Genomic DNA, 221,880 nt, shown 5'->3' on the forward strand with positions numbered 1-221,880 from the left:
CCCGGCGTAGCCGGGTCGGAGGGGGAGCGCCGCGCGCCGCAAGCCCCCTCCGCCTCGCCCCGCTCGGCACCTCCCCCAGAGGGAGAGGATTTCTGGGCTATTTACACCCGCCCTCCACCCTGCCTATCAAGTTGCGATGAGCAACGAGATGATCTGGTGGGGCGGCGAGCTGCCCGAGCTTGAACTGCTGACCCGGCTGGGCACCAAAGCCCTGCCCGAACGCCTTGGCATCGAATTCGTTGATTGCGGGCCGAACTGGATCAAGGCGCGAATGCCGGTGGATGAACGCACGCACCAACCGTTCGGACGGCTGCACGGCGGAGCCTCGGTCGCGCTGGCGGAAACGATCGGGTCGATGGCGGCGAGCTGGTGCATCGACCGGGACAAGCACGTTGCCGTCGGCATGGAAATCAACGCCAACCACATCCGCCCGGCCTATTCCGGCTGGGTCTATGCCACGGCCCGGCCCGAAGCGCTGGGCCGCACTACCCACGTCTGGTCGATCCGGATCGAGGACGAGGCGGGCAAGCTGGTGTGCATTTCGCGCTTCACCGTGGCGGTGATCGCGCAGGACCGCAAGTGAGCACGGTGCGCGGTTCGGTCGCCGTGATTGGCGCGGGTGACTATATCGGTGCGGCGATTGTGCGCCGGTTTGCGGCAGAAGGCTTCGCGGTCCACGCCGGCCGCCGCAACGGCGAAAAGCTGGCCCCTTTGCTGGGCGGCCATGTTACCGGACGCTCGCTCGACGCGCGCGAGCCGGAAGATGTTGCGGCATTTCTGGCCGAGGCTGAGGGAATCGCTCCGCTGGCGCTGGTGGTGTTCAACGTCGGCGCGAACGTGCAGTTCCCCTTGCGCGAAACCACTGACCGGGTGTTCCGCAAGGTCTGGGAAATGGCCTGTTTCGCCGGGTTCGTGACTGTGCGCGAGGCGGCGCGGATCATGGGCGCGCGGGGCGAAGGCAAGATCTTTGTGACCGGAGCCACGGCGGGCCTGCGCGGCAATCCTGGCTATGCCGCCTTTGCCGCAGCCAAGGCAGGGCTGCGCGCCGTGGCGCAAAGCGCTGCGCGGGAACTATGGCCACAGGGGCTGCATGTTGCCCATCTGGTGATCGATGCGGGGGTCGATACTGCCTGGGTGCGCGAACGGATTGCCGAGCGCAGCGGCGGGGCAGAGATCCCGGACGACCTGCTGATGCCGCCCGAGGCAGTGGCCGATGCCTACCTCGCGCTTTACAACCAGCCAAAGGCCGCCTGGACGTTCGAGCAGGAAATCCGGCCGTACGGGGAGAAATGGTAATGCCGCGCGAGATTGCCTTCCTGTTCGATTTCGGCAGCCCCAACGCCTATTTCGTCCACCGCGCCCTGCCCGCAATTGCAGCGAAGGGCACGGTCAGCTTCCGCTATCAGCCGGTGCTGCTGGGCGGGGTGTTCAAGGCGATCGGCAACCAGAGCCCGATGCAAAGCTATGGCCATATCGGCGCGAAAGTGGCCTATGACCGGCTGGAAATGCAGCGCTTCATGGCTGCACATGGCATCGACAAATTCGTGATGAACCCGCATTTTCCGGTCAACACCCTGCTGATGATGCGCGGCGCGGTGGCTGCCGAAACGCTGGGCTGCGCGCGGGCCTATAACGAGGCGATGTTTGCGGGCATGTGGGAGCAGGGGCTCAAGCTTGACCTGCCCGACGTGTGGGAACGGGTGCTGACTGGCGCCGGACTGCCCGCCGGGCAATTGGGCGAACTGGCCGCTGATCCGGAAATCAAGGGCAAGCTGGTGGCCAATACCGAAGCCGCCGTGGCCAGAGGCGTGTTTGGCATTCCCACTTTCTTCCTGGGTGAAGACATGTGGTTCGGTAAAGACCGTCTGCGCGACGTGGTCGAGGCGGCGGAGCAAATGGAGACACCAGCATGACCGACTATCCCCTGCCCTACAATTCCAGCGACCTGACCGGCCGCGTCGCACTGGTCACCGGGGCGAGCTCTGGCCTTGGCGCACGCTTCGCCCGCGTGCTCGCGGCGGCGGGGGCCAAAGTGGTGCTGACTGCGCGGCGGATCGACCGGCTGGAAGCCCTCGCTGCCGAGATCGAAGCGGCGGGCGGCGAGGCACTGGCGGTGCGGATGGACGCGACCGATGCTGCATCGCTCATCGCCGCCGTTGCTGCGGGCGAGGCGCGGTTCGGCACGATCGACATCCTGATCAACAACGCCGGGATGCCCGATGCCCAGCGCGCCCACAAGATGAGCACCGAACTGATCGATCAGGTGCTGGGGGTCAACCTGCGCGGGCCGTGGATCCTGGCCTGCGAAGTGGCGCGCCGGCTGATCGCGGCCAAGCTGCCGGGGCGGATCGTCAACATCAGCTCGGTCGCGCATTTCCGCTATGACGGCGGCGGCGCGGCGCTCTATGCCGTGACCAAGACCGCGATTGCCCGGATGACCGAGGCGCTGAGCGTGGAATGGGCGGCCTATGGCATCAACGTCAACGCCATCGCGCCGGGCATGTTCGTTTCCGAAATGACCGACGGCATGTTCGAACGGATGGGCGGCAACCCCGCCCCGCATGTCGCGCGGCAACGCATTCCGGTGCCCGAACAGATGGATTCGACCCTGCTCTATCTGGTCGCGCCCGCCAGCGAATGCGTGACCGGCGCGGTGATCCGGATCGATGACGGGCAGAGCAGCACGGTGCGGCTGCGGCCATGAGCTATCTCGCCCTGCTGCTGGCGGGGATGCTGCTGTGCAACGGCATTCCGCATGTGGTTGCAGGCCTGCTGGGCCAGCGGTTCTTCACGCCCTGGACCCCGCCGGGCGGAACAAAGCTGGCCTCGCCGGTGCAGAACTTTCTGTGGGGCGCGGGCAATCTGCTGGCGGGGCTGTGGATCGTACGGCACTTTGACAGCCAGAATGTGCCGCACGGGGCGATGGCGGCCGGGCTGGGCTTTCTGGCGGCGGGCACGTTCCTGTCCGGCCACTTCGCCAAAGGGCTGGAAGTGCTGCGCAAGGGCGGGAAATGACCGAGGGGGTCACGCTCTATGCTTTCAACTGCGGGTGGTTCCAGTGCCGCCCGGGCTATTTCGTTGAAGGGGATGAAGGCGATTACCTGCGCGGGCCGGTGCCCAGTTATCTGATCCAGCACCCCAAAGGCCGCGTGCTGTTCGATACCGGCATGGGTCTGCGCTATCGCCGCGAACTGGCCGATGCCCTGCCCGCCAACAAGTTCGGGCTGCAATGGTTCGAAGGGATGGACATTGCCACCCGGCTGAAAGCAATCGAAGTCGATCCCGCCAGCATCGACTGGATCGTCAATTCGCACCTCCACATCGATCATTGCGGCGGCAACGCCTTGCTCCCCAATGCCCGCGTGATCCTGCAGCGCCGCGAATGGGAAACCGCGCAGGCGACGCAGGAGCCAGGGCTGTACGAGGCGCAGGACTATGACACTGGCCAGCCGATCAAGCTGATCGATGGCGAGCATGACCTGTTCGGCGATGGAGCCGTGCGGATCGTCCCGACCTGGGGCCACACCCACGGCCACCAGAGCGTGATCGTCAAGCTGGCCAAAGGCGATGTGCTGCTGGCAGGCGACTGCTGCTATACCGAGCGCAACCTTGATGTGATGGTCCTGCCCCGCGCCACGGCCGACATCGAACAGGGCATGCTGACGTTCGAACGCCTGGCCAAAGCGCGGGCGGGTGGCACGCGGATCTTGTTTGGCCATGATGGCCGACAGTGGGCCACCATTACCGAGAACATTCCTTTCGAATGAGGACAAGACAATGCTCGTAACGATCGAACGCGACGGTCCGGTTGCCGTGGTCACCATGAACCGGCCCGAGGCGATGAACGCCCTGTCACGCGGCCTGCGGGCCGAACTGGCGGCGGCGATGGAGCAGGTGAATGCCGATCCGGACGTGCGCGCCGTGGTGCTGACCGGGGCGGGAACGCGGGCCTTTACCGCCGGGCTCGACCTTAAGGAACTGGGCGCCGAAGGGCTGGGCGCGGCCAATGCCGAGGATGCGCTGGCCAATCCGGTCAAGGCGATCGAGCTGTGCCAGAAGCCGGTGATCGGGGCGATCAACGGGGTGGCGATCACCGGCGGGTTCGAAGTGGCGCTGGCTTGTGACGTGCTGATCGGGTCAGACAATGCGCGATTTGCCGATACCCACGCCCGCGTCGGGATCATGCCGGGCTGGGGGCTGTCGCAAAAGCTGTCGCGCCTGATCGGGATCAGCCGCGCCAAGGAACTGTCACTCTCGGGCAATTTCCTTGATGCCCAGACCGCTTGCGCCTGGGGCCTGCTCAACCGCGTGGTACCGGCCGACCAGTTGCTGCCCACCTGCAAACAGCTCGCCCAGGACATGGCCAGCGCCGATCCGCGGATGGTCCAGGCCTACAAGGCGCTGATCGACGAAGGCTTTGCGCTGCCGTTCGGCGAAGGCATGGCCCGCGAACACGCTCACAGCTCGGCCGCCAATGCCCAGGTCGACAAGGGCGAAGTCGAGGCGCGGCGGCTGGCGGTAATGGAACGCGGACGCACCCAAAACGGCTAGCGCGGCGCGCGGACGATTTGAACTCCAACTTCAAAAAACCGCTCATGCTGAGCTTGTCTGATACGGATCTTGCGCGAGCCGCAGCGATTCGATTTGTCAGTATCACTTACCAATTGACCGCAAGCCCCACATGCGACAATTCCTGCCTGCGAGCTGCCGCATCACCGGCGGCACACACAGGCAGGACCATAGCGCATGACCGATACCCCCAACGCCGCCCCCGCTGAACTGGCCCGCGTATTCGCGCTGCAACAGGCCCACCAGTGGGAAGTCAAGGCGAGCAGCGCGGCCGAGCGCAAGGCCAAGCTCGCCCGGCTCAAGGCGGCGGTGGAAAGCCACACGGATGCAATCATCGCCGCCGTGCTGGAAGATACCCGCAAGCCCGAAGGCGAAATCCGGGTGACCGAAGTGCTCAACGTCACCGGCAACATCCAGCGCAATATCGACAATCTCGATGCCTGGATGACCCCGACCGAGGTTACTCCCTCGCTCAACCCTGCTGACCGCGCAGAGATCCGGTACGAAGCGCGCGGCGTGTGCCTGATCCTGGGACCGTGGAACTTTCCGCTCGGCCTTACGCTTGGCCCAGTCGCCGCGGCGGTGGCGGCGGGCAATTGCTGCATGGTCAAGCTGACCGACCTGTGCCCCGCCACCGCCCGCGTCGCCGCCAGCATCATCCGCGAGGCGTTTGACGAAAGCGAGGTCGCGCTGTTCGAAGGCGATGTCAGCGTCGCCACTGCGCTGCTCGACCTGCCGTTCCACCACATCTTCTTCACCGGCAGCACCCGGGTGGGCAAGATCGTGATGGCGGCGGCGGCCAGGCATCTCGCCAGTGTCACATTGGAGCTGGGCGGCAAAAGCCCGGTGATCATCGACCACGGCGCGGATATCGACAAGATCGCCGCCGATCTGGCGAATGCCAAACAGTTCAACGGCGGCCAGGCCTGCATCTGCCCCGATTACGTGTTCGTGCCGCCGGCCGATCAGGACCGGCTGGTGGCCGGCTTCAAGGCCAATGTCGCCAAGAACCTCTATGGCGAGCAGGGCGCGATCAACAAGGCGGCCATCGCCCAGATCGTCAACCGTCCCAACTTTGACCGGGTCAAAGGCCTGTTCGACGATGCCGTAGCCCAGGGCGCGAGTGTGGCGGCGGGCGGCGTGCTCGAAGCAGATGACCTGACCGTCCATCCCACCATGCTGACCAATGTCACCCCGCAGATGAAAATCCTGCAGGAAGAGATCTTTGCCCCGGTGCTGCCGGTGATGACCTATGACAGCCTCGAACAGGTGATCGGCTACATCGCAGCGCGCGACAAGCCGCTGGCGCTGTACATCTACAGCGACAACGAAGACACCGTCGAACGCGTGCTGCAACGCACTTCATCGGGCGGGGTCACAGTCAACGGCGTATTCTCGCACTACCTTGAAAACCAGCTGCCGTTCGGCGGGGTCAACCACAGCGGCACCGGCAGCTATCACGGCTATTTCGGGTTCAAGGCGTTCAGCCACGAACGCGCGGTTTACCGGCACGGGTAGAGCACAAATCAGTCCGCGCCGGGCAAGGCGTGGTCGCTGCCCCATTGCATCAGCGCCTGCAGCACCGGCGCCAGCGTGACCCCGCGCGGCGTCAGGCTGTATTCCACGCGCGGCGGCACTTCGGCATAGACGCGGCGCGCCACCAGTCCGTCTGCCTCCAGCTCGCGCAGTTGCTGGGTCAACGACCGCTGGGTGATCTTGCACAGCAAGCGGCGCAGTTCGCCAAAGCGCTTGGTTCCTTCAAGCAGGCGGAACAGAATCACGCCTTTCCACTTGCCGCCAATCAGATCCAGCGTCGCTTCCATCGGACATTCGATCACACGATCGGCGGCGTGACGCTGTTTTCGCATCGGTTTTCTCCATTAGTATCAAATCAGGTACTATATGCGATATTTCTGCGTACTTTCGCAATTTAACCCGAAAACCTATGAACCAGGCAAAGGAGATTATCCATGCTGTTTCAACAATCGCCTATGCTGTTCTGGTTGGCCCTGACAATCGCCTTTACCGGCGTACTGTGGGTGCCCTACATCGCTGAACTGCTGCTGCACCATGGCCCGATCCAGGCGCTGCGTGATCCGGACGGGGTGATCGCCCATGGTTCCGCCTGGGCCCAGCGGGCCAAGCGCGCGCATTACAATGCCATCGAGAATCTGGCCTTGTTCGCGCCGCTGGCGATCCTGATCCACCTGCTCGGGCTGGAAACGCCGCTGACCGGCACCATGGCAATGGCCTATTTCGGTTTCAGGGTCGGGCACTATGCGGTTTACACGGCGGGGGTGCCATTCGTGCGGACCGGCTTGTTCCTGGGCGGCTTTGCCTGCCTGACCGTGCTGGCGCTGCAACTGTTCGGCCAGCTGTGAAAGGTGTCGCGATGAAGCTGTTCTATTCCCCGACATCCCCGTTTGCACGCAAGGTGCGAGTGGTCATGGCCGAGCGGCAGCTGGGCGGGATCGAACTGGTTACGGTCAGTCCGTTCGATCTGCCGCCGCAACTGCTAGCCGCCAATCCGCTGAGCAAGGTTCCGGCCTTGCTGCTGTCCGATGGCAGCGTGCTCTATGACAGTCCGGTGATCTGCGAATATCTGGACGGACTGGGCCTTGCCCCGGCGCTGATCCCGCCAGCTGGCCCCGCCCGCTGGACCGTGCAGCGCCGCCATGCGCTGGCCGACGGGCTGATGGACACCACGCTCAGCCTTGCGATCGAGGAAAACCGGCGGCCGGAAAATGAACGCTCGCCGCAATGGATCAACCGCTGGGGCGCGACAATCCGGCGCACGGTGGATGCGCTGGAACAGGAATGCGACTGGTCGGGCGATCCGGTCGATATGGGCCAGATCGCCATCGCTTGCGCACTTGCCTATCTGGACCTGCGCGCCGCCGCGCATGTCACTTGGCGAGCGGGTGCGCCACAACTCTCCGAATGGTTCGCGGCCTTTGCCCGGCGTCCCTCGATGCAGACAACCATTCCGGCGTGAACCGCGCCGGGATGGGCAAGGCTCCCGCTCCCGAAAAACCATTTTCCTACATCGCCGCACTTTGTCACACTGCACGCCGGGCTTTCCAGCGGGGGACCCTGCGCTCTTTGACAGTCTGAATCCCCCCTTCCCGCGGCCTGTTGAAACAAAGCCGCTGAAAAGTGCAAATCTGTCACCCTTTTCGGCGTAACATCCTGTCAGATAGCGATAAATCAGGGTGACACAGTTTCCCGATCTGTCACCTTTGTCCGGCCCGTGTCACCCGAACTGCCCCGCCACCCGCGCGGCGAAATCTGGCCCCACCCCGGCGCTGTTGGCGATCTCCCAGGCGAGGCCAGCTTCCAGCGGCAGGTCGGCCTGCGCGCGGTACAGCGCCTTGTAGGCCAGCACCGAATGGCGGCTCTGCCCGGCGATCGCCTCGGCCATGGCCGTGGTCCGCTCCGCCAGTTCGGCATCGAGCACGCACACATTGGCCAGCCCGATCCGTGCGGCTTCCGCGCCGCTCACCGGCAGGCCGGTAAAGCTCATTTCGCGCGCCTTCCATTGGCCAACCCGGCGCGGCAGGCGCTGGCTCATCCCCCAGATCGGGACCAGCGCGAATTTGCCGTGGGTATCGGCGAAGGCGGCGCTTTCCCCGGCCAGGATAATGTCCCCCGCCAGCGCGAGTTCCAGCCCGCCGGTAAAGCACCCGCCCTGCACTGCAACGATCACTGGCTGCGGCAGGTCCGCCAGCCGCTTGACGATCGATGACTGGTAATGCGCGCGCGGTGCCGCAAGTCCGCGCTCCTTCAGGTCATTGCCCGCGCAGAACACCGGGCCATTGGCGCGCAGCACGACCACGCCAATCGCCTCACCCAGGGCCTCGATCGCCGCCAGATGCGCTTCCAGTTCGCCCCACAGCGCCAGATTGAGCGCATTGCGTTTGTCCGGCCGGTTGAGCGTCAGCGTGGCTATGCCGCCCTGCCGTTCGAATTGCACCAGTTCCGGCATCTCAGCGATTCTCCCAGTTGGGGGGGCGCTTTTCGAAGAAGGCGCGGCGCGCCTCGGCCGAATCCGCCGTCTGGCCAAGCATGATCTGCTGGCGGTCCTCCAGTCCAAAGGCGTGCTCCATCGAAGCCGCATCAATGTTGAGATTGAGCGCGTCCTTGGTCAGCCGCAGGCCCATAGGCGAAGTCAGCAGCATTTCGTCCGCCAAGGCCAGCGCTTTGCCCAGCAGATCCTCATGCGGCACCACTTCGCTGATCAGCCCGCAAGCCAGCGCCTTGTCCGCAGTCATGAACTTGCCGGTCAGCAAGTATTCGCTGGCCACGGAAGAGCCCACCAGCCGTGGCAGGAAATAGCTCGCCCCCATGTCGCAGCCGCCCAGGCCGATCTTGATATAGGCCGCGTTCATCCGCAGGTCCGGCGCGCCATAGCGCACGTCGCTGGCCAGCAGCAGCGAGAAGCCGCCGCCGCAGGCCGGGCCCTGGGCGCAGGCGATCACCGGCTGCGGGCAGCGCCGCATCGCCTGCATCACCGCCGCGATCATCCGCTGGGTCCGCCACGACTGGTGGATCATCCCGCCGTCCGGATCATAGTTCCAGCCCGCCAGATCGAGCCCGGCGCAAAACGCCCGCCCCTCGGCCCGCAGCACCACCACGCGCACATCGTGCCGGGCTTGCAGGCCAGTGAAATAGTCGAGCAAGGCCTGGATCAGCGGCTCATTCATCGCATTGAGCCGGTCCCCCCGGTTCAGGCTGACCACCTCTACCGCGCCCCGGCTTTCCACCGTGATCACCTGCTCGCCCATCATCCACTCCTCTGGCCCGATCCACCCAATTGGCCGCCCCACCCCCAGCAAGGCAAGCCCCTTCGCGCCCGGATGGAGCGAATTTCAGGTTCTGGCGGGAGCTGGCGGGAAAGTGGTGGTGCCGCTTACAGGATTCGAACCTGTGACCCCATCATTACGAATGATGTGCTCTACCGACTGAGCTAAAGCGGCATGCCGTTGGCGTGGTAGCGGGCGGTCGCCTAGCTTGCGGGGGGCGGGCAGTCAATCTTTGATCGTTGGGAGTGATCCTTTCGCGGCGGGCGGCAGGCTGGTATGCCGGGCGGGGCAGAGGGACGAACGAGGGATGAAAGTGCGGCGCGGGCAGAGCAATGCGGGGCGGGGCAGCAGCCTGGCCGGGGGGCTGGCCTGCGCAGCGCTGACGCTGGGCGGGCTCGCCGTGGTGGCAATGGCGCCGGGGCAAGGCGCGGGCCGCTGGGCCGGGGTGGCCATGCTGGCGCTGGCTGTGCCCGGCTGGGCGCGGCTGATCTGGCAGGGGCTGATAGCGGCGCCGCTGCACGCACTGGAGCAGGCGCTGGAACGGCTGGCGCGCGATGAGCTGGACCAGCCCTGCGCGCCGCTGCCGGGGCGGCGCTTTGCCCCGATGGGTCTGGCGCTTGAGCGGGTCCGCGCACGGCTGGCCGAACGCCGCACCTTGCTGGCTGAGAACCGCTACAATGCCTATCTGGCCCAGCACGACGGACTGACCGGGCTGCCCAACCGGTTGCAATTCGCGGTCCAGATCGATGCCGAGATCGCCGCAGCGCAGGCCCGGGGCGGGCGAGTGGCGGCGGTGATGATCGACATTGACCGGTTCAAACATATCAATGACCGGTTCGGGCACGAAGCCGGTGATGCCGTGCTGCGCGGCGCGGCCAGCAGCGTTCAGGCAGTGCTGCGCAGCGGCGAGGGGCTGGCACGGTTCGGCGGGGACGAATTCGCCGCATTCAAGCGGCTGGACGGCGGCGCAGACGAGCTTGAAGCATTCCTGAGCCGGATCGAGGCCGCGCTGTGTGCGCCGATCGACAGCCACGGCGCAACGATCCGCCCGCAAGTCAGCATCGGCTATTCGCTCTGGCCCGAAGACACCACCCGGCGCGAGCAGCTGATCAACAATGCCGACCTGGCAATGTACCGCGCCAAGGCCGGGCGGGCGCGCAAGCGGCTGCGCTATGATCCCGAAATGGACGAGCGCGCGCGGCGGCGCGGGGCATTGGTCGATGAACTGGCCGGCGCGGGCACCCGCGGCGAGCTTAGCGTGTTCTATCAGCCGCAGCACCATGTTGATGGGACGCTGCTGGGCTATGAAGCGCTGCTGCGCTGGACCCACCCGCAGCTGGGCGCGATTGGCCCAGCCGAATTCGTGCCGCTGGCCGAGGAAACCGGATTGATCCACGACCTGGGCAACTGGGTGCTGAACGAGGCGTGTCACGCCGCGATGCAGCTGCCGCCGCTGCTGTCGATGGCGGTCAACGTATCGGCCGTGCAACTGGCCGATCCTGCGCTGCCGCGGCGCGTGCGCGCAGCACTGGCCACCAGCGGACTGGCCCCGGCGCGGCTGGAGCTGGAGATTACCGAAACCGCGCTCGCCGCCAACCGTGACCGCGCGCTGGCGGTGCTGGCCCAGCTGCGCGCACTGGGGGTGCGAATCGCGATCGACGATTTCGGGGTCGGCTATAGCTCGCTCGATACGGTCAGCGTCTATCCGGTCGACAAGATCAAGATCGACCGCTGCTTCATCCATGATTTCGTCACCCACCGCGCCTCGCGCTCGCTGGTCGCGGCGATCATTTCGATCGGGCAATCGCTGGGCGTGCCGGTGCTGGCCGAGGGGGTGGAAAGCGAAAGCCAGTTGGCGCTGGCGCGCGAGCTGGGTTGCAACGCGGTGCAGGGCTTTCTGTTCGGCCAGCCGCAGCCGCTGGCGCTGATCCTGGCGCTGGGGCAGGCCGGGGCGCTTGGGGCGCGGCGGCGGTGGACGGGTTAGGAACTTAGCCGCATTTCCGCCCACTTCGCGGCATCGGCCACAGCCTCGTCCGGATCGCCGAGCAGCGCGCGGACCGGCGCGAGCAGTGCAGCGTCCCCGCTGTTGCCCGCCGCGTAGAGGCAATTGCGCACGAACCGGCCGCGGCCCACCCGCTTGATCGGACTGCCCGAGAACAGCGCGCGAAAGCCGGTGTCATCCAGCGTCAGCAATTCGGCCAGGCGTGGCGCGGTCAGTTCGGCGCGGGGGAGCAGGGCTTGCTGGGTCTGCGCAGCCTGGGCGAACTTGTTCCACGGGCAAACTGCCAGACAATCATCGCAGCCATAGATCCGGTTACCCAGCGCGGCGCGGAATTCGAGCGGCACCGGACCTTTGTGCTCGATCGTCAGGTAGGAAATGCAGCGCCGCGCATCGAGCTGGTAGGGCGCGGGGAAGGCAGCGGTCGGGCAGGTGCGCTGGCACGCATCGCACGAACCGCAGCGGTCCCGCCCCGGCGGATCGGGTGCGAAAGCCAGCGTGGTATAGATCGCCCCGAGGAACAGCCATGAGCCGTGATCCTGGCTGACAAGATTGGTGTGCTTGCCCTGCCAGCCCAGCCCGGCGGCCTGCCCCAGCGGCTTTTCCATCACCGGAGCGGTATCGACGAACACCTTGACCCCGATCTCGCCCAGCCCGCGCCGCGCGGCCTCTGCCACCAGCCAGCGGGCCAGCGCTTTCAGGGCTTTCTTGACCACATCGTGATAGTCGCGGCCCTGGGCATAGACCGAGATCCGGGCGCGGTCGGGATGGCCTTCCAGCGCGAGCGGATCGGCGGCGGGGGCATAGGACATGCCCAGTGCGATCACGCTCTGCGCTTCGGGCCAAAGCCCCTGCGGGCTGCGGCGGTGGTGCAGCCGGTCTGCCATCCACTGCATCTGCCCGTGCCTGTCTGCATCGAGCCACTGTTCCAGCCGCACGGCGCGCGCCGGGTCTTCCCTCGCCCCCGCAATCCCGCACGCGGCAAAGCCCAGCCGCGCCGCTTCCACCGCAAGATCCTGCCGCAGCGTTGCAATTTCGCCCGCGTTAACCAAACTTCCTGTTGCCCTTCTTCATCGCTGGCCCATTATCGCGCCGGTCCATGAAACCAAGGGAATGGCAGATGGGGAGCAGCGCGGCAACGTCGGTGCAGGATGGGCCGGTGCAGGGATCGGCGGAGCGTCCGCTGGCGATCGAGGCGCGCGGGCTGATCAAGCGGTTCGATGGCTTCACGGCCGTGGACGGCGTGGACCTGTCTGTCCCCGAAGGTTCGATCTATGGCATTCTTGGCCCCAACGGCGCGGGCAAGACCACCACGCTGCGGATGCTGCTGGGGATCATCGACCCGGATTCGGGCCTGCGCCGCATTCTGGGGCATGACCGCCCGCACGAAGTGGCCCACACCATCGGCTATCTGCCCGAGGAACGCGGGCTCTATCCCTCGATGAAAGCCTATGAGGCGATTGCCTTCATGGGCGCGCTGCGCGGGCTGCCGCTGAATGAAGGGCGCCGCAAGGGCAAGGAACTGCTGGAAGCGCATGGCCTGGGCTATGCGATTGACCGGCAGATCCGGCAATTGTCCAAAGGCATGGCGCAGCAAGTGCAATTGCTGGGCACCTTGGTCCACGATCCCCGGCTGGTGGTGTTTGACGAGCCGTTTTCCGGCCTCGACGCGCTTAATCAGGGCAAGCTGGAAAAGATGATCCGGGGACTAGCGGAAAAGGGCACCACGGTGATCTTTTCGACCCACGTGATCGCCCATGCCGAACGGCTGTGCGACGAAGTGGCGATCATCGCCGGAGGCAAAGTGCCCTTCGCCGGGCCGGTTGACGTGGCGCGCGACCGGATTCGCCCGCAAGTGCGGCTGGAAACCCGCGCGCAGGACGGGGCCTGGCGCGCTGCCCTGCCACAGGACGCGCGGCACGAGGGCAGCTTCTGGTATTTCTCGCTGCCCGAAACCGGGATCGAACCCTTGCTGCGTGCCCTGATCGAGGGCGAGGCGGGGATCCTTTCGCTGTCGATCGAACGCGCCGGGCTGCACGATGCCTTTGTCGCGATCGCTGGTGAAGCCGCAGCGCGTGCGCTGGAACTTGGCGGCGAAGAGGAGCGCAGCCAATGACCGGACGCCTTTCCACCTTGCAGGCCGCGATGGTGATCGCGCGGCGCGATTTCACCGCGATCCTGTTTTCGCGCAGTTTCTTCTTCTTCCTGCTGGGGCCGCTGTTCCCCTTGCTGGTCGGCGGGCTGGCCGGCGGGATCGGGCAACGTGTGCAGGATCACGCCGGACGGCCCGAACTGGGCGTGGCGATGTCAGCCAAAGATGTGGCCGCGATGACCGCCGCCTATCAGCGGCTGGCACCGCAGCTGAGCAACCTGCCGACACTGGTCAGCCTGGGCAATGGGCGCGAAAGTGAGGCCTTTGATGCCCGCGCCGCGCTGTCGGACAAGCGGCTCAACCTGGCCGCCGTGGTCACCGGCACGCCTGCGGCCCCGATACTGACCGGCCCGCAAGAGCAGATCGCGCGCTGGCAGGGCCCGGTCGGACTGATCGCGGCCGAGGCCATCGCGGAAAAGCCAAGCCGCTTTCCGGATGTGGCGCTGAGCCCGATCACCACCAAGACCACGGCCGATGAAACCCGCAGTCGGCTGGTCACCGCGCAGCTTGGCCAGACCGTGCTGTTCCTGCTGACCATGCTGCTGGCGGGGATGGTGCTGTCCAACCTGGTCGAGGAAAAGGGCAACAAGATCATCGAAATTCTGGCCGCCGCGATCCCGATGGACGCGGTATTCCTGGGCAAATTGTTCGCGATGCTGGCGGTCAGCTGGGTCGGGATCACTGTCTGGGGGCTGGCCGGGGGTGCGGTGTGGCTGTCATCGGGACACTCGCTGGCAGACTATCCGGCCCCGGCGGTCGGCTGGCCGGCGTTCCTGGGGCTGGGGGTGCTGTATTTCTCGATGGGCTATCTGCTGCTGGGATCGCTGTTCCTGGCGATCGGGGCCATGGCCAGCACCGTGCGTGAAGTGCAGACCCTGTCGATGCCAGTGACCATGCTGCAGCTGCTGAACTTCTTCTTTGCCAGCTTTGCCATGGCCCAGCCGGGCAGTGCGATCGAGCTGGCGGCGGCGATTGTGCCGTTCAGCTCACCCTTCACCATGCTGGCCCGCGCGGCGCAGCAGCCGGAATTGTGGACCCACGGTCTGGCGCTGGGCTGGCAGGCGCTGTGCGTTGCACTGTTCGTACGCGCCGGGGCCACGCTGTTCCGCCGCCGCGTGATGAAGAGTGGCCCGGCGCAGGGCGGGTCCAAAGGCGGCTTGCTGAAGCGCGCGTTTGCGCGGTAAACCGAGCGGATCTGCCGACCAACCACTATTGACAATTGAGTAAGTTAGAGCAGATAAGTTCGCAAAGGCAACGCATCCCGCCCGGATGTGTCAGAGAGGATTATGCCCATGGCCACCCAGCCGGTTTCCACCGATGCGCCCTTCACCTATCGCCGTTCGCCATCGGCTGAGGAAGCTTTTGCCGGGTGGATGAAGGAGCACGGCCACGAACTGCCGGTGCACAACCAGCGCTGGGACGTGTCCAATCCGCTGATCTACCGCGAAGACACCTGGGGCCCGATATTTGCCGAAATGCGCGCCAAGGCCCCGGTCCACCGGGCCGAGGGAACGCCCTATGGCGCGATGTGGAACGTGATCAACGTCGAGGCGATCCAGCATGTCGAATCGCTGCCCGAGATCTATTCCAGTTCGTGGGAACGCGGCGGGATCACGATTGGCGATCCGCCCAAGGACATCACGCCTGAACAGCTGGCCGAACGCCGCCTGCCGATGTTCATCGCGATGGACCGGCCCGAACACACCGGCCAGCGCCGCACCGTATCCGAAGGCTTCACCCCCAGCGAAGTCGCCAAGATGGAAGCGGAAATCCGCATGCGCACCGCAAGCGTGCTGGATAGCCTGCCGTGGGACGAACAATTTGACTGGGTGGACAAGGTTTCGATCGAGCTGACTACCGGCATGCTCGCGATCCTGTTCGGCTTTCCGTGGGAAGATCGCCGTCTGCTGACCTATTGGTCGGACTGGGCCGGGCACACCGAACTGGCCTTTGCCCGCGAACTGCACGATCTGCGCTGGTCGGTGTTTGGTGAAATGGCGCAGTATTTCAAGACGATCTGGATGGAACGGATGGGCCAGGCCCCGGGTCGTGACCTGATCTCGATGATGATCCATTCGGACGCGATGAACCACATGAGCCCGCAGGAATTCATGGGCAACCTGATCCTGCTGATCGTGGGCGGGAATGACACCACCCGCAACACCATGTCGGGCATCGTCCACGCGCTGCACAGCTTCCCCGACCAGCGCGCGCTGTTTGAAAGCGATCCTTCGGTGATCACCAACGGCGTGCAGGAATGCATCCGCTATGTCACCCCGCTGGCCCATATGCGCCGCACAGCGACGCAGGATACCGACCTGTTTGGCCATGCAGTCAAGGCCGGAGACAAAGTGGCGCTGTGGTACATTTCGGGCAACCGCGATGAAGCCGTGTTCGCCAATGCCGACAAGCTTGACCTGACCCGCGAGAACGCGCGGCGGCATGTCGCTTTCGGCTATGGCATCCACCGCTGCGTTGGCGCGCGGCTGGCCGAACTGCAGCTGCGGGTCCTGATGGAAGAGCTTCACGCGCGGCGGATGCGGGTCAATGTGACCGGCCGGGTCGAACGCACCCGCAACAATTTCGTCCACGGGCACACCCTGATGGAAGTGACCCTCTCGAAGTTTTGACGCGGCCGGTGTAACTTCTGCCCGGTAGCAAGCGAATGCGCGATGGATGACCGGGAGAACCAGCATGGACCAATCCGCTAACCTGCCGCGCCGGGCACTGCTGCGCTGGCTGGCCGCTTCGGCGGCGCTGCCCGCCATTTCCGCCTGCACCCCGGCCGAGGCCAGGGCCTGGCCGGTGCAGTTCAGCGATGCCGAATGGAAACAGCGGCTGACGCGCGAACAGTATTACATCCTGCGGCGAAAGGGCACCGAAGTGCCCGGCACATCCCCCTTGCTCAAGGAACACCGCAAGGGGGTGTTCGTCTGCGCCGCCGATGGCCAGCCGCTGTACAGTTCCGCCACCAAATATGACAGCGGCACCGGCTGGCCCAGTTTCTGGGCGCCGCTGCCCGGCGCGATTGCCACCTCGACCGATTACGAAGTGGGCTATCCCCGCACCGAAGTGCACTGCACCCGCTGCGGCGGGCACCTCGGCCACGTGTTCAGCGACGGGCCCAGGCCGACCGGGAAACGGTACTGCATGAACGGCGATGCACTGTTGTTCAGGGCCGGGTGACTTCCCACAGCATGAGTCCGCTTTCCTTGGGCAAGGGTAGCGGCTTCAGCCACACCGGGGCTTTTCCTTCCGCCAGTTGCGGCACGAAACCTTGCGGAGCGTTGCGGCGATAATTGCCCACTTCGATCAGCCCCGGACAGACCAGTACATAGCGCGCGTCATACCGGGCCAGCAGCGGGCGCGCCTGATCGGCGCTCTGAATCGAGGCGGCGATCAGATCGTGCATCGCGGCGGGCGCGCGGTGGTGTGCGGTGGCGACCACGCGGTGCGCGGTAAAGGCCAGCAGCTGCGGGCCGAGATCGATCTGGGTAAAGACCGTGCCTGCGGGCAGACGGGCGAGCGCCGGGGCGGCGGCGGGCAGATCGCAGATCTGCTGCGCGCCCAGATCGACCAGCGGCGCGGGCTTGGGCGCGGTCAGCTTGTTCAGGGCCAGCAAGGGCACCCCCGGCATGACCAGCATGGCCAGCCCCAGCACACCGCCGATCCGGCCCAGCGGGCTTTTGAAGCGATGCACCCGGCGATGCCATTCGCGCACCTGCCAGGCCAGCGGAACCACGCCGACCGCGCCCGCAAAAGCGGCGGAGCGGGCCACCATGACCGACAGCACGATCAGCCCGGCCAGGATCAGGGCATATTCACCCCAGAAGCGCCGCATCCACCCCGCGCTCTGCCCGCGCAGCCGCAGCGCGGCCCACAGGCCCAGCAGCGGCGGGAACAGCATCTGCACCATCGAATGGCTTTTCTGATACCAGATCGGCATGCCTTCAAAGACATTGCTGTACCAAAAGGTCCGGACCAGCGGATCGAGCGCGGCGAAGGGTCCGCGCGCACATTCGGGAGCCAGCGCCAGCAACATGGCAAGGCTGAGCGCTCCGACCCCGCCATAGGCCAGCAGCAGTCCGAAGCGCGGCACGCGCGGCAGCGCGGCAATCGCGGACGTGCCCATGGCCGCAACCACCAGCGCGCCCAGCCAGCCGGGCGAGACGGCATCGCAGTGCTGGGCCAGATCGGTCAGCCCATGAGTCAGCAAGAACGCGCCAAGCCCGGCCAGGGCGAGCGCCTGCAAGAACGCGGCCGGGGCCATGCGCTCAGCCGGATCATAGAGCGCGCGCAGCACCAGCACGGCGGCGAACAGCGCGGCGATCGGCAGCAGTTCAAGGCTGATGGTCAGCCCCAGCGCGAGCGCGAGGCCTGCAAGCCAGCCGGCCTTGCGGCTGGTCCGCGCGGTCAGGGCGTTCATCGCGGCCAGCACGGCGACGATCTGCCAGCCGTGATGGTCAATCCTGAGCGGCTGGACCTGCGCCGTGACCGGCGAGGACAGCGCGAGCAGCACCGCAGTGTAATAGATCAGCTGCATATCGGCCACGCGCCAGGCCAGCCGGGCCGCCAGCAGCATGGCCGCGCCCAGCGTGAGCAAGGGCACCACGACCATCGCAGTCTGTTCGGCCAGGGCCGGTCCCAAGAGCGGACGCAAGGCCAGTTGCAGCGCCCAGAGCGGGGCATCGACCAGCCGCGACCAGTGCATCAGCATGCCCTGCGGCGGAGCGACCCGGTATTGGTGAAGATCCCACCAGCCCTGCCCGGCAATCAGATCGCGGACCTGGACCATGCGCAGCGTATCGTCCGGATCGGGCAGCACCATACCCCGGATCGCCGCCCATTTGGTCGCCACGAAAATCGCGCAAATGATCAGCCAGACCAGAGCGACGCGCAGCATCAGGTCTGCGGTAAAGCCGGGCCTGCGGCGTTCGATAAAGCTCACGCCGCCGGGTCCGGGGCGCGGAAGATCAGCTTTTCGCGCAGCAACCAGGTGGCGGTGAACGACACCGCGATCGCGGCCAGCTTGGCCAGGCGCGGATCGATGCCAAGCGACGTGCCCGTGCCGACGATCCCGGTGGTCAGCGCCAGTCCGAACAGTGCGGACATCACGAACAGTGCCTTTTGCCGGGTCCGTTCGGGCCCGCGGTCAGCGACCCCCTGGGTAAATACGGCGCGGCTGGAGAGCAGCCAGTGCGCGACGATCCCCAGCGAATAACCAGCCGCCGCCGCAGGGGCGGGTGGCACCTCAAGCTGCAGCAGCAGCAGGAACGAGCCCAGATCCACCCCCAGCGCCACCCCGCTGGCAGCCAGATAGCGCAGCAGCACGATTTCGGTGAGACGGCGCAGCATGGCGTCAGGCCGCGTCGCGCTTGTCCGCCGCGATCCGTTCGGGCACTTCGCGCAGCGATGCCAGCGCCGCGGCCTGATCCTCGCTCACTTCGCGCCGCGCGGTGGGCAGCGCGGCTTCGGCGCCTTCATCCCCCGCTTCGTGGTATTCGGCGTCTTCGTTGACGCACCACACGTCATAGACACGGGCTTCGGCGAGGATATTTTCCGCCGTCAGCATCGCGGTCATCATCGCGTGGTCCTGATTGTTGTAGCGGTGCATCCCGTTGCGCCCGACCATGTGCAGTGTCGGATGGGCCGCTTCCAGTTCGTGGCGCATCGCCGCGACGTGGCGGGCATAGTCCTCGTCATAGACCGGATAGGCCTTTTCCTGCCGGACCACGACGCCGCCGATCACCTGTTCGGCCGAAACCAGCCCCAGGATCGCGAGTTCGCGGGTGGCCAGTTCGACCAGTTCGGCATCGGGCATCGACCACAGGCCGTCACCTTCGAAGCAGAAGTATTCGAGGCCAACGCAGGCCACGCTTTCATCGGGCACCATTTCGGGCGACCACGACCGGAAGTTCTGGATCCGCCCGACCTGGACTTTCGAATCGTGGATGTAGATCCAGTTGTCCGGGAAGAGATCATCACTGCGGATCTTGAGCGCGACAGTCAGGAAATCGCGGTAGCGCAATTGCTTGGCCTGCAGGCTGGTATCGGGCAGCGGGTGCAGCCGGGCGGCGAGTTCGCGCATCGGTGCCGAGCTGATCGCATGGCGCGCGCGCACCACCGTATCGCCGGAATCGTGGCTGGCAGTCATGCGCCAGCCGCCATTGCCATCGCTGGCCAGCTGCTTGAGCGCATGGCCCATCAGCACTTCGCCCTTGCCGGTGGCCAGGATCTTGTCACGCGCGGCATCCCACATCATGCCCGGCCCCAGCCGCGGATAGCGGAAGGTTTCGAGCAGGGTCTTGGTCTGCATCCCGTCATTGGGGGCCTTGTTCAGCCCCAGGCTGCGCTTCAGCCCATCGATCACCGCGCCCCACAGCGACAGCCCCTTGATCCGCTGCGCGGCCCAATCGGCGCTCATTTCATCACAGGGCATGCCCCAGACCTTTTCGGTGTAGGTCTTGAAGAAGATCGAATAGAGCTTTTGCCCGAACTGGTTGACGGTCCAGTCCTCAAAGCTTTTCACCCGCTTGTTCGGGAACGCCTTGGCCTTGGCAAAGCTGACCATGCACAGCGTAGAGCGCACGATCCCCAGGTTCCACAGCGCTTCGAACGCGCGCAGCGGGTAGGAATAGAATTTGCCCTCGTAATAGATCCGGCTCATCCGCGGGCGGCTGATGAAATCGTCGGGCAGGATCTCGTTCCACAGATCGACCACCTGCTTGCTCTTGGAAAAGAAGCGGTGCCCGCCGATGTCGAAGCGATAGCCTTCGTGTTCAACCGTGCGGCTGATCCCGCCGACATAGGTCTTGTCCTGTTCGATGATCGCCACGGAAAGCCCGGCCTTGGTCAGCAGGTAACCGGCGGTCAGCCCGGCAGGCCCCGCCCCGATAATCGCGACATCGACCTGGCGTTCACGCTGCGGCGCGGAATTCAGCGCCCCCGGATAAGCTGAAACGGACATCTTGCCCCCATTGGATTGACCAGGGCAGAAGTGAAGGAAAATGCCTAATCACTGGTTAACGCGCACCGCCTTTTGCGCAGGCGGGGGGGCATGGCTGCGGGTCTGGAGCTGGTGGACGATCAGCGCCAGCTCATCCATCCGGAAGGCTTCCTGAAACACCAGCCCATGCGCCGCGCCGCGCCGCCAGCGCACCCGCGCGTGGCGCTGGGGCAGGCCGGGGGCCTCCAGCCGGACCTGCTGGCCCAGCGCGAACCCGGGTTCGGCCTCAACCAGCGCGCCTTGCTGCGACAGGTCGCACAGCTGCCCAAGGCGGCTTGCCCCGCCATCGGCGGTTACCAGCACCGGCAGTTCCAGCCTGAGCCGGATCGAGCGTTTGGGGAACGGGGAGCTTTCGTCCATAAGCGCATGGACATCGATCGGCCCTTCGGCAAACCGGAAACCGGCATGGCCTTCGCGCTGCCACACGGGTTCCACCGCATAGCGATCGCCATTGCCCAGTTCGAGTTCGAATTGCGATGCTTCGGGTAGTTCGTGGAACAGCTTGGCCTTGATCCCGCTGGCCGAGGCATCGCGCAGGATACACAGGTATTCGCCCGCAGCCGACACCAGCTTGCCCGCGCGCAACAGCAGGGTAAAGCGCTGGGCGGCGCGCAGATCGGCAGCGGCCTGCGCAGCGGCATCGCCGTCCGCCTTCGCCTCCGCCTGCTTGCCCTTGCGCGCCATGCCAGTCTCCAGACCGAACCATGCGGGTCCGGCATGCAAGCTGGCTAAACGTTCGTGGCTAAATGCGGGATAAGCGGCGGTTAGGGGGAATTGCGCAGTCATGCCAACCTGCGGCCTCGCCCCGGTGGGGACGGCTGGGGCAAACGGTTGGGGAATGTGCCCGCCCGGCCACGGGAGCGGGCGGCCTGCGCGGTCGGAATGGTTCACGCAGAGGCGCAGAGGAAGAAAGGGAGGCGCAGAGGGAGTTTGCCGAGCCGTAGGCTCTTCCAATCATTTCGGTGCGGTTGGGGCCACCATTGGAGAGATGGGCGGCTGCGCCGCAAGCTCCACCTCTCTGCGCCTCTCTTCTGCCTCTGCGCCTCTGCGTGATCCATTCAGGTCCATCATGCGCCTGAACGGCCATGAGGCGGAAAGAACCTGGTGCGGGCGGCGGGACTCGAACCCGCACGAGCAAGGCTCAGGGGATTTTAAGTCCCCGGCGTCTACCATTCCGCCACGCCCGCACTGGCAAGCGTCATAGAATGCTTGCGGGCAGCGTCAAATAGTCAGGTCGACATCGGACGTATCCCCCTCCCGCAAGCGGAAGGGGGGAAACAGGGGATCGGCCCGCAGCCCTTTCCCGAATCAATCCGTATTGAGCTTGGCGCGCATTTCCTTGCCGGGCTTGAAATAGGGCACAGCCTTGCCGGGCACCGAAACGCTTTCGCCGGTGCGCGGATTGCGGCCGGTGCGGGCATCGCGGCTGCGGGTGCTGAACGCACCAAAGCCGCGCAGTTCAACCCGGCCGCCCTTGGCCAGCCGCGCCGCGATCTCATCAAAGAAGACCGCCACTACTTTTTCGATTTCATCGGCCTTCATGCCGGGATTGTCCCGTGCAAGCGCCTGAAGCAATTCGGATCGTATCATATCACACGCCTTTCCGCGGAGCCGCGCGATTACGACTCCGAACCCCCGTTCTGGAAATGAGCGCGGTACGGCTTCCGACCCGGTACAAGCTGCACTGCTCAAGCCCGGGTTGTGGCAAATCTTGCGCCGCTGCGCAACGCAAGAATGTTATGTTAGATAAGCCTGTATTAACCTTGCGCCAGCAGATCGGCCGGAGCCAGCCCGAGGCGTTCGATCCGGCGGCGGATCTGCGGCCATTCGCTGGCCAGAAATGCTTCGCGTTCGCTGCGCCGCAGCCGGTCCGCCGCACCGCGCGCCACGAACATGCCCACGCCGCGCTGAACCTCTACCAGTCCGTCCAGCTGAAACTGCTGATAGGCTTTGGCCACGGTCAGCGGATTGGCGCCCTGTTCCGCCGCAAAGGCGCGGACCGAAGGAAGCATCGCCCCTTCGCCATAAGTGCCATCGATGATCGCCGCCGCGATCAGATCGCGCAGTTTGAGATAGACCGGTTTGCTGGAATTTGACATGGTGCATCACTGCCATAATACAGCGCGGCACGCAAGCAAAAATGAGGCCCAGCTTAAGTAAGCGCGCCGCCCGGCCCGGCCCGCGTTCTGGTATTTCACGGGCGCGCAACATTCTGCTTCCATGGCGCGCAAACCCCGCTAATCTTGCCTCATTCCATCGCGCCAGCCGGGCGGCCGGCGCCGAGTGCCAAGAGACTAACGGGGAGCCAAAGGCACCATGACCAATCCGATTGACGACGCGGCGGCAGAGCCGGGCGCGGCCGTGGCAGACGCCAGCAAGATCAACCTCAATGCGCCAAGCGGCCAAGGCGAATGGTTCGGCCATCCGCGCCAGCTGGCCCGGCTGTTCACCACCGAAGCGATGGAACGCTTTGGTTATTACGGCATGCGCGCACTGCTGACGCTGTATCTGGCGCAGCATTTCCTGTTTTCGGACACCACCACCGCCGGGCTGTATGGCGGGTTCACCGCGCTGGTGTACCTGACCCCGCTGATCGGCGGGCTGCTCGCCGACCGCTATCTGGGGTCCAAGCGGTCGGTCAAGTTCGGCGCGATCATGATGAGCCTGGGCTATACCGTGCTGTGCCTGTCGAGCGTTGGTGGCATGGCCAAACCCTATGCCACGATCGAAGGCCAGCGTTACGAAGTGAGCATCGTCGGCAGCGGCGAAGGCAAGCAGCAATTCGTGACCGACCAGGGCCAGCAATTGCTGATCAAGGGCAACGAGGACAAGACCGTCTCGCTGCTCGCCAAGGATGGCAGCGAAGTACGCAAGGTGCCCGCGGGCGAGTTCAAGCCCGATGGCGAACGTTCGGTGCTGTACACGTTCTTCCTGCTGTGCGGCCTCGCGATGGTCACGGTCGGCAACGGGTTCTTCAAGCCCAATATCTCGACCATTGTCGGGTCGCTCTATGCCGATGGTGATCGCCGCCGCGATGCCGGTTTCACGATCTTCTATATGGGGATCAATCTGGGTTCGCTGTTTTCGCAGATTCTCTGCCCGCTGCTGGCGGTGGGCATGGGCAGCTGGGGCGGGCTGGGCTGGTGGGCCGGTTTCGCGCTGGCGGCGGCAGGCATGGGGGTTTCCTGGCTGCTGTTCCAGTTCGATGGCGGCAAGCTGGACGGTTATGGCGATCGCCCGGCCGATGCCCCGGCAGACAAGGACTGGTGGATCTACATCGCTTCGGTGCTGGCGATCCCGGTGGTCTACCTGCTGTTCGCGAACCTGATGAATTACGTAAAGCCCGAGGCTGGCAGCGGCTTCATCGGCTATATCTCCACCCTGCCGATCATGGGCAAGATCATGTTCGGAACCTTCCTGGTGGCCGTGCCCGCGATCCTGTTCTGGGCGTGGAAGAACGGCAGCACCCAGGAATTCCAGATGATGCTGGCAGCAATGGTGCTGATCGTGTTCAACACCGTGTTCTGGACCCTGTTTGAACAGGCCGGTTCTTCGCTGACGCTGTTTGCAGACCGCAATACCGACATGAGCGTGTTCGGCCTGTTTTCGATCACTGCCGGGCAGACCCAGTTCTTCAACGCCTTCTTCATCGTCGCACTGGCGCCGCTGTTCTCGATGATGTGGAATGGCCTTGCCAAGCGCGGGATGGAGCCGGGGATCCCGGTGAAATTCGGTGTCGCGCTGATGGGCGTGGGGCTGGGCTTCCTGTTCCTGGTCTGGGGCTCGCAATTTGCGGGTGATGATTTCAAGGTCGGGCTGTGGTGGCTGGCCGGGCTTTACCTGATCCATTCGATTGCCGAACTGTGCATTTCGCCGGTCGGCCTGTCGATGATCACCAAGCTGTCGATTGCACGGATCGTTGGGCTGATGATGGGGGTGTGGTTCCTGTCGATCTCGGTCGCGCAATATGTCGCGGGCGTGGTCGCGCAGTTCGCCAGTGTTGAAACGGTCGGCGGCGAAGTGACCAACCTCAAGGTCAGCCTCGATACCTATGTCGGGGTGTTCCAGACGATCGGGCTGATCTCGGTCGCGATCGGGGTGGTGTTGCTGCTCTTGTCCTGGCCGCTCAAGAAACTGATGCACGGGGTGAAGTAAGCCATGCGCGCGTCACGCCTGCTCGCCGCCGCCGCTGCCCTCTCGCTGGTGCTGGGGGGCACCGGGGCGGGGCAGGCGAAGGACAAGGACAAGAAGGCCGACAATCCGGCGGTCTCGTTCAACAAGAACCCCTATCCTTCGACCTACAAGCCCTATCCCGGTCAGCCCGTGCTGATCACCGGGGCGACGGTTTACGATGGCAAGGGCGGGCAGATTGAGCGTGGGCAAGTCTTGCTGAAGGACGGCAAAGTCGCCGCTGTCGCCGGGGCCATGGCCGATATGGCCGTGCCCGCCAATGCGCTGCGGATCGACGGGACCGGCAAATACGTCACCCCCGGGATCATCGATGTTCATTCGCATCTGGGGGTCTATCCCAGCCCCGGGGTGCAGGCCCATTCGGACGGCAACGAATCGACCGATCCGACCACGCCCGAGGTTTGGGCCGAACATTCGGTCTGGCCGCATGACCCCGGCTTCAGCCGCGCGCTGGCCAATGGCGGGGTGACCAGCCTGCAAGTCCTGCCCGGCAGCGCCAATCTGATCGGCGGGCGATCAGCCGTGCTCAAGAACGTCTATGCCCGCACCGTGCAGGGCATGAAATTCCCCGGCGCGCCCTATGGCCTGAAAATGGCCTGCGGGGAAAATCCCAAGCGGGTCTATGGCGGCAAGGGCCGGATGCCCAGCACCCGCATGGGCAATTTCGCGGTCAACCGCATGACCTGGATCAAAGCGCAGGAATACCGCCGCAAGCGCGATGCCGGCAAGCTGGAAAGCCGCGACCTCGCCATGGAAACGCTGGCGGGCGTGCTTGATGGCGAAATCAAGATCCAGAACCACTGCTACCGCGCCGATGAAATGGCGCTGGTGCTCGATATGGCGCGGGAATTTGGCTACAAGGTTTCGGCGTTCCATCACGCAGTCGAAGCCTACAAGATCGGCGATCTGCTGAAAGCGGGTGACGTGTGCAGCGCCGTCTGGGCGGACTGGTGGGGGTTCAAGATGGAATCGCTCGATGCGATCCCTGAGAACGCCGGAATTCTCTATAAGGCCGGGGCCTGCGTGGTGATCCATTCGGACGATGCCAACGGGATCCAGCGGCTCAATCAGGAAGCGGCCAAGGCGCAGGGCGATGCCCGCCGCGCCGGGATCGTCATTTCCGACGGTGAAGTGATCCGCTGGCTGACGCTCAACGCCGCCAAGGCGATCGGGGTCGATCAGCAGACCGGCAGTCTGGACGCAGGCAAGATGGGCGACGTCGTGCTGTGGAACGCCAACCCGCTCTCCACTTATGCCCGCCCCGAAAAGGTCTGGATCGACGGCGCGCTGCTTTACGATGCGCAGAACCCCAAATTGCGCCCGGTCAGCGATTTCGAGCTGGGCCAGAGCGGCGAAGGAGACGTGAAATGAGCGCGCTCCGTCTGACCCTTGCCGCCCTGCTCGCCAGCGCGGCCGCGCCTGCCTTCGCCGATGATTTCGCCGTGACCAATGCCACTCTGGCAATCGGCGATGGCTCCGCGCCAATCCAGAACGGCACCGTGGTGGTCCGCGCGGGCAAAGTTGTCGCCGCCGGGGCCGGGGTGGCAGTGCCAGCCGGAGTGCGGGTGATCGACGCGCAGGGCCAGTGGGTCACCCCGGGCCTGGTCGTCGCCGTGACCGATCTTGGCCTGCGCGATGTCGAAGCGGTCGATGACAGCAACGATACCGAAGCGGACAAGAGCCCGTTCAGCGCCGCGCTGGACATTGCCGCCGCGATCAATCCCGATGATCTGCCGATCCAGGTCGCCCGCGCCGGGGGCGTCACCCGCTCGGCCGTGGCGCCGCTGGACACCAGCGGCATTTTTGCCGGACAAGGCGCGGTAATCGATCTGGGCACCGATCCCGATGCCGTCACTGCGGCGCGCGCGTTCCAATATGTCGAACTGGGCGAAACAGGCGCGCAAAAGGCCGGCGGCGGCCGCGTGGCGGTGCAGGCGGCGCTGCGCAATGCCTTTGCCGAAGCGCGCGAACTGGCGCGGCGCGGCGGCGGACAAGGCGCCGATCCGCGCGTGCAGGACGCTGCGCCCGAACGCCCCGGTGATGCCCTGCTCAACCGTTTCGATGCCGCCGCGCTGGTGCCGGTGGTGACCGGCAAGCAGCCGCTCTACGCCCATGTCGAACGCGCGGCGGATATCCGCATGGCACTGGGCCTCAAACGCGAATTCCCCGCGCTGAAACTGGTGCTGGTCGGCGCAACCGAAGGCTGGATGGCGGCAAAGGAACTTGCCGCAGCGGGCGTGCCGGTACTGGCAACGCCGCTCAACGATCTGCCTGACCGGTTCGAACAGATCGGCGCGACCCAAAGCAATGTCGGGCGCATGGCAGCGGCAGGGGTCAAGGTCTCGCTTGGCGCGTTTTTCGATCAGCCGCGCTATGCCCCGCAATATGCCGGGAACCTGGTGGCCCTGGCGAAACTGCCGGGCGCAAGCGGACTGACCTGGGGTCAGGCATTGGCATCGATCACCTCCGGCCCGGCCGAAGCGCTGGGCATGGGCGACAAATTCGGCAGCCTGAAAGCAGGCCGCGCGGGCGACGTGGTGATCTGGGACGGCGACCCGCTCGAGGCAAGCTCGGGCGTGGTGCGGGTGTTCATCGACGGGGTCGAACAGTCCTTGTCGAACCACCAGACGCGGCTGCGGGATCGGTACAAGGTGCCGGTTGAGGGGGCGCTGCCCAAGGCATACGAGTGGTGAGTGGTCGCGGTCCTTTGCTTTAGGACGGCAGGTTTGAATGGTTCGCGCAGAGACGCAGAGAAGAAAACAGAGACGCAGAGAGGGTGCGCCGAGCCGCAGGCTCTGAAACGATCCCTTTGCCGCGTTTGCCGCAACGGAGCATGGGATAGCGGCTTCGCCGCAGATGCCACTCCTCTGCGTCTCCCTTTTCTTCTCTGCGCCTCTGCGTGAACCATTCCATTCTCCCCGCCAGCACCCAAGGCTGCAGGCTTGTCACTCCCCCTCCCCCTCCACCTCTCCCTCTTGCCAAGCCCGCACAACCTGATACCATGTTGACGTCGTAAACATAGGAATGCCCGCCATGGACCCTGCGCTCGCCCCGCTGATCGCTGCTGCGGTCTCATTTGTCGGCACCCATTTCGCCCTGTCGCACCCGTTGCGCGCGGCGGTGACCAATCTGGTCGGGCCAGGGGGCTTCATGGCGATCTATTCGCTGGTCGCACTGGCCAGTTTTGGCTGGATGATCGCTGCGTTCACCGGCGCACCCGCCGGTCCGGCGTTGTGGCAAGGCAGCGGTGTCGGACTGTGGGCGCTGGCCAGCGTGCTGACCCTGATCGCCGCAGTGCTGCTGGTCGGTTCGTTTCAGGGCAACCCCGCCCTGCCCGATCCGCGCGCGCGGGCCTTGCTGGCGCAGGGGCCGCACGGTGTGTTCCACATGACCCGCCACCCGATGATGTGGTCCTTTGCGCTGTGGGCCGTGGCTCACGCCCTGATCGCCCCCACTCCGCGCGTGCTGGTGCTGAGCGGTACCCTCGCGTTCCTCGCGCTGGTCGGATCGCATCTGCAGGACCGCAAGAAGGCAGCGCAAATGGGCCCGGCCTGGGCCCGGTGGGAAGCCACCACCAGCTTCTGGCCCCGGCTTGACCGGCTGTATCAGGCCGGAGCGATGCCGCTGTCCGTGGGCCTCGCAACCTGGCTCGCCGCCACCTGGGCGCATATCCCGGCGATCTATGTGCCTGCCGGGGTGTGGCGCTGGCTGGTGGGATAGGGCTCAGCTCGCCCTTCGCGCCTTTGCGTGAACCATTCAAACCGTGCGGTCTGCTCGCTCCCGTGGCCGGGCGGGCACACGATGGAACGGAATGGTTCACGCAGAGGCGCAGAGGAAGAAAAAAGGCGCAGAGAGGTAGCGCTCGCGGCGCAGCCGCCCTTCTCCCCAACGGTTACCCCAACCGCACCGAAATGATTAAGAGAGCCTCCGGCTCGCCACTACCCCTCCGCGCCTCCCTTTCTTCCTTCGCGCCTCTGCGTGAACCATTCCAGCCGCGCAGTCCGCCCACCCCCGTCGCCGGGCAGGCATGAAGCACGAACAGAAGCTATGAACGCTGACTATCGCAGGTTGGTATAGCGCATCGCCACGTCGCAGCGGTCATAGCGCGCGCCATAGCGGTCCATGATCCCGGCATCGTGGGCGAAACCCAGCTTTTCGTACAGGTGGATCGCCGCCGCGCATTTGCGGTTGGTCAGCAGGTACAGGTCCTGCGCCCCCAGCGCACCTGCGCGGGCTACCGCCGCGTGCAACAGGAATTCCCCGGCCTTCAATCCGCGCGCCGCTTCGCGTACGCCCATCTTGGTCAGTTCGAAGGCGGCGGGCCCGGTTTTTTGCAGCGCGCAAGTGCCAACCACGCCAAGGCCCGGGGCTTCGACAAACAGGATCGTCCCGCCGGGATCGACAATCCGCGCGCGCGGGTGTTCCAGCACGTCGCGGTCGGTCTGTTCCAGCGCGAACATGGCGGTGATCCATTCGGCGTTGATATCGTGAAAGTGCTGCGCCAGCCCGTCATCGAATTCGCGCAAGCGCAGTCCGCCGGGCTGGGCGCGCGCTGCGCGCTCTGCAATCGAAGCCGTATCGAGCGCGCGTTCGAGCGCGGCCAGCTGATCCATGAACGATCCGCTCAGCCCCGCCAGCAATTCTTCCGCCGCCATGCCGATCCGCGGCCACAGCTGGGTTGCGGCCAGTTCCGCCGCAGCGCGGCCAGCCTCGGTCAGTTCGACCAGACGGCTGCGCTGGTCTGCGGCGGGGCGATCGGCGACAATCCCCAGCCGGGCCATCTGGCCGACACTGCGGGTCACCCCCGGCTGGCTGATCCCGATTGCGGCGGCGAGCTGTCCGACAGTCAAAGGGCCGCTGCGCAAGGCGGCCAGCACCGCCATCTGCCCCGGCTGCAGCGGCAAGCCCGCATCGGCAATCGCAGTGACCGCCCCGGCCTGCATCCGTTCGGCCAGCCGCTTGAGCCGGCTGCCCAGAAAAGCCGGGCCCATATCCGCTATGACATCGCGCATCGGAAACTCCATACCTTGTTATATAACATGGTATGGATATGCGAACGCATGTCAAGGGGGGGCCAGGCGGCGGTGCCCGTTACATTACCCGCACGTAAACCCGGGTCGTGCGCTGTTCGTCATTCGATGCCTTGGCCACATACTCGAAATAGCTGGCCCCCTTGAACCCGCCCAGCGCCGAAACAGTGTAGGTGCCGGACGCGTTCTGGACCAGCGACAGTTCCCCGGCCCGGGCAGCCGGAACGCCGATTGACAGCACCGAACCGCCCGCTGGATCAAATCCGCGCGTGGCCGCCCTTTGGTTCGAGAGGACGAAGTCATTGCCAGTCAGATCACCCGCGCTGAAAGTAAGCGAACTGGTTCCCGCAAGGACCAGGAAATCGGGCGCGGGCATGTACAGGCCGGTGTCATTATACCGCAGGTAATCGGCATACCGCGCCGTTTCGGTGATGATCGTCGGGGTAATCGCGGTCAGCGCCAGCACGGCCTGAGCCGTAGTATCGGTGCTGTCGGTGGCAACCCGCCCGACCATGGGGCGCAGATAACCATTGATCCCCAGCAGCCACCGGGCCTTTTCGGCAGAGGTTTCCAGCCGCACCGGCATGGCCGCCGCATAGCCATTGATCAGATGGGCAATGGCCTGAACCTTGGCCGTGCTGAGCTGCAAAGAGGGAAGCGGGCTGGGCTGGGTAATCCCGACATCCTTAAGATAGCACTGGATGAACGGCGTCATCCGGTCATTCTGGAAAATGAACAGGCTGGGTGCGGCAGCAAGGCAGCGGGTTGCAACGCCTTCGGTGGGCGTGATGCCGGGGCGCACGTCCCCATAGCTCATATCGATCCCCGGCGTGGTGTAACCTGTGCTGTTGGTGAGGGCCCCCATCGCGCCCATGATCGCCAGAACGCGCAGGTTGGCGGCATGCATCCGCGCGGCATCGGCGGCGCGGGCGGAATCGCCCGAAGCGGCCTCGGCAATCGCATCATAGGTGGCCAGATCGGGATCCGCCGTCAGGCCGAACAGGCTGCCGGTTATGCCAAGCTGGGTCTTGAGCCTGGCGGCGGTGCTGCCCGGTGCAACCAGCATGGCGGTTACCGGGGTAACCATCCGGACATTGGCCGGGGCGTTCATATAGATTTGCGCCCCGGTTTCATGATCAATCACGCGGGTCCGCTTGAATGTCAGCGCGTAATCGCCCGATGGATCGGCCCCAGGGGCGGATCCCAGCCCGGTATAGGTGGCGATCGCATTGGCATGGCCGGGATAATACCGGCCATCGCGGGCCGTAAAGCCCAGAGTCCAATAAAGACCGAAAGTGTCAATATCGCCGCTGGTAAATTCGATCAGCCCGGTCGCCAGCGAAGTGGCATAGACCCGCGCGGTGGCAGTGGGAGCCGGCGGCGGCGTGAATGTGGGTGTGGGCGTAGGCGTCGGCCCCGGCGCAACCGGACTGCTGCCACCCCCGCTTCCTCCGCCACAGGCTGCCAGCACAAGTGTGCAGGCCCCAGCCAAGGCCCTGATCGAACGCCGCATCCGCCCCTCCTGCATGGCCGGTATGCCCGGCATCATCCCGATCACCATGCTGGCATGGCCAGCGGACCTTGGCAACCGTGCAAAGCGTTAGAATCGCATCGTTAGTTTGGCGGGGTTGGGGTGGGCAGATGGCTTGGCAGCGGCGCGTCAACAGGCAGATCGGCACGGCCATCCGGCCAGCCTGCTTCCTTCCTGTCGGGGCGGCGACGACCCGTGATGCGGCAGTGCTGGATGCGCAGCGCCAGAACGCGCAGGCTGGCCGACAAAACCATTTTCCTACACGCGGCCAAGCTGTCAGAATCCTCACCGGCTCTTTGACATTGTTGGATTCGCTTGGTGCCCCGGCGCGGGCACGGCAAAACATTTCGCGCGGGCAAACTGTGCCCTGCGGATGTGTTTTATCAACTAACTCTGGAAATATCGTTTGGTTTCAATCCGGGCAGCGTAACGCTGGGGGCGCAAAAATCAGGCCCGGGCCTCTTCAACGCCCGCTGAATTGTGGCGCAGGGCCTTCAATACGCTGTCGACGATCCCGGCGGCGTTGAGACCGGCGGCGTCGTATTGCTTGTCCGGGCTGTCGTGGTCCTGGAACACGTCTGGCAGGCGCAGGGTGCGGATTTTGAGGCCGGCATCGGTCAGCCCTTCGTCGCTGGCCATGGTCAGGACATGGGCGCCGAGGCCGCCGATGGAGCCTTCCTCCACGGTGACCACCACTTCGTGGGTGGCCATCAGGTGGCGGATCAGGTCGGTGTCGAGCGGCTTGGCAAAGCGCAGGTCGGCCACGGTGGTCGAAAGGCCCTTGGCCTCAAGCTGGTCGGCGGCTTTCAGCGCTTCGGCGAGGCGGGTGCCGAGCGACAGGATCGCGACTTTGGTGCCGTGGCGCACCACGCGGCCCTTGCCGATCTCCAGCTGTTGCGGGACCTCGGGCAGCGGCACGCCGGTGCCATTGCCGCGCGGATAGCGGAAGGCGATCGGGCCGCTATCGTGGAGCGCGGCAGTATAGGTCATGTGGACCAGCTCGGCCTCGTCCGCGGCGGCCATGACCACCATGTTGGGCAGGCTGGCGAGGTAGGTCACGTCGAACGATCCGGCGTGGGTCGCCCCATCCGCCCCGACCAGCCCGGCGCGGTCAATCGCAAAGCGGACCGGGAGGTTCTGGATCGCGACGTCGTGGACCACCTGGTCATAGGCGCGCTGGAGGAAAGTGGAGTAGATTGCGCAGAACGGCCGCATTCCTTCGGCGGCAAGGCCCGCAGCGAAGGTGACGGCGTGCTGTTCGGCAATGCCCACGTCGAAACTGCGATCGGGGTGCGCTGTGGCAAATTTGTCGACCCCGGTCCCGCTCGGCATCGCGGCGGTGATCGCGCAGATCCGGGGATCGTCGTTGGCGAGCCAGGCCAGGGTTTCGCCGAAGACGTTCTGATAGGCCGGCGCGGTGGCCACTGGCTTGACCTGCTGGCCGGTGATCACGTCGAACTTCTGGACCCCGTGGTACTTGTCCGCCGCCGCCTCGGCCGGGGCATAGCCTTTGCCCTTTTGCGTGACGACATGGATCAGGCACGGACCTTCCGCCGCATCGCGGACGTTTTCCAGGATCGGGACCAGCTGGTCGATGTTGTGCCCGTCGATCGGGCCGACGTAGTAGAAGCCCAGTTCCTCAAACAGGGTCCCGCCCATCGCCATGCCGCGGGCGAACTCGTCGGTCTTCTTGGCAGCGCGGTGGAGCGGTTCGGGGAGCCTCCGCGACAGCCGGCGGGCAATGTCGCGCAGGCCCAAAAAGGGCCGCGAGGAGACGAGGCGCGCGAGATAGGCCGATAGCCCGCCCACCGGCGGCGCGATCGACATGTCGTTATCGTTGAGGATCACCACCAGCCGGTTTCCGGCCGGTTTGGCGTTGTTCATCGCCTCATAGGCCATCCCCGCGCTCATCGCGCCGTCGCCGATCACGGCGATGCCCTTGCCCGGCAGCCCGCGCATCTGGTTGGCGAGGGCAAAGCCCAGCGCGGCGGAAATCGAGGTAGAGCTGTGCGCCGTGCCGAACGCGTCGTAATCGCTCTCGCTGCGCTTGGTGAAGCCCGACAGGCCACCGCCCTGGCGCAAGGTGCGGATGCGATCCCGACGCCCGGTCAGGATCTTGTGCGGATAGGCCTGGTGGCCCACGTCCCACACCAGCCGGTCCTGCGGGGTGTTGAAGACATAGTGGATCGCGACGGTCAGTTCGACCACGCCGAGCCCGGAGCCAAGGTGCCCGCCGGTGGTGCCAACGGCGCTGATCATCTCGGCCCGCAGCTCATCCGCCAGCGCGCGCAACTGGCCCGGCGCAAGTTTGCGCAGGTCCTCGGGGGTATCGACCGTGTCGAGCAGCGGAGTTGCCGGAGTGGCAGTCATCTGGGGGGCCTTACACCCTTGAAATCGCGCTGTCGATCAGCTGTCGGAACAGCTGGCGCACTGGCCGCGCAGTTCCACGACCGGGCGGATATCGGCAAAGCCCGCGCCGTGCGCGGCATCGACCAATGCGCCGGTCAGCCGGTCATCGTCGATATGGGTGGCTTGCCCGCACGAATCGCAGATCAGGAAAATGCAGTCGTGGCGGCAGCCCGGGTGCGGATTGACCACATAGGCATTGGCGCTTTCGACCCGGCGCGCAAGGTTGCTGGCCACGAACAGGTCAAGAATACGGTAGACCGAATTGGCCGCAACCCGCTTGCCGCGCGCTTTCGAGACATGTTCGGCAATGTCATAGGCTGAGGCCGGGCGCGGCTGTACGGCCAGCGCGTCATAAACCTCGCCGCGCATTTCGGTCCACTGCTCGCCTGCCTCGATCAGCGCGTCGCGCGCGGCATCGACCAGGCTGGTGCCCGAAGGTTCGTGGTGATGGTGGTGTGCGTGGCTGCCCATATGCGCGATATAGGACGGCCCCGCGCATTCGGCAATCAGCCGCGCGTGAAAGTGGCCTTCCAGAACCCCGGAAAGCGCCGCTTGAGCGCCGCGACCTTGGCCACATCCCAGGCCAGAATGTAGGGATGGGACGGATTTTTGGCCATGAAGTCCTGATGATAGTCCGGGCCGGGATAGAACCCTTTGTAGGGTTCTATCCGCGTCACGATCGGCGCTTTCCAGATCCCTGAGGCCTTCAGCTGCGCCAGATAGGCCGCCGCGACTTGCTGTTGCTCAGCCCCCAGCGGAACCAAGGCCGAACGGTACTGGGTGCCCGTATCCGGACCCTGACGGTTGAGCGTAGTCGGATCGGCAACCACCGAGAAGAAGATCCGCACCAGCTGGTCATAGCGCACCACTTTGGGATCGTAAGTGACGCGCACCACTTCCGCATGACCAGTATCGCCCCCGGAAACCCGGTCATAATCAGCCGTTCTTGCTGCGCCTCCATGGAAGCCGGGCACCACACTGGTCACCCCCAGCACGTGGCTGAACACCCCTTCGACGCCCCAATAGCAGCCGCCCGCGAAGATCGCCTGCCTGAGCCCCCGGGCTTCATCCGACTGGCGCGCGGCGGCGGGTGCAAGCACGCTGGCTTCCCCGGCGTGGGCCGGTGCCTGACAGGCGGAGAGCGCCAAGGCGCCCGTTAGCAGGAGAACTGAGAAGCCGCGCTTCAACGCGTCTGGTCGGGCAGCGCCGGAGCGGCCTGCGCGGCGGGAATCGGACCAGAGATCTGAGCCCGGCCCTGTGCCACCATCGCCCCGGTCAGCGCCAGCGCGCCCAGCACAAAGCCAATGCCAAAGGAACGATAGAGGTCGGGTTTGAACAGGCCCATGGATCTTCACTTGCATAACGGTCGATTCGGTTGAGGGTCTCCTGCCGAAATTCGTCTTACCGTCGAGTGAACGTTACAGCGCTACCCATGGCTTCGCGACGAAGCGAAGCAGGCCTGCGGTGAGTTGCGGAACACAGGCTTAATCGGGCGGCGCGATGCCCGGCGATCAGTGTCGGAAGTGCCGCATACCCGTGAACACCATTGCCAGACCAGCCTCATCCGCCGCCTTGATCACATCGTCGTCGCGGATCGAGCCGCCGGGCTGGATTACGGCGGTGGCTCCGGCCTCGGCTGCGGCGAGCAGACCATCAGCGAAAGGAAAGAAGGCGTCGCTGGCGACAGCCGATCCGACCGTGCGGCTTTGCACCCAACCGAACTTGTCGGCCGCTTCGGCGGCCTTCAGCGCGGCGATCCGGCTTGAATCGCGGCGGTTCATCTGGCCCGCGCCGATCCCGGCGGTGATCCCGTCCCTGGCATAGACAATCGCGTTCGATTTGACGTGGCGTGCCACGGTCCAGGCAAACAGGCAGTCCTTCAGCTCTTGCTCGCTCGGCTGGCGGCGGGTGACGACCTTGAGGTCATCCAGTGTGATCGCGCCGTTATCGCGACTTTGCACCAACAGCCCGCCGGTGATCGGCTTGATGTTCAGCCCGCCCCGGCGCGGATCGGGCAGATCGCCGGTCAGCAGCAGCCGCAGGTTCTTCTTGCGGCCGAACGCGGCAATCGCGGCTTCATCGGCCGCGGGGGCCACCACCACTTCGGTGAAGATTTCGCAGATCGCCTCGGCCGTAGGACCATCGAGCGGAACATTGACCGCAACGATCCCGCCAAAGGCCGAAACATCATCACATTGCAGCGCTCCGGACCAAGCCTCAAGCAAGGTTGAGCTTTGTGCCACACCGCACGGATTCGCGTGCTTCACGATCACCACGGCCGGATCCTGACCGCGGAATTCCGCCACCAGTTCAAAGGCCGCGTCGGCATCGGCATAATTGTTGTACGACAATTCCTTGCCCTGCAACTGCCGTGCCTGGGCGATGCCCGATCCGTGCGGCCCCTTGGGAATGTAGAGCGCGGCGCGCTGGTGCGGATTTTCGCCGTAACGCAGCTCTTCCTTGCGCGTGGCGGTGACGGCCAGCATTTCAGGGAACAGTTGCTGCTGATCGGCAAAGGCGAACCACTGGCTGATCATCGCGTCATAGGCGGCGGTCGCGGCATAGGCGCGTCCGGCCATCAGGCGGCGGAAATCGTAACCGGTTGCCCCGTCCTTCGCCTCAAGTTCGGCGAGCAGCCCGGCATAGTCGGCCGGATCGGTGACAATCGTGACGTAGAGATGGTTCTTCGCCGCCGAGCGCACCATGCTGGGGCCGCCGATGTCGATATTCTCGATCACCTCGTCGCGGGCCGCGCCCTTGGCCACGGTCGCTTCGAAGGGATAGAGGTTGACCACCACCAGATCGATCGCGCCAATTGCGTGTTCGGCCATGGCTGCAGCATGTTCGGGATTGTCGCGCACGGCCAGCAGCCCGCCGTGGACCTTGGGATGCAGGGTCTTGACCCGGCCGTCCATCATTTCGGGGAAGCCGGTCAGTTCGGAAATGTCCTTCACCGTCAGGCCCGCATCGCGCAACGCCTTGGCCGTGCCGCCAGTGGAGACCAGTTCCACTCCGCGCGCGCTGAGCGCCTGACCCAGTTCGGTCAGCCCGGTCTTGTCGGACACTGACAACAGTGCCCGCTGGATCTTCACGTCAGTCACTTGAATCTACCCCATTTTCTTCAGGAGCCAGGCAAAGTTGCCGCCCCCGCGCGAGACCAGCCCCTGGAGCACCAGTTGCTGGACCGGCTGCGGGCGGCCTTGCCCATCGGCCCAGATGCTTTCTTCCAGAACGATCTGCCCGCCGCCCGAACGGAATTGCCACAGGCTGCCATCAGGCAGTGCCAGGCCCGCGCCTTGCCCGTCTTCGGACAGGCGGACATCGATCCCCGCGCCCAGATGGAACCGGATCGCAAAGCCGACTTTGCCGTTCTTGGCCTTGCGCCCGCCCGGCACCAGCAGATCCTCACCGCGCAGTTCGGTGCCATCATCGCGCAGGATCAGGATCCGGCGGTGAGTCAGGCCATAGCGCGCCTCATAGCCGTTATGGCTAGCTTCAAGCCGGGTTGCCCCGGTGCCCTTGTCGCTGGTCAGGGTGCGGCGATCGATCTCCACTTCGGATACGCCGGTGCCGATTGCGCCGTTGATCAGCACGGCGGTGGAATTGGCATCATCCAGCACCAGCGTGGAATGCGCCGCCGTGGCGCGCAAGCCTTGTTCAAGCCGCACCGGCATCAGCCCGCCAGCACAGCCCGAACCCCCGCAGTTAACTACCAGACGGTGGCCGCCATGGCTGAATTCAAACGCAAGCGTAGAGGCGCAGCCGGTTCGCGCATGCTTGGCCAGCGGCGGCGGAGCGGCATCGAACTGCAGGATCGACTGCTTGGCCACTACGCGCTGATAGCCCCATTGGCGGACATCGCGGAGCGGGCGGGTGCGCACGCCGCTCGCCTCGATCAGCGCGGCAAGCTCGTCCCCGTCGATCGCCCAGGCTCCTTGCCAGCTGCCCAGCGAGCCATCGCCGTGCGTCAGTGCCAGCAGTGGCGGGACCAGCATGGTAAGGATTGCATCGAGCGCTTCGGGAGGATCGAGCCGCAGGGCGTGATAGCAGGCGCGCAGCTTGATGATCAGGCCGATCACTTCGATCTGGCCGAGCGGGCTGCGTGACAGCACGCCGCCATCATCGCCCACCAGTTCACCCAGGGCCTTGATCAGCCCGGCTTCGCCAAACAGGCGGCGCGCCTTGCCATCGGGCAGCAACAGGCCTGCCGCGACAATTCCGCACCAACCCGCAACTTGCGCCAGCAGGTCTTCGGCGCGGGACACATTCTTGTCGAGCCAGCGCGCGGTTTCCTCCAGCGCGCCCAGCACCCGGGCGCGGTGGGCCTTGTCCGGCCCGGACAGGATCAGCGGGGCATGGACCAGCCAGTTGAGTTCGCGCGCACCGGCATTGGCCAGTGACCAGGCCGGGCCCTTGCCAGGTTTGCCGGGAACCTTGGGATTGGCGGCCAGCCAGGCCCCCAGCACCCGTTCCGCCACCGGGACGGCCTGTTCGCGCGCGGCGCAGGCTTCCAGATCGGCAAGCCAGGCGAACGAATGAACCGCGCGCTCCAGCGGCGGTGCCATCCGTGCCACGCCGCCGAAATCGATCTGGGCGATCGGAGCCTTGACCCCGTGAACCAGGAAATGTCCGGCACGCAGCGCTGTTCCGGCGACGCGCGATCCGGGCAAGGGGTTCTGCACCGTGGCCAGCAGGCGCGGCTTGCCGGGCTTGCGGAACGGGCTCGACAGGGTGGAGCCGGGGATCCCCAGCCGATAGGCAAAGCGCAGCAGGCGCTCACCCGCGCCAAGGCTGGGCGGGGCAAAGTCAGCCAGGGCCAGCGCGCGGCCCGGTTCAACCAGTTCGCCGGTTGGCGGCGGCGCGCCGCCCTCACCCGCAACTGCGGCGCCATTGCTCACCAGCAGCTCCTCATTGCCTGCACCCAAAGGTACCGCCATGTCCGCCCCGGCGCCAGTTGGCACCGTATCCGCCGACGCATCGCCGCGCGCGGAGATGAGCGCATCGGCCATGGCTCACCCCACCCCCTTGAGCGCGGCGATATTGGCGGCGTAACAATCCGGCCCGCCGCGGAAGGCAGCCGTCCCGGCCACCAGCACATCGGCCCCGGCATCAACGCATTGCCGCGCGATAACGGCATCGACCCCGCCGTCCACTTCAAGCCGCACGTCCCGCCCGGTCTTGTCGATCGACTTGCGGATCGCCTCGATCTTGCGCAGCTGGCTGGAAATGAAGCTTTGCCCGCCAAACCCGGGATTGACGCTCATCACCAGCACCAGATCCACTTCCTCATAAAGGTAATCGAGCATCTTGGCGGGCGTGCCGGGGTTGAGCGAAACCCCGGCCTGCTTGCCCAGCGCCTTGATCGCCTGAACCGTGCGGTGCGCGTGCGGCCCGGCTTCGGGGTGGAAGGTGATGATATCCGCCCCGGCATCGGCGAAAGCCTGCAGATAGGGATCGACCGGGCTGATCATCAGGTGGACGTCAAACGGCTTGGTCGTGTGGGGGCGCAGCGCCTTTACCACCATCGGTCCGATCGTGAGGTTGGGAACGAAGTGCCCGTCCATCACATCAACATGGATCCAGTCCGCTCCGGCTGCGTCGATCGCGCGCACTTCCTCGCCCAGCCGGGCAAAATCGGCGGAGAGGATCGAGGGCGAGATCAGCGGTGCAGCCATGGCGCGAAAATATGCTCCCTTGATCGGCGCTTACCTACCGTATCTGGGGGCAACAAGGCGCAGAGCGGCGGTTTTCCACACTGCATCTCGTTCAGGGCAAACACTTGGCCGCGCCAGCGATTCATCCTGCCGCGCGATTGACCTTGGCGCCGCTTGGCGGCAATGCCGCTGGCCATGGCCAATCCTGCCCCGCCCCACCCTGCGCTGGCCCTGCTGAAGCGCGAAACCCGCCTGTGCGAAGGGGCGGTTCCGCTGGGGCTGGACGGCGGGGAAATCAGGCCGGACAGCTGGCAGCTGGATGGCGAGCGCTTCCTGTTCCGGTCGGCCACGGGGCTGGGTTATCTCTATGTCCGGGGCGAGGGTATCATCGCACAGCGCCCGCCGGGCTGGGATCCGGACGAGGACAGCCTGATCCGCAATGGCAGTGTCTATGCGGCAGTCGCCTGCATCAACGGGCTCTATCCGATCCACGCATCGGCCGTGGCCTGGCAGGGCCGGGTCCATGCCTTCACCGGACCGTCAGGCGCGGGCAAGTCCACGCTGACGGCAGAGCTGACCCGGCGCGGTCTGCCGCTGTTCTGCGATGACACGCTGCTGCTCGACCTGACCCGGCCCGAAGCGCCACTCTGCCTGCCGGGGCACAAGCGGCTCAAGCTGTGGCCCGATGCCCTTGCGCTGACCGGTGCCAGCCCCACCGGCAAAATCGCGCAGCGGTTTGACAAATTCTATGCTGAGCCCGCCGGAGGCAGCATCAAGGACGTGCTGCCACTGGCCAGCCTGACTTTCCTTGAGGAAGGTGAGCACGCCCGGATCGAGCCGCTGCACGGTGCGGAAAAGCTGCTGCGGCTGCAGGACGATCACTATACCACGGACCTGTTCCTGGCCGCTTCGCAGCCCGACCGGGCCGGACGTTTCGCCCAATTGGCCGCGCTGGCCCGCGGCCTCTCCCTGTCACGCTTCATCCGCCCGCGCGATACTGCGCGCTTTGCAGTGGACGCCGGGGTGGCGGAACGGCATGTGAAGCAGCACCCAACCGTCCAGCCAGACAGCGAGCCAGGCCCATGACCCAGACTCTGCGCAAATGCCCCGATGCCTTTGCAGAAACCGAAATCGACGACGAAGTAGTACTGATGGACCTGTCCAGCGGCGATTTCTTCTCGATCAAGGACAGCGGGCTGGAAATCTGGAACCTGCTGGATCAGGGGCTGGACCGGGCCAGCCTGCTGGCGCAGCTGGAACAGGCTTATGGCGTCCCCCGGGCTGAGCTTGCAGGCGATGTCGATGCCTTCCTTGATCAGGTCATGGCTGCCGGGTTTGTCACGGCTGGCTGAAACCTGGCGGGCGCGGCTACGCACAGCAGAGGCCATGGCCGAACTGCTGCGGGCCCGCCGCCTGGTGCTGCGCATTCCGTTCGGCACCTGGCGTGACCGGCTGGGCCTGTCCGCCAATGCGCCGGCCCGTGACGCTACCGACCCCCAAGTCGCGGCCGCCTGGGCGCTGGCGCGGCACATCGACCGGGCAGCATGGCGCATGGGCGGTGAATGGCTGTGTCTGCCCCGCGCAGTAGCCTTGATCGCCATGCTGCGGCGGCGCGAAATTCCCTATGCCTTGCACATCGCCGCCCGCCCCGAAACCCAGCGCACCGGAACGGACGATCTCCACGCCTGGGTCGATGTCGGTCCGGTGCGGGTAATCGGCGACTTGCCCGGTGAATGGGCCGTGATTTTCCGGGCACAGGGTTGAACCCTGAATCGCGGTTTCTCGCGTTCAAGGCGCGCTTCGCAGTTGCAAAATAATTTCGAATCTGTAAAACTACGGTCAAGAACGCTTAGCAAGGTGAGGTCGCGGCACCTTTCGGCAGAACTTTAGGAGTTTCGTTGTGACCAAGCAGACCAAGACCTGGACCAAGCCCGCCCTTACCCGCCTGGGCCAGATTGCCAATGTCGCAGGGACGCAGACCGGCACCTGCCAGGGCACCAATGGTGGCGGCAACTGCCCTGGTCCGGACGTCGGGTTCTCCTGATTATTGCGCGTCGGGGTTAGCGCTCCGGTAGCCCGGCCGGGCGATTTCCCGGTCGGGATTTAAGGCCATCATGTTCTTTTTTGCGCGCAGAGCGGGCAGCGATTGTGAATTCGCGCCCGAACGGGCGGCGCAATCACTCGGCCTGTTTGCAGGGCACGCAGCCGATTCCTGCCGGATCGGGCAGGACTACTTCGCAGAACTCCCCTCACCGCGCGCATCGGCGCGAAAGGGCTGGCGGGTTGCCCGCACACCGGCAGGAACCGCAGTGTTGCTGGCCGGCATTATCGACAATCTGACCGAACTGGCCGCGGAACTTGGCTGCGAACGCACAGCTGAGGCGGTGTTCGGTGCTGCGGTTGAACGCTGGGGCGACAATGCCGACCGCCGGATCGTGGGCGAATATTCCGCGCTGGCAGTCTTGCCCGATGGCCGGGTGCGGATGTCACGCAGTCCCTGGTCCGGATTGCCGCTGTTTTTCCACTACAGCCCCGGCGGGATACTGGCCTGCCCGATCCCGCGTCCGTTGTTCGCGGCCGGACTGCCCAAGCGGCTCAGACCCGGCCTGATCGAGGACATGCTGGCTTTCGAGCGGGTTGACGATGCCCGGTCCCGGTTTGAAGGAATCGAACAGGTGCGCGGCGGCACCGTCGTGACCTTTGCCGGGGAACAACGCTCTACCTTCCAGTTCTATGACGCCGCCGCGATCAGCCCGGTCCGGTTTCGCCGCGACGCAGATTATGTCGAGGCTGCGACGGCAATGCTGGGCGAAGCGGTGGGCAAATGCCTCGCGCTGGCCACCAAACCTGCCGTAACGCTGTCTGGCGGGCTCGATTCCTCCCTGGTCTGCGACGAAATGCTGCGCCAGATGCCCGCAGGGAAACGGCTGACCAGCATTACATTCGTTCCGCACCAGGAATGGGGCGGCGAAGTGATGCCCCATCTGTTCGGGGACGATGGCCCCTATGTCCGGCGTTTCGCCGAAAGGCGGGAAGGGCTCGACCCGATCTTCGTCGACAATGCCGATCTGGGGCCCGATAGCTTCGCGGCGGAACGCATGCTGGCGTCCGATAGCGAGGTTATCAACCTGGGCATCAGCTTCGTCCATTTCGGCCTGAACCAGGCCGCCCGCGATGCCGGGTGCGATTGGCTGTTCTGGGGCAATTTGGGCAATCAGACGATCAGCGGCGAAGCCCCCTGGGCCCCGGCAACCCTGTTCAGGCAGCTGCAGTGGGGCGAAGTCTGGCGGCTGGCTCGCACCCGGCTGGATGACACCCGGCCGATGTGGCGGCGCTTCATCGCCACCGGGCTGATGCCCAACCTGCCGGCAGCCTGGCGCGAGAGAATCCGCGACCTGACCCCGGGAACCGCGCGGCCGCAGATCTTTGCCAACCCCTACCTCAAGCCCGGCAGCGCGATTGGCGAAAAGCTGGCGGAGCGCCATCTGGCCCGCAGCGCCTTCAGCATCGATTTCCTCCATTCGCGCGAACGGTTTGCCGAAACCCTGTTCGATTCGATGGCGATCGGCGGCGAAACGGCCCTGGGCATGCAGCAGGTATTCGGCCTGCGCGGCCGTGATGTGCTGGCCTATCGTCCGCTGATCGAACTGTGTCTGGGCATGCCCGACAACCAGTTCGTGCGGGGCGGAGAACGGCGCCTGCTGGCCCGCCGCATGGCGGTGGGCAGACTGCCAGAAGCGCAACGCACCGAACGGCGGCACGGCGATCATGTGCCCGATTGGCATGTCCGGATGACCCGCCAGTTGCCCCAGCTGCGCCGCGAGATCGAGCGGGTGGCCGATCACCCCGAACTGGGGGCGCTGGTCGATACCGACAGCATGCTGCGCGATCTTGATAACTGGCCCGACACGTCGCCGGCCGACCTTGCCACGATCACCCGGCTGCGATTCGCCATTCCGGCGGTTTTCGCGGTGCGGCGCTATGCCGACTACATTTCCGGGCGAAATGCCGCATGAGCAACCGGGTGCGCCTGTTCGAACCTGCCCTGCATGGTTGGAAGGCCGCGCGGGTCGCCGCACTGATGGTGCTGGGCGCCGTGACCGAGGGCCTGGGCCTGGTCCTGCTGGTGCCCTTGCTGGCGATCCTGGGGCCGGGGCCCGCGGGGGGGCTGGCCCAATGGCTGGGAACGATCGGCATTCCGCTGACGCTGGGGCCGGTGCTGGGCCTGTTCCTTGCGCTGATCCTGCTGCGGGTGCTGATCAATCATGCCCGGCAGATGGCCGCGATGCAGCTGGAACTGGCGCTGGTCGGCCGCTTGCGATCAAGGGCCTGGCAGGCGTTGCTGCTGTGTGACTGGCGCGTTGCGATGGGGTTGAGCCGGGGCAGGGCAACCAACATTCTGGCGGGTCAGGTCAATCAGGCCGGATACATCGTCAATCAGGCCCTGACCGCGCTGGCAACCTTCATGACCCTGCTGGGGGTTGGTCTGGCGGCGCTGGCGATTTCATGGCGGCTGGCCCTGGCCGGCCTGATCGGGGGGGCGCTGGTGCTGCTCGCCTACCGCGGCTTGCGCCGTCGCGCCGCACGGCTGGGTGAGAGCATGAGCCAGACCTATGGCCGGGTCCTCACCCGGCTGGACGAAGGGCTGCAATCCCTGCGCGTGATCAAGAGCCTGGGGAGCGAGGCCCGCGCCATCGCTGAGCTGAACGCTGACTTCGCCGGGCTGGAAGCCGGGCAGATCGAGTTTCAGCGCGGGCTGAGCACCAGCCGGGCGATCTTGCAGCTGGGCGGAGCCATGACACTGGCCGCGCTGGTCTGGGTCGCGGTGGAACGCTGGCACATGGCGATGTCCGCCCTGCTGCCGATGATCGCCCTGTTCGCGCGGAGCCTGCCACTGCTGGAAGCCTTGCAGCAATCGCTGCTGGTCTGGGCCAATGGCCGCCCGGCGATCAACCAGGCGCTTGACCTGATTGGGCAGGCAGAGGCGGCGCGGGAACCCGATGCGGATCATGTTGCCCCGCCGCAACTGCGATCGGCGATCAGTCTGGATGGCGTCGGCCTGCATTTCACCGGGCAGAACGAGGCCGCACTGACCGGGATCAACCTGAGCCTGCCGGCGGGCAGCATGACCGCGCTGATCGGCCCGTCGGGCGCAGGCAAGAGCACTCTGGCAGATCTGCTTGGCGGGCTGCTTTCACCCGATACGGGCACGATCGCGGTTGACGGTCAGGACCTGGATCCGGTGCTGCGCCGCGCCTGGCGCAGCCGGGTCGCTTATGTTCAGCAAGACCCGGTGCTGCTGACCGCGACGGTGCGCGACAACCTGCTCTGGGCCGCGCCCACAGCGGACAATGCCCGGCTGGAGGCCGCGCTGCGCGATGCGGCGGCCGACTTTGTCCTGGCGCTGCCACAGGGCCTCGACACCATGCTGGGCGATGGCGGGCGGCGGCTGTCGGGCGGAGAGCGCCAGCGCCTGATGCTGGCCCGCGCGCTGCTGCGCGATCCGGCCCTGCTGATTCTGGACGAAGCCACCAGCGCGCTTGATGCGGCGAACGAAGCGCTGATCGCGCAGGCCATCGCGCGGCTGAAGGGGCGCCTGACGATCCTCATCATCGGCCATCATGGCGCGCTGGCCGCGCTGGCTGACCGGCAGGTGTGCCTTGATGCGGGGCGAATTTCGGGTAGCTGAACGCCGCAACTTGCGAGCGATCCCATTTCCGCCCAATTCAGACCATATTAAGCGCGCGAATCGCATTGAGGGGGCAAGAGGGCCGCAAGGCCGTGGGTGTTGGAGCCAGCAAGGGGGAGCGTCCCCGCAAGGTTTTGAGCCGTTTTCCAGACAGGATTGAGTGACGATGATGAAGCTGAAATCCGCGCGCGCGCTGGTCGCGCTGACCGTCTCATTGGTGCTGGGCACCGCCGCGATTGGCACTGCTGCAGTCCATGCGGCCCCGCCCGCACTCGCCGCCGCGCCGCCGGCCGGCTGCACCGGGCCGGCCAGTCAGACCTGGCTCAACGTAGTGGTAGACGGCGTGCGCAGCGGCAATGGCCTGGTTGCCGTGACACTGTATGCCGATAATTCCAGCAAATTCCTGGTCCGCCATGGCTCGCTCTACGTCGGCCGGGTCGATGCCCAGTCCGGAACCACGCGGGCCTGCATCTTTGTGCCCAAACCGGGGGTCTATGCCCTGGCGCTGTACCATGACGAGAACGCCAACAAGGGCTTTGATCGCACCAGTCTGGGCCTGCCAGCCGAAGGCTTCGGTTTTTCGAACAACCCGGCGACACTGGCCGGGCTGCCGACCTTCAGTTCGGTGCGATTGAACGTGCCCAAGACCGGGCTGACCGCCCGGGTGCACATGAAATATCCGTAAGAGCCAGGCTCAGCCTCTGACTTCCCCATAAATTTCCGCCAGCTGGGCCGGGGCCTGTTCCTCGGCGAGCTGGTGGAAGCGGGGTTCGTCGACGTCGAGCCACCAGGCTCCGCCGATTTCCCAGGTAGCGGCGCGGCCTGCGTCGGCCAGGCGCTGCATGCCTTCCGACAGGCTGCCCGCATGCCCGGCAGCGATCGCGGCCTCGATTGCCCGCGCCAGTTCGGGCGTGGCAAGGAAGGCTCCGCAATCAACTGCATCATATTCCGGGATGGTCTTGCCGATCGCGCGGATGAATTGCCGCTCATCGCGCAGCACCCAGGTCGCATCGTCGGGATCGACCAGCGGGTTGTCGCAGCGCGTGTCGACCGCCAAAGTCACCCCGCGATCCGCGCCGCCCTGCTGTGCCAGCCCTTGCAGGATCGGGGCCGAAAAGATGTGGTCCGACATCATCAGCAGATAGTTGCCCGCGATTACGCTGGCCCCGGCCATCACTGACCAGCCGTTGGGTTTGGTCCAGTCTTCAACACGCTGCGCGACCACGGGAATGCCGATCCGGTCGGCAAGACCGGGCAGGAAAGCCTCGATCCGTTCCGCCTCATGCCCGGTGACGACCACCACCCGCTCCACCCCCGCCGCGCGGGCCTGGCGTGCGCCCAGTTCGAGCAAGGGAATCCCGGCGATCGGGGTCAGCGGTTTGGAATCCGACAGATCGCGCAAACGGCTGCCGAACCCGGCGGCGATGATCAGGGCGTCCATGGGGAAAAGGCTCCGTAAAAACGCGAACGGCGCCGGTCAGGGTGAACCGACCGGCGCCGTCACGGCGAAGCAATGCGGGGCTTATTCAGCCGCCAGCGGCGCTTCGGTGATGTATTCATCGACCATCTGGGCGGCCAGATCGTCGTTGAACTGCTGCGGCGGATGCTTGCAGAAGTAGGCCGAGGGGCCGATCAGCGCCCCGCCTTCGCCGCGTTCCAGCGCAACCTTGGCGCAGCGGATCGCATCCATGACGCAAGCCGCCGAGTTCGGGCTGTCTTCGACCGACAGGCGCAGTTCCAGTTCCATCGGGACATTGCCCCACTGCAGCCCTTCAAGGCGCAGGAAGCACAGCTTGTTGTCCTTCTGCCAGGGAACATAGTCCGACGGGCCGACGTGGATGTTTTCATCCTCAAGCCGTTGGGCCAGCATGGCCTGCACCGCTTCGGTCTTCGATTCCTTCTTGCTGCCCAGCCGCTGACGATCGAGCATGTTCATGAAATCGGTGTTGCCGCCGGTGTTGAGCTGATAGGTCCGCTCAACCGTTACGCCGCGGGCGGCGAACAGGCTGGACAGGACGCGGTGGACGATGGTTGCACCGACCTGCGCCTTGATATCGTCACCCACGATCGGGATATTCTTGTCGCGGAAGCGCTTTTCCCATTCGGGACGGCTGGCGATGAACACCGGCATGCAGTTGACCACGGCAACGCCGGCTTCCAGCGCGCATTCCATGTAGAATTCGGTGGCTTCCTGCGACCCGACAGGGAGGAAGTTGACCAGCACGTCAGCCTGCGAATCCTTGATCGCGGCAACGATGCGGGCCTTGTCAGCCTCAGGCTCGTCAGAAACGATGAAGCCCTTTTCACCGACCGTGGTCATGTGTGCGGCAACACCGTCTGACACCTTGCCCATGATCACCTTGGCGCCGGTGGCCGGCACGTCCTGCTGGAACACCTTGGTGTTGTTGGGCGAGGCGAAAATGGCTTCGGCAATATCCTTGCCAACCTTGCGTGCATCGACGTCAACGCCAAGCACGAAATCGACATCACCCGCGCCGTATCCACCGATCTTGTCGTGGATCAGGCCCTGCGAGCTGTTGTTCTGGCGATAATAGGCGACGCCCTGCACCAGCGAGCTGGCGCAGTTGCCCACGCCAATCATGGCGACCTTGATAGGCTTCATTATGGTTCGATCCCTTCCGAACGAAACAGCGCGGTTCCGGTGAAACACGCCTCATTGTGAAATCGCGCGCCAAAAGCAAGTGTTTTAGCGCAGGTCAAGCGGGTTCTCGCATCAATACGGTCAGTACGACGACTAACCAGCACGCTGCGACAACCGCAAATGCATAAAGTGCAAAGGCAGCAAAGCCCGTTGCAATCAGCACGGCACCGGCCAGGGCATAAAAATCCCGCATGGTCAGCCAGGTCAGCCATTGCTTGATCCTGGATGGACGCTGGCTGAACCGATCCTTGATTGCGTTGAAAGTCATGCCTTCGGCGTTGTTGCGGCTGCGGCGGCCCAGCACCCACAGCCCCAGCCCCATCGCCGCAAGCCCGCTCGTACCCGCAAGGGCTGCTGTGGTCTGTCCCTGGCAATAGAGATTCCAGGCAACGCCAGCCACACAGGCCAGATTGGTCAGCGCGTCGATCAGCGAATCGATCGCCGCGCCGCGCGGTGAGGATCGAAAGGTTGCCCGGGCAATTTCGCCGTCGACCCCGTCAAAGATCGAAGCCGCCTGGAACAGCAGTGCCCCGGCCACCAGCCCCTGCGCGGTTCCGGTCAGCAAGGCGGCAGTCATCACCAAGGCGATCAGCGCCGTTCCGCAAGTGGTGTGCAGCGGTGCAATCCCGGGAAACAGGCGCAGCAGCAAGCGCGTGCAGGCCTGGGAAACCGGCCGATTGACATAACGGGAAACGATCCCGTCACCCGGCTTGGCCGTGGCACGCACGATCCTTTTCTCCGCTGCGTCGAGCGCATGACACGATAGCGCCTCGGGCATGGGTTCAAGCGCCCCGGCACCACTGCCGAGCCGGGGCATTACCGCAAGTTCGGGCACGGAGCCTTCCACCAGCAGCTCTCCCGCGATCACGGGCGTATCGGGGTCCAGCCTGCCGGGCAGCGCAGCGATGTCACCAAAGCCGACGGCCATGCCCTGACACAGCCGTGCCACTTCACGCTGCAGCACCGCATCCACTGCCAGCAAACCGGGTGCGGCCAGCTCGGCCCGGTCATGCCCCGCCTGAGCCAGCGCCCGCAGCGCACGCGCGCCAGCAGGCAGGCCCGCCACCATGCGGTGGGCCGCCGCCACGCTGGAAAACAACACCACTACTGCACGAGCCGAGATCGTGCCCTCCTGCCCTGTCCAACCATTTTTGCGCCGCCTTGATACAACGCGCGCTTTTGCGAACCCGATTAATGGCTATAAGGCGCGGCGGGGAAAGCGCCAAGCGGCGCATGGCGGAGTGTTACAAATTGGCCGGGGACGCAGCAGTACTGGACGGATCGGGTGGCACCCCCGGCAATGGCGCGCCTGCGCCCAAACGGCCATTGCGCCCGCGCGAACTGCAGGACCCGCTCAACTGGTACCTCTACCATCCGCTGGCCTGGCAGCTGGCGCGCCGCCTGGCGTCGACCCCGGTTACGCCCAACATGGTATCGGTTTTAGGCGCGGCCATGGTGATTGCGGCGGCGGCGGCCTATGCCGGGCTGTCCTATCCGGTATCGGCGGCGCTGGGGCTGCTGCTGCACATGGGCTGGCACGTGGTCGACGGCGCGGATGGCGATCTGGCCCGGCTGACGGGCCGGTCCAGCCCGATCGGCGAAATGGTTGACGGGCTGTGCGACTATCTTAGCCACGTGGTGCTCTATCTGGTGATGGGCTGGGTGCTGACCCGGATCGGCGGCTGGTTCGGCGGGTGGCATGCCTGGGCATTGGTGGTGTTCGCCGGGATCAGCCATGCGGTGCAGGCCAACCATGTCGAAGTGCAGCGGCGGCAGTACCAGTACTGGGTCTATGGCACGCCGTGGATCCGCAATTCACACGAAGGCCAGGAATCAGCCACCGGCAAAAGCGTGTTCGCCAGTCTGGTTTCCGCCTATCTCGGCGTGGCCACGGGGATGACCCCCTATGCCTTGCGGGTCGATGCAGCCGTCGCCTCTGCCCAGGGAGATCCTGTCGCACTGGACCGGATCGCCCGGATCGCGCGCGAAGAGACCCAGCCGCTGTTGCTGCTGTGCAAGATCCTGGGCCCCAACCCGCGCGCGCTGGTGCTGGGCCTGTCGATGTTCGCGGGAAGCCCGGCTTATTATATGATCTATCAGAGCGTGGTGCTGAACCTGCTGCTGGTCTGGTCGGTCATGCGCCACAACACGGCCGCCAAACGCATCGCGGCGCGGATTGCGGGATAGGCGGCGGGGGCGGTTTGTAAGCTGTCCTCGAATGGCGGCATTTGGAAGCTTATGATCGGACGCTGCCTGTCCGGACGCGACGACATTGCGGACGTTGGTGGGTTGGCTACAAGGTAAGCTATGCTTTGGTGGGATTGGACCGCACGCCAGCGATTGGCGCTTCTGGCCGCGATACTGATCCTCGCGGCGATACCCTGGCTATTGCTTGGTTGGCTACCCTATAACTTGTACAATCTCGGGGTACTCGCGGGCGGCACCGCGTTCTTGGCTGTCCATTTGATCATCGCTTGGATTCTGCTAGTTGGCCTCCGAACAGGCCGGATTCCTATGAGTAGCGGGAGCGAGGATCGAACCAAGTCGCCGACATGGTTCTGGTTTTTTGTCGCAACGCATTCAGCCCTTTTAATACTCTTTCTCTCGTTTGTTTTAGCGATGGTTCTCGACCTTTAGATGCCTCTTGGCTAACGTTCGCCACCCCGACCATTCCGGTCTTGCTGCGCGGCCCTGCCTCCACTGAAAGCAGACACCTTTGCCGAAGCCCCGAACCCTGACAGGGTCACGCAGAGGCCGCAGAGGAAAAGGAGAGGCGCAGAGGTGGTGCATTGCGCCGCAGGCTCCTGCAGCTCCGCGGCGGTGCGGCCTGCCGAAGCCTGGGCACAGGGGTGCGGCTTCGCCGCCAGCGCAACACCTCTGCGCCTCCCTTTTCTTCTCTGCGGCCTCAGCGTGAACCCAATGACGCGCCGCTTGCCCCTGACCCGCACGAAGCCGGAGAGACAGAACACCCCGAACATTGCTGGACGCCGAAAGCCAGCGCGCTATTCTGATCGGCAAGCCAGACCGGGAGACTACCATGCTGCACGAATCGCTGCTGGATGACGCACGCGCCATTGCGGGGGACATTACCGCGCTGCGCAGGGCAATCCATGCCGAGCCGGAACTGGGTCTGCATACCCCGCTGACCCGCGACAAAGTGCGGGCCGCGCTGACAGGACTGCCGCTGGAATGGGCGGAAGGGCCTTCGACCACCGGACTGGTCGCCACGCTGAAGGGCGGTGCGGGGCCGGGGCGGACAGTGTTGCTGCGCGGCGATATGGACGCCCTGCCGATGCCCGAGGAAACCGGGCTGCCCTATGCCTCCACCATCAGCGGCTGCATGCATAGCTGTGGGCACGATGCCCACACGGCAATGCTGGCCGGCGCGGTGCGGCTGCTTTGCGCGCGGGCTGATCGGCTGCAAGGCGAAGTGCGTTTCATGTTCCAGCCCGGCGAAGAAGGGCACCACGGCGCGCGGCACATGCTGCAGGACGGCCTGCTGGGTGGGCGCGATGGCAAGTCCCTGCCCGACGCGGCCTTTGCGCTGCATGTCATGCCCAATGCCCCGCACGGGCTGGTGGCGGGCCGCGCCGGGCCGCTGATGGCGGCGGCCGATCAGTTCGACATCGTGGTGCGCGGCGCGGGCGGCCATGCGTCAATGCCGCATCAGGGCCTCGACCCCATGCCGGTCGCCTGTGAAATCGTGCTGGCAATCCAGACCATGGTAACCCGCCAGTTCGATGCCCACGATCCGGTGGTGGTCACCGTCGCGCGGATCGAGGGCGGGACGGCCCAAAATGTGATCGCCGATTTCGCCAGCCTGAAAGGCACCTTACGCACGCTTTCTCCGCGCCACCGGATCAAGCTGCATGAAAGCCTGGAGCAGCTGGCCATGGGGATCGCTGCGGCCCACGGGCTAAGCGCCGAAGTTACCATCACCGAGGGTTTTCCCGTCACCATCTGCGATGCCCGCGCGGTCGAACTGGCGGCGACCACCACGCGCGAACTGTTTGGCGAACCGGCCTGGCGCTTGCTGGATCGCCCAATCATGGGGGCAGAGGATTTTTCTTACGTGCTGGAACAGGTCCCCGGCGCGATGCTGTTCCTGGGCGTGGCCCACGATGGCGCGGACTGGAGCAAATGCCACTCGATCCATTCCCCGCGCATGGTGGTGGACGAAACGGCAATGCCGCGTGGCGCGGCCCTGCTGGCGGGCATGGCCGAACGGTTCCTGGCGCAAGGCTGGGGCTGATCCCCTATTCGCACAGATCGCACAAGGCGTGGATGATCCCGCTGACGATCGGATCACGCAAGCTGTAAAGCCGGGTCTGCGCCGCCGCCCGGCAATGCACCGCGCCTTCTTCGCGCAGCAAGGCCAGATGCTGCGAGACCGAGCTTTGCGACAGGCCGGTCAGGCCAACCAGTTCGTTCACCGATGCCTCGCCTTCGTCCAGACGGCACAGCATCAGCAAGCGTTCGGGATGGCTCATCACCTTGAGCCGGGCCGCCATCTGGGCCGAATTGGCCTTGAGCTGTGCCTTGTCCGCCGACTTCACGCCGCATCCCCCGCCAGCAGCCGGCCATCATCGCGCAGCAGCACATAGATTGCCGGGATCACCAGCACGGTCAGCAGAGTTGACGATGCCAGGCCGAACAGCAGGGAAATCGCCAGTCCCTGAAAGATCGGGTCGGTCAGGATCACCGCCGCGCCGATCATCGCCGCTGCAGCGGTCAGGACGATCGGCTTGAAGCGGATCATCCCGGCTTCCAGCAAGGTTTCGCGCAGGCTTTTGCCGGGGCTGGCGCTGTGCTGAATAAAATCGACCAGCAGAATCGAATTGCGCACGATGATCCCGGCCAGAGCGATGAAGCCGATCATGCTGGTGGCCGTGAACGGGGCCATGAACAGCATGTGGCCCAGCACGATCCCCACCAGGGTCAGCGGGATCGGCGTGAGGATCACCAGTGGCAGTTTGAAACTGCGGAATTGCCCAACCACCAGCACATAGATCGCCAGCAGGGCCACCATGAAAGCCGCGCCCATATCGCGGAACGTAACCCAGGTGATTTCCCATTCGCCGTCCCACAGCAGCGCGGGCCTGCTTTCATCGACCGGCTGGCCGTTCAGCAACACGTCCGGTTTGACCAGACCGGCCTTGGCCCAATCGAACTGATCGATCGCCTCATCCACCGCCAGCATGCCATAGATCGGCGCTTCATAGCGCCCGGCAAGGTCCGCCAGCACCATGGTCGCGCCGCGCCCGTCGCGCCGGAACATCGCCTGCCCGCCGGGGACAAGCTCTGCCTTGACCAGTTCACCCAGCTGGATCAGCTGCCCGCCGGGCATGGCCGCCACCGGGGTTGCGGCCAGGCTGGCCGACCAGGCGCGCTGCGACTGATCGAGCCCCAATTCGATCGGCAGCGGATCGCGATCAGCGCCGCGCGGCGCATAGCCCAAGGTCTGGCTGCCCAGCAGTGCCCCGATCGAATCGAACAGCTGGCGTTCGGACAGGCCATACTGGTCCAGCTTGGCGCGGTCCGGCACCAATCGCAGCGTTGGCCGCGGAACGCCGAATGAATTGTCGGTATCGACGACGAACGGCACCGATTTGAAAATCTGTTCCACCGCCTGGGCCGTCTTGACCCGGCTGGCTTCGTCCGGACCATAGATTTCTGCCAGCAGGGTGGCGAGTACCGGCGGCCCCGGCGGCGTTTCCACCACCTTGAGCGAGCCGCCCGGCGGCAAAGGCACGGCCTTTTGCAATTGCTCGCGCAAGGCAACCGCGATTTCGTGGCTTGACCGGCTGCGATCACCCTTGGGCAGCAGCGTGACCATTACGTCACCCTGTTCCGGTTGCGCTCGCAGGAAATAGTGCCGCACCAGGCCGTTGAAATTGAAGGGTGCGCTGGTCCCGGCATAGGCTTCCATTGCCACCACTTCAGGGACCTGACGGGTCACAGCAGCGGCCTGTTCCAGCACTCGGCCAGTCATTTCCAGGCTGGTCCCTTCGGGCAGATCAAGCACCAGCTGGACTTCGCTCTTGTTGTCAAACGGCAGCAATTTGACCGTCACAGCCTTGAAATAGAACATCGAGCAGGCCACCAGCGTGGCCACCCCAACCGCGATCAGGAACCGTTTCGCGCTTTCGCGGGTGGCGATCACCTTGCTGGCATAGCGGCGGTAGAGCGTCCCCAGCTTGCCGCCATGAGCATCGTGGCCACCCTGATCCAGCGCCTCCCGGGCGAACCGGATCATCAGCCAGGGGGCGATGATCACCGCAACGAAAAAGCTGAACACCATCGCCGCGCTGGCGTTGATCGGGATCGGCGCCATGTAAGGCCCCATCAGTCCCGAAACGAACAGCATCGGCAGCAGCGCCGCAACCACAGTGAGCGTGGCGACGATGGTGGGATTGCCTACTTCGGCAACAGCTTCAACCGCGGCGTCGATCCGACTGCGTCCATCCGCCATGCCCCAGTGCCGCGCGATATTCTCGATCATCACGATGGCATCGTCGACCAGAATGCCGATCGAAAAGATCAGTGCGAACAGGCTGACGCGATTGATGGTAAAGCCCATGATCTTGCTGGCAAACATGGTCAGCATGATCGTGGTCGGGATGACAATCGCGGTCACGGCAGCCTCGCGCCAGCCGATTGCAAAGCCGATCAGCACCACGATCGTCACCGTGGCCAGCGCCAGATGCAGGATCAGCTCATTGGCTTTTTCGTTCGCCGTTTCGCCATAGTTGCGGGTGATTGAAACGGTGACACTATCGGGAACCAGCTGGCCTTGCAGTGTTTCCAGCCGTTCAACCACTGCTTCTGAAACGGTGACGGCATTGGCGCCGGCCCGCTTGGCCACGGCCAGACTTACCGCAGGCGTCATGACCCAGCCCGCCGCGCCATCGCGCGCCCAGCGCCAGGCGCGTGCCTGATCCTGGGTCGGTGCCTGTTCGACCGTGGCGACATCTTTGACCAAAACTGCCGCGCCACCGACCGCGCGGACAGTCAACTGACCAAGCTCTTCCGCGCTCTTCAGCGTCTGGCCAGCGGTTACCGCGACAGCCTGGCCGCTTTCGCGCACGGTGCCTGCGGGGAAAGCGCGGTTGGCCTGGCTGACTGCCTCGATCAGATTGCCAAGCGGCACCCGATGCGCCGCCAGCCGCGCCGGATCGGGTACCACACGCAGCGCCATGCGCTGCCCGCCGGTGATGAAAGTCAGCCCGACATCGTCAACCTTGGCCAGTTCGGTCCGCAGCTTGCCGGCCAGTTCGGACAGGGCCTGATCGTTCCACTGGCCGGGCGCGCCGGGCTTTGGGGTCAGGGTCAGGACCACGATCGGCACATCGCTGATCCCGCGCACTGTCACTTGCGGCGACGGGATCCCGACCGGGATCCGATCGATATTGGCACCGATCTTTTCATTGATCCGGGTCGCGGCATCTTCCGGGTTGGACCCGACCAGGAACCGTGCCGTCACCAGTACGCCGTTGTCCTGCGCCTGGGTGTAAACGTGCTCGACCCCTTCGGCGCTGCGCACAATGGTTTCAAGCGGTTTGGCCACCAGTTCGATCGCTTCGGGCGCGGAGAGGCCCGGAGCCATGACCCGGATGTCAACCATCGGCACGGAAATCTGCGGCTCTTCCTCACGCGGGATAGTGATCGTCGCGATCAGGCCAACCACGATTGCGGCAAGCAGCATCAAGGGGGTGAGCGGCGAGAGGATCGTCGCGCGGGTAAGCCGCCCGGAGATGCCCAGGTTCATGGGCCGGTCCGCCCGATCAGGGTATCGCCCGCAGCCACACCCGAAAGCAGCTCGACCATGCCGGGAGCGGCACTGGGGGCAAGTTGCACGGGCACTTGCGCAGCGCTGCCGTCCTTGGCGAGCAATGTGACATAGTCGATCCCGAAGCGGCTGATGACATAGCTGCCCGGCACCAGCATGGCCTTGCGTGAACCGGTTTCGATCCGTGCCGCCACGCGCCGTCCGATCAGCCGGTTGTCGAGCCCGGGCAGTGCGACATCGGCGGCCAGCTGCCCTGCGGTAACCGCCGGATAGACCTTGATCACGCGCCCGGTGCTGGTTCCGGCCAGCGCGCTGGCCACAACCTGCGATCCGGGATGAACCTTGTCAGCCAGCGATTCGGGCAATTGCAGGCGCAGCACCGTGGGGCCCGAAGTGATCGCCGCGATTACCGTGCCGGGGGCAACCGGGGCCCCGGCCGGAACGTCGGCGCGCAGCACTCGCCCGCTGGCGGGCGCGACCACCGCGCCCTGCCCGGCCACTGCACCAACCGCAGCCTGTTGAGCCTGCGCCGCACGGATCTGGGCCCGCGCGGCATCGGCGGAGGCCTGGGCCTGATCGAGCCGGGCCTTGGCATAGACCCCCTTCTGATAGAGGTATTTGATCCGTGCCAGCTCGGCCTCGGCCTGGGCGGCCTGGGCCTGGGCGGCAGCGGCCTGGGCGCCATAGGCTCCGGCCTGATAGCCAAGCTGGCTGTCAACGATCCGGCCGATCACTTGCCCTTTGGCAACCATATCGCCTTCACGCACCGACAGCGTGGTCAGGATCCCGGGAATGCGAGCCAGGACCTGGGCCTGATCAACCGTGGTGACCTCTGCACTGACATCCTGCCAGGCACCGGCATCGGCGGGAGCCAGCACCAGCCGCGGGCCGGCCGGAGCCATGGCCGGGGCGGGGGCCTGTTCCGAACTGCCGCAAGCCGCCAGCGCGAGCGCCAGAGCCGCGCTCAATGCACCCTGTTTGAGCATGTGCTTGCCTTTCCGTGCCATTCAACGCTCCACCGGCATCCCGGCCGCTTGCCAGGCCCCGAAACCGCCACCAAGGTGCGTATCGACCTCTGCCCGCGCCGTGGCACAGCGTTCCAGCGCCATGGCCGACCGGCGGCCCGCCGCACAGTTCAGCACCAGCTTGCGTGCGCCCGGATCGGGCAGCTGACTGACCCGAAAGGTGGAGAGCGGCAGGTTGAGCGCGCCGGGGATATGCCCGGCGGCAAATTCATCCACTTCGCGCACGTCCACCACCACGGCGCGATCATCGCGCAACATCTGGGCGAGCTGCGCCGGGGTAAGTTCAAGGTGGCGGGGTTTGCCAAATCCGAATGCCATGACTGCGTCCTTGCCGGAGAGCGAATCCTGATCGCTCATATTTATGCTTGCTCATATACGTTATAACTTATATTAGTCAACCAAGATAGATGACGAGTCGAACCACGCCCTGGGGTCATCCAGGGCCAGCAAGTGGAGCAAGAGACATGGTTCTGCCGGTAATCATGGTGCTGGGCGCAGGCCTGGGCGGAACGATCGCGGCCTATGAGATTCGCGATGCGGTCAAAGGCAAGGCCGATGTCATGGTGGTCAACGAGGGCGAGGATTTCTGGTTCGTGCCCAGCAATCCCTGGGTCGCGGTGCGCTGGCGCGAACCCGACGCGATCAAGGTTCACCTGCCGCCGGTCATAGCCAAAAAGGGCATCGGCTTTACTGCGGTTGGCGCCAGACGCGTCCATCCGGCCGAGAACCGGGTCGAGCTAAACGACGGCACTTCGCTCAGTTATGACTATCTGGTGATCGCCACCGGGCCGGACCTTGCCTTTGATGAGGTCGAGGGGCTGGGCCCGCAGGGCTTTACCCAATCGGTCTGCAAGACCGATCATGCCGCCCACGCCGCCGACATGTTCGAACAGCTTGCCGCCAATCCCGCGCCGGTGGTGATCGGCGCGGCTCAGGGGGCTTCGTGCTATGGCCCGGCCTATGAATTCGCGATGATCGTCGATACCGAACTGCGCCGCCGCAAAGTGCGCGACCGGGTGCCGATGACCTTTGTCACCGCCGAACCCTATGTCGGGCACCTCGGTCTTGACGGGGTGGGCGATACCAAAAGCCTGCTCGAAAGCGAAATGCGGGGCCGCCATATCAAGTGGATCACCAATGCGCGGATCGCCAAGGTCGAGCAGGGCCTGATGCACGTCGAAGAAGTGAACGAGGACGGATCGGTCAGGCAACAGCACGATCTGCCGTTCGGCTTTTCGATGATCCTGCCCGCGTTTCGCGGGGTTCCGGCAGTGTTCGGGATAGAAGGACTGACCAACCCGCGCGGCTTCATCCTGGCCGACAAGCATCAGCGTAACCCAGCCTTCCCCAACATCTTCTCGCTGGGGGTCTGCGTGGCGATCCCGCCGGTGGGCAAGACCCCGGTGCCAGTCGGCGTGCCCAAGACCGGGTTCATGATCGAAAGCATGGTCACCGCGATCGCTGCCAACCTCAAGCTGATCCTGGCCGGACAGGAACCCACCGAAGAGGCGACCTGGAACGCAGTCTGTCTGGCCGATTTCGGCGATGGCGGGGTGGCCTTCGTCGCCCAGCCGCAGATCCCGCCGCGCAACCTTAACTGGTCCAGCGAGGGCAAATGGGTCCACCTCGCCAAGATCGGATTCGAGAAATACTTCCTCCACAAAATCCGTCGCGGAACCAGCGAGCCGTTCTACGAAAAACTCGCGCTCCACGCGCTCGGCATCCGCAAGCTGCGGTTCAAGTAAGGAGCCCTCGCGATGACGCTCGATTCCGCCGTTTTCCGCTTCGCCGGTCTGGTCGTGCTGGCCAGTCTGGCTCTGGCCCACTGGATCCATCCGGCCTGGCTGTACCTGACCGCTTTTGCCGGGCTCAACATGCTGCAGGCCAGCTTTACCGGCTGGTGCCCGGCGGCAAGCCTGTTCAGGAAACTGGGAGTGCGCCCCGGCGCGAGCTTTGATTGAGCACCCGGCGATACGGCGCACTTGAACCGGCCTGAATTTGCTTTCCTGCGTCATGGCTGCCCCCACGGCCATGGCGCAGGATCCCCCGGCGGCAATCACGGACGCGCTGGCCCATGAAAGCGCGGACTGGGGGAAAAGCCATTCGGTCCATTCGCCGCGCATGGTCATGGATGAATCCGGCATGCCGCGCGGGGCGGCACTGCTTGCCGGGATGGCAGAGCGGTTTCTGGCGACCGGGCGAGACTGACCAGAGCCTTTCAGGCCTAGATGCGCCGGATCACCAGATTGCGGATCTCGGTCATGTCTTCCATCGCAAAGCGCACGCCTTCGCGGCCAAGGCCCGAATCCTTGACCCCGCCATAAGGCATGTTGTCGACCCGGTAGGACGAGACGTCGTTGATGACGATCCCGCCCACTTCCATCCGGTCCCAGGCGTCGAGCACTTGGTGCAGGTCGCGGGTAAAGACTCCGGCTTGCAGTCCGAACTTGCTGTCGTTGACTTCCTCTACCGCCTCGTCCCAGCTGGCGAACCGCGAGAGGATCACGACCGGGCCAAAGGCTTCCTCGCGGTAGACCGCGCTGTCGCGAGCGACATCTTCCAGCAGCGTTGCCTGAAGCATCGCACCGTCGCACTCGCCCCCGGCAAGCAGCCGGGCGCCGCCGGCCACGGCTTGATCGATCCAGCCCTTCAGCCGCTGGGCCTCTTTGGCGGAAATCATCGGGCCGATGAAGGTTTCACGATCCTTTGGATCGCCCCACTTCAGCGCCTTGACCCGTTCTGCCAGTCGATCGCGGAACGTATCGTACAGGCTGTCATGCACGATCACCCGCTGGACGTGGATGCAGCTTTGCCCGGACTGGTAATAGCCACCGAACACGATCCGTTCGATCGCGTGATCGAGATCGGCATCCGCGTCGACCACCACGGCGGCATTGCCGCCAAGTTCCAGCACCACCTTCTTCTTGCCGGCTCGCGCCTTCAGATCCCAGCCGACGCCGGGCGAGCCAGTGAAGGACAAGAGCTTGAGCCGTTCGTCGGTGGTGAACAGATCCGCCCCGTCGCGGCTGGCGGGCAGGATCGAGAACGCCCCTTCGGGCAGCACATCGCATTCCGCCAGCACTTCACCCATGATCAGCGCGCCCAGCGGGGTCAGGCTGGCCGGTTTCATCACAAACGGGCAGCCAACCGCGATTGCCGGAGCGATCTTGTGCGCGGCGAGGTTGAGCGGGAAGTTGAACGGCGAAATGAAACTGCACGGCCCGATCGGAACCCGCCGCCACATCCCCATGTACCCGCGCGCCCGTTCCGAAATGTCGAGCGGCTGAACCTCGCCATAGTTACGCGTCGCTTCTTCGGCGGCGATCCGGAAGGTGTCGATCAGGCGGGTAACCTCGCCCTCGGCATCCTTGATCGGTTTGCCCGCCTCGACGCAGAGCGCATAGGCCAGCTCGTCGAACCGCTCGCGAAACCGGCGGACGCAGTGATCGAGTACGCCTTGCCGTTCGAAACTGGCCAGTTGCGCCATCGGTTCGGCCGCGCGCACCGCCCCGGCAATTGCCGCGTCGATCACATCGGGCGTGGCCAGCGCGGTGCGAAACGCGATCTCGCCAGTGTACTTGTCGGTCACCGCCAGATCGGCGTTGGGCTGGACCGCCCGGTTGTTGAGGTAGAGCGGATAGACCTCTTGCAGCTTCATCACAGCGCCTTTGACAGCGCCTTGAGATCCTTGTTCAGGATCTGGTCGTTTTCGGAATAGTCGACCGGACAATCGATCAGATGCACTCCCGGCGTGTCGCGGCAATGGGCCAGCAGATCGCGCAGGTTTGCGCTGGAGGTAACCCGGTGGCCGTGCGCGCCATAGCTTTCGGCATATTTGACGAAGTCCGGGTTGCCATATTCGAGCCCCCAGTCCTTGAAGCCCATGTTGGCCTGCTTCCAGCGGATCATGCCATAGGAACTGTCGTTGAGGATCAGCACCGTCAGATTGAGCCCCAGTCGGACGGCGGTTTCCATTTCCTGGCTGTTCATCATGAACCCGCCATCGCCGCAAATCGCCATGACCTTGCGGTCCGGATAGAGCATCGCGCTCATCATCGCGCTGGGCAAGCCGGCGCCCATCGTCGCCAGTGCATTGTCGAGCAGCACGGTATTGGGCAGGTAAGCGCTGTATCCGCGTGCGAACCAGATCTTGTAGACCCCGTTATCAAGGCAGATCACCCCGTCTTCAGGCATGCAATCGCGTACTTGCTGGACCAGATGGGGCGGAAAGATCGGGAAGCGGGCATCGGCGGCGAGCGGGGCGGTATGTTCCAGCTCGGCGCGGCGATAGGCCAGCATGTGGTCGAAATCCCAGCTGGGCGAAGGCGTGATCGCCTCCTTCATCTGCCACACCGCATTCGCAATATCACCGATCACTTCGATGTGCGGGAAATAGACCGGATCGACTTCGGCGGTCTTGGTCGAAACGTGGATCACTTTGGGCCCGTCGCTCTCACGCATGAAGAACGGCGGCTTTTCGATCACATCATGGCCCAGGTTGATGATGCAGTCGCTGTCCTCGATCGCGCGGTGGACGAAATCGCCCGCTGAGAGCGCCGCGCAGCCCAGAAAGCGAGGATGGCGCTCGTCGATCACCCCTTTGCCGAGCTGGGTGGTGAGGAAGGGGATGCCGGTCGTCTCGACGAATTCGAGCAGCATCTTGCCGGTCATCTTGCGGTTCGCCCCGGCCCCGATCACCAGCACCGGCGCACGCGCATTTTCCATCGCGTGGACCGCCTGGTGGATCGATTTGGCATCGGCGGTGGGACGGCGCACCAGGCTGCGTTGCAGCGGCCGGCTGTCGGTATGTTCGTCGGCAATGTCCTCGGGCAGCTCAATATGGGTTGCGCCGGGCTTTTCTTCCTCGGCCAGCCGGAAAGCTTCGCGCACCCGGCTCGGGATATTGTCGGACGAGGCCATCTGGTGGGTGTACTTGGTGATCGGCCCCATCATCGCGCAGACATCCAGGATCTGGAACCGGCCCTGTTTGCTCTTCTTGATCGGCTTCTGCCCGGTAATCATCAGCATCGGCATCCCGCCCAGCTGAGCATAGGCCGCCGCTGTGACGAAGTTGGTTGCCCCCGGGCCCAGCGTGGCAAGACACACCCCGGTCTTGCCAGTGTGCCGCCCATAGGTTGCCGCCATGAACCCCGCGCCCTGTTCGTGCCGGGTCAGGACCAGCCGGATCTTGCTTGAGCGCGAAAGCGAATCGAGAAAATCAAGGTTCTCTTCTCCCGGCACCCCAAAAATGTACTCACAGCCCTCGGCTTCGAGACATTCGATGAACAGATCGGAAGCTTTTTGTTGCACGCCACGTTCGGCCATTGGTCGCATCTCCCCGGATTGCGCGCCCTTTTCTTTTTGAGACTATCAAACCCGTCGAGTGGAGTCTCGAAGCAAATGCAGCCCGCGCGGCCCCGCGCAATTCAAGGTTGCCAAGGACAGCCCTTTGAGCAAGTGACGGTCAGCAATCTGCGGGTCCGCTTCAAGCGGCCTGTACCAAGGGGAAGTTTCAGTGACCGAGAAGACCGCGCTGATCACCGGCATTACCGGCCAGGACGGCGCCTATCTGGCGCGGCTGCTGCTTGACAAGGGATACCGTGTCCACGGGATCAAGCGGCGTTCGTCCTCGTTCAACACCAGCCGGATCGATGACATCTACGAAGATCCGCACAAGCCCGATCCCAAGCTGACGCTGCACTATGGCGACATGACGGATTCGACCAACCTGATCCGGATCGTGCAGGAAACCCAGCCGGATGAAATCTATAACCTGGCGGCGCAGAGCCACGTCCAGGTCAGTTTTGAAACCCCGGAATATACCGCCAATTCCGACGGGCTGGGCACACTGCGCCTGCTTGAGGCGATCCGCATCCTCGGGCTTGAGCGCAAGACGCGGTTCTATCAGGCTTCCACATCGGAACTCTATGGCCTGGTTCAGGAAGTGCCCCAGCGCGAAACCACGCCGTTCTATCCGCGCAGTCCCTATGCCGCGGCGAAGCTCTATGCCTACTGGATCGTGGTCAATTACCGCGAGGCTTATGGCATGTATGCCTGCAACGGGATCCTGTTCAACCACGAAAGCCCGCTGCGCGGCGAAACCTTCGTGACCCGCAAGATCACGCGCGCCGCGGCGGCGATCTCACTCGGGCGGCAGGAGGTACTCTACCTCGGCAACCTCGATGCCAAGCGCGACTGGGGCCATGCCCGTGAGTACGTGCGCGGCATGTGGCTGATGCTGCAGCAGGACGAGCCGGAAGACTATGTGCTGGCCACGGGCGAGACCAACACGGTGCGCCAGTTTGTCGAATGGTCGTTCGAAGATGCCGGGATTACGCTGGAATGGCGCGGGCAAGGGGCCGAAGAGCAGGGCTTTTGCACCAAAACCGGCGCGCTGCGGGTGGCGATCGATCCGCGTTACTTCCGCCCGACCGAAGTGGACCTGCTGATCGGGGATCCCACCAAGGCGCACCAGAAACTGGGCTGGAAGCATGAAACCCCGGTCCGCGAACTGGCCCGGGAAATGGTCCAGGCCGATCTGGAAGTGATGCGCGGCGCGGCGATTGGTCTGGGGAACTGATGGCGGGGCAATTCGACCTTGCGGGCAAGCGGGTCTGGGTGGCCGGCCACCGGGGCATGGTGGGCGGCGCGATTGTGCGGCGGCTGGCGGGCGAGAACTGCGAAGTCCTGACCGCAGGCCGCGAAGAGCTTGACCTGACCGACCAGCGCGCCGTGCTGGACTGGATGCGCCAGACCCGCCCGCAAGCGGTATTCCTGGCCGCCGCCAGAGTCGGCGGGATCATGGCCAATGCCAGCTTTCCGGTCGATTTCCTGCGTGACAACCTGCTGATCGAAACCGCGATCTTCACCGGCGCGCAGGATGTCGGCGTGGAAAAGCTGCTGTTCCTGGGCTCGTCCTGCATCTACCCCAAATTTTCCGACCAGCCGATCCGCGAGGAAGCCCTGCTGACCGGCGAACTGGAACCCACCAATCAGTGGTACGCCATTGCCAAGATCGCCGGGATCAAGCTGGCCCAGGCCTATCGCCAGCAATATGGCTGCGACTATATCAGCGCCATGCCGACCAACCTGTATGGTCCGGGCGACAACTTTGACCTCAATGCCAGCCACGTCCTGCCCGCGCTGATCCGCAAGGTCCATTTGGCCAAGCAGACCGGCGGCGCGGTCGAAGTCTGGGGCACCGGCACGCCGCGCCGCGAATTCCTTTATGTCGATGATTGCGCGGATGCCTGCGTTCATCTGATGCAGGGCTATTCCGGCGACAGCCACATCAATGTCGGTTCGGGCGAGGATATCTCGATCCTCGATCTGACCCGATTGGTGATGGACGTGCTGGACTATGCCGGCGGCGAAGTGGTGACCGATCCGACCAAGCCCGATGGCACCCCGCGCAAGCTGATGGACAACCGCCGGCTGCGAGACCTGGGCTGGTCACCCAAGGTTGACCTGCGCGAAGGCGTGGCGCGCAGTTACCAGGCCTTTCTGGCCGGCGATGGCCGCAACGCCGGGTAGTTAGCTAGTTCGGCGAATCGCCTTCGGGCTGGCCTGCGGCTTCGGCCTGAGCCTTTTGGCGGGCCTCGATCTGCTTTTCCAGTTCCTCGACGCGTGACTGCGTGTCGGCGGCGTCCTTGTCGATGGTCGCAAGCCGCCGGGCGCGTTCGGCCGCGATCAGTTCGCTGAAGCGGATATCGGGCGACGTCTTCTTTTCGGCATAGGCCGCGTCAATCAGCTTGCCCGAACAGCCGGTCCACCCGCCCGCACCCACCGGGGTGCAGCTCATCGTGCCGGTGCGGCCGACCCGTTCATAGGCCATCACCCGGTTGGTCCAGGCATCGTTCTGCGGTGAAGAGCTTTCACGCAGCGCCGACGGGATGCGATAGCGTTCAGCCTCGGCCTTGCGGGCGCAGACGGTGATGGTGTTTTCATCGTCGGCCGGGGGGCATTTGTCATCGCCATAGACGATCAGCTGGTTGACCTTAGGTTCGGGCACATCCTGCGCCGCGGCGGGCAAGGCAAGAGCCAGCGCCGGAACGGTCAGGGCGATGGCGAGCAACGGACGCATGGCAAACTCCTTGGTGCGGCAGGCCCCTATAGGCCAGCTGCGGACTGAATGACAGCTGAAGCGCGGCCGCGCCTTGCTTCTGGTAAACAAGCGCGCCCGGTCAATCAGATCCGTTCGGCCAGCCGGATCGCCGCGCGGCAGCCCAGCCGGATCGCGCCCGCCAGCAAGGGATAGGCTGGAGCCCGCTCAGCCCCCGCCGCCAGCGCGGCATCGCGGTGGGCGCGTTCATCATCGCGGAATTCGCGGATCGTGGCGGACAGTTCGGGATCGCTGTCACCCAGCTCTTCAAGCTGCTGAGTGTAATGCCGGTCGATCTCTTCCTCGACCGCCGCGGTGCAGGCCATCGCCGCTTCCGGCCCGATCAGCGCGGTTGCCGCACCTAGTGCAAAGCCCGCAATGTCCCAGAACGGCTGCAGCGCGGTCGGCCGCACGCCGCGCTCTGCAATCAGCGCGTCGAACCGCGCCTTGTGCTCCGCTTCCTGCGCCGCCATGTGCTCGATCGCCGCGCTGTGGGGTGATCGCGCACCCATCACTGCCAGCTGCCCGGCATAGATCCGCGTCGCGCCATATTCCCCGGCATGGTCAACCCGCAGCATGCGATCAGTCACTGCCTTGTTCATGGCCTGGCTCCGCGGCCCAGCAGCCGCAGGATCAGCCCTGCACTGGCTGTGGAAATCAGAAAGTTGAACCCCGCCAGGCTGATCCCCAGCAGCGACCACTGCACATCATCGCACCGCACGATCGGCGCATCCCAGATCGCGGCCATCGGATCGGCGGCGCCGGCGGTGGCCTTGGCGGTGCAGGCAGTCAGCCCTTCCCACCAGCCATATTCGACCCCGGCATGATAGGCCCCGATCAGCCCCGAGGCGAGGATCGCCAGCGCCGCCAGCGCGACAACCGGGCGTGACGGACGGACCATACCGACCAGCCCCAGCGCCAGTGCGGCGAAGTGCGGATAGCGCTGCCACCAGCACATCTCGCACGGGTAGAGGTTGAACACATACTGCCCGATATAGGCCCCGCCAAGCAGCGCGGCAGGGGTCAGCAGCGCGAGCAGCGCGGCCTGGCGCAAGGGTGCTGCGGACATTCGCCTACTTCCCCTTTGCGGCCAGGGCGGTCACGCCAGAGCCGGTGCGGCGCAGCGTCTGGACTGCGTAATAAAGCTGGAAGTCCTTGATACTTTTGGCCTTCAACTCTTCCGCCGTCATCTTGAAGCGCGGATCGTCCTGCGTGTCTTCTTCCAGCTTCTTGTCATCGATCGCCGCTTCGTTGACGAGGTGGCGGCGCAGGTCGCTTTCGCGCAAGGCCATTTGCGAGCGCCGCCGCGCATCGGGATCGGACAGCTGCGGCACGGCCACATCGGGCCGGATCCCGCCTTCCTGCACCGACCGGCCCGACGGCGTGAAATAGCGCGCCGTGGTCAGCTTCACGGCATGTTCGTGCCGCCCATCAAGATAGAACAGCGACTGGACCGAGCCCTTGCCAAAGCTGCGCTGCCCCATCACCAGCGCACGGCGGTGATCCTGCAGGGCCCCCGCGACGATTTCCGAAGCCGAAGCCGAACCTTCATCGATCAGCACCACCAGCGGCAGCCCGCGCGCCGTATCGCCCTTGAACGTCGCGGCCACGGCCGGGGGCAGATCGGGATAGTTGCGCATGTCATCGGCGCGGAAATACATATCTTCACCGGTGATCCGCCCGCGCTGCGAAACGATATCGCCGCTGGACAGGAACAGGTCCGACAGGGCCACGGCCTCTTCCAGGCTGCCGCCCGGATTGCTGCGCAGATCGAGCACCAGCCCGCCCAGTTTGCCGCCCGATTGCTTGCGCAGATCGGCGATCCCGTCGCGCACATAATTGCCGACGTCCTTGGAAAATTCGTTGACCGTCAACACGCCGATCGTGCCTTCCAGCGCCCAGGTGACGGGCTCCAGTTTGATTTCGCGGCGCGTCACGGTCACGTCGAACGGCTCATCCCGGCCGGGGCGGAACACCGTCAGGCGGATCTTGGTCCCGGCTTCGCCGCGCATCTGCGCCACGGCATCGTCAAGCGGAACGCCATAGATCAGCTTGCCGTCGAGGTGAGTGATATAGTCCCCCGCCTTGACTCCGGCTTCCGCCGCCGGGCTGCCGCGCAGCGGGCTGATCACCTTGACCGTTTCCTGATCCATCCCGACCGACAGGCCTAGCCCGGCATAGCCGCCATCGATCATGGTGTTGAGCCGTTCGAGCGAATTGCCCTCAAGATAGCTCGAATGCGGATCGAGCGAGGCCAGCATCCCCTCGATCGCGCCATTGATCAGCTTCTCGTCGTCAACCTTTTCGACATATTGCGCCTTGACCAGCTGGTACACGGTGGCCAGCCGCCCGAATTGCGGGCCCGAGCGCGCATCGACTGCCGCCAGCCCGGCCGTGGTCACCGGGATCAGGGCCAGCGCGGACGTGGCCAGCGCAGCGCGGAGCAAAAGGGCGGACTTCATCGGCGGCACTGCCTTTCGGATTGTCATGCCCCAACCTATCGCGCCGCGCAGGTTAACACCAGATGGATTGGCGAAATGGCTCCAAGTCTCGTTCATGACAGCCTTTGTCGGTGTCGAATAGCGACACTCCAATCGGAGCGCGCAGTTTGCAGCACGCAAAATGGAACATCCAACCCCAAATCTAGGATGTTGCCGTCCAAAGGCACACATGTATAATGAATTTGGAGGTGGGATTTGAAACTGGATTTGCCTAGCCTGCTTATTACAGCAAGTTATCTGGTGCTTTCGTGTAGCCCAGAGGCAATCGCTCGTGCGGAATCCTATCGCTCTGAGGCATCGACTGCGATCGTAGTAAATGGCCAAGAGCAGATCGAACTGAAGCAGGTAAAAGCCCTCGATGATGCGGTGGCCGCATATCAAGATCTGTCTAGCAATTGGTTTGTTAGCGAATTGTGCGACATTCGCGAACTCTGTGACGATGAAAAATTTAACGTCAAACTGACGAAAGAATACGTCCAGTTGTTTTACACGCCAAACCTTCAATTTATCATAGATACAAATGTCTCCAACAGCATAAAGCTTGCTTCGTTTCCAATTGCTGCGGTCAATCATGCGAATTATGTTGATATCGAATCTGTTTATAGCAGACGCCTTGACATTAGTTATGTTAAACTACAGAAATCGCTATCAATTTTAACCCAAAAAACCAATGAAAATCGACGATTTCTGTACAATTTCCCAAACGCGCAGGACAATCCATTTTTCCCTTGGCCACCGAAAACACCGAGCGATCTCGGTGACATCAGTGCCGATTTTGAAGTTAGAGGGTCTTTGGGGTCGATTGCCAATAGAATTAAACAACGAATCTCTCCAAAAGGCTATGATTCATTGCGGTACTTTAGCGTTCCGGGCGGCTTTGCAATGGTAACGGACCTAGAGAGGGTTGCGCGACATGGGTCAATTTCACCCGAAAATCGTTGGACAGTTGGAAAGCGAGGCGGTTTCGTTAGCATCTATGACTATTGGAACAAACTTTTAAAGGGTGAAAATGATCGGTTTAGGGTGTTTGTTTTTATAGTGACCGACGCTGACATTAGAAACGATCAAGCATTTGCAGATCAAGCTGACCTGAAAAATTGGAAGGCAATTGGCCGCCCGGGACTCAGTAATCAACGGTCAGCGGCAACGGCCTTGCCAGGAACTAAGGCATGGTTGTATGTCTACGAATTCAAGTCGAGTCGATCCAAGGATCCTGAACTGATCCAAAATGATCGGGATCCACTTCGTATGCGGGAACACAAGCAAGCACTGGGGCTGCCATGACCCACGAGATCGCCGTTCGGCGCCTGACCAAGCTCTGGCTCTTCGCGGCGATATTTTTTGCAGCATTCGCTTTTGCGCAAATGCTTGCTGGCAAATATGGTTCGGATTCAGCAATTCCTTTCAACTGGCTGAGCGCGCAAATCCTCCCAGTTGTCGGACTAATTCTTGCCGCCATATTTTCCTCACCATCCAACAAATGGAAAACATCGACTGTTGCTGGTAAAAAATATTTATTGGCGCTAGGCGCTAGCGTGGTGCAAATTGTCGCAATTTTGCTAACAATCCTTATAGAGCCTGTTTTGGAATTGTCTCCATTTGATATTTTCGACAAAACCATTGTGCTGTTTGGCATTTGGCAATGTGTGGTAACAGCTTGCGTCGGTGGTCTAATATTTGACGGTCGCTAAGACGCCCACTTCCATACGGACCATGCCCGGCGCGCGATATATGGCGCGTTTGCGGCTCGCCCATCATATTGCAACTCTAACGTGAAAATCAACTTGCAGTTCACGTTGTACCTTTTGCATGTAATCCAATGAAGCCGCGCGTGTGGCTGCGTCAGCACGGCATTGTGGTGCTGGCCGGGCTGCTGGCCATGCTGGCGGTGCTGGCCGCGCAGGTGCTGGGGCTGAGCTTTGGCGAGCGGGCCTGGCTGCTGCTGACGGACAGCTATGCCCGCGCGGCGCCGCGGGTGTGGCAGGATGCGGCGGTCAAAGTGGTCGATATCGACGATGAAAGCATTCGCCGGCTGGGCCAATGGCCCTGGCCCCGCACCGACATGGCCCGCCTGACCGACCGGCTGACCGGGGCCGGAGCTTCGGCGATTGCCTTTGACGTGGTCTTTTCCGAGCCGGACCGGACTTCGCCCGCCGCCTTGGGCGAGCAGCTGCGCCGTCAGGGCGCGGGCGCAGGCGCGATTGCGGCGCTGACTGCCCTGCCCGACAACGATGCCGAACTGGCCAAGGCCTTTGCCCGCGCGCCGGTGGTGGCGGGGGTCTTTCTGCTCAACGATCGCGCCGGGCCTGCGCTGGAATCCAAGGCCGGCTTTGCGATTGCCGGGTCTGCGCCGGTGAGCGGCGCACCGCGCTTTGCCCGCGCGCTGACCTCGCTGCCTGCGCTCCACGCGGCGGCGCCGGGCAGCGGCTTTGTCAGTCTGGCCGCAGCGGAGGACGGGATTGTCCGCGAGGTGCCGCTGATCGCCTATCAGAGCGATGCGCTGCAGCCCGCACTCTCGCTGGAAGCGCTGCGGCTGGCGCAAGGGGCCGGGGCGATCACGCTGAAGACCAGCGATGCCGGGGGCGAAGGCGGCGGCGGATCCGGGCGGATGGTCGCGGTCAAGGTCGGGCAGTTTGAAGTGCCGACCACGGCATCGGGCGCGCTGACCCTGCGCTATACCGCCGCGCGCCCGCCGCGCACGATCCCGGCCTGGCAGATCCTGTCGGGCGAACTGGCCGGAGCGGAGCTTGAGCGCGCGGTCGGCGGGTCGATCGTGCTGATCGGCACCAGCGCGATCGGGCTGCGCGATCTGGTATCCACCCCGATCCGCCAGCGCGAAGCCGGGGTCAATGTCCATGCCGAGGCGCTGGAACAGATGATCACCGGGCAATTTCTGGTCCGGCCGGACTGGGCGTCGGGGCTGGAACGCAGTCTGGTAATCGTGCTGGGGATCCTGCTCGCGCTGGTCCTGCCCCGGCTGGGCGCGGTGCGCGGGGCTGCGCTGGGGCTGGGGCTGGTCGCCGCGATGCTGGGGGCAAGCTGGTGGGCCTATGTCAGCCGCGGGTTCCTGCTCAATCCGGTCTGGCCGACACTGGCGCTGGTGCTGGTGTACCTGATCCAGACCGCGCTGGTATTCTACCGCGAGGAGCGGCGGCGGGCCTATATCCACAGCGCGTTTGACCGCTATCTCTCGCCCGAACTGGTGCGCCAGATCGCCGCCAGTTCCGAGCGGCTGGAACTGGGCGGCGAGGACCGCGAGATGACCGTGCTGTTCGCCGATATCCGGGGGTTCTCACGCATTTCCGAAGGGCTGGGCCCGCGCGAGCTGATCCGCTTCCTGATCGGGTTCCTGACCCCGATGTGCGACGTGCTGCTGGGGCGGCGGGCGACGATCGACAAATTCATCGGCGATGCGATTCTGGCCTTCTGGAACGCCCCGCTCGACGATCCCGACCAGCACGTCAACGCCGCGCGCGCCGCGCTCGACATGGCGGCGCGGCTCGATGCGCTCAACCGCGATCCCGCCGCGCGCGGGGCCGATCTGCCCTGGCCGGGCGAGGTCAGGATCGGGATCGGGCTCAACGCCGGGCCGTGCTGCGTCGGCAATATGGGTTCGGCGCAGCGCCTGTCCTATTCGCTGATCGGCGATACGGTCAATCTGGCCTCACGGATCGAGGGGCTGACCAAATATTACGGCGTCACCATCGCCCTGGGCAGCGCACTGGCGGCGCAATTGCCGCAATTCGCGCTGGTCGAGCTTGACCGGGTGCGGGTGGTCGGCCGCGATGCGCCCGAGGCGATCTTTGCACTGATCGGGGATGAAGCGGTGGCGGCGGGCGTAGAATTTATCGCGCTGCGCGATGGCTTTGCGGCGTTGCTGACTGCCTACCGCGCGCGCGACTGGGCCGGGGCGGAACGGGCGATTGCGGAGCTGTCGCCAGGAGCGGCGGCGTTTGGGCTGGGCCAGACGTTGGAACTGTTCCGGAGCCGGACTGCAGCGCTAGCACTTGATCCGCCTGCGGAAGGTTGGGACGGGGTGTTTGCGGCGACGGAGAAGTAAGAGGGAACGGCTGCAATTAGCGGAGTGCTGGATTGTTCCGGACCCTTGCAGAAGAACAGCTGGACCCCGGATCAAGTCCGGGGTGACGGGGTGTTCTTTTGGCTGAAATTACGTTTCACCTCGAAAAGCGAACTCGGCTGGAATGTTGGGGGAAGCTGGCAAAGCCCTCGCCCCATCAGGGGAGAAAGTAATCTCCGCAATGTTGTCGTGTCCGCACAGCCACTCTTCAATAACACTGCCCCGTCACCGGATCGCGGCGCACGCAGGCGTTGGGTGTTGTCCCGCCCGAACCTCCTCCGCCGCCGCCCAGCACCCCGGCGGCGGCCGCGCCGACCCCGAGCAGGGTCCGCAGTGTCTTGCCGCTGTCACGCGCCAGGTCGGGGAAAATCGCGTCGCGCAGTTTGAGCAGGCCTTCCTGGCTGATCGTGAACGGGCCGACCGGTGCCGCGCCCGCGCGCGGAACGAAAGCGGCCAGCATCGGCGTGGTCAGATCGAGCGTACCGCCGCTCGACGCCACAGAGATCGCGCCCGGCTGGGCATCGCCCTGGCTGGCCGCGCCGGGGCCGCGCAGCACCACCAGCGTGGCATTGTCCTTGTCGGCATCCTTGGCGGCGGCGCGGATCGTCTCACCCTTGATGATGTCGATCGCGGTCTGGCCGATCGCCCCTTCGACAATCGTGCCGCGAATCCCGATCGTGGCGACCGGCGTGCCGATGGAAGAGCCGCCCATCGCGTTGGGGCGGCCGGACATGAACCGGAACGCGCCTTTGGCCACAGTCGCGCCCATCGAGCGGCCGCGCGCAGGATCATAGACGAAGCGGTCGATGGTCAGGCGGGCATTGGCACCGATCGAGAACACCGAGCGGTCCAGCAGCATCAGCTGCAGCTGGCTTTGCTTGCCGGTCTGGACCAGATCGGCAATCGCCACGCGTTCGCGCAGGGCCACCTGATGCGGTTTGGGCGCGCGGACATTGCTGAGCTTTGCCTCACGCACCACGGCCGAGGCGGTGCCGACAGCTTGCGCCAGCGCCGGGGTCGCGCAGGTCAGGCCCAGCGCGAGCAGCGCGCCGCAGCGGATGAGAATGCGCACGGCCATGCTATTTCGCTCCCTTGGTAGCGGCTGCGGGGCACTGCGCGGTTGCGGCCTGCCAGTCCGCTTTCTTGAAGTCGCCTTTGCGGAGCAGCGAGAATTCGGCTGTGGCCCCGCCGGGATCATCCAGCCGACACAGCAGCGCGGCATGCAGCAGCCGCGCGGGCTGTGACTTGCGGTCCAGAAACAGCGCGCGTTCGCTTGACGCCAGTGCTTCCAGCAATTGCCCGGCGGCGGCCTGTTGCCGCGCTGTGTCGAGCGTCTGCGCGGCGGTCTGGCTGCGGGCCAGCGCCTGTTCCAGATCGTCAATCGGTTCCGCCTGCGCTGCGCCGGTACCCGCCAGCGCCAGCCCGGCGGCCAGACAGGTTTTCAGAAGTTTCAATGCCATGGCGCTCTCCCACCTGCGGCGAGACGATAGAGCGCGGAGCGCCAACCGCAAGGGATTTGCGTGGCGCTGTGGGCCGGGTCAGCCTTATCCGCGCACGAATTCCAGCGGGTTCACCGGCTGCCCGCTTTGCCGCAGTTCAAGCGTGATCACCGGGCGGCCCTGACCGGCCGTGCCCAGCGGGGCGGCGGTGACCAGTTGCTGGCCGACGCGGGTGTTGAGTTCGGCCAGACCGGTGATCAGGCTGGTCCAGCCGCCGGGGTGTTCCAGAATCACGATCAGGCCGTAACCCTGATAGGGCCCGGCGAAGACCACCCGGCCCGCCGCGGGGGCGACTGCCTGAGCCCCGCCGCGCACCGCAAGGGTGATCCCGCGTGAAGCGGGGCGGCCGGGCTGGCTATCACCGAACCCCGCAACCAGCCGCCCGGCGAGCGGGAGCATATAGCCCGGCGGCGGCGGCGCAGTGGTGGCGGCGGGCAGGGGGGCATCGGCGGCGGTCTGGGCGCTTTGCGGCTGGGCCGGGCGCAGCACCGGACCGGGCAGCGCGGCGAGCTGGCTGCGCAGCGCCCCGGCCTTGGCCAGATCGCCGATCAGTCCGGTCAGATCGCGCGCCTGTTCGGCCAGCGCCAGCGCGCGTTCGCTTTCCCGGTCCGCCACCCCGCTTGCCTCGCGGCTGGCGAGGCGTTGCTGGCTTTCGAGCGCGGCGAGCGACTGGCGGCGCGCGGCAAGGTCACGCTCGCTGGCGCGCAGGGCATCGCTCGCCTGCCGGGCCTGGGCCTGGAGCGCGCGGCCGCGTTCGATCTCGGCGCGCAAGCCGGCGGTGCGGCGTTGGACTTCGGGCAGCATGGTTTCCAGCACGGCGCGCAAATAGACCGCCTCACGCAAGGAACCCGGCCGCAGCAGCGACAGTACCGGCGGGCGGCGCGAGAGGCGTTGCAGCGCGGCGGTCAGCTGGACCACCGGGCGCTGGCGTTCGGCCAGCCGCGCCCGCAGGCCAGTGCGCTGACGCTCAATCAGGACGATCCGCGCCTCGTTGGCGGCAATCGCGGCTTCACCCTGCTGGATCCGCGCGGCGACGGCGGCGCTTTCCTGCGCGGTCTTGTCAGCCTGGGCGCTGGCGCTGGCGGCATTGGCTTCGAGCGATTCGGCCCGCAGCCGCGCGGCCTCGCCCTGGGCCTGCGCTTCGGCCAGGGCCTTTTGCGTATCCTCGACCGTATCGAAAGTCAGCTGCCCGCGCGCAACGGCCCCGCCCAGCGCAGCCAGCGCGGCGAGAGGAAGCAGGACAAGGACCGGGCGGAACTGCATGGGGAGCCAGCCTTAGAACCTGTTGGCGCAAATGGGAATCGCTTCGTCGCCGATCGTCAGCCCGAACGGTGATAGGGATGCCCCGCCAGAATGCTGGTTGCGCGCCACAGCTGTTCGGCAAGCATCGCGCGGGCGAGCATGTGCGGCCAGGTCATGGCGCCGAACGCGATCAGGAGGTCTGCTTCGTCCCGCGCTTTGGCCCCGTGGCCATCGGCGGCTCCGATCAGGAAACGCGCCTCGCGCACCCCGTCATCGCGCCATTTGCCGAGCAGGGCCGCAAATTCCTCGGAAGAGAGCTGCCGCCCGCGTTCATCAAGCAGAACTTCGCGGTATGGGCTGAGCGGGGTGGGGAGCGCGCCGCCCGTATCGGGCAGCTCGGTCAGCTTGAATGGCCAGGCGATCCGCCTGGCATAGCGATCGACCATGTCCGCCTCGGGCGAACGGCCGATTTTGCCGCGGGCGATGATGTGCAGGCGCATGGATCAGCCGGCCAATGCAGGCAGACCGTCAGGCGTTGCCCGAATCGCCGAATGCCCACATCCGTTCAAGGTTGTAGAAGCTGCGCACTTCGGGGCGAAACAGGTGGACCACCACGTCGCCGGCGTCGATCAGCACCCAATCAGCCGCGGGCAGGCCTTCGATCCGGCAGTGGCCAAAGCCTTGCTGCTTGATCCGTTCGGCCAGCTTCTGCGCCATGGCCGCGACCTGGCGTGTCGAGCGGCCCGAGGCGATCACCATGTGGTCAGCGATCGAGCTCTTGCCCTCAAGCGGGATCGAGACGATGTCCTGCGCCTGGTCATCATCCAGCGATTGCAGCACGGCAGCGTGAAGCGAACCGGGCACAGCGGCGGGAAGCGGGGCAGGGGTTCCGGCGGGGGCCGGATTGGGCTCAGCAGGCGTCATGAAAAGGGGATCGGCTCCAATGGGCGGGCAGCGCAAGCGAGCGGCGCGCCGCTCATGCGATGTCGGGATCGACGGGATGGTGCGTCAGCGGATCGCGGCTGGCCTGCCCGGAAAAACGGGCGGCCCAGTCTGGATCGGCGTGGCGCAGGGCCGTGGCCGATCGTGGATCCGGATCGAAACGCAGTTGTATCAGCGCGGGGGCGCTCCATCCTGCCCGGTGCTTCAGGCTGGCTGCGGATCGCCGGTAACGACCAAGCCAGGCCGCCGCGGGGCTCGCGGCTGCACGGGCATCATAGCCCGGACGCGCGATAACCGCAATCGGCATGAGCCGGGCGATATCGCGCCAGTTCTTCCACTGGTCGAACTGGGCCAGATTGTCGCTGCCCATCAGCCAGACAAACCGCAATTTGGGGTAGCGCCGGGCGAGCTTGCGCAAGGTATCGACGGTATAGCGCGTGCCGAGCTCGCGCTCGATCGCTGTCGCGCGGATCGGCGCGCCCCGCGCCATCGCCTGCGCCGAGGCCAGCCGCGCGGCGAGCGGGGCCATACCTGCCTTTGGTTTCAACGGGTTACCGGGGGAAACCAGCCACCACACCTCATCCAGCCCGAGCGCCGCGCGCGCAAACAGGCTGATCCGGCGGTGCCCGCCATGGGCCGGATTGAACGACCCCCCGAGCAGGCCGATGGTGGTCAGGGTCTGATCTGCCCGGTTCCCCGGACGAGCCATTTGTAGGTGGTGAGCCCTTCCAAGGCGACCGGCCCACGCGCGTGGAGCCGCCCGGTGGCAATGCCGATTTCCGCACCCAGCCCGAATTCGCCGCCATCGGCGAACTGGCTGGAGGCATTGACCATCACGATCGCCGAATCGACTTCGGTCAGGAAGCGCTCGGCAATCGCCCGATCTTCGGTCACCACCACGTCGGTGTGGTTGGAACTGTGCGCCGCGATATGCGCCAGCGCCGCGTCGAGCCCGTCAACCACCGCGACCGAGAGCACCGCATCAAGGTATTCGGTATCCCAATCCGCGTCCGTGGCCGCGCCGATCCGCGAATCGAGCGCGCGGGCGCGGGCATCGCCGCGCAGTTCGCAACCCGCATCAAGCAGCGCGCCGACCACGGCCTGGCCAGCCGGAAACTGCGCATCCAGCAGCAGCGTTTCCATCGATCCGCAGATCCCGGTGCGGCGCAGCTTGGCATTGAGCGCGATCGCCTGCGCCTTGGCCGGATCGGCGGCGGCATGGAGATAGGTGTGACAAATCCCGTCGAGGTGGGCGAGCACCGGCACCCGCGCATCGGCCTGAACCCGCGCGACCAGGCTTTTGCCGCCGCGCGGGATGATCATGTCGATCAGCCCCGCCGCCGTCAGCATCGCCCCGACAGCCGCGCGGTCCTGGGTCGGGACCAGTTGCACAGCCGCCTCGGGCACGCCCGCACTGGCCAGACCGCGCACCATCGCGGCGTGAATCGCATGGTTTGAGCGCACCGCCTCGCTCCCCCCGCGCAGCACCACGCCGTTGCCCGAACGCAGGCACAGCGCGGCGGCATCGGCGGTCACATTGGGGCGGCTTTCATAGATGATCCCGATCAGCCCGACCGGCACCCGCACCCGGCTCAGCTCCAGCCCGTTGGGGCGCTGCGCGGTATCGATCACTGCGCCGACCGGATCGGGCAGATCGGCCACGGCATCGATCGCCGCCGCGATCCCTTCAAGCCGTTCGGGATCGAGCCGCAGGCGGTCCAGCATGGCCCCGGACAGGCCGTTTTCCGCGCCTTTCGCCATGTCGAGGGCATTGGCAGCAAGCACCACTTCAGCATCCGTCCGCAGCGCCGCTGCGGCGGCGTGGAGCGCGCGCGCCCTGGCCGCCGAATCCATCCGCGCCAGTTCCCGCTGCGCCGCACGGCCAGCGCGGGCAAGCTGATCGATCAGGACCACGGCAGGGTCGGCAGGCGGATTCGCGGCGGCGTTCATGATGGCGCCGCGCCTAGCACCGGGATGAACGATTGTCAGCTACGCAAACGACTCGTCGCGCGAGTCCTTCGATTCAACGACTCCGTCCTCCGGGAGATTCGCTAAGACCTTGTTAAGGTGCTAGCGCGCGGCAACTTAAATCTAAAGGGACGCGGGGTCGCCTTGCAGAAATTGGCCGAAGGGCGGTTTATCGACCGTCTGCGGGCCTGGTTCCCGGACCGTGAATTTTTCATGCGGTCCGAAGGACAGGTTCGTTTTATCAAGCTGTCATCGCGGCTGCAGATGCGCGTGGCCGGCCTTGTGGCCGTGCTGCTGCTGGTCTGGGTGCTGTCGATCGGCGGCATGGCCATATCGCAATATCTGACCGCGCGTGACCGGCTGAGCCTGCTGGACCGCGAAGCCAAGGTAACCAGCGCGGAAAGCCGCGTTTCCGCCTATCGCGGCGATCTGGGCAAAGTGCAGCAAGACCTGCAAAAGCGCCAGGAATTCATCGAAAAGCTGGTCCAGACCCACCTGGGTGATCTGCCGCGCGATGCCAAGGCCGGGGAAACTGTTTCCAACAGCACGGGCGCTGCTGCCGAAACGGTCAAGAAGGTTTCGGCCGCCCTGCCCGAGGCCGGCGGACTGGCCCTGATCGAAGCCCGCCAGCTGACTTTCGTCGAAGCTTTGACCCGGATGGCAGACCGCCGCGCCGCCCAGGCCGAGTCGCGACTCGCCGCGCTGGGGCTCAACCCGCAGGCGATGCTCGCCTCGCTTGATGACCGCGACGCGCAGGGTGGTCCGCTGATTCGGCTGGCGAGCGAGCCCGATGGCTCGATCGATCCGCGCTTTGAACGGCTGGGGCTGAGCCTGGCGCGGATGGATGCGCTGGAACGTTCGGTTGCAGGCCTGCCCCAGGCGCTGCCCGCGAACTTCGAATATATCTCGTCCGGTTTCGGGTTCCGCGCCAATCCCTTCACCGGCGGCGGCGGCGAATTCCATCCCGGGCTTGATTTCAAGGGCCCGCACGGCGCGCCGATCTATGCCGCCGCGCGCGGCACGGTCAGCTTTGTTGGCCAGCGCAGCGGCTATGGCAACTGTGTCGAAATCGATCACGGCAACGGGCTGGTCACACGCTATGCCCACATGTCGGGCTTTCGCACCGTGGTGGGCAAAGTGGTCAAGCCGGGTGAGCAGATCGGCCTGATCGGCAGCACCGGCCGCTCCACCGGGCCGCATCTGCATTTCGAAGTCCGGCTTGGCGACCGGCCGGTCAATCCCCGCCCCTTCCTTGAGGCTGTGCCCCATGTTCTCGAAAAAATCAGCGCCGCAGACGGTGCGCAGCCAGCAGGATAGACAGATGGCCGGATCGACCTTTTCCGTGTTCGGTGCCGACACCCGGATCAAGGGTGATGTCCAGGCCGGAGCTGACCTGCATATTGACGGCGGCGTAGAAGGCGATGTCACCTGCACTTCGCTGGTTCAGGGTGAAAGCAGCCTGATCGAAGGCGCGATCCGCGCTGAAAGCGCCCGCCTGGCGGGCACGGTCAAGGGCACGATCACCGTGCGCGAACTGGTGGTGCTCAAGACCGCCCGGATCCACGGCGACGTGCATTATGATGCGCTGACGATCGAACAGGGCGCGCAGGTTGATGGCCGGTTCGCCCCGCGTGCGGCAGGGGTTGACGATACGGTAGTAGCGATCAACGGCTAGAATCTGTTTCCGTGAGACGGAAACGGGGAACACCGGCTCGCTCCCGGCTGGCAATGGTTGCAAAGTTCCCTTTTCGTTCTTAAACTGCGGGCATGACTGCAGCACCAGTTCCGGATGATTCGTTCACGCGAGAAGCGCAGGCCGTGGCGCGCGGGATCGGGCGGCTGTTTGCCCGCAATGACATCTGGTGCCTGCCGGAAATGCCGCTGCGCAATGGCCGCCGCGCCGATCTGATGGGGATCGATGCCAAAGGCCATCTGGTGATCGTGGAAATCAAGGTCGCCCGCGCCGATTTGCTGGGCGATGCCAAATGGCCCGATTACCTGGATTTTTGCGACCGGTTCTATTGGGGACTGGCCCCGCATCTCGACCGCGCCTGTATGGAAGATCCGGCATTCCTGCCCGAACGCTGCGGGCTGATCGTGGCTGATGGCTATGACGCGGAAATCCTCCGCCCTGCCGCCACTGTCCCACTCGCCGCCGCCCGCCGCAAAGCCGAAACCGAACGCCTCGCCCGCGCGGCCTTGCGCCGCCATCACGGGTTTATCGATCCGGGGCTGGCCGGGCTGGTTTGAGAGACCGGTTAAGGGGATTCACGCAGAGACGCAGAGGCGCAGAGATGGCGCGCTGGGCCGCAGGCTCATTCACTTCTGACAACCTGCCGTTTGCCGAATGGTCGGCGATCGCAAGCGACTGCGCCGCGAGCACTACCCCTCTGCGTCTCCGCGTCTCTGCGTGAATCCTTCTTCCCCAAGCCGAAAACCCCAACACCGAGCGAGGCCTTAGGCGGCGTGGACAAATTGGGCGACCGATACCTGCAGAACTAACCTGAGGCTGCGTCAACGACGACGAGCATCATCAGTCCGAAGTAGGCGGCCAGTGCAACGCAATACAGGGCACCGGTCATCCAGAACCAGAAGGGGCTTGTCGCTCTGATCACGGGCTGCCCTCGTGATGGCATTTTGCCAGTTCGTAGGCCGACGAAAAGCATGGTTCCGAGCAAGAGCGGGATGAATAGGAACGCGCAGCTTCCCAGAAGCGCTCGCCAATCAAGGGGCCATGAGCCCGTAATCATTGCCAGCGCACCCGGCAAGGCTGCGATACCAGCATAAGCTGTCAGTAGAGCGACCCGTTGCGGCCACGTCCAATCCCACCATATCATCGCTCATGATTACCCCGGCACCTTCGCGTAATCAACGAATGGTGATCTGAACACGATTGACGCCAGCCGAATGGGTTGATTCAAGGCTGCCTTTTGGAGGCCGGTTTGGGCAGGGGCGATCTTACTGAAGCGGAATGGCGCATTTTGAAGGGCTTGCTGCCGATTGAACCTGAAAACCGTGGCCGCGGCAGGCGTCCCGAGCAGAACCGCTCGATCATCAACGGCATACCCTGGCGGCTCCGGTGTGGAGCGCCGTGGCGGGACGTCCCGCCCAAATATGGCAGTTGGAACACGATCTATCGCCGGTTCCGACGATGGAGCGAGGCTGGGGTTTGGGAAACCGTTGCCGTGACACTCGCCGAAGTCATGGCGGACAGCGGCCACTACAGCATCGGTAGCACCACCGTTCGCGCCCATGTGTCGGCAGCGGGCGGAAAAGGGGGACTCATCGACGCGCTCTTGGCCGCTCGCGGGGCGGGTTCACCAGTAAGCTTCACTGCCTGGCTGATGCCCTCGGACGACCGCTCGCTTTCATCCTGACGGGTGGTGAAGCGGCAGATTGCAAAGCGTCTGACGCTCTGATCAGCCTGCCCGAACGTGCGCCCGATGCGCTGCTCGCCGACAAGGGCTACGATGCTGATGCGATCCGTGCCGACCTTGCCGGACGGGAGATCGAAGCGGTCATTCCCGGTCGGTCAAGCCGCCGCGTGAAAATCGAACATGACCGGGCGCTATACAAGCAGCTCAACCGCATCGAACGGATGTTCGGATACCTCAAGATCAACCGCGCCATCGCCACCCGCTACGACCAACTTGCCAACAGCTTCCTTGGAATGGTCCATCTCGCCCCCGCCAGATACTGGCTCAAATTTGTCCACGCCGCCTAGGCCGATCCCGGACCAATTGAGCCGATTTGAGAAGCCGTTAAGGGGATTCACGCAGAGACGCAGAGGCGCAGAGATGGCGCGCTGAGCCGCAGGCTCATTCGCTTCCGACAAGCCGCCGTTTGCCGGAAGCTCAGTGATCGCAAGCGGCTGCGCCGCAATCGCTACCCCTCTGCGTCTCCGCGTCTCTGCGTGAACCATTCAAGCCTGAAGTCCCCGGCAAATGCCCGCCGGAAAAGATTTTCCTACACGCCGCCACGCTGGTATGATTCGCGCTGCTCTTTGAACTTGTGGATCTTGTCTGGATCGGCGTCGCCCATGGGGCAGACGCCTGCTTTTTGCTGCCCCGTGCGGCCGGGAACGGGGCAATATTTTTCAAAACAGGGCAAGTGTCACCTTGTTTGCCCTATCTTGCTGATTTAAAACCGGAACATGCCCGGACAGGGTGTCACCTTGGTGTCACCTTGTCATCCGGCCGCCTTAGTAATATCAAAGGTTTAGCGCGATGGTTCGCGTGACAGGCGTGACATCAGCAGCGCTGCGCGCTTGGCCTGGCGCCACAGGCTAGGCAGATCCATCACCTCGTTCGCGGTGTGATCGCCCTCGCTCGCCGGGCCCAGCCCGACCAGGCTGTCGACATCGGCGGCGACGAAGCTGATGTCCCCGGCCCCGCGCTTCAACGGATCGAGCGCGCCCATCGGTTCCAGCCCCAGCGTGGCGTTCACCAGGTTGAGCTTGTCCAGCAGCGCGCGGTTGCCCGGCGTCGGGGCCATCGGCGGGTACTTGCCGTCAAAAGTCAGCGCCGCGCTGCCGCCGTTGAAGGGGCGGGCGACGATTTCGCGCATTTTCGCTTCGGCCCGGGCGATCGATTCGGGCGTCAGCGCGCGCAGATCGCCGCTGGCGATGGCAATGCCGGGGATGATATTGCTTTTGCCCGCCGCGCTGGCATTGGCATCGTTCGCCGCGATTTCCGCGCTGGCCCCGCCGGTAATCATCCCGACATTGAAGGTCAGGTTGGGTTCGGGCAACTCCTTGCGGAAGGACGTGAGGATTGCCGCGAGCGGATAGATCGCCCCTTCGCCGGCCGCTTGCGAAAAGACCCCGCTCGAATGCCCGCTTTTCGCCGTGACGGTAACTTTCCACCCGCCCGCCGAGCGCCGCGCGATCGAGCCCATGTCCTTGCCGCCGTCGCGCGCCAGCCCTTCGAAATCGAGCGCGACATCGGCGCGCTTGCCCGCCGCGACCAGATCGGCACGCGCGGCTTCCAGCGGCAGCCCGGCGTCTTCCTCGTCCCCGGTCAGCACCACTTCGATATTGGCGTCCCTCAGCGTACCCGCCCGCGCCATCGCCCGCAGCGCGGCGAGCATGGCAATGTCCCCGCCCTTGTCATCGGCCACACCCGGCCCGGCGACGGTATCGGCGTCCTTGCGGCTGAATTTCTGGAACGGATGATCGGGTTCGAACACCGTATCGAGATGCCCGATCAAGAGCAGCCGCTTGCGCCCGGCCTTGCCCTTGTGCGTGGCGATCAGGTGCCCGGCGCGGCCGACACCGGCCTGATCGACCCAGCGCACGGTGAAGCCCAGCCCCTCGAATTCCGGCACCAGCAGGTCGCGCACCTTGCGCACCCCATCAAGGTTGCGGCTGCCCGAGTTCTGGTTGACCAGCCGTTCCAGCAAGGCCAGCGAGCGCGCCTGTTCGGCATCGACGGTCTGGATCATGACTTTTTCCTGCGGCGTCGGCGGCGCGGCCAGCGCGGGCGAGGCGGTGAGGAGAGCGGCGGCGAGAATGAGGGTGCGGGTCATGGGGACAAGGGTAGGGGCAGGCCCGCCTCCCCGCAATATGCTTTGGCTGCCGGGGCCTTCCCATCCCGCCGCCGCGCAATTATCTTGCAATTTCCCGCAATCTCCGCTAGCAGCCCCTCAGCAATCGGCGCGCGGGCCTTGTTCCCGCCGCAGTCCCGGCAGCGTGAGGTTGGCGTTTCAACGCCTGACCAGCCCGGACTTACGGTCGCCGTTATCGCTGAAGCTTCCTTCTTCACGCAGGGTCGCATCTAACGACACCTCGCTTCGCGGCACGGGACCATTCCGTGCGCGCCGCTTTATTTTTGTGAGATTTTTCAATGTCCTATTTTTCCGACCTTGGCCTGGCCGAGCCTTTGCTGCGCGCGCTTGAGACCAAGGGCTATGCTGACCCGACCCCGATCCAGAAGCAGGCGATCCCCGCGCTGCTGCAGGGCCGCGATCTTTTGGGCATTGCCCAGACCGGGACTGGCAAGACCGCTGCGTTCTCGCTGCCTTCGCTCCACCGCCTCGCCGCCGATCCGCAGCCGCGCAAGAATGCCGCCTGCCGGATGCTGGTGCTGAGCCCGACCCGCGAGCTGGCCGCCCAGATCGCCGAAAACATGCGCGGCTATGCCAAGTACCTCAACCTGTCCGTGCAATGCGTGTTCGGCGGCGTGCCGGTGGGCAAGCAGGCCCGCGCACTGGTGGGCGGGACCGACATTCTGGTCGCCACCCCGGGCCGCCTGCTTGACCTGATCGACCAGCGCGCGCTGACCCTGCGCCATGTCGAAATCTTCGTGCTCGACGAAGCCGACCAGATGATGGACCTGGGCTTTATCGTGCCGCTGAAACGCGTTGCCGCGATGCTGCCCAAGGAACGCCAGAGCCTGTTCTTTTCGGCGACCATGCCCAAGGCGATTGCCGATCTGGGCAAGCAGTTCATCAACAACCCGGTCCGCGTCGAAGTGACCCCGCAGGCCTCGACCGCCGAGCGGGTCGATCAGTTCGTCACCTTCGTCAACCAGTCCGAAAAGCAGGCGCTGCTCTCGCTGCGGCTGCGCGCCGGGCTGGCCGATGGTTCGATCGAACGCACGCTGGTGTTCACCCGGACCAAGCACGGCGCTGACCGCGTTGTCCGTCACCTGTCCACCGCCGGGGTCAATGCCGCGGCGATCCACGGCAACAAGAGCCAGGCCCAGCGCACCGCCGCGCTGCTGGCGTTCCGCAAGGGCACCACGCCGGTGCTGGTCGCGACCGACATCGCCGCGCGCGGGATCGACGTGACCGGGGTCAGCCACGTGTTCAACTTTGAACTGCCCAATGTGCCTGAACAATATGTCCACCGCATCGGCCGCACCGCGCGCGCCGGGGCGGACGGGGTGGCGCAAAGCTTTTGCGCACCGGACGAGAAGGCCTATCTCAAGGACATCGAGCGCCTGACCGGCGTGAAGCTGATGCCGCAACCGCTGCCGGAAGACTTCCAGAAGGAAGCCGCCCGCCTGCCGCTGCCCACCCGCAAGCCAGCCGAGGCTGAACAGGACGCCCGGCGCGACGAACGCGATGCGCGCGGCCGTGGCGGCGCGCGTGGTGGTGGCGGTGGTGGTCGCAGTGGCGGCGGCCAGCGCGGCAATGGCAACCGCAGCCCGGGCGGGCAGGGCCGCAACGGCCAGCCGCGCGACACCTGGCTGCGTAACGACCGCCAGGGCAGCGCGCCGGCGCGTGGCCCGGTGTTCAACCCGCTTGCCGCCGAAGGGCGCGGCGCGGTGGAAGACCGTCCGCACCGCGATGAACGCCCCGCCCCGCGCGGTGACCGTTCGGCCCAGCCCCGCGCGTTCGGCGAACTGCCCCGCCGCGACAGCCAGCCGCGCGCCGAGCGTCCGGCCGGTGAGCATCGCGGTGACCGCCCCGCCCACCCGCGCGGCGATCGCCGTCCGGGCGGCGGCCAGGGTGGTCAGGGCCCGCGCGGCAATGCCCAGGGCGGCCGCAGCCCGCACCGCGGCCGGGGCTGATTCCCAACCCTTGCATCACCCGCTCACCCTGCCTAACCCGGCCGGGTGAGCGATGACGCGCCAAGCCCTGCTTCAACCGGCCTGACTGCACCCGGCCGGGCGCTCGCGCCGTTCCGGTTCCCCGCTTTCCGCGCGATCTGGACCGCGAACCTGGCCAGCAACCTCGGCTCGATGATCCAGTCGACCGCGGCGGCCTGGCTGATGACCGACCTGACCCGGTCGCATCAGCTGGTCGCGCTGGTCCAGGCTTCGGTCACCATGCCGGTGATGCTGCTGGGCATCTTCGCCGGAGCCATCGCCGACAATTTTGACCGCCGCGCGGTGATGCTGTGGGCACAGTGGGCGATGCTACTGCTGTCCGCCGCGCTGGCGCTGATGACCTGGCAAGGGCTGGTCGGCCCGTTTTCCCTGCTGGCCTTCACGCTGGCGGTCGGCTGCGGCACCGCGCTAAACGGCCCGGCCTGGCAGGCGTCGGTGCGGATGCAGGTTGGCCCGGCAGACTTGCCGCAAGCGATCTCGCTCAACACCATCGCTTTCAACCTGGCGCGTTCGGTTGGCCCGGCGCTGGGCGGAGTGCTGATTTCGCTGACCAACCCGGCGATGGCCTTTGCGCTCAATGCGCTCAGCTATCTCGCGCTGATCGTGGTGCTGATGAACTGGCACCCCGAACACCCCCCGCGCGAACGCCAGCCGATGCTGGCCTCGATCGCGGCAGGCCTGCGGTTCTGCGCGGGTTCAAGCCCGGTGCGGCGCGTGCTGACCCGCGGCTTTGCCTTCGGCTTTGGCGCGGCGGGCTATCTCGGCCTGCAGCCCTTGCTGGTGCGCGAACAATTGCACGGCACCGAAACCCAGTTCGGACTGGTGCTGGGCGCGTTCGGGATCGGTTCGATCGTGGTCGCGCTGTGGATCTCGCCGGTCCGCCGCCGGTTTGGCAGCGAGGCGGTGGTGTTCGTCTCAACCCTGATTTTCGCGCTGACCCTGCTGCCAACCAGCACGATCACCAGCCTGCCCGCGCTGCTGGTGCTGGTGCTGATTGCGGGCGGGGCCTGGGTGGCGACGCTGACCAGCCTGAACGTGGCGATGCAGCTGCGCTCGCCCGAAGCGATCCTGGGGCGCTGCCTGTCGATCTATCAGGCGGTGACTTTTGGCGGCATGGCGCTGGGTGCCTATGCCATGGGGCTTGCTTCTGACGTGGTCGGGCTGAGCCAGGCGGTGCAGCTTTCAGCCGCCCTGCTGATCGCCAGTCTGGTGCTGCGCTGGTTCGCACCGATGCCCGGGCCCGACGAAGGCCGGGTGAAGGTGGTTTAACGGGGGAGGAAGGGAGTCCTTGTCCGCCTGACGGCGGTGCGGGAATGCCATCCGGCATTCCCTGGCCTGGCCGGCCCACTCCCCCGGCCCAACCACCCGTTTAAGGTACCCTGTGGGTGGTTGGGCCGGGGGANGGCCGGGGGAGTGGGCCGGCCAGGCCAAGCTGATCGCGGAGGCGATCAGCGCACCCAACAAGGACTCTTTCCCGTACCGCCGTGAGGCGGAAATAACTCATCCAGCGCAACTTAACCCTTCGTTTACCATGTTGCGCCACAAGGGGTCTTGAAAAGGGACTTCTTGGGGAACCCGCATGGATACGTATCGGGGCAATTTCATCGATCGCATGGACAGCGATACGCCGGACTATGATTACGAGGACGACGAAATCGCCCGCGAAGTGCCGCCCAGCCCGGTAGGGCAGGACGAGCGCCGGATGCAGGTGCGCGCCTATAATTTCTGGGCCAGCCTGCTCGATGGCCGCAGTTTCCCGTCGATCGAGGATCTCGATCCCGAAGACCTGCCCGATTTCGGGCCGCATTCGGTCCTGCTCGATTTTACCGGCGGGCTTGAAAACCCGTCGATCCAGTTCCTGGGCGACAAGCTGGCCCTGGAATGCGGCGCCGAAGGGCCGATCGAGACCCTGTCCGACGTGCCCAGCCGCTCGCTGCTTTCACGCATCACCGATCACTATATGCAGATTCTGGCCAATCAGGCCCCGATCGGGTTCGAGGCCGAATTCGTCAACCAGCGCGAACAGACGATCCTCTATCGCGGGATCCTGCTGCCGTTTTCGAGCGACGATGACACGATCGACTTTATCTATGGCGTGATCAACTGGAAGGAACTGGCCGACCAGCGCACCACCGATGAACTGCTGCTGGAAATCGATCAGGCGCTGGAAAGCCCGGCGGCGCGCCGAGACGAACCGCTGACCGACTGGGCCGATGGCCCGGCGGACCAGCAATCGACCGGAGACCGTCTGGCCGCCATGGCCGCTGCGATGACCGCCGGCGAGGACGAAGACGAAGACGTGCTGGATCTCGCCAGCCTGGCTCCCGCCGCGCCGGGCGGGCTGCAAATGCCCGATCCGGTATTTGCCACCAATGACGATGACTGGGGCAGCCTGCCCGCACTGGAAGTCAGCGAACCGGACCCCGAAGCGATGGGACTGGGCGATTGGCTCGCCTCGGCCCGCGAACTGGCCGAAGCCGCACGCGGCAGCGAAGACCGCACCCGCACCGCGCTTTATGCCGCGATTGGGCGGGCTTATGACTTCTCGATCGCCGCTGGCGAACGCGAAGACGAATTTGCCGAACTGGTCGCTGACAGCGGCCTGACCGTGCAGGACCGCGCACCGATGACCCCGGTGGTCAAGCTGGTGTTCGGCGCCGAATACGACAAGACCCGCCTGACCGAATATGCCACCGCGCTGGGCCATGCCCACCGCGTCGGGCTGGGCCGGGGCGAATTGGCCAGCTATCTCGCCCAGGCCCCCGGCGGGCTCAAGGGCGTGGTCACCGAGGAACGCAAGTTCAAGCGCGCCGACAGCGGCAAGCCGGTGGACGCGCGCGAAACCCCGCGTGAAGCGCTGGCCCGCAAGCTGCGCAAGATCGAACCGCAAGGCTTCGACGCGATCGATCCCGAAGGCAGCGAATTCACCCTGCTCATCGCCCGCCGCCTGCCTTCTGGCGAAGTGGTACTGGTAGGCGAAGTGCCCGAAGACGTGCCCCTGCTGGAAAAGGCCGCGCGCCGCCTGCTGGGCTAACCATCTGTCCAACTGCGAGGGGGACGGGCGCCGTGTCTTCGGACAGGGCGCCCGTTTGCTGTGGGGCGGTGGGGTTGTGCGGATGAATTCGAATGCCGGGTTGAATGTCTGCCTTCGTCGACATCAAACCGCAAAACAGTCGTTCCGGTCACGATGACATTGCGGACCCAAATCAACTCGTCACCCCGGACTTGATCCGGGGTCCAGCTGCCTTGCGCCATAGCACTGAGCNAGCTGGACCCCGGGTCAAGCCCGGGGTGACGGGTGGGGAGGGAAGCGCGTCCCCTCCCCCCAACATTCCAGCCATTATTGCGCTGCCTTGCCTCCTATGAAAGCGGCCGGTCCTGCGGAGAGCTCGCACCCTGACAGGGTCACGCAGAGGCCGCGGAGGAGAAGGGGAGACGCAGAGACGGTGGTTTGCGCCGCAGGCTCCTGCCTTCCTGCAGCGGTGCGGCCTGCCGGAAAGTCGGTATAAGAGTGCAGCTTCGCCGCCAGCGCGACACCTCTGCGCCTCCTCTTCTTCTCTGCGGCCTCTGCGTGAACCCAAATGACGCAGCGCCAGCCCAATCGCCGAACCTGTCGCGCAAGCCATCCCCCTGCCTTTCGGCTTTGCCCAATCCGCACAATATGCTTAGTCCTGCGCTTCATGGCATTCAGGAAACCGGGCAAATTGGGCTGGACTCTCATCACAATCGCCGCGCTGCTGGCGCTGCTGGCGGGCGCGTTCGTTTATGGCGTGCGCAACCACGGCCTGGCCATGCTCGACTGGGCCGACCGGACCATGGCCGGGACCAAGGGCGCGCGGCAGGTGTTGGATGGGGCGGCCTATGGCCCGCTCCCCGCGCAGAAAGTGGACGTGTTCGTGCCGGAAACACCCGGGCCGCATCCGGTGCTGGTCTGGGTGCCGGGCGGCGGGTGGCACAGCGGAACGGCGGGGCAGTATCATTTCATCGGCCGTCAATTTGCCCGGGCCGGCTATGTCACGGTGCTGGCCGGATACCGGCTGGTGCCCGAAGGCACCTATCCCCGCATGCTGGAAGACAGCGCCATGGCGGTCCGCTGGACGCTGGATCATGCGGCAGAACTGGGCGGCGATCCGCAGCGGCTGTTTCTGATGGGGCAATCGGCCGGGGCCTATAATGTGGTCATGCTGGGGCTGGAACGGCAATGGCTGGGGCGCGAGGGCGTGGCCGATGGCGCGGTAAAGGGGATTATCGGGTTGTCCGGCCCTTATGACTTTTACCCCTTTACCTCGGATTCGGCGCGCAATGCCTTTGGCCATATGCCCGATCCCGGAGTGACCCAGCCGATCAACCACGTGCGCGGCGATGCCCCGCCGATGCTGCTGCTGACCGGGGATACCGACACCACGGTCAAACCGCGCAATTCCTTTGCCCTGGCCAAGGCGCTGACCGCTGCCGGGCAGCCGACCCAGGCCGTGGTGATCAAGGGCGCCAACCACGAGGATACGGTCAAGCTGCTGGCCGCGCCCTTCAACCGCGACCGGCGCCAGCTTGACGCGGTGCTGGGCTTCCTGGCGGCGCACGGCGCGGCTTCAGCACCCGTTCAGGCACCGAAAGGCTAATCGGACCGCAATGCGTCTGCTGTCCCGCCTGCTTGCCGCGCTGACCGCGCTTAGCCTGACCGCCCAGCCGGTCATGGCGCAATCGATCCTGCGCGATGCCGAAACCGAAGCCCTGCTGCATGACATGGCCAGCCCGTTGATCGCTGCTGCAGGACTTGATCCCGCCAATGTCGACGTGGTGATGATCGGCGACAATTCGATCAATGCCTTCGTGGCGGGCGGGCAAGCGGTCTATATCCATTCCGGGCTGATCAATGCGGCGACCAGCGCGGCCGAAGTGCAGGGCGTGATCGCGCATGAACTGGGCCATATCACCGGCGGCCACGTGATCAGTGACGGCGGCAGCAAGGCCGCGACCGGGATTTCGATCCTCAGCCTGCTGCTGAGCGCAGCGGCGGCGGCGGCCGGGGCAGGCGATGCGGCGATGGGCGTCTTCATGGCCGGACAACAGGCCGCGATGGGCAAGTACCTGGCCTTCAGCCGCGGCCAGGAATCGAGCGCCGATGCGGCGGGGGCACAGTATCTTTCCAAGGCCGGGATTTCGGGCAAGGGCTCGCTCGCATTCTTCCGCAAGCTGCAGAACATGGAATATCGCTATGGCTTTCAGCGCGATGCCGACAGCGAGTTCTATTCGACCCACCCGATGACGGCTGACCGGATCGCCACGCTGGAAGATACCTATCAGCAGGACCCGGCCTGGACCCGGTCGAGCGATGCGGCGCTGGAAGCGCGGTTTCAGCGGGTCAAGGCCAAGCTCTATGGCTATGTCGCCGAACCGCAGGCAACCTTGCGCGACTATCCGGTGACCATGACCGGGGTGCCCGCGCGCTATGCCCGGGCCTATGCCTGGCACAAGGACGCGCTGATGGACAAGGCCATGGCCGAAACCGACGCCTTGCTCGCCGCCGCGCCCAACGATCCCTATTTCCTTGAACTGAAGGGCCAGATCCTGCTCGAAAGCGGCAAGCCTGCCGATGCGCTTGCCCCCTTGCGCCGCGCGGTCGATCTGACCAGCAACCAGCCGCTGATTGCCACCACATTCGGCCACGCCCTGATCGCGACCGAGGATCCGGCCAATTTCAGGGAAGCCGAACGCGTGCTCAAGGCCGCAGTCGCGCGTGACCGGGAAAACCCCTTCGCCTGGTACCAGCTCGGCGTGGTCTATGAAGCCAATGGCGACACGGCCCGCGCGCGCCTCGCCAGCGCCGAACAACAGGTGATGAGCCTTCAGATGCCCCAGGCACTGCGCAGCGCCGAAGCCGCCGAAGCGATGCTGCCCAAGGGCAGTGCTGACTGGCTGCGCGCGCAGGACATCGCGATGCAAGCGCGCGCGGCGATTGAACGCAAGGGCAAACGCAGGTAGGCCGCTTGCCCATGACCGATCGCAAAACCGCAAATTCGCTGCTGCTCTCGCTTGCCGGACTGGCCCTGCTGATCGTCGGGGCCGCCGGGGGCTGGTGGTACGAAAGCCGCCGCACCAAAGAGGTGGTCAAGCAGACCATTCTCGAAAACCCCGAAATCCTGCCGCAGGCGATGCAGGAACTGCAGCGCCGCGAAAGTGCCAAATCGCTGGCCAGCGTTTCGGAAACGATCTTTGCGCCGTTCCCCGGATCGGTGCTGGGCAATCCGCAGGGCAAAGTGACCCTGGTCGAATTCACCGATTTCGCCTGCACCTATTGCCGCAGTTCGGTGGCCGATGTCGAAGCCCTGATCAAGACCAACCCGGACCTCAAGGTGGTGGTGCGGCATATGCCGATCCTTTCGCCGCAAAGCGGAGTGGCGGCGCAGTGGGGCCTGGCTGCGGCGGAACAGGGCCGCTATGCCGCGTTCCACCACGCCATGTTCGCCGCGGGCCGCCCCGATGCCACCACGATCGAAGCCGCCGCGCGCGTCGCCGGGCTTGACCTCGCCCGGGCACAGAAATTCGTGGCCGATGCCAGCGTGGCGAAAGAGCTGGAAGGCAACCTGAACTATGCCCGCACTCTGGGGTTTGATGGCACCCCGGCCTGGGTCATCGGCGGCCAGATGTTCAGCGGCGCCGTCGGCCGCGACCTGCTGGCCAAGGCGATCGCGGAAGAACGGGGCGCCTGAGGCATGGTGCGGGCCGGGCGGGCCCCGTTTGCTTTTTGGTGGGAACTTCGCCCGCGAATGACTAGATAGCCCTCATGGCCGTGCTGCCCTTTCGCCCGACCCCGTTTTTCGCGAACAAGAACCGCGCGTTCTGGCGCCTGCAGGCGGTCGGCTGGGGCGGGGCGATGCTGCTGCGCGCGATGTCGGGGATCGCCAATGGCCTGGCGCTGTCCTACCTCGTGCTGGTTCTGCTGCAGACCATCACCGGCTTTTCGATCACCCTGATCCTTTCGGTGATCTACCGCCAGCTGATCAACCGCCGCCCGATCATCACCTGGGGGGTAACCGCGGTGCTGCTGCCGTTCGCGGTGGCGCTTTATGCTTTCATCGATGCCTGGGTGAACGGGCTCTATTACGGCACCAGCGCGGTCGGCTTTGCCCAACGCTTCATCGGCGGGTTCTATATCGACGCGACCCTGCTGATGAGCTGGTCGGCGCTCTATTACGCGATCAATTTCTTCCTGCAGATCGAGGAACAGAACGATCAGCTGATCCAGCTGGAAAACCAGGCAACGAGCGCGCAGCTGGCGATGCTGCGTTACCAGCTGAACCCGCATTTCCTGTTCAACACGCTCAATTCGATTTCCACCCTGGTGCTGCTGAAACAGACCGAACCGGCCAATGCCATGCTGAGCCGCCTGTCGAGCTTTCTGCGCTATACCCTGGTCAACGAACCGGCCGGGCGGGTGACCGTGGCGCAGGAAGTGGAGACGCTGAAGCTCTATCTCGACATCGAGCGGATGCGGTTTGAAGAGCGGTTGCGGACCAGTTTCCGGATCGATCCGGTGACCGAACCGGCCTTGCTGCCCTCGCTGTTGCTCCAGCCCCTGGTCGAAAACGCCATCAAATATGCCGTCAGCCCGCAGGAAGCGGGGGCCGAAATCACCATTGCGGCGCAACTCGTCGGTCCAAACCTTCGCATCACCGTCTCCGACACCGGCCCGGGATTGCAAAACAATGCCGCCAGCAACAGGTTGAGTGGTGTGACATTCGACGGCGGCGAACCGGTATCCACCGGCGTGGGTCTGGCCAATATCCGGGATCGGCTGGCCCAGGCCTATGGCGAGGACCACCGGTTCGAAACGATGGAACCGCCGGAGGGTGGCTTCGCCGTGCTGATCGAACTGCCATACGAGCGCCGCGACCCCAATCCTGCCGTGCCCGGGGCTGACCAGCGTCCGCTCCAGGCGCTCTGAAACGGAACCAGTCCCCATGACCATCCGCACCATCATCGTCGACGATGAAAAGCTCGCCATCCAGGGGCTGATGCTGCGCCTGCAGAAGTTCCCCGATGTCGAAATTATCGACACCTGCAACAACGGGCGCGAGGCGATCCGCAAGATCAAGACCGAAAAGCCGGATCTGGTGTTCCTCGACATCCAGATGCCCGGGTTTGACGGGTTCAGCGTGGTCAAAGGCGTGATGGAAATCGAACCGCCGCTGATCGTGTTCGTCACCGCCTATCAGGAACACGCCGTCCGCGCGTTTGAAGCCAATGCCGTCAATTACCTGATGAAGCCGGTGGACGAGGACAAGCTGGCCGACACCCTGGAACGCGTGCGCCTGCGCCTGAGCGAAAAGCACGCGGCGGAAGAGGCCGAAAAGCTCAAGATCGTGCTGGCCGAAGTGGCCCCCGACGCGATGGAGGCCATGCCCGAAGAGGCTGAGGTGACCGCGCGCTATGAAAAGCTGATCAACATCAAGGATCGCGGCCAGATCTTCCGGGTCGATGTCGATTCGATCGAATATGTCGAAGCGGCCGGCGATTACATGTGCATCTACACCGGCGACAACAGCTATATCCTGCGCGAAACGATGAAAGACCTCGAACGCCGCCTCGATCCGCGCGCCTTCCAGCGGGTCCATCGCTCGACCATCGTCAACCTCGACAAGGTCCGCCAGGTCAAGCCGCACACCAATGGCGAATGCTTCCTGGTGCTGGAATCGAACGCGCAGCTGAAAGTCAGCCGAAGCTACCGCGATGTGGTAGCGCGGTTCGTGCATTGAACCACTAAGTTCCTCCCTATTTTCGGCCTCTGCCGCAAATGGGGAGGTGGATCGCCCCTAGGGCGAGACGGAGGGGTAAGAGCCTCGCCGCATGACCCCTCCGTCAGCCGCCTTCGGCGTCTGCCACCTCCCCATTTGTCCCTGCGGGAAAAATAGGGAGGATCTGGTTCTCGACAGCTCCGGTCAGCTTGGTATTGAACCCCAATGACTTTCTCCCTCCCCGGTTTTGATCTGAACCACTTCGTTCGCGCCACGCTCGACGAGGATCTCGGCCTCGGCCTGCCGGGCGGCGGGCAAGATGTGACCAGCGAAAGCGTGATCCCGGCCGATGCCCGCTTTTCGGGCGTGATGGACAGCCGCGATGCAATCACCGTGGCCGGGCTAGGCATCGCCGTGGCCTTTTTCCGCGCACTCGATCCCGACATGGCAATCGAGCTGCTGGTGGAAGACGGCGCGCAAATTGGCCCCGGCACCGATCTGATGCGGATCGAAGGCAATGCCCGGGCCATGCTGACGGCGGAACGCGCCGCGCTCAACACCGTGCAGCACCTGTCGGGCATCGCCACCATGACCCGCACCTATGTCGATGCGATGCAAGGGCACGCGACTCTGCTCGATACCCGCAAGACCATCCCCGGGCTGCGCCATCTGGAAAAATACGCGACGCGGATGGGCGGGGCGACCAATCACCGCATGGGGCTGTGGGATGCAGCGATGATCAAGGACAACCACGTTCTGGTGGCCGGCGGCGTGGGCGAAGCGGTGCGCCGCGCGCGGGAGGCCGGGGTCAAATCGATCATCTGCGAAGTTGACCGGATCGATCAGATCGAACCCGCGCTGGCTGCCGGCGCGAGCCACTTGCTGCTAGACAATATGGACGTGCCGATGCTGCGGCAGGCCGTGGCACTGATCGCCGGGCGCGTCCCCAGCGAAGCCTCGGGCGGGGTGCGGCTTGACACCATCGCCGCCATCGCCGCCACCGGCGTCACTTACGTCTCGGTCGGCCGCCTGACCCAAAGTGCCCCGGCGGCGGACGTGGGGCTGGATTTTACCCCGCTGTGAGGGCCGCGCTTGCCCTGATCGCGCTTGCGCTGCCCGCACCCGCTCTGGCCCAGGCCTATCAGTGCCGCGTGCCGCAAAACCTGGCCATGCCGCGTCCCGTGCAGCCCGATGGCAAGACCGTGCGTGCGCCGGTCAGCGGCTATACTCTGGCGGTGAGCTGGTCGCCCGAATTCTGCCGGGGCAAAAACGCCAGCGATCCGGACAATCTGCAATGCAACGGCAGCGCCGGGCGATTCGGCTTTGTGCTCCACGGGCTGTGGCCCGAGGCCGCCAAAGGCCCGGCGCCGCAATGGTGCGCGCTGAGCCCGCGTCCAAGCATGGAAGATTTCAAGGCCAACTTGTGCATGACCCCGGTGCCGTGGCTGATGGAGCACGAATGGGCTAAGCATGGCAGCTGCATGGCTACCAATCCCAAGGCCTATTTCAAGGTCGCGGCGATCCTGTGGAACTCGCTGCGCCTGCCCGATGCCGACAAGCTGTCTCGCCAGCCCGGCGTGACCATGGGCGATCTGCGGCAGGCTTTCCTCGCCGCCAACCCCGGCTGGCGCGAATCGTCGATCGGGATCCTGGCCAGCAACGGCGGCTGGCTGCGCGAACTGCGCCTTTGCTATGGCAAGGACTTCAAACCAGCGGCTTGTGACCGGCGCAGCTTTGGTCCGAAGAACGATATGCCGCTGAAGGTGTGGCGCGGGCTCTGATTGATTTTCCTACACGGCAACGATTTGGTATGAAGCCAGTTGCTCTTTGAAATTGTTGGGTTTTGTTTCCGGTATCCGCAGTGGCGGTGGCGCTGGATTGTATCTGCGGAGAGCTGGCAACCGGGGGGCTGGAATTTTTCCCTGAACCGTGTCCAGTGTGTCCACCCGGGCCAATTCAGGCCCGGCGCGCGGCAAAAAATTCGCGCAGCAACTCCGCCGCCTCGGCCTCGCCCATTCCGGAATAGATTTCGGGCCGGTGCAGGCACTGGTCATGCTCGAACACCCGCGCACCGTGTTCTACCGCGCCGCCCTTGGGATCAGAGGCCGCGTAATAGAGCTTGCCGATTCGCGCATGGCTGATCGCCCCGGCGCACATTGGGCAAGGCTCCAGCGTGACCCACAGCTCGCAGCCGGTCAGCCGCTCGCTCCCCAGCACGCGCGCGGCAGCGCGAATCGCCAGCAGTTCGGCATGGGCAGTGGGATCATGCAGCCCGCGTGGCTGGTTGTGGGCTGCGGCGATCACTTGCCCGTCCTTGATGACCACCGCGCCAATCGGCACTTCACCCGCCGATTCGCCCTTGCGGGCCTCGCTCAGGGCCAGTTGCATCGGTTCGGGCAGCGGCCAACGGCTCATTTGCGTGGAAATAGGGCGCTTTCATGGGTGCGGCAAGGACATCCGTCCTTGCCTTGGCAACACCGGCCCGCGCCCCCGGCCCGACCACCCATAGGGTACGATCAACGGGTGGTCGGGCCGGGGGCGCGGGCCGGTGTTGCCAAGGGGTCTGCGGAGGCAGATCCCGCACAAAACAGAGACTCTGCTTGACCAAGCAAGGGTGAATCGGTATGCGCGCGCCTTCTCCCGTCATGGGCGGCAACATTCGAAGCGAGTTTTACCATGTCCCGTATTTGCGAACTGACCGGCAAGGGCCGCCAGGTAGGCCACAACGTCAGCCACGCCAACAACAAGACCAAGCGCGTCTTCCTGCCCAACCTGCAGAACGTCACGCTGATGTCCGAAGCGCTGGATCGCAGCTTCAAGTTCCGCGTATCGACCCAGGGCCTGCGCTCGGTCGAACACGTCGGCGGGCTGGACAACTGGCTGCTCAAGACCTCGGACAGCAAGCTTTCGGAAAGCGCCGTCAAGGTGAAGCGCGAGCTCGTCAAGAAGCAGGCCGCCTGAACCAATCCCTGTAAAGGGTAACAGCAGGGCGCGTGGGACCACCCGCGCGCCTTTTGCTATTGCGGCAGGTCCTGCATCTGGAATTCAAAGGCCAGCAGCAGGCTGCGCTGCAGATCGGCATTGTTGTCATCGCTGATCATCCAGGCCGCCATTCGGCCCTGGCCCAGCGGTTCAAGCGCCAGTCCTTCGTAATTGTCCATTGGCACATCGGCGGGAAACTCGCCCAGATCCTTCATTTCCACTACAGCCCCGGGGGCAATGCCGCGCGGGTCCAGCAGGCCAAGGCGGGCTGAAAAGCGCATCGGAAAGGGCCAGATCAAGCGGCGCTGCAGCACCAGCACGCGGCCATCGGGCAGTACGGCCATGTCAGTCGGACGAAACTGCCAAGGCCCGGCGATATAGAATGGGAATGGTTCTGCTCCCTCCGCCGGATCGCCAGTGAACAGCAATGCCGGATGGGCGGCCTGATCACGCCAGCGCGTGGTGCATTCGCACAGCGCAATGGTGCGGCCATCGGCCAACCGCGCAATCGCTTCGGGCCCGGTATTGGCCGGCCAGCGGCGCATCGCAGCGGGTTGGTGATAGGCCTCCATCTGCAACTTGCGATCGAACCGCATCACCAGATTGCGTCCTTCTGAAGCGATCCACAGCCGGCCTGTGGCGGGATCGCGCTGGGCCGCTTCCGTATCGCGGTCCTGCTTGCGCCAGGCGCGGGGGGCAAACAGGGTCGACAAATGAACCGGCCCGCGCTCGCCGGGTTCAGGGAACTCCAGCGTATAGCCCGCATCGCTGATCGCCAGCAGGCGTCCGGGGGCAGACTGGACCAGCGCGGAATAGCCGCCGAACTGCTGGTTCGGGCTGGCCAGCTGCCACGCCCCGGTAAGATGCAGCGGACCGATGCGGCAGCAGTCAGCCGGCAGAGGAAGGGCCTTGATGGTCAGTTCCTGCGCCAGGGAGAAGGGCCGCAAGGGGCTGCGCAGCCAGGTGACGGGGGCAAGCGCGGCGATCAGCAGCAGGGCAAGGATCAGGCGGCGCGGCATAGCCTGCCTGCACTGGGCGTTCCGCCTCGGCAAATCAAGGCTGTGCGCCGTGCCGTGACGATTGACGCCCCGCCGGGCAAGGGGCAAGATCGCTGCAGACCAATTGAAGGGGGATAGATCCCGTGGCGAGCCTGTTTCACCGTTCCATTCTGGGCCTGATTGCCCTGTCCTGCGCCACCGCTGCACTAGCGAAGGACAAGGACAAGGATGAGAATCTGGCTCCTCCGCCGGTGTTTCAGGCCGTGATCGAATGCAAGGACCTGACCGATCCCGCGCAGCGTCTGGCCTGTTATGATCGCACGGTCGGCGCGATGGCGAGCGCGCGGGAAACCAAGGATCTGGTTGTGGCGGACCGCGCCACCATGCGCGAGGCTCGCAAGGGACTGTTCGGCCTCGCGCTACCCAAGATCAAGCTGTTTGGCGGGGGCGACAGTGAAGATGTGGTGGCGATCGATGGCACGATCGAAAGCACCTATGCCGCGCGGGATGGCAACTTTGTGTTCGTGCTGGCCGATGGCGCGCGCTGGAAACAGATCGATGGCCGCCCCGCCTATGCCAAGAAGGGCGACCCGATCCATATTGAAAAAGCTTCGCTCGGCAGCTTCTTTGCCAAGATCGGCCGCGGCCAGAACGCCCGGGTAATCCGGATCCAGTAGCCGGGGCGGCTGCTTAGGGTCAGGAAGGAAGGCGCAGGAATATGTCGATATTTCAACACTTCCTGACGAAGCGCTGGGCCATTCTGCCGCCGCGAAGGCGCGGTTGATAGGTCCTGACCCTAGCTGCCGACCTGGCCCGCCGTCTCATTCATCAGGCGGACGGTGTCGCGCGCGGCACGGTTGCCATCATCATCGGCCCGGGCCCAGTCCCGCTTGGTCCGGCATACGGTGTGTGCCTTGGCCACACTGCCGATTTCGACATCGCGGCGGCAGCGGATGAAATAGGGATGATCCTTGCCGACGGTCTTGTTGAAGGCGCGGATTTCCTTCAGCGACATGTGGCTGGGATCGGGTTCGGGAACGCTCGGTGAAGCCGTCCTGGCAATGGCGGCGGCAAGAATGACGGGAAACAGGGTCATAAGAGTCCAACTTCCGTAAGTGGCTGAATGGGCCGGAGGTTATCCTTGCCCGCTGGGCAAGGCAAGCGTGGAACCGCGTCGTTCGTCGATCAGGGCCGTGCCAGCGAACGGCCTGTGGCTTCGAAGTAACGCACGATGGCCTGCTGCTCAGCCGTGGTCAGGTGCGGGTTCCAGGTGTCGATAATCAGGATGTGGCGGCGCTGATCGCTGTTGTTCCAGGCCTCGTGATCGATCGAATCGTCGAAAGCAAAGGCCTTGCCCTCTACCCACGGCCGTGTTTCCCCGCCGACGCGAAAGCCGCAATCGGGGGGCACATCAAGCGCAAGATGGACGATCGCGCGGGTATTGGTAACCCCGGTATGGGCCGGAATAGCGCTGTGCGGCTTGAGCATCGAAAAGAAGGCGTTGGGCGCCTTGCCGGGAATTTGCTGCAACGGCAGCCGTTTCAGCAGCGCCGCAGTTTTGGGACAACGCTCCAGCACGGGCTGATTGGGCTGGCCATATTCGTAGAGGAAGCAGGCGCTCCAGTCATAATTGTGGCTAAGGGGAGACCACTTGTTCTGCGGGGCGCCGGGTTCCATCTGGACATAGGGAATGATCGCCGGATTGCCTTCTTCCAGCAGGCCATGCAGCTCTGCCCGGATGTCATCCGTCGCTGCTTCCAGTTCGGCCAGCCATGGGAAATGCTTGAAATCGAAGTATTCGTCAGCCGGCAGGAACGGATAATAGAGCCCGGCACATTCGTTGAAATAGACCCGGCGACGGCCGATCGAATGATCATAGAAGGCGCGGACCCGGCGGCGCTCAGTCTCGTCCAGCACCGGGTCAAGCTCGGCATAGGCGAGGTCGGCATCGGTGCCGATCCGGCGCTGCATTTCCGCAACGAAGTCCCGACCGATTTGCAGTTCCGCATCAAGCCCGGGAACCGGATTCTCTATCCCCAAGGCCAGTTGCAGCGCGCCGGTCCAGGCAGACAGGGCCTCTTCCTCGTCACCAATGCGTTGCAGGTTCTGGGCCTTGCGCAGCTGCGCGACGAAATCGGTTCGATCAAGGTCGAGCGCCTGGTTGAGGATCGCCAGCTCACCCTTGTCGTCTCCGCTATCGCGCAAGGCATGCGCCAGATTGCGCCACAGCGCGCCCGCCAGCGGATCATGAGCGGTAGCGCGGCGAAAGGCCTCTACCGCAAGGGCGGCGTTGCCTGCGCGCAGGGCAGCCATGCCCTCGGCATTGGCTTCTCGAGCGGCGGCGAGCCGCGCCTGATCGGTAGTATCCGCCATGCGGGCCGGGATAAGCCGGGCTCGGCGGCGCCGCAAGCGAGAGTTGCAGGCGGGCCGGGCTTTGCCTAGGCTGCCGGAATGGCCTTGCCCCAATTTGCCCTGACCGATCCTGAGTGGCTGGCGCACCGCCATCTGGAGGGTCAGGACCGGGTGCGGTTCATCCACGTGCCACGCAGCGATCACCGCCGCGTGCCGTTTCTGACCGACGAATACCTTGGCGCGGCGCGGGCACAAGACGAGCGCGGTGTGGCCCAATGCCTTGACGAGGTTGCCCCCCGGCGGATGGGCTTTCTGTTCCATTCGGCGTTCTGCGGATCGACCATGCTGCTGTCCGCGCTCGATCAGCCAGGGGTGGCGATGGGCTTGTCTGAACCGGTGCTGCTCAACGATCTGGTTGGATTTCGTCGGCGCGGCGCTCAACCTGCAGCAGTGGCAAGGCTGGCTGATGGCGCAACGCGGTTGCTTGCCCGGCCGTTTGAGCCGCAAGAGCTGGCGGTGGTCAAACCCTCCAACGTACTCAACCCTTTGGCCGAACTGCTGCTCGCCCTGCGGGCTGACAGCAATGCGATCCTGCTCCATGCTCCTTTGGAGACATTTCTGATATCGGTGGTCCGCAAGGGGCTGTGGTGCCGCCTGTGGGTGCGCGAGCTGCTGGAAGGGTTGTTGACCGACCGGGCGGTGGACCTGGGGTTCACTCCGCAGGACTATTTCCGCCAGAGCGACCTGCAGATTGCGGCGATAGGTTGGTTGGCCCAGCATGCCCTGTTTCAACGGTTGGCGGCCAAACTGGGGCCTGGCCGGATCCGCACGCTGGATTCAGAAGTTCTGACCGCCCGGCCCGCCGATGTCTTGCGGGCCGCAACGCGGCATTATCAGCTGCAGGCTGATCCCGCGCAATTGGCCGCTATGGCCGGCAGTCCGGTGTTCTCGCGGCATTCGAAGTCCGGTGAAAGGTTCGATTCCGCCCGGCGCGGGATTGAATATGCCGAGGCGCGCGCCGCGCACGGCGATGAGATTGGCAAAGTTACGCTGTGGGCCGCAGAAGTGGCACGCGCGGCGGGCATCGCAATGGAATTGCCTCATCCGCTGATCGCCTGACCATCCGGTCGGCGCGGTCCAACTGCCTTCAGATCATACTTCAGATCAGAGCGTCTGGCACACAAACGAAAGGGGGCGGGCATTGCTGCCCGCCCCCTGACGTTTCGAGTGCAGTTCCGACTAGAACTTCACGCGGGCGCTCACCGCAAAACGGCGACCCAGCGCGTCGTAGCTCGACGGATAGGTGTTGCCACCGTTCTGCGACGTGGTGCCGACGGTGCCACCAACCAGCGGCGGCTTCTTGTCGAACAGGTTGAACACCGACATGGTTACGTCGAAGTTCTTGGTCACGTCGAAGCGGGTGGTCAGGTCGAACCAGCTGTAGGCCTTGATCGTACGGAACTTGGTATCGATCAAGCAGCCGCCGCCGCCATTGGCGATCGCGTCGCCAGCGTCGGTGGTGTAGTTCGGGCAGCCCTGCTGAGCGGCCGGCAGCAAAACACCAGCCGAGTTGCGGTTGGCCGCTTCGGCCGCCGCAATGTCGTCAGCCAGCTGCTGGTCTTCCAGATGCACCTTGTTCATCCAGCGCCACAGCAGCGAGATGTCCACCGGACCCAGGCTGAGTGTAGTGCGCTGGTTGAACGAGTACTTCGGCTGGATCGACGAGCAGTTGATCGAGTACTGGTTGACGCAGTCACGATCCAGCGAGGTCGGGGTCGCCTGGAACTTCGAATGCGCGGTGTAGTTGCCCTGGAAGGCGAACGACACACGAGCTTCCTGACCCAGCATCGTGCCGATGCCGGTCGTGTAGTTCATGCTCAGATCGATACCGTTGGTGGCCAGCTTGCCGAGGTTCGAAAGCACGCCGAACAGACCGAAGGTCGTGTCGGGTGGACCGTCGAGCGCGCCGCTGATCGGGTTACGACGGATCGAGGTGCAGGCCGGGTTGGTGGCGCTGGAAGCACTGAGGCTGCCGAAGCAGGCCGAGATCAGGTCCGCCGGGGTCGGCGTGGTGATCGCGTCCTTCACCTTGATGTCATAATAATCGACCGTGGCCGAGAAGCCCGGCAGGAACGCAGGCGTGAACACCGCACCGACAGTCCAGGTGGTGGCCGTTTCCGGACCCACGTTGGTGTTACCGCCAGCAGTGATGTTGGCCTGGCCAGCGGTCGGGTTGTTGATGAACCCGATGGTCGCCACAGGAGCGCCCTGTGCAAGGCAGACCGCCCGGAGGTTGGCATTCGAGTTCGGTGCACCACCAGCACAGGGATCGGTGCCCAGGTTGGTCAGGCCGGTCGACACAGGCGAGAACAGTTCGCCGATGTTCGGGGCGCGGACCGCGCGCTGGTAGTTGCCACGGAACTTGAAGTCCGGGGTCGGGGCCCAAGTGCCGGCCACCTTCCAGGTGGTGGCATTGTAGGTCGGGTTACCGGCCGTCGCGATCTTGTAGTGCGACTGACGGATACCTGCTTCGACCGACAGCTGGTGCAGCATCGGCTTGTCCTGTGCCAGCGGCACGATCAATTCGCCGAAGCCTTCGTACACTTCATAGCCGCCCTTGATGTCCGGAGCTGCGCCACCGGCGCCGCCCAGTTCACCAGCGGTCTTGGCCAGAAGGTCCGAAGCCTGCTCTGCCTGATACTTGCGGTATTCGGTCCCAACCGCGAAGTTGATCCCGTCCGAAGCCCAGGGCGAGCTGATGCCGGTATCACCGCTGATCACGCCCTTGACCTGGTCAAGCTTGGTGTTGACCTGGTTGGTGGAGTTGTCGTTGATGAAATCGACCTGCGCAGCATTGACGGCACCCGGCTGGAAGATGTTCAGCGGGACGCAGCCATTGGTGTTGGTCAAGCAGCTGTTGGGGTTGGTTGCCAGCAGAGCCTGACGCACGCGCGAAAGCAGCACGTAGTTCTGGATGGTCTGCAGCTTCTTCGATTCGCCGTGCGAGCCATTCACGTCAAAGTGAATGTTGTCGGTGATGTCACCGCGCACACCGGCGCGCATGTCAAACACCTGGCTGTTGTAGCTCGAAATACGCGGACCGACTTCAACTGCGCGCCAGCGCAGACCGAAGTTGAAGGTGCGGTAGTTCGGATCCGACGGGCTCAGGGCCGTGGCGGCCGCGGCGCACTGTGCAGCGGTCATGGTGGTGCCACCACCCAGCGCAGCGTTGGTCGCAGCGCGGGCGCACAGCGTGGCGCGCTGTGCAGCGGTGATGAACGGGTTCGAAACCGGCACCGAAACGGCCGAAGCGAACACGCCCGACGGCGCGATCACGGTGTCAACGGTGTTGTTCGAATACATGCCGCGGGCATAGACTTCGATCCCGTCAGCCACTTCATAGCGAGCCTGGCTGAACATGTTGAAGCGCTTGAACGGCACCTGGAACACGTTGTACGGGTTGAAGTTGAAGGGCTTGTTGTAAGCCTTCAGCGCGGTACCATCATCGGTGACCTGCAGGTTGCCGCCGGCGATGTCGAAACGGGCCGGGTTGGTGGTCGACGAACCCTGACCAGCGGTGAAGGTTTCGTCATACGATTCCAGGGTCACTTCCGACAGCGGACGATCGCCGCCGAAGAACACCGGATCGGCCTTCTGGTAGCCCAGCGACAGCACGGCGTTGCCGCGGCCATCGTCAAAGTTGGCGCCCAGGGTCACGTCACCGCGGAAGGTGTTGCCATCACCGCGCTCGGTGACTTGTTCGGACACGGTCGCAACCATGCCGGCGAAATCCTTCTTGGTGATGAAGTTGATCACGCCCGAGATCGCGTCAGCACCGTAGGTCGAGCTTGCACCGCCGGTCAGGACCTGGGTGTTCTGGATCAGGGAAAGCGGGATGTTGTTAAGGTCAACACGGCCGGTAAGGTCAGCCGGGACGATCCGGTCACCATCGAGCAGCACGATGTTGCGGTTCGAACCCAGACCACGAAGGTCGACGTACGAAGAACCGCCGTTGCCGTTGTTCACGTTCGAACCGACCGAAGGAACAGCGCCAGGCAGAGTGCGCAGCACTTCTTCAGCGACGTTCGACTGACGCAGTTCGAGTTCCTGGCTGCCGATGGTGGCAACCGGAGCCGACGAAGTCAGGTTCGGGTTACGGATCAGCGAGCCGGTGACCACGATGGTCTGGTCTTCGGGGGCAGATTCATCCGCGGCGGCATCCTGCGCATAGGCAGCAGCCGACGAGAGCAGCACCATGGCGCCGCCGGCGACCATGTAGGTCGCGCTCGAAAGGAGCGATTTCTTGATGGTTTTCACAGGTCAGTCCCTCTGTAGATCCGGCGAACGGGCCGCACGGATTCCTGATCATCCCCAGCCAGACAGGGCATATGCCCCGCCCAAAATGCGGATAGATGAGGCGTGAATGACGAATGAACCCGTGCGGATCAAAGGATTTTCAAGGATCAGCCGCATTCGGTTGACGCCTGTTGCATGTGCGCCACAGGGCTGTGACACGCGCGCAATATTTTTACGTTACGCAGGAAAATTGCGCAACTTACATCCGTGTCGACGCGTAAGGCCCGGTCAGCGCCGGGGCATCGGTCCGGCAAACAACGAGGCATCGAGCCGGGAATCACGCCATTTCATCGACCAGTGCAAGTGCGGACCCGTTGCGCGGCCGGTCATGCCGATGTTGCCGATGTACTGGCCCTGCCGCACCACATCGCCTTCTTTTACCGCCAGCTTCGAACAGTGCAGGAAAGCGCTGTTGAGCCCCATGCCGTGGTCGATCATCAGCAGCCGCCCTTCCAGCGAGAACGGGCTTTCCGCAGCAAGGATCACTACCCCGTCAGCCGGGGCGACAAAAGGTGTGCCGCTGGCCCCGGTGGCGATATCCATTCCTGAATGATAGCTGCCGGGCGTGCCATTGTAGATCCGCTGCGATCCGAACCGTCCGGAGATCCGGCCATAGACCGGCCAGATGAATTTTTGCCGCCAGCCGTCCGCCGCATGGTCCACAGCGCGGGCCGCGTTGATTCGCGCCAGTTCCCCGGCGCGGCGGCGGGCAAATTCTTCATTGGGCGCGGTGCCGGGCCGCGGGCCGATCGGGATATATTCCAGCTGCCAGCCGCGCTTGGCGATCGTCAGCGACTGAGTGACGCTGCGTCCATCGGCCAGACGGGCGACGAGCACGGCAGCCGGGACGGCATCGCGATCAAAGGCGATCAGGAACCGCCCATCCGGACCAAGCGGCACGGGCTTGCCATTGAAGCTGAGCGCATTGATTCCGCGCGGAGCAAGCCCGCGGGCATATCCGCCCTGGGTAAGCTCGCCGGTCAGCGCAAGGTCAAGCTGCGGTGCCAGCCCGAGCGCATCGGCGGCGCGCGCGCGCATTCCACCCAGGTCGGCCCCGAGTGCGGCGCCCAGGGCCAGGACCATGCCCGCGCCCAGCATTACGCTCCGCCGATTCACTTGCCGCCGCACAGCCGCCGGGTTGCAGCGGCGGCATCGGCATAGGCCTCCTGCCGCGCCGCGCTCCAGTAACGGAGCAGTTCAAGCGGGATAGCCTGGGCGGTCACGGCGCAGACCACGTGGCTGCCGGGGGTCATCACGCGAAAGCCATTGGCCTGGTAAAACAAGGTGGCCGCGCGGTCGGAGTTCTTCATCAGCATGGCATCCTCCTAGCCGCAGATTGCCGTCAGAGCAATTTGCCTTGCTCTGGCGGGGCGGGGCGCGGGGACGCCTTGGGCTTGGGCGTGGCTCGGGTTGCCGGATCAGCATGGGTTACCACTTCAAGCACCCCATCGCGGAAATGCAATGCCAGCGCGGCCTCATCCGCAGCGGCAGCGCGGCTTGTCAGGGTGCGGCCGTCCGCAGCGGTGACCCTGGCATAACCGCGTTCGAGAATGCCATCCGGGTTGAGCGACCGCGCGGTCCGCGCCAGGGCGTCCAGCCGCTCGCGCGCGGCCCCGATCCGTTGGGCAATCACGATGGGGCCAAACCGCACCGCGCCCAGCCGATCCTGCGCCCGCTCAAACCGGGCCGCGAGCAGAGGCGCAGAAAGCCGGGCGCGGTCTGCCTGCAAGGCCTGCTGGGCGAACTGGATCCGATCCTTGAGTCCGCGCCGCAGCCGTTCGGCCAGGTCATCAAGCCGCTGGACATAGGGGCTGAGGAGGTTCTCGGTGCGCGGCAGGCGCTCGGCCCGCACGACCAGCCGCTCGCGCCCCAATTGCAGCGGGCGCACCACTGCACGGCGCTGGCGCAGGCCAAGCTCGCCCAACTGCGCACGCAGTTCCTCGCGCACCGGCACGGCCATTTCGGCAGCAGCGGTGGGGGTCGGCGCGCGGCGATCAGCGGCGAAATCGACCAAGGTGGTGTCCGTCTCATGCCCAACGGCGCTAATCACCGGGATCGAACAATCCGCCACGGCTCGGACCACCACTTCTTCGTTGAAGGCCCACAGGTCCTCGATCGAACCGCCGCCGCGCGCAACAATCACCAGATCGGGGCGCGGGACCGGGCCATCGGGGCGCAGCGCCGAAAAGCCGCGCACGGCAGCGGCAACCTGCTCTGCCGCACCCTGCCCCTGGACCAGCACCGGCCAGACCAGCACCCGGGTGGGAAAGCGGTCAGCAAGGCGGTGGAGAATGTCGCGGATCACTGCCCCGGTCGGGCTCGTCACTACCCCGATCACACGCGGCAGAAACGGCAGGGCACGCTTGCGCTCGCTGGCAAACAGCCCTTCGGCCTCAAGCCGCGCCTTGGTCTTGGCGAGCAGCGCGAGCAGCGCTCCTTCACCTGCGATCTCCATCCGGTCGATCACGATCTGATAGTTCGAACGCCCCGGATAGGTGGTCAGCTTGCCGGTGGCGATCACTTCCAGTCCGTCTTCCGGCTGGAACGACAGGCGCTGGGCATTGCCGCGCCACAGCACCCCGTCCAGCCGGGCATTCTCATCCTTTAGTGCAAGGTACAGGTGGCCCGAAGCCGCGCGCTTGACCCCCGAAAGCTCGCCCCGCACCCGCACGAAGCCGAACCGGTCCTCGACCGTGCGCTTCAAGGCGGCGGAAATCTCGCTGACGGACAGTGCCTCGGCGTTGTCCCCGGCGCTTGGCTTCGCTACCAGCCCGCCAGTATCATCGTTATCAAGGTAAGAGGGACCGGGCATGAACATCCTGCTGCTGGGGTCGGGCGGGCGCGAACATGCGCTGGCGTGGAAGCTCGCGCAATCCCGGCTGTGTGACAAATTGTTCGCAAGCCCCGGCAATCCGGGCATCGCGGATCACGCCGAACTGGTCGCGCTGGACGCCGCCGATCACCCGGCGGTGACCGCGTTCTGCGAGGCGCAACGGATCGGTCTGGTCGTCATCGGCCCCGAAGCGCCGCTGGTCGATGGACTGGCCGACAGCCTGCGCGGCCAAGGCATTGCAGTGTTCGGGCCAAGCAAAGCGGCGGCGCAGCTTGAAGGCAGTAAAGCCTTCACCAAGGAACTGTGCGCCCGCCACAATATCCCGACCGGCGCTTTTGCGCGGGTGACAAGTGAGGCCGAAGGCCTCGCCGCGCTCGCCCGGTTCGGCGCGCCAGTGGTGGTCAAGGCCGATGGCCTGGCTGCAGGCAAAGGCGTGACCGTGGCCATGGTCATGGCCGAAGCTGAGGAAGCCGTGCGCGAAATCTTTTCGGGCCGGTTCGGCGAGGCCGGGGCCGAAGCCGTGATCGAAGAATTCCTGGATGGCGAGGAAGCGAGCTTCTTTGCCCTGACCGACGGCCACACCGTGGTCCCGTTCGGCTCTGCGCAGGACCACAAGCGGGTTGGCGATGGCGATACCGGACCCAACACCGGCGGGATGGGCGCATACAGCCCGGCGCGAGTGCTGACCCCGCTGCTGGAAGGCGAGGCGCTGGAACGGATTGTGGTGCCCACTGTGCGGGCCATGGCGGAAGAAGGCATGCCCTATTCCGGCGTGCTCTATGCCGGGCTGATGCTGACCAAGCAGGGCGTTCAACTGATCGAATACAACGCCCGCTTCGGCGATCCCGAATGCCAGGTGCTGATGCTGCGGCTGGAAGACGATCTGGGCGAACTGCTGCTCGCCTGTGCCGAAGGCAAACTCGCCACCCGCCAGCCCCCGCGCCTGTCAGCCGAACCCGCGCTGACCGTGGTCATGGCGGCAGAGGGTTATCCCGGGACCCCGAAGAAGGGCGGTTCGATTGCCGGAATCGACGCCGCAGAAGCAGGCGGTGCGAAAGTGTTTCACGCCGGCACCGCGCTGGCCGATGGCCAGCTGATCGCAACCGGCGGCCGCGTCCTCAACGTCACCGCGCGCGGCGCGAGTGTGACCGAGGCCCAGGCGAAAGCCTATGCTGCGGTCGACCTGCTTGAAGCCCCCGACCTGTTCTGCCGCCGCGACATCGGCTGGCGCGAAGTGGCGCGCGAAGCGAAAGGCTAAGGGGATCTATGCCGCGCAGGCGGCCAGTGTTGCCGGGCAAACCAGGTCCAGCAACTGCCGGACTTCGCTGACGGCCACTGAATGCGAGCGCGCAAGGTCTGGGATCCGCCCCAAATCCAGATGGGTCAGACCGAGCAGGAACAATTCGCGATAGATCACGCGTTCGGACAGCCCCTCTCCCAGTCTGAAATCGAGTTGCCCCGCCAGCTCTTGTAGCGCAGCTTCAACCCGGTTCTGATCATGACTGTTGTCACGACGCCGGCGATTGCGCAGTACCGCCCATTCGAGCGGCGCAAGTCCCGCTGCGCGGCGTGCCGCGCGCAAATCCAAAACCATTTCGGCAAAGCAGCCAGGCCCGCGATAGGCGCGGGTCAAGGGATGCAATCGCCCCAGCAGATCAAGATCGACAAAAGAGCTGGTCACCGGCGAGATCAGCAGATTGGCCATTGCCACTGCGCGGCGGACAATCCCGCAATCGGTCCCCGCAGCATCGATCACCACATAGTCGCAAGCTGCACCAAGGCGGGCAATTTCCTGAGCCAGCATGGCGCCGGTCTGGTGGTGCAGCACCACATGGCGCGGCTGTGGCAGCTTTACTCGCAGCCGATTGGCCGTGGCGCTGCGGTTTACCAAGGCGCGTGACAGACTTTGCTGGCGTCGGTCCAGATCGACACCAAGTACCTCATAGCCGGCATCAGCCAGAGCAACGCAGAGGTGAAAGGCCAGGGTTGACTTACCCACTCCACCCTTTTCGTTGGCGACCGTAATCACGCGTGCCTGCGGGCGTGGCCGGTTGGCGATGTCGTTAATCACAACACCCGGATGTTCGCCGCCGCGATCCGGGTTGCTCCATTCGAGCCCGCTATCGAGCAAAGTCGCCAGCTTCATTTCCCGTGCCCCGCCGCCAGGCCGAATCGCCTGCCTGTGGAAAACTACGGTAAAAACCAGTGGAAATCGAATCGATTCAGGTTCGTGGGGTCCCGCTTCGGATCAGCCCAGCCGCGCCTTTATCAGGGCCTGCAAGTCCGCCTCGGGCCGCGCGCCGTAGTGCGAGATCACTTCAGCCGCCGCGATCGCGCCGATGGTTAGGCACTGGTCGATCGCCAGCTCGCGGACATGGCCAAAAAGGAACCCGGCGGCGAACAGATCGCCCGCGCCGGTGGTATCGACCACCCGCTCGATCGGTTCGGCGCTGACTTCAAAGCGCTCTCCGGCATGGATCGCAACCGCGCCTTCTGCACCGCGCGTCACCACCAGCAGTGGGACTTTGGGGGCGAGATCAGCCAGACCCTTGTCAAAGTCCCCATGCCCGGTCAGCGCTTCCAGCTCGACATGGTTGGCGAACAGGATGTCGATCTCTCCGGTTTCAATCATCGCGCGGAAATCGGCGCCGTGCCGTTCGATCACAAAGGCGTCGGACAGGGTGAAGGCAACCTTGCGGCCATGGCTCTTCGCCGCCGCAATGGCCCGGCGCATCGCCGCGCGCGGTTCTTCGGGGTCCCACAGATAGCCTTCGAGGTAGAGGATCCTGGCATCCGCAATCGCCGCTTCATCCAGCGCAGCGGCGGGCAGGTACTGCGATGCACCCAGAAACGTGTTCATCGTCCGCTGCCCATCGGCCGTAACAAAGATCAGGCAGCGTGCGGTCGGCGGATCGCCCGCCCGCGCGGCGGTGTCAAAGGCGATCCCGCCAGCGCGGATATCGTGCGCGAACACTTCACCCAGCTGATCGTCCGCAACCTGCCCGATAAAGGCGCAGTTGGCCCCCAGCGCGGCAAGCCCGGCCAAGGTGTTGGCAGCCGACCCGCCCGAAATCTCGCGCGCGGGGCCCATTGCATCATACAAATCGTGTGCGCGCTGGGTATCGATCAGGGTCATCCCGCCCTTCATCAACCCCAGCTGTTCGATCAATGCATCATCACACGGGGCCATCACATCGACGATGGCGTTGCCGATCGCGATCACGTCGGTGCTGGGCTGGGTCATGCGGCAGGGGTCCTAACACTTTGTCTGAAAACGCGCGGGGCCTAGCGAGCGGCAAGGCGTTCGGCAAGGGTAGAGCCGTTGACAGGGCGGCGCGCGCGGGCAATGCCCCTGAGCAATGCTGCGCGCTTATGCCCTTGCCCTGACCCAGCTGGCCGATCGCCAGGTGCTGCGGATCTTCCTGAAAAGCCTTGGTGTTACCGTGCTGCTGTTCGTGGTGCTTGGGCTGATCGGGGTCTGGGCGGCGGACCGGTTCATGGCCTGGGCCGGGTTCGATGAAGGGCTGGTTGCGGGCGCTGGCGATCTGCGCGCTATGCTGGCTGCTGTAGGCGTGCTGGCCGCCGGAGTGCTGTTATGGCGTGTGCTGGCGATTGCCGTGCTGCAGCTGTTCGCTGACGAAGTAGTCCAGGCGGTCGAAGCGCGGCACTATCCGCAAGCCGCCGCAAGCGCCCGCAAACTTGGCTGGCACGAAGAGCTGGCCAACGGCCTCAAAGGCGCGGGCCGCGCGCTGCTGTTCAACTTGCTGGCGCTGCCCTTTGCCCTGGTGCTGCTGGTGACGGGCGTGGGCGCGCCGCTGGTGTTCCTGGCGGTCAACGCCGTGCTGCTGGGGCGCGAATTGCAGGACATGGTCTGGCTGCGTCACCGCCCTTCGGCCCAGTCCGCTGCGCCGCTTTCCGTGCTCCAGCGCCTGACGCTGGGCGGGATCAGCGCAGTGCTGCTGAGTGTGCCCTTTGCCAACCTGTTCGCCCCATTCCTGGGCGCCGCCGCCGCCGCCCACCTGATCCATCGCAAGGACTGATCGCCCGATGCCGCGCAAACTGCTGATTTCGCTGACGTTCGTTCCCCTGCTGGCCGCATGCGGCAGTGGCTCGGTTTCGAGCGTGCCTGCACCACCGTCGCGCAATGCCAAACCTCCGGTCCGCACCCCCGTCCGCGTCAGCCCCCCGCCGCCACGCTTGCAGGTTACCCCCGGGCTGGAAGGAGTAATCGGCGCGAGTGGTGACGATCTGGTGCGCCAATTCGGCCCGGCCCGGCTTGACGTGATCGAAGGCGATGCACGCAAGCTGCAGTTTTCGGGCAGCGCCTGCGTGCTTGATGTCTATCTTTATCCGCAAGGCTCTGCCCGCGATCTGCAAGCGACTTATGTCGACGCCCGCCGCGCCAGCGACGGGCAGGATGTGGACCGGGCAGCCTGCGTCAGCGCACTCAGAAAGCGCTGAATTAAGCACCCGTTAGGGATATTCTGCGATAGCTCGCCCCACATTTTTACTGTGGGACGGACTGCCGATGAGCATGCATTTCAGCCAGTTGGCCGCGCAGGCGACTGCCGACGGGGTGATCGGGGCGGACGAGATTCTGTCGCTGCGCCAGGCCGGATGGGCCGACGGGGCAATGGACCCCGAAGAAGCCGAATCCCTGTTCCTTGCCAACGAAGCGCTGCGCGAACCAAGCCCGGAATGGCGCGATTTCTTCGTCGAGGCGCTGACCCAGTTCATCGTCAACACGGTCGATCCCAAGGGGTATGTCGACGATCTGATGGGGGACGAGCTGATCGAACGGATCAGCCGAGATGGCCGGATCGAGACCATGGCCGAGCTTGAACTGCTGGTGAAAGTGCTCGAAACCGCGCTTCACACTCCGGCCGCACTCAAGAATTTCGCGCTGACCCAGATCGAACAGGCCGTGCTGCACGGTGACGGTCCGACCCGGCAGGGCTCGCTTGATCCCAAGGGGATCAATGCGGCCGAATGCGCGCTGATGCGGCGTCTGATCTTTGCCGCAGGCGGCGACCGCCCGGCCAGCATCAGCCGCGCCGAGGCAGAAATGCTGTTCCGGATCAAGGATGCGACCGTTTACGAGGTCAATGCTCCCGAATGGGAAAAGCTGTTCGTCCAGGGAGTTGCCAACTACCTGCTGGGCTTTGGCGGCCACGAGCCGCTGAGCCGCGACAAGGCCGCCGATCTGGAAGCCTTCATGAACGCGCCGGGCGCTGGAATTGGCGGCTTCCTGCGCCGGATGCTGAACAGCGACATCGATGCCGAAATCGATCGCGAGTTCGGCAGCCTGCTTAGCATCAACCCCCATGCTCAGGACGTGGCTGATGAGTCCGAAGAAGCGGCACGCCTCGACCCTGCCGAAGAGTTGTGGCTGCGCGACCATATCGATGCAGACGAAGAGCTCGACCCGCTGGAAAAAGCCCTGCTGGCCTTCATCGCCGAGGAAACCGGCGAGGAACTGAAGGTTTAGACGGTAAAGCTTTCTCCGCAGCCACAGCTGCCCTTGGCATTGGGGTTCTGGAATACGAACCCGGCGGTGAAATCATCTTCCTGCCAGTCCATCGTGCTGCCGATCAGGTAGAGTACCGATCCGCCATCGATGAAGAACAGCCCGCCCGGCGTCTCGATTTGTTCATCCAGCGGGTCCACGGCGGTCACGTAATCGACCGAATAGGCCAGCCCCGAACAGCCCCGGCGCGGAGTGGACAGCTTGACCCCGATGGCACCCACGGGTGCTTCGGCCATCAGCTTCGCGACCCGCGCCTCGGCCGAGGGGGTCAGAATCACGGCAGCGGGGCGCTGGCGGGTGGTCACGGTGGTCATAGCATTCCAAGCTCCAGCCGGGCTTCGTCGCTCATCTTGGCCGGGTCCCACGGCGGATCCCAGACGAGATTGACTTCGGTATCGCGGATCCCGGGGACCGAACTGACCCGCAATTCGACCTCGCCGGGCATCGATTCCGCCACCGGACAATGCGGGGTGGTGAGCGTCATGGTCACCACGGCTCCGCCTTCGCCGTCGATCTCTACCCCATAGATCAGGCCCAGGTCATAGATGTTGACCGGGATTTCCGGATCGAAAATGTCCTTGAGCGCGTCGATCACCGCTTCGTAAAGGTCGCCGCCCGGTTCGTGCCCGGCCAGGCCCTGCGGCTGTTCTTTCAAGAAGCCTTCAAGGTAGTCGCGCTTGCGCGCCAGCTTGTCAGCCGGGGCTTCGGCATCGTCCACTTTGGCGCGCGGCGGCGGTGCCACGCTGTCCACTTCCTCGATGGTGAATTTGGGCTGTTCCATCACCCGAATATCCTTCTGGTCCGTTCGATCCCGCGCAGTAGCGCGGCAATATCGCTTTCATCGCTGTAAAGGCCAAAGCTGGCCCGCGCCGTGGCGGGCACGCCGAGGTGGTCCATCAGGGGTTGGGCGCAGTGATGCCCGGCGCGGATCGCGACCCCTTCCTCGTCCAGGATAGTGCCAAGGTCATGCGGATGAACCCCGGCGAGGGCGAACGATACGATCCCCGCGCTCTGTTCCGGCCCGAACAGGGTCACATCATTCATCCGCCTCAGTTCGTCACGCAAGGTGGCGACCAGCGCCGCTTCATGGGCATGGATCGCCCCAAGGCCGATGCCGGAAACATAGTCAACCGCCGCGCCCAGCGCGATCGCCTCGACAATCGCGGGGGTTCCGGCCTCGAACCGCTGCGGCGCGGGGGCATAGGTCGTGCCGGCAAAGCTGACCCGGTCAATCATCGCCCCGCCACCCTGCCAAGGCGGCATGGCAGCCAGCAGTTCGGCCTTGGCCCACAAGGCGCCGATCCCGGTCGGGCCATAAAGCTTGTGCGCGCTGAACACATAGAAATCGCAGCCCAGCGCCGCGACATCGACCGGCAGGCGCGGCACGGCCTGGCAACCATCGAGCAGGACCTTCGCCCCCACCCCATGCGCCAGCGCCACCGCACGCGGGGCATCGAGCACCGATCCCAGCACGTTCGAAACGTGGGCCAGGGCGACCAGCTTGTGCGCCGGGGTCAGCATCCGCTCCGCTGCATCGAGATCGATCTGGCCATCGGCCGTCAGCGGGCAGACATCGATCACCGCGCCAGTGCGCTCGGTCACCAATTGCCAGGGGACGATGTTGGAATGGTGTTCCAACGCCGAAAGCAGGATCCGGTCCCCGGCCTTAAGCTCGGCCAGGCCCCAGCTTTGTGCGACCAGATTGACCGCCTCAGTCGCGCCGCGAGTGAACACCACTTCGTCCTCGCGTCCGCCAAGGAACGCCGCGACCTTGCGCCGCGCGGCTTCGAAGGCAAGGGTCATATCGGCCGAGCGGGCATAGACCCCGCGATGGACCGTGGCATAGTCCGCGCCCATCGCTCGCACTATCGCGTCGATCACGACTTGCGGCTTTTGCGCGGTCGCGGCGCTGTCCAGATAGTGCCAACCGCCCGCAAGGCCGGGGAACTCGTCACGCAGCGCTGCGGGCAACGGGGTGCCGCCTTCATTTTCCCAGCGCGACAGGGCGCGCTCGGTCACCGGGGTGGAGCTGCCGTTCACAGCATCGCTTCCAGCGCGGCGATGGCCCGTTCGAGCATGGTCTCCTCATCCGCCGCGCCAACCAGGGCTTCGGCAACAAAGGCCTGCAACATCAGCCGCTTCGCCGTTTCAGGCGGCAAACCGCGCTGGGCGAGATAGAACAACGCGCCCGGGTCCAGTTCACCGACCGCGCAGCCGTGGGCGCACTTGACGTCGTCGGCGTGGATTTCAAGCTCAGGCTTGGCATTGGCGGTGGCGGTGCGGTCGAGCAGCATCGCCCGGATCGACTGGCTGCCGTCGGTTCCATCCGCGCCGGGCCGGACCAGCACTTTGCCAAGGTAATTGACAGTGCCACTGCCCCCGGCGACCGAGCGCACCACCTGGCGGCTGACCGCATCGGGCGCGGCATGGGTGACCTGGGTGACAAGTTCGACCACTTGCGTTGCACCCGCCAGCTGCGCCGCGCCGAGGTGGAACTGCGCCCCCTTCCCCAGCACCGCCCGCACCGCGATCCGTCCATAGGCCTGCGGGGCATTCAGCACGTGCAGGTCAAACCGCGCGCCATCACCCAGTTCCACTTCCAGTTCGCGTGCGACTGCGCCCGTGCCCAGATTGGCGATGCTGAGCGCCCGCTCCTCGCCCGCCGCCAGCACGATCCGCTCGACCGCAACCGGCCAAAGCGGCGCGAGCGCGGTTAGGTCCGCATAGCGGAAGTCCTCGTCACGGTGGGTCGGAAGAGTGGCGCTAATTGCCATCGTCGCGCCTCCTCCCGGAACACGAAGCGAGGAAATCCGAACGGTATTCATCGTAATAATCGCGCCAGGCACGTTCGACCGCACGGGCGTCGTCGAGCTGCTGCTGGCGCTGGTCGAGCCCGGCCAGGGCGGCGGCATCGGCCGAGGCCAGCCCGCCCCGCGCTGCGGCAATCGCGCGCTGTTCGGCATAGACCGCCCCGGCCCATTCGGCCCGGCGGCGCGGTTCGGCGCGGGCAAGGTCGGCCACAGAGGTGCGGTCACACCCTTCCACTGCGGCGCGCAAGGGCGCCGGATCGGGCGAAGCGACGCCCAGCAGCAAGGCGAGCAAGGCAATCACGCGGCCACCGCCTCGTAACCGTGTTCCTCCAGCTCGAGCGCCAGTTCGGGCCCGCCGGTGCGCACGATCCGTCCGCCTGCCAGCACGTGGACAAAGTCCGGCTTCACGTAATCGAGCAGGCGCTGGTAATGCGTGATCAGCAGCACCGCCTTGTCCGGCGCGCGCATGACCGCGTTGATCCCTTCGCCGCAGATCCGCAGCGCATCGATGTCCAGCCCCGAATCGGTCTCGTCCAGCACCGCCAACTTGGGACCCAGAATCCCCATTTGCACCATTTCCGCGCGCTTCTTTTCCCCGCCCGAAAAGCCGACGTTCACCGGACGCTTGAGCATGTCCATGTCAAGCTTGAGCAGCGCTGCCTTCTCTCGCGCGAGCTTGAGGAATTCGCCGCCCGACAGCGGATCTTCCCCGCGCGCCTTGCGCTGGGCATTGGCGCTTTCGCGCAGGAACTGGACGAAGGACACGCCGGGAATCTCGACCGGATACTGGAACCCCAGGAACAGCCCGGCAGCCGCACGTTCGTGCGGTTCCAGCGCGAGCAGATCCTGCCCAAGGAACTCCACCGAACCATCGGTCGCTTCATAACTGGGCCGCCCGCCCAGCACATAGCCCAGGGTGGACTTGCCCGCGCCGTTCGGGCCCATGATTGCATGGACTTCGCCCGCGTTGATAGTCAGCGACAAGCCCTTGAGGATCGGCTTGTCGGCAACCGTGGCGTGGAGGTTTTCGATTTGAAGCATGGTCATTCCTGTCAGCGCCGCGGCGCGCCCTGCGTCTGGTAGTGCTGCTTGCGCGCGCGGCCGCGATCTTCGTAGCGGGCCTTCATCGCCGCGACGATTTCGGCCACCACGGCATCTGCTTCTTCCAGCACGCGCGCGGCGGGAAAGCGCAACAGAAGCACGCCCACCGCCTCAAGGCTCTTGTCACGCCGCGCGATCAGCGCCGGATCGCCGCCTTCGTCGATCGACACCGCGATCTTGAGCGGATTGCAGGCGAAATCGACAATCGCCGAGCCGATCACCTGCTGGCTGGTCAGCTTGTACTTGCCAAGATTGGCCTCGGTCAGCTTTTCGCTGAGCAGCGTCTGCGCCGGGCTGGGCGTCATCCGGTTGCGCCGCGCCTGATCGTGGATCGCATCAAGCCGCTTGTCCGAAATCGCCCAGCCTCGCCCACGCTTTTGCAAGGCGGGGGCATCGGTGCGCTCGTCAAGCGGGCGGACGGTGAGGGTTTTCTTGGTCATCAGATAATCGCCTGCACATCGGCAGCGCCCAATTCGGCCTGCACATTCAGATAATGTTGCCAGGCATCGCCAAGCATTTGCTGCACTTGCTTACCGCTCAGTCCGCGCCAGGCCGGACCTTTCATGAGATCGCGGCAATCGGCCAAGACGCCTGCAAAGCCTGAGGCATCGTTGTCCCATTTCTCGGGGTTGTTCTTGATCTTGTCCCATTCGGCTTCTGCCTTGGCTCTGGCCTCTGCAGACAAGGGCTCTTCGTGCCTGCGCGAATTGCGGTCGATGCAGGTCGTCCATTGCCAGAACTTCCCGTTCGGCGTGTCCGCAGCCAACTGGTCCCAGCGCGCGACGCTGCGCTGCCAGTCCGACGCACAGCCGGATAGCAGCACCGCAATAGCGAGGGCGCAAGGCAAGCGAGCCTTCATCCCACGCTCCCCTCAAGCGAAATTCCCAGCAGCTTCTGCGCTTCAACCGCAAACTCCATCGGCAGCTGCTGCAGCACTTCCTTGGCGAATCCATTGACGATCAGCGCCACCGCCGCTTCCTGATCCAGCCCGCGCTGCATCGCGTAGAACAGCTGGTCGTCGGAGATCTTGCTGGTGGTCGCCTCGTGCTCGATCTGGGCGCTGGGGTTGCGGACCTCGATATAGGGCACGGTGTGCGCGCCGCAGTCCTTGCCGAGCAGCAGCGAATCGCACTGGGTGAAATTGCGCACGCCCTCCGCCTGGGGGGCTACGCGAACGAGGCCGCGATAGGTGTTCTGGCTTTTCCCGGCGGAGATGCCCTTCGAAACGATGGTCGAGCGGGTGCCCTTGCCGTTGTGGATCATCTTGGTGCCGGTGTCGGCCTGCTGGTAATTGTTGGTGACCGCGACCGAGTAGAATTCACCGACCGAATCTTCGCCGTTGAGTACGCAGCTGGGGTATTTCCAGGTCACCGCAGAGCCGGTTTCGACCTGCGTCCAGCTGACTTTGCTGCGCTTGCCCTGGCATAACGCGCGCTTGGTGACGAAGTTGTAGATCCCGCCTTTGCCCTCGGCATCGCCGGGATACCAGTTCTGCACGGTCGAGTACTTGATTTCGGCATCGTCGAGCGCGACCAGTTCGACCACAGCGGCGTGGAGCTGGTTTTCATCGCGCATCGGCGCGGTGCAGCCTTCCAGATAGCTGACGTAGCTGCCCTTGTCGGCAACGATCAAGGTGCGTTCGAACTGCCCGGTATTTTCGGCATTAATCCGGAAATAGGTGCTCAGCTCCATCGGGCAGCGCACCCCTTCGGGAATGTAAACGAAAGTCCCGTCGGAAAAGACCGCGCAGTTGAGCGCGGCAAAGAAGTTGTCGTGCATCGGCACGACCTTGCCCAGCCAGCGCTTCACCAGTTCGGGGTACTCGCGGATCGCCTCTGAGATCGAGAGGAAGATCACCCCCGCCTTCTTCAGTTCCTCGCGGAAAGTGGTCGCAACGCTGACGCTGTCAAACACCGCATCGACCGCAACCCGGCGCGCACCTTCGACCCCGGCGAGGACTTTCTGTTCCTCAAGCGGGATGCCCAGCTTCTTGTAGACTTCCAGAATTGCAGGATCGACCTCGTCCAGGCTGGCAAGCTTGGGCTTGGCCCGGGGCGCGGCGTAGTAATAGGCGTCCTGGTAATCGATTGGCGGGACGTTGAGCTTGGCCCAGTCGGGCATTGCCATCGTCTGCCAGTGGCGGAACGCCTTCAAGCGCCAGTCGAGCATCCATTCGGGCTCGTTCTTCTTGGCCGAAATGAACCGCACGGTGCTTTCATCCAGGCCCTTGGGCGCGAAATCGGTTGCGATATCCGCTGACCAGCCGTGCTCATAGTCGGCGACTTTGGCCGCTGCATCACGTGCTGCCTGGTCCTTGATGGTGGCTTCTTCGCTCATCGCACCTGCTCCGCCAGCCGGGTCAGCGGGACATCAGCCAAGGCGCTGCGCACAGCCGTGCCAACGATCCCCCAGTGCGGCTTGACCGAGCAGCCCTGATCGAGCGCGCAATCAGACCGGCCCGAATCGACGCAAGGTGTCAGCGCGATCGGCCCTTCGACCGCTTCGATAATATCCGCGAGCGTGATCGCTGCCGCCGGCCGCGCCAGCTTGAGCCCGCCGCCCACACCGCGCGTCGAACGCAGCAGTCCGGCCGAAGTCAGTCGGCTGACCAGCTTTTGCACGGTCGGCACCGGCAGGCCCGTTTCATCGGCCAGTTGCGCGGCAGAAACGCGCACGCCGCCGCAATGGCGCGCGGCGGCGCTCATCGTGACGACGGCATAGTCTGCCATGGAAGAAAGGCGCATTTGGGCGATCCCGGTTAAATCGGACTGATTCTTTCCGGTTTCACCTAGGGACGCCGCGAGCGGTTTGCAATGCCTTGCAAACGCCCATGCGGCGCATGGCGCGAAAAAAATGGCGGCCCCCCGGACAATGCCGGAGAACCGCCTTTGAAGTTAGAACCCCATGGCAGGATTGCCTGAGGCCCTTCGGGTCGCAAGTGTGGAATAGCCGGTCGGACGCCGGGCTAATTGTATGGATTCGACAGGTTGCCCTGCCGGCCATCGCAGCAGGATGACTTTGTCTGAACGTGCTGCCATAGGCGATGCACGATGCTCTACCGCCTGATCCGCCCCGCCCTGTTTCTGCTTGATCCTGAACGCGCCCACGGCGCTGCGCTTGCCGCGCTCAAGACACTTCCGTTGGGCGGCAGCGATCAGGCCAATGGTCCGCTGGCCACCACGGTCGCTGGAATCCGCTTTCCCAACCCGCTGGGCATGGCGGCCGGGTTCGACAAGGATGGAGAGATCCCGGATGCCTTGCTGGGGCTCGGCTTCGGCTTTGCCGAAGTGGGGTCAATCACGCCATTACCACAGGCGGGCAACCCGAAGCCGCGGCTGTTCAGGCTGGAAGCCGACCGCGCTGTAATCAACCGTATGGGGTTCAACAACGGTGGGGCAGAAGCAGCCGTGACGCGGCTGGCCCGCCGGTTTGACCGGCCCGGCGTGGTCGGGATCAATATCGGCGCCAACAAGGATTCGACCGACCGGATTGCGGATTATGCCACCATGGCGCGGCTGATGGCCCCGCTCGCCAGCTACCTTGCGGTCAACGTTTCCAGTCCCAACACCCCCGGGCTGCGCGCGCTGCAGGACGAAGGCGCGCTGACCGCACTGCTTGATGCGGTGCTGGACGCGCGCGGGCGGCATGGTCCACCGGTATTCCTGAAAGTTGCCCCGGATCTGGAGCCCGCCGATATCGATGCAATTGCCCGGATCGTGCTTGAGAAGCGGCTTGGCGCGTTGATCGTGTCCAACACCACCATTTCTCGCCCGCCGCTGAAGTGCGCGCAGGCAGGTGAAACTGGCGGGCTTTCCGGCGCGCCGCTGCGCGACCTGGCGCAGCAGCGGCTGCGCGATTTCCGCAAGGCTACGGGCGGCGCAATCCCCCTGATTGGCGTTGGCGGCATTACGACCGGCGATGACGCCTGGGCCAGGATCCGGGCCGGGGCCAGCCTGGTCCAGCTGTACAGCGCGATGACCTATGCCGGACCGGGGATTGCCCGGGCCGTCACCCGCCGGATCGAAGTGCTGATGAAGGCCGAAGGTTTTGCCAGCATTGCAGAGGCGGTCGGAACCGAATAACCATCGCGCCATGCAAAGCAAGAAACTGGTCGCCCTGTTCGCCGCACCGCTGCTGGTCGGTGCGCTCCTGCCCGCCCCGCTTGCCGCAAAGGCAGCCCCGCAGGTCTATGCCAAAGGCATGGTCAGCGCCGCCGACCCACGCGCGAGCGAGGCAGGAGCGGCCATGCTGCGCATGGGCGGCAGTGCTACCGATGCGGCGATCGCGGTAATGCTGACGCTGACCCTGGTGGAACCGGGCAGCTCTGGCATCGGCGGCGGCGGCCTGTTTGTCGAAGCCGGTCCGGATGGCAAGGTCAGCACCATCGACGGGCGCGAAACCGCACCGGGGGCCGCCAATGATCAGTGGTTCGTGCGCGATGGCAAAGTGATGAGTTATCCCGATGCCGTGCCTGGCGGCACCAGCGTCGGGGTTCCTGGCAATATCGCCCTCGCTGCCCGGGCGCATCGCCTGCACGGCCGACTTCCATGGGCAAAGCTGTTTGGCCCGGCAATCAAGCTGGCCCGGGACGGCTTTCAGATCACCCCGCGGTTCTTTTCGATGCTCAAGAACAGCTCAGGCTCAGGCGCATTTATCAGCGAAGGCAAGGCGCTGTTCTATGGCGCGGACGGGCAACCCTTGCCGATCGGCACCACCGTGAAGAATCCAGCGCTGGCCGCCACGTTCCAAGCTGTGGCGCGCGGGGGAGCCCGAGCCTTTTATTCCGGAGCCAATGCCCGCGGGATCGTGGCGCGGGTCACAACGGCTCCGCGCAACCCCGAACCGATGACCCTGGCGGACGTGGCTGGTTATCGGGCCAAGGACCGCGCGCCCGTCTGCGGGACCTACCGGCTCTACCGGATCTGCGGAATGGGCCCGCCCAGTTCCGGTGGGACGACGGTTCTGGCCACGTTGAAACAGCTTGAACGGTTCGATCTGACCGCGCTGGGCAAGGACAATCCGGTCGCTTGGCACCTGATCGCCGAATCGATGCGCCTCGCCTATGCCGACCGTGCCAAATATTCTGCCGATGCCGATTTCGTACCCGTTCCGGTCGCCGGGATGATCGATCCGGGCTACCTCGCGCAGCGGTCTGCGCTGATCGATCCGGGCAAGACCATGGCCAGTGTTTCAGCCGGGACACCGCCAGGTGCAGAGCATTTGGCGATCGCCGAACAACAACCGGGCGAGGAACGCGGCACGTCGCATTTCTCTGCGATAGACCGGCGCGGCCATGCGGTAAGCTATACCTCGACCATCGAAAGCGCTTTCGGATCAGGGCTGGTGGTGGGCGGCTACTACCTCAACAATGAACTCACCGATTTCGATATGAACCCGGTGTTTGACGGCAAGCCCGCCAACAACCGCGTCCAGGGCGGCAAGCGCCCGCGCAGTTCAATGTCGCCCAGCCTGGTCTGGAGTCCGGATGGCAAGCTGCGTCTGGCCGTCGGTGCGGCTGGCGGGGCGACCATCCCGGCGCAGGTGATCCGTGCCATCATCGGTGTGATCGACTGGAAATTGCCCGCGCAAGATGCGCTGGGCCTGCCCGTAGTGTTCGCTCCGGGGGTCGATACGGTGTTCGTCGAAAAGGGATCCTGGCTGGAAGGCTTCACCCCGCAACTGCAGGCGCTGGGGCACACCTCGATTGTCCCGCGGGTCTTGCCGCTCAAGGCAAATGCGATTGAAGTGGTCAACGGCAAGCCGGTCGGCGCAGCCGATCCGCGCAGCGAGGGCCAGGCGATCAGCGAGTAGCTTGCCGCTGCGTAAAACGGAGTTTAGGCTCCGCCACAAAGAGTGGAAGAGGGGCGGTACAGGTGGACATTTCCGATCTGCGCAGTCGGCGCAATCTGGTGGAGCTGTTTCTGGCGCGCGCCGATGAGCGTGGGGATGCTCCGTTCCTGTGGGCCAAGCGTGGCGGGGCCTGGCAGCCGATCAGCTGGGCCGATGCCGCGCGGCAAGTCTGCCTGCTGGCCGAAGCCCTGCGCGGCCTGGGGCTGGATGCGGGCGACCGGGTGCTGCTGGTATCCGAAAACCGTCCTGAATGGTGTATTGCCGATTTCGCGATCATGGCCGCCGGGCTGATCACCGTTCCCGCCTATATCACCAACACCGAACGCGATCACCAGCACGTGCTGGATGATTCGGGTGCGCGAGCGGTGATCGTTTCTGATGACAAGCTGGCCAAGCCACTGCTGCCCGCCGTGCTGCGCAGCTCGATCGCCAAGCACGTAATCGGGATCGAACCGCTGCGTATCGCCCAGACCGGTTCGTTCGAGTATCATGACTGGACGGCGCTGCTGCAAGGTGACGCCGCATCGGCTCGGGCCTTGGTGGAAGACCGGATCGCCAGGATCCAGCGCGATGCCACCGCCTGTATCATCTACACCAGTGGTACCGGCGGCGCGCCGCGCGGGGTGCTGCAGCACCACGGTGCCTTGCTGTGCAATGCCAATGGCGCGGCAATCGTGCTGGCAGAGGATTTCGGCCTCGACGATGATGATGCTTTCCTGTCGTTCCTGCCGCTCAGTCACGCCTATGAACACACCGGCGGGCAGATGCTGCCGATCGCGGTAGGTGCGCAGATCTATTATTCCGAGGGGCTGGAAAAGCTCGCCAGCAATATCGAGGAAGTGCGCCCGACGATCATGGTGGTGGTCCCGCGCCTGTTCGAAGTGCTGCGCACCCGGATCATGAAGCAGATCGAAAAGCAGAGAGTCGCGAACTACATGATGGGCCGGGCCATAGCGATCGGCACCGCCGCTGCCCGCCGCGAAGGCAAGACCCGGCTGCGCGACAAACCGATGGATTTCGTGCTGGAAAAGGCCCTGCGCCCCAAGATCCGGCAGAAATTCGGCGGGCGGATCAAGGCGATGGTTTCGGGCGGGGCGCCGCTCAACCCCGATGTGGGGATCTTCTTTGAAAGCATGGGGCTGACCATGCTGCAGGGCTATGGCCAGACCGAAGCCGGCCCGGTGATCAGCTGCAACCGCCCTGCCGCCGGGCTCAAGATGGATACGGTCGGACCGCCGCTCGATGGGGTCGAGGTGCGGATCGCCGAAGATGGCGAAATCCTGGTGCGTGGCGAGCTGGTAATGCACGGATACTGGCGCAACGAGGCCGAGACCGCCAAGGCGCTGCAGGACGGCTGGCTGCACACCGGTGACATTGGCCATATCGATGCCAAGGGCCGAATCGTTATTACCGACCGCAAGAAGGACATGATCGTCAACGACAAGGGCGACAATGTCTCACCCCAGAAGATCGAAGGGATGCTGACGCTCCAGCTCGAAATCGCCCAGGCGATGGTGGTGGGGGACAAGCGCCCCTATATCGCCGGACTGATCGTTCCCGATGCCGAATGGGCGCTCGAATGGGCCCGCGCCAATGGTGAAAAGTTCGATTTCAAGGCCTTGCAAGCCTTGCCCGCCTTCCGCAGCGCTGTGCGCGCGGCAATTGACCGGGTGAATCAGGATCTGTCAGTGGTGGAAAAAGTCCGTCAGTACACTTTCGCCGACGAAGCCTTTGCGATCGACAACGAGGAAATGACCCCCAGCCTCAAGATCCGCCGCCACAAGCTCAAGGAACGGTACGGCGCGCGGCTGGACGCCTTGTACAAGGGATAGCTGAATGGCCCCGCCCCAGGCGGACAAAGAAAAAGGCCGGGCGCGGCGGTGGTCCACACCCGCGCGCCCGGCCTTGATCGTTCATCGGATCGCCTTACTGGGCGGCTTCGCTTGCAGCCGGAGCGGCTTCGGCGGCAGCGCCGGCGTCGTCCGAGGCAGCAGCCGAAGCGTCGGTGGCGGCTTCGGTGGCAGCAGTGGTTTCTTCAGCAGCCGGAGCAGCTTCTTCCTTCTTTTCGCCGCAGGCGGCGAGGGCAAGCGAGCCAGCCGCGACGGCGGCGAACAGAGCAATCTTCTTCATTGGGTAACCCCCTCGTTTGTTGCGACGCCCGCCAGTGGCGGACGTGACGCGCGTTTTGGCGCGTTACGAGGGCTTCGTCGATGGATTTTTTGTCATGAGGCCAGAAAATTCGTATCCAGAGCCAGCCACCTTCGGCCTAAGCGGCCTTCCAGTAATCACTAAGCCACTGTCAAGCAGCCTCTTTTTCAACCCATTCGGGATAGAAGCTGGGCTCGCGAGTTGACCAGCCTGGCGCCGTCGCGGCGGCCTCGCTGATCGACTGGAGCAGATGCTTGCGCCGATCAGGGCGAATCTGCGGGAGCGCGGACGCTGCGCAAAAGGCGCTGGGCAGAAACGGACGCACTTCCGCGCCCAGCAGCCGTTCATAGAGGAAGCGAAAAGCAGAGAAGCTTTCGATCCGTTCCTGGGCCAGATCAAACGCCGCCAGCCTGAGCAATTTGCCCATATAGCCATCGAGGCTTTCAAACGAGGTATCGGTCGGCACTTGCCCGCGCAGGGTCTTGAGTTCCTGATAGGCGACATACTGGCTGCGGATCGATGCGCTTTCCGCCGCATCGCGCGCCCACAGCTTGAACGCGTCCTGCCGCCCCAGCCCGACATCGAGGCTGCGCTTGATATAGCGCTGCTCGCTGGCGCTGAAGCTGGCAAATTCGCGCAGTTCGTTGATCGTCAGCGATGCGGTACCCGTACTGGCCATTGTCATGCCCCCATTGATGGTCAGACACAGATCACCAGAATATGGTTATGATCCCGTTAACCATGATGGCTGACGCAATGCTTCGATTGAACTAGGGGAAAGACCGAAAGAGGACCGCATCATGCCTTTGTTCGACGCAGCGACATTGGCCTTCTACGCCAAGGAGGCACCCGATTATGCCGCCAGTGGTCCGGGCGGAATCGGGCGGCATCTTGAAGGGTTTCTTGATCGCCTGCCTGCCGGCGCGCGAATTCTGGAACTGGGCTGCGGATCAGGGCGTGATGCGGCGCAGATGGAAGCGCGCGGGTTCGTGGTCGATCCAACCGATGGCGTGCCCGAAATGGCGGCCCAGGCCGAGGCGCGATTGCGCCGTCCGGTCAGGGTGATGCGGTTCGACGAACTTGATGCAGTCGAACTGTATGACGGAATCGTCGCCGCCTATTCGCTGCTGCACGTCCCGCGAGAGGGGCTGGTTGAAGTGCTGGCCCGGATCTGGCGCGCGTTGCAGCCCGGCGGCTGGCATGTGGCGACGTACAAGACGGCAGGCGGCGAAGGGCGCGATCGGCTGGGGCGCTATTACAACTATCCCACCGAAACTGAGCTGCGCGCCTGCTATGACCAGGCGGGAAGCTGGGCCAGAGTTGAAACCGAAACCGGCGAAGGGCGCGGCTATGAAGGCGGCGTTTCGCGCTTTGTCATGATCACCCTGCGGAAAGCGGGCTAGATGTGAGCTTTCAGGAGGTTGTTCATCCGGCCTGATTGTACGGCAAGAACCCGTGGCAAGGCGTTGGTTATGGGACTGTGACCTAGATCAGCCCGGCCAGCGGGCTGGACGGATCGGCATATTTGCGCGTCGCCATCCGCCCCGCCAGATAGGCGTCTCGTCCGGCCTCGACAGCCAGCTTCATCGCCCGGGCCATGCGCACCGGATCCCTGGCCTCGGCAATCGCTGTGTTCATCAGCACGCCATCGACGCCAAGTTCCATCGCCACCGCGGCATCGCTGGCCGTGCCGACCCCGGCGTCGACCAATACCGGCACTTTGGCCCCTTCCACGATCAGCCGAATCGTAACCCGGTTCTGGATTCCCAGCCCCGATCCGATTGGCGCGCCCAGCGGCATCACCGCAACTGCACCAGCTTCTTCCAGCTGCTTGGCCGCGATCGGATCGTCAACGCAATAGACCATCGGCAGAAAACCCTCGCGGGCCAGCACTTCGGTCGCTTTCAGCGTTTCACGCATGTCGGGATAGAGTGTGCGTGCCTCGCCCAGCACTTCCAGCTTGACCAGATCCCAGCCGCCCGCCTCGCGCGCAAGGCGCAGCGTTCGGATCGCTTCGTCGGCCGTAAAGCAGCCTGCGGTGTTGGGCAGGTAAGTGACCTGTTTCGGATCGATGAAATCAGTCAGCATCGGTGCCTTGGGATCGCTGACATTGACCCGGCGCACCGCCACAGTGACGATTTCCGCGCCGGAAGCGGCCAGCGCAGCGGCGTTTTCGGCAAAATCCTTGTACTTCCCGGTTCCGACGATCAGGCGAGAGCGGAACGTGCGGCCCGCAACGGTCCAGGTATCATCAGAGTCATTGCAGGCTCCGCTATCGGCGGCCGCGTGATCACCCCCGCCCACGAAATGCACCACTTCCAGCACGTCACCATTTGCCAGTGCGACATCGCCCAGGGTGGAACGCGGTACCACATCGCCATTGCGCTCAACCGCGACCTTGGCCGGATCGAGTTCCAACGTGCGGATAAAATCGGCGATCGATCCCGGCGCGGCGCGGCGCGGTTCACCGTTGACGGTAAGGGCAAGCTGGGCAGTCATGCCCTCGCAGATAGCAATCAGTGGCTGTGACGCAAGTTGCGAAGATGGGCCCAGGCGAGCAGGCCCACCCCGGCAATGGTAAACAGGGCTTCGGCCATGCCGTGGCCGGTGAACAAGGCAACCGCCATCAGCGCGATTCCCGCCGCCCCGACCTGTAGCGGCAACGGATCGCCGTGACGGGCCACGCCCAGAACCAGCGTGATCGAACCAACCCCGATCGCCAGCGCGAGTCCGACCCGGTGAATGGCGGGCGCCAGAATGAATTCTCCGCCCAGCCCAAGCCCGGCAACCAGCAGCAGCCCTGCCACGCAATGCAGCGCGCACAGCCCCGACAGGAGCATTCCAACCCGGTCGAGTCGGTTGCGAATCGAGATGAAGGCATCACGCATGGCGACGCCCATGTATGTGACGATGTAACATCTAGCAAGGGTGTGGCGGTGATTGGGTGCAAATGGCTTGCGATTTTCTGTCCGCCGACGCAGGGAGCGGCCCATGGCTATTGACCAATCCGGCCCTGCCCCGCGTCCCCTGGCAATCGCGCGGTGGCTGTTCATGGTGGCCGCAATGATCGTGCTGATCGTCGCCGTCGGCGGGATTACCCGGCTGACCGAAAGCGGAGTCTCGATTACAGAGTGGAAACCGGTGAGCGGCACTCTGCCGCCACTGAGCGAGGCTGCATGGCAGGCCGAATTCGACGCCTATCGCCAGACCCCGCAATATATCCAGATCAATGGACCGGCCGGGATGACACTGGCCACCTACAAAACGATCTTCTTCTGGGAGTGGTTCCACCGCCTGATCGCGCGCAGCATCGGGCTGGCTTTTGCCCTGCCGCTAGCCTGGTTCTGGGCAAAGCGCGCGATTCCCGAAGGGTACAAATTGCGCTTGCTGGTGCTGCTCGCCATGGGCGGCCTGCAAGGTGCGGTGGGCTGGTGGATGGTCAAATCGGGCATCTCCACTGATGTGCGGGTCAGCCATTTCCGGTTGGCTACGCACCTGATGCTGGCCTTGATCACCATGGCCGCGATCATCTGGACCGCGCTTGACCTGCGCGCGCTTGCACAAGGGAAGTCCCGCGCGCGGCTCACCGCTTTTGGTGCGGCGGCGCTGGGCGTGCTGGGCATCCAGCTGGTGCTGGGCGCGCTTGTGGCGGGGTTGCGGGCGGGCTATGTCGCGGGTGCTGGCTGGTTCAGCTGGGAAGCCTGGCCACTGATGCAAGGTCGTCTGATCCCCGCCGGCATCGACTGGATCGACGGGGCGCTGCATGCAGCACTGAACGATCCGTTCCTGGTCCATTTTCTGCATCGCTGGTGGGCCTGGTTGGCCGTCGCCATGCTGGTAGTGCTCGCCCGGCAGGTGCGCCAACCGCGCCGCGCAGCCTCGATCGCGATCCACAGCACATTCGGTACGCAGATCGTACTGGGGATCGCTGCGATCTGGAGCGGGATGGAGCTGTGGCTCGCTGTCGCGCACCAGCTCAACGGCGCCCTGACGCTTGCGGCGGCGGTTTGGGGCACACATGTCCTGGGCCGGATCAAGGGATGAACGGCCGCGTTACGCGACAATGCAAGACCTGCAATGCCCCTTGACGAAAGTGCGATTGCCTGCGCGAATGGAGCTCAGCAAATATACGCAAGGTGGCGCCCGGTTGGCTGGCGCTGCAAAGCGGAGGAGTCCGGGGTGCTGTTCACGGTGAGCGCGGCCCTGATCGAACGCGCAAGCATGCGCCTTGGCGACCTGCATCCAAAGCAGACCCTTCCCGCTGAAGGCAACACCGCGTTCTGCATTGCCGGGAACCGCTCATGGTGAAGAAACGGGCCTTGATGCTGTTGGGAATGACTGCACTGGCACCGCTATCGGCGCCGCTTGTCGCCACCGCGCCCGATAGTGCCGAACGCCAGTTTAGCCCGCCAAGCGGGCCGATGACGCTGACCCGCACCGTGTGGCGCGGCTTGCATGACGGCAAGGCGATCAAGGTGCAGCGCAGCTATGCGATCACCATAACCCCGGATGGCGATGGCTACCGGGTCGATGGCACACTCATCGATGCCGCAGTCGATGCGCCGCCGCAGCTGGCGATCTTGGCCGAGCTGGAACGGCAACGGAGCGAACCCGGGCTTTTCCCGTTCCGGCTGGATCGGCAGGGCCGGATCCAGACCCCGGTCGCCGCGCCGACCGCCACGCCAAGCCATCCCGAATTGTCCCGCGCCGGGGCTGCGCTGGTCGCGAATGCTCCATTGGCGGCGGAAACCCGGCAGCAGACCCGGGCCATGCTGGATCAGGTGATCGGAGCGGCGCGCGGCGGGGTGGCCTGGCCGGTGGACTTGTTCAATCCGGCCAGCAGCTTGCGTCAGGACCACAAAGTGGTGCACCTGCCTGGCGGCGGGAAAGGCGAAGTGGCGGTATCGATCGCAGTGGACCGCGCCAGTCCGGGCACACTGCCGCGTTCGGTCGAGCGGACCGTCACCACGTCGCTCGACGGGACCGAGTCTGTCACCCGCGAACAGTGGACCATGGGCACGCGCTGAAGCCCCGTTCAGTCGGCGGTATTATTTTACCTCTCGGCAAAGTGCCCGAAAAGCTTGACTTGCCGCGCCCGTTCCGCGAAAGGGCGCCCCTTCCCGTGCAATTGGAGTGATCCGTCACGGGGCTTTTGGAACGGACCAAAGGAATTCGAAGCCATGAAGGCGCTGAGCAAGCAGACCCGGTCGATCAAACCGGCCGAGGTCGAAAAGAACTGGCATCTGATCGATGCCGACGGGCTGGTGGTCGGGCGTCTCGCCGTGATCATCGCCAATCATCTGCGCGGCAAGCACAAGCCGAGCTTCACCCCCCACGTCGATTGCGGCGACCATGTGGTCGTGATCAACGCCGGCAAGGTGCGGCTGACGGGCAACAAGCTCAAGCAGAAGACCTATTACAAGCACACGGGCTATGCCGGTGGGATCAAGGCTGTGACCGCCGACAAGGTGCTCGATGGCCGCTTCCCCGAGCGCGTGCTCGAAAAGGCGGTTGAGCGCATGATTCCGCGCGGTCCGCTGGGCCGCGCCCAGATGCGCGCGCTGCATCTCTACGCCGGCGACGAGCATCCGCATGCGGGCACCCAGCCCCAGCCGCTCGACGTTGCTGCCATGAACCGCAAGAACAAGGTGGGTGCATAATGTCTGACAACACCGTCACCGATCTGGCTGACCTCGGCGATATCGCCGAAACCCCGGTCGCTCCCGCTGCCCCGACCATGCCGCTTCGTGAAAAGGAAGTGGACGCTCAGGGTCGTTCCTATGCTACCGGCCGCCGCAAGGATGCCGTGGCTCGCGTCTGGATCAAGCCGGGCACCGGCAAGGTCGTGATCAACGGCCGCGATCAGGAAGTTTACTTTGCCCGTCCGACCCTGCGTCTGGTGATCAACCAGCCGTTCCAGGTGGCCGAGCGCGAAGGCCAGTACGACGTTATCGCCACCGTCAAGGGCGGCGGACTGTCGGGCCAGGCGGGTGCCGTGAAGCACGGTATCTCGCAGGCGCTGACCAAGTTCGAGCCGGTCCTGCGCAGCGTCGTCAAGGCTGCCGGGTTCCTGACCCGCGATAGCCGTGCGGTCGAACGCAAGAAGTATGGCCGGGCCAAGGCGCGCAAGAGCTTCCAGTTCTCGAAGCGCTAAGCAGCTCTGCTTGCTGGATTCAGGGGCTGGCCGCAAGGTCGGCCCCTTTTTCGTTGGAGACCGCATGACCGCAGACCAATCTGCCGCCGCAACCCCTGCGCGAATGCCGGTGATCGGGAAGATCGGCTGGCTGCCGGGCGCGCTTGGAGCGGGACTGGCGATCCTGGTGACCGGCTGGATCAGCCAGGCCGCGCTGGGTGCGGCGCCGGATCTGCCCTGGCTGATCGCGCCAATGGGGGCCTCGGCAGTGCTGGTGTTTGTCCTGCCGGCCAGCCCGTTGTCACAGCCCTGGCCGGTGGCGGGCGGGCACCTTATCGCCGCCGGAGTGGGACTGGCCTGCCATACCGTGGTGCCCCTGCCCTGGCTCGCCGCCGCGCTGGCGGTGGGCATCGCCACTGCGCTGATGAGCCTGGCCCGCTGCCTGCACGCGCCGGCTGGTGGAACCGCCGTGCTGACGGCCTTGGCCAGCCCGGCCGTGGCGCAGCTTGGCTGGAAGTTTCTGGCCTTTCCGGTCCTGCCCAATGTGCTGCTGCTGATCGCTTGCGGGCTGGCCTGGCACCGGCTGACCGGGCATTCCTATCCGCACAAGGCCGTGTCAGTTCCGGTGGTCCCGGCCTGGTCAGGCCATATCGACGATGCCGATCTTGATGCGGTGCTGGCGGAGTGGGACGAGGTCATGGATGTCAGCCGCGAGGATTTGCTTGCCGTGCTCCATTCGGTCGAAGCCCGGGTCCGCGCCCGCAAGCTCAGTTGAGAAACCGGGGCTCCACCACCAGTCCCGCACTGCCATCCCAGACCAGCCGGTTGAAGCTGGGCGCAGAGATCCGCAGCCGCTGCGAGAGCGTGCCCGCACCGACCAGCCGGATCGACTGGCCATCCAGTTCGAGCGTCATGTCGAACGGATCGTGGACATGGCCCGACAGCACCACTTGTGCCCCGGCCCGCGCCAGCGCGGCCAGCGCCGCCTTGCCGCCACGGGTCGATCCGCGCGATTCGGTATCGGCATCGACCAGCGGATGATGCCCTGCGACCATCCGCAAGCGCTTTTCGGCCTGATGCGACAACCCTTGCAATGCGCGGTCCAGATCCCGCGTACTGACCCGGCCCTTGGACCAGTTGAGCCGGAACTGCGCCCGGGCAATCGTCTTGAGCGAAACCACGGCCACGCCGTCCGGCAAGCGCGCCACCGGCAGGTCTGCCGCAAGCGCGCGGTAGCGATCATAGGGGTGGATCAGGCGGCGCAGCATATGGTGGTAATAGGGTACATCGTGATTGCCGGGGGTCAGCACCACCGGCGCGGCAAGAGCTCCCAGCCAGTCCTGCGCAGCGGCAAATTCCCGCGCCGAACCGCGCATGGTCAGATCGCCGGTGCAGATCACCAGCGCAGGCCGTTCCCGCGCCACTTCCGCAGCAAACCAATCGAGCGCATCGCGGTCTTCAAAGCCGAAATGCAGATCGCTGACGTGATAAAGCAGAGTGGCCGCGGCCATGGTTACAGTCGTCCGGTCAGGATCAACCAGGCCGACGCGGCATTGACCATGCTGTAGATCACATAGAACGCCGCCCAGCCGCTTGACCCTTGCCCCGCCATCAGGGCGGCCCCCAGCAACATCGCGAATTCCAGCGTCAGGCTGAATTTCCCGCCCAGCAGCTGAAACCACGGCGCTCGGCCCAACAAGCCATGCCCACGTTCCAGTACGGCGCGGTGCAGGGTAAAGTTGGCCATGCCAAACATGAGGACGAAGAACAGCGCCATGCGCGCCTTTCTAGAGTATGTTCTACTGGCGTGGAAGCATCACCGGCCTGGTGACACCTTGTTTCGGTGACACCAAACCAGTCTGAACGCAGCTTTGGCACGGAAACACAGGGGCCAGGCGGCATCATGCCCGGTTTGGGGACGGTGACGGGGCGGACACAAAGTGACAAAAGGTTACACCCCTGTCACCCGGAAATGCCCATATTTTATCGTTTTAATTCAATTAGTTCATGGGGAAATTCGGTGCAAAAGGTGACAGAATCGCGAAAAACGGAAAAATGACGCGCGAAATGGCCGTTCCGCACGCATGACAAGCCTGATCGCAGGCGGTTTGACGATTTCAAAGAGCCGATTGAAACAATCGAATCGCTGTATCAGATCGTCAGCATGTAGGAAAATCGAGTGTCTGGCGCAGCCTGCGGCAGATCCGGCCCGGCGCTTCGTCGCGGCGGGTCGGACATGGCAAGGATCGCCTTATCGCCCGGCCATGGCCTTGGCCCGGGCCAGATAGGTGCGGCCAATCCGCACCGTAGCGCCATCATCCAGCTCTGCCGACCAGACCCCCAGCCCATCATGACGCAGCCCGGCGATCCGGTCACGGCGCAGGATGGTGGAACGGTGCAGGCGAATAAACTGGTCCGGATCAAGCCGCGCTTCCAGCCCCGAAACGGTCTGGAGCAGCAGATAGCTGCGTTCGCCCACGTGCAGGCGGACATAGTCCCGCTCGGCATCGATCCGGTCAACATCGGTCGCGGCGATCCGCAGCAGTTCGGACCGGTAGGGCACCCAGAATTCGCTGAGCCAGTCGCCTTTGCCCGCTGCGCGTTCGCCGCGCCGCGTCACGGCGCGGGCCACAGCGCGTTCCAGCCGCTCTGACGTGACGGGCTTCAGCACATAGTCAACCGCATCAAGATCAAAGGCCTCGACCGCGAAATTATCGTGCGCGGTGACAAATATCACCGCCGGAGCCTGCGGTGTGTGCGCCAGCGTGCGGGCAACCGAGATCCCGTCCAGTTCGGGCATGGTCATGTCGAGCAGGACCAGGTCAGGCGCGTGCGCCTCGATCGCCGCCAGCGCCGCCTTGCCATCCATCGCTGTGCCCACCACCGCGATCTGCGACAAGGCGGCGCAGATTACCTGCATCCGCTCGATCGCCAGCGGCTCGTCATCGACGATCAGGGTGCGCAGTTCGTTATCCGGCATGGCGTTCCAGCGGCAGCCGCAGCAAAGTGCGCCAGCCGCCTCCCTCGACCGGACCCGAAGCCAGCTGCGCACCGTCACCAAACCGCGCAGCGAGCCGATCGCGGACATTGGCCAGGCCGATCCCGAAGCCGTCCGATGGCCCCTTGCGCGATGCCGGGGCATCGTCGCTCACTTCCAGCACCAGCCGACCATATTCCTCGCGCGCGGACATTGTCACCGTGACCGCGCGGTTGGTGGCAGAGACGCCGTACTTGACCGAATTTTCGATCAGCGGCTGCAGGATCATCCCCGGCACGCGGGCATCGCCCAGCCCTTCGGCCACGGCAAAGCGGGTTATCAGACGATCGGGAAAGCGCAGCGCCTCGATCTCCAGATAGAGCCGTTGCAGCGCCACTTCCTGTTCCAGCGCAACATCGCCGGTCGGATCTTCGGCCAGGCTGCGGCGATAGAACGTGGACAGCGTCTGGATCATCTGTTCGGCCGCTTCGGTCTTGCCGGTGATGACCAGCGCGGAGAGCGAATTGAGCGTGTTGAAAAGGAAATGCGGATTGACCTGATAACGCAGGCTACGCAGCTCTGCGGCCTTGGCAGCGCGGCGGAATTCGCCCTCGCGGCGTTCGGCGGCGCGGGCCTGTTCGGCATTGGCGAGCGCGAAATAGAGCGCCGCCCAGGCGATCAGCAGGAAATAGCGGCCCAGCGCCACATCGGTCAGCTGGCGCCAGCGGTTGTCCTCTACCGTCTGGGCATCGATGGTAATCGCCGGAGTGGCCGGGTCGGTCGGTTCAGCATCGGCCGGGGGCACCGGAGCGGACGGGGCCAGCACTTCCTTGCGGTCAAGCGGATCAACCAGCAGGTTGCCGCTTTCATCGCTGCGCACGCTCAGCCCTTCACGTTCGCCGATCTTGGCCACCACCTGGCCTTCGATCGAGGCAAACACCCACTGGTTGATTGCCGCCAGCAGCAGCGAGGCCGGCAGCGTCATCAGCAACACCGCCACGATCTTGTGCCGCACGGGCTGCGGATCGAGCAGCCGCAGCAGCGGCCAGAGCGCCAGCGTGACTGCCATCGAAGCCAGGATCACCAGCATCCGCCGCCACAGCAGCGCATCGAGCAGTTCCAGCCCGACCAGCCAGCCGCGCAGCGTGGCGAGCACGAAATAGGTCAGCCACAGCGCCACGATCGAGGCGAGCACGGTGCGCACGGGAACGCGCAGCAAGGCGGCAGAAGGATCCATTCAGCCGCAAGGTTACCGCGCTTTGCCCCGCTAAGGCCAGCAGCTTGGTCGAAAGGACTCGCGCGTTGGTCGAGTGGAGCCAGAAGAGCGAAGGCCTGAAACCAACCTGCATCAACCGCAAATGACCCCTCCCGTTTCGGGAGGGACTATGAGTGCTGATTGACGCAGGCTCGTAGGAGTAACTGTGGGAACCTCCGGCTCGGCCACTCCTCTCCGCGCCGCAGGCGCTGATTACGCTTTCGACCATCCGTTTGACGCGATGCTGGAGAAGAACAAAGGCTTCGCCGTATGCGCTACCTCTCTGCGCCTCTTTTCTGCCTCTGCGCCTCTGCGTGAACCATTCAAACCGCGCAGTCCGCCCGCCCCGTGGCCGGACAAGCACATGATGGACCAGATTAGTTCACGCAGAGGCGCAGAGGCAGAAAAGAGGCGCAGAGAAGGTGGTTCTTGCGGCGCAGCCACCCTTGATCCCCAATGATCGCTTCAAACGCATCACATACCAAGCTGCAATGGCGGCAACGCACCTCTTCCGTCTCGCTGCGCGAGCCACCTCCCCCAGCGTCGAAGGATGATCACCCCAGCAAATGCTCCTTGGCGATCTTGTCCTTCCAGACCAGCGGGGCGAGCTGGTGGACATTGTTGCCCTCCGAATCGACCGCCACGGTCACCGGCATGTCCTCGACCGTGAATTCATAGATCGCTTCCATGCCCAGATCCGCGAAGGCCACCACCTTGGCCTCGCGAATCGCCCGCGCGACGAGATAGGCCGCGCCGCCGACCGCCATCAGGTAGGCCACCTTGTGCTTTGCAATCACTTCGGTCGCGCCCTGGCCGCGTTCGGCCTTGCCGATCATGGTGAGCAGGCCCAGCTCGCACATCATGTCGGTGAAGCTGTCCATCCGCGTGGCGGTGGTGGGGCCGGCCGGGCCGACCACTTCGCCCATCACCGGATCGACCGGGCCGACATAATAGATCGCGCGGCCCTTGAATTCGACCGGCAGAGCTTCTCCCTTGGCCAGCATGTCCTTGATGCGTTTGTGTGCGGCATCGCGGCCGGTCAGCATCTTGCCATTGAGCAGCAAACGGTCACCCTGTTTCCAGCCGCGCACTTCCTCGGCAGTCAGCGTGTCGAGATTGACTTTCTTCGCCGCCTTGTCCGGGGTCCAGTGGACATCGGGCCATTGATCCAGCTTGGGCGTTTCGAGGAAAGTCGGGCCTGATCCGTCGAGCGTGAAATGCGCGTGGCGGGTGGCGGCACAGTTGGGGATCATCGCCACCGGCTTGCCTGCGGCGTGGCACGGCGCATCGAGGATCTTGACGTCAAGGATGGTCGAAAGCCCGCCCAGCCCCTGCGCACCGATGCCCAGCGCGTTGACCTTGTCGAAAATCTCGATCCGCATCGCCTCGATGTCATTCTGAGGCCCGCGCAGTTTGAGCTGCGCCATGTCGATCGGCTCCATCAGCGCCTGCTTGGCCAGCAGCATGCAGTGTTCTGCCGTGCCGCCGATGCCAATTCCCAGCATCCCCGGCGGGCACCAGCCCGCACCCATCTGCGGCAGCATTTCGACCACCCAATCGACAATGTTGTCGCTGGGGTTCATCATCTTGAACTTCGACTTGTTCTCGCTCCCGCCGCCCTTGGCCGCGACATCAATGCTGACTTTGCTGCCCGGCACCATGGTCACGTGCAGCACGCAGGGGGTGTTGTCGCGGGTGTTGCGGCGAGTGAAGGCGGGGTCTGCCAGCACCGAGGCGCGCAGCTTGTTGTCCGGATGGTTATAGGCGCGGCGCACCCCTTCATCGACCACATCCTGCATCGAGCGATCGGATTCGAGCCGGCAGTTCTGGCCCCATTCGACGAACACGTTGACGATGCCGGTGTCCTGGCAGATCGGACGGTGCCCTTCGGCGCACATCCGGCTGTTGGTCAGGATCTGGGCGATCGCATCCTTGGCCGCCGGGCCTTGCTCTGCCTTGTAGGCTTCGCCCAGCGCGCGGATGTAATCCATCGGGTGGTAATAGCTGATGAACTGCAGCGCATCGGCGACACTGTCGATCAGGTCCTGTTCGCGGATCGTCACCATTTCGGCCATGACAAGCTCCTTGGGCACCGTGGGGGTTTCCCGGTCCCCATAGGCCCGCCATTTACCCCCGTCAAAGCGCTTGGCGAGCGCAACTGCTTCGCCTAGAAGGCAGGCGATTGCGCTGCTGTATTAACTGTGCAATACAGTGCGGCCAAAGGGTTGAAACATGACTGCTGTTGCCGAAACCACGATCGATTTCGCCAAGGCGCGCCGCGCCATGATCGACAGCCAGCTGCGCGTCAGCGGCGTCAATGCGGACTGGGTGCTGAACGCGATGGCCCGCGTCCCGCGCGAAGACCATGTCCCTGCCGATGTGCGCGCCCATGCCTATATCGACCGGGCGATCCCGCTGGGCGAAGGCCGGGCGCTGGCCGCGCCGCTGGTCTATGGCCTGATCCTGTCCGAAGCCGCGCCCACGCCGCAGGACAAAGTGCTGCTGGTGAGCGGCAGCGGCCAGTACCTTGCCGCGCTGCTTTCGGGCCTCGCCGGTTCGGTCGATGTGGTTTCCGCCGCCGATGGTGCGGCCTATGCCGGCCGGGGTGGTTATAGCCTGGTACTGATCGACGGCGCGATCGAACAGCTGCCCGATGGGCTGGCAGGCGCGCTGGACGAAGGCGGGCGGATCGTTACCGGCCTGGCCGATCGCGGGGTGACCCGCCTCGCCACCGGCCGCAAGGTGGCCGGTTCGGTTGCGCTGCAGCCGCTGACCGATGTTGGTATTCCGGTGCTGAGCGAATTCGCCGCGCCGAAACGCTGGAGCTTCTGAACATGATGCGCAAGGGTCGCATTTTCTTGCTGGCGGGGATCGCCCTGGCCGCAGCCCCGGCTTTGGCCGATGATCTGCGCGGCGCGCTGACTATGGCGTACAATTCCAACCCTACGCTGGAAGCCGCCCGGGCGCAGCAGCGCGCGGTCGATGCCGGGGTGCCGATCGCCAAGAGCGCTGCGCTTCCTTCGCTGAGCGGCACGGCCACTTTCACCGAATTCGCCAAGCTGTCTACGCCGTCGGTCGGCGCGCCCGATCGGTCGCTGGATGCAACGGCTACGCTGGGTGTGCCGCTCTATGCCGGGGGTGCGATCCGCAATTCGATCCGCGCCGCCAAGACCCGGGTCGAAGCCGGCCGGGCTGACTTGCGCTCGGCCGAAAGCGGCGTGTTCAGCCAGACGGTCGCGGCCTATATGGACGTGCTGCTGGGCCAGCGCGTGGTCGCGCTCAACCGCAACCAGGTCGATGTGCTCAAGGTCAACCTGCAGGCGACCAAGGACCGGTTCGAAATCGGCGACCTGACCCGGACCGACGTGGCCCAGTCGCAAGCGCGCCTGTCGCTGGCGCAGGGCCAGACCCGCTCTGCCGAAGCGAACCTGACCGCGACGCGCGAACGCTATATCCAGGTCGTCGGCAAGGAACCGGTCGATCTGCAGGCCCCGCCGCCGCTGCCCGGCTTGCCCGCCAGCGTCGAGCAGGCGGTGCAGACCGCGCTGGACAGCAATCCCGATCTGCTCGCCGCGCGCCAGCGCAGCAAGGCCGCCGGGTTCGATAGTGACGTGGCCGGATCGGGCCGCCTGCCCAAGGTCAGCGTGTTCACCAGCGGCGGGTACACCGATTACATGGGCACCAATGGCGGCCCGGCTTCTGCCGTGACCAAACAGGGCTTCACGTCTGCCACCGCCGGGGTGCGCGCCACGATCCCGCTGTTCCAGGGCGGGCTGCCAGCCGCGCAGAAACGTCAGGCCGAAGCGCGCGAAAATGCGACGCTGGAGCAGGAAATCGGGACCGAGCGTCAGGTCATCGCCGGGGTTCGTTCCGCCTATGCAAGCTGGCGCGCGACCAGCGAGATCATCGCTGCAACCCAGTCTGCCGTCGATGCCGCAACGCTCAGCCTCGAAGGCGTGCGCGCCGAAAACACCGTTGGCAACCGCACGATTCTCGACATCCTCAACGCTCAGCAGGAACTGCTCAACGCGCAGGTCCAGCTCGAAACGGCCAAGCGCAACGCCTATGTCGCCGGGTTCAACCTGCTGTCCACGATGGGCAAGGCCGAATCGCGTGATTTGGGGCTCGATGGCGGCGCGCTGTATGATCCGGTGGTCAATTATGACCACGTGAAGGACAATGTGTTCGATTGGGCAAACGATCCCGCCCCGGTCGCCCAGGCCACGCGCACCGTTGACACCAAGCCGCAGGACGGTTCAGTACCGGGTCAGTGATTCTGTCCCGCTGCGGGACCGCTCTGGGGGTAAGTGGGCGATGCGTCAGGCCGGTGAACCGTCGGTTGAGGAAATTCTTGAATCGATCAAGAAGGTGATCGCGCGTGACAACCGAGTCGGCGCGGCCGAAGTGCGGCGCGAACGTGAGGATCGCGGCATGACCGTGGCCGACGATGCGGACGACGCTGACGAAGTGCTCGAACTCGATGCCGAAGCCGTGCTGATCGAAGATCAGGACAGCGCCGCCGATGCTCCCTTGCTGACCAGTGATGCCGCCAGCTCGATGCGCGAATCACTCGCCGCGCTGGCCATGCTGGCCGAACCGTCGGCCCGCCCGCAGATCGTCCGGTCGGGCGAAACCTCGCTCGAAGGGCTGGCGCGCGAACTGCTGCGTCCGGCGCTGGCCGAATGGCTCGACACCAATCTGCCGCCGCTGGTCGAACGGATGGTTGCGGCGGAAATCGCGCGGATCGTCGGCAAGAAGGGCTGAAGCCTTTCCAGCAGGGGGGCTTGGCGCTACCCTTGCCTGCATGAAGCACATCACCACCGCGCTCAGCGCGCTCGCCTTTGCCCTGTGCGCCGCACCCGCCGCCGCACAGACCCCGCGCACCATGTCGGTCGAAGACCTGCTGACCCTGAAGCGGATCGCCGCGCCGGTCGCTTCGCCCGATGGCAAATGGGTGGTCTGGCAGCAAACCGATACCGATCCCGCCAGCTACAAGCGCGCTGCCGGGCTGTGGCGCGTGCCTGCCAAGGGCGGAACGGCACAGCGCATCGCCGACTTGCCCGACGCGGGAGAAAACAGCCCGGCGTTCAGCCCCGATGGCCAGCGGCTCTATTTCCTTTCCGGCAAGTCGGGCAGCGACCAGCTGTGGCTGCTTGATCTCACCACTGCCGGAGCGCAGCCGGTGCAGGCCAGCGCGTTCAAAACCGATGTCGCGGGCTTCCTGCTCTCGCCCGATGGCAAGCGCGTGCTGGTCTGGGGCGATGTCGCACGCGATTGCCCCACGCTGGGCTGCGAACATAGCGGCGACACCAGCCAGCCCGGCCCCGGCAGCGGGCGGCATTTCAAGGACGGCGCTGGCTTTGTCCGGCACTGGGACGCGTGGGAAACCCCCGGCAACTACAGCCGCGGCTTTGCCCTGGCGCTGGGTGCTGACGGCAAGGTGGCGGGTGACGCCGTGGCGCTTGACGGGCCGGTCGGCACCCTGACCGGCGATACCCCGACCAAGCCGATGGGCGGGGCCGAGGAACTGGCATGGGCAGCGGATTCGCAAAGGGTCTATTTCACCGCCCGGCAGGCTGACCGCAACGAGCCGACCTCCACCGATACCAACCTGTGGTTCAGCGAACTTCATGGGGAGGCACCCTTTGTGCTGACTCACGAGAACCGCGCGAGCGATACCTTGCCAGCGCCCTCTCCCGACGGGAAATGGCTGGCATATGCCGCAATGGCACGCCCGGGTTACGAAGCTGACCGGCTGGTGCTGACCCTGCTCAACCTCAAGACCGGAGAAAAGCGCGCGCTGACGCAGGACTGGGACCGTTCGGTCGGCTCGATCGCCTGGACCCCGGATTCAAAGGCACTGCTGGTGACCGCGGAGGATGTACTGGACAAACCGCTGTTCCGGATTGATCTGGCCACCGGCAAACCAGAACGCCTGAAGCTGGTGCCCAAGGGCAAGACCGAGGGCCATATCGGTAATGTCAGCGTGCTGAAGGACGGGCGCGTGCTGTACACGCGCGATAGCGCCGCCGGACCGGCTGAAGTCTATCTGGCCGCCAAGGGCAAGCCCGGTGTGCCGCTTAGTCAGGCCAATGATGCCCAGCTTGGCGCGCTCAATCCGGTTGCGACCGCGCGGTTCAGCTTTGCCGGGGCGCAGGGCGATACCGTCTGGGGGCAGATCCACAAGCCAGCCGGGGCCAGCGGCAAGCTGCCGGTGCTGCTGTTCGTCCACGGCGGACCGCAGGGCAGCTTTAACGATGCCTGGTCATTCCGCTGGAACCCCAGGATCTTTGCCAGTCAGGGTTATGCCGTGGTCTCGGTCGATTTCCATGGCAGCACCGGGTACGGGCAGGCCTTTACCGATGCAATCAATCAGGACTGGGGCGGCAAGCCGCTGGAAGACTTGCAGAAAGGGCTCGCTGCGGCGCTGGCCAAAGATGCGCAGCTCGATGGCAGTAACGCCTGCGCGTTGGGGGCCAGTTATGGCGGCTACATGATGAACTGGATCGCGGGCCAGTGGCCCGACCGATTCAAGTGTCTGGTCCAGCACGACGGCGTGTTCGATGCCCGCGCGATGGCCTATGAAACCGAGGAACTGTGGTTCGACGAATGGGAACACGGCGGCCACCCCTATTACGAGGCGCCCGAGGCGTTCGAAAAGTGGAACCCGGTGAACCATGTCGCCAAGTGGCAGAGCCCGATGCTGGTAATCACCAGCGAGAAGGACTTCCGCATCCCCTACACGCAGGGGCTGGCCACATTCACTGCCCTGCAGCGGCGCGGCATCCCCAGCGAACTGCTGGTGTTCCCGGATGAGAACCATTGGGTGCTGAAGCCCAAGAATTCCAAGCAGTGGCACCAAACCGTGATGAGCTGGCTGGACCGCTGGCTGAAGAAAGGCCAATAGCCCGCCCATGGCCAAACCTGATCCGGCCCTGCTGAGCGCGGGGCGCTATCCCTTCGTCCATGAAATCTCGACCCGATTTGCGGACATGGACCCCAACAACCACCTCAACAACGTCGCGCTGGCGGCGATGTTCGAGGATGGGCGGGTGCGCTTCAACCATGGCAGCGGGTTCAGGGAAGGCATGGTTGGCCACCGCGCGATGGTTGCCAGCACGGAAATTGCCTATCTGGCCGAAGGGCATTTCCCTTTGCCGATCACGGTCCATTGCGGGGTTGAGGCACTGGGCCGCAGCAGCTGGACGGTGGTTCAGATGCTGATCCAGCAAGGCAAGCCGATCGCCTTTGCCCGCTCCACCCTGGTCTGCATCCGCGATGACCGCCCGGCCCCGCTGCCCGATGCCTTTCGCGCCACGCTGGAACAATGGGTATTGCGGGCATGAGCGCCGATCCCGCCGAACTGACCCGCGCCCGCGCCGCGCTGGAAACCTGCGGCGGCGACAAGATCGGCCGCCACATCTTCCTGTGCGCCGAGGCCCAGAAAGGTGAGTGTTGCAGCGCCGCCGTGGGTGCCCCGGCGTGGAAATTCCTCAAGAAACGGCTCAAGGAACTAGGGCTTGACCGCGATGGCGGGATTGCCCGGACCAAGGCGGATTGCCTCAAGATCTGTGCCGCCGGGCCGGTCGCCGTGGTCTATCCCGAAGGGGTCTGGTACCATTCGTGCACCCAGCCGGTGCTCGAACGGATCATCCAGGAACATCTGGTCGGCGGCGCACCGGTCGAAGAGTTCCGGCTCTACCCCGAAACGCCCGCATAAGCCCGGACTCGCCAAGCGCGGCGAATCGTGACATCTTCACGCATCATAACGATGCGGGAGAGCGGTGATGACAATTGCGCGCCTGATCGAAGGCCATGCTCCGGAAATCGTCAGCTGCGATGCCAGCGCCAGTGTGCGTGAGGCTGTGGCCATGCTCGCCGAGCGCAGGATCGGTGCCTTGCCGGTCTATCGCGACGGCGTGATCGCCGGGATTTTTTCCGAACGTGACGTGGTTTATCAGCTCGCCGCGCATGGACCCGCAATGCTGGAAAAGACCGTTGGCGAAGTGATGACCGCGCCCGCAATCACGGTCGATCCCGCCACCGATGTGATGGACGCGCTGGGCCTGATGACCCGCCGCCGCATCCGCCACTTGCCAGTGGTCCAATCCGGCGCAGTGCAGGGCTTCGTCTCGATCGGGGATCTGGTGAAATACCGGATCGACCGGATCGAAAGCGAGGCCGAGGCGATGCGGAGTTATATCCAGAGCGCCTGAGCTTGTTTGGCGAAGCCGGAGCGCCTACATCCACTGGATGGACATCCAGACCATGACACTCAGCCCCTCCGCTGCGGCCCGCGTTGCCACGATTGCGGCGAAGCAGGGCAAGCCGGCCATCCTGCGGCTTTCGGTTGAAGGCGGCGGTTGTTCAGGCTTTCAATACAAATTCGGCCTGGCCGATGCAGCTGACGCAGACGATCTGGCAGTCAAGACCGACGGGGTGACCTTGGTGGTCGATCCCGTCAGCCTTGATCTGGTCGCTGGCTCGGTGGTCGATTATGTCGAATCGCTCGGCGGCGCGGCGTTCAAGGTGGAAAACCCCCAGGCGGCCTCGGGCTGCGGCTGCGGGTCATCATTCGCCATCTGATGCGGATTTCAACTTTCAATATCAACGGGATCAAGGCACGCCTGCCGCGCCTGCTCGAATGGCTCGAAGAAACGCGCCCGGCGGTTGCATGCCTTCAGGAAATCAAGACCCAGGACGAAGGGTTTCCCGCCGACGAGTTCCACAAGCTGGGCTATCATGCCCTGTGGCACGGCCAGAAAAGCTTCAACGGCGTGGCGATTCTGGCCGACGGCGCGCAGCCGGTGGAAGTGCAGCGCGGATTGCCGGGTGATCCGGACGACGAACAGTCACGCTATCTTGAAGCCGAGGTGTTTGGGGTGCGGGTGGTCAACATCTACTTGCCCAATGGCAATCCCCGGCCTGGGCCGAAGTTTGACTATAAATTGGCGTGGATGGAACGGCTGCGCGCGCGCATGGCCGCGATCCTGGCCGAGGAAGTACCGGCCATCGTCACCGGTGATTTCAACGTGATCCCGACCGATCGCGACATCTGGGCCCCCAAGGCCATGGCCGAAGACGCCCTGATGCAGCCCGAATCGCGCGACGCCTATCTGCGCCTGCTCAACCAGGGCTGGACCGACGCGCTGGCCACCCACAATCCCCAGGGCGGGATCTGGACCTATTGGGACTATCAGGCCGGTGCCTGGCAGCGCGATCACGGGTTCCGGATCGACCACGCCCTGCTTAGCCCGGAACTGGCCGACCGGCTGGAGGCCTGCGGCGTGGACAAGGAGCATCGCGGGCGTGAAAAGGCCAGCGACCATGCGCCGGTCTGGGTGCAGCTCAGACGCTAATTGCCGCCTCGCGGCGGAAGGCAACACCGGGCCACTCCTCCGGCCCGACCACCTATAGGGTCCGGCCAACGGATGGTCGGGGCGCCCCGACAAAACGTCCCCCGGACGTTTTGCGACTTCGGGTCACGGCAGCGGGCCGGTGTCGCGCGAGGGATCGGCTTGGCCGATCCCGTCAACGCATTCTCAGCGATAGAATACGTGGTTCTCTACCCGGCCAAGGCGCTTCATGCGCCATCCGGGGCTCACGCTGGTGGCGTGAAAATAGAGCGCACCTTCAACCGGGCTGCGCCAGGTGCCTTCGTGGGCGATCTGGGCCAGAGCGACCGCGTTCTTCCACTGCGCCGACTTGCGGGCAATCGCTGGAAAGCCGCCGCCACGCACGAACGAGAACTGCGAGGGCTGGAACACCACACCGCAGTAGGAATTGGGGAAGCGGCCCGATTTGGAGCGGGCAACGATCACCCGGCCAACGGCCAGCTGACCGGCCAACGGTTCGCTCTTGGCTTCGAAATAGATTGCCCCGGCGAGGCAGTTGAGTTCGCGCGACAGTTCGCCCGGTTGCGGCTGGGCCGATACCAGCGCGCCAAGCGTGGCGGCGGGAGGCGTATCGCTGTCCGTCTGGTCCTGCGCAGGCACAACGGCGCTTTCGCCGGGCAGCGGCTGGACAACAGGCCGGGATGGAGGGCGGGTTCCTGTTTGATTTCCACGGGAGTCTTGCTCTCCGCAGCGGCACCGGACCCTTGGGTGCCAATCAGTACTGTCAAGAAAGTAGCGGCAACGGCGATCGCCGAGGCCCGGTTCAATTGCTTACTCATGCCTAATTCTAACTGGGCGGTGGACGCGCCCGGCGCAGGATCGGTTGGTTCAATCAGCCTGACGGCCCCATGCCCCAAGCCGGAAATCCTGCCGGCTGCCCCCCGTCTGCGTGCTTGCGTCCCGGGCCTGTCTGCCCAAAGCGCCGCCTGCGCAACGAAAGTGCCGCCCCTTGATTCCGCAGCGCAGCAAAGTCAACCTGCTCAGTCGGTCAATCCGATGAACCGTTCACCATCTACGATATCCAGTTCCACTATCCACAGATCCGGGTCCTGAGCCCCGCGCCGGTCCAGCCATTCATCGATTTCGCGTTTATTTTCAGGGTTTTGAAGCTTTGAAAGGGTCCATTTGCGGTGCCCGTCATGGTCGGGCATCCGTTCAAAAACCCGCGCATTTCCGCCCCTTTCGGTCAAAACGACCAGGATTGTGCCGGCGTCGGGTTCACCCTTTTGCAGCACGCTGCCAAAGCCGCCCTCGGCGGCAACCCGCCGGATCAAAGCGTTAATCTCGAGGTGAGCGGACAGGCGCGGTTCCAAGCGGGTCAGCCGATCACCGGAGGAGCATAGCCCGCAAGCGAGGACAGCGCGATCCGGCTACGCATGAAAGTGCCAGTGCCGCGCCCGATCTCCTCGCCGTCAGCATCGATCAGCCGGCTTTCCGCAACCAGCACCCGGCGGCGCCCCGAAATCCACCGTCCTTCGGCCACGACCCGGCCCGATTTGACCGGACGGCTGAAATGGAGGTTGAACGAGGTGGTCAGCAGGAACTTGTCCGTAACCAGCGTGTTGGCCGCATAAAAAGCCGCATCGTCCAGCATCTTGAAATAGACCGTGCCATGCGCCGCGCCGGCGGCATGGTAAAACTTGCGGTCAATCGTGAATTCAATCCGCGAGCGACCTTCGCCCTGGATCGCCAGGGCCGAATCGAACAAGGCGTTGACGGGCGCGGAAGCATAAAGCGTTTCGAGCGCCCGCCAGTGCAGTTCAGCGCCGACCGGCGCGCTGTCAGGCGGCGTCGCGGTCGATGACATTGGCGAGGAGGGCGTAGATCGCTTCGGCCCCAGGGGCTTCGCCCAGTGCCGCGTGCATCGCATCGTCGCGCATCATCCGGCTGATCGCAGCGAGCGCATGAAGGTGCGCCGCTCCCGCGCCTTCGGGCGAAAGCAGCCCGAACACAACATCCACCGGCATCCCGTCGGCCGCATCAAAGGCAACAGCGGAGCCAAGCCGGAAAAAGGCTGCAACCGGGCGCACCAGATCGGGGATCCGCGCATGCGGAATCGCAACGCCGCGCCCGAACCCGGTAGAGCCCAGTTTTTCGCGTTCTTCGATGCGTTCGAGCACCAGGACGGGATCGAGCCCGTAAACCTGGGCGAACCGATTCGCGAGCTGTTCGAGGATGGCCTGTTTGCTATCGGCATCAATCGTGCCGACAGCTTCGGGCAACAAGGTGAATAATGCGGTCATAGGCGGGCGCTGTGTTCCGAAAATTGCGTGGCGGGTGAGAACAGGGGACCGGGGCCACGGACCGAACCGCAGCAGAAACCCCCGCACTCACCCGGAAATTGTGCGCGCCTTTACTCCCGGCGCTAGGAAGGTTCAACCCAGCCGATTGAACCATCTCCGCGGCGGTAAACCATATTGTGCTTGCCGGTGCCAGCATTTTTGAACAGCAGCGCGTTGGTGTTGCGCAGGTCGAGCATCATCACCGCGTCGGAAACCGTCGCTTCGGGCACGTCGACCCGGGTTTCGGCAATCACCACCGGAGCATCGACAGTAACTTCCTCGGCATCTTCATCGGGCTCGACAAAAACCGTGTAAGCGGCCTCTTCGGTCTTGAGGGCATGGGCAGACTGTTCGTGACGATCCTTGATCCGGCGCTTGTACCGGCGCAACTGCTTGTCGATCTTTTCCGCTGCCTGATCCAGCGCGGCATGGGCATCATGGGCAATCCCCGCACCTTTCAGGATCAGACCCTGCATCACATGGGTCACAATATCGCAACGAAAGGCGCCCGCGGGTGCGCGGTTGAAAGTGACCTGACTGGAAATGGCATCGGCAAAATACTTGTCGGCAATCGCCGTCAGCCGATCCTGCGCGTGGACCTGCAATGCTTCGCCCGTTTCGATCTGATGGCCGGAAACACGAATATCCATGCGGTACCTTCTCCTGTGGTTATCGTCGGGACCAGATCATTCGTTCCATAAGGGCGATTTCACCGATTCCAGGAAAGCGGCATGCGCCGCCAGCTCCGCTTCGCTGGCCCGGTGCGGGCGAGCGGGGCGAAAGGTGCGCTGCCGGACCGGCGTTTCCACCGGAGCAGCGACAATCTGGGTGGATTCAGCCGCAAGCGAGAGGCCAATCTGGCGCCCGCCGGTCAGCTCGACATAGACCTGCGCCAGCAATTCGGCATCAAGCAAGGCCCCGTGCAAGGTGCGGTGGCTGCGATCAATTCCATAGCGGGTGCAAAGCGCATCAAGCGACAGCTTGGCGCCCGGATGACGCACTTTGGCCAGAGCCACGGTATCGATCATCCGGGTCTTGCTGACCGGTTCCAGCCCGCAAGCTTCAAGCTCCATATTGATGAAGCCGAAATCGAATCCGGCATTGTGCGCAACCAGCATCGAATCCCCGATGAAATCGAGGAAATCGGCAGCGCGCTCATGGAAGCGGGGTTTGTCTGCGAGGAAAGCGGCAGACAGGCCGTGCACCGCCTCCGCGGCAGCAGGCATATCGCGATCGGGGTTGAAATAGCAGTGAAAGGTTTCACCGGTGGTGACCCGGTTGACCATCTCGATGCAGCCGATTTCAACCAGCCGGTCACCACTGCGCGGATCGAGCCCGGTGGTTTCCGTATCGAAAATAATCTCACGCATTTCAAAGCGAACATGGGCCTGTCCGGCGCGGCTGACAAGGGGGCCAGCGCGCTATTTGTGACGCTATTTTGGCGGCAGGCCCGCCGTGATGGCATGAACCAGGGCTTGCACCGCGTGACGCGTTTCAGCCAGGCTTACCCCAGTATCGATAACATGATCGGCGCGGGCACGCTTTTCCGCATCCGGCACTTGCAGCGCGAGGATCTTTTCGAACTTTTCCGGGGTCATCCCGGGCCGGGCCAGGACCCGTTCGCGCTGCATCGCGGCCGGGGCCGAAACCACCACAACCGCATCCAGTCCGTGCTGTCCCGTCTTTTCATAGAGCAGCGGAATATCGAATACGATCAGCGGTGCGTTGGCATTATCGGCCAGGAAGGCCCGGCGCATTTCCGCCACTTCGGGATGGACGATTGCTTCCAGCAGCTTGAGCTTTTCAGGATTGCCGAACACTGCCGCACCCAGTTTCTGGCGATCAACCCCGTCCGGGCCGGTCGTGCCGGGAAAGGCGCGTTCGATCGGTTCGATGCAGGCCCCGCCTGGCCCCTGCAATTCATGGACGGCGGCATCGGCATCGAACACTGGCACGCCCAGCCCACGCAGCATCGCCGCGACCGCACTTTTGCCCATGCCGATCGAGCCGGTCAGGCCCAGAATGAACGGCTTCGCGCTCATCCGATCAGCAGCTTGCGCAGGTCCGCATCGCCATCCTTCGGCGGTTCGGCATCATAGAACCGGCGAAACGCCTCGCGCGCCTGGCCGACCAGCATTTCCAGCCCGTCATGCGTGCGCAGACCGCGCGCGGCGGCGGCGCGGAGCAGGGGGGTGTCGTGCGGATGGGTAATGATGTCATAGACGATCGCATCGCCGCGCAGGCTATCCACCGCCAGCGGCAGCGGCGGAAACCCTTCCATGCCCAGCGAGCTGGCATTGGCGACCAGCGCGCTGCGATCGGCGGCCTGCTGGGCCTGATCCCAGCCCAGCGCCTCGACCCGGCAAGACATCAAGGTGGCGGCCAGATCATCGAGCAGCCGCGCGGTCCCTTCGGCCGTGCGATTGACCACGGCAATGTCGCGCGCGCCCAGGCTGACCAGTCCGGCGATCACCGCCGCCGCTGCTCCGCCCGCGCCGAGCACGGTGACCCGTTCGCCCGACAGGTCCAACCCCGCGAGCGGTTCGACGAAGCCGGGCAGATCGGTGTTTTCCCCGGTCAGGGTGCCGTCTTCCTCGACAATCACGGTATTGACCGCGCCCAGCGCTTTGGCGGCAGGCGTGTGGTGATCGACCAGATCATAGCAGGCGCGCTTGTGCGGCATGGTGGCCTGAACCCCGGCAAAGCCGAGCGCGACCATCCCGCGAAAGGCGCGGGCCACTTCGCCCGGGCGCACCGGCAGCCGCACATAATGCCCGTCGATCCCCAGCCGGTTAAGCCAGAATTCGTGGATCTTCTGCGATTTCGATTGGGCCACCGGCCAGCCGATCAACCCCGCCAGCAGCGGCAGCGGGCGATCCGCGCGCCCGGTCATGCGGCCAGGTCCCCATGGACCCTGAGCGCGCCGAGCACAGCCAGCAGCGGCATGCCCAGCACGGTGAAATGGCTGCCTTCGATTTGGTCGAACAATTGCACCCCCAAGGCCTCGATCCGGAACACTCCGACACAGCCCGCCACCTGGGGCCATTCGCGGGCGAGGTAGCTGTCGATGAAGCTTTGCGAAAGGGGGCGGACCTGCAATTTCGCCACTTCGCCATGACGCCACAGCACCACGCCATCACGCGCCAGTGCGGCGGCGCTGTGCAATTCCATGGTCTGGCCCGAGAACAATTGCAGATGCGCGGCGGCTTCTGCGCGGCTGGCGGGCTTGTCAAACCGCCGAACGCCGACCTGGACCAGGCTGTCACTGCCCAGCACCAGCGCGCCAGGGCGGGCCTGTGAAATTGCCAGGGCCTTGGCTTCTGCCAGGGCTAGCGCAATCTGGGCCGGGGCGGCGCCCGCCATGCCGGCCTCAAGCGCGCGCTCGTCGATCCGCGCCGGGCAGGCTTCGAACGCGATCCCGGCGGCTTCAAGCATGTCCCGGCGTGACTGACTTTGCGAGGCGAGCACCAGAGTCATAATGCGCCGAAATCCTTGGGGGTGCGCGACTGGTTATAAAGGTTGATCACCGCCGCCGCGGTCTCTTCAATCGAACGACGGGTGACGTCGATTACCGGCCAGTCATTGTCAGCGTACATCCGCCGCGCAAAGGCCAATTCCCGCGCGACCCGGTCGGCATCGACATAGGCAGTCTCTGGAGCCTGGTTGAGCGAGAGCAAGCGGTTGCGGCGAACCTGGATCAACCGGTCTGGCGCGGTAGTCAGGCCCACGACCATCGGGTGTTTCAAGCCGAACAAGGCTGTGGGTGGCGGACTTTCCACCACGATCGGGATATTGGCGACCTTGTAGCCGCGATTGGCGAGGTAGATGCTGGTCGGGGTCTTGGACGTGCGCGACACGCCGGCCAGGACGATGTCTGCCTCTTCCCAATCCTCCCACGCCACCCCGTCATCATGGGCGATGGTATAGTGAATCGCATCAACTCGCGCGAAATAGGCCTCGTTCATCACGTGCTGGCGGCCGGGCCGGGCGCGTGGATGCTGGCCGAGGGCGGATTCTAGCGCGCCAATCGCATGATCGAGCACTGCCACAACCGGCAAGCCCAGCACCCCGCAGCGCTCTTCCAGCTTGAGCCGCAGTTCCGCGCTGGCCATGGTGTAGAATACCAGCCCCGGATTGGCCGCGACATCGCCCATGATCCGGTCAAGGTGCTGCTGCGAGCGGACCATTGGCCAAAAATGGCGCACCACATCTGCGCCTTCGAACTGCGCCAGCGCCGCCTTGGCGATGGCTTCAAGCGTTTCGCCGGTGGAATCGGACAGGAGGTGAAGGTTGAGCCGGGGCATGCGCCATCCCTGTGGACAGATGCTTGCATAAACCACGGGAGTAAGGCGGGGACAAGTTTCGGACTGTGTTTCCTGCCCGCTAACGCGATTTCTGCGGGGTACTTGTGGACATGTGCAAAGTGATTCCCACAGGCTGGGGATAGAGAGGATAAGTCCTGCTTGACCCGGCAAGGGCGGGGATTCGGCCCTGCGCGTGCCCCCTGTTCAGACCGGGACAAATCGGGCAAGGCGCGGCTGTTCGCGCTATCCACAGGCCAACTACTATCTACATCCTTATATAGAATCTTATTTGTATTTGATTGGAACCACGTTCGATGCCCGGATTGTTGCTTCGTACCCTGCGCGGTGAGAATGCCCCTGAGCGACCAGTCTGGTTGATGCGCCAGGCCGGACGATACTTGCCGGAGTACCGCGCCTTGCGGGCTGAAAAGGGCGGATTTCTGCCCTTGGTCTATGATAGCGCAGCGGCGGCCGAGATCACCTTGCAGCCAATCCGGCGGTTCGGGTTCGACGGCGCAATCCTGTTTTCGGACATTCTGATTGTGCCCTATGCCATGGGGCAGGATCTGGAATTCCTTGCCGGTGAAGGCCCGCACCTGTCGCCGCGACTGGTCGATCATGCGCTGACCAGCCTGACCGCGGTGCCTGAACGACTGAGCCCAATCTATGAGACCGTACGGCTGGTCAAGGCAGCCTTGCCCGCGGACAAGACCATGCTGGGCTTTGCCGGCAGCCCGTGGACTGTCGCGACCTATATGGTGGCGGGTGAGGGTAGCCGTGACCAGCACGAAACCCGCGCTATGGCCTATCGCGATCCGCAGGCATTCCAGGCGATCATCGATGCCATCGTTACAGTGACCGTGGATTACCTGGCTGGGCAGATCCAGGCCGGTGCCGAAGCAGTGCAGCTGTTTGACAGCTGGGCCGGCAGCCTGGCTCCCGCCGAATACGAACGCTGGGTGATCGCCCCCAACGCCGCAATTGTAAGCCAGATCCGGGCGCGCTTCCCCGATGTGCCACTGATCGGTTTTCCCAAGGGTTCGGGTGAAAAGCTTCCGGCCTATGCCCGTGAGACAAGGGTTGATGCGGTCGGGATCGATGAAACGATCGACCCGGTCTGGGCCGCGCGCGAATTGCCGGCGGGTCTGCCGGTGCAGGGCAATCTCGATCCGCTGTTGCTGCTGGCAGGCGGGGCCGAGCTGGAAAAGCAGGCGCTGCGGATCCTTGATGCCTTTGCGGGCCGCCCGCACGTGTTCAACCTGGGGCACGGAATCGGTCAGACCACCCCGATCGAACAGGTCGAAGCTTTGCTTGCGCTGGTCAGGGGCTGGCGAAAGTGATCCGCACTTCCTAAATCCCGGCGCGTGACCCCACTTGCAGGTGCGCGCAAAAGGGTTAGGGCTGCGTATGACCGAACACGTCGAATGGGTGCTTTCCGTGACCTATCTCTGGCTCAAGGCCGGCCATGTCATTTTCGTGATCTTCTGGATGGCCGGGTTGTTCATGCTACCGCGGTTGTTCGTTTATCATCAGGAATGCGCGGCGGACTCGCCTGACAATGCGCTGTGGATTCAGCGCGAACAGCGCCTGCTGAAGATCATCATGTGGCCATCGCTGGTTGTGGCCTGGGTGCTGGGGCTGATGATTGCCTGGCAGATGGGCTATTTCGGACAAGGCTGGTTCCACGTGAAACTGGCCGCCGTACTGGCCCTGTCGGCCTATCAGGTGTGGCTTGCAAATTATGCGCAGGCGCTGGCGCGGGGCGAACGCCGCTGGAGCGGCAAGATGCTGCGAATCGTAAACGAAGTGCCCGGACTTGCGGCAGCGGTGATCGTGATCATGGTGGTGGTCCGCCCGTTCTGAGCCTTGCGCTGGACCCTGCCCCCCGCCTAGGGTGCGACGATGACCGACAGCCTTTCCATCTCCCTTGCCCAGCTCAACCAGTCGGTTGGCGATATTGCTGGCAATGCGGCGGCAATGCTGGCGGCGCGCGAACGGGCACGCAGCGCCGGGGCTGACCTGATCGTGTTTCCGGAAATGCAGCTGGTTGGCTATCCGGCTGAGGATCTGGTGCTCAAACCGGCCTTTGTCGCGCGCGCGGCAGAACAGCTGGAGGCCATGGCGCAGGCCACGGCTGATGGCGGGCCCGCGATGCTGGTCGGTTCGATCTTCGTGCGCGACGGCAGCCTGCATAACGGCGTGGCCTTGCTCGATTCAGGCCGAATTGCCGAGGTTCGCTTCAAGCACGAATTGCCCAATTACGGCACTTTTGACGAGGTTCGGTTGTTTCAGCCCGGCCCGCTGCCTGAACCGGTTGTGTTCAAGGGCGTGATGATCGGGTTGCCGATCTGCGAAGACATCTGGCATCCCGACGTTTGCCGCCACCTTGCCGATTTCGGCGCCGAACTGCTGATCTGCATCAACGGCAGCCCGTACGAGATCGACAAGGATACGCTGCGGATCGACGGGGTGGCCAAGCGCCGCGCAGTCGATACCGGATTGCCGCTAGCCTATCTCAACCGGGTTGGCGGTCAGGACGAACTGGTGTTCGACGGGGCCAGCTTTGTGGTCAATGGTGATGGCAGTCTGGCCGTGCAGATGAACGATTGGGAAGAGCAGGAGGTTACCACCCATTGGACACGCACCGCGACCGGCTGGCGCTGCGACAAGGGACAGATCGCCCCGCTCGCCGATCATCCCGAGGACATCTATTGCGCCATGGTCCTGGCGCTTCGCGACTATGTGGATCGCAACCGCTTCCCGGGCGTGGTGCTGGGGCTGTCGGGCGGGATCGACAGCGCAATTTGCGCAGCGATTGCTGCCGATGCACTGGGGCCAGACCGGGTGTGGTGCGTAATGCTGCCGAGCCGCTTCACCAGCCAGCTGAGCCTTGATCTGGCCACCGATTGCGCGCGGATGATCGGGTGCCGGTACGATACGATTCCGATTGCCCCGGCAGTCGATGCTTTCGACACGATGCTGGAAGGCACTTTTGCCGACGCGCAAGTCGATATCACCGAAGAAAACGTCCAGTCGCGCATCCGCGGCGTGACCCTGATGGCGCTGAGCAACAAATTCGGGCCGATGCTGCTGACCACTGGCAACAAAAGCGAGATGAGCGTCGGCTATGCCACGATCTATGGCGATATGGCGGGCGGCTATAACCCGTTGAAAGACGCCTACAAGATGACCGTCTTCGCCATTTCCAAATGGCGCAACGCGCACAGGCCCAAGATCGGGCTGGGCCCCGACGGCCCGGTGATGCCCGACGGAATCATTACCCGCCCACCCAGCGCCGAACTGCGCCCCGACCAGAAGGACGAGGATTCACTCCCTCCCTATCCGGTACTCGACGCGCTGCTGCTCGGGCTGGTCGAACACGAGAAGAGCGTCGATCAACTGGTCAGCGAAGGGTTCGACCGCGACGTGGTGGTCCGGATCGAACGCCTGCTCAACCTCGCCGAATACAAGCGCCGTCAGGCCCCGCCGGGGGTCAAACTCGGCACCCGAAATTTTGGGCGGGATCGGCGCTATCCGATTACGAATGCGTTTCGGTCTGCCTGAATTGGAGGTCGTGCGGTGACGTAGACCGGACATTCCGGACACGACGACATTGCAGTTAAGGGGAAAGTTCGCAAAAAAGCATTGTGGTCGATGTTGTTTACCTCTCACCAAGAGAACCCGTACCCAATGTGGGTGACGAGGGGCGATGGCTTGTCGTAGAAGCAGTCGGTGGCCAGTTTTACGGCTCCGGCGGTTCATGGAAACAGACAGGGGAATGGGTAGGCTACGGCTCCCTAGCCGAGGACGATGTTTCGCTGGAGACCGCCCTTGCGGCTGCGGGGGCTTGGGCGGAAAAATATGGCGTGACGGTCATCTGGGTTCAGCTCAATCCCTAATATCAGCTCCCCCCAACATTCCGATCATTGCGGCAATACCGTCTCTCTCCTGAGAAGATCCGCCTCTGCGCAAGCCTAGAATCCTGACAGGGTCACGCAGAGGCCGCAGAGAAGATAGGGAGGTGCAGAGTTGCTGTTTCGCGCCGCAGGCTCTTGCTTTCCTGCAACGGTGCGACCTGCCGGAACGTCGGTACTGCAGCGCGGCCTCGCCGCCAGCACAACCCCTCCGCGCCTCTCTGCTTCCTCTGCGGCCTCTGCGTGAACCCCCCTTCCTTCTTCCTCGCCCCTCCGCGTGAATCATTGACCTCTCGCCCGCAAAAGCCTATCTGCACGCCACCGGCACAAGCCCGCGCCCCATGCGCGGCATGATCTGCTTTCCCCAAGCCCATCGATCCGCCGGCCATTCAGACTGACACTCCCACACGGATTTACCCCCGCAATGCATCTTAAAGAACTCAAGAAGAAAACCCCCGCCGAGCTGGTCGAAATGGCCGAAGAGCTTGAGGTGGAAGCCGCATCGACGTTGCGCCGCCAGGATCTGATGTTCGCGATCCTGAAGGAACTGGCCGAGGACGGCGAGGAAATCATCGGGCAGGGCACGATCGAAGTGCTGACTGACGGATTCGGTTTCCTGCGCAGCCCCGAAGCGAACTACCTTGCCGGGCCCGACGATATTTACGTGTCGCCCAACCAGGTCCGCAAATGGGGCCTGCGCACCGGCGATACGGTGGAAGGCGAAGTCCGCGCGCCCAAGGACGGCGAACGCTATTTTGCGATCACCAAGCTGATCAGCGTCAACTTCGACGATCCCGAGGCGGTCCGTCACCGGGTCAATTTTGACAACCTGACCCCGCTTTATCCCGATGAACGGCTCAACCTCGATACGCTCGATCCGACGGTCAAGGACAAGTCGGCGCGGGTGATCGACATCATTTCGCCGCAGGGCAAGGGCCAGCGCGCGCTGATCGTCGCCCCGCCGCGCACCGGCAAGACCGTGCTGCTGCAGAACATCGCCAAGGCAATTACCGACAACCATCCCGAAGTGTTCCTGCTGGTGCTGCTGGTCGATGAACGCCCGGAAGAAGTCACCGACATGCAGCGCAGCGTGAAGGGCGAGGTGATCTCCTCAACCTTTGACGAGCCCGCCACCCGCCACGTTCAGGTGGCCGAAATGGTGATCGAAAAGGCCAAGCGACTGGTCGAACATAAACGTGACGTGGTGATCCTGCTCGATTCGATCACGCGCCTCGGCCGGGCCTACAACACCGTGGTGCCCAGTTCGGGCAAGGTGTTGACCGGCGGCGTTGATGCCAATGCGCTGCAGCGCCCCAAGCGCTTCTTCGGCGCGGCCCGTAACATCGAGGAAGGTGGCAGCCTCTCGATCATCGCCACCGCGCTGATCGATACCGGCAGCCGCATGGACGAAGTGATCTTTGAAGAGTTCAAGGGCACCGGCAACAGCGAAATCGTGCTCGACCGCAAGGTTGCGGACAAGCGCATCTTCCCGGCGCTGGATGTCGGCAAGAGCGGCACCCGCAAGGAAGAGCTGCTGGTCGGTAAGGACAAGCTGTCGAAGATGTGGGTGCTGCGCCGGATCCTGATGCAGATGGGCACCATCGATGCGATGGAATTCCTGCTCGACAAGATGAAGGATTCGAAGAGCAACGAAGACTTCTTTGCGGCGATGAATCAGTAAGGGATTTGTGAATTGGGGCCGCTGTTGCGCAATTGCGACCCCAATCCAGCCCCGCTCGCCCTGAGCTTGTCGAAGGATGCGAATGCGGGCTGACTTCCTTCGACAAGCTCAGGATGAGCGGGTGAGGGCGCGTTGCCCGGGAAGTGAAGTTGTATGCCTGCCGACATGATTCTGATCGTTGGCTGCACTGGGGCCGGCAAAACGACCTACGCCCGCAAGCTAGCAGACGAGCTTGGGGCAGTGCGGTTCTCGATTGATGAATGGATGACCGCGCTGTTCTGGGCCGATAGCCCGCAGCCGATCCAGTTCGCGTGGACGATGGAGCGCGTCAATCGCTGCGAGGCGCAGATCTTTGCCATGGTCCGGCAACTGGCGGAGCGCGGGGTGCCGGCGCTGCTCGATCTGGGCTTCACCAAACTGGCCCACCGTGACAAATTCCGAGCACTTGCCGCCGAGACTGGACTGACCGCCGTGGTCCACTTCATCGATGTCCCCGCTGACCTCCGCTGGTTTCGCGTCAACCGCCGCAACACGCAGCGCGGCGAGACCTATGCGATGGAAGTGAACAAGCAAATGTTTGATTTCATGGAAGGTCTGTGGGAACCGCCGCTTGAGGCTGAATGGAGCGCGGGCGGGGGCCTAAGGATCGACGGATCGAGCAGCATTTGACCGGCGTTCGGCCCCGCCACGCCGTGCTGACCGGCGCGCCGGGGGCGGGGAAGACAACCTTGCTCGATGCGGCGGGTGCTGCGGGCATCCGCACTTCACCGGAATTGGCGCGCGAATTGCTGCGCCAGCCCGGTGGAATGGCCTTGCGCGAGACGGACCCCTTGCTGTTCGCCGAGGCCATGCTTGACGCGCATTTGCGCGAGTATCAGCGCTTTTCGGGCGAAGTGCAGCCAGTGATGTTCGATCGCGGGTTTCCCGATGTAGTTGGTTTCTATGACCTAACGGGCCAAGCCATTCCACTGCGGCTCGATCAGGTTTGCCGTACCATCCGCTATCACGGCCCAATCCTGCGCGCGGCGCCGTGGGCGGAAATCTATCGCCAGGATGCCGAGCGTATCCAGACTTGGGAAGAGGCGGTGGAGAGCGATCGGGCGATCATCGCAGCGTGGCGGCGCTATGGCTATGACGTGATCGATCTGCCGCTGGCGGGGGTTGAGGAGCGATTATCCGTTGTGAGGTCGTTGCTTCAACTTCCCGCTTGAAGCTGTGCCGCCATCATTTCCCAGAGTTTGTTCACGGCCTTAACTGGACGGACCATCACTTTGAAATCCTTGATCAAACCTGCGTCATCAAAGCGGATCAGATCAATCCCGTTGATGTGGATCCCATCGATTTCGGCTTCGAATTCCAGGCAGGCGTCATTGCCGTCAAGCAATTCACGGACATAGCGGAATTGGTCACCACCCAGCACTTTGGCGGCGCTGAGCAGGTAGAGCATGACCTTGGGCTTGCCCACTTGCGGTGAGTGGACCACGGGCGAGTGGAACACAGCATCATCCGCCAGCATCGCACCAAGCAGATCGGCATCAGCCCCGCTGTTCATATAGTCGTGCCAGCGCTTCACGCCGGTTTGTGCACTCATGATCCTCTCCTTGCCCTGAAGTCACAGCCTGCCCTATGCCTGCCGTCATGACCAGTGACTATCGTCAGGCGATCACGCAGGCCATGCAAGCATTGCAGGCGCGCGACCATCAGCGGGCGGCGGAACTGCTGCGTGCGGCCGCCACAACCGCGCCGCTGGCCGAAATGGCCTGGGTGCCGCTTGCCAATGCCGAACTGGCGCTGGGGCAGAATGACGCGGCCGAAGCGGCGATCGACCAGCAATTGCTGCTCAAACCCCGCGAGGTTGGCGCGCTGCTGCTCAAGGCTTACTTGCGCGAACAGGCCCGCGATGCCCGCGCGGCGAGCAGTTTCTATCGCACCGCGCTGGGTCAGGCGGCGCTGGAAGGCAATTTGCCGCCCGCGCTCGCTGCACTTCACGCCCATGCCGGCCGCTATCTGGGCGAGGCGGACAAGGGATTTGAAGCCTATCTGATCGATCAGGTCGGCACCGCACTGTCCCCGACCATGGCCGAGGCAATCGAGCTGCTGACCGGCAAGCGCGAGCTCTATCTGCAGGAACCCTCGGTATTCTACTATCCGGGGCTGCCGCAGAAGCGTTTCTATGACCCGGCGGAGTTCCCCTGGTTTCAGCCAATGCTGGCGCTGGTGCCGCAAATGCAGGCTGAACTGGCCGCAGTGCTGGGAGAGGGGGCCGAAGGGTTCGCTCCCTATGTCCACCGCAAGCAGCACCGCCCCGCGCCCAACACGCCTTTGCTCGACAGCCAGGACTGGACCGCGTTCCACTTCTGGCGCGATGGCGAGCTGGACGAGGGCAATGCCGCGCGCTGCCCGGCGACGATGGAAGCGTTAAGCCACGCGCCCTTGCCGCAGATTCCCGGGCGTTCCCCCAACGCGCACTGGTCGCGATTGCTGCCCGGCGCGCATATCGCCCCGCACACCGGCATGCTCAACACCCGGCTGATTTGCCACATCCCGATCCTCACTGCGCCGCAGTGCTGGTTTCGCGTGGGGAGCGAGACGCGCGGCTGGGAACATGGGGTGCCGCTGGTGTTCGACGATTCGATCAACCACGAGGCCAAGAACGATGGCAGCCAGGAACGCGTGATCCTGCTGTTCGAGATCTGGCGCCCGGAAATCGACACTGCCGACCGCGAGGCGATCGGCCGCATCTTTCAGGCGATTGGCCGGTACGAGTAGGGTTCAGGCGAGGTTGGCGGCCAGGAACTCCGTCGTTCGCGCATCGGCGAGCTGCGCGCCCGCCTCGTTCCGGCGGTCACCCATTTCCGCAGCAAAGCCGTGGTCGAGACCGACGTAATCGTGCAGCGTCACCTTGGGATGGCTGTCCAGCCCGGCATGGATCGCGGCCTGGGCTTCGGGTCCGACGAAGTGATCGGCGGTCGGGATGTGCAGCATCAGTGGATTGGCGATGGCGTGCGATTCGCCCAGCATCTGGTCGATCATCACCCCGTAATAGCCGACCGAGGCGTCAATATCGGTCCGCGCCGCCGCCATATAGGCCAGCCGCCCGCCCAGGCAGTAGCCCGCACAGCCGACCTTGCTCACGCCGTGCACGCTGCGCAGCCACTTGATCGTCGCTTCGATGTCGTAAATGCCTTTGTCCGGATCGTACTGGCCGAAATAGCCGAAGGCTTCCTGTAATTCGGCCTCGACATCGGGGTTGAGCTCCACGCCGGGGGCAAAGCGCCAGAAAATGTCGGGTGCAACCGCGAGATAGCCCTGTTCGGCCCACTTGTCGCACTTTTGCCGGATGCCTGGATTGACCCCGAAGATTTCGGGAATGACGATGATCGCCGCGCTGGGTGTGCCGGCCGGACGGGCCAGATAGGCGGGGATCGCGCCTGCTTCGTTCAGCGCCGGGATCGCTACCTGTTCGAACATCGCACTTCTCCTTGTGAAGCTTGTTTCACCTCGCCCTAAGCGCTTGGCGTGGACTTTGCCAAGGGCCTGTGCCAGCTTGGCGAACAGGGAGACTGACACTGCTGCCTGGAGGACGAAATGAAGATCAATGTCGAGATCGATTGCACCCCCGAGGAAGCGCGCCAGTTCCTGGGCCTGCCCGACGTATCGAAAGCCAACCAGTTCTACGTCGATGCCATCGCCAAGGGGATGAAAGGCGCAGCCAATATCGATCAGCTGCAGGATCTGGCCAAGGGCATCGCGCCGATGGGCCAGATGGGGCTCAAGCTGTTCCAGCAATTTGTTGAAAGCAGCAGCGCCTTTGCTGGTGGGACGAAAAAGAAGGACGACTAGCCTCGTTCTGCCGATGCCATGAGTGAGACGATTTTTGCCCTGTCGAGCGGCGCTCCGCCCGCCGCGATTGGCGTGATTCGCGTCAGCGGGCCGCAGGCCGGTGCCGCATTGACGGCACTGGCTGGCCGTCTGCCCGCACCGCGCCGTGCCGTGCTGATGCGGCTGCGCGACGGGCACGGTGCCATGCTCGATTCGGCGCTGGTGCTATGGCTGCCCGGACCAAACAGCGATACCGGTGAAGATACGGTTGAGCTGCAATGTCATGGCGGCCGTGCAGTGATCGCGGCGGTAGAGGCGGCGCTGGCTGCGCTGCCAGGGCTGCGCCGGGCGGGGCCGGGCGAATTCACCCGCCGCGCCTTTGCCAATGGCAGAATCGATTTGGCCGAAGCCGAAGGGCTGGCCGACCTGCTCTCCGCCGAAACCGAACTGCAGCGGCTGTCGGCCATGACGATGGCGGGCGGGCAGTTTTCCGGGCAGGTCGCGGCCTGGCGTGAACGCCTGCTGATGCTGTCAGCTTCGGTCGAAGCCGTGCTCGATTTCAGCGACGAGGATGACGTCGCACTGCTCCCGGCCGACTTCATCGCGCGAATCACGGCTTTTGCCGCGGAATTGGGTGATTGGCTGGCCCGGCCGCGCGCCGAAGCCCTGAAGGAAGGCTATCGGGTGGTGCTGGCAGGACCGCCAAATGTCGGAAAGAGCACTCTATTCAATGCGTTGGTTGAAAGTGAGGCGGCAATCGTCGCCCCGGTGGCGGGAACCACGCGCGACGTCTTGACCCACCCGGTCGCACTGGCTGGGGTGCCGTTTCGGTTCTTCGATACGGCGGGGCTGCGCGAGCAGACAGGCGATACGATTGAGGCGATCGGGATCGAACGGGCGCAGGGTGCAATGCGGCAGGCTGATCTGGTGTTGTGGCTCGGCCCCGAAGGTGAAGGACCGCCCGCAGCGTGGGAAATCGCTGCGCAGTGCGACCGTCCGGAACTTGGCAGCAAGCGCGCGCCGCGCCACCGGCTTTCGGCGCTGTCGGGTGAGGGCATGGACGGGTTGCGCGGCGATCTGGTGGAGACTGCGCGCCTGGCCCTGCCGCGCCCTGGCGAGGCTGCCTTGAACCAGCGCCAGCACCGCTTGCTCGATGAAGCGCGGATCACCCTCGATGGCGCGGCAGGGCTCAGTGATCCTTTGCTTGTGGCGGAGAACCTGCGGCTCGCGCGGGTCTGTTTTGACCGACTGTTGGGGCGGACCACTACAGAGGACATGCTCGACACGCTGTTTGGACGATTCTGCATTGGGAAATGAGTGTTCCACGTGGAACATTGCAGGCTAGCGCGGTAATTTCAGCATCCAAACCAACGCTGGTTGGTCCTGGATCAAGTTCTTTGGGCTGACGGGCTCTGTGCAGCCAGCGCACACCTCCTTCGATCCCCGCTCATCCTCATCCCCACCAAACCTGTTCCACGTGGAACACGAATGCGCTAAGGCGCGGCATATGCAGCACTATGATGTTCTGGTGATCGGCGGCGGCCATGCCGGGGTCGAAGCGGCGGCGGTCGCGGCACGGATGGGGGCACGGACCGCATTAGTCAGCTTTGATCTGGCTGCGATTGGCGCGATGAGCTGCAACCCTGCGATTGGCGGGTTGGGCAAGGGCCATCTGGTGCGTGAGGTTGACGCCTTTGACGGAATCATTGCCAAGGCGGCGGATACGGCGGCGATCCATTACCGGATGCTCAACCGCTCAAAGGGTAGTGCGGTGCAGGGGCCGCGCGTGCAGGCGGATCGCAAGCTGTTCAAGGCGTCGGTCCAGCAGCAATTGCATCACCAGGGCGATCTGACCCTGATTGCGGGTGAAGCGGCTGCGCTGAAGCTGAACGGCGGGCGTGTGACGGGGATTGAACTTGCTGACGGCACGGTGCTGTCTGCTGCTGCGGTGGTGCTGTGCACTGGCACATTCCTGGGCGGGACCCTGTTTCGGGGTGAAGAACGCATGACCGGCGGGCGGATCGGCGAAGCCTCTGCGCAGCGGCTTGCCATGCAAATGCGTGATGCGGACCTGCCGATGGCCCGGCTAAAGACTGGTACGCCGCCCCGGCTTGATGGGCGGACGATCGATTGGGCGCGGCTGCAAGAGCAGCCGAGCGACGTCGAGCCGTGGTGCATGTCAGCAATGGGACAGGGCCGGGTGAACCCCCAGCTATTCTGCGCCATCACGCGCACCAACAGCCGCAGCCACGAGGTCATCCGCGCCAATCTGGACCGCTCACCAATGTTTACCGGAGCAATCGGAGCATCGGGTCCGCGCTATTGCCCCTCGATCGAGGACAAGATTCACCGTTTTGCCGATCGGGACGGGCATCAGGTGTTTCTGGAACCGGAAGGGCTAAGCACGCACCTGGTCTATCCAAATGGGATCAGCACTTCGTTGCCAACTGACGTTCAGTTGGCGATGCTGCGGACGATGCAGGGGCTGGAACAGGTGGTCATGGACGTGCCCGGCTATGCTGTCGAATACGATCATATCGACCCACGCGCTTTGCGGCCCACTTTGGAGCTGCGGCCGATGCCTGGGCTCTATTGCGCTGGGCAGATCAACGGCACCACTGGTTATGAAGAGGCGGCAGCGCAGGGGCTGGTCGCCGGGATGCAGGCCGCCGCTGTGGTGCTGGGGCGCGAAGGCCCGGGGCTGGACCGCGCCAACAGTTATATGGCGGTGATGATCGACGACCTGACCTTGCACGGGGTAAGCGAGCCCTATCGAATGCTGACTGCGCGCGCCGAATACCGACTGCGGCTGCGCGCCAACAATGCCGCGAGCCGACTGACTCCGCTTGGGCTCACCGTGGGATGTATCGGATCGGCGCGCGCCGCGTGGTTTGCGCGGCGGGAGGAGCGCCGGGAGCGCTTAGACCAGGCGCTGGACCGCGCGGTGACCAGTGCCGAACTGTCAGGGGCGGGGCTGCCGGTGCGGCCGGATGCCGGGCGTCTGGCGCTGCGCGAATGGCTGCGCTTTTCCGGAGTTGAGCTGGCGTCCGTGCTGCCGTGGCTGGGTGACGTCACGCTGGACGATCCCGAGCTTGAGGCTGAAATGGTCGAGGATGCGGCCTATGCACCCTATCTGGCGCGGCAGGATGCCGAGCTGCGTGATTTGCGGGCGGGCGAAGCACTGCCGCTGGGGGATGACTTCCCTTATGCCGCGATCCCAGGCCTTTCGCGGGAGATGGTTGAGCGGCTGACATCGGCCCGGCCGGCGACACTGGCGGCAGCGGGCCGCGTGGCTGGGGTTACCCCGGCGGCGCTTGCGGCGCTGCTGGTCCATGCCCGCAGGCGTGCGGCGTGAGTATGGGGTTGCGCACCGAGGTGGAAGCGCGAGACTGGCTTGCGCAATTACCCGAATGGGATGTGGCTGCGGCGGAACGGCTCGAATTGCTGGTGCGCTTGCTGGGTGAGGAGAACCAGACCCAGAATCTGGTTTCCGCCGCGAGCCTGAGCGAGGTGTGGAGGCGCCATGTGGCGGATTCGGCCCAGCTGCTGCGACATGTTTCACGTGAAACATCTTCGCCATGGCTCGACCTTGGCACAGGGGCCGGTTTCCCCGGACTGGTGATCGCGGCACTGCGGCCCGAATGCAAAGTGCTGATGGTTGAATCGCGGGCGCGGCGAATCGATTGGCTTGAGCGCGCGCGAATCGCCATGGGGCTGGAACAGGCGCAAGTGCTTGGAGCGCGGCTCGAACAGGTAGAGACCTTGCCGGTTCGTGCCATTTCAGCACGCGCTTTCGCACCTTTGCCGCGTTTGCTTGAGCTATCCGCACGATTTTCCACAGCGGACACCATGTGGCTGTTGCCGAAGGGGCGCTCTGCGGCCCAAGAATTGTCCGAACTCAGCGGCTGGCGGCACATGTTCCACGTGGAACAATCGCTCACCGATGGTGAAGCCGGGGTCATTCTCGGCACTTTGGCCGCTCAGCAGGCCGGAAAGGGTAAAAAACCGTGATTCGCGTGGCGATCGCCAACCAGAAGGGTGGGGTGGGCAAGACTACCACAGCGATCAACATCGCCACCGCCATGGCCGCTACCGGCTGGCGGGTATTGCTGATCGATCTTGATCCGCAGGGGAATGCCTCGACCGGGATTGGTGTTGGAACCGCCGAGCGAACCACTTCATCCTATGATCTGCTGGTCGATCAGGCGCCGTTGGCCGAATGCGTCATGCCCACCCGAATCCCCGGGCTGGATCTGGTTCCGGCAACGGTTGACCTGTCTGGCGCCGAAGTTGAACTGGTTGCGGTAGACAATCGCACCGACCGGCTGCGCGATGCGCTGAACGGCGGGGCTGGTGCTGCCTATGACGTTTGCTTCATTGATTGTCCGCCTTCGCTGGGCCTGCTCACGCTTAATGCGCTCTGTGCGGCAGATACCTTGCTGGTGCCTTTGCAATGCGAATTCTTTGCCCTCGAAGGGCTCAGCCAGTTGCTTCAGACGGTTGAGCGAGTGCAGCAGCGGTTCAATCCCAACCTTGGGATCGTGGGCGTGGCGCTGACCATGTTCGATCGGCGCAACCGCCTGACCGATCAGGTCGCGGATGATGTCCGATCGTGCCTGGGTTCGCTGGTGTTCGAATCGGTGATTCCGCGCAATGTCCGCTTGTCCGAGGCACCCAGCCACGGGCTGCCTGCGCTAGTCTATGACCATACCTGCACTGGCAGCCGCGCCTATATGGCCCTGGCCCGCGAACTGATTTCCCGCCTGCCCGAACGAAAGAAAGCAGCATGAGCGATGAGCCCGTTTTCCGTGTTTCCGTGCCGCAGATTGTCGGCACCACGAAAAAGCGCCCCCCGGCGCTGGGCCGCGGACTTGGTGCATTGCTGGGCGATTCGCGGCGCGAAGAGCCGTTGGTGGTGCAGCGTGAAGACATGGCGACAGGCGGTACTCCCGCTGCATCTGCAACCGCCGGTCTGGCTGCGATTCCGGTGGCGGACATCGTGCCGCTGCCCGGTCAGCCGCGCAGCCACTTTGACGATGCCGCGCTGGATGAACTGGCTGCATCGATCGCGGCGCGCGGCGTAATCCAGCCGGTCATCGTAACGCCGCTGGGGCAGGGGCGTTATCGCCTGGTCGCGGGTGAACGTCGCTGGCGTGCGGCTCAGCGCGCGCAATTGCATGAGATTCCTGCCATCATTCGCGACTTGAGCGAGCGCGAGGTGATGGCGCTGGCCTTGATCGAGAACCTGCAGCGCGAGGATCTCAACCCGATTGAGGAAGCGCGCGCCTATCACCGCCTTGCGGAAGATGAAGGCCTGACCCAGGCAGAGATCGCCAAGATGGTCGACAAAAGCCGCAGCCACGTCGCCAACTTTCAGCGGCTGCTGGCCTTGCCGGAGCCGGTAATCGACCTCGTCGAGCAGGGTAAGCTTTCGATGGGGCACGCCCGTGCTCTGGTAGGGGTTGAGCGGGCACAGGAACTGGCCGAACAAGCTGTGGCACGCCGATTGTCGGTGCGCGAGGTGGAGAAGCTCGCGCGGCGCAAAAACGCGCCTCCTGTCGGTCCGCGCAGGGCGCGTGGCGAGCGCGATTCGGCCGCAACCGCCGATATTGCCGCCGTGCAGAGCCATCTTGAGGAGTTCCTGGGGCTGTCGGTGCGAATCAATACCGATGCCGACCCGCGGTCCGGTGCAGTGACGATCCGTTATCGTACGCTCGATCAACTGGACCTGATTTGCCAGCGGCTGACCGGTGGCGGGATCTGATAAGGCCCGGAAATCAGGGATTCTACCTGAGCAAACCTTAACACCTTCCTGTGATCTGTTAACCATAGTGGGCAGTAAAGACTGAACACCGTGGTTCTACATAGGGTCCTGCGAATGGGGGCAAGCCGTCCATTCGGGCGGCGCATTCCCGCGCTGCATTGCTCGTGAATGCTTGGAAGGGACCAGTTTATTATGCGTACTTCGCTTCGTCTTGCTGTTGTTGGCGCCGCACTCGGCGCTATGTCGTTTGCTTCGGCCGCCAATGCCGCGACCACCGCGACCGCAACCGCCACCGCTGAAGTGCTCAGCACCCTGTCGGTAACCGCCGACAGCGCGCTCGACTTCGGCCAGATCGCTGCCAACACCGGCGGCACCGTCACCGTCAATGCCGATTCGACCGTAGCGTCGACCGGCGCGCTGGTTTCAACCGGTACCCGTGCTCCCGCCAGCTTCACCGTCAGCGGTAGCCAGGGCGCGATGGTCGCTGTGACCCTGCCGAGCTCGGCCGCTACCCTGACCCGTTCGGGCGGCACTGAAACGATGAGCCTGTCGGGCTGGAACAGCAACCCGAACGGTGCTTTCCAGCTGGATGGCACCACCGGCCAGGGCACCTTCTCGGTTGGCGGTACGCTGACCGTGGCGAGCGCCCAGGTTGCTGGCGTTTACAGCGGCACCTTCGACGTTTCGGTCGAATACCAGTAAGTTACAACCGTCTGCGGACGGATGAACAGCAAGGGCCGCATCCGCTGCGCGGGTGCGGCCCTTTCGCGTGGGCCAAGGACGGCGCCAGTTTAGCCGAAAATTAACCCTGTTTTCCTAAAACCTACGGGTAAACCCTAGGGGCGCAATGCGTCCTGTGGTCATCATACACAGGGAATTCCGATGCTTCAGCTTCAGCTTCTTCGCCGCCTGATCTTGACTACTGCGGCTCTGGCTGCGCCCATGCTGAGTGCGCCCGCCCAGGCCCAGGGTGACTTGCTCGTCGCGCCGACCCGGGTGGTACTCAACAATGGCGGTAACGCCGAGCTGGTCCTGAGCAACATCGGATCGACCGAAGCGACCTATCGGATCGGAGTCGAGCTGCGGCGGATGACCGAGAACGGCGACTTTCTTGATGTTCCCGATGCTGAGGCAAATGCGGCGGAAAAGGCCGCTGCTGAAATGGTGCGATATGCTCCGCGCCGGATAACCCTGCTGCCTGGTCAGCCGCAGGCGGTACGCCTGTCTGCCCGACCCGCCCCGGAATTGCCCGATGGCGAATATCGCGTGCATATGAGCTTTCGCGCAATTCCCCCGGCGCTCAGCCCGGAAGAAGCTCAAAAGCAGGCGGCGGCGGGAGGTCTCTCAATTCGTCTGACCCCGATATATGGCATCACGATTCCGGTTTTCGTTCGCAAGGGTCAGCTCGCGGCCGGAGCAACACTGGCCAACCCGCACCTGGTCAAGTCAGGCAAGGAAATCCTGCTCGACATAACGGTTAACCGCAGCGGCAGCCGCTCGGTCTATGGCGAACTGATCGGCAAGGGTGTCCGGGGTGAAACCCTGTTCAACCTGCGCGGTGTGGCGGTCTATCCGGAAGTGGCGCACCGCAGTGTGCGGGTCCCGCTCAATGCCGAACAGCAGGCAAAGCTGACCGCCGGACCTGTCCGGATCGAATACCGCGAAATGCCCGAAAATGGCGGGCAACTGATCGCCGAGATGACCACGGCGATCCGGTAACATAATGAACAATAGATATAAAATGTGAAATGACGTCATGACCCGGCGATCACCACCCATGGCTAAGGCCGCTGCCCTGCTGGCAGCGGCCTTTGGCCTGTGGGTTGGTGCACCGGCGCAGGCTGAAAGCTGGACACCTGATCCTGAGGAGCAACTTCTGCTCGAACTGCGCAGCGGCGCCTACAAATTGGGCGAGCCGCTGCGCGCTTACCAGACTCCAAAGGGCGTCTGCGTTGATTTCGCCGATATGATCCAGGCAATCGACCTGCCAGTGCGACTCGACAAGAAGTCGCGCCGCGCAACCGGCTGGTTGTTCGCGGAAGACCAGCGGTTGGTGATCGATCGCGATTCGAATACGGTACAAAACGTGAACGGTGCGCGTGGGATTGCTACCGGTGCGATTACGGACACCCCGGAAGGCTGGTGCGTTGAACTGTCCGCGCTGTCCGCCTGGATGGGAGTGCGGTTCAAATCGGACCTTGGCAATCTGCTGGTCACGCTCGAATCAGACAAAAAGCTGCCATTCCTCGAAGCCATTCAGCGCAGAAGTCGCGCCGCGCGACTTCGCACACCCGATCTCGCCCAATTTGACCTGGCCAAGCTTCCACAGGCCCAGGCCCCCTATCAGGCCTGGCGCACACCATCGGTCGATGTCCAGCTCCAAGGCGAATGGACCAGCAAGTCGGGAGTAAGTGCCAGTTACGAAGCGCTCGCGGCCGGAGAGGCTCTGGGCATGAGCTTTACCGCGCGCGTCGCCGGTGTGGACGGCCCGGTGCCGGATTCGCTGCGACTGCGCCTGTTCCGTAACGACCCTGAAGGCGGCCTGCTGGGTCCGCTGAAGGCCACACAGATTGCCGTGGGAGATGTCGAAACGCTTCGTGGCGGGCTGACCGGACAATCGGCCTATGGCCGCGGCGCATTCATTTCCAACCAGCCGCTCAATCGCGGCGCACGCTTTGGCGTAACCACGCTGCGCGGCACACTGCCGGCCGGATGGGACGCCGAACTCTATCGCAACGGCGAACTGCGCGCCTTCCAGGCCGATCGCGGCGATGGTCGTTACCAATTTGACAATGTCGAGCTGCTGTTCGGTGAAAATGACTTCGAAGTGGTGCTTTATGGCCCGCAAGGTCAGATCAAGCACGAACGCAGCTCAATGCCGGTCGGGCAGGAAAGCGTCAGTCCGGGTCAGACCTATTATTGGGCTGGAATGCTCGACAGCTCGCGCGATCTGGTAGATTTGTCGCGCACCTTTACCAACCCGCAGACTGGCTGGCGCTGGGGCGTGGGCGTGGAACGCGGGATTGACCGAAGAACCACGCTGGGGGTCGAGTACCAGAGCCTGGTGCTGACTGGCCGCCGTCGCCACTACATCGAAGCCACATTGCGGCGTGGATTGGGGCCGATGCTGGTCGAAGTAGCCGGTGCGAGCCAGCTTGGCGGTGGCCGGGCCTTGCGGGCGAATACGCTGGGCCGGATCGGCCCGGTGCGCTTCGATGCGCAGGTGCTTTGGGTCCAGGGTGACTTCGAAAGCGAACTGGTCACCTCGCAGCAGAGGCGCGAATACAGCCTCCGGCTAAATTCCACCCTGCACCTGGGCAACTGGCGCTTGCCGATAGAAACAAGCGCGCGCCAGACAATCGCCCGCGACGGGACAAAGGTTAACGAATGGTTAGCGCGCGGGGCATTCCACCTGAATCGTGTGACGCTGACAGCCGAACTGTTGCGGCGCAGCGCCGTGGGACCGGTGCTGGGCGTGGCCCGCGGCGATCTGGGTACCAAGCTCAACCTGATTGGCAACACCTCGCTCGCGGGCCTCAGGTTGCGCGGCACAGCGCGGTTCGGGCTGGCCGGGCCTCACCAGGGGTTTGAAGCGGCGCAAGTGGTGGCGGAAAAGGGCCTTGGTCGAAGCTCTACCCTGCGCGGCGGCTATGAATATGACGCGACAGCTGGCCGCAGTGAATGGATGCTGGGTTATGTAAAGCAATTCAAGCGGTTCGCACTGCGCGCCGAAGGCCGTGTCGATAATAACGGGCGCAAGCGCCTGGGCCTGACCCTGGGCTTCAGTCTGGGGCCGGATCCGGTCGACGGTGGCTGGCGTGTGTCACGCGAACGTCTGGCCGAGGATGGTCAGGCGAGCATTGAAGTCTTCCGCGACGACAACGGCGATGGCTATCGCCAACCCGGTGAAGCCGCGATTGAAGGCGTCAACGTCGAGGCTGGCTTCCGTCACACCGAAAGCGCCACCAACAAGGCCGGGCGCGCGGTGATTGATGGATTGATGCCCTATGTCCCGGTGCTGGTGTCGATCGACACTGGCAGCCTGCCCGATCCGCTGCTCCAGCCCAAGGGCCGGGGCATCGTCGTGGTGCCGCGCCCTGGCGTGGCAGCCAAGGTCTTGCTTCCGCTCGCTCCGACTGGCGAGATCGAAGCCGTGCTACTGGGCCCCGATGGCGAGCCACGCGCCGGAGTGCCGATCGAACTGGTCGATGCCGGCGGCCGGGTTGTCGCCGTCGCGCCCAGCGATTTCGATGGCTACTTGCTGTTCGATTCAGTGCCCTATGGCGACTATCACTTGCGCGTCGTTGCAGGCAGTGCCGCGGTCTTGGGGGTCCGGCACGAACTTGGCAGCGGGCTGCGGCTTGATCGCGATCACGCTTCATTGCGGCTTGGCCGTCTGCGTCTGGTAGCCACTGCACCCGCAGCCCAGATTGCGATCGGCATCCCTTAACCGAGCGATTAAATTGGCTTGACCGAGCCCCTTCACGCGCCCTAACCCACTCGCCAATTGTCATTTGCGAGAGGATTGCCGCGATGTCGCTCGATAACCTGAACCGCACCTGCTATTCCGAAGACCACGAAGCCTTCCGGGCCACGGTGCGCCGCTTCGTGGCCGAACAGCTGGAACCCAATGCCGCCAAGTGGGACGAGGAAGGCATCATTCCCAAGGACGTCTGGCCCAAAGCGGGCGAACTGGGCCTGCTCTGCCCGACCGTGCCTGAAGCGTACGGCGGGCTCGGCCTCGATTTCGGTTATAACGCGATCATCGATGAGGAAATCGGCTATGGCACCGATGTCGCCACGGGTTTCTCGCTCCAGTCAGACATCGTCGCCAACTATATCATCCAGTACGGCTCGGAAGAGCAGAAGCAGACCTGGCTGCCCAAGATGGTCAGCGGAGAGATCGTCACTGCGATCGCGATGACCGAACCGGGCACCGGCTCTGACTTGCAGGCCTTGCGCACCACTGCGAAAAAGGACGGCAACCATTATGTCATCAATGGCAGCAAGACCTATATCACCAACGGCCAGAATGCCGATCTAATCCTGGTCTGCTGCAAGACCGATACCGAGGTGCAGCCGGCATGGAAGGGCGTGTCAATCGTGCTGGTCGATGCGAACCGCGACGGTTTCAAGCGCGGACGCAACCTCGACAAGGTCGGGCTCGATGCGGCCGACACGTCGGAACTGTTCTTCGAGGATGTGCGCGTTCCGATCACCAATTGCCTTGGCGAGGAAGGCAAGGGCTTCATCTATCTGATGAGCGAACTGCCGCAGGAGCGGCTCGGCATTGCCATCTCCGCCCAGACTGCGGCACAGCGCGCGTTCGACATGACGGTGGAATTCACCCGCGAGCGCAAAGCCTTCGGCAAGCCGGTGCTCGATTTCCAGAATACCCGGTTCCTGCTCGCCGATCTCAAGTCCAAACTCCAGGTCGGCTGGGCCCATATCGACTGGTGCATCGCGCGCCACATCAAGCACGAGCTGACTCCGGTCGAAGCTTCGGGTGCCAAGCTGTGGCACACCGAGCTGCAGGGCGAAGTTGTCGACAAATGCCTGCAGCTCCACGGCGGGGCCGGGTTCATGAACGAATATCCGATCGCCAAGCAATGGCGCGGCGCGCGCGTCACCCGGATCTTTGGCGGGACCAGCGAGATCATGAAGGAACTGATCGGGCGGTCGCTCTGATTTCCGCCCGACGGCGGAACGGATCGGGGTTGCCCGCTTCCTGCCTCGCAGGAACAGCAAGGACGCGACAAATGCAACAAGACCCCCGGTTTCGGGCCGGGGGTCTTGCATACCGGGGGAGCGGCTGGCTCCCCTTTGGCTAGCAGGTCAATAGGTGCGCACACGCTTGTCCGGAACGATCCGGACCCGCTTGTCGGGAACGGTGACGGTCTTGTAGATCACCCGGCGCTTGGCGCGGACGGGAACCCATTCCTCGGTCACAATCGTTTCCTTGCATTCGCGCTGCGGTTGCACGGCGGCATGCTGCTGCATCATCATCACCGGGACCATCATGGTCACTTGCTGCTGGACATAGCCATAGGTCATGCCCGGCTGGCCATGACCATAGGCCTGCTGGCGCGAGAGGTAATCGTCGAGATAGCTCTCGCAATAATCACGCGAACGGCTGCGGTCGGCACTGTTGCCGATCGCACCCCCGGCCACTCCGCCCAGCACTGCGCCGGCGACCGTGCCAACCGTGCGGTCACCGCGTCCGGCGATGCGGTTGCCCAACACCCCGCCGACCACGCCGCCCAGCACCGCGCCCAGCGTCGTGCTCTTCTTGCCGGCAGGATAGCGGCGACGGCATTCATAGAGCCAATCGGCCTTGGCCTGTTCCCAACCCGCATGGTTCCAGCCAGGCGCTCCAGCCGGAGCGATCTGTGCGGCGGGTGCTGCCATCTGCGGCATGGCAGGCGCGGCGGACATCACCATCGACGGTGCTGGCATGGCGGGAGCCGGCATGGCATTGCCATAGACTCGGCCCGCTGCATCCATGACGGCATCGCCAGCGCTTTGCGCCTGCGCGGCATTGGCCATGCCCAGGACACCAATCAGGCAGAGCGGCGTGAAGATCTGACGGAGCGACATTGCAATCCCCTGTTCGGGCCAGGGCGAATCCCGGCGTTAACGTGGAATTTAGCATCGTCCAGCGCCGGAAACCAAGCGTGGCCTAGACACTGACTCCGCGCTGTCCCGTTTCGGAGCAGTCCGGCAAAGTCAGATTAACATGGCGATGGCATCAGCCAGCGCTTCAATTCCGGCGGCGTCCTCGGTGTCAAACCTGGCCGGGCTAGGGCTGTCGAGGTCGATTACGGCGATGACCATGCCGTCACGGCGGACCGGAACCACCAGTTCGCTGCGGCTGTCCGCATCGCAGGCGATATGCCCGGGAAAGGCGTGAACATCGGGAACCAGCTGGGTTTCACCACTTGCCGCTGCGGCACCGCAGACCCCCTGGCCAATAGCAATCCGGATACAGGCAGGCTTGCCCACAAAGGGCCCCAGCACCAGCTCTCCATCAATCACGCGGTAGAAACCCGCCCAGTTGAGCGCTGGCAGAAACTGCCAGATCAGCGCGGCGAGATTGGCCATGTTGGCAACGGCATCCCGCTCGCCATCGGTCAGCGCGCGGGCCGCAGTCACCAGATCGCGGTAAATTTCGGGCTTGGGNTTCGGGCTTGGGTTGGGCGGGATCGGGGGTAAAGGCGAACATGGCTTGCTCCATTACAGGAGACAAGTGTTGCCGCCTAGCCGCGCTGCGCCTATCCTTGGCGCATGTCGACCAAACGCAAACTGCTTGTCGCCCTCGCCGTGTTCCTGCTCGTGATCGGCGGATTCGTCTTCTACATCCTGCGCGGGGTGCCCGCTGAGCATTCGCTGGATGAACTGTCGGGGCGCGATCCTGTGCTGGTCGAACCCAAACCGGAAGAGATCCCTTCGGTTGCAATCGCCCGCCCGGTTGGCTGGCAGGCCGGTGAAGCGCCGCAGGCCGCCCAGGGCCTAAAGGTAGTACGCTTCGCCGAAGGGCTGGAACATCCGCGCGTGCTTTACACCCTGCCCAACGGCGATGTGATCGCGGCTCAGGCCGATGCGCCGGCCGGCAATATGGGCAGCGGCCTTACGGCCAAGGTTGGTGCGATGCTGATGAAGCGCGCCGGGGCACACGGCACATCGCCCGACGCGCTGGTGCTGCTGCGCGACGGCGATGGTGACGGCGTGGCCGAGCAAAAGTTTACTCTGCGCCAGGGCAACGGCCTCGCCTCGCCCTCGGGCCTCGCCTGGCTGAACGATACGCTTTATGTCGCCAACCATGATGCCGTGCTGGCCTTTGCTTACAAGCTGGGCGAAACCACGCTGGCTGGCGCACCCAAAAAGCTGATGGACTTGCCTGCCGGCGGCAACCACTGGATGCGCAACCTGCTGCTCGCGCCTGATGGTCAGATGCTTTACGTTGCGGTTGGTTCGGCCTCGAACATTGCCGAAAAGGGGCTTGAACTCGAAAAGGGCCGCGCCGCAGTGTGGCAGCTTAACCTCAAGAGCGGATACCCTCGTCAGTACGCACAGGGCCTGCGCAACCCCAATGGGCTCGCCTGGAACCCGGCAAGTGGCGAATTGTGGACCGTTGTCAACGAACGCGATCAGCTCGGCCCGGATCTGGTGCCCGATTATCTCACCAACGTCCCGGTCGGCGCGCACTATGGCTGGCCGTGGATCTACTGGAAGAAGTACGACGATGACCGCGTGCTATCGGCCCCGCCCGAATTTATCGACGATTTCGTGCGCAAGCCCGAATATGCCCTCGGCGCGCATGTGGCCCCGCTTGGTCTGGTGTTTGTCACCGGCGGCCAACGCATGGGGCCGCAGTTCGCCAATGGCGCTTTCGTGGCGCGACATGGATCGTGGAATCGCAAGCCTCTGTCGGGCTATGATGTGGTCTTTGTAAGGTTCGATGCCAATGGCAATCCGCTGGACAAGCCGGTTCCGGTTCTGAGTGGCTTCCTGACCGGAGACGGCAAGACCCGTGGTCGTCCGACCTGGCTGGCCTGGGACAAGACCGGCGCCTTGCTGGTCAGTGACGATACGGCCGGAATCATTTGGCGGGTTGAGGCTCCCGGCGCGGTTCCTGCGGTGCCGATCCAGCCGGTCAAGGTTGGCCGGATGCCTCCGCAGCGCAATCTCAACGGGGACCCTATGGCCCAATACAAGGGCGCCTTCGGACAGGATCAGAAGGTCAAGCAGCAGTAAGGCACTGCGCTGCCCGGATCGGTCATAGGTGCTTGCCGGCGCGGCCTGCCAGTTCGGTGACGAATTGCCAGGCCACCCGGCCCGAGCGTTGCCCGCGCCGTTTGGACCACTCCAGCGCTTCACCCTGATCCCATTCCAGTCCATGCGCGGCGCAGTAGCCGCTGACGATCGCCAGGTAGTCGTCCTGGGTGCAGTTGGGGAAGCCGATCGACAGGCCGAACCGGTCAGCTAGCGCCAACCGGTCGTCCACCGCATCGCGCGGGTTGATCGGATCGTCCTGTTCGCTGAGATGGCGCGGCACGATCGCGCGACGGTTCGACGTTACCGCCAGTCGGACATTGCCGGGCCGCGCTTCCACTCCGCCTTCCAGCCAGGACCGCAAGGCACGCGGACCAGCGGAATCGCCATCCTCAAAACCAAGATCGTCAAGAAATACAAGGAATCGGCGGTCCACTGCGCCAAGCGCGGCGAACAACGGGGCGAGACCGGACAAAGCTTCAGGCGCGACCTGAACCAGCGCGACGGTGCCGGGCGAAGCAGCTTGAGCGGTCGCTACGCTGGCGCGCAGCAAGGCCGATTTGCCCATTCCGCGTGATCCCCACAGCAACATGTCATGCGCCGCAAAACCGGCGGCGAGCCGCGCGACATTGCTGACCACACGGGCTTTCTGTTCATCGATCCCGTGCAGCAGATCCAGCGGCGGAGCCTTGATTTGTGCCACCAAGCGGGCGCCTTGCTGGTCCCACACATAGGCCGGAGCGGCATGCCAGTCCGGACTTGGCACTGTGCGTGGTGCCAGGCGCTCAAGCGCTTCAGCAATGCGCGCCAGGGGGTCACCCTGATCGCTCATCCCGCCAGCGCCTCGGCGCTCAGGGCATAGAGCAGGTCCGCACCGGCCAGGGCCGAGGCTTTCAAGCCGCGCGCTTCGGACACCAGGTGAGCGTTGAACCAGGCGGAAACCACCGGCTTGGTCGCGGCCAGCGCGCCATCGGCCGCCGCGGCCTGGCGCAGCAACTGCCAGCCTGCGACCGCGACCGCACACATCGTGCAGAACGGCACTGATCCGGCGAGCTTGTCATCCAGCGAAGCATCGCTGGCCATCCAGCGCGCCACACCGATGCAATCGTCAGCCAGCGCTTTCAGTTCGGGCGCAGCCCCTTCGGCAGCGCGCGCTACATCGGTCAGCAAGGCAATCAGCACCTCGCCGCTTTCATATCCCAGCTTGCGGGTGACCAGATCGGCGGCCTGGATTCCATTGGTGCCTTCGTAGATCGGGGCAATCCGGGCGTCCCGGTAATGCTGCGCCGCGCCGGTTTCCTCGATAAAGCCCATCCCGCCGTGGATCTGGACCCCCAGGCTGGCAACTTCACAGCCGATGTCGGTGCCCCAGGCCTTGATCAGCGGAACCAGACAGTCGGCTCGGGACTGTGCGCCAGGGACACCGAGCGCGCCGCGATCAACCTGCCCGGCGGTGTAATAGAGCAGCGCCCGTGCGCCTTCGGTCAGCGCGCGCATCCGCATCAGCATGCGGCGCACATCGGGATGCTCGATAATTGCCACCGGGTCCTTGCCGGGCGAACCTGCGCGCGCCGACTGGACGCGTTCGCGGGCATAGTACTGCGCCTGCTGCAACGCGCGTTCGGCAATTTGCACGCCCTGATTTCCAACATTGATCCGGGCAGAGTTCATCATCGTGAACATCGCCTTCAGGCCTTCGTTCTCATGCCCCACCAGATCGCCGATGCATTCGTCATTGTCGCCAAAGCTCATCACGCATGTCGGGCTGGCCATGATTCCCAGCTTGTGTTCCAGACTGACCACGCGCGCATCATTGCGCCCGCCCAGCGAACCGTCGGCAGCAACGTGAAATTTGGGCACCACGAACAGGCTGATTCCGCGGCTTCCCGCCGGAGCTTGCGGAGTGCGGGCCAGAACCAGGTGGATGATGTTGCTGGCCAGATCATGCTCACCCCAGGTGATGAAGATCTTGGTCCCTTTGATCCTGTACCTGCCCGCGTGTTCGCCAGCAGTGATCGGCATGGCCGTAGTGCGCAGTGCACCAACGTCCGATCCGGCCTGAGGCTCGGTCAGGTTCATCGTGCCCGACCATTCGCCGCTGATCAGCCTGGCAAGATACAGTGCCTTCTGGCTGTCACTGCCATGATGGCTAAGCGCCTCGATTGCGCCAACGGTCAGCATCGGCAGAAGGCCGAAGGCCATGTTGGCCGTGCCGACATTTTCCAGCACATTGGCGGCAAGGGTAAACGGCAGCCCCTGCCCACCGTGCGTTTCTTCGCCCGAGATCGCGTTCCAGCCCTGCTCGACATAGGCCCGATAGGCTTCGGCATAGCCCGCGGGCAAGGTGACCGTGCCATTGGCGAGCGCCGCTCCCTCCAGATCACCTGCCCGGTTGAGCGGAGCCCATTCGCCGGCGGCGAACTGGCCGATCCCTTCGACGATGGCTTCGACCATGTCCGGGCTGGCAGCGGCGAAACGGTCATGTGCGGCGATCTCTTCGATCCCGGCATTGACCTTAATCGCGAGGATCTGATCGGCGGTGGGAGCAGTGTATTCCATTGTGACGCGCCTTTTCCTTGGCTTTGCCGTTCTTCGCCTATAGCGGGAGCGGGATGAGCGGCAAGAGTGTCAGTCCCGTGGTGCGCAGTGCAGATGCGGCCGGAATTGCGGCGGCGGCAGACTTTCTGCGCGGCGGCGGGCTGGTCGCGGTGCCAACTGAGACAGTCTATGGCCTGGCTGCACGGGCTGATAGTGCCGAGGCCGTGGCGGCAATCTATCGCGCCAAGGGTCGACCGGATTTCAATCCGCTGATTGTCCACGTACCGGGTCTCGAACAAGCTGCGGCATTGGTCCAGCTTGATGAACGCGCGCAGGCGCTGGCTGAAGCGTTCTGGCCAGGCGCGCTGACCATGGTTTTGCCACTGAAGGCAAGTGCACGAATAGCCCCGGCGGTGACGGCAGGCTTGCCCACTCTCGCACTGCGCTGCCCGGCGCATCCTGCGATGCGCGCCCTGCTGGAGCAGAGCGGCCTGGCGTTGGCGGCACCATCGGCCAACCGCAGCGGAGGGGTCAGCCCGACTACCGCCCAGCATGTCGTGGGATCGCTGGGCGATGCAGTGCCGTTGGTGCTTGATGGCGGTCCTTGCACGGATGGAATCGAATCCACCATCGTTGCTCTGCGCGATGATGGTTCCTGGCAAGTTCTGCGCCCGGGGCCGATCACGCAGGCCCAGATTTCTGCGGTTCTTGGCTCCAAACCTGGCCTCGTGGCGTCACTTCAGATCGAGGCACCCGGCCAGCTCGTCAGCCATTATGCTCCTGGCAAGCCAGTGCGGCTCAATGTCGATAGTGCGGCGGCGGACGAGTTTATGATCGGGTTCGGGCGGATCGAAGGCCACACGAACCTGTCACCGAGCGGAGATCTCGCCGAAGCGGCGGCGTGCCTTTACCACTGCCTGCACCAGGCTGCGGCGGCACCGCAACCGCGCATTGCCGTGGCGCCGGTTCCCGATGAAGCGATTGGTGCGGCGATCAACGATCGGCTGCGCCGGGCCGCGGCTTAGCGCGCCTCATAGGGAACGCTCGGCATCAGCCGCTGCATTTCGTACCACGCAGCTTCACGTTTGCGGCAAGCTTCCTGATCGCCGCGAGCGCAGCGCTCTGACTGTTTGCGGTATTCGCGGTCCAGCTCGCCCAGCCGCTCCTCGCGGCGGCGAATCGTCTGTCCGCGCCGCTGGTCACGCTCGCTCTGGCTGACCGTGGCAACATCGACCAAAGTGCTGCCAGCTTCCACCGCCTTGCCTGTGCCGCGCACTGGCAGAGAGGCCAGATCGACAACTGCCCCCGCTGCGCCGCAGCCGCTCAGCAGCATGGCCATGGCTCCGGCCCAGATCTTTTGCATAAAACAACCCCGCGCTGCATGACGATCCTGTGGATCGTAGCAGCACGGGGTTGCGCGGCGATGAACCGGGACTGGCGGTTCATCGCAATTCCGGCGCGGTCAGTCCTTCTGGGTGACCGTTTCGCAGACCAGCTTGCCCGAACCGAGCGAGCTGAGCTTGCAGCGTGCCCGGCCCTTGACTGTGATATTGCCCGATCCGACGATCTTGGCATCCACATCGCCATCAGAAGCGAAGCTGGTGCTGCCCGACCCGGCGATCTTAACCTTGGCGCCTTCGGCCTTGAGCGCGTCCATAGTTGCCGAACCGCTGCCAGCTACGGTCAGGTCCAGTTGCTTGACATTGCCCGCACCCCGGAAGTTGCCTGAACCGGCAATCGTCAGGTCCAGCTTGTCGCCGGCCAGATTGGACGATTCGATATCGCCCGAACCCGCGATGGTTACTTTTGCGTCGCTCGCGAGTGCGTCGGCCTGGATCTTGCCCGATCCGGCCATGGTCACTTCCCTGGGTGCGGGCATGGTCACGGTGATCACGGCGGTCTTGCCGTTCTTTTCAAACAGCTTGTCCTTGCGCAGGATCCCCAATGATCCGTCCTTCAGGGTAAAACGCAGCGCGTCCTTGGCTTCCTGATCGCCTTCGACTGCGATTGTCAGCTTGTCGCCTTGAGTGATGTGGACCTGGTCCGGCCCCAGCAGCACCAATTCCTGCGGCGGTGTGCCCGACAGGTCGAGCTCGGAGAGCGGCTTGCCCTCTTCCCCGTTGATCGAGATGTTGGCTCCATTGCAGCCCGAAACCCCGGCGGCAAGGACCAGCGCGATCGCGGGGCCAAGGGCCTTGACCAACTTGTCCAGCTTGAGCTTCATCGAAAACCTCCTGCGTTGTGTATTATCGATATAATACGGCAAGGCACCGCCTGCAAGGGGTTGGCATGAAAAAAGGGCCGCCTCCCGAGGAAGCGGCCCTTCTGGCAATCCGGTTTCAGAAAAAATCAGGCCGTGACAGCCGCTTCCGCATAATATTTGGGCGCGTGTTCGTTGAGGATCGCAAGGATCTTCTTGAGCGCAGCCGGTTCGTCGGTCTTTTCCATCGCAGCCAGTTCGCGCGCCAGACGCGAGGAAGCGGCTTCGAAAATCTGCCGTTCGGAATAGCTCTGTTCCGGCTGATCATCGGCGCGGAACAAATCGCGGGTCACTTCGGCGATCGATACAAGATCGCCCGAATTGATCTTGGCTTCGTATTCCTGGGCGCGGCGCGACCACATGGTGCGCTTGACCTTGGGCTTGCCTTTCAGCGTATCGAGCGCTTCGCGCAGGGTCTTGTCCGAAGACAGCTTGCGCATTCCGATCGCTTCGACCTTGTTGGTCGGCACGCGCAGCGTCATGCGTTCTTTTTCGAATCGCAGGACATAAAGCTCCAGAGTCATGCCCGCGATTTCCTGCTCAAGCAGTTCGATCACCCGGCCAACCCCGTGCTTGGGATAGACAACGTAGTCACCAACTTCAAAGGCGTGCGCCTTGACCACCATGTAACATCCTTTCAATCGTCAGGACTGCACCGCCGCCGAAACGCGGCTGGAAACTGGGTATGGGAACAGCGAACGGGTAAAGCATTGCGACCCGGTTCGATGGCTCCATCAACCGATTTGCCAGTCCTGCCTTTCAAGATCTGCATCTGCCAGCGAGGCGGAAAGCCCCGTCAGTCGCGGATTATATAGCATGTCCGCAACAAAATTACCAGCGCGGAGAATCCCGCGCCGGGACAGGCGCAATTTGGGGTCTGGGCGGTGGTGCAAAGGCCCTGCCAAATGGCCGGCCCGACCAGCCAGGATCAGTCGCCTTCGCCGGGCTCGGCCGAGAAATACTTGTCGAACTTGCCCTCTTCGCTCTTGTGCTCGTCGGCGTCGGCGGGGCTGTCCTTCTTGGTGGTCAGGTTGGGCCATTCGGCCGAGTACTTGGCATTAAGCTCAAGCCACTGTTCCAGCCCGCTTTCCGTATCGGGCAGAATCGCTTCGGCCGGGCATTCAGGTTCGCAAACGCCGCAATCGATGCATTCGCTGGGGTTGATCACCAGCATATTCTCGCCCTCATAGAAGCAATCGACGGGGCACACCTCGACGCAGTCCATGTACTTGCACTTGATGCAGGCTTCGGTGACGACATAGGTCATGGCAGGCGGATCCCCAGAGGTGTTTCGTTCTGATCCGCTGCTAAGGCAGCACCAAGCCCTACGTCAAGCACCCGATAGCAAGTTTGCGCTTCGCTGGCAGGGCCGCGTCGTTCAGGCAGGGCCAGGACCTCGATCACCGTGACGCCGCGGGGCAGCGGCAGGGCGAGTACATCACCCACCCGAATCGCGGTCCCGCTCTTTTCGACGCGGCGCCCGTTGAGCCGGATATGCCCTTCGCCAATCAGCGCCTGGGCAAGACTGCGGCTTTTTGCCAACCGCAGGAACCAAAGCAGCTTATCGATCCTCACGAGGCGACATTCCGCATCGCGCCGGCTCGCCTTACTTCACCAGTTTGGCCAGCGCTGCAAAGGCACCGGTCGGTTCGGCCAGCTTGCTTGCTGCACCGCGTCTGGCGATGGACGGCGGATCGATCCAACGCCAGTGGATCGGTGCTGGCGGACCCTGAGCGCCATCAGGCAGGAGCCGCGCCGGTAGCGGATGAAACCCGGCGATGCGCAGCAGCCGGTGAAAGCTTTGCAGGGTCAGCCCCATCGAAATCGGCCGTGCACTGGCAATCGGGAAATGCCGCCGCTTTTCGCGGGTTCGCACTTCATGAACTTCCAGCAACAGCTTGTTGGCCATATCGATTCGCAAGGCCTGGTTACCCAACGCCCGGTAGCCAGGGGGAAGGCGGGTCTTACCGAGGAGCGGGACTACCACCGGCATGCTTGGCACAACGCTTGGCAAGTCCACTCCGCGCGCGCTCTGCAAAGCGCGCCAGGCGGTCAGCGGTGCTGGCTTGAGAATGGCGGGCATGAACAGGTCAAGCCCGCCAATTCGTACCCCCAGCTCGCGCAGTCTGGCGCGCTGCTCCGCAGCAAGCACGTCCACTCCCGATCCGGCGCGCTCCACTGTGCCGCCGCCTTCGCACAGCCGAATCAGCACGGCGCGCAGCTCCGGGCCGGCTTCGGGATCGGCGCTGGCTTCGATCAGTGCGCGCAGCGGCTCGAGCGGAGCGAGCACTGCGGTCAGCCAACGGTCAATTGCGGCCAAGGCCTGCTGGCACGGCTCTGGTGGGATCGCGCTGAGCGAGCGGTCCGCGACCAGCCTGGTTTCCAGCCGCTGTTTGCCAGGCTGAAGCCGCGCGATCGTCTCCCCGTCCCAGCGCACCGCTTCCCGATCCAGCAGCAAGGGAGGCTCCCCGGCATCGATCTGGCTGACCAGCTGTGCCGCGCGCTGGGCGAGCAAGCCGGGAAGGTGACGTTCGGCCGCAGCCAGCAGCAGCTTGCGGTCAGCCAACCGCGCCTCTGGATCAACGACGAAGCGAAATGCGCACAGATGGCCGATCGGCTCGCCGTCGACCCGCACCTCGTCTTCATGGAGCGTAACCGGAAGCAGCCCGGCATCGGGGCCAAGCTTTCGCATAAGCACAGAGGTGCGCCGATTGACGAAACGCTCGGTCAGGCGCGCATGCAGGGCATCCGACAGGCGTGCCTCTGCAGCGCGGGCGCGGGCGGCCATTTCCTCACGCGGCACAACCCAATCGGGGCGCTGGGCGATATAGGCCCAGCTGCGGATCGCGGCGATGCGCATTTGCAGGGTATCGATATCGCCCGAGGGGTTGTCGAGCTTGGCAATCGAGCGCGCGACATAGTCTGCGCCAAGTTGGCCGCGGCGCAGATCTTCCCACAGCCGCGCGACAAAGCGCGCATGGGTATCGACCCCGGCTTGCCGGAAATCGGGTAGCGAACAAGCGTCCCAGAATCTGCGGACCATGGCTTCGTCGCGCGGCAAAACGGCAAGGTCGGGCTCTTCGGCCAGCCGCTTGAGCACAGCCAGATCAATCGCCAGCGGGGCTGGGGCAAGTTCTGGCTGGTCTGGCCCGCGTTCCAGATCATCGATCAGACTGGCCACGCTGCTGCAATCGGGCTCCGCCTCGCGCCAGAACAGCTTGGTCAGTGCGGGAAAGCGATGTTCCTCAATCGCATAAACCTCCTCGGGCGTGAACAGCGCATCGTGGCTGCCGGTCCCGGCAAGCGTGCCAAAAGTCCCGTCGCGCTGATGCCGCCCTGCGCGGCCAGCAATCTGCGCCATTTCCGCAGTGCTCAGCCGCCGCTGACGCAGCCCGTCAAACTTGGACAGCGAAGCGAAGGCGACATGCCCGACATCGAGGTTGAGACCCATGCCGATCGCATCAGTCGCGACCAGGTAATCGACCTCGCCAGACTGGTATAATGCTACCTGCCGGTTGCGCGTCTCGGGGCTTAGCGCCCCCATCACCACTGCCGCTCCGCCGCGGAACCGCCGCAGCATCTCGGCCACGGCATAGACCTGCTCGGCGCTGAAGGCGACAATCACGCTGCGTGGCGGAATGCGCGAGAGCTTTTTCGCACCGACATGGCTCAGCGTCGAGAAGCGCGGGCGTTCGATCACTTCGGCCTTGGGCAGCAGGGAGCGAACCAGGGGTTCGATCGTGGCGGACCCCAGGATCATTGTCTCTTCGCGGCCGCGGACATGGAGCAGGCGGTCGGTGAAAATGTGCCCGCGCTCGCGATCCGCCGCGAGCTGCGCTTCATCAAGCGCGACAAAGGCCAGATCCGCTCCAACCGGCATGGCTTCGGCTGTGCACAGCAGCCAGCGCGCATGGGGGGGCTCGATCCGTTCCTCCCCCGTGATCAGGGCGACCCGCTCGGCCCCTTTGATCGCGCAGACCCGGTCATAGACTTCGCGTGCCAAAAGCCGCAGTGGAAACCCGATTGCGCCCGACGAATGTGCGCAGAGCCGCTCGATCGCAAGGTGCGTCTTGCCGGTGTTGGTGGGGCCCAGCACAGCCTTGATCCGGCTGTCTCCCCCGTACTTGTCATTTCGCGCGCTCACCTGCCACGGTGTGACACAAGGGCCGTTCGCTTCGCAAGGCGGGTGGGGCACCCAGACCCGGTGGATCGACGATTCGTCGCATCGCTGTCCCGGATTAGGACAAGATTAACTTTCCTTGTGCAGGGATTTCCGTGCGTTATGCAATCGGGGGCATTGAGCTTGTTCAAGCCGCGCGAAGTGCCGGAATCGGGCCATGGCGGCCCCGCCGCGATTGCGGCTGCGCTGACGCATGCACAGATCGAAGCGGTGGAAAAACCGACTGACCTGATCGCGCGGTGGACCGCCCGGCGCGAACAGGCTTTGACCTGGCTCCAGACCTATGACCTCGCACCCGACCTTGCCGAAGATATCGGCAGCCGCCGGTGGTTCCGCGGGCTCGGCACAATGTTGGGACTGGCCCTGTTCACCGTGTCATTCTGGCCGGATTTTGAAGCGATTGCCGCCCCGCCCGCGATGCCGCTTAACAGTCGCCAGCGCGACGAATTCCGCAGTCAGACCATCGCGCCGCTTGCATTGGGGGCAGATAGCGGCGCGCGGATGGGGCCATCGGCCCTGGTCGTTCCCCTGATTGCCGCGCCCGAACGCAGCCTGGTGCAATTGACCGCAACTCTGGGTCAGGGTGACAGTTTTCGCCGCATGCTGGAACGGGCCGGGGTCAACGCCGGGGATGCCGCAAGGGTTGAAGCGCTGGTTGGAGGAGCGGTTCCGCTGGGCGATGTGCTGCCCGGAACTCAGGTGGACATCACGCTGGGTCGGCGCGGCGATGCAACTGCACCGCGCCCGCTCGACCGGCTGGCTTTCCGTGCCCGGTTCGACCTTGATCTGGCGATTGAGCGGACCCCGTCCGGGCTGGCGCTGCAATCGCGGGCAATCCCGGTTGACACCACTCCGCTCAGGATCCGGGGTACGGTGGGGACCAGCCTCTACCGATCGGCCCGTGCAGCGGGCGCACCGATCGAAGCGATCCAGCAGTACTTGCAAGTGCTGGACCAGCACCTGACGCTCGATACGGCACTCGAACCGGGTGATACCTTTGACCTGGTAGTGGCCTACAAGCGTTCAGGCAGCGGGGAAAGCCAGGTTGGTGACCTGCTTTACGCCGGGGTCGAACGTGGCGGTCGCGCTGCGGCACAGCTGCTGCGCTGGGGCAATGATGGCCTGTTTTTCGAAGCCAGTGGGATGGGTGCCCAGCGCACCGGACTGATCATGCCCGTGGTGGGCCGAATCACATCGGGTTATGGCGCGCGGCGGCATCCGATCCTGGGCTATACGCGCATGCACGCCGGGATCGATTTTGGGGCTGGTTATGGTTCCCCGATCTTCGCGGTCGGCGATGGCCGGGTCGCGATCGCCGGTTGGCATGGCGGGCATGGCAATTATGTCCGGCTGGAACACGGCGGCGGGTTCGGAACCGGCTATGGCCACATGAGCCGGATCGCGGTGAGCCCTGGAAGCCACGTTCGGGCCGGGCAAGTGATCGGCTATGTCGGTTCAACCGGACTATCGACCGGGCCACACCTGCATTACGAACTCTACAAGAACGGGGCGACAGTGAACCCGTTGTCGGTCAGCTTCACGGTCAACAATCAGGTTGATCAAAAGGAACTGGCGGCGTTCAAGGCCCGGCTGACCGCGTTGAAGGCAGTTCAACCCGGGGCCGCACTGATGAGCCTGGCACCCCGTCAGGCCGCTGTGGCCAGTCCTGATCGCGAGATTGACCGCCTCTCGCGCTAGGGCGCTGCAGACTTGCGGCGCAAGCTTGCCGAACCCGTACAGACTTCCGGCCCAGTGTTGCTTCCCTGTCAGGGGATCACTAGACACTTTTCCCATGACCGGAATGTTTCCCATGACCCGCCTGCGCCGCACCCGTGCCAGCGCGTGGAGCCGCAATTTGCACCGCGAGACGGTGCTGACCCCCGCCGATCTGATCTGGCCGCTGTTTGTTACCGAAGGTGCCGGCGTGGAAGATCCGATTGGATCGCTGCCTGGCGTGTCGCGCTGGTCGGTTGATCTGATCGCGGCGCGGGCAAGGGAAGCGGCGGCGCTGGGCATTCCCTGCATCGCGCTGTTTCCCAATACCCAGGCAGAGCGCCGCAGCGAGAACGGCGAGGAAGCGCTCAATCCCGACAATCTGATGTGCCGCGCGATCCGCGCGATCAAGCAGACCTGCGGAGATGACATCGGCGTGCTGACCGACGTTGCGCTCGATCCCTATACCAGCCACGGACAGGACGGGCTGATTGACGGCGCGGGCTATGTTCTCAACGATGCCACGGTCGAAGTGCTGGTCGGGCAGGCGCTGAACCAGGCAAGTGCCGGGGCTGACGTCATTGCGCCCAGCGACATGATGGACGGCCGGATCGGCACCATCCGCGAGGCGTTGGAAAGTGCCGGCCACGCCAATGTCCAGATCATGTCTTACGCCGCCAAATATGCCAGCGCCTTCTATGGCCCGTTCCGCGATGCAGTTGGCTCGCGCGGGCTGCTCAAGGGGGACAAGAAGACTTACCAGATGGATCCGGCCAATGCCGAAGAAGCCCTGCGCGAAGTTGCGCTGGACCTGGCCGAGGGCGCCGACAGTGTGATGGTCAAGCCCGGGCTGCCCTATCTCGACATCGTCCGGCGAGTGAAGGACGCGTTCGAAGTGCCGGTCTTCGCCTATCAGGTCAGCGGCGAATACGCCATGATCGAAGCGGCCGTGGCCGCCGGTGCGGGCGAACGCGACGCATTGGTGCTCGAAACCCTGATGAGCTTCAAACGGGCCGGGTGCAGCGGCGTGCTGACCTACCACGCAACCCATGCGGCGAAACTGCTTGGCTGAGTTCCGGCTCGAAACCGATCGCCTGATCCTGCGTTCGTGGCGCGCGGAGGATTGCGCGGCCTTTGCCGTGATGAGCGCTGATCCCGATGTGATGCAGCATCTGGGTGGAACCATCGACCGCGCGGCAAGCGATGCGGTGATTGCGCGGCTGCAGGGCGGCGAAGCAGAGCAAGGCCAGACCTTCTGGGCGATTGAGCGCAAGGGGGATGCGGCCTTGCTGGGGTTCTGCGGACTGCGCCGGGGCGGCCACGCCGGAACCCCGGTGCCGGACGAACTGGAGATCGGCTGGCGGCTTGCCCGGCAGGCCTGGGGACAGGGCTATGCGCGCGAAGCGGCGGCGGCATCACTCGATTGGGGCTGGCGCAACCGCAGCGATGCGCAAATCGCGGCCTGGACGGTTCCAGCCAACCGCGCTTCGTGGGGCCTGATGCTGCGGCTTGGCATGGTCCACCGGCCAGAGCTCGATTTTGATCATCCTTCTTTCGCACCGGGCCATCCGCTCTGCCGCCACCTCGTCTATACGATCGATCGTCCGGCATGAGCAGTGCGCCGAACCAGCGCGCCACTCGCCCGCTTTATGTCCTGACCATCCTGACCGGCAGCTTCCTGCTGTTCCTGATCCAGCCAATGGTCGCGCGCATGGCCCTGCCGCGCCTCGGTGGCGCTCCCAACGTATGGAACAGCGCGATGCTGGTCTATCAGGCACTGCTGCTGGGGGGCTATTACTATGCCCACCGCCTGTCGCAGCTGCCCCTGAAACGGCAGGCGCAGATCCACCTTGCCTTGTTTGCATTGGCCGCGCTGACCCTGCCGGTCGGCCTCGTCAACCTTTCCCCGGCGCGCGCCGGAACAGAAGTGCTGTGGGTCCCGGCTTTGCTGGCGTTGTCGATCGGGCCGGTGTTCTTTGTCGTTTCCGCGCAAGCTCCGCTGATGCAGCGCTGGTTCGCCGCCGATCCGCAGGCGGGTGCGCCCTGGGCGCTCTATGCCGCGTCCAATCTGGGCAGTTTCGGGGGGCTGATCGCCTATCCCTTGCTGGCCGAACCGCTGTTGCCCCTGCGTTACCAGTCATGGGCATGGACTGCGGGCTATGGCCTGCTGTTCGTGCTGATCGCGCTGACGGCGCGCACTCGCTGGCATATGGCGGAAGCGCCCCGTGCAGAACAGGTCACATCGGCGCCGGTGCCGCGCCGCCGGATCGCGCTGTGGCTGGTGCTGGCAGCGGTGCCTTCGGGGCTGATGCTGTCCACCACCACGCATCTCACCACCGATCTGTTCGCCATGCCGCTGCTGTGGGTGATTCCGCTCGGGATCTATCTGTTAAGCTTCAGCGTGGCCTTTGCGGACAACCGCACGCCGGCGCGGATCGTTTCGGCGCTCGCCTGGGTGATGATCCTGACCGCGGGCACGCTGGCGATGATCGCGCGCGGCTCGCAGGGTCTGCTGCCGGTGATCGCCAGCGTCGCCTTGCTGTTCTTCGTCTGCACTGCACTCCACGCCCGGATGTATGACCTGCGGCCCGGGCCGGACCGGTTGACGCTGTTCTATCTCACCATGTCTGCCGGGGGCGCGCTGGGCGGGGTGTTTACCGCGTTGCTTGCCCCGGTGCTGTTCGACTGGGTGTGGGAACATCCCATGCTGGTGCTTGCCGCCGCGGCCTTGCTCCCGCGCGAGGCTTTGCCTGATTGGCGGCGCCTGCCCGGACTGGAACCGGAAATGGTCCGGCTTGGCATTGCCATGCTGCTGGGGATCGCTGGTTTGTGCCTGTGGCAAATCCATGACGTCACGATCTGGCAGGAAAGCGAGCATTTGCGCCTGCCATGGGGGGCGGCGTTGGCGCTGATCGGCCTGGCGCTGGTCCCGTGGCGCGCACTGGTCTTGCCCTTGCTGCTTGGCGCCATGCTGGTGCAGGGGGGATTGGAAACGGTGCAGAACAGCCGTGACCATATCCGCACGCGGTCCTATTTCGGGATCAACACCGTGCGCGACTATCCCGAACAGCGGCTGCGCACGCTGGCCCATGGAACCACGCTTCACGGCGAACAATCGACCGACCCCAAACGGGCGCGTGAGCCGTTGACTTACTATGGTCCAGGGTCCGGTGTGGCGATCGCTTATGCCAGTGCGCCAATATTGTTTGGGCCAAACGCGCGGATGGCGGTGCTGGGGTTGGGCACGGGGACACTGGCCTGCTTTGCCAAACCGGGCCAGGACTGGACCATCTTCGAGATCGATCCGGCAGTGCTGGCCTATTCGCAGAATGGCACGTTCACGTTCCTGCGCAATTGCACCCCCGCTGCCCGGATCGAGCTGGGCGATGCGCGGCTGGCCCTTGCCAAGGCCGCGCCCGGCAGCTTCGATATGCTGGCGATGGATGCCTTTTCATCGGATTCGGTGCCGATGCACCTGTTCACCCACGAAGCTTTCGGAGTGTACTTGCGCGCACTCAGCCCAAAAGGGGTGATTCTGGTGCACATTTCCAACCGCTTTATCGATCTGGAACCCCCGCTGGCCGCCGCACTGCAAGCGCGCGGCCTGCATGCCATGGTGCGGGATGACTATCCCGATCCTGAAAGCGAACTGACCCCGTCCAGCTTCGTCGCGGTCAGCCGCGATCCGCAGCAGCTGAACCTGATTGCCCAATCCGCCCCGGACAAGGAATGGCGGCCACTCGTCAAACCTGCCGCGCGCATCTGGACAGATGACCATGCTTCGATCCTGTCCTATGTCCAATGGCGCAATTTTCTTGGAGCCCCGCAATGACCCTGCGACCCGACGTTTCGCTGATCTCGATCCATGGCAAGACCCCGCGCATCCATGACAGCGCCTTTGTAGCCCCCGGTTGCCGGATCATCGGCGACGTGGAAATCGGGCCTGACGCGTCGATCTGGTACAATTGCGTGCTGCGCGGCGATGTCAGCCGGATCGTGATTGGCGCGCGCACCAATGTGCAGGACGGCACTGTGATTCATTGTGACAGCCCGATGCCCGGCGCGCCGGATGGCTATCCCACCCTGATCGGGGATGATGTGCTGATCGGCCACATGGCGATGATCCACGGCACGGTAATCGAGGATCGCGGTTTCGTGGGGTTCGCCGCGCAGACCATGAACGGCTGCGTGATCGAGGCCGACGGGATGCTCGCCGCCGGGGCCTTGCTTGCCCCGAACAAGCGTATCCCGAGCCGCCAGCTGTGGAGCGGCCGCCCCGCCACTTTCATGCGCGAGCTGACCGATGCGGCGCTTGGCGGATTGCAGCTGGGCGTCCAGCACTATGTGGTCAATGCAAAGCATCACCAGGCCGCGCTGGACGCCATGGCCGATGGCGCGCCCCAAGGCTGACTTCCCGCCCGCTGTGGCGATTCGCGCATTGGCTGACAGCCAAGGCCGCCTTGCGCTGCGCGTCACTCCCGGTGCGCGGGTCGAAGGCCTGGAATTGGGCGAAGGCAAGCTGCTGGTGAAAGTTCGGACCAAGCCCGAAGACGGCAAGGCCAACGCTGCCGTGCTGGAATTGCTGGCCGCGGCGCTGGGCCTGGCGACGTCACGACTTCGCATGTTGCGCGGCGCAACCGGGCGCGACAAGCTGGTGCAGATCCTGGATTAGCGCAGTCGCGCTGCGAACAAAGCCAGCAGAGCTGCCCAGCCGCTCGCCAGCCATAGTGCAATCCCCGGCCAATGCAGCCATGTCGCTGCCCCGGCCACCGCGCCAAGCGCAAGGCCGCTCCACAGCAGCAGCCAGCCGATCCAGCCTTCGCCGCCTGTGCCGTTCAGCCTTGCCGCCAGCCCCTGACCCAGCTTGACCAGCGCGCCGGTCATATAGGTCAGCCCGACCGCGACTTCACCCTGACGCTGGAACGTGTTGTTGAGCGCGCCCATCGCCATGACCAGCAGCGCCAGCGTGGCCAGCGCAAGCCCGCCCTGGTGCGCCACCGCCGCGCCGGCCAGCAGCATTGCGACTGTCCACAGCACCACGCGCTTGCGCCGGTCTCCCGCCTTTGCTGCCAGCAGCGCACCGCCAGTCACCCCGGCCACGAACAGCGCCAGCAACAGCGCCGGAACCACGGCTGCGCGCGGATCCTGCACCAGATCGACCCCCAGCCGCGTAGTATTGCCCGACATGAACGAGACGAAATAGCGATTGGCCGAGAGGAATCCTGCCGCATCGACATAGCCCGCAAGGGCCGCGGCCAGAATGGCGAGTAAGCGGCGCGGACGGTCGTAGCTTTGCATCAGCCCTGACTAGCGACGAGGGTAGCGTGGCGGCAAGTCAATCCCGCGCCATGCCCCTGGCCATGCGTTCCAGCACATCGGCCATGGCATCGGCGATCTCGCGGTCGGCCACCGGGGTTTCAGCAATCGCGCGGCGCATCGCCTCGGCCCATTGTGCGCCGGTTCGGGCATCGATTTTGAACCCGCCATGCGCGCTCATCATGCATTTGCCGGGGTTTTCCTCCCACCAGATGCGCGGGCCACCCGCCCAGCCGGCCAGGAACAGCGGCAGCGAGCGGCGCATTTCGGTCAGGTCCGGGGCGTGCATCGCGCGCAGTTCGGCATAGGCCGGGTCCTGCTCCATCAGATCGTAAAAGCGCTGGGTGACCTCACGCATGACGTCGAGCCCGCCGATCCGGTCATAGGGCGTGGCTGCGGGGGCTTCGATGGTCTGGGCTTCGCTCACGTGCGGTTCTTTCAAGGCAAGACTGCGCAGTCCGGGCATAGCCCGGTGCGGCGACCAGCGAATTGACCAGGGTCAATCGCTGTCGCTGCCGGGCTCCTGCTCGGCCTTGCCTTTCCGTTTGGGCTTGGCCTCTGCCGCCTTTTTGGCGCGGCGATCCAGCTTGGGCGGGGCCGGAGTCAGCTCGAAAGCCAGTACCTCGTCCTTGATCGAAACATGGACTTCGCCGCCGTGGCGCAATTTGCCGAACAGCAGTTCTTCCGCCAGCGGCTGCTTGACCTTGTCCTGGATCAGGCGCGCCATCGGCCGCGCGCCATAGAGCTTGTCATAGCCGCGCTTGCCCAGCCATTCGCGCGCGTCGCTGTCGAACTGGATATGGACGTTCTGTTCGGCCAGCTGCAGTTCCAGTTGCAGCACGAATTTGTCCACCACCCGCGCGATCACTTCGGTGCCGAGATAAGCGAACGGGACCACCGCATCGAGCCGGTTGCGGAATTCCGGGCTGAACATGCGTTTGACCGCTTCGTCGCCCGCATCTGCCTTGCTGACATCGCCAAACCCGATGCCTTGCTTGGCCATGTCACTGGCTCCGGCATTGGTGGTCATGATCAGCACGACATTGCGGAAATCGACAGTCTTGCCGTGGTGATCGGTCAGGCGGCCGTTATCCATCACCTGGAGCAGGATGTTGAACAGATCCGGGTGGGCCTTTTCGATTTCGTCGAGCAGCAGGACGCAGTGCGGTTGCTGGTCGATCGCATCGGTCAGCAGGCCGCCCTGATCATAGCCGACATAGCCCGGAGGCGCGCCGATCAGGCGCGAAACCGAGTGGCGCTCCATATATTCGGACATGTCGAAGCGCTGGATCGGGATCCCCATAATCGCGGCGAGCTGTTTGGCGACTTCGGTCTTGCCGACCCCGGTCGGGCCGGAAAACAGGAACGAGCCGATCGGCTTGTCCGGATCGCGCAGCCCGGCGCGGCTCAGCTTCATTGCGCTCGACAGCACTTCGATGGCCTGATCCTGCCCGAACACCACGCGCTTCAGATCACGTTCCAGGTGTTCCAGTGCGGTCCGGTCGTCGCTCGATACCGATTTGGGCGGAATTCGCGCCATGGTTGCGATCACGGCTTCGATTTCGCGCGCGGTGATGGTTTTCTTGCGCTTGCTTGGCGGCACCAGCATCTGCATCGCGCCCACTTCGTCGATCACGTCGATCGCCTTGTCGGGCAATTTGCGGTCATTGATGTAGCGTGCCGACAGTTCGACTGCCGTCTTGATCGCGTCGGGGGTGTATTTGACCTTGTGGTGGTCCTCAAATGCGCTGCGCAGCCCTTTGAGGATCTTGATCGTGTCCTCGACCGTCGGTTCGTTGACATCGATCTTCTGGAACCGGCGCAGCAGCGCGCGATCCTTTTCAAAGTGGTTGCGGAATTCCTTGTAGGTGGTTGAGCCGATGCAACGGATCGACCCGCCCGACAGTGCGGGCTTGAGCAGATTCGAGGCATCCATGGCCCCGCCGCTGGTTGCCCCGGCGCCGATAACCGTGTGGATTTCATCGATGAACAGCACCGCATGCGGCATCTTTTCGAGTTCGGAGACGACTTGCTTGAGCCGTTCCTCGAAATCGCCGCGATAACGTGTGCCGGCCAGCAGCGCGCCCATATCGAGCGAATAGATCACCGCTTCGGCCAGCACTTCGGGCACTTCGCCTTCAACGATCTTGCGCGCCAGACCTTCGGCGATGGCGGTTTTGCCGACGCCCGGATCGCCGACATAGAGCGGGTTGTTCTTGGAGCGGCGGCACAGGATCTGGATCGTGCGGTCCACTTCCGGACCGCGCCCGATCAGCGGATCGACTTTGCCGTTCAGCGCCTTTTCGTTGAGGTTGACAGTGAACTGGTCAAGCGCGGTTTCCTTCTTCGCGTCCTTGGCCTGGCTCTTTTCCTCGGCGGCCGGGCTTTCGCTCTCGGCGCCCTTGGGATTGCGGTCCTCGATCCGCTTGCCGCCCTTGCCGATCCCGTGACTGATGTAGGAAACCGCGTCCAGGCGGCTCATGTCCTGCTGCTGCAGGAAATAGACCGCATAGGAATCGCGTTCGGAAAACAGCGCGACCAGCACGTTGGCGCCGGTAACCGTGTCCTTGCCGCTGCTCTGCACGTGCAAGATCGCACGCTGGATCACGCGCTGGAAGCCCGCCGTGGGGGCGGGATCGCCCTTTTCCTCGGTCTTGAGGCTCTGGTATTCCTGATCAAGGTACTGGCGCACCACATCGCCCAGCTCGCCCAGATCGACCCCGCAGGCCTGCATCACTTGCGCCGCATCGCCATCGTCGATCAGCGCCAGCAGCAGATGTTCCAGCGTCGCATATTCGTGCGCGCGTTCGGACGCGTTGGCGAGCGCGGCGTGGAGCGTCTTTTCAAGGCTTTGCGCAAAACTGGGCATCTGTCAGACTTTCACTGGCGAAGGTGACCCCCCGATGAGGGAGGACTATGAATGAGCGTGGTTAACCAAACCTATATGGGGCGCCTCCGGGAATTGGGGAGGGGCGCCGGTCATGCGATCAACTTTTTGGCCCGAACAGGGCATCGGCGGCGGTGCGGTGGGCGGCGGCCTTGTCACGGTGGGCTTTGATCCGGGCAATCTCGGCTTCCAGCAGCATGATCCGTTCCGCCAGTTCGTCCTGCGAATAGGGATCAAGGCTTTCCTTCGCCAGCGCGCTGGCGGCATCGCCCTTGGGCCGAGGCAGATCATCGTCCATCGCGTTGCAGAATCATGCCTGTTGTGCTTGCTGTCAACCAAGCAAAGCGTTAGGTGGCGCCAGCGTGGCACTTGCGCAACGGAACGGGGCAAATGACTGGAAATATTCCGGAATTCATGCATGCGGCAGGCTTTGATGCGCCCGGCGGGCCCGAAGTGCTGCGACTTGAAACACTGCCCGTCCCCAGCCCGGGCGCAGGGCAGGTGCTGATCCGGGTTGCCTATGCCGGAGTCAACCGGCCCGACGTGATCCAGCGCCGCGGCTTCTATCCGCCCCCGCCGGGGGCTTCACCGATCCCCGGGCTGGAAATTTCGGGTGAGATCGTGGCCTTGGGCGAAGGGGTGGAACCGGCGCTGCTGGGCCAAAGCGTCTGCGCCTTGGTTTCGGGCGGGGGCTATGCCGAATATTGCCTCGCCGTGGCCGATCACTGCCTGCCGGTGCCTGCAGACCTGCCGCTGGATCAGGCGGCGGCGCTGCCTGAAACGCTGTTCACCGTGTGGCACAATGTGTTCGAACGCGGTTATGCGCGTGAGGGTGAGACCGTGCTGGTCCACGGCGGGACCAGCGGGATCGGCACCATGGCGATCATGCTGGGCAAGCTGTTCGGCCTGACCGCGATCGTCACTTGCGGCGATGCAGACAAATGCGCGCAGGCACTGGCAATCGGGGCGGATCACGCGATCGATTACAAGGCCAGCGATTTTGTTGCCGAAGTGGCGCGGATCACCGGCGGAGCCGGGGTCCATCTGGTGCTCGATATGGTCGCGGGCGATTATGTGCCGCGCAACCTGCAATGCCTGGGTGAGGATGGCCGCCATGTGACCATCGCGGTCCAGGGCGGACTGCAGGCAACGATCAACATGGCCCAGGTGATGAGCCGCCGCCTGACCCTGACCGGATCGACCCTGCGCCCGCGCTCGAACCAGTTCAAGGCGCTGCTCGCCCAGGAAATCGCCCGCAACGCCTGGCCGTTTGTCGAAGAAGGCAGGTTGCGTCCGGTAATGGACCAGTGCTTCCCGCTGGCCGAGGCTGCGGCCGCCCATGCGCGGATGGAATCGGGCGGGCACGTTGGCAAGATCGTGCTCAAGGCCGGATGAACGGTTGCTCTTTCGTGTGAATCGCCCTAAACGCGCCCACGAACGGCCGCTCCGCAAGGGGCGGCCCTATCTATTTTGAACGGAGAATACTGTTCTCCTGACCGGAGTTTTTGGCCGTGACCCAGCCCACCCCGCTGATGCCCCATGCCACCGCTTCGTGGCTGGTCGATACCACCGCGCTTAGCTTTGAACAGATCGCTGAATTCTGCGGTCTGCACATTCTGGAAGTGCAGGCGATGGCCGATGATCTGGCCAGCAGCAAGTACACCGGCCGCGATCCGGTGCGGTCGGGCGAACTGACCATGGCCGAGATCGAAAAGGGTCAGGCCGATCCGAACTACAGCCTGAAAATGCAAAAGGCCCCGGCGCAGGTCAACCGTACCAAGGGTCCGCGTTACACCCCGGTGTCCAAGCGTCAGGACAAGCCCGATGGCATCGCCTGGATCCTGCGCAACCACCCCGAAGTGTCGGATGCGCAGATCGGCAAGCTCATCGGCACCACCCGCAACACCATCGCCGCGATCCGCGATCGCAGCCACTGGAACATCGCCAATATCCAGCCCAAGGATCCGGTCACGCTGGGTCTGTGCAGCCAGCGCGAGCTGGACGCGATCGTGGCCAAGGCCGCGAAAAAGGCTGGCCTTGACGATCAGGCCGGTGACGATGCGCGGCTGGGTGATGACCGCGTTGCCTTGATCGAGGAACTGCGCGCTGAACGCGAAGCCCAGGTCAAGGCCTCGGCCGAAGCCGCGCAGGAAGCCGAAGCCCAGGCCTGGCTCGAAGCCAAGCGCGCTGCCGAGGCTGCGGGCGAGGAATAATTCCTTTTCGGCCGGGTGACGCAGGGTGTCATTCCCGGCCAAAAGGTGACAATTGGGTGACAGGGTGTCCGGCTGGTTTTCCGCGCCTTTTCAGCTCTTTGCGCCAAAAAAGGTGACACATTTGCGATTTTGGGCGTAAATTGGCCCAAAACCGCCTGTGCAAGCCAACAATGTCAAAGAGCAGAGCTGCAGCGATGACAGATTGCGGCGATGTAGGAAAACGGATTTTGAGCGCCCACGGGCGATCCGCACCGCCCCGCTGCCCTTGCGTATCGCTGGCCGATCGGGCAATCTGCTGACATGTCTGTAAGCAACGCTGACGAGCCCTGGCGCGAGCACTACGCACACCCCTGCACTTGGGATCAGCAGTTCGCTGCGCTGTCGGTGCCGGACATGTTCAGCCAAAGCGCGGCGCGGCATGGCGCGCAGCCGCTGGTGGACTTCATGGGTCGCCGCTTCAGCTATCGCCAACTGTTTGCCGAGGCGCAGGCCTTTGCCGCCGGGCTGCAGGCGCTGGGGGTGGTCAAGGGTGACCGGATCGGGCTCTATCTTCCCAATGTGCCGATCTATGTCTCAGCCTATTACGGCGCCTTGCTGGCGGGCGCGGTGGTGGTCAATTTCAGTCCGCTTTACACAGCGCAGGAACTCAGCGCGCAAGTGGCGGATTCGGGTGCACGGCTGCTGGTGACGATCGATTCGTCCGCTTTGCTGCCTACCGCGCTCAAGGTGCTTGATGGCTCGGCGCTCGAAACGCTGGTGGTCGGCTCGCTCGCCGCACTGCTGCCGCCGCTCAAGGGACTGGCGCTGCGGCTGCTGGGTGGCAAGTCGCTCACGCCGATCCCGCCGCGCGGCGATGTGCTGCGCTGGTCGGATATGCTGGGCCGGGGTGATCCGCAGCCCGTGCTGCTCGATCCCGAAACAGACCTGGCCCTGATCCAGTACACTGGCGGGACCACCGGCACGCCCAAGGGGGCGATGCTCAGCCACCAGAACATCAGCGCCAATGCCCGGCAAGTGAACGCGATTGATCCCGAAGCGGGGCAGCGCGATGTGATCATGGGCGTGCTGCCGCTGTTCCATGTGTTCGCCAATGTCTGCGTGCTCAATCGCACCGTGGTCAACGGCGGCTGCATCGCGATGTTGCCGCGCTTCGATGCCGGGCAGGCACTGGGGACGCTCCAGCGGGTGCGCGCCACTGCCTTTCCCGGGGTGCCGACAATGTATCAGGCACTGCTCGATCACCCGGCGATGGCGAAAACCGATTTCTCATCGCTCAGGGTCTGCATTTCGGGCGGGGCACCGCTGCCGGAAAAGGTCAAGGACCGGTTCGAGGCCGCCAGCGGCGCGCGGCTGGTCGAAGGCTATGGCCTTACCGAAACCTCGGGCGTGGTTTCAACCAATCCCTATGCGGGCGAAAACCGCGTCGGCACGATCGGGCAGCCTTTGCCCGGAACGCGAATCAGGCTGTTGGGCCGCGATGATCCCGAACAGGACGCCGCGCCCGGCGAACCCGGCGAACTGGCAGTGCAGGGCCCGCAAGTGATGCGCGGTTACTGGCAGCGTCCCGAAGCTGCCGCCGCGGCCTTTGCCCAGCGCCCGGATGGACAATGGCTGCGCACCGGCGATGTCGCGGTGCTGGAAGCGGGCGGCTATCTGCGGGTGGTTGACCGGATCAAGGACATGATCGCGGTTGGCGGTTTCAAGGTCTTCCCCAGTCAGGTCGAAGCCGTGCTGGAAGATCATCCCGCAGTCAGGGAAGTACTGGTGATCGGCGTGCCCGAACCCTATCTTGGCGAAGTTCCGCGCGCCTATGTCACGCTGGTTGCAGGCGCAAGCGAGACCGGCGACATGCTGCGCGACTGGCTCAATACCCGCATCGGCAAGCACGAACGGGTGGATCAGGTGGTGGTGCGCGAAGCCATGCCCAAAACCATGATCGGCAAGCTCGATCGCAAAGCGCTCAGGGCCGAACTGGGAATGTGATTGCGGGTCAGGCCCGGGCCGCCTGCGCCGATTCGACGGCGCGCATTCCTACATGAAGCGGCGTTGCTGGGCTTGTTGCTGTTCGGGCGGGGGAGCCAGGCTCAGTAGACCCGCGCGGGCGGCGTGGAATTCCTGCCACAGTGCCAGGGCGGCTGCAGCGGGGCTGATCCCGCGGGCGTTCACAGCCAGCAGCGCGGCGATTCCCGGTTCCATGATCGCAGACAGATCGTCCACGCCCTGTTCGGCCAGATCGCGCCGCCAGCCTCCGGTATCGCGCATCACGGCCGGAAAATTGCGCACGTCGGGCCGCATCGGTTCGGCCGCGATCCCCGCCAGCATGGCAACGACATTGGCGGCATCGTGCAGCGCTGACCACTTCATGCTCATCGCGCTGGCCGAAGCCTGCCCGAATTCGGGACGCCCCGCACCGGGAAGGGCGGGGGCAATGCCTGTAAGCGGCGGTCCAAAGCTGGTCGGTGCGTTCATGGTGCCCGGCCATAACCCGGGGCTGCTTGCCAAATCGCTAAAGGCCGCTTGCGAAACTCGCGAAAAAGCGACTTGCGGTATCGCACGGTGCGAACGCAACCAATCAAATAAGGGGCTGGCGAAATCAGTGCGGCGCTGCTAACCGCTCCGCTCCGGCTTGCACCCGTAGCTCAGCTGGATAGAGCGCTGCCCTCCGAAGGCAGAGGCCACAGGTTCGAATCCTGTCGGGTGCGCCAGCCGGGCGTCGATATGACGCCGGGCGGGTATAGCATAGTGGTAATGCTCCAGCCTTCCAAGCTGGCTAGAGGGGTTCGATTCCCCTTACCCGCTCCAGATCCTTTGTCCGCTGACGCGGATGGCCACCCCGGCCCGCGCTCCCTGCCCGACCACCCGTTGATCTTACCCTATGGGTGGTCGGGCAGGGAGCGCGGGCCGGGGTGGCCCGACCTCACATCAACTCCCCATCAGTCGCCATAACGCGGCCACGGCTGAGAGCCCCAGCACCAGCCCGGTAAAGCTGCGCCAGGCGGTGTCGCTGACTTTGCCGAACGCCTTGTGGCCCAGATGATTGCCCAGCAGCACGCCGGGGAACAGCAGCAGTGCGAGCAGCGGTTCGCGCACCGTGGCGACTTTGAGCACCGAGGCGGCGATCACGCCGGCGAGCGAGGTGGCCATGAAGATCGCCATCATCGAAGCGCGGGCCAGTTGCGGCGGGATCGCGCGGCGCAGGTAATAGGGCACCACCGGCGGTCCCGGCATCCCGGCAAACCCGGTCAGCACGCCCGACAGCAGTCCTGTCGTCCCGGTTTCCAGCGCGGTCGGGACATGGTCGGCCGGGCGCTTGGGCAGCAGGACCAGCACGAACGAGCCGAGCGCAATCAGCGCGATCAGCACCCGCGCCAGCGCCGGATCGGCCCAGGCCAGCAGCATGACTCCCAGCGGTGTCGCCAGCACTGCGATCACCGCAATCGTCAGCGCACTGCGTTCGCTGTCCTGGATGATCCGCTTCAGCCCGACGAACCCGATCAGCAGTCCCAGCCAGTTGGCCACCACCACCGCCTCACGCGGGGGAATCGCCAGGCCGAGCACGGGGACCAGCAGGATCGCCATGCCAAACCCGGCCAGCCCGCGCACAAACGCCGCGCCCAGCGCTGCGAACAACGCGACTGCGATTTGCAGGGTTGTGAGGTCTAGCATGGCTGCGTGTGTGGCTATTCCGACGAGGCAGTCAATCGGCAGCGAGCAAATGCCCCGGAATTTCCACAAGCTGTGGAAGACTATCAATTGACTCAACGCGGACTTCGATTCCTGCCTTGCAAAAAGGCGATTCGCCTGCCATGATCGTAGCAAGTGGATTGGGGGTTCCCGGTCGGCGTTATGGCCTCGGTGGGTTCACCGGGGTCTTTCGCTTTCTGGAGCAGGGAACAAGTTCAGGCCCCAACCCTCAAAGTCCAGGCCAAGCGCACTGCGACCACCCTTGCAGAAGAATTTTCGACGCAAGACTTCGAAAGCGCGGTTGGGCTGGTTCGGGCGCAAATACTTGATTCCGATTGGCCGGGCTACTAGATCAGCAAGCTGCAGGCCGGTCGAATTGACCTGCTTGTTTGCCAAGACGATGCGAAACGGCAGATGCTGGTCATGCCGATTGCTGCGGTCGCAGAATCTGCGGAATTCCAGCTCAAGTTCGTTGTCTTCGCGCTTGCCCCGGCGTTCAAACACGATGTGGGTTTCGCGATCTTCTTGCCCCTTTTCGGCCATCAGATCAAAAAGTGCCTCAAGGCAAGCGCCGAGCGCGATGTGGTAGCAATTCATGCTTTCCGCAGCGGGCTGTCCCACATTGCGCTTGTCAATCAAGCTGGCGATTAGAATGAAATTGCTGCCTTCGATGATCTCCGTGAGATTGCCGATAAACCGGTCCTTTGCGGGCCGGTCTCGAAATTTGAATGGTTCCAGTTCCTTGCGGATATCGCGTTCGTGCAGAACTACAATGTCGTGCCCAAACGTGTCGAACTTCAGACGTTCGACCGCCGGTACCACCCGGTCGATATAGTTCTGCTGATAGAATACACAAAAAGCGAGGACGAAAACCGGAAACTCACGGTCAATGCTCTCAAGCGCGTGATCGCCGCTTTCATCGACATAGACGATAAAGTCACTGTGCCGTGCTCCGGCTTCTGCACTCTTTTCATCTGGCATTCCGCAAAGCTAGCGGCATGCCGGGTTCAGCGCAAATCCGGCGCGGTGGCTTCACCCTTCAGCAGGGCGATGGCTTCGGCCAGCGGCATGACCTTTTGATGTTCGGCCCCCAGGGTGCGCAGCGCGACGGTGCCTTCCTCGGCCTCGCGCTTGCCCACCACCAGCAGGTGCGGGACCTTTTGCAGCGAGTGTTCGCGGACCTTGTAGTTGATCTTCTCGTTGCGCAGGTCGCAGTCGGTGCGGATTCCGGCGGCCTTGAGCTGCTGGGTCACCTCGGTGGCATAGGCGTCCGCATCGGACACGATCGTCGCGACCACCGCCTGCACCGGGGCGAGCCACACCGGCAACTTGCCGGCGAAATGTTCGATCAGGATGCCGATGAAGCGTTCATAGGAACCGAAGATCGCGCGGTGCAGCATCACCGGGCGGTGCTTTTCGCCATCCTCGGCGATGTAGCTCGCGTTGAGCCGTTCGGGCAGCACGCGGTCAGACTGGATCGTGCCGACCTGCCAGGTCCGCCCGATCGCATCGGTCAGGTGCCATTCCAGCTTGGGTGCATAGAAGGCGCCTTCGCCGGGCAGTTCCTCCCAGCCATACTCTGCGGTAGCGAGGCCAGCGCGGACCACGGCGTCGCGCAGTTCGGTTTCGGCCTGATCCCACATCTCCTCGGTGCCGAAGCGCTTTTCGGGGCGCAGCGCGAGCTTGATCGAATAGGTGAAGCCGAAATCCTTGTAGATCCGGTCCGCCAGCGCGCAGAAATCCTGCACTTCGGCCACGATTTGGTCTTCGCGGCAGAAAATGTGGGCGTCGTCCTGCGTAAACTGGCGGACCCGCATCAGCCCGTGCAGCGCGCCGTGGGGCTCGTTGCGGTGGCAGCAGCCGTTTTCATAGATCCGCAGCGGCAGGTCGCGGTAGCTCTTGATTCCCTGGCGGAAGATCAGCACGTGCGCCGGGCAATTCATCGGCTTGAGCGCCATCCAGTCCGCATCGTTGGAGATGATCGGGCCTTCATCATCGACGTTGGGAACTTCGTCGGGAATGACGAACATGTTCTCGCGGTACTTGCCCCAGTGGCCAGACTGCTCCCACTGGCGCGCGTCCATCACTTGCGGGGTCTTGACCTCGCGGTAGCCCGCGCCGTCGATCGCGCGTCGCATATAGGCTTCCAGCTCGCGCCAGATCAGGTAGCCCTTGGGGTGCCAGAACACGCTGCCGTGGGCTTCCTGCTGCAGGTGGAACAGGTCCATTTCCCCGCCCAGCTTGCGGTGGTCGCGCTTGGCGGCTTCTTCCAGCCGGGTCAGGTGTTCGGCCAGTTGCTTCTTGTTGAGCCAGCCGGTGCCGTAGATCCGGCTGAGCATGGCGTTGTTCTGGTCCCCGCGCCAGTAAGCGCCGGACACGCGCGTCAGCTTGAAAGCATCGGGCGCAAGCTTGCCGGTGCTGGGCAGGTGCGGGCCGCGGCACATGTCGAGCCAGTCTTCGCCCGACCAATAGATCGTCAGCGGTTCGCCTTCCGGCAATTCGGCGGCCCATTCGGCCTTGAAACTTTCGCCCTGCTGCTTCCACCGGCTGATCAGCTGTTCGCGGCTCCATTCCTCGCGGCGCAAGGGCTTGTCGGCCTGGATGATCCGGCGCATTTCGGCCTCGATCGCAGGCAGGTCTTCCTCAGTAAACGGGCGGTCCTTGCCATCAATTTTTGGGGGCGCGAAATCGTAATAGAAGCCGTCGTCGGTGCTGGGGCCAAAGGTGATCTGCGTGCCGGGGAACAGCGCCTGCACCGCTTCAGCCAGGACGTGGGCGTAATCGTGGCGGGCAAGATCGAGCGCATCGGCCTCGTCGCGGCTGGTAACCAGCGCAACTTCGCAGTCCCCATCGAACGGGCGGGTCAGATCGCGCAGTTCACCGTCGATCCGCGCGGCAAGTGCGGCTTTGGCCAGGCCCGGGCCGATTGCAGCGGCAAGGTCCGCCGGGGTCGATCCGCGCGGCAGTTCGCGGCTGGAACCGTCGGGCAGGCTGATCTTCAACATTTCGGACATGCGATACTCTCAACACCGTTTGGGGCGCTTTGGCACATGCCGGGGCGCACCGGAAGGGGCGGTGTCTGGTTTCGGCAGGTTCGGGGAGGAGACACCAACCGCCCGAACCCGGACGGCGGCGCGCGTTCGCGTCAGGCGATCGCGGTCCGCCCCGGGAAGCCCGGGGTGGTGGTAGTAGTCGTCAAGGCGCGCGGCGTGCTCATCGCTAGCGGGGATAGCAGGCAATGGTGAATAATTCAAACCCTTGGGTTGGGGCGGAGGTGTTTGGATGGTTCACGCAGAGACGCGGAGGCAGAAAGGGAGACGCGGAGGCGGTCGGGATTCCGGCGAAGTCGATTTATCCTTCGTCGGTTCGGTCAAACCGGACGTTCTGACCGTAAAGAGAGCCTGCGGCTCAGCGCCACCCCTCCGCGCCTCTTTTCTTCCTCCGCGTCTCTGCGTGAACCATTCCGACCTATCCCCCAAACCCAAGGTCCGAGATCAAACCGAATACTTCCGCTGCCCCGCCAGCACCGTCATCCGCTTCACCCCCGACAGCGCGGTGCTGCGTTGGCGGACAGTGGCCATGAAGCGCCATTCGCTGGTGGCGCTTTTGGGGGTCAGTTCGACCGCCATGTAGCCGCGCTGGCGCGTGTCGCACCATTTGAGCTGGCGGTTGGCCGCCACGCTTTCGCGCGCCAGTTCATCCGGCTTGATCCAGCGCAGCGAATCTTCGGCGCCGGGCGAGGTGACCCCCTGCCCGGCCATTTCCACGCCGACACGCTGGCCTTTGCGATCAAGATCAAAGGCCCAGGCATTGTGGCTGTCACCCGACAACACCACCAGGTTGGCATTGGCCTCAAGCGCGGATTTGAGCAGCCGGTCGCGCGCGGCGGGATAGCCATCCCACATGTCCATGTTGAGCGGCACGCCATTGAGCCCCGCCGCGACCGAGGCCTGAATGCGGGTCTTGAGCCATTCGGGCGATCGGGCATCCATGCCGTCGAGCACCTTGGGCGTCATCTTGAGTTCGCCCATGATCACTTGCTGGCCCAGCACCTGCCAGGGCTTGCGGGCCCGGGTCGAAGCCTTGAGCGCACCGGCCAGCCAGGCTTCCTGCTGAGCGCCCAGCAATGTCCGCCTTGGATCGTGCAGCGGGCCATCGCGGAACCGGGTCAAGGCTGCCGCCACCGCATCGGGCGCTGCGCCTTTGTAGACTTCCAGGAAGTCGAGCGCTTCCACCCGCCCCACGTGGCGGCTTTCCAGCTTGAACAGCGTGGCCAGGTCGCCAATCTCATAACTGGCCCAGTAATCATCGGAAACCGGCAGCCATTCGCGGTAAGCCTGTTCCGAAGCCGCCTTGCGTGCGGGCCAATCGCCCTCATCCGGCTGGTGGTTTTCGGCGCCGCCGGCCCAGGTGTCATTGGCCACTTCGTGATCATCCCACATCGGCACCATCGGCCACAGCTGGTGCAGCCGCTGCAGGTCGGGATCGAGCCGGTAGGTGGCAAGGCGTTCACGGTAGCCGGCCAGCGTCGTCGCTTCATTCTCCGGCATGAAGCGGCCTTCCAGAGTCTGCTTCGCGCTGGGATATTCGCCGCGTTTGTATTCGTAGAAATAGTCGCCCAGGTGCATCGTCAGGTCGAAATCACCGGCCTCGCAGGCGTGGGCATAGGCATTGAACCAGCCGAACCCCAGGTTGGAGCACGAAAACACCGCGATCCGGAATTTCCCGACTTTGCCCACCGGCAGCGTGCGGGTGCGCCCGGTGATCGACTTTTCGCCGTTCGGGGCGATGAAGCGATAGAAATACCATTTGCCCGGCTCCAGGCCTTTCGCCCAGGCTTTGGCGCAGCTGTCATTGGCCGGGCTGGCGGTGCAGTCTCCACTGGCGGTGACCCGCGCGAAATCCTCACTGTCCGATAGTTCCCACTTAAGCGCGGTATCAGAGCCGCTGGCATAGCGCGTCCACAGCAAGACCCGGTCAGGCCCCGGCTCCCCGCTTGCCACCCCATGGCTGAATCCACCGCCAACAGCCGCGCGCAGCGGCGCGGAAAATCCCATCAGCCCCACGGCCCCCAGCTTGAACAGCGATCGGCGGTCAGTTGCGAGCAGCGGCGCTGGGGCAGGCGGGGGCAGGCTCATGCGGGGTCTCCCTTGGACTCTATCCGGCGCAAGCTAACAGCGTTTCGTGACAGGGCAATGGCACCAATTGGTCAAGTGAGCACGACTTTATGTCAACGACGCTTGACAAATCGAGTGTACAATGACAAGTTGCCTTTACATCGATTCGTGGAGACTGCCGATGACCAAACTTACCAAGTCACTGTGCTGGGCCAGCGCGTTCCTTGCTCTGGCATTTGCCAATCGTGTCGGCCTGATCGCCGACAAGGACGCCACCATGATGTTCGCCCTGCTCCCCGCGCTGTGGGTGGCGACGCGGGGCCGCTGTCGAGCGCGGGAGCAAGCGGCATGAGTTACCCTGGACGAAGTCCCGTTGCCTGGGCAGCGGTATTCGGCGGCGGGATGGCGCTGATCGCCTGGCTGGAGTACCGCGATGCGATCGTCATGCCGTGGAATCTGGTGCTGGTCGCGCTGTTCAGCTGCGCATTGATACCGATGGCGCGGGCGGCCAATAACCGCGCGGCTTCGTGCGGGGTCATGTCTCCGGCATTGCGCGCCTACAACCGCCGCTCACTGCATTGGTCGCTGGCCTATGTCGTGGCTTTGGGGATAGCCGTCACCACCCGCAACAACCTGCATCCGCAAGGACCGCTGCTGTGGCTCATTGCGGTGCTGCCCAGTTTGCCGATCCTCTATTTCATCTGGGCGATGGCCCGCTACCTGGCCGAAGAAACCGACGAATACCTGCGCCAGCGCCAGGCCCTGGCCGGAATGATCGCAACCGGTCTGCTGCTGGGGGTAGCGACATTCTGGGGCTTTCTCGAAACGTTCGGGCTCGTGCCGCATGCGTTTGGCTGGGCCGCCGTCCCGGTCTGGGCGATCGGACTGGGGTTGGGCAACCTGTTGCTGTCCCGGCGTGACCGGCAGGACGCGGATCGATGAACAACCGTCTCAAGGTGCTGCGCGCGGAGCGCGGGTGGAGCCAGCAGGATCTGGCCGAGCGGCTGGAAGTCAGCCGCCAGAGCGTCAATGCGATCGAGACCGGCAAGTATGACCCCTCGCTGCCGCTGGCCTTCCGGATCGCCGATCTGTTCGAACTGGCGATCGAACAGGTGTTCCTGCGTGACTGAACCCGGCGCTTGCGGCATGGTCGGGGCATGACCGAAACGCGCTGGTTCAGCCCTTCTCCCACCCGCCGGATCGCCTATCGGCATGTGCCCGGCTCCGGCCCGACGCTGGTGTTCCTGCCCGGCTACATGTCGGACATGAGCGGGTCGAAGGCGACTGCGCTGATGGACTGGGCGTGCGCGCAGGGGCGGGCCTGCCTGTTGCTGGACTATTCGGGCTGCGGTGAAAGCGAGGGCCAGTTTGCCGATCAGACGCTGAGCGGGTGGACGCGCGATGTGATTGATCTGGTCCGGGGCGTAATGCAAGACCGGGTGGTGTTGGTTGGCTCGTCGATGGGCGGCTGGGTGATGCTGCTGGCGGCGCTGGCCATGCCTGAGCGGGTCCACGCGCTGGTCGGGATTGCCGCCGCGCCAGACTTTACCGCCTGGGGTTACAGCGATGAACAGCAGGCCGATCTGCTCGCGGGTGAAACGGTGCTGGAAGAGAACGCCTATGGCCCTCAGCCGACGCCGACATTCCCAACCTTCTGGGCCGATGCGCAGGATCAGTTGCTGCTCGGCGGCGAGATCGCGATCGATGCTCCGGTGCGCCTGATCCAGGGCCAGGAGGATCCCGACGTTCCGTGGGAACTGTCGCTCCGGCTTGCCGCTGCGCTGCGTTCAGCCGACGTGCAGGTCAGCCTGATCAAGGACGGGGACCACCGCCTCAGCCGCGAGGCGGATATTGCCCTGTTGCTGCGGACCATCGCAGCCTTGCCCTGATCCGGAGCTTTCATGCCGCTTTCTGCTCTGTTGTTTCTGCCGCTGGCCCTGCAAGCGGGCAATGCCCCGGCCCTGCCGCAGGCGCCGATCGAGATCCAACGCCGCAAGCCGGCGCCCGGCGCAACGGTGCGTCCCGCGATCCGGCTGGCCGGGCCGCTCGAACAGTGTCTGGCGCTGGCGAAAAGCGATCCCGCCGCAGCGGAAGATCTGGCGCAGGCCTGGCTGGCCAAGGCCAAAGGCTCGGCCCGGGCTGAACCGGGTCGTTGCCTTGGGGTGGCGCTTAGCGCGCAGGAGCAATGGGGCCAGGCGGAAAGCGCCTTCCTTGCCGCGCGCGATGACACTGCCGCCAATGAACGCGCCAACCGCGCCCGGCTGGGGGCCATGGCGGGCAACGCAGCGCTTGCCGACGGCGCGCCCGACCGCGCGCTGGCCGCACTGGATGCGGCGCACGGTGATGCGCTGGGGGCAGGCGATCCGCACCTCGCCGCGCTGTTCTCGATCGACCGCGCGCGCGCGCTGGTCTTGCTCAAGCGCGATAGCGACGCCCTGTCCGCGCTGGCCGAGGCGCGCAGCGGCGCGGCGGATGATCCGCAGGCCTGGCTGCTTTCGGCCACGCTGTCGCGCCGGCTGAACCAGCTGGCAGAGGCGCAGCAGCAGATCGAACAGGCCGCCACCCTGGCCCCGCTTGATCCGGAAGTGGGGCTGGAAGCGGGCGTAATCGCCGCGCTGGGCGGACGCGATGACGCTGCGCGGCGCAGCTTTCAGTCGGTGATCAAGGCCACGCCCGATAGCGAGGCTGCACGGCGCGCGCAGCAATACCTTGACCAACTGGGGCCAGTCGCCGCACCATCGGTGCCGTGATAGACCTTTCCGTCCTCGATCTCGTCCCGGTCATTGCCGGTGGTTCGGTTCCGCAAGCGCTGGCCGATGCCGCCGCGCTGGCCAAATGCGCCGAAGCTGCAGGCTACAAGCGGTTCTGGGTGGCGGAACATCACGCGATGGATGGCATCGCGGGCGGCGCTACCGCCGTCGTGCTTGCGCATATCGGCCATGCCACGGCCACGATCCGGATCGGCTCGGGCGGGATCATGCTGCCCAACCATAACCCGTGGGTGATTGCCGAACAATTTGGCACGCTCGATGCACTGTTCCCCGGCCGGGTCGACCTGGGGCTGGGACGCGCGCCGGGTGCGGACGGGCGGCTGGCGCAAGCCTTGCGCAAGGACCTGATGCGCGCTGCGGAACAATTCCCGCATGACGTGGTCGAACTGCGCGCGCTGCTGACGGGCGAACCTGAACTGCAGCTGCGGGCAACGCCCGGATATGGCGCGCAGGTTGAGATGTGGATGCTCGGCTCCAGTCTGTTCGGGGCGCAATTGGCGGCGATGATCGGGATGCCCTATGCCTTTGCCTCGCACTTCGCGCCCGATCACCTCGATGCCGCTTTGGCGCTCTACCGCAAGGAATTCCGTCCGTCGCAGTGGCTTGCCAAGCCGCATGCCATGGCGGCGATGACGGTGATCGCGGCAGACAGCGATGAAGAAGCGGTGCTGCTGGCCAGTTCGCTGGACCAGAGCTTTGTGGCCCTGCGCACCGGCAATCCCGGGCGGTTGCAGCCGCCGGTGCCGGGCTATCGCCAGACCCTGCCGCCTTCGATTCTGGCGATGCTTGAACACATGCGCCAGGCCAGCGCCGTGGGTTCGCCTGCGACGGTGCGGGAACGGATTGCCCGGTTCGTTGAACGCACCAAGGCTGATGAACTGATCGTTGCCGGGTCAACATTTGATCCCATGGCGCGGCACCGCTCGCTGGAATTAACGATAAAAGCCTTGGTTTAGGGTGCTTTCCCTAGGCGCAACTGGTTGCAACGGTGACCACTTGGGCTTACACTGCGTAAAAATGCTACAAGTGATAGCAATTATATAACACGCAGGTTCGGGCGGCCGCGGTCGCCTGCAGGAGAGCGCAAGCGATGAGTGCACAGCCCGCCCCGTCTGGTGAGAACAGCCCGTTGGCTCAGGCCCTGGCCGCGCGGATCGCCGCCGCCTTGCTGCCCGGGGACCAACCCTTCACCCCCGAAGCGCTGAGCGCGGTCGCGACCTTCGTGCTGTCCGCTGCCAGCCAGCGACAGGGCGGCGAACCGGCGCTGGGGATCGAAACCGTATCGGGCGCGGCGGGCGAACGTTTCATGCGGATCGCGGTGATCAACGATGACATGCCGTTCCTGGTCGATTCAATCGCGACGACGATTGCCGCGCATGGCCTCGCGATCGACCGGCTGGTCCATCCGGTGCTGCCAGTACGGCGCGACGGCGATGGTCGGCTGACCCAGGTCCTCGATGGCGATGCTGCCGGGGAAAAGCGCGAATCGATGATCTACCTCGAGACCGAGCGCGCCGATGCCCGGGTGCGCCGCCAGGTCGAGAGCGCGCTTGAAGCGACGCTGGCCGATGTCCGCGCGGCGGTGGCCGATTGGCCGCGGATGCAGGATGTGATGGGCCGCGATGCCGATGCCTGCCCTGATAGTGAAGGCGCGGCGCTGCTGCGCTGGTTCAAGGATGGCATGCTGACCCAGCTGGGGCACATGACCCGCCACCGCGATGGCAGCCAGACCGGGGCACTGGGGATCTGCAAGAAAGGCGCGAAAGTGCTGCTTGGCCCGGTGTCGTGGGATCGGGCCTTTGCCTGGTTCGAGGGAGCAAAGCAGGGTGCCCGCGCGCCGCTGGTGGTCAAGAGCAACCGGATCAGCAATGTCCACCGCCGCACCCCGCTCGATCTGTTCATCCTCCCGATCTACGAAGGCGGAAAGCTCACCGCGCTGTCGGCCCATGCCGGGATCTGGACCAGCGCCGCGCTGGCTGCACCGCCGATGCAGGTGCCGCGGATGCGCGCGCAGCTGGCCGAGCTGACCCAGCGTTTTGGATTTTCACCGCAGGGCCACGCCGGCAAGGCGCTGGTCCATGCCATGACCGCACTGCCGCACGATCTGCTGGTGTGCTTTGACGATGCCGATCTGGAACGCGTCGCCACCACCACGATGAGCCTGACCGATCGCCCGCGCGCCAAGCTGGTCATGGTCCCCTCGCCGCTCAACCGTCACGCTTTCGCATTTGTGTGGTTGCCGCGTGACATCATGAGCACTGGCACCCGGCTGCAAATCGCGGCCATGCTCGAAGCGGCCTGCGATGCCCCGGTGCTCGACTGGGCCTTGCAGGTCGAAGGCAGCCTTGCGTTGCTGCGCTTCGTGCTCGATCTGCCCGAAGTGGCCAGACTGCCCGATGAGGCCGCGCTCGATGCCCGCGTTCAGGCAATGTTGCGCGGCTGGTCCGAAGCGGTTGAGGCCGAGTTGGAACAGGGCGAAGACGGATCGCGCGCCGCCGCGATTGCCGCCCGTTTCGCCGAAGGCTTTCCGCTGTCTTATCGCAGCGAGTTTGGCGCGGCCGAAGCCGCCGCCGACATCATGCGCCTGCGCCGCCTGGCTGGTGAGGGCGAGGAAGGCCTGTGGCGCGGTGTGCGGCTGCTGACCCGCGGGGATGAACTGCACCTCAAGCTTTACCAGCGGCATGGCGCGCTGGCCCTGTCCGATGCGGTCCCGGCGCTGGAAAATTTCGGCTTCCGCGTGATCGAGGACGTGCCGACCGACCTGGATCAAGGCCGGATGGGCACGATCCACGATTTCACGCTGGCCCTGCCCACGGGGATCGACGCCGCTGCCCTGCTCGCCCGTTCAGCCACGATCGAGGCCGCGCTGGCCGATGTGCTCAACGGCGCGGCCGAGGATGATCCGTTCAATCGCCTGATTACCACGGTCGAATTGTCGGCCCGCGCCGCGGGCTGGCTGCGCGCATGGTATCGTTACTTGCGCCAGGCCGGGCTCAACTATTCGGTGCCGACTGCGGTCGATGCGCTGCAGAATGCGCCAGTGGTGACACGCGGGCTCGTTGCGCTGTTCGTCGCGCGGCACGATCCGGCGTTCAAGGGTGAGCGTGCCAGGGCAGAAGGCGATGCGCTCGAAACCATCCGCGATGGCCTTGGTCGCGTGGCTGCGATCAACGACGACCGCTTGTTGCGCCAGTTTCAGGCGGTGGTCGATGCCATGTTGCGGACCAATGCCTTTGCCCCCGCCGGAGCAGACGCTCTGGCCTTCAAGCTCGATTCCGCGCTCGTCCCGGGCCTGCCCAAACCGCTGCCCTGGCGCGAGATTTTCGTCTATTCGCGGCGGGTTGAAGGGATCCACTTGCGTTCCGGGCCAGTCGCGCGCGGCGGGCTGCGCTGGTCTGACCGGCGCGACGATTTCCGCACCGAAGTGCTGGGCCTGATGAAGGCCCAGCGGGTCAAGAACGCGGTGATCGTGCCGACCGGGGCCAAGGGCGGGTTCTATCCCAAGCAGCTGCCCGATCCGATGCGTGACCGTGACGGCTGGCTGACCGAGGGCAAGGACAGCTACAAGCTGTTCATCCGCACCCTGCTGTCGATCACCGATAATATCGTGGACGGCAAAGTGGTCCATCCCAAGGGGGTGGCCGTGCGTGACGGCGAAGATCCCTACTTCGTGGTCGCCGCCGACAAGGGCACCGCAACCTTCAGCGACACCGCCAATGCCTTGGCCGAAGAACGCGATTTCTGGCTGGACGATGCCTTCGCCAGCGGCGGGTCCAAGGGCTATGACCACAAGGCGATGGGGATCACCGCCAAGGGCGCGTGGCTCTCGGTCCAGCGCCACTTCCTCGAACAGGGCGTGGACGTGCAGGCCGACCCGGTCCGCGTCGCGGGCTGCGGCGATATGTCGGGCGACGTGTTCGGCAACGGCATGCTGCTCAGCCAGTCGCTCAAGGTCGTGGCGGCGTTCGATCACCGCCACATCTTCCTCGATCCCGATCCCGATCCGGCCAAAAGCTGGGCCGAGCGCGCACGGATGTTCGCGCTGCCGCGATCGAGCTGGGACGATTACGACAAGGGCCTGATTTCCAAGGGCGGCGGCGTGTTCGCACGCAGCCTGAAGGAAGTGCCGCTGTCCCGGCAGGTGCGTGACATGCTGGGGCTGGAAGCTGAAAGCATTGACCCTGACAGCCTGATCACTGCGATTCTCAAGGCTGAGGTCGATCTGCTGTGGTTCGGCGGGATCGGCACCTATGTGAAATCGGCCGCCGAAAACAACGTCCAGGTCGGCGATCCGGCCAACGATGCGCTGCGGATCGACGGCGGCGATGTTCGGGCCAAAGTGATTGGCGAAGGCGCAAATCTGGGCTGCACCCAGGCCGGCCGGATCGAATTCGCGCTGAGCGGGGGCCGGATCAACACCGACTTTATCGACAACAGCGCCGGGGTCGATTGCAGCGATAACGAGGTCAACATCAAGATCGCCCTCGCCGCCGCCAAGCGCGCCGGGCGGTTAAGCGAACCCGCGCGGGTCAAACTGCTGACCCAGATGACCGATGAAGTGGGCGATCTGGTGCTGGAGGACAACCGGCTGCAGGCGCTGGCGCTGTCAATTGCGCAGGCCGGCGGCCCGGCAGCCACGGCATCGCACCTGCGGCTGATCGAAACCTTGGAAGCGGGCGGGCACCTTGACCGCAAGACCGAAGGGCTGGCCGATAGCGAAACCCTGTCGCGCCGCGCCGCCGATGGCATGGGGCTGACTCGCCCCGAACTGGCGGTGTTGCTGTCCAGTGCCAAGCTGGTCCTGCAGGAAGCGCTGGAACATTCGGCGGTCGTCGATGATCCGGGTCTGACCGAAGACCTGCTGAACGCTTTCCCAACCCCGATGCGCGGCAAATTCAAGCGCGAGATCACCGAACACCGGCTGCGGCGCGAAATCATCGCCACCAAGCTGGCCAACCGGATGATCAACCGCCTGGGGCTGATCCATCCGTTCGAACTGGCCGAGGAAGAAGGGGTGACCCTGCCGCAGGTCGTCGCTGCATTCGTTGCGGCGGAACGCCTGCTCGGGCTGGATGCGGTCTGGGCTGCGCTGGAAAGCACGGCCATGCCCGAACTGGCGCGAATCCAGCTGTTTGAGCGCGCCGCTGCGGCGACCGCCGATCACATGGCGGACCTGTTGCGGGTTGGGCTGGGCACCAGCGAACCTTCGCGGCTGGTCGCGGATCTGGCCAAGGGCGTGGGCGAACTGCGCCAATCGGCCATGGGCCTGCTTTCGGGCGAGGCGCTGGCGCAATCGACCCGGATGCGGGCCGATCTTGCTGCCATGGGCGCGCCACAGGCGGAAGCAGGCATGGTCGCCACGCTGTACGATCTGGACGGCACGATCGGCCTCGCGCGGCTGGCGAAGGACAGCGGCCAGTCCGCCAGTTCGATCACCCGCGCCTTCACCGAACTCGGCGCGCGGCTCGGGCTTGACTGGGCGCAGATGACTGCCGCCCGGATGAGCCCGTCGGACCCGTGGGAACGGCTGCTGGTCAACGGCCTGGCGCGCGATTTCCAGCAGATGCGGCTCGATTTCCTGCGCCGCGGTATGGGCAAGCGCGGCGATGCCGAAGCGGCGGTGGAACGCTGGGCCGCCGCGCAAGAGGCGTCAATCCGCCAGTTCCGCAGCATGGTCGGCCGGGCGCAAAGCGCGGTGCCGGTGGCGCCGGCAATGCTGGCTCAGGTTGCGAGTCAGGCGCGGAACTTGTTGGGGCGGTAGATTTATGGCCGCCAGCGTTTCGGTCGCATGCCAGAATGGAATGGTTCGCGCAGAGGCGCAGAGAAGAAAAGGGAGACGCAGAGGCGTAGTGTGAGCGGCAAGGCCGCTCCCTCCTTGCACCCTGCGGTTCGGGCGGCGTTGCGGAATGAAAGAGCCTGCGGCGCAAGCAACATCTCCGCGTCTCCCTTTCTTCTCTGCGTCTCTGCGCGAACCATTCGGAGCCCTCCGCACGCGCTGCGGCCCGCGATGCCAATCAGGACATCCCGCCCGATGCTCCAAAAAATTGCGCAAAGCCGCCGCGCTCGCTAAGGCGCGCGGGTTATGACTGAACCGCGCGATTATCGTCCTACCGTCTTCCTGCCGAAGACCGAGTTTCCCATGAAGGCCGGCCTCCCCCAAAAGGAGCCCGGTATTCTGGCGCGCTGGCTGGACGGGGACCTCTATCGCCAATTGCGCGATGCCCGCGCCGGGCGTGAGAAGTTCATTCTTCACGATGGCCCGCCCTATGCCAATGGCGATATGCACATCGGCCATGCGCTCAACCATATCTTGAAAGACATGGTCTGCCGCACCCAGAACCTGAAGGGGCTGGACGCGCCCTATGTGCCCGGCTGGGATTGCCACGGCCTGCCGATCGAATGGAAGGTCGAGGAACAGTACCGCAAGAAGAAGCTCAACAAGGATGAGGTTCCGGCGGAAGAATTCCGCGCCGAATGCCGCGCCTATGCCCAGCACTGGGTCGATACCCAGCGCGAGCAGTTGAAGCGCCTCGGCATCAATGGCGATTGGGACCACCCCTACCTCACCATGGACAGCGAGGCCGAAGGGACCATCGTTGCTGAACTGCTGAAGTTCGCGGAAAGCGGCCAGCTCTATCGCGGCGCCAAGCCGGTGATGTGGTCGCCCGTTGAGAAAACGGCGCTGGCCGAGGCCGAGGTCGAGTACGAGGATATTGTCTCGACGCAGGTGGATGTGGCGTTTGAGATTGTTGAAGCTCCGAACCTTCCCAGTTTAGTCGGCGCTTACGCGGTGATCTGGACGACGACGCCTTGGACGATCCCGGTGAACCAGGCTTTGGCTTATGGTACTGACGTCGAATACGTCGTGATCAATGCGATGATGTCCGACGTCGATGTCGCACAGCAAGACATGGAAAATTCCGGTTACCGCGACTTCATCGTCGCGAAATCGCTCCTGCCACAGTTCATCGACCGCTACGTTCAAGAGGCAGCTCGCCTCAAGGAGCTGGGCATCACACTTGGCTTGGAGATCGACCAACAGCATGATCTGCCAGCGGGTGCGCTCGTGGGAGCAATCGCCCGCCACCCGATGCACCACCTCGGCGGGTTCTTCGCCAAGCCCCGTCCCTTGCTCGCGGGGGATTTCGTCACCACCGAAAGCGGCACGGGCCTCGTCCACATGGCGCCCGACCACGGCGAGGATGACTTCCTGCTGTGCAAGGCGCACGGGATCGAACCGGTCTTCGCGGTCGAAGGCGATGGCAAGTACCGCGCCGACTGGCTCTGGCTCGGCGGCGAAGGCTCGGTAATCAATCCCAAGTTCAACGCGCCCGATGGCCCGATCTGCACTGCGCTGCGCGAAGCGGGCGGGCTGCTCGCCGCGTCAGCCGATTACAAGCACTCCTACCCGCACTCGTGGCGTTCGAAGGCCAAAGTGATCTTCCGCTGCACCCCGCAGTGGTTCGTGCCGATGGACAAGGCGATTGCGCGCGGTGTCTCGACTTCGCTCGACACGAACGGCGGTAGGGTTGAGGATCAAACACAGGTTCCGTTCGCGTCGAGCGAAGTCGAGACGCCCGGCGGGACCCTGCGCGAAAAAGCCGTGGCCGCGATTGCCGCGACTCGCTTTGTCCCCGAAAAGGGCCGCAACCGGATTGGTTCGATGGTGGAAGGGCGACCCGACTGGGTGCTCAGCCGCCAGCGCGCCTGGGGCGTGCCGATCACGCTGTTTGTTGACCGCAAGTCTGGCCAGTACCTGTGCGATCCGGCGGTCAACGCGCGGATCGTCGCGGCGGTCAAGGCCGGCGGGGTCGATGCGTGGAGCGATGCGCGCGCGCAGGAATACCTCGGGCCGGATTACCGCGCCGATGATTACGAGCGCGTCACCGACATTCTGGATGTGTGGTTCGATTCCGGTTCCACCCATGCTTTCGTGCTGGAAAGCGGGCGCTGGCCGGACCTGATGCGGCCAGAGGGCTACACCGGGCCGCTCGCCGACATGTACCTTGAAGGCAGCGACCAGCATCGCGGCTGGTTCCAGTCGAGCCTGCTGGAAAGCTGCGCCACGCGGGGCCATGCGCCCTACAAGACCGTGCTGACCCACGGCTTCACCATGGACAGCAAGGGCATGAAGATGTCCAAGTCGCTCGGCAACACGATCGACCCGCTGAAAGTGATGGAGGTCAACGGCGCGGACATCATCCGGCTGTGGGCGCTGTCGGTCGATTTCACCGAGGATCACCGGATCGGCGATGAAATCCTTAAGGGCGTGGCCGACCAGTACCGCAAGCTGCGCAACACCTTCCGCTATCTGCTGGGCGCGCTGGATGGGTTCAGCGAGGCCGAGCGGGTGGCCGATGTGGCGGCGATGCCAGAGCTGGAACGCTATGTGCTGGCCCTGCTGGCCAAGCTGGACGCGACGCTGCGGGTGGCGGTCGATGATTACGACTTCAATACCTACGTCCGCGCGCTGACCGATTTCTGCAACGAGGACCTGTCGGCGTTCTTCTTCGATATCCGCAAGGACTGCCTGTACTGCGATGCGGCGGACGATCCCAAACGGATGGCCTACCGCACGGTGCTCGACACCCTGTTCCACGCACTGGTGCGCTATGCCGCGCCGGTGCTGGTGTTCACGGCGGAAGAGGTGTGGGGCAGCCGTTATCCGGATGGTGGTTCGGTGCATTTGCTGGAATGGCCGGTTATCGATCCAACTTGGAATCAAGAGCGGATTGGCGACTTGCCTGTTGAGGTCGATGTGGCTGGTAGAGATGGCTATAATTGGTTCTGGGACAGCATCAGGCAAATGCGTCGATCAGTCACTGAGGCGATTGAGCCGCTTCGCAGAGAAAAGGAAGTTGGCTCAAGCTTGGAAGCCGAAGTTAGATATCCGCTCGACGATCAGTTCGTGTTGGCCAACTTGGGCAGGCTCGATCTGGCCGAGGTCTGCATCGTTTCGAGTTTTGAAGTTGGCGTAACTAACTCAATCACCGTCACCCGCACCACCCACCACAAATGCGGGCGCTGCTGGCGTCACCTGCCTGAAGTGACCGCCGATGGCGAACTCTGTTCACGCTGCGAACAGGTTGTGTCGGCCATGGACGCAGCGGAATGACTGCGCTTACCCGCCTCCGCCTGATCGGACTCGGCCTTGCCGCCGGGGTGTTTGTGGCTGACCAGTGGATCAAGGGGCTGATGCTTGGCCCCTTGCAGCTGCGCAAACTTGGTTCGATCGAGCTGGTGCCGTTCTTCCGCCTGACCTGGACCGAGAACTATGGCGTCTCGCTGGGCATGCTCACGGCGGATTCGATGGAGATGCGCTGGCTGCTGGTTGCGCTCACTTCGGCGATTGCGCTGGTGGTGCTGATCTGGATGCTGCGCGAACGGGCGCTGGGCGATGTCGCTGCGCTGGCACTGGTGCTGGGCGGGGCGCTGGGCAACATCCGCGATCGCTTCAATTTCGGCCACGTGATCGACTATGCCGATCTCCATTTCGGGGAATGGCGGCCGTTCCTGGTGTTCAACCTGGCCGATGCGGCGATTACCATCGGTGTCCTGATTATCCTTGCCCGTTCCTTCCTTTCGCGCGAAAAGCAGGAAACGACGGGCGAGCCCGCGACGGAGAATTGATTCAAATGCGCAAGATTTCCGCGATCCTGATCCTTGCCGGTGCTTCGGCCATGCTGGCCGGCTGCGGCAGCAGCGGGCTGCTTGGACGTGACCGGCCTGACGAATTCGCCGTGCAGCGCCAGGCGCCGCTGGTGATTCCGCCCGATTTCTCGCTGTCGCCCCCGGCCCCCGGCGCGCCGCGCCCGTCGGATCGCAACACCGCCACTCAGGCGCAGGACGCCCTGTTCGGCAACCCCGCCCCGCGCAGCGAAATTGAGCGCACCACCGGCAACCGCGCCGGTACTGCCGCCAATTCGATCCGCTCGACCGTGGGTGACCCGCAGACCAATACGGTCGCCAAGGGCAGTGTCACCCGCGACATCATCGCCGCCCCGCAGGGCGACGGGCGTGAAGCGCAGGCGCAAGCCGGGGGCTGATTTTTCACTGACAGATCCTCCCCCCTTGGGGGAGGTGGCTCGCTGCAAGCGAGACGGAGGGGGGCTTCGCAAGGAAAGCCGCGATAGCGGCTGCGCGCTTCCGCACGCTTGCTTGCCAGCCCCCTTCCACCGGCTTCGCCGGTCCCCCTCCCCCGTTGGGGGAGGATTTCTCTTTTACCCCAAAGCAATATCCGGCGCGTCTTCCTGCTTCATCCCGACCAGGTGATAGCCCGCATCGACATGGTGGGTTTCCCCGGTCACGCCCGATGCCAGGTCGCTCAGCAGGTACAGCGCCGAACCGCCGACATCCTCGATCGTCACGTTGCGGCGCAGCGGCGAATTGAGCTCGTTCCATTTCAGGATATAGCGGAAATCGCCGATCCCGCTCGCCGCCAGAGTGCGGATCGGACCGGCCGAGATCGCATTGACGCGGATGTTTTCCGGCCCGAGATCGTTGGCGAGGTATTTCACGCTGGTTTCCAGCGCGGCCTTGGCCACGCCCATCACGTTGTAATGCGGCACAACCTTTTCCGCGCCGTAGTAGGACAGCGTCAGGATCGATCCGCCATTGGGCATCATTTCGCGCGCACGCTTGGTCACTGCGACCAGGCTGTAGGCGGAAATGTTCATGGTCATCAGGAAGTTGTCCAGGCTGGTATCGTAATACCGCCCGCGTAGCTCGTTCTTGTCGGAAAAGCCGATCGCGTGGACCACGAAGTCGATCGTCGGCCACTTTTCCGACAACGTGGCAAACGCCTGGTCGAGCGCGGCCATGTCGCTGACGTCGCAGTCAATCAGGAAATCGCTCCCCAGGCTGGCCGCCAGCGGCCGGACGCGCTTTTCCAGCGCTTCGCCCTGATAGGAAAAGGCCAGTTCTGCGCCTGCTTCGTGCAGTTTCTGGGCAATCCCCCAGGCCAGCGACTTGTCATTTGCCAGGCCCATGATCAGCCCGCGCTTACCCTGCATCAATCCGGTCATCTGATTGCCACCATCCCTTTAACTGGCACTTCTTTCCGTTACGGCATGGCTGGCCATGTCCCGCTCCTCCGGCGTGACGGCCAGCGCCGCGTTAAGCTCTGCGCCTACTACCATGCCCAGCCCGACAAGCCAGAAAAAGAACAGCGCGATCATCACCCCGGCCAGACTGCCATAGGTCAGGTTGTAGGCGAAGAACCGCGCCATGGCGAACGGCAGCAAGCTGGTCACCGCTACCCACCAGCCGGTCACCAGCAGTGCGCCGGGCCATTTGGGATAGCTGCGCGCCCGATAGGCCGTGGGGGTAAGGGTATAGAACAGCATGTAGATTGCCAGGTACAGCACCGCTGCCGGCACCCAGCGCGAAGTGCTGAGCGTTTCGATCCACCCGCCGCCACGCGGGAACCAGGCGGTGATCACTTCCTGCGCCGCGCCAATCGCGACTTGCGCAAACAGGGCGAACAGCAGGGCGACCACCGCCAGTACAATTACCGCAGTCGAGATCAGCCGGTGCCGCCAGTAAGCGACCACGTGGCGCGTGCCATAAGCGCGGCGCAGGATATCGCGGATGGTTTCGATCAGGCTGCCCACAGTCCATAATGCGACCAGCCCCCCGGCCCACAGCAGCCAGCCGCTGCGCGCGGTAACCACGTCCATTGCCACCGGTTCCAGCGCGGTGCGCACCATGGGCGGCAGCGCGATCAGGAACGTATGGACCGAAGCAACGCGCTGGCCCTCCTCGCCAACCAGCGAGGTGATCAGCGAGACCACCACAAAGAACGGGAACAGCGAAAGGATCGCCATATAGGCCAGATTCCCGGCGTGGATGAAGCCGTCATTCCAGGCCCCCGTCCAGACCCGCATCATGACCCGGTACAGCCGCGTACCCCAGAACCGGCCTTGCGGTCCAAACTGTTGGCCGGCCTGCTGCTGCAGATCCTCGTGCCAGCGCTGGGCGCGGCGGCGACGGGCTTCGGGGGAAAGGTCGGGGGGCAGCTCCGGTGGGGAATGCGCCTGGTCGACCACGCGCTCAGCCGCCCAGCCTGGCGCGCAGGTTGCGCGGGTCGCGCCAGCCTTCGAGCCGCTTGACCAGATCGGCGTCCTGTTCGGGCAATTGCACCTCGATCGTGATCAGCTGGTCGCCGCGGGTACCGTCCTTGCGGGAAAAGCCCTTGTCCTTGAGTCGCAATGTCTTGCCCGAACTGGTGCCGGGGGCCACGGTCAGCATCACGGCTCCTTCGGCGGTGGGAACCCGGACTTTGGCGCCGTTCACCGCCTCATCCAGGCTGATCGGCAGATCGAGCCGCAGGTTGTCGCCATCGCGCTTGAAAAAGGGGTGGGGCTGGAGGTGGATCGTGACAATCGCATCGCCCGCCCCGCCCGGGCCAACCTCACCTTTGCCAGTAAGGCGCATCTGGGTGCCGTCCTCGACCCCGGCGGGCAGTTTCAGGTCAATCGTCTTGCCATCGGCGAGCGTGATCCGCTGGGTTGCGCGCATAGCGGCGTCCGACAGCGATACGCCCAGCTTGTAGGCCACATTGGCCCCCTTGGGCGCGGCGCGGCGCTGACCGCCGCCCATGCCTCCACGCCCGCCGAACAACCCTTCGAAGATATCGCCAAGATCGATTCCCTCGGCTCCGCCGCCGCCGCCAAAGCCTTCGAACCCGTCGGCGCGGAAGCCCCGTTGGCCGCCGCCCGGACCGCCGCCGCCAAACCCGAAGCCCATGCTGGGGTTGCCATCGATATCGATCTCGCCGCGATCGAAGCGGGCGCGCTTGTCCTTGTCTGACAACAGGTCATAGGCGCGGGTTACTTCGGAAAAGCGTTCCGCGGCCTTGGGATTGTCCTGGTTGCGGTCCGGATGAAGCTCTTTCGCCAGCTTGCGATAGGCGGACTTGATGTCCTTCTCGCTCGCGCCGCGGGCCACGCCCAGGATCGAATAGGGATCTGCCATCCTTGCTAGCTAGGTGCGATGAAGCGTTTGGGCAAGGAGTAGGGTGGTTTTGCGAATCGCTATCGCTTCCTTCGCAGCCGCAGCAGGCCTATAGCCCCTGCATGGATGAGACCCAGGCCATCAATGCCATCCCCGATGCCGCGCCGTTCGCGCTGTTCGATGAATGGTTTGCCGAGGCGCGAAAGGCTGAGCCCAGCGATGCCGATGCGGTCGCCCTGGCCACGGCAACGCGGGATGCGATGCCATCGGTACGGATGGTCCTGATGAAGGATCACGGCGCAGACCTGTTGGGGCCGCAGGGCGGATTTGTGTTCTATACCAATTGCCACAGCCGCAAAGGCGCAGAACTGCTCGACAATCCGCAGGCGGCGATGCTGTTCCATTGGAAATCGCTGCGTCGCCAGATCCGGATCGAAGGGACCATTACGCAAGTGCCGGACGCAATGGCTGATGCCTATTTCGCCAGCCGCGGCCGCGATTCGCAGCTGGGTGCCCATGCCAGCGATCAATCGGCTCCGCTCGATTCGCGTGGGACCTTCATCGCCCGAATCGCCAAGGTTACGGCCCGGCACCTGGTGGGCAAAGTGCCGCGCCCGCCGCACTGGACCGGGTTCTGCCTCACCCCCAGCGCTTTCGAGTTCTGGCTTGACCGCCCTTTCCGTCTTCACGAACGCCGCCGGTTTGAACGGTTGCCGGACGGGGGCTGGACCAGCAGACTGTTATATCCATGAGCGACAACAATTCCCTCAACCGCAGCGCCGCCTTTGCCTCGATCGCGGTGGCCTTGTTGCTGGTCGGCCTCAAGGCCTGGGCCGCGCTGTCGACCGGCTCGACTGCAATGCTCGGCAGTCTGGCCGATACATTGCTCGATCTGGTGGCGTCGATGGCGACGCTGGCGGGGGTATGGGTTGCGGCTCAGCCGGACGATCACAACCACCGCTTTGGCCATGGCAAAGCCGAAGCCCTGGCGGCGATGTTTCAAGTCGTGCTGATTTCGATTTCGGCGCTCAGCCTGGCCTTGCGCGCGGTGCAGCAATGGTTTGCCGGATCGCGGCCGGAAGGTGCGGAAGGCGGGATTCTGGTTTCCGCGATTGCGATGGCCGCAACCATCCTGCTGCTGCTGTGGCAGCGCCATGTGATCCGCAAGACCGGCAGCCTGGCGATCAGTACTGATAATGTGCACTACAAGTCGGACCTGTTTCTCAATCTGGCGGTGATCGCCGCGCTCGCGCTTGATCAGTACGCGGGAATTCGCGGGGCGGATTCGCTGTTCGGGCTGATCATCGCGCTGTGGCTTGGCTGGGGCGCATGGGGTGCCTCGCAGGAAGCGATCGAACAGTTGATGGACCGCGAATGGCCCAATGAAAAGCGGGACCGCTTTCTGGAAGTGGTGGCGCGCCATCCGGAACTGCGCGGACTGCACGATTTGCGCACGCGCACGTCAGGCAATCGCGATTTCGTGCAGTTCCACGTTGCGGTCGATCCCGGCATGACCGTGCGCGACGCGCATGATGTGATGGACGAGATCGAGGCCAAGCTGATGAAGGAGTTCCCGGGGATCGAAATTCTGATTCACCCGGACCCCGAAGGCCATGTCGATCCCACTGATCTGTCGAGCGAGGATCTGCTAGCGGGCCTGGCCGATGAACGGGCCAGCGATGCTTCCGCGTAAGCGAAGCAGGCCCTAGTCGCGAATATACAGCCGGGCGATCCGCCCCATTGCGCGGCGCACCGGGTCATGCTTGCCCTCGTCGGTCTTGCCCAGGCGAACGATTGTCAGGCCCTGCGATGGCACAATCAGCACGAACTGGCCCAGGTGTCCGTTCATTGAAAAGGCGCTGCC

220 protein-coding genes, 4 tRNA genes and 1 pseudogene (1 of these 225 only partly in view) are annotated in these 221,880 nt (G+C 64.4%); 119 read left to right on the plus strand and 106 right to left on the minus strand.

From position 1 onward, the window contains the following. The first annotated feature begins 136 nt into the window (after nt 1-136). The 8 genes from MNBBLIKP_RS11185 (at nt 137) to MNBBLIKP_RS11220 (ending at nt 6,087) form a co-directional block, all read left to right on the plus strand. A complete protein-coding gene (locus MNBBLIKP_RS11185) occupies nt 137-583 on the plus strand; it encodes a hotdog fold thioesterase (RefSeq protein WP_254913011.1) in 447 nt (148 codons plus the stop codon). Then, nucleotides 580-1,296 (plus strand): SDR family NAD(P)-dependent oxidoreductase, encoded by a 717-nt coding sequence (locus MNBBLIKP_RS11190; RefSeq protein ID WP_088310342.1) that lies wholly within the window; start codon nt 580-582, stop codon nt 1,294-1,296. Before MNBBLIKP_RS11185 ends, MNBBLIKP_RS11190 begins: the two co-directional genes overlap by 4 nt. Next, entirely contained in the window at nt 1,296-1,913 is a 618-nt protein-coding gene (locus MNBBLIKP_RS11195; protein WP_088310343.1) for a 2-hydroxychromene-2-carboxylate isomerase, read from the plus strand. The genes MNBBLIKP_RS11190 and MNBBLIKP_RS11195 overlap by 1 nt, the downstream gene beginning before the upstream one ends. After that, nucleotides 1,910-2,704: an SDR family NAD(P)-dependent oxidoreductase gene (locus MNBBLIKP_RS11200; RefSeq protein ID WP_088310344.1), complete on the plus strand. Its 795-nt coding sequence runs from the start codon at nt 1,910-1,912 to the stop codon at nt 2,702-2,704. Before MNBBLIKP_RS11195 ends, MNBBLIKP_RS11200 begins: the two co-directional genes overlap by 4 nt. Then, entirely contained in the window at nt 2,701-3,015 is a 315-nt protein-coding gene (locus tag MNBBLIKP_RS11205) for a hypothetical protein (protein WP_088310345.1), read from the plus strand. Before MNBBLIKP_RS11200 ends, MNBBLIKP_RS11205 begins: the two co-directional genes overlap by 4 nt. After that, nucleotides 3,012-3,767 (plus strand): N-acyl homoserine lactonase family protein, encoded by a 756-nt coding sequence (locus MNBBLIKP_RS11210; RefSeq protein ID WP_088310346.1) that lies wholly within the window; start codon nt 3,012-3,014, stop codon nt 3,765-3,767. The genes MNBBLIKP_RS11205 and MNBBLIKP_RS11210 overlap by 4 nt, the downstream gene beginning before the upstream one ends. A 10-nt stretch (nt 3,768-3,777) precedes the next feature. Further along, a complete protein-coding gene (locus MNBBLIKP_RS11215) occupies nt 3,778-4,551 on the plus strand; it encodes an enoyl-CoA hydratase (protein WP_088310347.1) in 774 nt (257 codons plus the stop codon). A gap of 195 nt (nt 4,552-4,746) precedes the next feature. After that, nucleotides 4,747-6,087: an aldehyde dehydrogenase family protein gene (locus MNBBLIKP_RS11220; RefSeq protein ID WP_088310348.1), complete on the plus strand. Its 1,341-nt coding sequence runs from the start codon at nt 4,747-4,749 to the stop codon at nt 6,085-6,087. Between the two features lie 8 nt (nt 6,088-6,095). On the opposite strand, the gene MNBBLIKP_RS11225 is transcribed toward MNBBLIKP_RS11220, so the two are convergent. Next, the gene (locus MNBBLIKP_RS11225) at nt 6,096-6,437 is read right to left on the minus strand and encodes a winged helix-turn-helix transcriptional regulator (RefSeq protein ID WP_088310349.1); all 342 of its coding nucleotides are present in this window, start codon (nt 6,435-6,437) and stop codon (nt 6,096-6,098) included. A 102-nt stretch (nt 6,438-6,539) separates the two neighbouring features. On the opposite strand from MNBBLIKP_RS11225, the gene MNBBLIKP_RS11230 reads away from it, so the two are divergent. Then, the gene (locus tag MNBBLIKP_RS11230; RefSeq protein ID WP_088310350.1) at nt 6,540-6,950 is read left to right on the plus strand and encodes an MAPEG family protein; all 411 of its coding nucleotides are present in this window, start codon (nt 6,540-6,542) and stop codon (nt 6,948-6,950) included. 11 nt (nt 6,951-6,961) lie between these two features. Further along, nucleotides 6,962-7,564 carry a glutathione S-transferase N-terminal domain-containing protein gene (locus tag MNBBLIKP_RS11235; RefSeq protein ID WP_088310351.1) on the plus strand — a complete coding sequence of 201 codons (603 nt, stop codon included), beginning with the start codon at nt 6,962-6,964 and terminating at the stop codon, nt 7,562-7,564. A gap of 258 nt (nt 7,565-7,822) precedes the next feature. Here MNBBLIKP_RS11235 and MNBBLIKP_RS11240 read toward each other — a convergent pair whose 3' ends face one another. From MNBBLIKP_RS11240 to MNBBLIKP_RS11250, 3 genes are all read right to left on the minus strand, one after another. After that, nucleotides 7,823-8,554, minus strand: coding sequence for an enoyl-CoA hydratase/isomerase family protein (locus MNBBLIKP_RS11240; RefSeq protein WP_088310352.1), 732 nt, complete (start codon nt 8,552-8,554; stop codon nt 7,823-7,825). Between the two features lies 1 nt (nt 8,555). Then, on the minus strand, nt 8,556-9,395 hold the full coding sequence (locus tag MNBBLIKP_RS11245; protein ID WP_254913012.1) for an enoyl-CoA hydratase/isomerase family protein: 840 nt from the start codon (nt 9,393-9,395) through the stop codon (nt 8,556-8,558). 74 nt (nt 9,396-9,469) lie between these two features. Beyond that, nucleotides 9,470-9,545 (minus strand) — tRNA-Thr (locus MNBBLIKP_RS11250). Between the two features lie 133 nt (nt 9,546-9,678). Here MNBBLIKP_RS11250 and MNBBLIKP_RS11255 point away from each other — a divergent pair. After that, nucleotides 9,679-11,355, plus strand: a complete 1,677-nt coding sequence (locus tag MNBBLIKP_RS11255) for a putative bifunctional diguanylate cyclase/phosphodiesterase (RefSeq protein WP_088310354.1) — start codon at nt 9,679-9,681, stop codon at nt 11,353-11,355. Here MNBBLIKP_RS11255 and queG read toward each other — a convergent pair. Next, complete coding sequence (gene queG, locus MNBBLIKP_RS11260; RefSeq protein ID WP_254913013.1) at nt 11,352-12,422, minus strand: tRNA epoxyqueuosine(34) reductase QueG; 1,071 nt, start codon at nt 12,420-12,422, stop codon at nt 11,352-11,354. The two genes, MNBBLIKP_RS11255 and queG, sit on opposite strands and share 4 nt — an antisense overlap. A 68-nt stretch (nt 12,423-12,490) precedes the next feature. Between queG and MNBBLIKP_RS11265 the strand changes: the two genes are divergently transcribed. From MNBBLIKP_RS11265 to msrB, 4 genes are all read left to right on the plus strand, one after another. After that, a complete protein-coding gene (locus tag MNBBLIKP_RS11265; protein ID WP_088310355.1) occupies nt 12,491-13,486 on the plus strand; it encodes an ABC transporter ATP-binding protein in 996 nt (331 codons plus the stop codon). Then, nucleotides 13,483-14,706 carry an ABC transporter permease gene (locus MNBBLIKP_RS11270; protein WP_088310356.1) on the plus strand — a complete coding sequence of 408 codons (1,224 nt, stop codon included), beginning with the start codon at nt 13,483-13,485 and terminating at the stop codon, nt 14,704-14,706. The genes MNBBLIKP_RS11265 and MNBBLIKP_RS11270 overlap by 4 nt, the downstream gene beginning before the upstream one ends. 108 nt (nt 14,707-14,814) lie before the next feature. After that, entirely contained in the window at nt 14,815-16,152 is a 1,338-nt protein-coding gene (locus tag MNBBLIKP_RS11275) for a cytochrome P450 (protein WP_088310357.1), read from the plus strand. A 64-nt stretch (nt 16,153-16,216) separates the two neighbouring features. Beyond that, nucleotides 16,217-16,708: a peptide-methionine (R)-S-oxide reductase MsrB gene (gene msrB, locus MNBBLIKP_RS11280; RefSeq protein ID WP_088310358.1), complete on the plus strand. Its 492-nt coding sequence runs from the start codon at nt 16,217-16,219 to the stop codon at nt 16,706-16,708. On the opposite strand, the gene MNBBLIKP_RS11285 is transcribed toward msrB, so the two are convergent. The 7 genes from MNBBLIKP_RS11285 to MNBBLIKP_RS11315 form a co-directional block, all read right to left on the minus strand. Beyond that, nucleotides 16,695-18,470: a hypothetical protein gene (locus MNBBLIKP_RS11285; protein ID WP_088310359.1), complete on the minus strand. Its 1,776-nt coding sequence runs from the start codon at nt 18,468-18,470 to the stop codon at nt 16,695-16,697. The genes msrB and MNBBLIKP_RS11285 overlap by 14 nt on opposite strands. Further along, a complete protein-coding gene (locus tag MNBBLIKP_RS11290) occupies nt 18,467-18,877 on the minus strand; it encodes a GtrA family protein (RefSeq protein ID WP_088310360.1) in 411 nt (136 codons plus the stop codon). The genes MNBBLIKP_RS11285 and MNBBLIKP_RS11290 overlap by 4 nt, the downstream gene beginning before the upstream one ends. A gap of 4 nt (nt 18,878-18,881) precedes the next feature. After that, nucleotides 18,882-20,489, minus strand: coding sequence for an NAD(P)/FAD-dependent oxidoreductase (locus MNBBLIKP_RS11295; RefSeq protein ID WP_088310361.1), 1,608 nt, complete (start codon nt 20,487-20,489; stop codon nt 18,882-18,884). Between the two features lie 48 nt (nt 20,490-20,537). After that, entirely contained in the window at nt 20,538-21,212 is a 675-nt protein-coding gene (locus MNBBLIKP_RS11300; RefSeq protein WP_176399747.1) for a PilZ domain-containing protein, read from the minus strand. Between the two features lie 418 nt (nt 21,213-21,630). Beyond that, nucleotides 21,631-21,715, minus strand: a tRNA-Leu gene (locus tag MNBBLIKP_RS11305). 121 nt (nt 21,716-21,836) lie between these two features. After that, the gene (locus MNBBLIKP_RS11310; RefSeq protein ID WP_088310363.1) at nt 21,837-22,118 is read right to left on the minus strand and encodes an integration host factor subunit beta; all 282 of its coding nucleotides are present in this window, start codon (nt 22,116-22,118) and stop codon (nt 21,837-21,839) included. A gap of 167 nt (nt 22,119-22,285) precedes the next feature. Then, the gene (locus MNBBLIKP_RS11315; RefSeq protein ID WP_088310364.1) at nt 22,286-22,627 is read right to left on the minus strand and encodes a GntR family transcriptional regulator; all 342 of its coding nucleotides are present in this window, start codon (nt 22,625-22,627) and stop codon (nt 22,286-22,288) included. 217 nt (nt 22,628-22,844) lie between these two features. On the opposite strand from MNBBLIKP_RS11315, the gene MNBBLIKP_RS11320 reads away from it, so the two are divergent. From MNBBLIKP_RS11320 to MNBBLIKP_RS11335, 4 genes are all read left to right on the plus strand, one after another. Further along, nucleotides 22,845-24,683 carry a peptide MFS transporter gene (locus tag MNBBLIKP_RS11320; RefSeq protein ID WP_088310365.1) on the plus strand — a complete coding sequence of 613 codons (1,839 nt, stop codon included), beginning with the start codon at nt 22,845-22,847 and terminating at the stop codon, nt 24,681-24,683. Between the two features lie 3 nt (nt 24,684-24,686). After that, nucleotides 24,687-26,090 (plus strand): amidohydrolase, encoded by a 1,404-nt coding sequence (locus MNBBLIKP_RS11325; RefSeq protein WP_088310366.1) that lies wholly within the window; start codon nt 24,687-24,689, stop codon nt 26,088-26,090. After that, nucleotides 26,087-27,412, plus strand: coding sequence for an amidohydrolase family protein (locus MNBBLIKP_RS11330; protein WP_088310367.1), 1,326 nt, complete (start codon nt 26,087-26,089; stop codon nt 27,410-27,412). Before MNBBLIKP_RS11325 ends, MNBBLIKP_RS11330 begins: the two co-directional genes overlap by 4 nt. A 340-nt stretch (nt 27,413-27,752) precedes the next feature. Next, the gene (locus MNBBLIKP_RS11335) at nt 27,753-28,439 is read left to right on the plus strand and encodes an NnrU family protein (RefSeq protein ID WP_088310368.1); all 687 of its coding nucleotides are present in this window, start codon (nt 27,753-27,755) and stop codon (nt 28,437-28,439) included. Between the two features lie 338 nt (nt 28,440-28,777). Here MNBBLIKP_RS11335 and MNBBLIKP_RS11340 read toward each other — a convergent pair whose 3' ends face one another. The 9 genes from MNBBLIKP_RS11340 to rpe form a co-directional block, all read right to left on the minus strand. Continuing rightward, nucleotides 28,778-29,731 (minus strand): bifunctional helix-turn-helix transcriptional regulator/GNAT family N-acetyltransferase, encoded by a 954-nt coding sequence (locus MNBBLIKP_RS11340; RefSeq protein ID WP_088310546.1) that lies wholly within the window; start codon nt 29,729-29,731, stop codon nt 28,778-28,780. A 79-nt stretch (nt 29,732-29,810) separates the two neighbouring features. Further along, nucleotides 29,811-31,310 carry a hypothetical protein gene (locus MNBBLIKP_RS11345; RefSeq protein ID WP_088310369.1) on the minus strand — a complete coding sequence of 500 codons (1,500 nt, stop codon included), beginning with the start codon at nt 31,308-31,310 and terminating at the stop codon, nt 29,811-29,813. A 417-nt stretch (nt 31,311-31,727) separates the two neighbouring features. Continuing rightward, a complete protein-coding gene (gene dxs, locus MNBBLIKP_RS11350; RefSeq protein WP_088310370.1) occupies nt 31,728-33,650 on the minus strand; it encodes a 1-deoxy-D-xylulose-5-phosphate synthase in 1,923 nt (640 codons plus the stop codon). A gap of 36 nt (nt 33,651-33,686) precedes the next feature. Then, complete coding sequence (locus MNBBLIKP_RS11355) at nt 33,687-34,160, minus strand: Fur family transcriptional regulator (protein WP_088310371.1); 474 nt, start codon at nt 34,158-34,160, stop codon at nt 33,687-33,689. A 35-nt stretch (nt 34,161-34,195) separates the two neighbouring features. Continuing rightward, the gene (msrA, locus tag MNBBLIKP_RS11360) at nt 34,196-34,876 is read right to left on the minus strand and encodes a peptide-methionine (S)-S-oxide reductase MsrA (RefSeq protein ID WP_217896681.1); all 681 of its coding nucleotides are present in this window, start codon (nt 34,874-34,876) and stop codon (nt 34,196-34,198) included. After that, on the minus strand, nt 34,873-35,034 hold the full coding sequence (locus MNBBLIKP_RS18180; RefSeq protein ID WP_217896682.1) for a hypothetical protein: 162 nt from the start codon (nt 35,032-35,034) through the stop codon (nt 34,873-34,875). Before MNBBLIKP_RS18180 ends, msrA begins: the two co-directional genes overlap by 4 nt. A 166-nt stretch (nt 35,035-35,200) precedes the next feature. Next, nucleotides 35,201-36,790 (minus strand): bifunctional phosphoribosylaminoimidazolecarboxamide formyltransferase/IMP cyclohydrolase, encoded by a 1,590-nt coding sequence (purH, locus tag MNBBLIKP_RS11365; protein ID WP_088310373.1) that lies wholly within the window; start codon nt 36,788-36,790, stop codon nt 35,201-35,203. Nucleotides 36,791-36,796: 6 nt separating this feature from the next. Continuing rightward, complete coding sequence (locus MNBBLIKP_RS11370; RefSeq protein ID WP_254913015.1) at nt 36,797-38,698, minus strand: heparinase II/III family protein; 1,902 nt, start codon at nt 38,696-38,698, stop codon at nt 36,797-36,799. Between the two features lie 3 nt (nt 38,699-38,701). Next, nucleotides 38,702-39,364, minus strand: coding sequence for a ribulose-phosphate 3-epimerase (gene rpe, locus MNBBLIKP_RS11375; protein ID WP_088310374.1), 663 nt, complete (start codon nt 39,362-39,364; stop codon nt 38,702-38,704). A gap of 174 nt (nt 39,365-39,538) precedes the next feature. Between rpe and MNBBLIKP_RS11380 the strand changes: the two genes are divergently transcribed. The 7 genes from MNBBLIKP_RS11380 to MNBBLIKP_RS11405 all read left to right on the plus strand — a co-directional run bounded on the left by MNBBLIKP_RS11380 (nt 39,539) and on the right by MNBBLIKP_RS11405 (nt 45,717). Beyond that, nucleotides 39,539-40,429, plus strand: coding sequence for a hypothetical protein (locus MNBBLIKP_RS11380; protein WP_140420593.1), 891 nt, complete (start codon nt 39,539-39,541; stop codon nt 40,427-40,429). After that, entirely contained in the window at nt 40,426-40,695 is a 270-nt protein-coding gene (locus MNBBLIKP_RS11385) for an HPr-rel-A system PqqD family peptide chaperone (RefSeq protein ID WP_088310376.1), read from the plus strand. Before MNBBLIKP_RS11380 ends, MNBBLIKP_RS11385 begins: the two co-directional genes overlap by 4 nt. After that, complete coding sequence (locus MNBBLIKP_RS11390; RefSeq protein WP_254913016.1) at nt 40,646-41,107, plus strand: lasso peptide biosynthesis B2 protein; 462 nt, start codon at nt 40,646-40,648, stop codon at nt 41,105-41,107. Before MNBBLIKP_RS11385 ends, MNBBLIKP_RS11390 begins: the two co-directional genes overlap by 50 nt. Nucleotides 41,108-41,243: 136 nt before the next feature. Next, on the plus strand, nt 41,244-41,387 hold the full coding sequence (locus tag MNBBLIKP_RS18070; RefSeq protein ID WP_176399749.1) for a hypothetical protein: 144 nt from the start codon (nt 41,244-41,246) through the stop codon (nt 41,385-41,387). A 70-nt stretch (nt 41,388-41,457) separates the two neighbouring features. Continuing rightward, nucleotides 41,458-43,359 (plus strand): asparagine synthase-related protein, encoded by a 1,902-nt coding sequence (locus MNBBLIKP_RS11395; protein ID WP_088310377.1) that lies wholly within the window; start codon nt 41,458-41,460, stop codon nt 43,357-43,359. After that, complete coding sequence (locus MNBBLIKP_RS11400) at nt 43,356-45,032, plus strand: ABC transporter ATP-binding protein (RefSeq protein ID WP_088310378.1); 1,677 nt, start codon at nt 43,356-43,358, stop codon at nt 45,030-45,032. The genes MNBBLIKP_RS11395 and MNBBLIKP_RS11400 overlap by 4 nt, the downstream gene beginning before the upstream one ends. A gap of 166 nt (nt 45,033-45,198) precedes the next feature. Then, a complete protein-coding gene (locus MNBBLIKP_RS11405) occupies nt 45,199-45,717 on the plus strand; it encodes a DUF2141 domain-containing protein (protein WP_254913017.1) in 519 nt (172 codons plus the stop codon). Nucleotides 45,718-45,726: 9 nt separating this feature from the next. On the opposite strand, the gene MNBBLIKP_RS11410 is transcribed toward MNBBLIKP_RS11405, so the two are convergent. The 3 genes from MNBBLIKP_RS11410 to MNBBLIKP_RS11420 form a co-directional block, all read right to left on the minus strand. Further along, nucleotides 45,727-46,473 carry a phosphocholine cytidylyltransferase family protein gene (locus MNBBLIKP_RS11410; protein WP_088310379.1) on the minus strand — a complete coding sequence of 249 codons (747 nt, stop codon included), beginning with the start codon at nt 46,471-46,473 and terminating at the stop codon, nt 45,727-45,729. A gap of 81 nt (nt 46,474-46,554) precedes the next feature. Then, entirely contained in the window at nt 46,555-47,655 is a 1,101-nt protein-coding gene (locus tag MNBBLIKP_RS11415) for an inositol-3-phosphate synthase (protein ID WP_088310380.1), read from the minus strand. A 94-nt stretch (nt 47,656-47,749) separates the two neighbouring features. After that, nucleotides 47,750-48,799, minus strand: a complete 1,050-nt coding sequence (locus MNBBLIKP_RS11420; RefSeq protein WP_088310381.1) for a CDP-alcohol phosphatidyltransferase family protein — start codon at nt 48,797-48,799, stop codon at nt 47,750-47,752. 89 nt (nt 48,800-48,888) lie between these two features. On the opposite strand from MNBBLIKP_RS11420, the gene MNBBLIKP_RS11425 reads away from it, so the two are divergent. After that, nucleotides 48,889-49,881 (plus strand): CDP-alcohol phosphatidyltransferase family protein, encoded by a 993-nt coding sequence (locus MNBBLIKP_RS11425; RefSeq protein WP_254913018.1) that lies wholly within the window; start codon nt 48,889-48,891, stop codon nt 49,879-49,881. 850 nt (nt 49,882-50,731) lie between these two features. Continuing rightward, entirely contained in the window at nt 50,732-51,946 is a 1,215-nt protein-coding gene (locus tag MNBBLIKP_RS11440; RefSeq protein WP_088310550.1) for a M20 metallopeptidase family protein, read from the plus strand. A gap of 4 nt (nt 51,947-51,950) precedes the next feature. On the opposite strand, the gene MNBBLIKP_RS11445 is transcribed toward MNBBLIKP_RS11440, so the two are convergent. From MNBBLIKP_RS11445 to MNBBLIKP_RS11460, 4 genes are read right to left on the minus strand one after another with little or no spacing between them, the layout of a single operon-like run. Continuing rightward, nucleotides 51,951-52,250: an ArsR/SmtB family transcription factor gene (locus tag MNBBLIKP_RS11445; RefSeq protein ID WP_088310385.1), complete on the minus strand. Its 300-nt coding sequence runs from the start codon at nt 52,248-52,250 to the stop codon at nt 51,951-51,953. After that, nucleotides 52,247-55,462, minus strand: coding sequence for an efflux RND transporter permease subunit (locus MNBBLIKP_RS11450; protein WP_088310386.1), 3,216 nt, complete (start codon nt 55,460-55,462; stop codon nt 52,247-52,249). The genes MNBBLIKP_RS11445 and MNBBLIKP_RS11450 overlap by 4 nt, the downstream gene beginning before the upstream one ends. Next, nucleotides 55,459-56,490 carry an efflux RND transporter periplasmic adaptor subunit gene (locus MNBBLIKP_RS11455; RefSeq protein ID WP_088310387.1) on the minus strand — a complete coding sequence of 344 codons (1,032 nt, stop codon included), beginning with the start codon at nt 56,488-56,490 and terminating at the stop codon, nt 55,459-55,461. The genes MNBBLIKP_RS11450 and MNBBLIKP_RS11455 overlap by 4 nt, the downstream gene beginning before the upstream one ends. Further along, nucleotides 56,491-56,865 (minus strand): rhodanese-like domain-containing protein, encoded by a 375-nt coding sequence (locus tag MNBBLIKP_RS11460; RefSeq protein ID WP_254913019.1) that lies wholly within the window; start codon nt 56,863-56,865, stop codon nt 56,491-56,493. Between the two features lie 107 nt (nt 56,866-56,972). On the opposite strand from MNBBLIKP_RS11460, the gene MNBBLIKP_RS11465 reads away from it, so the two are divergent. From MNBBLIKP_RS11465 to MNBBLIKP_RS17785, 3 genes are read left to right on the plus strand one after another with little or no spacing between them, the layout of a single operon-like run. Continuing rightward, nucleotides 56,973-58,253, plus strand: coding sequence for an NAD(P)/FAD-dependent oxidoreductase (locus MNBBLIKP_RS11465; protein WP_088310388.1), 1,281 nt, complete (start codon nt 56,973-56,975; stop codon nt 58,251-58,253). Nucleotides 58,254-58,265: 12 nt separating this feature from the next. Continuing rightward, nucleotides 58,266-58,469, plus strand: a complete 204-nt coding sequence (locus tag MNBBLIKP_RS11470) for a YgaP family membrane protein (protein ID WP_088310389.1) — start codon at nt 58,266-58,268, stop codon at nt 58,467-58,469. 52 nt (nt 58,470-58,521) lie between these two features. Further along, nucleotides 58,522-58,716, plus strand: coding sequence for a hypothetical protein (locus tag MNBBLIKP_RS17785; RefSeq protein WP_140420594.1), 195 nt, complete (start codon nt 58,522-58,524; stop codon nt 58,714-58,716). Between the two features lie 16 nt (nt 58,717-58,732). Here the strand turns inward: MNBBLIKP_RS17785 and MNBBLIKP_RS11475 are convergent, their stop codons facing one another. Beyond that, nucleotides 58,733-60,166, minus strand: coding sequence for an aldehyde dehydrogenase family protein (locus tag MNBBLIKP_RS11475; RefSeq protein WP_088310390.1), 1,434 nt, complete (start codon nt 60,164-60,166; stop codon nt 58,733-58,735). Next, the gene (locus tag MNBBLIKP_RS11480; RefSeq protein WP_088310391.1) at nt 60,166-61,833 is read right to left on the minus strand and encodes an acetolactate synthase large subunit; all 1,668 of its coding nucleotides are present in this window, start codon (nt 61,831-61,833) and stop codon (nt 60,166-60,168) included. The genes MNBBLIKP_RS11475 and MNBBLIKP_RS11480 overlap by 1 nt, the downstream gene beginning before the upstream one ends. 190 nt (nt 61,834-62,023) lie before the next feature. Between MNBBLIKP_RS11480 and gmd the strand changes: the two genes are divergently transcribed. Further along, complete coding sequence (gene gmd / locus MNBBLIKP_RS11485; protein ID WP_088310392.1) at nt 62,024-63,088, plus strand: GDP-mannose 4,6-dehydratase; 1,065 nt, start codon at nt 62,024-62,026, stop codon at nt 63,086-63,088. After that, a complete protein-coding gene (locus MNBBLIKP_RS11490; RefSeq protein ID WP_088310393.1) occupies nt 63,088-64,041 on the plus strand; it encodes a GDP-L-fucose synthase family protein in 954 nt (317 codons plus the stop codon). Before gmd ends, MNBBLIKP_RS11490 begins: the two co-directional genes overlap by 1 nt. A gap of 4 nt (nt 64,042-64,045) precedes the next feature. Here MNBBLIKP_RS11490 and MNBBLIKP_RS11495 read toward each other — a convergent pair whose 3' ends face one another. From MNBBLIKP_RS11495 to MNBBLIKP_RS11510, 4 genes are all read right to left on the minus strand, one after another. Beyond that, complete coding sequence (locus MNBBLIKP_RS11495) at nt 64,046-64,591, minus strand: hypothetical protein (protein WP_088310394.1); 546 nt, start codon at nt 64,589-64,591, stop codon at nt 64,046-64,048. A 104-nt stretch (nt 64,592-64,695) separates the two neighbouring features. Continuing rightward, nucleotides 64,696-65,211 (minus strand): demethoxyubiquinone hydroxylase family protein, encoded by a 516-nt coding sequence (locus MNBBLIKP_RS11500; RefSeq protein ID WP_088310395.1) that lies wholly within the window; start codon nt 65,209-65,211, stop codon nt 64,696-64,698. After that, complete coding sequence (locus MNBBLIKP_RS11505; protein WP_088310396.1) at nt 65,208-65,678, minus strand: disulfide bond formation protein B; 471 nt, start codon at nt 65,676-65,678, stop codon at nt 65,208-65,210. The genes MNBBLIKP_RS11500 and MNBBLIKP_RS11505 overlap by 4 nt, the downstream gene beginning before the upstream one ends. A 4-nt stretch (nt 65,679-65,682) precedes the next feature. Continuing rightward, on the minus strand, nt 65,683-67,071 hold the full coding sequence (locus MNBBLIKP_RS11510; protein ID WP_088310397.1) for a S41 family peptidase: 1,389 nt from the start codon (nt 67,069-67,071) through the stop codon (nt 65,683-65,685). A 234-nt stretch (nt 67,072-67,305) separates the two neighbouring features. On the opposite strand from MNBBLIKP_RS11510, the gene MNBBLIKP_RS17790 reads away from it, so the two are divergent. The 3 genes from MNBBLIKP_RS17790 (at nt 67,306) to MNBBLIKP_RS11520 (ending at nt 71,170) form a co-directional block, all read left to right on the plus strand. Then, entirely contained in the window at nt 67,306-68,394 is a 1,089-nt protein-coding gene (locus tag MNBBLIKP_RS17790; protein WP_140420595.1) for a hypothetical protein, read from the plus strand. Next, nucleotides 68,391-68,801, plus strand: a complete 411-nt coding sequence (locus MNBBLIKP_RS11515) for a hypothetical protein (protein ID WP_088310398.1) — start codon at nt 68,391-68,393, stop codon at nt 68,799-68,801. The genes MNBBLIKP_RS17790 and MNBBLIKP_RS11515 overlap by 4 nt, the downstream gene beginning before the upstream one ends. A gap of 128 nt (nt 68,802-68,929) precedes the next feature. After that, nucleotides 68,930-71,170 (plus strand): CHASE2 domain-containing protein, encoded by a 2,241-nt coding sequence (locus MNBBLIKP_RS11520; RefSeq protein WP_088310399.1) that lies wholly within the window; start codon nt 68,930-68,932, stop codon nt 71,168-71,170. 226 nt (nt 71,171-71,396) lie between these two features. On the opposite strand, the gene MNBBLIKP_RS11525 is transcribed toward MNBBLIKP_RS11520, so the two are convergent. The 7 genes from MNBBLIKP_RS11525 to MNBBLIKP_RS11550 all read right to left on the minus strand — a co-directional run bounded on the left by MNBBLIKP_RS11525 (nt 71,397) and on the right by MNBBLIKP_RS11550 (nt 76,821). Further along, nucleotides 71,397-72,266 (minus strand): FecR family protein, encoded by an 870-nt coding sequence (locus MNBBLIKP_RS11525; RefSeq protein WP_176399750.1) that lies wholly within the window; start codon nt 72,264-72,266, stop codon nt 71,397-71,399. Nucleotide 72,267: 1 nt separating this feature from the next. Further along, nucleotides 72,268-72,648: a hypothetical protein gene (locus tag MNBBLIKP_RS18075; protein WP_176399751.1), complete on the minus strand. Its 381-nt coding sequence runs from the start codon at nt 72,646-72,648 to the stop codon at nt 72,268-72,270. 84 nt (nt 72,649-72,732) lie between these two features. Next, a complete protein-coding gene (locus MNBBLIKP_RS11530) occupies nt 72,733-73,950 on the minus strand; it encodes a murein hydrolase activator EnvC family protein (RefSeq protein ID WP_088310401.1) in 1,218 nt (405 codons plus the stop codon). Between the two features lie 56 nt (nt 73,951-74,006). Further along, entirely contained in the window at nt 74,007-74,429 is a 423-nt protein-coding gene (locus MNBBLIKP_RS11535; RefSeq protein WP_088310402.1) for a 23S rRNA (pseudouridine(1915)-N(3))-methyltransferase RlmH, read from the minus strand. A 28-nt stretch (nt 74,430-74,457) separates the two neighbouring features. After that, on the minus strand, nt 74,458-74,853 hold the full coding sequence (rsfS, locus tag MNBBLIKP_RS11540) for a ribosome silencing factor (RefSeq protein ID WP_254913020.1): 396 nt from the start codon (nt 74,851-74,853) through the stop codon (nt 74,458-74,460). Between the two features lie 52 nt (nt 74,854-74,905). Further along, complete coding sequence (locus MNBBLIKP_RS11545) at nt 74,906-75,580, minus strand: nicotinate-nucleotide adenylyltransferase (RefSeq protein ID WP_088310403.1); 675 nt, start codon at nt 75,578-75,580, stop codon at nt 74,906-74,908. Further along, nucleotides 75,544-76,821, minus strand: coding sequence for a glutamate-5-semialdehyde dehydrogenase (locus tag MNBBLIKP_RS11550; RefSeq protein ID WP_088310404.1), 1,278 nt, complete (start codon nt 76,819-76,821; stop codon nt 75,544-75,546). Before MNBBLIKP_RS11550 ends, MNBBLIKP_RS11545 begins: the two co-directional genes overlap by 37 nt. 162 nt (nt 76,822-76,983) lie before the next feature. Between MNBBLIKP_RS11550 and MNBBLIKP_RS11555 the strand changes: the two genes are divergently transcribed. The 4 genes and pseudogenes from MNBBLIKP_RS11555 to MNBBLIKP_RS17795 all read left to right on the plus strand — a co-directional run bounded on the left by MNBBLIKP_RS11555 (nt 76,984) and on the right by MNBBLIKP_RS17795 (nt 80,563). Then, nucleotides 76,984-78,156 carry a M23 family metallopeptidase gene (locus MNBBLIKP_RS11555; RefSeq protein ID WP_254913021.1) on the plus strand — a complete coding sequence of 391 codons (1,173 nt, stop codon included), beginning with the start codon at nt 76,984-76,986 and terminating at the stop codon, nt 78,154-78,156. Nucleotides 78,157-78,160: 4 nt separating this feature from the next. After that, on the plus strand, nt 78,161-78,514 hold the full coding sequence (locus tag MNBBLIKP_RS11560) for a bactofilin family protein (RefSeq protein WP_088310405.1): 354 nt from the start codon (nt 78,161-78,163) through the stop codon (nt 78,512-78,514). A 92-nt stretch (nt 78,515-78,606) separates the two neighbouring features. Continuing rightward, nucleotides 78,607-79,089 carry an MmcB family DNA repair protein gene (locus MNBBLIKP_RS11565; RefSeq protein WP_088310406.1) on the plus strand — a complete coding sequence of 161 codons (483 nt, stop codon included), beginning with the start codon at nt 78,607-78,609 and terminating at the stop codon, nt 79,087-79,089. Between the two features lie 740 nt (nt 79,090-79,829). After that, nucleotides 79,830-80,563: pseudogene (locus MNBBLIKP_RS17795) on the plus strand (IS5 family transposase). 494 nt (nt 80,564-81,057) lie between these two features. Here MNBBLIKP_RS17795 and MNBBLIKP_RS11585 read toward each other — a convergent pair. Further along, nucleotides 81,058-82,365, minus strand: a complete 1,308-nt coding sequence (locus MNBBLIKP_RS11585) for a M20/M25/M40 family metallo-hydrolase (RefSeq protein WP_088310409.1) — start codon at nt 82,363-82,365, stop codon at nt 81,058-81,060. Nucleotides 82,366-82,682: 317 nt separating this feature from the next. Here MNBBLIKP_RS11585 and MNBBLIKP_RS11590 point away from each other — a divergent pair, with 317 nt between their 5' ends. The 10 genes from MNBBLIKP_RS11590 (at nt 82,683) to MNBBLIKP_RS11635 (ending at nt 94,908) form a co-directional block, all read left to right on the plus strand. Then, nucleotides 82,683-84,353 carry a DEAD/DEAH box helicase gene (locus MNBBLIKP_RS11590; RefSeq protein ID WP_088310410.1) on the plus strand — a complete coding sequence of 557 codons (1,671 nt, stop codon included), beginning with the start codon at nt 82,683-82,685 and terminating at the stop codon, nt 84,351-84,353. 45 nt (nt 84,354-84,398) lie between these two features. After that, nucleotides 84,399-85,661 carry an MFS transporter gene (locus MNBBLIKP_RS11595; RefSeq protein WP_088310411.1) on the plus strand — a complete coding sequence of 421 codons (1,263 nt, stop codon included), beginning with the start codon at nt 84,399-84,401 and terminating at the stop codon, nt 85,659-85,661. A gap of 310 nt (nt 85,662-85,971) precedes the next feature. Next, nucleotides 85,972-87,426 (plus strand): PAS domain-containing protein, encoded by a 1,455-nt coding sequence (locus tag MNBBLIKP_RS11600; RefSeq protein WP_088310412.1) that lies wholly within the window; start codon nt 85,972-85,974, stop codon nt 87,424-87,426. A gap of 646 nt (nt 87,427-88,072) precedes the next feature. After that, entirely contained in the window at nt 88,073-89,011 is a 939-nt protein-coding gene (locus tag MNBBLIKP_RS11605; RefSeq protein WP_176399752.1) for an alpha/beta hydrolase, read from the plus strand. A 10-nt stretch (nt 89,012-89,021) separates the two neighbouring features. Continuing rightward, nucleotides 89,022-90,374, plus strand: a complete 1,353-nt coding sequence (locus MNBBLIKP_RS11610) for a M48 family metalloprotease (protein ID WP_088310414.1) — start codon at nt 89,022-89,024, stop codon at nt 90,372-90,374. Between the two features lie 11 nt (nt 90,375-90,385). Continuing rightward, entirely contained in the window at nt 90,386-91,102 is a 717-nt protein-coding gene (locus MNBBLIKP_RS11615; RefSeq protein WP_088310415.1) for a DsbA family protein, read from the plus strand. 74 nt (nt 91,103-91,176) lie between these two features. Further along, on the plus strand, nt 91,177-92,337 hold the full coding sequence (locus MNBBLIKP_RS11620) for a sensor histidine kinase (RefSeq protein WP_088310416.1): 1,161 nt from the start codon (nt 91,177-91,179) through the stop codon (nt 92,335-92,337). A 16-nt stretch (nt 92,338-92,353) separates the two neighbouring features. Beyond that, entirely contained in the window at nt 92,354-93,148 is a 795-nt protein-coding gene (locus MNBBLIKP_RS11625; protein WP_088310417.1) for a LytR/AlgR family response regulator transcription factor, read from the plus strand. 204 nt (nt 93,149-93,352) lie between these two features. Then, nucleotides 93,353-94,210, plus strand: coding sequence for a carboxylating nicotinate-nucleotide diphosphorylase (gene nadC, locus MNBBLIKP_RS11630; RefSeq protein WP_088310418.1), 858 nt, complete (start codon nt 93,353-93,355; stop codon nt 94,208-94,210). Beyond that, nucleotides 94,207-94,908 carry a ribonuclease T2 family protein gene (locus MNBBLIKP_RS11635; RefSeq protein WP_254913022.1) on the plus strand — a complete coding sequence of 234 codons (702 nt, stop codon included), beginning with the start codon at nt 94,207-94,209 and terminating at the stop codon, nt 94,906-94,908. The genes nadC and MNBBLIKP_RS11635 overlap by 4 nt, the downstream gene beginning before the upstream one ends. Nucleotides 94,909-95,083: 175 nt before the next feature. Here MNBBLIKP_RS11635 and MNBBLIKP_RS11640 read toward each other — a convergent pair whose 3' ends face one another. Then, nucleotides 95,084-95,542: a nucleoside deaminase gene (locus MNBBLIKP_RS11640; protein WP_088310419.1), complete on the minus strand. Its 459-nt coding sequence runs from the start codon at nt 95,540-95,542 to the stop codon at nt 95,084-95,086. A 261-nt stretch (nt 95,543-95,803) separates the two neighbouring features. Here MNBBLIKP_RS11640 and rpmB point away from each other — a divergent pair, with 261 nt between their 5' ends. Then, nucleotides 95,804-96,088, plus strand: a complete 285-nt coding sequence (rpmB, locus tag MNBBLIKP_RS11645) for a 50S ribosomal protein L28 (protein ID WP_088310420.1) — start codon at nt 95,804-95,806, stop codon at nt 96,086-96,088. A 56-nt stretch (nt 96,089-96,144) separates the two neighbouring features. Here rpmB and MNBBLIKP_RS11650 read toward each other — a convergent pair whose 3' ends face one another. Then, on the minus strand, nt 96,145-97,128 hold the full coding sequence (locus MNBBLIKP_RS11650; protein WP_088310421.1) for an esterase-like activity of phytase family protein: 984 nt from the start codon (nt 97,126-97,128) through the stop codon (nt 96,145-96,147). A gap of 122 nt (nt 97,129-97,250) precedes the next feature. Here MNBBLIKP_RS11650 and MNBBLIKP_RS11655 point away from each other — a divergent pair, with 122 nt between their 5' ends. Continuing rightward, the gene (locus MNBBLIKP_RS11655; RefSeq protein WP_088310422.1) at nt 97,251-97,784 is read left to right on the plus strand and encodes a hypothetical protein; all 534 of its coding nucleotides are present in this window, start codon (nt 97,251-97,253) and stop codon (nt 97,782-97,784) included. 119 nt (nt 97,785-97,903) lie between these two features. Here the strand turns inward: MNBBLIKP_RS11655 and MNBBLIKP_RS11660 are convergent, their stop codons facing one another. Together MNBBLIKP_RS11660 and MNBBLIKP_RS11665 are read right to left on the minus strand one after the other, a co-directional pair. Next, a complete protein-coding gene (locus MNBBLIKP_RS11660) occupies nt 97,904-98,203 on the minus strand; it encodes a hypothetical protein (RefSeq protein WP_088310423.1) in 300 nt (99 codons plus the stop codon). An 89-nt stretch (nt 98,204-98,292) separates the two neighbouring features. Further along, nucleotides 98,293-99,480 carry an aspartyl/asparaginyl beta-hydroxylase domain-containing protein gene (locus tag MNBBLIKP_RS11665; RefSeq protein WP_088310424.1) on the minus strand — a complete coding sequence of 396 codons (1,188 nt, stop codon included), beginning with the start codon at nt 99,478-99,480 and terminating at the stop codon, nt 98,293-98,295. 78 nt (nt 99,481-99,558) lie between these two features. Between MNBBLIKP_RS11665 and MNBBLIKP_RS11670 the strand changes: the two genes are divergently transcribed. Further along, entirely contained in the window at nt 99,559-100,578 is a 1,020-nt protein-coding gene (locus tag MNBBLIKP_RS11670; RefSeq protein ID WP_088310425.1) for a hypothetical protein, read from the plus strand. A gap of 120 nt (nt 100,579-100,698) precedes the next feature. On the opposite strand, the gene MNBBLIKP_RS11675 is transcribed toward MNBBLIKP_RS11670, so the two are convergent. The 4 genes from MNBBLIKP_RS11675 to xseA all read right to left on the minus strand — a co-directional run bounded on the left by MNBBLIKP_RS11675 (nt 100,699) and on the right by xseA (nt 106,627). Beyond that, entirely contained in the window at nt 100,699-103,776 is a 3,078-nt protein-coding gene (locus tag MNBBLIKP_RS11675) for a TonB-dependent receptor plug domain-containing protein (protein ID WP_369678916.1), read from the minus strand. A 267-nt stretch (nt 103,777-104,043) separates the two neighbouring features. Next, entirely contained in the window at nt 104,044-104,898 is an 855-nt protein-coding gene (locus tag MNBBLIKP_RS11680) for a M23 family metallopeptidase (RefSeq protein WP_441339277.1), read from the minus strand. A gap of 29 nt (nt 104,899-104,927) precedes the next feature. Next, nucleotides 104,928-105,131 (minus strand): DUF2093 domain-containing protein, encoded by a 204-nt coding sequence (locus MNBBLIKP_RS11685; RefSeq protein ID WP_088310427.1) that lies wholly within the window; start codon nt 105,129-105,131, stop codon nt 104,928-104,930. A 26-nt stretch (nt 105,132-105,157) separates the two neighbouring features. Beyond that, on the minus strand, nt 105,158-106,627 hold the full coding sequence (gene xseA / locus MNBBLIKP_RS11690; RefSeq protein ID WP_088310428.1) for an exodeoxyribonuclease VII large subunit: 1,470 nt from the start codon (nt 106,625-106,627) through the stop codon (nt 105,158-105,160). Between xseA and purD the strand changes: the two genes are divergently transcribed. Next, the gene (purD, locus tag MNBBLIKP_RS11695) at nt 106,626-107,906 is read left to right on the plus strand and encodes a phosphoribosylamine--glycine ligase (RefSeq protein WP_088310429.1); all 1,281 of its coding nucleotides are present in this window, start codon (nt 106,626-106,628) and stop codon (nt 107,904-107,906) included. The two genes, xseA and purD, sit on opposite strands and share 2 nt — an antisense overlap. Nucleotides 107,907-107,912: 6 nt before the next feature. Here the strand turns inward: purD and MNBBLIKP_RS11700 are convergent, their stop codons facing one another. Together MNBBLIKP_RS11700 and MNBBLIKP_RS11705 are read right to left on the minus strand one after the other, a co-directional pair. Then, nucleotides 107,913-108,794, minus strand: a complete 882-nt coding sequence (locus MNBBLIKP_RS11700) for a division plane positioning ATPase MipZ (protein WP_088310430.1) — start codon at nt 108,792-108,794, stop codon at nt 107,913-107,915. 102 nt (nt 108,795-108,896) lie between these two features. Then, complete coding sequence (locus tag MNBBLIKP_RS11705) at nt 108,897-109,892, minus strand: adenosine kinase (protein ID WP_088310431.1); 996 nt, start codon at nt 109,890-109,892, stop codon at nt 108,897-108,899. Nucleotides 109,893-110,007: 115 nt separating this feature from the next. Between MNBBLIKP_RS11705 and MNBBLIKP_RS11710 the strand changes: the two genes are divergently transcribed. The 3 genes from MNBBLIKP_RS11710 to MNBBLIKP_RS11720 all read left to right on the plus strand — a co-directional run bounded on the left by MNBBLIKP_RS11710 (nt 110,008) and on the right by MNBBLIKP_RS11720 (nt 112,136). After that, nucleotides 110,008-110,688 (plus strand): EI24 domain-containing protein, encoded by a 681-nt coding sequence (locus tag MNBBLIKP_RS11710; protein ID WP_088310432.1) that lies wholly within the window; start codon nt 110,008-110,010, stop codon nt 110,686-110,688. 7 nt (nt 110,689-110,695) lie between these two features. Beyond that, nucleotides 110,696-111,109, plus strand: coding sequence for a hypothetical protein (locus MNBBLIKP_RS11715; RefSeq protein ID WP_088310433.1), 414 nt, complete (start codon nt 110,696-110,698; stop codon nt 111,107-111,109). 67 nt (nt 111,110-111,176) lie between these two features. After that, nucleotides 111,177-112,136 (plus strand): hypothetical protein, encoded by a 960-nt coding sequence (locus tag MNBBLIKP_RS11720; RefSeq protein WP_088310434.1) that lies wholly within the window; start codon nt 111,177-111,179, stop codon nt 112,134-112,136. On the opposite strand, the gene MNBBLIKP_RS11725 is transcribed toward MNBBLIKP_RS11720, so the two are convergent. From MNBBLIKP_RS11725 to MNBBLIKP_RS11770, 10 genes are all read right to left on the minus strand, one after another. Next, complete coding sequence (locus tag MNBBLIKP_RS11725) at nt 112,133-112,489, minus strand: HesB/IscA family protein (protein ID WP_088310435.1); 357 nt, start codon at nt 112,487-112,489, stop codon at nt 112,133-112,135. The two genes, MNBBLIKP_RS11720 and MNBBLIKP_RS11725, sit on opposite strands and share 4 nt — an antisense overlap. Further along, nucleotides 112,486-112,956, minus strand: a complete 471-nt coding sequence (locus MNBBLIKP_RS11730; protein ID WP_088310436.1) for an SUF system Fe-S cluster assembly protein — start codon at nt 112,954-112,956, stop codon at nt 112,486-112,488. The genes MNBBLIKP_RS11725 and MNBBLIKP_RS11730 overlap by 4 nt, the downstream gene beginning before the upstream one ends. Continuing rightward, nucleotides 112,956-114,146 carry an aminotransferase class V-fold PLP-dependent enzyme gene (locus tag MNBBLIKP_RS11735; RefSeq protein WP_088310557.1) on the minus strand — a complete coding sequence of 397 codons (1,191 nt, stop codon included), beginning with the start codon at nt 114,144-114,146 and terminating at the stop codon, nt 112,956-112,958. The genes MNBBLIKP_RS11730 and MNBBLIKP_RS11735 overlap by 1 nt, the downstream gene beginning before the upstream one ends. 65 nt (nt 114,147-114,211) lie before the next feature. Further along, nucleotides 114,212-114,949 (minus strand): SufD family Fe-S cluster assembly protein, encoded by a 738-nt coding sequence (locus MNBBLIKP_RS11740; RefSeq protein WP_088310437.1) that lies wholly within the window; start codon nt 114,947-114,949, stop codon nt 114,212-114,214. Next, nucleotides 114,939-115,286: a hypothetical protein gene (locus tag MNBBLIKP_RS11745; RefSeq protein WP_140420596.1), complete on the minus strand. Its 348-nt coding sequence runs from the start codon at nt 115,284-115,286 to the stop codon at nt 114,939-114,941. The genes MNBBLIKP_RS11740 and MNBBLIKP_RS11745 overlap by 11 nt, the downstream gene beginning before the upstream one ends. Continuing rightward, nucleotides 115,283-116,026, minus strand: coding sequence for a Fe-S cluster assembly ATPase SufC (gene sufC, locus MNBBLIKP_RS11750; protein ID WP_088310439.1), 744 nt, complete (start codon nt 116,024-116,026; stop codon nt 115,283-115,285). The genes MNBBLIKP_RS11745 and sufC overlap by 4 nt, the downstream gene beginning before the upstream one ends. 11 nt (nt 116,027-116,037) lie before the next feature. Continuing rightward, on the minus strand, nt 116,038-116,526 hold the full coding sequence (locus tag MNBBLIKP_RS11755; RefSeq protein ID WP_088310440.1) for an endonuclease domain-containing protein: 489 nt from the start codon (nt 116,524-116,526) through the stop codon (nt 116,038-116,040). Next, the gene (locus MNBBLIKP_RS11760) at nt 116,526-116,945 is read right to left on the minus strand and encodes a hypothetical protein (protein ID WP_088310441.1); all 420 of its coding nucleotides are present in this window, start codon (nt 116,943-116,945) and stop codon (nt 116,526-116,528) included. Before MNBBLIKP_RS11760 ends, MNBBLIKP_RS11755 begins: the two co-directional genes overlap by 1 nt. Beyond that, nucleotides 116,942-118,423, minus strand: coding sequence for a Fe-S cluster assembly protein SufB (gene sufB, locus MNBBLIKP_RS11765; protein WP_088310442.1), 1,482 nt, complete (start codon nt 118,421-118,423; stop codon nt 116,942-116,944). The genes MNBBLIKP_RS11760 and sufB overlap by 4 nt, the downstream gene beginning before the upstream one ends. Then, a complete protein-coding gene (locus MNBBLIKP_RS11770; RefSeq protein WP_088310443.1) occupies nt 118,420-118,830 on the minus strand; it encodes an SUF system Fe-S cluster assembly regulator in 411 nt (136 codons plus the stop codon). Before MNBBLIKP_RS11770 ends, sufB begins: the two co-directional genes overlap by 4 nt. A gap of 306 nt (nt 118,831-119,136) precedes the next feature. Here MNBBLIKP_RS11770 and MNBBLIKP_RS11775 point away from each other — a divergent pair, with 306 nt between their 5' ends. The 3 genes from MNBBLIKP_RS11775 to MNBBLIKP_RS11785 all read left to right on the plus strand — a co-directional run bounded on the left by MNBBLIKP_RS11775 (nt 119,137) and on the right by MNBBLIKP_RS11785 (nt 123,768). Beyond that, nucleotides 119,137-120,168: a quinone-dependent dihydroorotate dehydrogenase gene (locus MNBBLIKP_RS11775; protein WP_088310444.1), complete on the plus strand. Its 1,032-nt coding sequence runs from the start codon at nt 119,137-119,139 to the stop codon at nt 120,166-120,168. Between the two features lie 10 nt (nt 120,169-120,178). Further along, nucleotides 120,179-121,897 (plus strand): gamma-glutamyltransferase, encoded by a 1,719-nt coding sequence (gene ggt, locus MNBBLIKP_RS11780; RefSeq protein ID WP_088310445.1) that lies wholly within the window; start codon nt 120,179-120,181, stop codon nt 121,895-121,897. A 62-nt stretch (nt 121,898-121,959) separates the two neighbouring features. Beyond that, the gene (locus MNBBLIKP_RS11785; protein ID WP_088310446.1) at nt 121,960-123,768 is read left to right on the plus strand and encodes an AMP-dependent synthetase/ligase; all 1,809 of its coding nucleotides are present in this window, start codon (nt 121,960-121,962) and stop codon (nt 123,766-123,768) included. 94 nt (nt 123,769-123,862) lie between these two features. Here MNBBLIKP_RS11785 and MNBBLIKP_RS11790 read toward each other — a convergent pair whose 3' ends face one another. After that, entirely contained in the window at nt 123,863-124,066 is a 204-nt protein-coding gene (locus MNBBLIKP_RS11790; RefSeq protein WP_088310447.1) for a hypothetical protein, read from the minus strand. A gap of 169 nt (nt 124,067-124,235) precedes the next feature. Next, complete coding sequence (locus MNBBLIKP_RS11795) at nt 124,236-124,763, minus strand: hypothetical protein (protein ID WP_088310448.1); 528 nt, start codon at nt 124,761-124,763, stop codon at nt 124,236-124,238. Between the two features lie 121 nt (nt 124,764-124,884). Between MNBBLIKP_RS11795 and MNBBLIKP_RS11800 the strand changes: the two genes are divergently transcribed. Next, on the plus strand, nt 124,885-125,487 hold the full coding sequence (locus MNBBLIKP_RS11800; protein ID WP_088310449.1) for a class I SAM-dependent methyltransferase: 603 nt from the start codon (nt 124,885-124,887) through the stop codon (nt 125,485-125,487). A gap of 82 nt (nt 125,488-125,569) precedes the next feature. Here MNBBLIKP_RS11800 and thiS read toward each other — a convergent pair whose 3' ends face one another. Then, complete coding sequence (gene thiS / locus MNBBLIKP_RS11805) at nt 125,570-126,583, minus strand: sulfur carrier protein ThiS (protein WP_088310450.1); 1,014 nt, start codon at nt 126,581-126,583, stop codon at nt 125,570-125,572. A 17-nt stretch (nt 126,584-126,600) separates the two neighbouring features. Further along, nucleotides 126,601-126,972, minus strand: coding sequence for a MerC domain-containing protein (locus MNBBLIKP_RS11810; protein WP_088310558.1), 372 nt, complete (start codon nt 126,970-126,972; stop codon nt 126,601-126,603). 103 nt (nt 126,973-127,075) lie between these two features. Between MNBBLIKP_RS11810 and MNBBLIKP_RS11815 the strand changes: the two genes are divergently transcribed. From MNBBLIKP_RS11815 to MNBBLIKP_RS11835, 6 genes are all read left to right on the plus strand, one after another. Next, nucleotides 127,076-128,128 (plus strand): COX15/CtaA family protein, encoded by a 1,053-nt coding sequence (locus MNBBLIKP_RS11815; RefSeq protein WP_088310451.1) that lies wholly within the window; start codon nt 127,076-127,078, stop codon nt 128,126-128,128. 135 nt (nt 128,129-128,263) lie between these two features. Next, on the plus strand, nt 128,264-128,392 hold the full coding sequence (locus MNBBLIKP_RS18295) for a hypothetical protein (RefSeq protein ID WP_254913023.1): 129 nt from the start codon (nt 128,264-128,266) through the stop codon (nt 128,390-128,392). Nucleotides 128,393-128,406: 14 nt separating this feature from the next. Next, on the plus strand, nt 128,407-129,111 hold the full coding sequence (locus MNBBLIKP_RS11820; protein WP_176399753.1) for a hypothetical protein: 705 nt from the start codon (nt 128,407-128,409) through the stop codon (nt 129,109-129,111). Nucleotides 129,112-129,264: 153 nt separating this feature from the next. Next, nucleotides 129,265-129,744 carry a 50S ribosomal protein L13 gene (gene rplM / locus MNBBLIKP_RS11825; protein ID WP_088310453.1) on the plus strand — a complete coding sequence of 160 codons (480 nt, stop codon included), beginning with the start codon at nt 129,265-129,267 and terminating at the stop codon, nt 129,742-129,744. Continuing rightward, nucleotides 129,744-130,238: a 30S ribosomal protein S9 gene (gene rpsI, locus MNBBLIKP_RS11830; protein WP_088310454.1), complete on the plus strand. Its 495-nt coding sequence runs from the start codon at nt 129,744-129,746 to the stop codon at nt 130,236-130,238. Before rplM ends, rpsI begins: the two co-directional genes overlap by 1 nt. Nucleotides 130,239-130,302: 64 nt before the next feature. Beyond that, a complete protein-coding gene (locus MNBBLIKP_RS11835; RefSeq protein WP_088310455.1) occupies nt 130,303-130,992 on the plus strand; it encodes an HPP family protein in 690 nt (229 codons plus the stop codon). Here MNBBLIKP_RS11835 and MNBBLIKP_RS11840 read toward each other — a convergent pair. The 5 genes from MNBBLIKP_RS11840 to MNBBLIKP_RS11860 all read right to left on the minus strand — a co-directional run bounded on the left by MNBBLIKP_RS11840 (nt 130,985) and on the right by MNBBLIKP_RS11860 (nt 136,524). Beyond that, nucleotides 130,985-131,728: a metallophosphoesterase family protein gene (locus MNBBLIKP_RS11840; protein WP_088310456.1), complete on the minus strand. Its 744-nt coding sequence runs from the start codon at nt 131,726-131,728 to the stop codon at nt 130,985-130,987. The two genes, MNBBLIKP_RS11835 and MNBBLIKP_RS11840, sit on opposite strands and share 8 nt — an antisense overlap. 2 nt (nt 131,729-131,730) lie before the next feature. Continuing rightward, nucleotides 131,731-131,994, minus strand: coding sequence for a hypothetical protein (locus tag MNBBLIKP_RS11845; protein WP_088310457.1), 264 nt, complete (start codon nt 131,992-131,994; stop codon nt 131,731-131,733). Between the two features lie 474 nt (nt 131,995-132,468). After that, nucleotides 132,469-133,197 (minus strand): LytR/AlgR family response regulator transcription factor, encoded by a 729-nt coding sequence (locus tag MNBBLIKP_RS11850; RefSeq protein ID WP_088310458.1) that lies wholly within the window; start codon nt 133,195-133,197, stop codon nt 132,469-132,471. Continuing rightward, the gene (locus MNBBLIKP_RS11855; RefSeq protein WP_088310459.1) at nt 133,187-134,431 is read right to left on the minus strand and encodes a sensor histidine kinase; all 1,245 of its coding nucleotides are present in this window, start codon (nt 134,429-134,431) and stop codon (nt 133,187-133,189) included. Before MNBBLIKP_RS11855 ends, MNBBLIKP_RS11850 begins: the two co-directional genes overlap by 11 nt. A gap of 572 nt (nt 134,432-135,003) precedes the next feature. After that, entirely contained in the window at nt 135,004-136,524 is a 1,521-nt protein-coding gene (locus tag MNBBLIKP_RS11860; protein WP_088310460.1) for a fumarate hydratase, read from the minus strand. A 157-nt stretch (nt 136,525-136,681) separates the two neighbouring features. On the opposite strand from MNBBLIKP_RS11860, the gene MNBBLIKP_RS11865 reads away from it, so the two are divergent. The 9 genes from MNBBLIKP_RS11865 to xth all read left to right on the plus strand — a co-directional run bounded on the left by MNBBLIKP_RS11865 (nt 136,682) and on the right by xth (nt 143,808). Beyond that, on the plus strand, nt 136,682-137,281 hold the full coding sequence (locus tag MNBBLIKP_RS11865) for a protein-L-isoaspartate O-methyltransferase family protein (protein WP_254913024.1): 600 nt from the start codon (nt 136,682-136,684) through the stop codon (nt 137,279-137,281). 2 nt (nt 137,282-137,283) lie between these two features. Continuing rightward, nucleotides 137,284-138,723 (plus strand): TolC family outer membrane protein, encoded by a 1,440-nt coding sequence (locus MNBBLIKP_RS11870; RefSeq protein ID WP_088310461.1) that lies wholly within the window; start codon nt 137,284-137,286, stop codon nt 138,721-138,723. 40 nt (nt 138,724-138,763) lie between these two features. Further along, nucleotides 138,764-139,213 (plus strand): DUF2497 domain-containing protein, encoded by a 450-nt coding sequence (locus MNBBLIKP_RS11875; protein ID WP_088310462.1) that lies wholly within the window; start codon nt 138,764-138,766, stop codon nt 139,211-139,213. 40 nt (nt 139,214-139,253) lie between these two features. Continuing rightward, nucleotides 139,254-141,356 carry a S9 family peptidase gene (locus MNBBLIKP_RS11880; RefSeq protein WP_088310463.1) on the plus strand — a complete coding sequence of 701 codons (2,103 nt, stop codon included), beginning with the start codon at nt 139,254-139,256 and terminating at the stop codon, nt 141,354-141,356. A gap of 7 nt (nt 141,357-141,363) precedes the next feature. Then, nucleotides 141,364-141,795: an acyl-CoA thioesterase gene (locus MNBBLIKP_RS11885; RefSeq protein WP_088310464.1), complete on the plus strand. Its 432-nt coding sequence runs from the start codon at nt 141,364-141,366 to the stop codon at nt 141,793-141,795. Continuing rightward, complete coding sequence (locus MNBBLIKP_RS11890) at nt 141,792-142,169, plus strand: (2Fe-2S) ferredoxin domain-containing protein (RefSeq protein WP_088310465.1); 378 nt, start codon at nt 141,792-141,794, stop codon at nt 142,167-142,169. The genes MNBBLIKP_RS11885 and MNBBLIKP_RS11890 overlap by 4 nt, the downstream gene beginning before the upstream one ends. 67 nt (nt 142,170-142,236) lie before the next feature. Further along, complete coding sequence (locus MNBBLIKP_RS11895; protein WP_088310466.1) at nt 142,237-142,665, plus strand: CBS domain-containing protein; 429 nt, start codon at nt 142,237-142,239, stop codon at nt 142,663-142,665. Between the two features lie 37 nt (nt 142,666-142,702). Further along, entirely contained in the window at nt 142,703-143,035 is a 333-nt protein-coding gene (gene erpA, locus MNBBLIKP_RS11900; protein WP_088310467.1) for an iron-sulfur cluster insertion protein ErpA, read from the plus strand. Beyond that, a complete protein-coding gene (gene xth / locus MNBBLIKP_RS11905; protein WP_088310468.1) occupies nt 143,035-143,808 on the plus strand; it encodes an exodeoxyribonuclease III in 774 nt (257 codons plus the stop codon). Before erpA ends, xth begins: the two co-directional genes overlap by 1 nt. A 183-nt stretch (nt 143,809-143,991) precedes the next feature. Here the strand turns inward: xth and MNBBLIKP_RS11910 are convergent, their stop codons facing one another. The 10 genes from MNBBLIKP_RS11910 to MNBBLIKP_RS11955 all read right to left on the minus strand — a co-directional run bounded on the left by MNBBLIKP_RS11910 (nt 143,992) and on the right by MNBBLIKP_RS11955 (nt 150,430). After that, a complete protein-coding gene (locus tag MNBBLIKP_RS11910) occupies nt 143,992-144,444 on the minus strand; it encodes a cell wall hydrolase (protein WP_254913025.1) in 453 nt (150 codons plus the stop codon). A gap of 380 nt (nt 144,445-144,824) precedes the next feature. Continuing rightward, a complete protein-coding gene (locus MNBBLIKP_RS11915) occupies nt 144,825-145,157 on the minus strand; it encodes a DUF1491 family protein (RefSeq protein WP_088310469.1) in 333 nt (110 codons plus the stop codon). 5 nt (nt 145,158-145,162) lie between these two features. Then, nucleotides 145,163-145,651, minus strand: a complete 489-nt coding sequence (locus MNBBLIKP_RS11920) for a PaaI family thioesterase (protein ID WP_088310470.1) — start codon at nt 145,649-145,651, stop codon at nt 145,163-145,165. Further along, nucleotides 145,626-146,087, minus strand: a complete 462-nt coding sequence (locus tag MNBBLIKP_RS11925; RefSeq protein WP_088310471.1) for a PTS sugar transporter subunit IIA — start codon at nt 146,085-146,087, stop codon at nt 145,626-145,628. Before MNBBLIKP_RS11925 ends, MNBBLIKP_RS11920 begins: the two co-directional genes overlap by 26 nt. A gap of 122 nt (nt 146,088-146,209) precedes the next feature. Then, nucleotides 146,210-146,776 (minus strand): ribosome hibernation-promoting factor, HPF/YfiA family, encoded by a 567-nt coding sequence (hpf, locus tag MNBBLIKP_RS11930; RefSeq protein WP_088310472.1) that lies wholly within the window; start codon nt 146,774-146,776, stop codon nt 146,210-146,212. A 36-nt stretch (nt 146,777-146,812) separates the two neighbouring features. Continuing rightward, a complete protein-coding gene (dnaQ, locus tag MNBBLIKP_RS11935) occupies nt 146,813-147,496 on the minus strand; it encodes a DNA polymerase III subunit epsilon (RefSeq protein WP_088310473.1) in 684 nt (227 codons plus the stop codon). Between the two features lie 63 nt (nt 147,497-147,559). Then, on the minus strand, nt 147,560-148,168 hold the full coding sequence (gene coaE, locus MNBBLIKP_RS11940) for a dephospho-CoA kinase (protein ID WP_088310474.1): 609 nt from the start codon (nt 148,166-148,168) through the stop codon (nt 147,560-147,562). Continuing rightward, nucleotides 148,165-149,019, minus strand: coding sequence for a shikimate dehydrogenase family protein (locus tag MNBBLIKP_RS11945; protein WP_088310475.1), 855 nt, complete (start codon nt 149,017-149,019; stop codon nt 148,165-148,167). The genes coaE and MNBBLIKP_RS11945 overlap by 4 nt, the downstream gene beginning before the upstream one ends. Further along, on the minus strand, nt 149,016-149,603 hold the full coding sequence (locus tag MNBBLIKP_RS11950) for a Maf family protein (protein WP_088310476.1): 588 nt from the start codon (nt 149,601-149,603) through the stop codon (nt 149,016-149,018). Before MNBBLIKP_RS11950 ends, MNBBLIKP_RS11945 begins: the two co-directional genes overlap by 4 nt. Further along, nucleotides 149,600-150,430 (minus strand): pyruvate, water dikinase regulatory protein, encoded by an 831-nt coding sequence (locus MNBBLIKP_RS11955; RefSeq protein ID WP_088310477.1) that lies wholly within the window; start codon nt 150,428-150,430, stop codon nt 149,600-149,602. Before MNBBLIKP_RS11955 ends, MNBBLIKP_RS11950 begins: the two co-directional genes overlap by 4 nt. 314 nt (nt 150,431-150,744) lie before the next feature. Here MNBBLIKP_RS11955 and hemE point away from each other — a divergent pair, with 314 nt between their 5' ends. The 7 genes from hemE (at nt 150,745) to MNBBLIKP_RS11985 (ending at nt 157,236) form a co-directional block, all read left to right on the plus strand. Continuing rightward, a complete protein-coding gene (hemE, locus tag MNBBLIKP_RS11960; protein WP_088310478.1) occupies nt 150,745-151,770 on the plus strand; it encodes a uroporphyrinogen decarboxylase in 1,026 nt (341 codons plus the stop codon). A gap of 67 nt (nt 151,771-151,837) precedes the next feature. Next, nucleotides 151,838-152,293: a CopD family protein gene (locus MNBBLIKP_RS11965; protein WP_088310479.1), complete on the plus strand. Its 456-nt coding sequence runs from the start codon at nt 151,838-151,840 to the stop codon at nt 152,291-152,293. 39 nt (nt 152,294-152,332) lie between these two features. Beyond that, nucleotides 152,333-153,994 carry an NAD+ synthase gene (locus tag MNBBLIKP_RS11970; protein WP_088310480.1) on the plus strand — a complete coding sequence of 554 codons (1,662 nt, stop codon included), beginning with the start codon at nt 152,333-152,335 and terminating at the stop codon, nt 153,992-153,994. 83 nt (nt 153,995-154,077) lie between these two features. Next, nucleotides 154,078-154,329, plus strand: a complete 252-nt coding sequence (locus MNBBLIKP_RS17800; RefSeq protein ID WP_140420597.1) for a hypothetical protein — start codon at nt 154,078-154,080, stop codon at nt 154,327-154,329. A 439-nt stretch (nt 154,330-154,768) separates the two neighbouring features. After that, nucleotides 154,769-156,025, plus strand: a complete 1,257-nt coding sequence (gene rho, locus MNBBLIKP_RS11975) for a transcription termination factor Rho (RefSeq protein WP_088310481.1) — start codon at nt 154,769-154,771, stop codon at nt 156,023-156,025. Between the two features lie 165 nt (nt 156,026-156,190). Then, a complete protein-coding gene (locus MNBBLIKP_RS11980) occupies nt 156,191-156,694 on the plus strand; it encodes an AAA family ATPase (protein ID WP_088310560.1) in 504 nt (167 codons plus the stop codon). Beyond that, on the plus strand, nt 156,691-157,236 hold the full coding sequence (locus MNBBLIKP_RS11985; protein ID WP_254913026.1) for an AAA family ATPase: 546 nt from the start codon (nt 156,691-156,693) through the stop codon (nt 157,234-157,236). The genes MNBBLIKP_RS11980 and MNBBLIKP_RS11985 overlap by 4 nt, the downstream gene beginning before the upstream one ends. Here the strand turns inward: MNBBLIKP_RS11985 and MNBBLIKP_RS11990 are convergent. Next, nucleotides 157,221-157,616 (minus strand): nuclear transport factor 2 family protein, encoded by a 396-nt coding sequence (locus MNBBLIKP_RS11990; protein ID WP_088310483.1) that lies wholly within the window; start codon nt 157,614-157,616, stop codon nt 157,221-157,223. The two genes, MNBBLIKP_RS11985 and MNBBLIKP_RS11990, sit on opposite strands and share 16 nt — an antisense overlap. 47 nt (nt 157,617-157,663) lie before the next feature. On the opposite strand from MNBBLIKP_RS11990, the gene MNBBLIKP_RS11995 reads away from it, so the two are divergent. Further along, the gene (locus MNBBLIKP_RS11995) at nt 157,664-158,794 is read left to right on the plus strand and encodes an aspartyl/asparaginyl beta-hydroxylase domain-containing protein (RefSeq protein WP_176399754.1); all 1,131 of its coding nucleotides are present in this window, start codon (nt 157,664-157,666) and stop codon (nt 158,792-158,794) included. A 3-nt stretch (nt 158,795-158,797) separates the two neighbouring features. Here the strand turns inward: MNBBLIKP_RS11995 and MNBBLIKP_RS12000 are convergent, their stop codons facing one another. After that, on the minus strand, nt 158,798-159,496 hold the full coding sequence (locus MNBBLIKP_RS12000) for a dienelactone hydrolase family protein (RefSeq protein ID WP_088310485.1): 699 nt from the start codon (nt 159,494-159,496) through the stop codon (nt 158,798-158,800). A 117-nt stretch (nt 159,497-159,613) separates the two neighbouring features. Between MNBBLIKP_RS12000 and MNBBLIKP_RS12005 the strand changes: the two genes are divergently transcribed. From MNBBLIKP_RS12005 to MNBBLIKP_RS12050, 10 genes are all read left to right on the plus strand, one after another. Continuing rightward, nucleotides 159,614-159,868, plus strand: a complete 255-nt coding sequence (locus tag MNBBLIKP_RS12005) for a DUF6489 family protein (protein WP_088310486.1) — start codon at nt 159,614-159,616, stop codon at nt 159,866-159,868. An 18-nt stretch (nt 159,869-159,886) separates the two neighbouring features. Then, on the plus strand, nt 159,887-161,164 hold the full coding sequence (gene mnmE / locus MNBBLIKP_RS12010) for a tRNA uridine-5-carboxymethylaminomethyl(34) synthesis GTPase MnmE (RefSeq protein ID WP_088310487.1): 1,278 nt from the start codon (nt 159,887-159,889) through the stop codon (nt 161,162-161,164). Between the two features lie 190 nt (nt 161,165-161,354). After that, the gene (gene mnmG, locus MNBBLIKP_RS12015) at nt 161,355-163,202 is read left to right on the plus strand and encodes a tRNA uridine-5-carboxymethylaminomethyl(34) synthesis enzyme MnmG (RefSeq protein ID WP_088310488.1); all 1,848 of its coding nucleotides are present in this window, start codon (nt 161,355-161,357) and stop codon (nt 163,200-163,202) included. A gap of 2 nt (nt 163,203-163,204) precedes the next feature. After that, on the plus strand, nt 163,205-163,858 hold the full coding sequence (gene rsmG / locus MNBBLIKP_RS12020) for a 16S rRNA (guanine(527)-N(7))-methyltransferase RsmG (protein ID WP_088310489.1): 654 nt from the start codon (nt 163,205-163,207) through the stop codon (nt 163,856-163,858). After that, entirely contained in the window at nt 163,855-164,637 is a 783-nt protein-coding gene (locus tag MNBBLIKP_RS12025; protein ID WP_088310490.1) for a ParA family protein, read from the plus strand. The genes rsmG and MNBBLIKP_RS12025 overlap by 4 nt, the downstream gene beginning before the upstream one ends. Beyond that, entirely contained in the window at nt 164,634-165,611 is a 978-nt protein-coding gene (locus MNBBLIKP_RS12030) for a ParB/RepB/Spo0J family partition protein (protein WP_088310491.1), read from the plus strand. The genes MNBBLIKP_RS12025 and MNBBLIKP_RS12030 overlap by 4 nt, the downstream gene beginning before the upstream one ends. A 192-nt stretch (nt 165,612-165,803) precedes the next feature. Further along, nucleotides 165,804-166,313 carry a DUF4402 domain-containing protein gene (locus tag MNBBLIKP_RS12035; protein WP_176399755.1) on the plus strand — a complete coding sequence of 170 codons (510 nt, stop codon included), beginning with the start codon at nt 165,804-165,806 and terminating at the stop codon, nt 166,311-166,313. 240 nt (nt 166,314-166,553) lie between these two features. Next, nucleotides 166,554-167,330 (plus strand): fimbrial biogenesis chaperone, encoded by a 777-nt coding sequence (locus MNBBLIKP_RS12040; RefSeq protein WP_088310561.1) that lies wholly within the window; start codon nt 166,554-166,556, stop codon nt 167,328-167,330. Nucleotides 167,331-167,388: 58 nt separating this feature from the next. Then, nucleotides 167,389-170,061, plus strand: a complete 2,673-nt coding sequence (locus MNBBLIKP_RS12045; RefSeq protein WP_088310493.1) for an MSCRAMM family protein — start codon at nt 167,389-167,391, stop codon at nt 170,059-170,061. 83 nt (nt 170,062-170,144) lie between these two features. Beyond that, nucleotides 170,145-171,299 (plus strand): acyl-CoA dehydrogenase family protein, encoded by a 1,155-nt coding sequence (locus MNBBLIKP_RS12050; RefSeq protein ID WP_088310494.1) that lies wholly within the window; start codon nt 170,145-170,147, stop codon nt 171,297-171,299. Between the two features lie 147 nt (nt 171,300-171,446). Here MNBBLIKP_RS12050 and MNBBLIKP_RS12055 read toward each other — a convergent pair whose 3' ends face one another. Together MNBBLIKP_RS12055 and MNBBLIKP_RS12060 are read right to left on the minus strand one after the other, a co-directional pair. Then, entirely contained in the window at nt 171,447-172,208 is a 762-nt protein-coding gene (locus MNBBLIKP_RS12055; protein ID WP_088310495.1) for a glycine zipper 2TM domain-containing protein, read from the minus strand. Nucleotides 172,209-172,337: 129 nt separating this feature from the next. After that, nucleotides 172,338-172,790, minus strand: a 453-nt coding sequence (locus MNBBLIKP_RS12060) for a GAF domain-containing protein (protein ID WP_254913027.1), incomplete at its 5' end; no start/stop codon positions are given. Nucleotides 172,791-172,895: 105 nt separating this feature from the next. Here MNBBLIKP_RS12060 and MNBBLIKP_RS12065 point away from each other — a divergent pair. Continuing rightward, nucleotides 172,896-174,365 (plus strand): PQQ-dependent sugar dehydrogenase, encoded by a 1,470-nt coding sequence (locus MNBBLIKP_RS12065; RefSeq protein WP_088310497.1) that lies wholly within the window; start codon nt 172,896-172,898, stop codon nt 174,363-174,365. Nucleotides 174,366-174,387: 22 nt separating this feature from the next. Here MNBBLIKP_RS12065 and MNBBLIKP_RS12070 read toward each other — a convergent pair whose 3' ends face one another. After that, nucleotides 174,388-175,215, minus strand: coding sequence for an ATP-binding protein (locus MNBBLIKP_RS12070; RefSeq protein WP_088310498.1), 828 nt, complete (start codon nt 175,213-175,215; stop codon nt 174,388-174,390). After that, on the minus strand, nt 175,212-176,942 hold the full coding sequence (locus MNBBLIKP_RS12075; RefSeq protein ID WP_088310499.1) for an acyl-CoA dehydrogenase family protein: 1,731 nt from the start codon (nt 176,940-176,942) through the stop codon (nt 175,212-175,214). The genes MNBBLIKP_RS12070 and MNBBLIKP_RS12075 overlap by 4 nt, the downstream gene beginning before the upstream one ends. Nucleotides 176,943-176,995: 53 nt before the next feature. Here MNBBLIKP_RS12075 and MNBBLIKP_RS12080 point away from each other — a divergent pair, with 53 nt between their 5' ends. Next, nucleotides 176,996-177,946 (plus strand): L-threonylcarbamoyladenylate synthase, encoded by a 951-nt coding sequence (locus MNBBLIKP_RS12080; RefSeq protein WP_088310500.1) that lies wholly within the window; start codon nt 176,996-176,998, stop codon nt 177,944-177,946. Here the strand turns inward: MNBBLIKP_RS12080 and MNBBLIKP_RS12085 are convergent. From MNBBLIKP_RS12085 to MNBBLIKP_RS12110, 6 genes are all read right to left on the minus strand, one after another. Further along, a complete protein-coding gene (locus MNBBLIKP_RS12085) occupies nt 177,943-178,284 on the minus strand; it encodes a hypothetical protein (RefSeq protein ID WP_176399756.1) in 342 nt (113 codons plus the stop codon). The two genes, MNBBLIKP_RS12080 and MNBBLIKP_RS12085, sit on opposite strands and share 4 nt — an antisense overlap. A gap of 99 nt (nt 178,285-178,383) precedes the next feature. Then, nucleotides 178,384-179,145, minus strand: a complete 762-nt coding sequence (locus MNBBLIKP_RS12090) for a head GIN domain-containing protein (RefSeq protein ID WP_088310501.1) — start codon at nt 179,143-179,145, stop codon at nt 178,384-178,386. A gap of 125 nt (nt 179,146-179,270) precedes the next feature. Further along, the gene (locus tag MNBBLIKP_RS12095; protein WP_088310502.1) at nt 179,271-179,807 is read right to left on the minus strand and encodes a CarD family transcriptional regulator; all 537 of its coding nucleotides are present in this window, start codon (nt 179,805-179,807) and stop codon (nt 179,271-179,273) included. Nucleotides 179,808-180,109: 302 nt separating this feature from the next. Next, complete coding sequence (fdxA, locus tag MNBBLIKP_RS12100; RefSeq protein WP_088310503.1) at nt 180,110-180,448, minus strand: ferredoxin FdxA; 339 nt, start codon at nt 180,446-180,448, stop codon at nt 180,110-180,112. Next, nucleotides 180,445-180,756 carry an RNA-binding S4 domain-containing protein gene (locus MNBBLIKP_RS12105; RefSeq protein ID WP_088310504.1) on the minus strand — a complete coding sequence of 104 codons (312 nt, stop codon included), beginning with the start codon at nt 180,754-180,756 and terminating at the stop codon, nt 180,445-180,447. The genes fdxA and MNBBLIKP_RS12105 overlap by 4 nt, the downstream gene beginning before the upstream one ends. Nucleotides 180,757-180,787: 31 nt before the next feature. Continuing rightward, nucleotides 180,788-183,325, minus strand: coding sequence for a helicase-related protein (locus tag MNBBLIKP_RS12110; protein ID WP_254913028.1), 2,538 nt, complete (start codon nt 183,323-183,325; stop codon nt 180,788-180,790). Between the two features lie 153 nt (nt 183,326-183,478). Between MNBBLIKP_RS12110 and MNBBLIKP_RS12115 the strand changes: the two genes are divergently transcribed. From MNBBLIKP_RS12115 to MNBBLIKP_RS12140, 6 genes are all read left to right on the plus strand, one after another. Beyond that, nucleotides 183,479-185,059 (plus strand): M23 family metallopeptidase, encoded by a 1,581-nt coding sequence (locus tag MNBBLIKP_RS12115; protein ID WP_254913029.1) that lies wholly within the window; start codon nt 183,479-183,481, stop codon nt 185,057-185,059. Between the two features lie 94 nt (nt 185,060-185,153). Then, nucleotides 185,154-186,146: a porphobilinogen synthase gene (hemB, locus tag MNBBLIKP_RS12120; protein WP_088310506.1), complete on the plus strand. Its 993-nt coding sequence runs from the start codon at nt 185,154-185,156 to the stop codon at nt 186,144-186,146. Continuing rightward, nucleotides 186,139-186,687 carry a GNAT family N-acetyltransferase gene (locus tag MNBBLIKP_RS12125; protein WP_254913030.1) on the plus strand — a complete coding sequence of 183 codons (549 nt, stop codon included), beginning with the start codon at nt 186,139-186,141 and terminating at the stop codon, nt 186,685-186,687. The genes hemB and MNBBLIKP_RS12125 overlap by 8 nt, the downstream gene beginning before the upstream one ends. Continuing rightward, nucleotides 186,684-188,906, plus strand: a complete 2,223-nt coding sequence (locus MNBBLIKP_RS12130; protein ID WP_088310508.1) for a spermidine synthase — start codon at nt 186,684-186,686, stop codon at nt 188,904-188,906. The genes MNBBLIKP_RS12125 and MNBBLIKP_RS12130 overlap by 4 nt, the downstream gene beginning before the upstream one ends. Next, the gene (locus MNBBLIKP_RS12135; RefSeq protein WP_088310509.1) at nt 188,903-189,484 is read left to right on the plus strand and encodes a gamma carbonic anhydrase family protein; all 582 of its coding nucleotides are present in this window, start codon (nt 188,903-188,905) and stop codon (nt 189,482-189,484) included. The genes MNBBLIKP_RS12130 and MNBBLIKP_RS12135 overlap by 4 nt, the downstream gene beginning before the upstream one ends. Then, on the plus strand, nt 189,465-189,746 hold the full coding sequence (locus tag MNBBLIKP_RS12140) for a DUF167 domain-containing protein (protein WP_088310510.1): 282 nt from the start codon (nt 189,465-189,467) through the stop codon (nt 189,744-189,746). The genes MNBBLIKP_RS12135 and MNBBLIKP_RS12140 overlap by 20 nt, the downstream gene beginning before the upstream one ends. Here the strand turns inward: MNBBLIKP_RS12140 and MNBBLIKP_RS12145 are convergent. The 4 genes from MNBBLIKP_RS12145 to MNBBLIKP_RS12160 form a co-directional block, all read right to left on the minus strand. Beyond that, nucleotides 189,743-190,372 carry a YoaK family protein gene (locus tag MNBBLIKP_RS12145; RefSeq protein ID WP_088310511.1) on the minus strand — a complete coding sequence of 210 codons (630 nt, stop codon included), beginning with the start codon at nt 190,370-190,372 and terminating at the stop codon, nt 189,743-189,745. The two genes, MNBBLIKP_RS12140 and MNBBLIKP_RS12145, sit on opposite strands and share 4 nt — an antisense overlap. Before the next feature lie 37 nt (nt 190,373-190,409). Further along, nucleotides 190,410-190,817, minus strand: a complete 408-nt coding sequence (locus MNBBLIKP_RS12150) for a globin domain-containing protein (RefSeq protein WP_254913031.1) — start codon at nt 190,815-190,817, stop codon at nt 190,410-190,412. Nucleotides 190,818-190,889: 72 nt separating this feature from the next. Next, nucleotides 190,890-193,259 carry an ATP-dependent Clp protease ATP-binding subunit ClpA gene (clpA, locus tag MNBBLIKP_RS12155; RefSeq protein WP_088310513.1) on the minus strand — a complete coding sequence of 790 codons (2,370 nt, stop codon included), beginning with the start codon at nt 193,257-193,259 and terminating at the stop codon, nt 190,890-190,892. A 118-nt stretch (nt 193,260-193,377) separates the two neighbouring features. Continuing rightward, a complete protein-coding gene (locus tag MNBBLIKP_RS12160) occupies nt 193,378-193,575 on the minus strand; it encodes a DUF1192 domain-containing protein (protein WP_088310514.1) in 198 nt (65 codons plus the stop codon). A gap of 92 nt (nt 193,576-193,667) precedes the next feature. Here MNBBLIKP_RS12160 and MNBBLIKP_RS12165 point away from each other — a divergent pair, with 92 nt between their 5' ends. From MNBBLIKP_RS12165 to MNBBLIKP_RS12175, 3 genes are all read left to right on the plus strand, one after another. After that, complete coding sequence (locus MNBBLIKP_RS12165) at nt 193,668-194,672, plus strand: NAD(P)H-quinone oxidoreductase (RefSeq protein ID WP_088310515.1); 1,005 nt, start codon at nt 193,668-193,670, stop codon at nt 194,670-194,672. A gap of 116 nt (nt 194,673-194,788) precedes the next feature. Then, nucleotides 194,789-195,490, plus strand: a complete 702-nt coding sequence (locus MNBBLIKP_RS12170; protein WP_088310516.1) for a DUF1013 domain-containing protein — start codon at nt 194,789-194,791, stop codon at nt 195,488-195,490. Nucleotides 195,491-195,790: 300 nt separating this feature from the next. Beyond that, complete coding sequence (locus tag MNBBLIKP_RS12175) at nt 195,791-197,473, plus strand: AMP-binding protein (RefSeq protein WP_088310517.1); 1,683 nt, start codon at nt 195,791-195,793, stop codon at nt 197,471-197,473. A gap of 48 nt (nt 197,474-197,521) precedes the next feature. Here the strand turns inward: MNBBLIKP_RS12175 and MNBBLIKP_RS12180 are convergent, their stop codons facing one another. Further along, complete coding sequence (locus MNBBLIKP_RS12180; protein WP_254913032.1) at nt 197,522-197,959, minus strand: hypothetical protein; 438 nt, start codon at nt 197,957-197,959, stop codon at nt 197,522-197,524. A gap of 159 nt (nt 197,960-198,118) precedes the next feature. Between MNBBLIKP_RS12180 and MNBBLIKP_RS12185 the strand changes: the two genes are divergently transcribed. Further along, a tRNA-Arg gene (locus tag MNBBLIKP_RS12185) sits at nt 198,119-198,195 on the plus strand. Between the two features lie 23 nt (nt 198,196-198,218). After that, nucleotides 198,219-198,292 (plus strand) — tRNA-Gly (locus MNBBLIKP_RS12190). Nucleotides 198,293-198,412: 120 nt separating this feature from the next. Here MNBBLIKP_RS12190 and MNBBLIKP_RS12195 read toward each other — a convergent pair. From MNBBLIKP_RS12195 to MNBBLIKP_RS12210, 4 genes are all read right to left on the minus strand, one after another. After that, on the minus strand, nt 198,413-199,156 hold the full coding sequence (locus tag MNBBLIKP_RS12195) for a sulfite exporter TauE/SafE family protein (protein ID WP_088310518.1): 744 nt from the start codon (nt 199,154-199,156) through the stop codon (nt 198,413-198,415). Between the two features lie 195 nt (nt 199,157-199,351). Next, on the minus strand, nt 199,352-200,155 hold the full coding sequence (locus MNBBLIKP_RS12200) for a DUF3800 domain-containing protein (RefSeq protein ID WP_088310519.1): 804 nt from the start codon (nt 200,153-200,155) through the stop codon (nt 199,352-199,354). A 26-nt stretch (nt 200,156-200,181) separates the two neighbouring features. Continuing rightward, nucleotides 200,182-202,188 carry a threonine--tRNA ligase gene (gene thrS, locus MNBBLIKP_RS12205; RefSeq protein ID WP_088310520.1) on the minus strand — a complete coding sequence of 669 codons (2,007 nt, stop codon included), beginning with the start codon at nt 202,186-202,188 and terminating at the stop codon, nt 200,182-200,184. Between the two features lie 480 nt (nt 202,189-202,668). Beyond that, nucleotides 202,669-204,312, minus strand: coding sequence for an alkaline phosphatase D family protein (locus tag MNBBLIKP_RS12210; protein WP_088310521.1), 1,644 nt, complete (start codon nt 204,310-204,312; stop codon nt 202,669-202,671). A gap of 160 nt (nt 204,313-204,472) precedes the next feature. Between MNBBLIKP_RS12210 and MNBBLIKP_RS18080 the strand changes: the two genes are divergently transcribed. From MNBBLIKP_RS18080 to MNBBLIKP_RS12255, 10 genes are all read left to right on the plus strand, one after another. After that, nucleotides 204,473-204,643: a hypothetical protein gene (locus MNBBLIKP_RS18080; protein ID WP_176399757.1), complete on the plus strand. Its 171-nt coding sequence runs from the start codon at nt 204,473-204,475 to the stop codon at nt 204,641-204,643. After that, a complete protein-coding gene (locus MNBBLIKP_RS12215; protein ID WP_140420599.1) occupies nt 204,640-205,233 on the plus strand; it encodes a hypothetical protein in 594 nt (197 codons plus the stop codon). The genes MNBBLIKP_RS18080 and MNBBLIKP_RS12215 overlap by 4 nt, the downstream gene beginning before the upstream one ends. Then, nucleotides 205,230-205,421, plus strand: a complete 192-nt coding sequence (locus tag MNBBLIKP_RS12220; RefSeq protein WP_088310523.1) for a helix-turn-helix transcriptional regulator — start codon at nt 205,230-205,232, stop codon at nt 205,419-205,421. Before MNBBLIKP_RS12215 ends, MNBBLIKP_RS12220 begins: the two co-directional genes overlap by 4 nt. 27 nt (nt 205,422-205,448) lie before the next feature. Next, nucleotides 205,449-206,180: an alpha/beta fold hydrolase gene (locus MNBBLIKP_RS12225; RefSeq protein WP_088310524.1), complete on the plus strand. Its 732-nt coding sequence runs from the start codon at nt 205,449-205,451 to the stop codon at nt 206,178-206,180. A gap of 12 nt (nt 206,181-206,192) precedes the next feature. Continuing rightward, nucleotides 206,193-207,041 (plus strand): hypothetical protein, encoded by an 849-nt coding sequence (locus tag MNBBLIKP_RS12230; protein ID WP_088310525.1) that lies wholly within the window; start codon nt 206,193-206,195, stop codon nt 207,039-207,041. After that, on the plus strand, nt 207,038-208,018 hold the full coding sequence (locus MNBBLIKP_RS12235; RefSeq protein WP_176399758.1) for an LLM class flavin-dependent oxidoreductase: 981 nt from the start codon (nt 207,038-207,040) through the stop codon (nt 208,016-208,018). Before MNBBLIKP_RS12230 ends, MNBBLIKP_RS12235 begins: the two co-directional genes overlap by 4 nt. 134 nt (nt 208,019-208,152) lie before the next feature. Continuing rightward, nucleotides 208,153-212,823, plus strand: a complete 4,671-nt coding sequence (locus MNBBLIKP_RS12240) for an NAD-glutamate dehydrogenase (protein ID WP_088310526.1) — start codon at nt 208,153-208,155, stop codon at nt 212,821-212,823. A gap of 321 nt (nt 212,824-213,144) precedes the next feature. Then, nucleotides 213,145-216,177 carry an isoleucine--tRNA ligase gene (gene ileS / locus MNBBLIKP_RS12245; RefSeq protein WP_088310527.1) on the plus strand — a complete coding sequence of 1,011 codons (3,033 nt, stop codon included), beginning with the start codon at nt 213,145-213,147 and terminating at the stop codon, nt 216,175-216,177. Continuing rightward, complete coding sequence (gene lspA / locus MNBBLIKP_RS12250) at nt 216,174-216,692, plus strand: signal peptidase II (protein ID WP_088310528.1); 519 nt, start codon at nt 216,174-216,176, stop codon at nt 216,690-216,692. Before ileS ends, lspA begins: the two co-directional genes overlap by 4 nt. Before the next feature lie 5 nt (nt 216,693-216,697). Further along, nucleotides 216,698-217,108 carry a DUF3035 domain-containing protein gene (locus MNBBLIKP_RS12255; RefSeq protein ID WP_088310529.1) on the plus strand — a complete coding sequence of 137 codons (411 nt, stop codon included), beginning with the start codon at nt 216,698-216,700 and terminating at the stop codon, nt 217,106-217,108. A gap of 174 nt (nt 217,109-217,282) precedes the next feature. On the opposite strand, the gene fabI is transcribed toward MNBBLIKP_RS12255, so the two are convergent. From fabI to MNBBLIKP_RS12270, 3 genes are read right to left on the minus strand one after another with little or no spacing between them, the layout of a single operon-like run. Continuing rightward, nucleotides 217,283-218,086, minus strand: coding sequence for an enoyl-ACP reductase FabI (gene fabI, locus MNBBLIKP_RS12260; RefSeq protein WP_088310530.1), 804 nt, complete (start codon nt 218,084-218,086; stop codon nt 217,283-217,285). An 18-nt stretch (nt 218,087-218,104) separates the two neighbouring features. After that, complete coding sequence (locus tag MNBBLIKP_RS12265) at nt 218,105-219,109, minus strand: YihY/virulence factor BrkB family protein (protein ID WP_088310531.1); 1,005 nt, start codon at nt 219,107-219,109, stop codon at nt 218,105-218,107. A gap of 4 nt (nt 219,110-219,113) precedes the next feature. Then, the gene (locus tag MNBBLIKP_RS12270; RefSeq protein WP_088310532.1) at nt 219,114-220,037 is read right to left on the minus strand and encodes a DnaJ C-terminal domain-containing protein; all 924 of its coding nucleotides are present in this window, start codon (nt 220,035-220,037) and stop codon (nt 219,114-219,116) included. Nucleotides 220,038-220,138: 101 nt separating this feature from the next. Here MNBBLIKP_RS12270 and pdxH point away from each other — a divergent pair, with 101 nt between their 5' ends. Both pdxH and MNBBLIKP_RS12280 read left to right on the plus strand, forming a co-directional pair. Continuing rightward, nucleotides 220,139-220,768, plus strand: a complete 630-nt coding sequence (gene pdxH / locus MNBBLIKP_RS12275) for a pyridoxamine 5'-phosphate oxidase (RefSeq protein WP_088310533.1) — start codon at nt 220,139-220,141, stop codon at nt 220,766-220,768. Beyond that, nucleotides 220,765-221,709 carry a cation diffusion facilitator family transporter gene (locus MNBBLIKP_RS12280; protein ID WP_088310534.1) on the plus strand — a complete coding sequence of 315 codons (945 nt, stop codon included), beginning with the start codon at nt 220,765-220,767 and terminating at the stop codon, nt 221,707-221,709. Before pdxH ends, MNBBLIKP_RS12280 begins: the two co-directional genes overlap by 4 nt. A gap of 12 nt (nt 221,710-221,721) precedes the next feature. Here the strand turns inward: MNBBLIKP_RS12280 and MNBBLIKP_RS12285 are convergent, their stop codons facing one another. Further along, on the minus strand, nt 221,722-221,880 hold the 3' portion of the coding sequence (locus MNBBLIKP_RS12285) for a serine hydrolase domain-containing protein (RefSeq protein ID WP_088310566.1). 963 nt of this gene lie beyond the right edge of the window; only the last 159 of its 1,122 coding nucleotides appear in the window; its start codon lies off the right edge, out of view — the gene reads right to left on this strand; its stop codon occupies nt 221,722-221,724.

The sequence above is a fragment of the Novosphingobium sp. B 225 genome (assembly GCF_002198665.1).
In the GTDB taxonomy this organism is placed as follows: domain Bacteria; phylum Pseudomonadota; class Alphaproteobacteria; order Sphingomonadales; family Sphingomonadaceae; genus Novosphingobium.

Coding starts and splice junctions, on each gene's coding strand:
- MNBBLIKP_RS11185 (WP_254913011.1), top strand. CDS start 137: ATGAGCAACGAGATGATCTGGTGGGGCGGCGAGCTGCCCGAGCTTGAA.
- MNBBLIKP_RS11195 (WP_088310343.1), top strand. CDS start 1,296: ATGCCGCGCGAGATTGCCTTCCTGTTCGATTTCGGCAGCCCCAACGCC.
- MNBBLIKP_RS11200 (WP_088310344.1), top strand. CDS start 1,910: ATGACCGACTATCCCCTGCCCTACAATTCCAGCGACCTGACCGGCCGC.
- MNBBLIKP_RS11205 (WP_088310345.1), top strand. CDS start 2,701: ATGAGCTATCTCGCCCTGCTGCTGGCGGGGATGCTGCTGTGCAACGGC.
- MNBBLIKP_RS11210 (WP_088310346.1), top strand. CDS start 3,012: ATGACCGAGGGGGTCACGCTCTATGCTTTCAACTGCGGGTGGTTCCAG.
- MNBBLIKP_RS11215 (WP_088310347.1), top strand. CDS start 3,778: ATGCTCGTAACGATCGAACGCGACGGTCCGGTTGCCGTGGTCACCATG.
- MNBBLIKP_RS11220 (WP_088310348.1), top strand. CDS start 4,747: ATGACCGATACCCCCAACGCCGCCCCCGCTGAACTGGCCCGCGTATTC.
- MNBBLIKP_RS11225 (WP_088310349.1), bottom strand. CDS start 6,437: ATGCGAAAACAGCGTCACGCCGCCGATCGTGTGATCGAATGTCCGATG.
- MNBBLIKP_RS11230 (WP_088310350.1), top strand. CDS start 6,540: ATGCTGTTTCAACAATCGCCTATGCTGTTCTGGTTGGCCCTGACAATC.
- MNBBLIKP_RS11235 (WP_088310351.1), top strand. CDS start 6,962: ATGAAGCTGTTCTATTCCCCGACATCCCCGTTTGCACGCAAGGTGCGA.
- MNBBLIKP_RS11240 (WP_088310352.1), bottom strand. CDS start 8,554: ATGCCGGAACTGGTGCAATTCGAACGGCAGGGCGGCATAGCCACGCTG.
- MNBBLIKP_RS11255 (WP_088310354.1), top strand. CDS start 9,679: ATGAAAGTGCGGCGCGGGCAGAGCAATGCGGGGCGGGGCAGCAGCCTG.
- MNBBLIKP_RS11265 (WP_088310355.1), top strand. CDS start 12,491: ATGGGGAGCAGCGCGGCAACGTCGGTGCAGGATGGGCCGGTGCAGGGA.
- MNBBLIKP_RS11270 (WP_088310356.1), top strand. CDS start 13,483: ATGACCGGACGCCTTTCCACCTTGCAGGCCGCGATGGTGATCGCGCGG.
- MNBBLIKP_RS11275 (WP_088310357.1), top strand. CDS start 14,815: ATGGCCACCCAGCCGGTTTCCACCGATGCGCCCTTCACCTATCGCCGT.
- msrB (WP_088310358.1), top strand. CDS start 16,217: ATGGACCAATCCGCTAACCTGCCGCGCCGGGCACTGCTGCGCTGGCTG.
- MNBBLIKP_RS11290 (WP_088310360.1), bottom strand. CDS start 18,877: ATGCTGCGCCGTCTCACCGAAATCGTGCTGCTGCGCTATCTGGCTGCC.
- MNBBLIKP_RS11295 (WP_088310361.1), bottom strand. CDS start 20,489: ATGTCCGTTTCAGCTTATCCGGGGGCGCTGAATTCCGCGCCGCAGCGT.
- MNBBLIKP_RS11300 (WP_176399747.1), bottom strand. CDS start 21,212: ATGGCGCGCAAGGGCAAGCAGGCGGAGGCGAAGGCGGACGGCGATGCC.
- MNBBLIKP_RS11310 (WP_088310363.1), bottom strand. CDS start 22,118: ATGATACGATCCGAATTGCTTCAGGCGCTTGCACGGGACAATCCCGGC.
- MNBBLIKP_RS11315 (WP_088310364.1), bottom strand. CDS start 22,627: ATGTCAAATTCCAGCAAACCGGTCTATCTCAAACTGCGCGATCTGATC.
- MNBBLIKP_RS11320 (WP_088310365.1), top strand. CDS start 22,845: ATGACCAATCCGATTGACGACGCGGCGGCAGAGCCGGGCGCGGCCGTG.
- MNBBLIKP_RS11325 (WP_088310366.1), top strand. CDS start 24,687: ATGCGCGCGTCACGCCTGCTCGCCGCCGCCGCTGCCCTCTCGCTGGTG.
- MNBBLIKP_RS11330 (WP_088310367.1), top strand. CDS start 26,087: ATGAGCGCGCTCCGTCTGACCCTTGCCGCCCTGCTCGCCAGCGCGGCC.
- MNBBLIKP_RS11335 (WP_088310368.1), top strand. CDS start 27,753: ATGGACCCTGCGCTCGCCCCGCTGATCGCTGCTGCGGTCTCATTTGTC.
- MNBBLIKP_RS11340 (WP_088310546.1), bottom strand. CDS start 29,731: ATGCGCGATGTCATAGCGGATATGGGCCCGGCTTTTCTGGGCAGCCGG.
- MNBBLIKP_RS11345 (WP_088310369.1), bottom strand. CDS start 31,310: ATGGTGATCGGGATGATGCCGGGCATACCGGCCATGCAGGAGGGGCGG.
- dxs (WP_088310370.1), bottom strand. CDS start 33,650: ATGACTGCCACTCCGGCAACTCCGCTGCTCGACACGGTCGATACCCCC.
- MNBBLIKP_RS11355 (WP_088310371.1), bottom strand. CDS start 34,160: ATGGGCAGCCACGCACACCACCATCACCACGAACCTTCGGGCACCAGC.
- MNBBLIKP_RS18180 (WP_217896682.1), bottom strand. CDS start 35,034: ATGGGCCTGTTCAAACCCGACCTCTATCGTTCCTTTGGCATTGGCTTT.
- MNBBLIKP_RS11370 (WP_254913015.1), bottom strand. CDS start 38,698: ATGGCCGATGCGCTCATCTCCGCGCGCGGCGATGCGTCGGCGGATACG.
- rpe (WP_088310374.1), bottom strand. CDS start 39,364: ATGGCTGCACCGCTGATCTCGCCCTCGATCCTCTCCGCCGATTTTGCC.
- MNBBLIKP_RS11380 (WP_140420593.1), top strand. CDS start 39,539: ATGGCCAATCCTGCCCCGCCCCACCCTGCGCTGGCCCTGCTGAAGCGC.
- MNBBLIKP_RS11385 (WP_088310376.1), top strand. CDS start 40,426: ATGACCCAGACTCTGCGCAAATGCCCCGATGCCTTTGCAGAAACCGAA.
- MNBBLIKP_RS11390 (WP_254913016.1), top strand. CDS start 40,646: ATGCCTTCCTTGATCAGGTCATGGCTGCCGGGTTTGTCACGGCTGGCT.
- MNBBLIKP_RS11395 (WP_088310377.1), top strand. CDS start 41,458: ATGTTCTTTTTTGCGCGCAGAGCGGGCAGCGATTGTGAATTCGCGCCC.
- MNBBLIKP_RS11400 (WP_088310378.1), top strand. CDS start 43,356: ATGAGCAACCGGGTGCGCCTGTTCGAACCTGCCCTGCATGGTTGGAAG.
- MNBBLIKP_RS11405 (WP_254913017.1), top strand. CDS start 45,199: ATGATGAAGCTGAAATCCGCGCGCGCGCTGGTCGCGCTGACCGTCTCA.
- MNBBLIKP_RS11410 (WP_088310379.1), bottom strand. CDS start 46,473: ATGGACGCCCTGATCATCGCCGCCGGGTTCGGCAGCCGTTTGCGCGAT.
- MNBBLIKP_RS11415 (WP_088310380.1), bottom strand. CDS start 47,655: ATGAAGCCTATCAAGGTCGCCATGATTGGCGTGGGCAACTGCGCCAGC.
- MNBBLIKP_RS11425 (WP_254913018.1), top strand. CDS start 48,889: ATGGCTATAAGGCGCGGCGGGGAAAGCGCCAAGCGGCGCATGGCGGAG.
- MNBBLIKP_RS11440 (WP_088310550.1), top strand. CDS start 50,732: ATGCTGCACGAATCGCTGCTGGATGACGCACGCGCCATTGCGGGGGAC.
- MNBBLIKP_RS11450 (WP_088310386.1), bottom strand. CDS start 55,462: ATGAACCTGGGCATCTCCGGGCGGCTTACCCGCGCGACGATCCTCTCG.
- MNBBLIKP_RS11455 (WP_088310387.1), bottom strand. CDS start 56,490: ATGGCACGGAAAGGCAAGCACATGCTCAAACAGGGTGCATTGAGCGCG.
- MNBBLIKP_RS11460 (WP_254913019.1), bottom strand. CDS start 56,865: ATGAGCGATCAGGATTCGCTCTCCGGCAAGGACGCAGTCATGGCATTC.
- MNBBLIKP_RS11465 (WP_088310388.1), top strand. CDS start 56,973: ATGGTTCTGCCGGTAATCATGGTGCTGGGCGCAGGCCTGGGCGGAACG.
- MNBBLIKP_RS11470 (WP_088310389.1), top strand. CDS start 58,266: ATGACGCTCGATTCCGCCGTTTTCCGCTTCGCCGGTCTGGTCGTGCTG.
- MNBBLIKP_RS17785 (WP_140420594.1), top strand. CDS start 58,522: ATGGCTGCCCCCACGGCCATGGCGCAGGATCCCCCGGCGGCAATCACG.
- MNBBLIKP_RS11475 (WP_088310390.1), bottom strand. CDS start 60,166: ATGAAGCTGCAAGAGGTCTATCCGCTCTACCTCAACAACCGGGCGGTC.
- MNBBLIKP_RS11480 (WP_088310391.1), bottom strand. CDS start 61,833: ATGGCCGAACGTGGCGTGCAACAAAAAGCTTCCGATCTGTTCATCGAA.
- MNBBLIKP_RS11490 (WP_088310393.1), top strand. CDS start 63,088: ATGGCGGGGCAATTCGACCTTGCGGGCAAGCGGGTCTGGGTGGCCGGC.
- MNBBLIKP_RS11495 (WP_088310394.1), bottom strand. CDS start 64,591: ATGCGTCCGTTGCTCGCCATCGCCCTGACCGTTCCGGCGCTGGCTCTT.
- MNBBLIKP_RS11500 (WP_088310395.1), bottom strand. CDS start 65,211: ATGAACAAGGCAGTGACTGATCGCATGCTGCGGGTTGACCATGCCGGG.
- MNBBLIKP_RS11505 (WP_088310396.1), bottom strand. CDS start 65,678: ATGTCCGCAGCACCCTTGCGCCAGGCCGCGCTGCTCGCGCTGCTGACC.
- MNBBLIKP_RS11510 (WP_088310397.1), bottom strand. CDS start 67,071: ATGAAGTCCGCCCTTTTGCTCCGCGCTGCGCTGGCCACGTCCGCGCTG.
- MNBBLIKP_RS11515 (WP_088310398.1), top strand. CDS start 68,391: ATGACCCACGAGATCGCCGTTCGGCGCCTGACCAAGCTCTGGCTCTTC.
- MNBBLIKP_RS11520 (WP_088310399.1), top strand. CDS start 68,930: ATGAAGCCGCGCGTGTGGCTGCGTCAGCACGGCATTGTGGTGCTGGCC.
- MNBBLIKP_RS11525 (WP_176399750.1), bottom strand. CDS start 72,266: ATGGCCGTGCGCATTCTCATCCGCTGCGGCGCGCTGCTCGCGCTGGGC.
- MNBBLIKP_RS18075 (WP_176399751.1), bottom strand. CDS start 72,648: ATGGCATTGAAACTTCTGAAAACCTGTCTGGCCGCCGGGCTGGCGCTG.
- MNBBLIKP_RS11530 (WP_088310401.1), bottom strand. CDS start 73,950: ATGCAGTTCCGCCCGGTCCTTGTCCTGCTTCCTCTCGCCGCGCTGGCT.
- MNBBLIKP_RS11535 (WP_088310402.1), bottom strand. CDS start 74,429: ATGCGCCTGCACATCATCGCCCGCGGCAAAATCGGCCGTTCGCCCGAG.
- rsfS (WP_254913020.1), bottom strand. CDS start 74,853: ATGACGCCTGCTGAGCCCAATCCGGCCCCCGCCGGAACCCCTGCCCCG.
- MNBBLIKP_RS11545 (WP_088310403.1), bottom strand. CDS start 75,580: ATGGCTCGTCCGGGGAACCGGGCAGATCAGACCCTGACCACCATCGGC.
- MNBBLIKP_RS11550 (WP_088310404.1), bottom strand. CDS start 76,821: ATGAACGCCGCCGCGAATCCGCCTGCCGACCCTGCCGTGGTCCTGATC.
- MNBBLIKP_RS11560 (WP_088310405.1), top strand. CDS start 78,161: ATGGCCGGATCGACCTTTTCCGTGTTCGGTGCCGACACCCGGATCAAG.
- MNBBLIKP_RS11565 (WP_088310406.1), top strand. CDS start 78,607: ATGACTGCAGCACCAGTTCCGGATGATTCGTTCACGCGAGAAGCGCAG.
- MNBBLIKP_RS11585 (WP_088310409.1), bottom strand. CDS start 82,365: ATGACCCGCACCCTCATTCTCGCCGCCGCTCTCCTCACCGCCTCGCCC.
- MNBBLIKP_RS11590 (WP_088310410.1), top strand. CDS start 82,683: ATGTCCTATTTTTCCGACCTTGGCCTGGCCGAGCCTTTGCTGCGCGCG.
- MNBBLIKP_RS11600 (WP_088310412.1), top strand. CDS start 85,972: ATGGATACGTATCGGGGCAATTTCATCGATCGCATGGACAGCGATACG.
- MNBBLIKP_RS11605 (WP_176399752.1), top strand. CDS start 88,073: ATGGCATTCAGGAAACCGGGCAAATTGGGCTGGACTCTCATCACAATC.
- MNBBLIKP_RS11610 (WP_088310414.1), top strand. CDS start 89,022: ATGCGTCTGCTGTCCCGCCTGCTTGCCGCGCTGACCGCGCTTAGCCTG.
- MNBBLIKP_RS11615 (WP_088310415.1), top strand. CDS start 90,386: ATGACCGATCGCAAAACCGCAAATTCGCTGCTGCTCTCGCTTGCCGGA.
- MNBBLIKP_RS11620 (WP_088310416.1), top strand. CDS start 91,177: ATGGCCGTGCTGCCCTTTCGCCCGACCCCGTTTTTCGCGAACAAGAAC.
- MNBBLIKP_RS11625 (WP_088310417.1), top strand. CDS start 92,354: ATGACCATCCGCACCATCATCGTCGACGATGAAAAGCTCGCCATCCAG.
- nadC (WP_088310418.1), top strand. CDS start 93,353: ATGACTTTCTCCCTCCCCGGTTTTGATCTGAACCACTTCGTTCGCGCC.
- MNBBLIKP_RS11640 (WP_088310419.1), bottom strand. CDS start 95,542: ATGAGCCGTTGGCCGCTGCCCGAACCGATGCAACTGGCCCTGAGCGAG.
- rpmB (WP_088310420.1), top strand. CDS start 95,804: ATGTCCCGTATTTGCGAACTGACCGGCAAGGGCCGCCAGGTAGGCCAC.
- MNBBLIKP_RS11650 (WP_088310421.1), bottom strand. CDS start 97,128: ATGCCGCGCCGCCTGATCCTTGCCCTGCTGCTGATCGCCGCGCTTGCC.
- MNBBLIKP_RS11660 (WP_088310423.1), bottom strand. CDS start 98,203: ATGACCCTGTTTCCCGTCATTCTTGCCGCCGCCATTGCCAGGACGGCT.
- MNBBLIKP_RS11665 (WP_088310424.1), bottom strand. CDS start 99,480: ATGGCGGATACTACCGATCAGGCGCGGCTCGCCGCCGCTCGAGAAGCC.
- MNBBLIKP_RS11670 (WP_088310425.1), top strand. CDS start 99,559: ATGGCCTTGCCCCAATTTGCCCTGACCGATCCTGAGTGGCTGGCGCAC.
- MNBBLIKP_RS11680 (WP_441339277.1), bottom strand. CDS start 104,898: ATGGTCCTGGCCCTGGGCGCCGCACTCGGGGCCGACCTGGGTGGAATG.
- MNBBLIKP_RS11685 (WP_088310427.1), bottom strand. CDS start 105,131: ATGCTGATGAAGAACTCCGACCGCGCGGCCACCTTGTTTTACCAGGCC.
- purD (WP_088310429.1), top strand. CDS start 106,626: ATGAACATCCTGCTGCTGGGGTCGGGCGGGCGCGAACATGCGCTGGCG.
- xseA (WP_088310428.1), bottom strand. CDS start 106,627: ATGCCCGGTCCCTCTTACCTTGATAACGATGATACTGGCGGGCTGGTA.
- MNBBLIKP_RS11700 (WP_088310430.1), bottom strand. CDS start 108,794: ATGAAGCTGGCGACTTTGCTCGATAGCGGGCTCGAATGGAGCAACCCG.
- MNBBLIKP_RS11705 (WP_088310431.1), bottom strand. CDS start 109,892: ATGACCCAGCCCAGCACCGACGTGATCGCGATCGGCAACGCCATCGTC.
- MNBBLIKP_RS11710 (WP_088310432.1), top strand. CDS start 110,008: ATGCTGCGCGCTTATGCCCTTGCCCTGACCCAGCTGGCCGATCGCCAG.
- MNBBLIKP_RS11715 (WP_088310433.1), top strand. CDS start 110,696: ATGCCGCGCAAACTGCTGATTTCGCTGACGTTCGTTCCCCTGCTGGCC.
- MNBBLIKP_RS11720 (WP_088310434.1), top strand. CDS start 111,177: ATGAGCATGCATTTCAGCCAGTTGGCCGCGCAGGCGACTGCCGACGGG.
- MNBBLIKP_RS11725 (WP_088310435.1), bottom strand. CDS start 112,489: ATGACCACCGTGACCACCCGCCAGCGCCCCGCTGCCGTGATTCTGACC.
- MNBBLIKP_RS11730 (WP_088310436.1), bottom strand. CDS start 112,956: ATGGAACAGCCCAAATTCACCATCGAGGAAGTGGACAGCGTGGCACCG.
- MNBBLIKP_RS11740 (WP_088310437.1), bottom strand. CDS start 114,949: ATGGCAATTAGCGCCACTCTTCCGACCCACCGTGACGAGGACTTCCGC.
- sufC (WP_088310439.1), bottom strand. CDS start 116,026: ATGCTTCAAATCGAAAACCTCCACGCCACGGTTGCCGACAAGCCGATC.
- MNBBLIKP_RS11755 (WP_088310440.1), bottom strand. CDS start 116,526: ATGACCAAGAAAACCCTCACCGTCCGCCCGCTTGACGAGCGCACCGAT.
- MNBBLIKP_RS11760 (WP_088310441.1), bottom strand. CDS start 116,945: ATGAAGGCTCGCTTGCCTTGCGCCCTCGCTATTGCGGTGCTGCTATCC.
- sufB (WP_088310442.1), bottom strand. CDS start 118,423: ATGAGCGAAGAAGCCACCATCAAGGACCAGGCAGCACGTGATGCAGCG.
- MNBBLIKP_RS11770 (WP_088310443.1), bottom strand. CDS start 118,830: ATGCGCCTTTCTTCCATGGCAGACTATGCCGTCGTCACGATGAGCGCC.
- MNBBLIKP_RS11775 (WP_088310444.1), top strand. CDS start 119,137: ATGCTCTACCGCCTGATCCGCCCCGCCCTGTTTCTGCTTGATCCTGAA.
- ggt (WP_088310445.1), top strand. CDS start 120,179: ATGCAAAGCAAGAAACTGGTCGCCCTGTTCGCCGCACCGCTGCTGGTC.
- MNBBLIKP_RS11790 (WP_088310447.1), bottom strand. CDS start 124,066: ATGAAGAAGATTGCTCTGTTCGCCGCCGTCGCGGCTGGCTCGCTTGCC.
- MNBBLIKP_RS11795 (WP_088310448.1), bottom strand. CDS start 124,763: ATGGCCAGTACGGGTACCGCATCGCTGACGATCAACGAACTGCGCGAA.
- MNBBLIKP_RS11800 (WP_088310449.1), top strand. CDS start 124,885: ATGCCTTTGTTCGACGCAGCGACATTGGCCTTCTACGCCAAGGAGGCA.
- thiS (WP_088310450.1), bottom strand. CDS start 126,583: ATGACTGCCCAGCTTGCCCTTACCGTCAACGGTGAACCGCGCCGCGCC.
- MNBBLIKP_RS11810 (WP_088310558.1), bottom strand. CDS start 126,972: ATGCGTGATGCCTTCATCTCGATTCGCAACCGACTCGACCGGGTTGGA.
- MNBBLIKP_RS11815 (WP_088310451.1), top strand. CDS start 127,076: ATGGCTATTGACCAATCCGGCCCTGCCCCGCGTCCCCTGGCAATCGCG.
- MNBBLIKP_RS11820 (WP_176399753.1), top strand. CDS start 128,407: ATGCTGTTGGGAATGACTGCACTGGCACCGCTATCGGCGCCGCTTGTC.
- rplM (WP_088310453.1), top strand. CDS start 129,265: ATGAAGGCGCTGAGCAAGCAGACCCGGTCGATCAAACCGGCCGAGGTC.
- rpsI (WP_088310454.1), top strand. CDS start 129,744: ATGTCTGACAACACCGTCACCGATCTGGCTGACCTCGGCGATATCGCC.
- MNBBLIKP_RS11835 (WP_088310455.1), top strand. CDS start 130,303: ATGACCGCAGACCAATCTGCCGCCGCAACCCCTGCGCGAATGCCGGTG.
- MNBBLIKP_RS11840 (WP_088310456.1), bottom strand. CDS start 131,728: ATGGCCGCGGCCACTCTGCTTTATCACGTCAGCGATCTGCATTTCGGC.
- MNBBLIKP_RS11845 (WP_088310457.1), bottom strand. CDS start 131,994: ATGGCGCTGTTCTTCGTCCTCATGTTTGGCATGGCCAACTTTACCCTG.
- MNBBLIKP_RS11850 (WP_088310458.1), bottom strand. CDS start 133,197: ATGCCGGATAACGAACTGCGCACCCTGATCGTCGATGACGAGCCGCTG.
- MNBBLIKP_RS11855 (WP_088310459.1), bottom strand. CDS start 134,431: ATGGATCCTTCTGCCGCCTTGCTGCGCGTTCCCGTGCGCACCGTGCTC.
- MNBBLIKP_RS11860 (WP_088310460.1), bottom strand. CDS start 136,524: ATGGCCGAAATGGTGACGATCCGCGAACAGGACCTGATCGACAGTGTC.
- MNBBLIKP_RS11865 (WP_254913024.1), top strand. CDS start 136,682: ATGACTGCTGTTGCCGAAACCACGATCGATTTCGCCAAGGCGCGCCGC.
- MNBBLIKP_RS11870 (WP_088310461.1), top strand. CDS start 137,284: ATGATGCGCAAGGGTCGCATTTTCTTGCTGGCGGGGATCGCCCTGGCC.
- MNBBLIKP_RS11875 (WP_088310462.1), top strand. CDS start 138,764: ATGCGTCAGGCCGGTGAACCGTCGGTTGAGGAAATTCTTGAATCGATC.
- MNBBLIKP_RS11880 (WP_088310463.1), top strand. CDS start 139,254: ATGAAGCACATCACCACCGCGCTCAGCGCGCTCGCCTTTGCCCTGTGC.
- MNBBLIKP_RS11885 (WP_088310464.1), top strand. CDS start 141,364: ATGGCCAAACCTGATCCGGCCCTGCTGAGCGCGGGGCGCTATCCCTTC.
- MNBBLIKP_RS11890 (WP_088310465.1), top strand. CDS start 141,792: ATGAGCGCCGATCCCGCCGAACTGACCCGCGCCCGCGCCGCGCTGGAA.
- MNBBLIKP_RS11895 (WP_088310466.1), top strand. CDS start 142,237: ATGACAATTGCGCGCCTGATCGAAGGCCATGCTCCGGAAATCGTCAGC.
- erpA (WP_088310467.1), top strand. CDS start 142,703: ATGGACATCCAGACCATGACACTCAGCCCCTCCGCTGCGGCCCGCGTT.
- xth (WP_088310468.1), top strand. CDS start 143,035: ATGCGGATTTCAACTTTCAATATCAACGGGATCAAGGCACGCCTGCCG.
- MNBBLIKP_RS11920 (WP_088310470.1), bottom strand. CDS start 145,651: ATGTCATCGACCGCGACGCCGCCTGACAGCGCGCCGGTCGGCGCTGAA.
- MNBBLIKP_RS11925 (WP_088310471.1), bottom strand. CDS start 146,087: ATGACCGCATTATTCACCTTGTTGCCCGAAGCTGTCGGCACGATTGAT.
- hpf (WP_088310472.1), bottom strand. CDS start 146,776: ATGGATATTCGTGTTTCCGGCCATCAGATCGAAACGGGCGAAGCATTG.
- dnaQ (WP_088310473.1), bottom strand. CDS start 147,496: ATGCGTGAGATTATTTTCGATACGGAAACCACCGGGCTCGATCCGCGC.
- coaE (WP_088310474.1), bottom strand. CDS start 148,168: ATGAGCGCGAAGCCGTTCATTCTGGGCCTGACCGGCTCGATCGGCATG.
- MNBBLIKP_RS11945 (WP_088310475.1), bottom strand. CDS start 149,019: ATGACCGGGCGCGCGGATCGCCCGCTGCCGCTGCTGGCGGGGTTGATC.
- MNBBLIKP_RS11950 (WP_088310476.1), bottom strand. CDS start 149,603: ATGACTCTGGTGCTCGCCTCGCAAAGTCAGTCACGCCGGGACATGCTT.
- MNBBLIKP_RS11955 (WP_088310477.1), bottom strand. CDS start 150,430: ATGCCCCGGCTCAACCTTCACCTCCTGTCCGATTCCACCGGCGAAACG.
- hemE (WP_088310478.1), top strand. CDS start 150,745: ATGCCCGGATTGTTGCTTCGTACCCTGCGCGGTGAGAATGCCCCTGAG.
- MNBBLIKP_RS11965 (WP_088310479.1), top strand. CDS start 151,838: ATGACCGAACACGTCGAATGGGTGCTTTCCGTGACCTATCTCTGGCTC.
- MNBBLIKP_RS11970 (WP_088310480.1), top strand. CDS start 152,333: ATGACCGACAGCCTTTCCATCTCCCTTGCCCAGCTCAACCAGTCGGTT.
- rho (WP_088310481.1), top strand. CDS start 154,769: ATGCATCTTAAAGAACTCAAGAAGAAAACCCCCGCCGAGCTGGTCGAA.
- MNBBLIKP_RS11980 (WP_088310560.1), top strand. CDS start 156,191: ATGATTCTGATCGTTGGCTGCACTGGGGCCGGCAAAACGACCTACGCC.
- MNBBLIKP_RS11990 (WP_088310483.1), bottom strand. CDS start 157,616: ATGAGTGCACAAACCGGCGTGAAGCGCTGGCACGACTATATGAACAGC.
- MNBBLIKP_RS11995 (WP_176399754.1), top strand. CDS start 157,664: ATGACCAGTGACTATCGTCAGGCGATCACGCAGGCCATGCAAGCATTG.
- MNBBLIKP_RS12000 (WP_088310485.1), bottom strand. CDS start 159,496: ATGTTCGAACAGGTAGCGATCCCGGCGCTGAACGAAGCAGGCGCGATC.
- MNBBLIKP_RS12005 (WP_088310486.1), top strand. CDS start 159,614: ATGAAGATCAATGTCGAGATCGATTGCACCCCCGAGGAAGCGCGCCAG.
- mnmE (WP_088310487.1), top strand. CDS start 159,887: ATGAGTGAGACGATTTTTGCCCTGTCGAGCGGCGCTCCGCCCGCCGCG.
- mnmG (WP_088310488.1), top strand. CDS start 161,355: ATGCAGCACTATGATGTTCTGGTGATCGGCGGCGGCCATGCCGGGGTC.
- rsmG (WP_088310489.1), top strand. CDS start 163,205: ATGGGGTTGCGCACCGAGGTGGAAGCGCGAGACTGGCTTGCGCAATTA.
- MNBBLIKP_RS12030 (WP_088310491.1), top strand. CDS start 164,634: ATGAGCGATGAGCCCGTTTTCCGTGTTTCCGTGCCGCAGATTGTCGGC.
- MNBBLIKP_RS12035 (WP_176399755.1), top strand. CDS start 165,804: ATGCGTACTTCGCTTCGTCTTGCTGTTGTTGGCGCCGCACTCGGCGCT.
- MNBBLIKP_RS12040 (WP_088310561.1), top strand. CDS start 166,554: ATGCTGAGTGCGCCCGCCCAGGCCCAGGGTGACTTGCTCGTCGCGCCG.
- MNBBLIKP_RS12045 (WP_088310493.1), top strand. CDS start 167,389: ATGGCTAAGGCCGCTGCCCTGCTGGCAGCGGCCTTTGGCCTGTGGGTT.
- MNBBLIKP_RS12050 (WP_088310494.1), top strand. CDS start 170,145: ATGTCGCTCGATAACCTGAACCGCACCTGCTATTCCGAAGACCACGAA.
- MNBBLIKP_RS12055 (WP_088310495.1), bottom strand. CDS start 172,208: ATGTCGCTCCGTCAGATCTTCACGCCGCTCTGCCTGATTGGTGTCCTG.
- MNBBLIKP_RS12065 (WP_088310497.1), top strand. CDS start 172,896: ATGTCGACCAAACGCAAACTGCTTGTCGCCCTCGCCGTGTTCCTGCTC.
- MNBBLIKP_RS12070 (WP_088310498.1), bottom strand. CDS start 175,215: ATGAGCGATCAGGGTGACCCCCTGGCGCGCATTGCTGAAGCGCTTGAG.
- MNBBLIKP_RS12075 (WP_088310499.1), bottom strand. CDS start 176,942: ATGGAATACACTGCTCCCACCGCCGATCAGATCCTCGCGATTAAGGTC.
- MNBBLIKP_RS12080 (WP_088310500.1), top strand. CDS start 176,996: ATGAGCGGCAAGAGTGTCAGTCCCGTGGTGCGCAGTGCAGATGCGGCC.
- MNBBLIKP_RS12085 (WP_176399756.1), bottom strand. CDS start 178,284: ATGCAAAAGATCTGGGCCGGAGCCATGGCCATGCTGCTGAGCGGCTGC.
- MNBBLIKP_RS12090 (WP_088310501.1), bottom strand. CDS start 179,145: ATGAAGCTCAAGCTGGACAAGTTGGTCAAGGCCCTTGGCCCCGCGATC.
- MNBBLIKP_RS12095 (WP_088310502.1), bottom strand. CDS start 179,807: ATGGTGGTCAAGGCGCACGCCTTTGAAGTTGGTGACTACGTTGTCTAT.
- fdxA (WP_088310503.1), bottom strand. CDS start 180,448: ATGACCTATGTCGTCACCGAAGCCTGCATCAAGTGCAAGTACATGGAC.
- hemB (WP_088310506.1), top strand. CDS start 185,154: ATGACCGGAATGTTTCCCATGACCCGCCTGCGCCGCACCCGTGCCAGC.
- MNBBLIKP_RS12130 (WP_088310508.1), top strand. CDS start 186,684: ATGAGCAGTGCGCCGAACCAGCGCGCCACTCGCCCGCTTTATGTCCTG.
- MNBBLIKP_RS12135 (WP_088310509.1), top strand. CDS start 188,903: ATGACCCTGCGACCCGACGTTTCGCTGATCTCGATCCATGGCAAGACC.
- MNBBLIKP_RS12140 (WP_088310510.1), top strand. CDS start 189,465: ATGGCGCGCCCCAAGGCTGACTTCCCGCCCGCTGTGGCGATTCGCGCA.
- MNBBLIKP_RS12145 (WP_088310511.1), bottom strand. CDS start 190,372: ATGCAAAGCTACGACCGTCCGCGCCGCTTACTCGCCATTCTGGCCGCG.
- clpA (WP_088310513.1), bottom strand. CDS start 193,259: ATGCCCAGTTTTGCGCAAAGCCTTGAAAAGACGCTCCACGCCGCGCTC.
- MNBBLIKP_RS12160 (WP_088310514.1), bottom strand. CDS start 193,575: ATGGACGATGATCTGCCTCGGCCCAAGGGCGATGCCGCCAGCGCGCTG.
- MNBBLIKP_RS12165 (WP_088310515.1), top strand. CDS start 193,668: ATGACTGGAAATATTCCGGAATTCATGCATGCGGCAGGCTTTGATGCG.
- MNBBLIKP_RS12175 (WP_088310517.1), top strand. CDS start 195,791: ATGTCTGTAAGCAACGCTGACGAGCCCTGGCGCGAGCACTACGCACAC.
- MNBBLIKP_RS12180 (WP_254913032.1), bottom strand. CDS start 197,959: ATGAACGCACCGACCAGCTTTGGACCGCCGCTTACAGGCATTGCCCCC.
- MNBBLIKP_RS12195 (WP_088310518.1), bottom strand. CDS start 199,156: ATGCTAGACCTCACAACCCTGCAAATCGCAGTCGCGTTGTTCGCAGCG.
- MNBBLIKP_RS12200 (WP_088310519.1), bottom strand. CDS start 200,155: ATGCCAGATGAAAAGAGTGCAGAAGCCGGAGCACGGCACAGTGACTTT.
- thrS (WP_088310520.1), bottom strand. CDS start 202,188: ATGTCCGAAATGTTGAAGATCAGCCTGCCCGACGGTTCCAGCCGCGAA.
- MNBBLIKP_RS12210 (WP_088310521.1), bottom strand. CDS start 204,312: ATGAGCCTGCCCCCGCCTGCCCCAGCGCCGCTGCTCGCAACTGACCGC.
- MNBBLIKP_RS18080 (WP_176399757.1), top strand. CDS start 204,473: ATGACCAAACTTACCAAGTCACTGTGCTGGGCCAGCGCGTTCCTTGCT.
- MNBBLIKP_RS12215 (WP_140420599.1), top strand. CDS start 204,640: ATGAGTTACCCTGGACGAAGTCCCGTTGCCTGGGCAGCGGTATTCGGC.
- MNBBLIKP_RS12220 (WP_088310523.1), top strand. CDS start 205,230: ATGAACAACCGTCTCAAGGTGCTGCGCGCGGAGCGCGGGTGGAGCCAG.
- MNBBLIKP_RS12225 (WP_088310524.1), top strand. CDS start 205,449: ATGACCGAAACGCGCTGGTTCAGCCCTTCTCCCACCCGCCGGATCGCC.
- MNBBLIKP_RS12230 (WP_088310525.1), top strand. CDS start 206,193: ATGCCGCTTTCTGCTCTGTTGTTTCTGCCGCTGGCCCTGCAAGCGGGC.
- MNBBLIKP_RS12240 (WP_088310526.1), top strand. CDS start 208,153: ATGAGTGCACAGCCCGCCCCGTCTGGTGAGAACAGCCCGTTGGCTCAG.
- ileS (WP_088310527.1), top strand. CDS start 213,145: ATGACTGAACCGCGCGATTATCGTCCTACCGTCTTCCTGCCGAAGACC.
- lspA (WP_088310528.1), top strand. CDS start 216,174: ATGACTGCGCTTACCCGCCTCCGCCTGATCGGACTCGGCCTTGCCGCC.
- MNBBLIKP_RS12255 (WP_088310529.1), top strand. CDS start 216,698: ATGCGCAAGATTTCCGCGATCCTGATCCTTGCCGGTGCTTCGGCCATG.
- fabI (WP_088310530.1), bottom strand. CDS start 218,086: ATGACCGGATTGATGCAGGGTAAGCGCGGGCTGATCATGGGCCTGGCA.
- MNBBLIKP_RS12270 (WP_088310532.1), bottom strand. CDS start 220,037: ATGGCAGATCCCTATTCGATCCTGGGCGTGGCCCGCGGCGCGAGCGAG.
- pdxH (WP_088310533.1), top strand. CDS start 220,139: ATGGATGAGACCCAGGCCATCAATGCCATCCCCGATGCCGCGCCGTTC.
- MNBBLIKP_RS12280 (WP_088310534.1), top strand. CDS start 220,765: ATGAGCGACAACAATTCCCTCAACCGCAGCGCCGCCTTTGCCTCGATC.